The organism is Serratia sp. JSRIV004 (assembly GCF_019968705.1).
GTDB lineage: Bacteria > Pseudomonadota > Gammaproteobacteria > Enterobacterales > Enterobacteriaceae > Chania > Chania fonticola_B.
On the sequence record NZ_CP074140.1, the window covers coordinates 2,929,201 to 3,159,886 of the forward strand.

The following is a 230,686-nucleotide window of genomic DNA, read 5'->3' on the forward strand; positions in this document are numbered from 1 at the left end:
GTGGCTAAAATCCCGCAGAACCTCTCGCAGTTGCCCGCTCTGCAACTCTTTGTGTACGGCGGCCCGAAAGCGTTGGGTGAGCCCTAATCCCGCTATCGCCGCGTCTTTAAGCAGCTGGTTTTCATTGAAGATCAGCCGCCCGTTGACCTCCAGCGTCAAATGCTCAGTGCCGTTGCTGAAATACCAGGGTTCCAGTTTGCCACTGCCGGGAAAGCGGTAGCGCATGCAGTCATGCTGCTGCAACTCCTGTGGCGTTTGGGGCTGGCCGTGTTGTGCCAAATAACCTGGAGAAGCCACGACCACATGTTGTTGGCCGTGGTCGATAGGGACGGCCACCATATCTTTTTGCAACATCCGCTGCATGCGGATGCCCGCATCAAAATTATCCAGCACCAGATCGGCAAAACGATCGTCGGTAAACAGCTCCAGCTTAAGTTCAGGATAGCGCGCATGGAACTCCGGCAGATAGGGCATGACCAGCATCGACGCGGCCAACTGCGGCAAGGTAATTCGTAATAAGCCGCTTGGCTCACCACGTTGGCTGCTGACATTCTCTGCCGCGATCTCAATCTGGCCCATAGCGGGGGCGATTCTTTCATAAAATGCCAGCCCTTCATCGCTTAACCTGACTGAACGGCTGGTGCGATTGAACAGGCGTACTCCCAGGTGGGCCTCTAGCGCGCGGATATTTTGTGACACCGCAGGCGGTGTGACGCCCAGATGATTGGCCGCCTGGGTAAAGCTGCCCAATTTGGCAACGGCGTCGAAAAACGGCAGTAATTGCAGCAGTGAGCTCATCTATTGATAATCCCAGCTTAATGATTCATTAAATTTTAGCCTATTTTATTTAATGATCAACACCGTAGACTGGCCTGATTACCTAAAGAGGATCACAGTTATGGCTCAGGCATTGACACAACGGATAGAGGCAGTCAATCAGCAGGCGATCGCCGAAGGGCGGATCGTGGGTAGCGTGGTGCTGGTGGCTCAGCATGGGGCGGTGATTTACGCCGGTGCCAGCGGCTATGCCGATCGCGAACAGCGGCAACCCATGCAGAGAAACAGCCAATTCCGGCTATCTTCGGTCTCAAAACCTTACATCACGCTGGCGGCGCTGCGCATGGTAGAACAGCAACTACTGAGTCTGGATGATGCCGTTAGCCGTTGGCTACCGTGGTTTACCCCGGCGTTGCCCGATGGACGGCGGCCAGCGATCACCATTCGTCACCTGTTAACCCATACTGCCGGGCTGGATTACCGTTTCAAGCAACCAGCGGGCGGGATCTACCAGCGGTTAGGGGTCCACGACGGCATGGAGAGGTCCTTGTTAACGCTGGAGCAAAATCTGCGGCGGTTGGCACAGGCTCCGTTGCAGGCTGAGCCGGGGAGCGAATTCAGCTACTCACTGGCAATTGACGTATTGGGTGCGGTGTTGGAGCAGGTAGCGGATATGCCTTTGCCGCAGCTGTTCGAGCGCTGGGTTGGCCAACCGCTAGGGCTGGGGAATACCGGTTTTTATACGTTGAGCGCGGATAAGCTGGCTCCTGCCTATTACAATGCTGAACCGCAACCGGCAGCGATGTATGACGGCTTTCTACTGAGGCTTCCTGAGGAGTTTGGTTTTGACGTGGAGTTTGCGCCTTCGCGAGCGCTTGACCGCCACGCTTATCCTTCGGCTGGCGCGGGAATGGTTGGCGACGCTGACGATGTGCTGCGCCTGGTGGAGACGCTGCGTAATGGCAGCGACGGAGTTTTGCAACCAGAAACCGTTGCCTTGATGCGTCAACCCCATGTAGCAGCGCAGGCAGAAATTCAGGGGCCGGGTTGGGGCTTTGGTTTTGGTGGCGCGGTGCTGGTGGATGCCGCATTGGCAGCCACGCCGCAGAATAATGGCACTATGCAATGGGGCGGCGTATATGGGCACAGCTGGTTTTACGACCCGGTCGCGCAGTTGAGTGTGGTAGCGCTGACCAACACCGCAATTGAGGGTATGAGCGGTTTATATCCCATGCAGATCCGCGATGCGGTCTATGGCTAGAGCAATGTAACCCAAGCGGGCCCCGCATGCGGCGCCCCTACGACCTTGGCATGGATTAATGGCATTGAGCCGGTTGTTCTGGTGCTGCCTCGGTTACTGGAGCGTCCCCGGCAAAGCCGCCAATAAACGCCTGCAGTGACATTTTGTTGCCATTGAGCTCGACCTGATTATCCGCATAGTGGAAGTTGCCGCCAATCACTCCGTCTTGCTGCGTCACAAGGTTAAATTTTTGCGCCATGGCGACCAGACCTTGCACTTGCTGCGGTGCCATCGCTTGCGCTTGTTGCGTAGAGGCGCCCTGTAACTGCGCTAGCTGAGCTGCTGATTCTGTTGCCATTGACTCAGGGATTGTCAGATGGCCTTCCAGCCTTTTGATCGCCTGTGTCAGTTGCTGATCCAGTGGGGCTGCCACCGTGCCCGGCGGGAGTAGCTCTTGCAGATCTAGATTAAAGGTGAAGGTGGCTTCGCCCTGGCTGTTTTTCCAACTCATTGGCGCAATGCGGAGGGTTGGGTAGCCCTTCAGTAACCGTGGCATATTGTGTTCAACCAACTTGGCCAATTGCTGCTGAGTGGCTTCATATTGCTGTAGCAGATTGAGACTTTGTTGATTGTAGAAATCGATAAAGGCTTTCACTGCCTTGGCGTCTACATTGTTAACTTTTAACTTCAGTTGGCCCGATCCCAGGTCGTTGCCGTGGATTTTCAGCGCACTTACGCCGTAATCGAATTGGCCATTCAGGTAATCATCTTTATCATCGGTCTGGCTGGCCATAGTAAACCCCTCCACCAGGACATCTTGGGCATCTCCAACGACCTGTAGCTGCTTTACGCGTAAAAACTGGGTGCCTAGATTGAAATTCAAGGGGTTTTTCTTGGTATCACTTTGACATGTCACCCCATGTAATACGATTTTTCCTTGGTGTTTGTCCGCGATTTCCAGGTTATCAGTATTGAAATCCAACCTGATATTTTTCAGGTCGTGGCTGATGTCAGCCGTCAGTTTAGCCCCGCTGAATGTCAGCCGGTATTCGCTTTGCTCGTGATTCAGCGGGAGTACATCGACAACCGATGAAATATCCCCGTTGAAAGTAATACGCGTATCGGAGGTGATGGGTGATTTGCCTTTGGTGAGATCAAACAGCGTTTTGAGGGCCGCCGTATTTTCCAGTTCGGCGTGCAGCGAGGCCATTGCCGGCAGCAAATTCAATCGTGTCACCTGGCTCAGTGGGAAGGGGCCGTGGTCGATCTTGACCAACGATGCCACTTTATCCCCGTTGATCTGCATGGAGGGATCTTCATTATGTAGCACGTAACGCACCTGGCTGGTAAAGATGCCACGTCGGTAATTTTCAACGCTAAGTCTTACCCCCGCATCGGGCAGGTACTCTTTCAACTGTTGGTTGGTATTGGCGACCAACGTTTCCATCCGCTGCTCAATCAGTTTGCCAGTATACCAGGAAGCTCCACTCCAAGCTGTGCCAAGGACGGCAATAATGCTGACGGCGACTAATGATTTTTTCATACTCGATAATCCCTTTCTACAGCTTGAGAGGTCCGGCAATACGGCCAATATTGGCAAGGATTGTGATGGCAGAATGACTGTCTTGGCAATCGATTTGCGCTAGAACGGCGAGGTTTAAGAAAAAGCGGAGTTATTACAGCGGGGAGGAGAATAGGGGCTTGGTATCGCCAAGCCCCTGTGGTGTTACTGACCCTGAATCATCGGCTGCTCAGGTGCCGGAGCGGCATCCTGCTGATCGGGTTCTGGTGCACTGTCTTCTTCTGGTGCGGAAGCGCCGCCCAGCATCCCGAACATACCCACGAACTCCGGCAGCGACATTTTGGTGCCGTTCAGCTCAATCTGGTTATCGGCATATTTGAAGCTGCTGCCAATCACGTTATCTTTCAGCGTGGTGATCTTGAACATCTCGCCCATTGCCGCCAGGCTTTTCACCTGCTGCTCGGCCTGCTGCTGTGCTTGTTGTGCACTGGCACCTTGCAGCTGTGCCGCTTGAGCCATGGTTTCCTGCGCCATAGCGACCGGAATAGTCAACTGGGCGTCGATTTTTTTGACCGAACGGGCAAGCTGTTGGTCCGGTGATTCGGCCGCAGCGCCAGCCTGTGCGGGATCCAGCAGATCGAGGTTAAGGGTAAAGGCACTTTCACCCTTGGCATTTTTCCAGCTTAGCGGTGCGATGCTGATGGTTGGGTTGCCTTTCAGCAACAGCGGCAGGTTTTGCACCAGCATCTCAGCCGTTTGCTGCTGGTAGGCTTCTGGCGACAGCGTTTCGGCCTGTTGCAGCAAGGCCATGGCCTGCTGGTTGTAACGATCGGCAAACTCTTTCAGCCCTTTAGCATCCAGGTTATCGATTTTCAGCAGCAGTTTACCCGCGCCAAAATCGGTGCCCTGAATTTTCAACGCCGCCATGGTGTAATCCAACTGGCCTGCGAGGCTATTGCCTTTCTCGCCGAACTGGCTGGCCAGGTTGAAGCCTTCCATCGTCATGGCGTCTTTACCGTCGACAGCCACGGTCAGTTGCTTCATGCCCAGCGCTTGCTCACCCAGGCTCAGACCGAATTGGCCCAGATGCGTGTTGCTTTTGAGCGTCAGCCCTTGCATGGTCATCTGCTCGTTCTGGCCAGACTGATTCGGGCCACTGATCACCAGGCCGTCACTACTGGCGTCCAGGAGTGCGGTTTGCATGTTCTTGCCGATATCCGCGTCAATTTTGGCACCGCTGAATTTCAGTGAGGACTTGTCTTTCTGGTATTCCACCGGGATCACATCGATGGAGCTGGCGACATCGCCGCTGTAAGCAATGCGTGAGTCGGCGCTGAACAGCGACTTGCCTTTGGTGATTTCAAACAGGGTTTTGACTTTTGGCGTGTTTTCCAGCTCGGTATGTACCGAGGCCATGCTTGGGATCAGGTTGAATTTTTTCAACTGGGCCAGCGGGAATGGGCCGTGATCGACGGTTTCAATAAAGGCCACTTCTTCGCCGGACTTCAGCAGGGCATCGTCGGTGGTGATGCTACCATCGGCACGCAGCACAAAACGGGCTTGGCTGCTGAAAATCCCGCGTTGGTAGTTTTCATAGCTCATCTTGACCCCGGCCTTAGGCAGGATGGTCTTCAACTGGCTATTGGCGGTGTCTACCATTTCCCCCATCCGTTGCTCGATAAGCTTGCCGGTGTACCAAGAGGCTCCAGTCCATGCTGCGCCGAGCACCACAATGACGCTGACAGCGACTAACGATTTTTTCATAGTTCTGTTATTCCTTTGTAAAGCCGGTAGAGGGCAGGGCGACCAATTGGGCCTGCGAAAAAACGCCCGTAGGCGTTTTTATTGTGTAGGTAAACTAATCATCTTAGCAACTTATTTACCTATATTTTACCGTCAATTAGGGCAACTGATTATAAACGCGGGCGATACGGCCACTCCCGGTGACGTTAACCGGGGATTCAAAGGCGGCAATAAAGCAGGATTCACCTGGCTGCAAGATGACCTGTTGGCCCTGTTTCTCCAGCGTTGCTTCACCTTCTACGCAGAACACGATCGCCGCGCTGTTTTGCGCCAGTGGCTGCGGTGTGGCATCGAGATCGTGTAACGAGAAGGCAAAGTCCTCAACGGGGATCGGGAAGAACAGTTCTTTGCCACGTTGCTCTGGCTGAGTCAGCAGGCCAGATGCCGGTTGTGGGCGGAACTGCAGGTTGGCCAGCAGTTCAGGAATATCGATGAATTTGGGCGTCAGGCCCGCGCGCAGCACGTTATCCGAGTTTGCCATCACTTCCAGCGCGACGCCGTTCAGATAGGCATGTGGGGTCTCGGCATACAGGAACATGGCTTCCCCCGGTGCCAGTTTGACTACGTTCAACAGCAGCGGAGAGAACAGGCCGCTGTCGTCGGCATAGAAACGAGCGATAAAGCGGATGGTGTCCCAAGGCTCACCCTGCTGGTTGTTCAAGGCGGCTTTCAGCACGCCAAGCGCCAGCGTTTTTTGCTCACCGCTCATTCCCAGCAGGCTGGCAAACAGGGTCGCCAGGTGGGCGGTATCTGGCTGTTGCAGGAAGGCGGCGATATCGTGATGTGCGCCGGAAAGGGGTTGTAACAGCGCAACGATATCGTCCAGTTCGCGGAAGCCATTCATCGCCAGGAACGGTGTCAGGGCAAACACCAGTTCCGGCTTGTGATTCGGGTCTTTATAGTTGCGTTCTGCGGCGTCAAACGGAATACCGGCGGCATTTTCTTTGGCAAAACCTACCTCTGCGGCACTCTTGCTTGGATGGACCTGAATGGAGAGCGGCTGGTCGGCACACAGCACCTTAAACAGGAACGGCAGTTCACCAAAGCGTTGTGCCACTTCGGCACCCAGCTGTTTAGGCTGGTCGGTATCAATCACTTCACGCAAAGAACGCAGGTTTCCTGCCTGATCGGTGACCTGTGAGCTGCTTTTAGGGTGGGCACCCATCCACAGTTCGGCCATTGGCTTGCCTGTCGGGTTGGCAATGCCATATAGCTTGGTTAACGCATCAACGCTGCCCCAGGCGTAGTTTTGGATGGCATTAGTCATTTTTTGCATGATCGTATCCCTGCTTTCTCAAGAAAATTGCGCTAAGTAAACAATGTGGCGCAGGCGCATGCAAGCCAAGATGGCTAAAAATGCTGTTTGCGCAGGACGTTAATGCGAATAGTTATTATCTGGCTATACTGAGGAGGCTCGCCAACGGGCTATCACTCGTTGGCATTTCCCCTTCATTTTAGGAATTGTGCTAAGGAGACCGTGATGGCAGGCGTTCGGATTGAAAAAGACTCAATGGGCCCCATCGAAGTACCCGCCGACCAACTGTGGGGCGCGCAGACTCAGCGTTCGTTGGAACATTTCCGTATCTCGTCAGAAAAAATGCCCCCGGCGCTGATCCATGCGTTGGCGATGACCAAGCGTGCGGCAGCCAGCGTCAATATGGATCTGGGGTTGCTGCCAGCAGAGCGGGGCAAGGCGATTATCCAGGCTGCCGATGAAGTGCTGGCGGACAAGCACCCCAATGAATTCCCATTGTCGATCTGGCAAACCGGTTCCGGCACCCAGACCAACATGAATATGAACGAAGTGCTGGCCAACCGTGCCAGCGAGTTACTGGGGGGCGAACGCGGTGATGCGCGGCGGGTCCATCCCAACGACGACGTCAATAAAAGCCAGAGCTCCAACGACGTTTTCCCTACTGCAATGCATGTAGCGGCAGTGATCGCGGTGCGCGAGCATCTGATCCCTGAGTTGAAAGCGCTGCACCGCACGCTGCATGCCAAGGCAGAAGCTTTCCACGATATCGTCAAAATCGGCCGCACCCATCTACAAGATGCTACGCCGCTGACGCTGGGTCAGGAAATCTCCGGCTGGGCGGCGATGTTGGAATATAACCTCAAACATATCGAAGCCAGCATCCCGCATCTTAGTGAGTTGGCCTTGGGCGGTACGGCTGTGGGGACCGGGCTGAACACTCATCCCGAATACGCTGTGCGGGTGGCGAAGGCTTTGTCAGAACTGACCGGGCAGCCTTTTGTCACCGCGCCGAACAAGTTCGAAGCCTTGGCAACCTGCGATGCGCTGGTGCATGGCCACGGTGCCTTGAAGGGCTTGGCCGCCTCGTTGATGAAGATCGCCAACGATGTGCGCTGGCTGGCCTCTGGCCCACGTTGTGGCATCGGTGAGATCGCAATTCCTGAAAATGAACCGGGCAGCTCGATCATGCCGGGGAAGGTCAACCCCACGCAGTGTGAAGCGATGACCATGCTCTGTGCGCAGGTGATGGGCAACGACGTGGCGGTGAACATTGGCGGCGCGTCCGGTAACTTTGAGCTGAACGTATTCCGCCCGCTGGTTATTCACAACTATCTGCAATCTGTTCGTTTGCTGGCAGACGGCATGAGCGGCTTCAATGAGCACTGTGCGGTGGGGATTGAACCGAACCGCGAACGCATCGGCCAGTTGCTTAACGAGTCGCTGATGTTGGTTACCGCCTTGAATACCCATATTGGTTATGACAAGGCGGCAGAAATCGCCAAACAGGCCCACAAGGAAGGATTAACCCTGAAAGCCTCGGCGCTGAAGTTGGGCTATTTGACCGAACAGCAGTTTGACGAGTGGGTACGGCCAGAGGAGATGGTCGGCAGCATGAGGAAATAAGGCCAAAGGCCAGGCGCGGTGATAGCGCCTGGCAGCGCGGCTCACCCCTTCAGCAATGAAACCAACGCCAGTGGATCCGCACGCTGGGTATAATCCGGGTTAACTTCTGCATAAATGATGTCACCGCCAGGCGCGATAACGAAGCGGGCAGGCATCGGCAATGTCCATCCACTTTCGTCGTTAAGCTCGGTCAGGTCGATACCCAAGCTGTTGGTGTAAAGCTCGACAAGATCATTCGCCAACGCGAAACGTAAACCAAACTGTGCTGCCAGGCTATTGCCGCTATCCGTCAGCAAAGGAAACGTTAAGCCATGCGCTTGCTGCATTTGCTGGCCGTTAACCGGCAACTGTGGCGAGATGGCCACCAGGTTGGCACCGTCACGCAACTCAGGCAGAACTGCTTGCAGTGCCTGGAGATCCATATTGCAGTATGGGCACCATCCTCCCCGATAGAAACTGACGACCAGCGGCCCTTGAGCCAGCAATTGCCGGGAAGAGACTGGGTTACCCTGGGTATCCGGCAAAGTAAACTCAGGGGCGCGATCTCCAACCGACAAGGCGTTGTTGGCCATTTCTGTACTGATAAGCTCGTCGATACCCTGACGTAAGAGTTCATGGTCCGAGGGCGCAAGCTTGAAGGGCAGTTGGCCTGCTTCAAAAGCGGCTTTGAACGCGTCGAGCTGATCCTGAAGTTTCATGTTGTTCCTTAAAATAGCGAATGGACAGCAACCAGTTTGCCTATTGTCGTTGTATGGGGGTAGAGTGCGGTGATCACTAATGGTTATTCCAGTGGGGAATGGCAGGATGGATAAGCTAGGCGACTACGCCACCTATATCAGCGTGTTTGAGGCAGGATCGTTTTCCGTTGCGGCCCGGCGGCTTAACGTGGGTCAACCGGCGGTATCCAAGGCGATTGTCCGGTTGGAACAACAGCTGAATACGCGCTTGCTCCTTCGCTCTACTCACGGTTTACGGCCGACGGAAGCGGGACAACAGCTCTATCTGCGGGCCAAGCACATCTTGCATGAGGTTGCGGAAACCGAATCGGCCGTGTCAGGCGTGGCCGAGGTGTTAACTGGTCGGCTGCGGGTCGCTTCGTCTGCGGTGTTTTCCCGTATGATTGAACTGCCGGACTTGAGCCGGTTTCTACACGAAAACCCGGAATTGGCAATGGATCTGCTGCTTGATGAAGGCGAGTTGGGGCTGATCGCCGAGGGGATCGATATCGCTTTGCGTATTGGTGATTTAGCTGACTCCGGCTTTACCGCCCGCAAATTGGGCTCAGCAACGCAACGAGTCATCGGGGCACCGGCGTATTTTGCCAGAGCAGGGATGCCCCAAATGCCACGGGAGTTGCTACAGCATGATATGGTGATCCATCACCGTGCGGGTGGCGCTGAGGAGTGGCTGTTCACCCATGAACAACAGCAGCAACAGGTCCGATTGCAGGGCCGGGTACGCGTGAGTGCTACCGAATGCTTACGTGAAATGGTGGTGGCTGGCTTTGGTGCGACGGTAGCCTGTGAAGGGCTGTTTCGTAGTGAATTACGTGAGGGCAAGGTGGTTGCCGTCTTGCCGCAATGGCAGTTACCACCGTTGGCGCTGTGGGCGGTGTTTCCCAGTGGGCACTTCATCTCGGCCAAGGCCCGTGCCTTTGCCGACTTTATTCAACAACTGCTGCAACGAGAGTAACCCATGTCCCGCACTCAACGCCTGCTCGATCTGATGCAGATCCTGCGCCGCCATCGTTACCCGGTCGCTGGGCATTCTCTGGCCGAAGAGCTGGGGATCAGCATGCGCACTTTATACCGCGATATCGCCACCTTGCAGCAGCAGGGGGCAGATATTGTTGGCGAAGTAGGGATCGGTTATGTATTACGGCCGGGATTTATGCTGCCGCCGCTGATGTTCTCGCAAACTGAGATCGAGGCTCTGGTTCTGGGTATGCGCTGGGTAGAACGCCGGGGTGACAGCCAGCTTGCTGGGGCGGCGACCAATGCGTTGGCAAAAATTGCCGCCGTGTTGCCTGCGGAACTGCGTGAAGAGCTGGATGCCAATACGCTGCTAATCGGCCCGGTGCCTACTGCCTATGTGGCCGATGAAACGTTGGTGACGATCCGTGAAGCCATCCGTTTGGAGCGTAAAATCAAGGTGGAGTATCGGGATTATGCCGGTAATGGCAGCGAGCGTATCTTGTGGCCATTTGCCATGGGCTACTTTGAACAGGTACAGATCCTGATGGCCTGGTGTGAATTGCGTGGCTCGATACGCCATTTCCGCCTTGATCGTATTGGCCGCTTGACGCCGCTAGAACTGCGTTACCCGCGCGGCCGCCGGGCACTGATGAAGCAGTGGCGGGAAAGCGAGGGCATTGCACAATGATCCTGCTGCCATAAACTGACAGTAGGGGGCACTAGAGTGACGTTATCAGGAGCCAGCCGGTTCCCACTCAGAGGATAACGTGATGACTACCCCAAGCATGACCATGATTTATGTCGATAACCCAGAAAAAAGCGCCGAATTTTATCGCCAGCTGTTGGGAACTGAACCTGTCGAGCAGTCTCCCACCTTTGCCTTGTTTATCTTGAATAACGGTTTCAAGCTGGGTATGTGGTCAAAACATACCGTAGAACCTGCGCCAGCGGCGACCGGCGGCGGTACAGAAATCTGCTTTATGTGTGAACAACCGCAACAGGTCGATGCGCTCTATCAACAATGGCGGGATAAAGGATTAACTATCGTGCAATCTCCGGTCGAGCTGGATTTCGGCTACACCTTTGTTGCGGCCGATCTTGATGGCCATCGGCTGCGTGTTTACCAGCTTAACGACGAGTAATTCTTCCACTGCTAGATTCGCCATACGGGGCACACATGCTGTGCCCGTTCAACCAAATACCGCGATAAACTGATTTTACGCCCGTTAATTATCCCTCAACATCGGTATACAGATGCAGGCGTTTCACTAGCAGGCGCAGAGGCTTAGCCTCCGGCTTATATTTGTGTTTTACCGCCGTCACGTCGTAATTGAGCAGTTCACCGATCTTCGGCACCTGTGCGCCCATCTCTGGTTGGCACAGGGCAATCAGCGGCAGCGGGCAGGGGTGCTGTACCTGTTTTTGCTGCGGTTGATACCATACGCGCGCGATTGGCTGCACCTTTACCGGCCGTTTGATTTTCAGCGTGGCGTTCTGCGGCAGGCGGCTGACGTCGTCAATTTCGCGGCCCACCAACTCGGCCCACTGTTCGCGGTTGTAGGGCGGAACGGCGCGCCCGGCTTTCTGGCTTTTCTCTAATTGCGCCAGGATATCGTCGCGCTTCACCTTTTTGATGATGTGCTTGTTGGCCCAGCCAAAACGCACCGAGTCCGGGTTGGTGAGCAGGGTAATGGAGCGATAGGCGCTAAGGGTGATCAAACCATGCAGGTGGGTGTGCACAAACTCAAAACGTTGCTCAGGAGCCAGGCCAGACTCGATGGTAATGATCTGTTCTAACTCTGCCTTCAGGCGGTTGATCAGGGCGATCTGCTGTTGTAGTGCCAGATACTCGGCTCTTTCGGTCTCAAGGCAAATGACACCGGGCAATCTTACCGCCGCCTTGCTGCTGATATGTTGGCGGTTGTGGTGGATAAACAGCCGTTGGTAGTGTTCCAGTGCGAGGTCACGGGCAGCCTGGCCCACATGTTGCTCCACGCTGATCTGTTCTATGGCGGTATGTTCCTTGCCTTTCTCGATTTCTGGCAGGCTGAACACCCTCGCTGCCAGCAACCGCAACGGCTGGACCTGCTGGTGGAGTTGCGCCAATGCCTGTTCCAGTTCGCTAAAACGCGCATTCATTCTGCCGATCAGGCTGTACTTATCCATCATTACCTCGCATTTTAGTTACAACATACATTGTAGGGTAGTGTAACCAGGGTGGCAACTTCAGCCGCATCATCATCATTAGCAATGAGTGAACCTGGCTGAACAGGGAGCTAAGGTGGACCCTTCCCTGAGCGGAAAGGGTCTGGAGGTTAGATACGCGCGGCTTCCGGCAATTTCTTCAGGTAATGGCCAACCAGCAGGGCCAGCAACAGCATCAAGCTGATAAAGGCGACTACGCCGCCCCAGCCAAAGTTATGCCAGAACACGCCGCCCAGCGTACCGGCAACGCTGGAACCCACGTAATAACAGAACAGATAGAGCGAAGATGCCTGGCCTTTGGCCCGGCGTGCGCGGCGGCCAATCCAACTGCTGGCAACCGAGTGGGCGGCAAAGAAACCGGCAGTGAACAGCATCATGCCAATAAATATCACAGTGACAGGGGCCAGGGCGGTGATCAGTATCCCGATCAGCATAATGATAATGGACGCCAGCAGCACCGGGCCGCGGCCAAATTTGGAGGTCAGGGCGCCTGCCTTCGGTGAACTGTACGAACCGGTGAGATACACCACCGACAACAGGCCCACAATTGCCTGGCTAAGATGATAAGGTTCGCTCAGCAGGCGGTAGCCAATGTAGTTGAACATTGTCACAAAGCTACCCATCAGCAGGAACCCTTCGGCAAACAGCAGCGGCAGCCCTTTGTCGTGCCAATGCAGCTTAAAGTTAATCAGCAACGTTCTTGGCCGCAATGAACTGGCGCGGAAGTGTTTGGACGCGGGTAGAATGCGCCAGAACATACAAGCCGCCGCCAGGGCGAACACCCCAATCACCGCCAGCGAGATCCGCCAGGAGAAGAAATCGGTGAGCACCCCGGTCACCAGGCGCCCGCTCATCCCACCGATGGAGTTGCCGCTGATATAAAGGCCCATAGAAAAGGCCACGAAGCTAGGATGGATCTCTTCGCTCAGATAGGTCATACCGACTGCCGCAACCCCGCTCAGCGAAAGCCCAATCAGCGCCCGCATCACCAAGATGCCGTGCCAACTGGTCATGAAGGCACAAATCAGCGTACAGATTGCCGCCAACAGCAGGGCCACCACCATCACCGACTTACGGCCGATAGCATCTGACAGCGGGCCGGTAAACATCAGGCCGATGGCCAACATCCCAGTGGAGAAGGAAAGAGAAAGGCTGCTCTCCGCTGGGGAGATGCCAAAATCTTGCGAAAGCACCGGCAAGATCGGTTGCACACAGTACAGCAGTGCAAAGGTAGCCAGCCCGGCAGAGAACAGCGCCAAGGTCACACGCATAAACTGCGGTGTACCGCGTTCGATGTAGGGGAGTTTATTCAGCGTGGTGCGTTTGGTTGTTGGGGCACTGTCAGGCGCAGGCAGCGTTTTTGGCATACTGGCCGCAGAACGCGAAGCGGTTGTCACAGCGGTTCCTTACCGGGTTAGGGAGATAAAAAATACGTCTTGAGTCACAAAATCATAGGGAGCGGCCAGTTTTTTGTCTAATATATTAATCATCCTAATTAAGATGTTTAAAGTATGAATATCGAGCTCAGACATTTGCGTTACTTTGTGGCCGTCGCTGAAGAACTGCATTTTGGCCGGGCGGCGGAGCGGCTACGGATCTCCCAGCCGCCCCTTAGCCAACAGATCCAGGCACTGGAGGATATGGTGGGCGCGCGTTTGCTGGCACGCAATAACCGTAATGTCAGCCTGACTCAGGCGGGGGAGATGTTCTTGAAAGAAGCCTATCAGGTGCTTGCCCAGGTCAACCGGGCAGCAGAGAAGGCGGCGCGCCTGGAGCGTGGTGAACTGGGTGAACTGACGATTGGTTTTACCTCTTCGGCTCCGTTTATCAGCGTGGTTTCCCGTAGCTTGCGAGCCTTTCGCCAGTTATCACCGGATGTGCATATCAAAATGCGTGAGGTGAACACCAAGCAACAGCTTGAACCGCTGCTCAACGGTGACCTTGATCTGGGCGTGATGCGCAATACCCGCTTGCCGGATGCACTGCAGCATCAGTTGTTATTACGCGAGCCCTTGCTTGCCGTAGTGCCGAATGGCCACCCGTTAACCCTAAAGGCATCAGGCACGCTGCGTTTCAGCGATTTGGCCCAGGAACCCTTCGTGTTCTTTTCCCGCGAAGTGGGCACCGCGCTGTATGACGAAATTCTGGCTTTACTGGCCAATGCCGGGATCGCCCCTTACATCACGCAAGAAGTGGGGGAAGCGATGACTATTATCGGTCTGGTCGCGGCCGGGTTGGGGATTTCCATTTTGCCGATGTCATTTGGCAGAGTGAAGATCGATGGGGTGACCTATCTCCCCTTAGCCGAGCCGGAGGCGATGACTGAGGTCTGGTTGGTGCATCATCGCAGCAGGCCGTTAACGGCAGCGGCCAAGGCGTTAATGGCGCTGATGCTCGAACCCAAAGCTGGGTAAATAAGAGGCGTTTTTGGCGGAAAGCTCGGTGAATTTGTGCTGTTAATCACATAACGAATCAAATAGTTGACGCTGTATTCCAAAAGCCCCACCATAGCCCCTAATCTTTATTTAGAAGCGCGAAAAATAGCAGGAGCGGGTGTGTGATTGCGGATGGGCAGCCTGGGCATATTGATCAGATCAAGCAAACCAATGCAGGGGCAGTTTACCGGCTGATAGATCGGCTGGGACCGATTTCGCGCATCGAATTATCCAAGCGGGCACAGCTGGCACCTGCCAGTATCACCAAGATAGTGCGTGAGCTGCTCGAAGCGCATCTGGTTAAAGAAACCGAATATCAGGAAGTGGGCAGCCGTGGCCGACCGGCCGTTGGCCTGGTGCTTGACACCGAAGCCTGGCATTACCTCTCTGCACGTATCAGCCGTGGCACCATTACCCTGGCGCTGCGCGATCTCAGTAGCAAGATGGTGGTTGAAGAACTGCTGCCGTTAAAAGCCGAACATCCCGAACCGTTATTACAGCGTATCGTTAGTGAAGTCGATCAGTTCTTTATCCGTCACCAAAGCAAACTGGAACGTTTAACCGCCATCGCCATCACACTGCCCGGCATGATTGATACCGCCGCGGGTATTGTTCACCGCATGCCGTTTTATGACGTCAACGAAATGGCGTTGGGGCCAGCGCTAGAGGCACTGACGGGCCTGCCGGTTTATGTTCAGCATGATATCTGCGCCTGGACGATGGCAGAGGCGCTGTATGGCGCATCCCGTGGCAGCCACAACGTCATTCAGGTCGTCATCGATCATAACGTTGGTGCAGGGGTGATCACTAACGGACGCGTACTGCATGCGGGTAGCAGTAGCGTGGTGGAGATAGGTCACACACAGGTCGATCCGTACGGTAAACGCTGCTATTGCGGCAACCATGGTTGCCTGGAAACGGTCGCCAGTATTGAAAACATGCTGGAAATTGTCCAGCAACGTTTGGGAGGCTCGATGTCTTCCATGCTGCATGGCGCACCATTGACCGTGGAATCGCTATGCGATGCGGCAATGGCTGGCGATCAGTTAGCCAAAGATATTATTCTTGGCGTCGGGCACAGCGTCGGGCGCATTGTGGCGATCATGGTCAACCTGTTCAATCCGGAAAAAATCCTGGTAGGTTCACCGTTGAACCGGGCCGCTGAAATTCTGCATCCGGCGATTGCTTCCTGCATTCGTCAGCAATCCTTGCCTGCGTACAGCGAGCATGTTCAAGTTGAATCCACCCAGTTCTTCAACCAAGGCACCATGCCGGGAGCCGCACTGGTGAAAGAAGCCATGTATAACGGTTCTTTGTTGGTGAAGTTGCTACAAGGTTGATTTAGCCTGTGGCATTAACTACCCGGGAATTGAACCCAAAAACTACGCTTCCACTGTCTCGTTGGCAGGGCTACGCTTTCGACCGATCCTAAGTGCTTCAAGGACCAACGAGAATGCTGGAGAAGGCTGTTTGCGACTGGGATAATACAGATAGTAGCCGGGGAAGGGCTTGCACCATTGCTCCAGCACACGCACCAGATTACCTTCTTTAATATGTGATCCAAACTCTTCTTCTGGCAAAAAAGCAATCCCGTGTCCTGCAAGCGCCGCAGCAACAATATGTTCAGAGGTATTGAAAATGAGCTGTCCGCTGACGCGAACATTAAGATCCCCCTCATCCTGATCGAAATCCCAGATATACAACCCCCCAGACCTGACCATACGTTGATTTATGCACCTGTGCTGCGTCAACTCATGGGGGGTGTTGGGGATAGGATAACGTGAAAAATAGCCCGGAGATGCCACTGCGGCCATACGTAATTTGGGCCCGATGGGTACCGCTATCATGTCTTTATCAATGGTGTCACCCAGTCGAACGCCCGCATCAAACCGATCTGCCACGATATCGCGAAAACCATGGTTTGCGTCGAACTCGATATTAATATCCGGGTACTCATGCAACAGCGGGGTCAGCTTTGGCAGCAGGGTACTGTGTAAAACATTTGGCCCGCAGGTGATACGGACCGTACCTGCAGGCTTATCGCGCAGCGCGGTCAGCATATCCAGTTCGGCTTCAATCTCATCGATGCGATTACCAATAGCCAGTAGCAACCGCTCTCCGGCGGAAGTCGGCGATACGCTACGGGTGGTACGCGTCAGCAGGCGAATTTGCATACGATCTTCAAGTGCAGAAATCGCCTGGCTGAGTGCAGGCTGCGTTACACCCAGCTGTGCTGCGGCACGGGTAAAGCTGCTTTCACGTGCGACCGTGACAAAATAGAGCAGGTCGTTCAGGTTGCGTTTCATCAGGTATGGCCCGTCTCATTAATAAGCTACAGTTATAAACCTATTAAGTATTCATTAGCTAGTAATGATGCACCCTGAGTGTAAAATTTCCAGCAAGAGATTATTAAGCGATGGCGGATAAACGCTGTTGCTCTTTCCATTTTTACTTTCCTGACGTTATTCCTGCGAATAGCGTTCGGCCGCGGTTTACCTGAAAACTGCCGGGGGTTATTCGGAGTCAGCAATTTATGCCCATCTTGTCGAACGATCTATCACCTCATAAAGAACGCGCATACTGGAGCGGAGTATTTGCCATGACGTTGTGTGTCTTTGCGCTCATTGCTTCGGAGTTTATACCTGTCAGCCTGCTGACGCCCATATCGGGAGAGCTAGGGATCAGTGAGGGGCTGGTTGGGCAGGGGATCGCTATTTCCGGCGTATTTGCGGTATTGACGAGTCTCTCCATTTCTACACTGGCCGGAGGTCTCGATCGCAAGACATTACTGTTGAGCATGACTGCGTTGATGGCGTTCTCCGGAGCCATTCTCGCGTTAGCACCCAGTTACCTGATTTACATGGTTGGCCGTGCCCTGATTGGTATTGCTATTGGTGGGTTCTGGTCCTTATCAGCCGCTACTGCTCTTCGCCTGGTTCCGCAACACCAGGTTCCAAGTGCGCTGGCCATCTTTAACGGGGGTAACGCCTTGGCAACCGTTATAGCCGCACCACTTGGCAGTTATCTGGGCTCGATTATCGGTTGGCGAGGCGCATTCTTTTGCCTTGTTCCGGTTGGAGTGATTGTTTTTATCTGGCAGTGGTTCAGCCTGCCTGCAATGAAGGCTGATAAAAGCGATAAGCGTAACGGTACTGTTTTTCGTCTTTTGGCTAACCCGCTTGTGGCGATGGGGCTTGCGGCCTGCGGATTATTCTTTATGGGCCAATTTGCTTTGTTTACTTATCTACGTCCGTTTCTTGAGAGGGTAACGCAGGTAGATATCACTACGTTGTCGCTTATTTTACTGGCAATAGGAGTTGCTGGCTTTATCGGAACCCTGGTGATTAGCGCATTTTTGGCATCAGGTTTTTACCCCACACTCATTGCCATCCCTTTGCTAATGGCCGCTATTGCCGGAGCACTGATCGCTTTTGGTCAGAGTGTTTGGATTGTTGCAACACTGCTTGGTTTATGGGGCTTAATCGCCACTGCTGCACCCACCGGTTGGTGGACGTGGATCGCTAGAACACTGCCGGAAGATGCGGAGGCTGGCGGTGGCCTGATGGTTGCCATAGTGCAACTGTCCATCGCATTAGGCTCCACAATCGGCGGGTTAGCATTTGACCACAGCGGTTATCAAAGCACCTTCACCATCAGCGGCATTTTGTTAGTGATAGCGGCCGCCCTGGCGTTATTGACGTCACGTAAAGATATCCACCAAACCCAATGAGGAGTTCTCTGATGAGAAAATTTACCATGCTGTTAGGGCTGTTAATCAGTTCATTTGCGGCAGTTGGCGCCGATATGTCTAACGGAGCCGATAATTTTTACCAAAGCGATAAAGTCACCCAGCAAAAGGTGACCTTCAAAAACCAGTATCAGATGAGTGTGGTCGGCAATCTGTTTATACCGAAAGGGATGGATCAGAATTCACAAAACCCGGCGATTGTCATTGGCCATCCGATGGGGGCGGTAAAAGAACAAAGCTCAAATCTGTATGCCCAGAAACTGGCCGAGCAAGGGTTTGTGACGTTGGCAATTGATCTTTCCTTCTGGGGAGAAAGTGAAGGAAAACCCGGCCATCTTATTTCTCCGGAAATTTATGCGGATGATTTCAGTGCCGCGGTCGATTATCTGAATACTCAACCTTACGTTAATCCGGAGAAAATTGGCGTGCTGGGTATTTGCGGTAGCGGGAGCTTCGTTATCAGTGCTGCCAAAATTGACCCGAGAATGAAGGCCGTGGCCACGGTTAGTATGTATGACATGGGGGCGGCTTTCCGCCATGGTCTTCATCATTCCGTTACGCCTGAACAGCGTAAAGCATTCATTAAATCTGCAATAGAACAACGAGCTGTTGAGTTTAATGGCGGAGACATTGCTTATATCCCAGGTACCGTTAACCAGCTTGATGATTCAACGCCAGCAATTCAACGAGAATTCTTCGATTTCTATCGCACACCGCGAGGAAGTTATACACCACAGGGTGAGAAAGAAGAGCTGACAACCAAACCGATGTTGAGCAGCATTGGGAAGTTTATGAACTTCTATCCGTTCAACGATATTGAAACGATCTCGCCACGCGCGATGCTGTTCATCACTGGCGATCGGGCGCATTCGAAAGAATTTAGTGAAGATGCTTACAAACGTGCCGGACAGCCGAAAGAGTTGTACATCGTGCCGGGGGCAGGCCATGTCGATCTTTATGACCGTAGCGACATGATCCCATTTGCCAAGCTGACGTCGTTCTTTAAGGCTAATCTCAAATAATGTCAAAAGCCGCATCCTGACGGGTGTGGCTAATTTTTTTGGGTTTATCGCATGAAATATCAGAACACATTAATACCGGGTCTGCTGCTGGCTTGTACTTTGGCAGGCCATGCCGACATGATCATTAACCCGCCCCTTAAGGAGAGCCCGATGATGGTTAAAATGAATATTGATGACCAACAATTTGAGGTCAAACTTCACGACAATCCAGCGGCTAAAGCATTTGTTAATTCTTTACCATTGCAACTTGGTATGGAAGAGTTGAATGGGAATGAGATATTTGCCGAACTTCCCCATAAGCTGCCTTCAAGCCCTGTACGGCCTGGGACTATTCAGGCAGGCGATCTCATGTTGTACGGTACGCAAACGTTGGTGTTGTTCTATGAGTCATTTGAATCATCCTACCGCTATACCCCCATCGGGAAAGTTATTCACCCAGAAAAACTCCCCACCAGTGTGGACAAAAAGAAAATAGGGGTTAGGTTCAACGACCATTAAAACCACGGTAGTTAGCTCCCTGGATCATGCCGATACGAGGCACTCGGCGCCACAAAAACCTGGGTACGTTTTCGTTCCTTTGACCTTGATACCCCTTATCAGAGTTTCTTATTATTTACCGCCAAAAGATTGAGCTACCTCAAGCCCCCGTTGAGTTGCATCCCCTAGACTTTTCCCGTAGGACGACTCTCGTCGTGATTTACGGCGGTTTTTTAGGTTAACGAGGCATTTCAAGGCAATCTATTCATGTTAAAGCGTTTATTTGTTACAGGCACGGATACCGACGTAGGTAAGACAGTGGTTTCCCGCGGTTTATTGCAGGCTTTCGCCGCGCAAGGTCGCTCAGTGGCGGGTTATAAGCCCATTGCGGCGCGCTGCCATGAAACCGGTGAAGGCATCCGCAATAGAGACGCTTTAGTTTTACAGGCCTCTTCCTCACTGCCGCTGTCCTATGATGAAATCAATCCGATCACCTGTCTGGATGAGGTGTTTCATGCCCATGCAACCCAGGATATTGATTACGGACTGATGAGCCGTGGTTTGCACCATCTCGCCGCCAAGGCCGATACGGTAGTGGTGGAGGGCAGCGGCGGCTGGCGGGTATTGATGAACGATCTCCGTCCTTATGCCGAGTGGGTGGTACAGGAACAACTGCCGGTTATCCTGGTGGTCGGGATCAAACTGGGCTGTGTCAGTCATGCGCTATTAACTGCACAGGCAATTATTAACGATGGCTTACCATTGCTGGGCTGGGTGGCTAATCGTATCAACCCTGGTTTAGCTCACTATGCAGAAACTATCGATGCGATGCAGCAGCGTATTCCGGCTCCATTGCTGGGTGAGATCCCGTATCTGCCGCGCGCAGAACAACGTGAGCTGGCACAATATCTGGATGTTTCGCAGCTGGTTGACCGTTACACATTGTGATAAACCGACTGTGGGCGTAGCCCGCGAGCAATGGTAGTGGCGATAACGCAAGCCAACAGAATGCCTGGCAGCAGGGTATATTCCCCGGTCATCTCAAACACCATTAATGCTGCCATAATGGGCGCATGAGTGGTGGCAGCCAGCAATGTCGCCATACCGGTCAGTGCCAGCAGAATGGGCACTGCAGTACCCAACTCTGGCCATAGGCCAAACATCTGGCCCACTACCGAGCCCAATGCGGCCCCCACGAATAATGTCGGCGTGAACACGCCCCCAGGTGCACCTGATCCACTACTGGCCAACAGGGCTAACAGTTTGCAAATCAGGATCGCACTGACCAGCAGCATCCCTGGTGGTGCCGAGAGCAACGATTGCACCACGCTATAACCATTTCCCCAGACTTCGGGATACAACAAGGAAAGCAACCCGACGATCAGCCCGCCAAGCGCCAGCTGTAATGGCGGTATGAGATTGAGCGAGCGAAATGCCCGCCCGCTGGCCGCCATCGCCCACAGAAACAACGGGCCACAAACTCCTGCCAGTATGCCCACCAAGGCCATTAACAGATACTGCACCGGCCAGGGAGCAGCAAGCGGCTCCACGATATAGAGCGGAGCCTGGCCACCGTTCAGCAGATTGGTCATCAGTAGCGCGCTCACGGCGGCGATCACTACCGGGCCAAGCGAGGCCAGCATCAGCGAACCAAACAGGATCTCCGCGATAAACAGGCTACCCGCCAACGGGGCATGATAGGCGCTAGCCATCCCGGCTGCGGCAGCGCAAGCCACCCACAATTTCCATTCTTTCGCCGGGGTAAAGCGCTGGGCAAATACCGACCCCACCAACGCCCCCAGCAGGATCATCGCCCCCTCGCGGCCAATGGTGCTACCGCTGGAAACCACCAACAGTGAGGCCAGGCATTTTATCAGGCTGGCGTTAACGGCTAGCCGTCCGTCACCGGCTTCAATCGCTTCCATATAATCCGTTGGCGCGATGGGTTTTTGATGTTGGTAACGCTGGTAGATCCACAACAAAAAGCCAGCGGCTAATCCACCCAATGCTGGCGTCAACGCTCTGCGCCATCCGGGCAGTGCAGCGGCAGCGGCTACCAAACTGCCTTCCTCGTGATCCAGCAACAACCATTCAAGCCCGAACATGGCGCGGTGAAATAACCACACGGCCAACGCAGCACAAATGCCGAGCAGGATGGCAATAAACAGATGGCGCAGCAGGGCGCGATAGTGGTGCAGAGGGACCAATTGATTCATGTGTCGGCAGTGATGAAGAATAAGAGGTTCAGGTGGGCATTGTGCTTGTCTACCCACCTGAAAACCAGAGAATCTTTATCAGAAACCTGGCGTTGTGGCTACAGTATCAACCGCCCGGAGGCGTGGCAGGCTGATATTTACCGCTCATGCCTTCCAGCAGCGCGACCAGATCGTTGATATCGCTGTCTGGTAGGGTAACGCCGACCTGATAGGTCAGCATATCCTTGACCGCCTGGTGCAGCGAAGTCACGCTGCCGTCGTGGAAGTAAGGGGCGGTTTGAGCGATGTTTCGTAACGTTGGGGTTTTGAAACGGTGGCGATCGTTATCATTTTTAGTGACATTGTAACGCCCAAGGTCGGCCTCGGTGGGGTTGCCGCGAGCGGCAAAGTAATCCGCTTTCAGCCCCATGACCTCATAGGACTGGCCCCCAAGGTTGACCCCGGTATGGCAGGTGCCACATTTGTTTTGCTGGAACAGTTGATAGCCGTGTTTTTGCTGCGCCGTTAGGGCGTCATTATCGCCTTTCAGGTAACGGTCAAACGGGCTATCTGGCGTGATCAGCGTCTTTTCGAACTCGGCAATGGCGTCGGTAATGTTATCTCCGGTGAAGCCGTTAGCATAGACGCGCTGGAAGTCGGCCTTCAGCAAGACGTCCTGATCCAGTTTAGCAATGATTTCATCCCAGGACTCGGAGGCCATCTCGATCGGGTTCATCGGCGGGCCACCGGCCTGAGCCTGTAAATCTGCCGCTCGGCCATCCCAGAACTGCGCCATATTGAAGGCCGCATTAAACACCGTCGGGGCGTTGATTGGCCCGACCTGATCGCCAACCCCCAACGATGAGACGCGCCCATCCACGCCACCTTCGCCCAGCTTATGGCAGTGGGCACATGAGATGCTGTTATCTTTCGACAGGCGCGGGTCGTGGAACAGTCGAAAGCCCAGCGCCACTTTCTGCGGATCGGTAGGTAGCGAGGCTGGCACCGGCTGTAAAGCGGCACCGCGCAGTTCGGCTGGCGTCTCTGGCAAAGTGTAGAACTGTTCGCGCTGTTGACGGACCCAGCTCAGTAGTTCATTACGATCGCCGTCGCTGACGTTTCCGCCCCAGTGGACCATCTTATACATTGACGGTGGCATCTCCTGGTTTTGCAGTACGGCTTCCAGCTTAGCCAGATCGACTTCAGGCACCGCAGTTTTTTGTTGCAGAGCGGAGCGGGTAGCATCGAGGTTGAAATGCTGATTTCCACTGAGGATATCCTGCGCCATAATTTGTTTGGCGATCGGTAACTCGGCATAGAAGGGAAGCTGAGCCGAGTTGGAGTGACAATAGTCGCAGCCATTGCGGGTTAGCAGGGTATCGATTTGATTGCCAGCAACGGCGGGGTTACGCTGTTGATCGTAATGATAGACATAACCGACGGTCCCCAAATAGCCGATGACGGCGGTAACGGCACAGCCCAGAATAATTTTTTTAATCATGTTCTCGCTCCAATGAGTTGATTTCCAAATAGCCCTACGTATTAAGAGGTAATGGTGAGGGTAAAATCAGATTGTCACGGCCCGGGGCGGTTAGCAACTTGATTAAAATCAATCACTATCATTGGTATGCACTATCGTTCAGATAGGTTTTAACGATAAAGCAGGCGTGGCTTGGCTTACAGGCCGCCCCTAAGAAATACCTTATTATTCAATGGGGTACTTATTTTTTTTGTGTGACGTTGTAACAATACGTTCAATTGCTGCTTCGTTGCGGGATTTTTATTCACAACATCCCCTGACAAACTACAGCGTCCCCCCGGCTGTTATACTGCGGGTAAAATAAAAGACATAGGGACACAGGGTAAACTGATGACCACTAACACTTCTTCGAGCACTGCCCAAGTAGCTCATCGGCCGTTGATCCTGCTTGCCTGCATGCTGGCGATGTTCATGTCTGCCATCGAAGCGACCATTGTTGCCACCGCGATGCCGACGATTATTGGCGATCTGGGTGGTTTTTCGTTGTTGGGCTGGGTGTTTTCGGTCTATTTGCTGGCACAGGCCATTACCATCCCGATCTACGGGCGTCTGGCAGATTTATACGGTCGGAAACCGATCTTTTTCTTTGGCGCCACGCTGTTCCTGTTGGGGTCGGTCCTGTGCGGTTTCTCATCGAATATGTATTGGCTGATTGCCTTCCGCCTGCTGCAAGGACTGGGCGCCGGGGCGATCATGCCGATCGCCACCACCGTGATCGGTGATATTTACAGCGCCACCGAACGGCCAAAAGTGATGGGGTATCTTTCTAGCGTCTGGGGTGTTTCGGCTATTCTTGGCCCGTTACTGGGTGCATTTATCGTGCAACACACGACTTGGGCTTTGGTATTTTGGGTCAACCTGCCCATTGGCCTGCTGGCGATGTATTTCCTGGGGCGCTACCTGCCTGACCTCAAACAGGGGCGCAAACATGCGCTGGATCTGGCGGGAACGGCCTGGCTGACGATCTTTGTCGCTGCATTGCTGCTTTCACTCTTGCAGGCGGAAATGCTGGGATGGTGGGTCATACCGTTGCTGGCGTTGGCGTTAGTGGCGCTCAACCGGTTAATTCGTCAGGAGCGCCGTGCTCCTGAACCGTTGTTCCCATTGGCCCTGTGGCAAAACCGCGTGATTGTGGCTGGCAATATTGGCGGCGTGGTGATCGGTGCTGCCATGATGGGCATCAGCGCCTTCTTGCCAACCTTTATCCAGGGCGTGAAGGGCGGAACCCCGCTGGAAGCCGGAACCACGTTGGCCTTGATGTCGATTGGCTGGCCGCTGGCCAGTATGCTGAGCGGGCGTTTGATGCTGCTGACTTCTTATCGCACTACAGCTCTGCTTGGTGCGCTGCTGTTGGCGGCCGGTGGCTTTATCCTGCTGCTGTTACAGCCTTCGGGTGGGTTACTGTGGGGGCGGGTTGCGGCGTTTATCATCGGGGTCGGTATGGGGTTGTGCAATACCACCTTCCTGGTTTCAGTACAGAATGCGGCACATTATAGTATTCGCGGTATCGCAACTGCCTGCACGGTATTCACCAGGATGGTCGGATCGGCCATCGGCACCGCCATTCTGGGGGCCACGTTGAATATCAACCTGCATTTGCGTCTGCCACAAACGGTTGATCCGGTGCAGCAGTTAATGGAGCCAGAGGTTCGCAACACCATGCGGCCAGAGGCGCTGGCGGATCTCATTGGGCATGTCGCCGCCTCAATGCATTGGGTATTCCTGGTCTCGGCGTTGATATCGCTGTTTGCCTTGGGCGCGGCTATGCTGATCCCGGCGCGTCATCGGCCGCAGGGCGAAGGTGAAGAGGTTAAACAGGCTTAATAAAGAGGAGGGGCGCAGTAACAAACCGCGCCCTGAAGGTGGTTACTGCGGGGCTTGGGTATCCTGGCTGGTGCCAGTTTGCGCCGCGTCGCCGCTGTCGTCGCCGTTAATCAGGCGGGTATAGACGATTTTCTGCGTGTCTTGGCCACAATGGCCGACCACCTGTCCACCGGCAAGGTTCGCCTGATCGTTAGGCACGATCTCCAGCTTGAAGCCGGATTCCGGTACGCCGTTATTGACAATCTTCTGGGCAATATCCGCCTTTATGCTCTCACATGAGGCAAAAGCGGCCAGCGGCGCGGTGGCTAACAGCAGTACACCTACTACAAGCGCTTTTTTCATCATTGGATCCTTATTTGAGACGAATGTTCTTAGTCAGGATAGCAGCATCAGGTTGAATAGTTTACCCTTACTCGCTATTACTGCGTGACTGGACGGCCAGTGGTGCGATCCAGACACTTACGGGTTGACGGTTCCCAATAGGCATTGACGTTGTAGCTGTTATCACAACGATCTTCGTCATCAATAGCACGGTCAACCTTGTCAAACTCTTTCTCGACACGGGTGTTCACCTTGCTGCGCAGCGATTTGGTTTCATTCCATTGCTCTTTGCTTTGGCGAGCCTGTTCATTGCTCATGGCTGCGCCGCCGCTGCCATCAACCGTGACGCAGGTGCTGCCTTGGGTGCAAGTGGCTGCCAAGGCAGGAGCTTGCCAGGCACCGGCCAGCAATAACATGGCAGCCGGTAACATCAGGCGCGGAAGGGAGAGTAATTTCATCGTTTCATCCTTATAAATGAGTGTTGCATCCACCAGCAACACTGGCTATGGCATGGGTTAAATATATCACCGTGCTGTTATATTGCACCAGCGCATCGCCTTGTTCGTTTAATTTACTGAGAGAATAGCGGTAATGCTAAAAACCACTTTACTGTTTTTTGCCACGGCATTGGCCGAAATCATTGGCTGTTTCTTGCCGTATCTGTGGCTAAAGAAAAACGCCAGTGCCTGGTTGTTGCTGCCTGCGGCCCTTAGCCTGATGCTGTTTGTCTGGTTGTTGACACTCCATCCTGCGGCCAGTGGGCGAGTCTATGCCGCCTATGGTGGCGTTTATGTGGCAACGGCGCTGCTTTGGCTACGGGTGGTAGATGGCGTGAAGTTGTCGACTATGGATTGGCTGGGGGCTGGGGTGGCTCTGCTAGGGATGCTGATTATCGTTGCTGGCTGGCGAACTGCGTGAGTTGAGATGGCAGGGCTGGTTGCCCTGCCACAGAGAAAAACCATTAACCGCGATGAATGCTCAGCCCGGCAAAGGACTGGCTGACCGGCATCATTTCCAAGGTATTGATATTGACGCGGGCAGGCAGCGTTGCTACCCAGAATACCGCTTCGGCAACATCATCCGGCGTCAGGGCATCTACCCCTTGATAGGTTTTATCTACCTTGCCGTCATCCCCTTTGAAACGCACGTTGGAGAACTCGGTGCCGCCAACCATGCCTGGCTCAATATCGGTAACGCGGATATGGGTGCCGTGCAGATCGGCGCGCAGACCCAGGCTGAACTGTTTAACGAAGGCCTTGGTAGCGCCGTAAACGTTACCACCGGCATAAGGCCAGTTGGCGGCGGTGGAGCCGATGTTGATCACGTGGCCAACGTTGCGTTCCACCATGGCTGGCAGCAGCGCACGGGTCATGTTGACCAACCCTTTGGTGTTGGTATCGATCATGGTTTCCCAATCGTCCGCATTGGCTTTGTGTGCAGGTTCCAGGCCTAACGCCAGACCGGCGTTATTCACCAGCACGTCGACGTTGCGCAGCGCTGCGGGTAACTCTTCGATGGCTTGCTGGATCGCCGCACGGTTGCGGACATCCAAACGCACGATATGCAGTGCCTCACCTAATTCTGCCTGCAGCGCCTCCAGGCGCTCCACACGACGGCCAGTGGCAATCACCTGATGGCCTTCACCGATAAACTTGCGGGCAATAGCTTCACCAAAACCGGAGGTAGCGCCCGTGACAAAAATAATCATGCTGCTGTTCCTTAACTGTTTTTAGCCTGCATCCACTCTAACGCGGTTGCGTTAACCCTGCAATTTTAACCGGTGATGGCCGGTACGTGGTAAACCACACAGTCGTATTTGATATTTTCGCGGCGGCCTTGCACGGTGCCACCCAGCGATTCGGCAATGCGGCGGCTTGGCGTGTTCTGCTCGGCGACCGGATAAATGAAATACGGCGGATGGTAGCGTTCGCTGGCCCATTTCGCCATGGCATGGACGATTTCGCGGCCGTAGCCGTTACCGTGCAGGCTTTCTTTCACCCAGATCCCGAGTTCTGGTTTTTGCTGATGCAGATTATGCACGCCGCCCAAGCCAACGAATTGCTTGCTGTCACGCAGCCGTGCCACAAAGATGACTTCTTCACCTTCGCGGATCAACGGCAGCCAGCCTTCCCAGACGTTGGCAAACGCCTCGGGAGACTCTTCTGGTTCAAAGGTTAAAAAACGCGTTAGCGTAGGGGTGATCGCCTGGTAAACATCGTCGGCGTCTGCTGCGGTAAAAGGGGCAATCAACAACCGATCGGTGTTCACACGGCACTGAGTAAGGTCACTGTGCATCATTATTATTACCTCGCTTTTCAGGCCTAAAACGGCAAAAATCCGCTCCCGTTAAAACGGGGCGGATCATCGATATTACGTTGATTAGCGGCAGATGCGACTTATTTTTTCATCGGTGTGGAAACGGGCAAGATCCTACTGGCTGATTTCTTTACCCGCTTCGGCTTTGAGGGTGTCGCTACACTATCCCGTTGAAGTCATCGCCCAGTCTGTTCGTTGGTATCTGGCTTAATGCGGCAAAACCTTATTTTTGCACGCCGCAAACTTCCTCGATCCGTTGGTTACCATTCTCAAATGTATACCCATTGATGAAGTTAGACAGCGCGTCCCTGAGTTGCGTACAGGTGATACCGGCTTTGTGTAATGCACTGACCACATGCGAGCCTGCCTCCTCGGTATAAAAACCGTGAGCAAGCTGCGATGGCGACCAAGATGCATGGTGAGCTAATATGTCGCGCATCACTATCGTCAGTACCTGCGGGTCATCACCAGTATATTTTTTTGCTCGGCCGATAGCCTCTTTCAGCACCGGATTGTTCCCTTTTTTATCTTTATAATCCATCCACTGCACGACATTTCGCTCGAGTATCGACTGGATCACGGGACGTGGAGCATACTCAACCAAGTATTCCCAAAGCGACGCAGAGTAATCGGCGGCAGGTTTTTCCTTAAGGATGCCTGGATCAGCAGTGATTTTATCTGCGACAATCAACATACCCAGCAGCGCTTCGGCCTGAATACGGTAGACTGGTTTTTCAGGAGGATGGTATCCCCATAAAAACTGAATAAGTTCCGCATTTGCTTGTGATAAAACTCGGGCGTAAACCTCATTACTCAGTAGCTCAGGCATCTTATCAAGGATAATTTTCACGATAGCTTTATACCGCTGCAGCTGTTCTTCAGTCGGAGTAACCGAGAAGTAGAAATGCTGATCTAACGGATTATCTTTGCGAAGGAAGGCTCGGTTGTTTTTCGCCTGTTCATCATCGCCATCCAGTTGTTCACTAAACACGCGAAGCGCATTTAGATTATGATGCTTTACCGCAGTTGAGAAGATTGAGCCATTAAAGGCATATGTCTGAAATGGATTTGCGCCTCTGGCCAGCAACGCTCTAAACGTTGTTTCAGGCATATCCGTGTTATCTGCGGCTTTAACCAACATTTCCTGGCGAAACGTCGGATCCTCAAGCCGCCGATTAAAGGCTTCACTACTTTGGGCGATATTACGTAGCTGGTGCATATCTCTGGCAGTCTGTAGTTCGGCATACCAACTTGGTTTGAAGGTGCCAATGGCGACGAAAAACAAGGCCAGAGCAAAGAAATGGCCCAATAGTACCCCGCCAGTGACAGGTCTCAGTGCTCTGAACAGAAGAGAACAACCCCCAATCCCCCCAAGCATTGCGAGAGAAGCCATGAGGAACATGTCGAAGGTTGGAGAGATCCCGTAGAAAGTTAACCCCCACCATACGATCAATATGACCAGAATTTGAGGTAAAACCAGCCATAGTAACAGGATACGGCTTCCTGAGTGCCTAAAGGATCTGGCCAGTATAAATAGAATAATCGCCCCCAATAAAAAGGGAGCCGCGATCAGCACTAATAGAATAAAAACATCAAACAGCGTAAAACTGGCGACACTCAGCATCACTAACATTCCTTGTTACGTATGTTTAATAATTACAATGACATAATATCCTAAATAAAATCCTGTGCCTATTCCCCTGAATAGAGGTTAGCGATCTGGCCGCTGGCGGGATAAACAGCGTCAGGGTAAGAATATGGGCGGAAATGCCGTGTTCATTTCTAGTGGCTTCAGCACGAATAACAGAAACCCGTTTCAAAAATCACCCTGTCGGATTGTCGGGCAGAACCCATCATGGGGGAGAACAAAAGAAGTTAATGGCGCGATGATTAACGGGCACGGCAAATGTGCCCGTAGGGATAATCTAGCGTCGAACCGGTTCGGTTTTTACCGATTTGCCACGTGGCCAGTTTGTTGCGGTTATTTTTGCTCAAACGACCATCTGAGCCTAAGCTAGGCTATGTTGCTGAATTTGCAGCTTCTATCCAAGTGGACGCAGCGTCCCTGGATTAAGACATGGAGGAGTTTCAATTTGATGCGTTTATCAACCCTGGTACTGGCGATCGGCGTTGCGTTAAGCATGCCCGCGCTGGCAGAAACCCATACCCAGACAAAGGAGGCGAAAGTGGCCGGAGAAGTTAAACAGGATAAGCAGGGAGAAAACCCGTTCTTTGCCGCCAGTCAGTTGCCATTCCAGGCCCCTCGTTTTGATGTCATCAGCGAAAGCGATTATGCCCCGGCCATTGCCGCCGGTATCCAGCAGAAACTGGCAGAAGTCGAAAAGATCGCCAATAACCCGGCTGAGCCTACGTTTGACAATACCTTCGTGGCGCTGGAAAAAAGTGGCGCACTGCTGACACGCACCATGAACGTGTTCGGTGCGATGACCTCCGCCAACACCAGCGACACACTGCAAAAGCTGGATGAAGAAACCTCACCGAAGCTGGCGGCGTTAGACGATGCCATCATGCTCAACAGCAAACTGTTTGCGCGCATCAAGGCGATTTACGATCGGCGTGATAGCCTCAACTTGGACCCCGAGTCCTTGCGGCTGGTAGAGGTTACCTACAAGAACTATGTGCTGGCCGGGGCCAATCTTTCTGAAGCGGATAAAACCCAACTTAAAGCGTTGAACCAGGAAGCGGCGACGCTGAGTACCCAGTTCACCAATAAATTACTGGCTGCCAGCAAAAACGGCGCATTGGCGATAGGTGATAAAAACCTGCTGGCCGGGCTTTCAGAGGGCGAGTTGGCGGCAGCAGCGCAGGCGGCCAGTGAACGCAAGCTGGATAAGCAATGGCTGTTGGTATTGCAGAACACCACGCAACAGCCTGATTTGCAAAACCTGCAAGATCGCGATACTCGCCAAAAGTTGTTCAAAGCTTCGATCAACCGCGCAGAAAAAAATGACGCCAACGATACCCGTCAAACCCTGGCGCGGTTAGCTAAAGTGCGTGCCGAGCAGGCCAAACTGCTGGGCTTCCCGAACTATGCCGCCTGGAAGTTGCAAAATCAGATGGCGAAAACCCCGGATGCGGCGTTGGCGTTTATGCGTAATATCGTGCCTGCCGCTACGGCCCGGGCAGAGCGTGAGGCCAAAGACATTCAGGCAGTGATCGATCGGCAAAACGGCGGTTTTCAGCTGGCCGCCTGGGATTGGCAGTTCTATGCCGAGCAGGTGCGTAAAGAGAAGTACGATCTGGATGAATCACAGATCAAGCCTTACTTTGAGATGAACAACGTGCTGCATAACGGCGTATTCTATGCCGCCAATTTGCTGTACGGCATCAGCTTTAAAGAACGTAAAGATATCCCGGTTTATCATCCTGACGTGCGGGTATACGAGGTATTTGATAAAGACGGCCAGTCTCTGGCGCTGTTCTACACCGATTTCTTTAAGCGTGACAACAAGGGCGGCGGCGCCTGGATGAGCAACTTCGTTGAGCAGTCCAAACTCAACGGCACCAAGCCGGTGATTTACAACGTCTCCAACTTCACCAAACCCGCAGCGGGCCAACCAGCGTTGCTGTCCTATGATGACGTGATAACCATGTTCCACGAGTTTGGCCATGCGCTGCACGGCATGTTTGCCGATCAGCAATATCCAAGCCTGTCCGGTACCAACACTGCCCGCGATTTTGTCGAGTTCCCGTCGCAGTTTAACGAGCACTGGGCCAGCGATCCGCAGGTATTTGCCCACTTTGCCAAGCACTACCAAACGGGTGAAGCGATGCCGCAGGCGTTGGTCGATAAAATCAACAAGGCCGACAAGTTCAACAAGGGTTACGCCATGACCGAACTGTTGGCCGCCGCGCTGCTGGATATGCATTGGCATATGCTCGGCGCCGATCAGCCGCAGCAGGACGTGGACAAGTTCGAGGCTGCATCGCTGCGCCAGGACAAGATCGACCTCAGCTATGTGCCACCACGCTATCGCTCCAGCTATTTCCAGCATATCTGGGGCAACGGCTATGCGGCCGGTTATTACGCCTATCTGTGGACGGAGATGTTGGCAGATGACGCCTTCCAATGGTTCAGCGATAACGGCGGATTAACGGCAGAGAATGGCCAGCGTTTCCGTGAGCAGGTGTTGTCACAGGGCAACAGCCAGGATTTGGAAAAGCTGTACGTTAAATGGCGTGGGCAGGAGCCGAGTATTGAACCGATGCTGATCAACCGCGGGCTGAAGGATAAGTAACTACGTTTAACGCTCTCCGAGGGCAGGTGACTGCTCTCGGATGGCTATAATCGATGCCATGAAAGAGAATTGTGTGAGGCCGATCGTTTTTCTGTGTAATCGAAATTAACCGTAGTGAGATTAATCCTTGTAATTAGCAGGGCTACCAACACGTGTTGGTTTAAATAACCGCGAAATCCATCCTATTGTTTTAATGAGTTTATCTTCAGCATAAAATTTCCCCCTGGTATAAAAACCATAAGGAAAGGTGTTTAACGCCTGGATTAATATGATTAACGTCACAGATTAACCGCTGAAAACGGTGCGGCGACAAGTTACGATCATAATCTCAACTCCGATAGTTGCCGCTTTACTGTTGTCGGGTTCCGATTTAAAACAAACACCTGTTCAAAAACAAACAAGTGTTAATTATGACCAACCGGGAAAAACAGATACTGCAACTCCTTCGGCGGGACCCGTTGATTCAACAACACGAAATCGCCGATATTCTAGGTATTAGCCGTTCTGGTGTGGCAGGCCACATCATGAATTTGATGAATAAAGGTTATATTAAAGGTAAAGGCTATATTCTCTCCGAACATCGTTATGTGGTCACCGTTGGCTCGGTAAACATGGACGTTTGTGGTTATGCCAATACGCAGTTGGTTTATGAAGACTCCAATCCAGGGAAAATAAAATGTACCCCAGGCGGGGTTGGGCGAAATATATCACAGAACATTGCGTTATTAGGGGGCGAATGCCACCTGGTTTCCGTGGTTGGTGACGATTTCTACGGCACGACGCTATTGGAACAGGCAAAACTGGCGGGCGTCAACGTGGATAATTGCCACCGACTGCATGGTGAGAATACCTCGACCTACGTTTCGTTGCTGAATGGCAGTGGTGAAATGCTGGTCGCTATCAACGATATGCGCATCCTGGAAAAATTGACCCCGGCGCTGTTATCCCATTCCAAAGATTTAATTCAGCACTGTGGCGTATTGGTGCTGGACTGCAACCTGACGGAAGACGCGCTGGCCTGGTTATTTACCAATGCCGGTAATGTGCCGGTATTTGTCGATACGGTTTCCGCTTTTAAAGCGCCAAAAATCAAAAACTGGCTATCGCATATCCATACGTTGAAGCCGAATCGGATTGAGGCAGAAATCCTCAGCGGGATGAAAATAGCCCAGGCTAGCGACGCACCGGCGGTGGCCCAATGGTTCCACCAGCAAGGAGTACAGCGTTTGGCGCTGAGTATGGGGAGCCACGGCGTTTATTTCAGCGAAGTAGATGGCCAGCACGGTTGGTCGGCACCGCTGCCGACTCAGGTTGTCAATGTCACCGGAGCCGGGGATGCCATGATGGCGGGGTTGGTGAGTTGCTGGCTGGAGGATTTCCCACTCGATCACAGTATCCGTTTTGCCCAGGGCTGTTCGGCAATGACCCTGGCCTCTGAGTTCACCAATAACCCGAACCTGTCGCAAGGCAGCGTTCAAAAACTTTTGGAATTACAATCATGCAAAATAGCCTAATCACCCATCAATATCTGGATATCGCTCCTGAAGTGGCGCTTGCCCTGGCCGAAAATCGGCCGGTGGTGGCGTTGGAATCGACGATTATTTCCCACGGCATGCCTTACCCGCAGAACGTTGAAACCGCCTTGCAGGTAGAGGAAAAGATCCGTGCCAACGGGGCGGTGCCAGCGACCATTGCGGTGATCAATGGGCGCATGAAGGCGGGGCTATCCCATGATGAGATAGAAACGCTGGGCCGCGAAGGGCACCGGGTCGCCAAAGTGAGCCGCCGCGACTTGCCGTTTGTGATTGCCAGCGGCAAAAACGGCGCAACCACCGTGGCTTCTACCATGATCATTGCCGAACTGGCCGGGATCAGCGTATTTGCCACCGGCGGGATTGGCGGTGTGCACCGTGGCGCGCAGCAGACGTTTGATATTTCTGCCGATTTACAGGAATTGGCACAAACCAACGTGGCGGTGATTTGCGCCGGTGCCAAATCGATCCTGGATCTCGGTTTAACCACCGAATATCTGGAAACCCACGGCGTGCCTTTGGTGGGGTACGGCACCGATAGCCTGCCCGCATTTTTCAGTCGTACCAGCCCTTACTCCGTTAGCGTACGCCTGGATACGCCGCAGGAAATCGCCCGGGCAATGGCCGCCAAGTGGGCGGCTGGCTTACAGGGCGGAATGGTGATTGCCAACCCAATCCCAGAGCAGTACGCCATGCCTGAAGAAAAGATCAACCAGGCCATTGAGCAGGCGGTTCAGGAATCGGTGGAACAGGGGGTGTCCGGCAAGGAGAGTACACCATTCCTGCTGGCCAGAGTCGCTGAATTGACCGGCGGCGACAGCCTGCAGGCCAATATTCAGCTGGTGTTTAATAATGCTGAGCTGGCGGCCAAGATCGCGGGTCATTATCAGCGAAATTGCGCTTAACGCTTAAATTAGCACTCTACGTTTGTCCTTGATAAATCACTTCTGCCTCGGCAGGCGGCAGGCTATTGCCGTTTGCCGAGTAAAGAAGGAAGTAAACAAAATAGAAGGGGGCCTTATGGAGTTGTTGCGCAGTCTGGCAGGTATGTCGATCCTGTTATTCATTGGCTTTGTGTTTTCAGTCAATAAAAGAAAAATAAGCTTGCGTACGGTCGGTGCGGCATTGTTACTTCAGGTATTGCTTGGCGCTATTATGTTGTATGTCCCTGCAGGTAAATGGTTAATTAACGCCATTGCCAGCGGCGTCAATCGCGTGATTTCGTACAGCGATGCGGGGAGCGCATTTATTTTTGGCGGCCTGGTAGGGCCGAAAATGAATGAGCTTTTCGATGGGGCAGGTTTTGTGTTCGCTTTTCACGTGCTACCCGCCATCATCTTTATCACCTCATTGATTTCTATTTTATATTACCTTGGGGTAATGAGATGGGTGATCAATATTCTTGGCTATGTCTTTCAGCGCCTTATGAATATCAGCAAGGTGGAGTCCTTTGCCGCCGTTACCACCATTTTTCTGGGGCAAAATGAGCTGCCTGCGGTATTGAAGCCGTTTGTTAAAAACATGAACCGCAATGAACTGTTCACGGTGATCTGTAGCGGTATGGCCTCGATTGCCGGTTCGATGCTGGTCGGTTATGCCGGTTTGGGCGTCCCCATTGAGTATCTGTTGGCAGCTTCCCTGATGGCTATCCCGGGGGGGATCCTGTTTGCCCGTTTGCTCAGCCCGGCGACGGAGCCTTCCCGTGTTGAGTTCAGCGAAATGTCATTCAGTGATAAACGGCCAGCCAGCATTATCGAAGCAGCAGCCAACGGCGCGATGTTGGGGCTGAAAATCGCGGTGGGTGTTGCCACGGTCGTGATGGCCTTCGTTGCGCTGATCGCGTTGATCAACGGCATCATCGGCGGCGTGGGCGGCCTGTTTGGCGTTGAAAGCGTCAGCCTGCAAAGTCTGCTGGGCTATCTGTTTGCTCCGTTAGCCTACATCATGGGCGTGAGCTGGGAACATGCCGATCTGGCTGGGGGGCTGATTGGCCAGAAGCTGGCGATTAACGAGTTTGTCGCCTATCTCAGCTTCTCTCCTTACCTGAAAGAAAGCGCGATGCTGCTCGATCCGAAAACCATCGCGGTGATTTCGTTCGCACTGTGCGGTTTTGCCAATTTTGGTTCGATTGCCGTGGTAGTGGGGGCATTCAGTGCGGTGGTACCGGAAAGGGCCTCGGAAATTGCCCAGTTAGGGTTCCGGGCCCTATTGGCGGCGACGCTGTCCAACCTGATGAGCGCCACCATTGCCGGGCTGTTTATCGGGTTAGGGGGAATTTGAAGAACTGGGGCAATTGCAGGCTAATCCGTCCCCGATTGCCCCTCACCCCAACCCTCTCCCGTAGGGCGAGGGAGCTGCCCGGCTTTTTTGATGAGGTTGTGCTGCTTCGGAAAGTAGGGAATAAAAAACAGAAAGGCCTGTGGCGTAAAAAACCTTAATCGGTATTCGATATTGCTAGACCACAACATAAGACAATTAACGTTTTAGGTATTACTCAAGACAATCAACGCACTCGATCGGTTCCCTCTCCCTTTGGGAGAGATACCGTCTTGTCGGCTATCCGGCAAGCGGTATTTCCGCATTAAATGTCTTTCCTGATTTCACCACACCATAGGCCAGTTGCAGCAACTTTCGCATCGCCGCACACACTCTTTCTTTGCCCGACTTCCCACGCAACTTCAGCCTTTCTGTTAAGTCTTTAACCACAACATTGTATTGGCCTGCCACTACCGCGGGCATGTATAACGCACTTCGCAGCTCACCGTGCCCCACTTTCGATAACCGGCTTTTCCCTTTAAACATCCCCGACTCACATCGCTGTGGATTCAGTCCTGCGTACGCTACTAGGGCCTTGCTGCTGGTGAACCGACGCAGGTTTCCTGCGAAGGCCAGCAGGCTGGAGCTCAGCATCTCTCCCACTCCAGGGATACTTTTTAGCAACTCGCTGTCCCGTTTCAGGTCAGGGTTATCATCGATGTGCTGACTGATTTTCTTTTTCGTTTCTCGTATCAGTTCATCCAACGTGGCGATGTGCTCATTGAGTGAAGGGACGATGACTGCTTCGGCCACCTCCAGGCGATTTTCTTCCATCTGACGCATCTCTTCCAGGTTCTTAAGATGCCTGACCAACGCGGTCAACTGGCGCTCGCTCAACGGGGCTGGGAACCACGGGGCAGGCTGATGCAGTGCGCAGTAGCGGGCTATCATCGCTGCATCGCTTTTGTCCGTTTTGTTCCGGGCCAGTTCTGTATTGCCGAAGGAATGGATACACGCCGGGTTCATCAGACTGACGTGGTAGTTGTTGTCTGCCAGATAAGTGGCCAGTTCCGTGCTGTAGCTCCCGGTGGCTTCCATACAGACATGACAGTCGCCAAAGCGGCTCAACCAGGCTGCGAACTCGCGGCATCCAGAAGGGGTATTGGCAAACTTTTTGGTTTTATACTTCTGATTGTCCAGCAGTACGGCGACATCAAATTTGTGTTTAGCGATATCAACGCCGACAGGGGTTCTACGCATTATGGCACTCCATAACCATGTCTGAAATTTATCGCCGGACCATCCTTATATGTAGGTGCTCATAGGCACAGGATACCGTTCGGTCTACAAGGCGACAGGGAAATAGACAGCCGGGGCACAATCTCTCCCACGGGCTCATAGGCACTAGGGTTAGGGGGAGCTCACCGGCTATCTCCCGATGATCAGTCGGGGATCTTCTCCGCTAAGGCGGAGAAGATCAAGACATAAGGGTTAGGGTGAGGGGTATCACTACTCCAGCAGCCCACGTTGGCGCAGCGTGAATCGGGTCGCCTCGTTCAGGTCGTAGCTGGCCAGTTCTTCCTTCCGCACCCAGGCATATTCTTCAAACTCATCGTTAAGCGTGATGGTGCGGTTGGCCGCGTGGCAGTCAAAAATCAGGTAAATCATATAGATCTGCTCTTTGCTGCCGTCTGCATAGGTTTTCACCCGCACGTCGTCACGAAACGTCCAGGGTTGAATGCGGTCCAGCACCAGATCGCTACCCAATTCTTCACTGACTTCACGACGCAACGCCTGCTCGATGGTTTCTCCTGGCTCGGTACCACCGCCGGATAGCGCCCACTGGCCGGGGAAAACCCCTTTATGGGCCGCCATTTTGCATAGCAGATAGGCGTTATCGTTTTCAATTAACGGGCAAACAATTATACGTTGACGCATCGTAACTCCATGTTTCAAGGGCATCATAGTGGTGCAACGCATTATACGCCAGTCAGCAGGTGGGGGTTGTTAATTCTCATGAGTGGGAACGGGGGATGAGAACCGCGATCCTCATCCCGCTGGCTTACAGTTTGGCCCGGTACTCGTCTTCCAACCGGCTCATTGAGGCCCAGAACGGGCTTGGTGTCCGCTCCAGCAGGCGATCGGCCAGCAGATCCAGATGGGTATGCCAGCCGCTGGCGACGCTGAGCAGGGTCTCGCGGTTGGCCAGGCGGCGATGGGTAAGGGTCAACAGCACCTTATCCTCTTGCTCGGTCAGTTCAATAGTGACTTCAGAAGGGCGGGCTTCCCCTGTTTCTGCCCAGGTAAAGCTCACCAGGCGTGGTGGCAGAATGCAGGTGATATGACCCATCTGGGCAATTTTACCAGCACAGGATTTGTATTTTGCCGGCGGTTTTTCATCCACACCGGCCAAATCGGCATTGCAGAACAGCAGCTCGATCTTGGCCCCGACCTGCATGGGCATCTCACCGGCGGCCAGCCAGCTGGCACGTTTATCCGATTCGATCAGGTAGGCCCAGACGCGTTTGAGCGGGCCGGGCAGCAGCCGCTGGATCCGCAGCGTACCGGTTTCAATAATCATACCGTAGTCGTTCATGGGTTCACTCCGTCGGAGGATGCGAGTCGGCCTGCAGCAGCGCTTGTTCTAGCGCGTCCAGCCGCTCATTCCAGAAATGTTCGTAGGTTTGCAGCCACTGCATGGCCTGCACCATTGGCTCGGGAGCGAGCCGGCAGATATGGTTTCTTCCCTGCACGGTGCGTTGCACCAGCCCGGCAAGCTCCAGCGCTTTGATATGCTTGGAAGCTCCGGCAAACGACATCTCGAACGGCGCCGCCAGTTCACCGATGCTGTGTTCGCCTTCGGCCAATGTGCGCAGAATGGCGCGCCTTGTCGGGTCGGCCAGTGCGTGGAAAATGGCGTCCAGCGGTGAGGAAGATAATTTAACCATATGGTTAAATATAGAACGTCAGCGTCAATACTCAACTGGTTCGTTGAATATTTTTTAATCTTATCACATTAAAAGTGTGGGTATGACTTTACGCCGGGGGACGATCGAGCATAGTAAGGGCGACTTTCACCGCTTTTTCCAGCCGGGCACGGCTCACACCATCCCGAGCCTGAACGGACAAGCCATGCAGGAACGCCGCAAAATAATCGCCAAGGCTTTCTGTATCGGTGTTGGCGGGCAGTTCACCAGCCTGAATCGCAGCCTGTAATCTGTCGATAATGCCTTGGGTGCGTTGTTGGCGATGCTCCATCAACCAGCGCATGACGCCCTGATTATCTTCACTGACGCTGACCGCAGATGAAACCACCATGCATCCTTGGGGAAATTCACCGTGGCTGTAGAGGGCAACGGCGTCGAGCAGCATCTGTTTGATGGCTTCACGCACACTGGCCTTTTCTTCGAAAGCGCGCTCGGCAAAGCCGCCTTCGTGGGCTTCGTAGTGTGCTATCGCTTCACGAAACAGTAGCTCTTTCGAACCAAAGGCCTTGTAGATCCGTGCCGAAGCAATGCCCAGTTCGGCCACCAGGTCGGACATCGAGGTGCCTTCAAATCCCTGCCGCCAAAACAGGTTCCGTGCTTGTAATAGGGCCTGTTCACGATCGAACTCTCTGGGTCTGCCTGCCATCGTCATCTTCTCCGGTGATTTATCCGCGGGCTACAGGATCGCTTAAATGGCGGATAACGCCAACGAATTTCAAAATCCTCTTGCCGATGATTGGATTTAAGTCTATTGTTTGTCAATCAGCAAACAATAGGAAAGACGATGAAAACAATAAAAGGCCCCAGCCTGCACCTAGCCCAATTTAGTGATGCTGCTCCCCCGTTCAACAGCCTGCCAGCGATTGCCGCCTGGGCAAAAGAGACCGGCTTTAAAGCTTTGCAGATCCCCGCGTGGGATAGCCGTTTGTTTGATGTGAAAACGGCGGCGGAAAGTCAAAGCTATTGCGATGACATCACCGGCATGCTGGCGCAGCACGGCCTGGTGATCAGCGAATTGACCACGCATATTTTTGGCCAACTGATGGCAGTGCATCCAGCTTATGATGCGCTATGCGATAGCTTTGTACCGGAGGGGCTGCGTGGCGATCCGCTAGGGCGAACGCTTTGGGCCAAACAAAACCTGCTGTTGGCGGCAAAAGCATCGGCCCGCTTAGGCCTGACTGAAATGGGCACCTTCTCCGGTTCGTTGGCTTGGCCCTACCTGTTTCCATTTCCGCAACGGCCAGCAGGGCTGATTGAAACGGCCTTCGATGAGCTGGCCAAACGGTGGTTACCCGTGCTCGACGCCTGTGATGAGCAGGGCATCAACCTGTGTTATGAGATCCACCCCAGCGAAGATCTGCATGATGGCATTACCTTTGAAATGTTCCATCAGCGCGTTGCGGCCCATCCACGCTGCCAAATGCTGTTCGATCCCAGCCATTTCGTGCTGCAACAGCTCAACTATCTGGAATTTATCGATATCTATAAAGATCACATCCATATGTTTCACGTTAAGGATGCAGAATTCAATCCAAGTGGTCGGCAGGGGATTTACGGCGGCTATCAATCCTGGGCGGATCGTGCAGGGCGATTCCGTTCATTAGGGGATGGGCAGGTGGACTTTAAAGGCATCTTCTCCAAACTGACGCAGTACGATTATGCCGGCTGGGCCACGCTCGAATGGGAATGCTGCCTGAAGCATCCACAAACCGGGGCCGAAGAAGGCGCCGCGTTTATCCGCAATCATATTATTCCGGTCACGAATAAAGTGTTCGATGACTTTGCCGGTGCGCCGGTCAACCAACAACAAATCAACGCCTTGCTGGGCATTCGCTAACCTCTGGAGCACCTTATGACTATGCTGACTCACGGGCCATTATCCAATGGGCTCGAGGCCGAACACGTCTATATTAAAATCAACGGCCACCGTATTCACTGCGCCATCGCCGGAAGTGGGCAACCGGTGCTGCTGATCCCTGGCTGGCCACAAACCTGGTACACCTGGCGTTACGTTATGCAGGCGTTAGCTAATGCGGGCTTTCAGGCTATTGCTGTAGATCCTCCTGGTATAGGAGACTCGGACAAACCTCTTGGAGCCTATGACACCGGCAGCGTTGCCGAAAAACTCCATCAGGTCATGATGCAGCTGGGGCATCAGCGCTATGCGGTGATCGGCCATGATATTGGCATGTGGTTGGGTTATGCGTTGGCCAGCGATTACCCTCAGGCGGTTAGCAGGCTGGTGCTGACCGAAGCGGTGATCCCCGGTTTGGCAGAAGCACCGCCGATCTTTGTTCCTGCCGAGGACAACATCTTCCTGTGGCATTTTATGTTTAACCAGTTAACCGACCTGCCCGAAGCCCTGACCACTGGCCGAGAGGCTGAGTATCTGGGGTACATTTTCAACCGCTGGTCTTACCGGCGCGATCGAGTCGCTGCAGATACCTACATCGCGGCTTACTCGGTGCCTGGTAGCTTGCGGGCCGGTTTTGATTATTATCGGGCCATTCCTGAGACCATTCGACAAAACCAACAGCGGGCTAAAACGCCTCTAACGATGCCGGTGATGACGATTGGCGCAGAACATGCAACACGCGATGCACCCTTCCTTACCTTGGAGGGCAAGGCTCGTCAACTCCAAGGGGAAGTGGTGCCTGGCTGTGGGCATTTCATTACCGAGGAGTGCCACGAGGAATTTATCGCCCTGATCCTGCCTTTTTTACAGAAGGGTAAAGTCCATGCCGCTGGATAAGCAGATCGCGCTATTTTTGCAGCAACAGGCCGATGCGCCCGCACCATCCTCACTGGAAGAGCTACGTGCGCAAACGGCAGTTGGGTTACAGCGCTTGCAGGGGGCCCCCCAGCCCGTCAAAAAAATAATGGCGTTCCACCTCCCGGTTGGCGGCGGGCAAACTATTAGCGTGCGCGGTTATATTCCCCTAAATGCGCCAGAGGATAGGCCGCTTCCGGCGATGGTGTTCGCTCACGGTGGCGGATGGTGTCTGGGCTCGCTTGACGTTTACGATGGACCTTGCCGCGCGCTGGCCAATGCCACTGGGCGAGTGATCCTGTCTGTCGACTATCGCCTGGCACCGGAATATCCTTTCCCGACGCCGTTGTATGACGTTTATCAGGCGCTATGTTGGGCCTCGGAACAAGCAGCGCAAATCGGCATTGACCCTCTGCAAATTGCGCTTGGCGGGGATAGTGCGGGGGGCAACCTGGCGGCTGCGGCAGCTCTGATGACCAGGGATCGTTCAGGGCCAGCCGTAGAACACCAATACCTGCTTTACCCTGCGTTGGATAGCGAGATGGCCATGCCCAGCTTTGCCGCATATGGTGAAGGTTTCTACCTGACGCGGGAGATCATGGGGTGGTGCTGGGCCAATTACCTAGGGCAGGATACCGACGCTCGCGAGCCTTACGCTTCTCCTTGGTATGCGTCAACGCTGGCGGGCTTACCACCAGCGACGATCCTGGTGTGTGAATACGATCCGCTGCGGGATGAAGGTGAGCGCTATGCACAGCGATTGCAGCAAGCCGGCGTTAAGGTGAATTGCCAGCGTTTACCTGGGATGGTGCACGCTTGTATGCATATGACCGGCTTAACCCCGGCTGCCCAGGTTTTATTTACTGTGCTGGAGAAATTGCCTTAGTTCTTGCTGACCGCCAGGGAAGGCGGGACAACGTGGTATTAAAATGATAAACCTAGTGTTGCCGAGTCATTATCAGCCCGGCGTATGCCAACCTTAAAACGTAACAGGAGCCAGGGAAGTGCAAGGTGTGCCAGAACAGTTTCCGTTTGAGAAAGATCGCGCCCAGTTCCGGCATTTGCCGCAGTTGCCGGGCGTGGAGCTTTATCAGGCCCATATTGATCGCTATGCGTTTGAGCCACACGCCCATGATGCGTTTGGCATCGGCACGGTGGAAGCCGGAGCGGAGCGCTTTCGCTACCGTGGGGCACAGCATTTAGCCGCTCCGGGTGCCTTGGTGCTGATGAATCCGGACGAGCTGCATACCGGTGAAGCGGAAACGGCAGGCGGTTGGAACTATCGGATGATCTATCTGGAGCCTGCGGCGCTGGAGCGGATTTCCGGTGAGAAGGGCTGTTGGTTCAACGACGTGATCCACCATGATGCAGTGGCGGCCAAGCGGCTTTCGCAAACGCTGGCGGCGTTATGGCAAACCCGGGACACGTTGGCGCTCGATAGTTTACTGCTGTCCGTCGTTGATATTTTGCGCCCTCATGCTCGTATTGCTCAGCCGCAGCAGAATGAAGCCGCTCACCGTATGGTGATAGTTAAGGAGTATCTGCGGGATAACTTTGCTTTACCTATTACGTTGAGCGATCTGGCGGCGCTGGTCTCGCTCAGCCCGTATCATTTCCAACGTAAATTCAAAGCGCAATTCCATGTCACCCCACATCAGATGCTGATGGCGATCCGGCTCGAAAAGGCCAAGCAGATGCTCGGGCGGGGAATGCCGGCGGCCCAGGTGGCCGTAGCTGTGGGGTTAAGCGATCAGGCACATCTTACCAAAGCGCTGGTTAATCGTTACGGTGTCACGCCTGCGCGCTATCAAAAGCAGGTGATGCGTTAACTTCTGCCGCGAAAACGGGCGTAAAACAGCAACCTGGTACAATATTCTGCCTCCACGTCCCTCTATCCTAACGCCACTTGAGAACTGCTTTTGATGATGGTGTCACTATGTTTGCCGGTGTGATGTTTGCTCTTATTGCCGGGTTGATGTGGGGCCTGATCTTTATTGGCCCGGTATTGGTGCCGGACTATCCAGCCGCGTTGCAGTCCACCGGGCGCTATCTGGCTTTTGGGCTTGTCGTGCTGCCGTTGGCCTGGCTGGATCGTCGCCGCCTGCGTCAGTTGCTGGCAAAAGATTGGCTAGAGGCGTTAAAACTGACCGCAATCGGCAATCTACTGTATTACTTGTGCCTGGCCAGTGCGATCCAACGTACCGGAGCGCCGGTATCAACCATGATTATCGGCACGCTACCGGTGGTGATATCGGTCGCCGCCAATCTGTTTTATGGCCATCACGACGGTCGTCTATCCTGGCGAAAATTGACTCCGGGCTTGCTGGTGATTGCCCTCGGGCTGGTGCTGGTCAACGTTGCGGAACTGCAGGGCAATAGCGAGCCTATTGATGTCTGGCGTTATACCAGCGGCTTGGGATTAGCACTGTTAGCGGTGGCGTGTTGGACCTGGTTCCCTCTGCGTAACGCGCGTTGGTTACGCGATAATCCGGATAAACGACCCACGACCTGGGCCACGGCGCAGGGGATTGTGACCTTACCTTTGGCGTTGGTGGGCTATTTGCTGGTTTGCGGACAATTGGCGCTGACACAGCCGCAGTTCGCGCTGCCGTTTGGCCCCCGGCCACAGGTGTTTATCCCGTTGATGATTGCTATTGGCGTCTTGTGTTCTTGGTTAGGTACGTTGTGTTGGAACGAAGCGAGCCAGCGTTTACCGACGGTGCTGCTTGGGCCGCTGATCGTGTTCGAGATCCTGGCAGGATTGGCCTATACCTTTATGCTGCGCCATAGCTGGCCACCACTGCTGACGCTATGCGGTATTGCCTGCCTGACGGTTGGGGTGATTTACGCCATGCGCATCAAGCTGGAGCCGATGGTGGTTGCGTTAGAGGAGACACGTTAAAGGCTTAGGGGCGCCGCATGCTGCGCTCGTCAAAATATGAGGCTACGGGTTTCCCCGTAGCCGTTATCATTTAACGTTTGCTGTGGTGGATAATCTCTTCGGCCACATTGCGTGGAGCTTCTGCGTAGTGGCTGAACTCCATGGTGTAGGTGGCACGGCCTTGCGACATGGAGCGCAGGGTGGTGGAATAACCGAACATCTCAGACAGCGGCACCTTGGCATGGATCTCTTTGCCTCCGCCACCGGGGATATCCTCCATCCCTTGCACCATTCCGCGTCGTGACGACAGATCGCCCATCACGTTACCCGCGTAATCCTCCGGCGTTTCCACTTCTACCGCCATGATCGGCTCGAGGATCACCGGGCTAGCCAGGCGACAGGCCTCCTTAAACCCAAAGATAGCCGCCATACGGAATGCCTGCTCGGAGGAGTCCACATCGTGGTAGGAACCAAAGGTCAGATGTACTTTGACATCGACCATCTGATAACCCGCCAGCACGCCATTATTCAGCGCCTCCAGAAGGCCTTTTTTTACCGCCGGAATATATTCACCGGGGATCACGCCGCCTTTGATCTCATCAAAGAACTCAAAGCCTTTACCGGGCTCATTGGGTTCCACCGTCAATACCACGTGGCCATATTGGCCTTTACCGCCGGACTGACGCACAAATTTGCCTTCTACGTCGGTCACTTTCTGGCGGATGGTTTCGCGGTAAGAGACCTGCGGTTTGCCGGTGTTGGTTTCAACGCCAAACTCGCGCCGCATCCGGTCGACTATGATCTCAAGGTGCAATTCACCCATGCCATAGATAATGGTCTGGCCGGAGTCTTCATCGGTGCGTACGCGAAGCGAAGGATCTTCCGAAGTCAGGCGTTGCAGTGCAATCCCCATTTTCTCCTGGTCGGCCTTGGTTTTTGGCTCGATGGCCTGCGCGATAACCGGCTCTGGAAACACCATGCGTTCCAACGTGATAATGGCATTGGGGTCGCATAGCGTATCGCCGGTGGTCACATCCTTCAGGCCCACACAGGCGGCAATATCCCCAGCGTGCAGCTCATCAACTTCTTTACGATCGTTGGCGTGCATTTGCACGATACGGCCAATACGCTCTTTTTTGCCTTTTACCGGGTTATAGACGCTATCGCCTTTGGCCACGATGCCGGAATAGACGCGCACGAAGGTCAACTGGCCAACGAACGGGTCGGTCATCAGCTTGAATGCCAGCGCCGAGAATTTTTCATTATCATCGGCCTTACGGGTGATAATGTTATCGCGTTCGTCATGGCCTTCCATCGGCGGTACATCCAGCGGAGAGGGCATAAGTTCGATCACCGCGTCCAGCATGCGCTGGATCCCCTTGTTGCGGAATGCCGAACCGCACAGCATTGGCTGGATCTCACCGGCAACGGTGCGGGCGCGCAACCCCTGAACGATTTCCTCATTGGTTAATTCGACCTGATTGAGGTATTTGTCCATCAGCGCTTCGGAGCCTTCCGCCGCAGCTTCAATCATCTTGTCGCGCCACTCTTGGGCCTGCTCGAGCATCTCTGCTGGGATCGCCTCGAAGCGGTAGGTCATACCCTGAGTCGCTTCATCCCAAAAGATGGCCTGCATGCGGATCAAATCCACGACGCCAGCAAAATGGTCTTCTGCACCGATGGGGATCACGACCGGCACCGGATTGGCCTTCAGGCGCTCGATCATCATATTGCGCACGCGGAAAAAGTCCGCGCCCGTGCGGTCCATTTTGTTGACGAAGGCCAACCGTGGCACCTTGTACTTATTAGCCTGACGCCACACGGTTTCAGATTGCGGTTGCACGCCGCCGACCGAGTCATACACCATCACGGCACCGTCCAGCACGCGCATCGAACGTTCCACCTCAATGGTGAAATCGACGTGCCCGGGGGTATCGATGATATTGATCCGGTGCTGAGGATAATTATGCTCCATGCCGTTCCAGAAGCAGGTAGTGGCGGCGGAAGTAATGGTGATCCCGCGCTCCTGTTCCTGCGCCATCCAGTCCATGGTAGCGGCGCCGTCGTGGACTTCGCCCAGCTTGTGACTGACCCCGGTGTAAAACAGAATCCGCTCGGTCGTCGTGGTTTTGCCGGCATCAATGTGCGCCGAGATGCCGATATTGCGGTAGCGTTCGATGGGGGTAGTGCGTGCCATAATCAACCTTTCTTAGCCTTGTGGCGTACGGCTTTAACTGTTTACGTAAAATGATATCCCTCAATGGGTTATCAGCCAGGCCATGATCAACCATGTTCTACGGCCTCAGAGTAATCGTAGCTGATGGTATTGACTTTATTAACCTATGACTGTGATAGGTCGTTTAAAAATCAAATACTACAGGTCACAAGGTTGTTCTGCGGATGGCACTTGCCAGGGTGTGAAAGGGGGCAAACTGAACGGTCACACAAGAAATTTCCAGCAAGCCATATAAATAACGTTCAGGATGCCTAAAAAACAATCTGACTTGCTTGTTGCTATCAATTTTTCTGTAGAGGAATTGATATTTATGTGAAGTAGATCGAGACATCCCACAAACTTCATGGTTAAATTCCGAATTCGCTCAAATAGCACATTATTTTATTGCAGAGCGAATTTTATTGACTCATGGATTAAGAGATTAACATGCAAAAAACATATTTATCAGTACTTCTGGCTGGCGCAATGGCGTTGTCTTTCGGCGTTCAGGCTGCAGGTGAAAGCACCATTTCTTTAGGTTACGCTCAGAGTCACGTGAAGGTTGATGGCAACAACCTGAATGAGAACCCAAAGGGTTTTAACCTAAAGTATCGCTATGAAATTGATAACAATTTAGGTTTTATCACTTCATTCACCTACACCACGCAGTCGTATGATTTCTATTATGGCAGTAACAAAGTGGGCGATGGTGATTTAAAATATTACTCACTGACTGCAGGCCCAGCTTATCGCTTTAATGACTATATCAGCGCCTACGGCTTAATCGGTTTTGGCCACGGCAAGGCGACATCCAATATCTCTATGCGGGGTTACTCTTCTAACACCGACGAAAGCAAGACCAGCGTTGCTTACGGTGCTGGCTTACAGTTTAACGTCACCCCTAATATTGCTCTTGATGCTCATTACGAGTATTCAAAACTGGGTGATTTTAAAGTCGGTACCTGGACCGTTGGTGCTGGCTATCGTTTCTGATAGAAATGCCCTAAAGGGTTTTGAGGGGGCAGTGCTACGCCATTACTGTCGGTAAAAATGGTCTGGCCTTCTCGAAACCTCGGAGCCGCCGCTACCCGCGTCGGTTCCGGTTTTATCCTCCTTCAAATGCGTTCTTTTTCAATGACCCTTTCTTGCCGCTTGGTATAAGGTTCCCTCGATACTCCTTCCATGATCTGTTGGCAGGCGGTTTAATGTATCGACGTTAAAATCCAGAATAACCGTTTGCTGAAAGGACTCGTCATGTCTGCGTTTCGTGTTCTGTTTTTGCTGGCCGTGGTGCTCCAACTGCCAGCCTATGCCAAGCCTTTGGTCAAACCAACCGGCACTGCACCAGGTACCATTCAATGGCAACCCTGCAACAGCATCGCCTTTCAGCACTGGTTCAGCGATGGCCCGCCTCCGGCCGGGTTACAATGTGGCTATGTCGACGCGCCACTGAGTGACCAGAATGCAGCACAAACCGTTCGGCTGGCTCTCACGAGGTTACCTGCGGTAGGCCCAAGAAAAGGCAGTGTGGTGATCATCGCGGATGGACCTGGCTCGCCAGGGCTCAATCCAAAAATTGCCGAGCAGGGTCCCGCCTGGCGGTTGCAAAAATCTTACGACATCATTGGCTATGATCCGCGCGGCGTGGGGAAATCGACACCCAAAATTTCTTGCCAACCAACAGCCAGTGAGGAAACACCGTCACCCGATGAAAACGATATTCCTGGTGCAGAGCAACAGGCACGGGATAGGGTGGCGGCCTGCATCAAGCAGACTGGAGCCGACGTGGTGCAACATATGGGCACCCACGAAGCTGTTAACGATCTTGATACCGTTCGCCGGGCGTTGGGTGAACCCGCGTTGACCGCCGTGGCGTATTCTTACGGTACCAAGGTCGCGGAGTTGTATGCCGAGCGCTTCCCCAAGAAAACCCGCGCGTTGGTGCTCGATGGCGTAGTGAACCTGAAAGAAGATGACTTTAACCAACGCATCAATCAGGAGCGGGGTTATCAGCAAAGCTTCCTGCGTTTTGCCGACGACTGTGAGAAAAATGGCTCATGTCCTTTAACCAGCGAACCTAACTGGGCGATCCAGCGGTACCACAGGATGCTGCGCAAATTGCACGATGCTCCTTTCGTTACTTCGTCGGGTTATGAAATCTCTGCCGATGACGTGATCACACTGACGCGTAACCTGTTGCCCTGGCGGGAACGTTGGCCAGAACTGGCCACCGCCTTGCGTAAAATTGATGAGGGCAAAGCCGATGATGCAGTGACCGATCTTATCGACGAAAGCTATACCCCAGACGCTGATGATGCGCGAATGGTGATCACCTGTGCAGATATGGCGAAGCCTGATGCCGACCAGCAACTATTACGCCGGCAGCGCCAACAAATCAATACAGCAGCCTCGTTTCCCAATTACTTACCGCTGCATGAGTATCCACTCGAGACCTGTGATTTCTGGCCATATCCTGGCCATCTGGAACCGCATGCTCCAGTACTTTCTACCGCTCTCCCGCCGTTGTTGTTCGTTACCCAGCGCTATGACCCGGTTACGCCATATCGTAATGCCCGAGAAATGGCTTCGAGTTTTAAAAGCCCGCTGATTACCCGCGAAGGGGATGGCCATACGCTGGCGTTGACGGGCGTAGACAGCTGTGTGGATGATGCAGTAATAGATTATCTGTTGAGTCCAAAAAAGCCACGACGGGATAAAACCTGCCGTTGAGCGTGGGCTCTTTGGGTAATGATATGTGCCTCCACGAGGCTGACAGAAACACGACTCAGTAGCGTTCTAAAACTACATTCTGGGAGGGAAATACTAAGTTATGTCAGTAGGGGCAGGACTGCGATTTTTACTAAGGTTATTCTGCCCCCTGATGAAGTAAAGGATCAGGCTGAATGTCTGGTAGGGATACAGATTTTCCCGTTAATGATGTGCGCATCCCGGCGGATCCACTCATTAACTTTGTAGACACTGGTTCTGTGCAATTGTGCGAATGTCTTAATATCGCCGTCATGCTTTCTATATATAAACTCTCTGACACTGGTCAATGTACAGTTCTCCATGAAGTGTGGCTTCCTAGGTGAAGGGTATCTGGATATCTATTATTAGGTTGGTACTGTTATAGGATAGAGCGTAACATAAAGTTTTAAATACGTGAATGAAACTTTGCTGTTATATACGATATTTTATCGATCTGTTTTTTTAATTAGACACGCTTAGGTGATGAATAAATACATGCTCAGGATGACATAATAAATAAAATAAAAATTTATTTAAAATCAATTGGTTGGTGTTTTCCATTGTGATCGAGCATCGCGATCTTAGAGGGCTGAATACTGAAATCGATTAATAATTTACATGGGTTTGTCGATAAAAAATATTTTTCCAACCTGCTTTATTGCAATAAATAATGCACAACAACAAAAGCAAGAATAATCCTAATATATTAAGTGGGATTATTCTTGGATAACAGTGAGCTTTCTGAGTTTATTCCTAGTTAAAAGCAGGTGGAGGGGAGGCCTTACGATTTATCTGAATTTTTCCATCAAGATGTCGTTGATGATCAACCCCATCGTGATTTGTTAACACTCCATGAGTCTGGATAAAAGACTCATGGATGGCGCGACCAGCAGATGACCGAACTCAATTTGGTTCATACGCTAGTCGCGCGCATAGTTGGGTTAAATCAACCCAAGTTTGCCATTAATCTCCGCGATCTCGCGCCGCCATTGCTGCTGCAACTGCGGCTTTTGATGTTTGGGTTTACGCGTTAAATCCTCCTCAAGTTTGTGTTCCAGAGTAACCAGAGTCGCCAGCAGGTGATCTTCATTGGTCGATATCGCAGGTTCAGCGACCAGCTCGTGTTCAGGGGATATCACCAGCTCAGCATTACCGACACCACCCAGGGTGGTATAGATGGATGAAAGATCGTGCCATTCTCTCAGTTGGCGATCGTCTATCAGCCAGTAGCGATTACAGCTTTGCTCCATCAGCGTCCGATCGTGGGTGACCAGCAGCACGGCTCCCGCAAACTGTTGCAACGTTGCGGCCAGCTCTTCTTTACCTTCCATATCCAGATGGTTGGTCGGTTCGTCGAGCAGCAACAGTGAGTAGTTGGCCAGAGTAAGCGCAACAAACAGTAACCGCGAACGCTCGCCACCGCTCAGCGTAGACACTTTCTGTTGATGGCGCAGGTAAGGGAAACCGGCACCGATCAGCGCCATCTTCCGTTGATCTTCGGTCAGGGACGCGAAGTGGCACAGAGCATCGCTTAACGAGTCCTCATCGTTAAGCTGTTGCAGACTCTGGTCGTAATAACCTATACGCACGCGAGGGTGAAAAATCGACCCTTGGCAGCTTGCTTGCTGGTATTGCTGCCAAAGGAAGTGCAGCAATGAAGACTTACCACAGCCATTACGGCCTACTAACGCGATGCGGTCGCCACTTTTTACCTGGAGATGATCCAGACTGAACAGCACCGGCGCGGTGGGAGCAGGGCGAATGGCTAATTGCTCCAACGCCAGCAGTCGATCGGCAGGCAGTGCTTCACCACTGAGCCGGAGCCGCCACTGGTTGCCTGCGCTCAAGGTGGTTTGCTGGTCTTTTAATCGAACCACCTGTTTTTCCATCTGCTTGGCTTTACGCGAGAGATCTTCGTTGTCATACACCTGGCCCCAGACAGCCAGGCGCTTGGCACTTTTCTCTACGCGATCAATTTCCTTTTGTTCAGCCTGATGGCGGTGCTCATCAGCCAAGTCCTGTTCTTGGAGGGCGATGCGCGCCTGCGAACAAGGCAAACGGAAATACTGCAGCGTTTTGTCACGCAGGATCCAAGTACAGTTGGTTACGCTGTCCAGTAACCGGCCGTCGTGGGAAACCAGCACGAAGCTACCGTTCCAGCCATTGAGGAATTGCTCCAGCCACAGCAGCGTCGGCAGATCCAGATGGTTGCTGGGTTCATCCAGTAGCAGCAAATCAGGTTGGCGGATCAGCGCCCGGGCTAATAACAAGCGGGTATGCTGGCCACCGCTCAGGGTGCCGGCCCTCAGATCCCATGCTGCTCGGTCGAATCCCAGTTCAGCGAGTAACACTTCTCCTTGCCAACGTTCAGGCTGGTGTTGCCCATCAGCCAGGCCTGTGAGCACTGCCTCCAACAGAGTGCAGTGATACAAGGCTTCGGGCAGGTGTTGTTCAACCCGAGCCATCAGGCAATGGTGTGATGGGGTGACAGTACCCGCGCTGGCAGGCAGATCGCCACTGAGAATTTTAAGCAGGGTGCTTTTGCCACAGCCGTTATGGCCAATTAAACCGATGCGGTCGCCCTTTTTCAGGCTAAAGGAAACCTCAGCCAGCAGCGGGCCGAAAGCGGTATCAATACCAACAGATTGTGCAGAAAGTAAAGTCGTCATGGTGCTTACTCAAGGTTACAGGCATGCAGATGCCTATCGTCAAAAAATTGCCGACGATAACCCGGTAAGCCGGAGGGAAGAACTTTGATGTGAGTAAACTTCGCTCAAGCTTAGGTTATCGGAGCACGATACCGGTAATGCTTGAGCAGCGACGATCACCAAGGTGATGTGAAAGTATAAACAATTCACAAGACAGCATTGGGGACCTCCTTTTCATAATTATAGGTTGATAGGTGAATGGATTATAAAGGGGATTGGTGGTTTCTGCTACTGGCCTACCTGTTAGTTTGAGACGACTAACAGATCTCCACCGGCTCAGTAGGTAGGGGCGCTGCATGCTGCGCCCACTCGGTGAAACAATGGGTTGGGTTACGTTTTGGGCCGATCACTCATCTTCTGCGTAGATTTCTGGGTCCTGAATATGTTCCAGCACGTCCCCAGGCTGGCAATCAAGATAGCGGCAGATAGCATCCAGCGTAGCAAAACGTATCCCTTTCACCTTGCCTTGCTTTAACAGCGAGAGGTTTTGTTCGGTGATGCCGGCTGCGGCGGCCAGGTCTTTGGATTTGACTTTGCGTGTGGCTAACAACACGTCTAGCCGGACGATGATCGACATAATGGGTTAACCTCATACGAACTGTTGATTTTCATAATGCAACTTGCTGGCCTGTTTCAGGATTTGTGCAATGACGGCAATACAGGCCGCGAGAAACAGGGCAACAATATTCCCTGTATCGATCCCTAATGTCACCATCCGTTGGCCAACAGGCTCATGCATGGTTATCCAATAGCTGAGAACGGGCTGGCACAATAACTCCAAAATCGTCCAAAGGGCGACATATTGACCCATTTTCCCCAAATGGTGCGCCGCTGTACCTGAAAAATAGGCACGTTGAGCATAGGTTTGGAACAGCTTGCGTAAATGATACAACCCGAGTGCCAGTGCCAGCAGCGGCACGCTCGAAAAGATAATGCCACCGGCAATTTGCCACCAGGGGAAGAGGTATAAATCAACACCCAAGGCGCTGATTAAATCGTTTGAGATGGAAACATGAAATCCGTAGCCATCATTAGCAGCGAGGCTTGGGAATAACCAATAGGAAGCATTAAACAGCACCATGGCGAGTAACAAGCACAATGTGATGGTGGCCATACGTTGGCTGAAGCGGGTAAGGCGATCTAATGTCATAAAAACCTCAAGTCGTTGAATGGAAATCGCAGTGACTTTAATTCATTGGTTATCGTAAAACAATAATAAATTATCGAAATACGATCATGTAATGATTTTTATGTTCATAAAACGACCGTCTGGCGGTTTCTTTTTGAGCTGTGAACGGTTATGGAGAGGGCGCTATAGGGGGGTAAATAAGAGCAAGTGAGGCGTTAGCTAAAATTTCTACTAACCTTCTAGGATTAATGCGCTTTTTCACTGAATAGCTTGTTATTATACTCATCGCTTATTGTTGATCAGGCGCAGTGATATTCATCATTTCGCCTGTTGCGTTTATCGCCAACCCCATGCTGAGCATTCACCGTTATGATCAAGTCATTACAGATTTTCCTGTTCACCTTTTTGTTGTTCGGCTTACCGCTGGCCCCGTTAGCCAATGCAGCGCAGCAGAATGCGGCTGCGGTTGAACTCAGCCCGCAGGAAATAGCGGCCTCACTGAAAAGTTATCAAAAACAGCTGGATACGATTAAACAGCAGGTCTCAAAGGCGGGCTCTGATGGTCAGTTGAACAAGCTGTTTGACGCCACGCAGGTCTTGGCCACGGACGCAGAAAAGCTGACTACCGATCTGCAACCCATGCAGGTGAAGTTACAGGCACAGTTGGACGTGCTTGGCCCGCAGCCTGAACCTGGAGTAATGACCGAAACCGCCAGTGTGGTGCAACAACGCAATACGCTCAATAATGCCAAAAAACAGTTGGACGATGCCGTAAAACGCTCGCAAGCCATCAGAACGGGGGCGCTCGACTTAGGGCAACAAATTACCGATCTGCGCCGCGTGGCCTTCAAATCCCAGTTGGCGTTGAATACCGGCAGTATTCTTAGTTCGCAATTCTGGTTACCAGAGTCTTCTTCACAGGTTGAGGATTTAGCTCGTCTTAATGACTTTAAGCAGCAACTGGAGCAAACCCTGGAAGCCAGTTGGCAAGACGAATGGCGCTACGGGACGATAGCTTTACTGATCCTGGCTGCGGCTTGCTGGTCTCTCGGGCGTTATTTCGTGGAGCAGTTTTTTGCCTGGGTGTGTATCCGCTATTTACCCGACGGCCGCTTGCGCCGCAGTTTTATGGCATTAATGACCGTGCTGATCACGCTGTTTGCCACCACGCTGGCGCTAAATCTGCTGATTTCTGCGTTTGCTCGTGTTCAGCCGCTAACGTCTCAGGTTCAGGATTTCGCTGATGGTTTTATGCAGTTGGGGATTTTCTGCGCGCTGATCGCGGGATTAGGCAGGGCGTATCTTTCGCTGAGCCGCCCATCATGGCGTCTGGCGCAGATGGATGACGCCATTGCGAGCGGCATGCGTTTCCTGTCGCCGTTATTGGCCGGATTGGCCATGGCTTTTGGCACCGTGGAACTGGTTAATAACGTGATTGGTGCCAGTCTTGGCAGCACGGTGCTAGGTAATGGTCTGGCTACCGCATTGATGGCATTAATCTTGTTCGCAATACCGGTTCGGGCACGCCGTATCCGCTATAAGCTAGAGCAGCAGGGGATGCATCTGGAAAAACGCTCGGTGATTGCCGGGATAGTCCATATCGTTATTGTGGTATCGGCAACCGTGATCCTGTTATCACTGTTGATTGGCTATGTGGCTTTCGCTCGCTTCCTGACCTATCAGTTGATTTGGGGGGCACTGGTACTGATGGCGTTCTATTTCCTGGTGATCTTTGCTACCGATTTCTGTACGGCCATCTTTTCCCCCCAAACTGCCAGCGGGCGGGCACTGAAAAAATCGCTCCATTTTAAAGATCGTCATCTTGAGCAACTGACCGTCATCTTCACGGCGTTGTCCAAATGTTCTTTGATATTGTTGATGATTGTTGCCCTGATCAATGGCTCTTTTGGCACCACCACGCCCAACTCCTTGTTGCAAAAGATTGTTGCCATCCTGAGCGGCGAAGGCCTGAAGCGGCTGAATATCGTGCCAAGCAACCTGCTCAATGCGGTGGTTTGCCTGGCGATCGGTATCTATGTTCTGCGGGTCACGCAACGTTGGTTAAGCCATGAGCTGCTGCCAAAAACCATCAGTGATATCGGTATCCGCGCCTCGCTGGTTACCTTGTTCAGCAACGTCGGCTATGTGCTGCTGATCCTGATCACGCTGGCGACGTTGGGTATCCAGTGGAATAACCTGGCCTGGATCGTGAGTGCGCTATCGGTAGGTATCGGTTTTGGCCTGCAGGAAATCGTGAAGAACTTTATCTCTGGCCTGATCCTGTTAACTGAGCGCCCGGTTAAGGTCGGGGATATGATCGGTATCGGCGGGGTTGAAGGGGATGTACGGCGCATCAATGTACGCGCCACCGAGATCCAACTGAGCGATCGCTCGACCATGATAGTGCCTAACTCTCAGCTAATCTCGCAGAACGTGCGTAACGCCACCATGGGGAATGCTCAAGGGGTGGTCACCGTCGCGCTGACTTTCCCCACCGATATCGATCCCGAGCAGGTACGCAACGTGTTGTTGAGTGCCTACCATGAACACGAATCCATTCTGGAAACGCCTGCCCCGTACGTTCGTTTCAGCCAGCTCGGCCCAGACGGGATTATCCTCAGCGTGACAGGTTACGTTGCCAGCCCACGCATGGTCGGCTCTACCAAGAGCGATCTGCTGTTCAATATTTTGAAGCTCCTGCGTGCTCATAACGTCAACCTGTCCAGCCCGAAAGAGGTGGTGTTTATGAAGCAACGGGCAAAAAGTCTGGTTGATGAAGAAGAACATTCATCCTGATGAGTAACTCAATGGCCGATAACATCATCGGTATCTATCAACGGCATGCCGGGGCGTTTGAGCAGAAACGGTCAACCACGCTGTTTGAGCAACCCTGGTTGGAGCTGTTCTTGTGCCTGTTACCCAACAACGGACGGATCGTCCACTATAAATAGGCCATCGGCCAAGTCATGGTGTTGAAATGATGAAAGTTATGAAAATCGTGAGAGTAATAGAAAAATACGTACCACCCACGTTTATCCTGGCGTTGATGGTTGCGCATAATGGGTACTTGGTACTCAGCCCGATCCTGTGGCATGGGCTGCAACATTCTCAAGATTTTGTGGAAAATTTCAGTTCCTGGCAACAGGCGCTGGGCTTTCTTGATGCGATGGATATTCCCCGCTTTATGATTGGCACCGTGCTGTTCTTTATGGCGGGTATGTTGCTGTTAAGGACGCGTATTGCCTGGTTTTTCTCGTTACTGCTGCTCAGCTGCATCGTCATCGTTGATATCGCTATCTATAAGCAAATCACAGTGTTGGCAGGGTATTCACTGGTTACCCTATTGGGAATGATCATCTACTGGCGCCGTTTCGACCAACGTAAGCTGGCGAGTACCAGTTTTTTTGCCGTCACCAGCATAGCCTCATTGATTGTCTACAGCATGTTAGGAACGCTGTACATTGGCGATCAATTCACCCCCGCGGTCACCGACTTACCTACGGCGTTTTATTTTGCTGTGGTCTGCATGTCTACTGTCGGCTTTGGCGATATCATTCCGCATACCACTGCTGCGCGAATGTTCACTCTCACGGTGATTATCTTTGGCATTACGGTTTTTGCCGCTTCTCTGGCCTCGGTTGCTGGCGTGCTAATCAGTCAAAATCTTCAACGTATTATCAAAGGGCGGTTCTCTCACATGGTTCGCAAAAATCACTATATTATTGTTGGTACCTCTTCATTGGCACAAAATGTCTATCAGGGATTGATTGAAAGCGGCGGTAACGTGACCATTGTTTGCGAGCCAGGCAATAAGCAACATTACCCTGACCATGCGGATGTGGTTGAAGGCGATCCTTCCGCCGTTGCGACGCTGGCATTAGCCGGGGCAGAAAAGGCGAAATACATTGTTGCCTTGACCGAAAGCGATGCGGTTAACGCTTTTATCATATTGGCAGCCAAAGAGGTGGGTGCGGCAGACACCAAAACCATCACGTTGGTCAACGAAAGCCAGAATATGAACAAGATCAAACGCGTCAAACCCGATGCCGTACTCTCACTGCAACTGTTAGGTAGTGAGTTGCTGGTGCGATCGCTCAATGGTGAGGTGGTTAATCACGATCTCAATATTGATGCGTTTTTCAGCAACGGTGAGAGTGATAACAAGGGCAGGTAATCGGGTTGTTCCCGCACCGTCGAAACGGTGCGGGGACGGTTTTTTAGCGATCAAATCCCCATTCAGACCATTTGCTTTTGATTTTCTCCTGCAGCGGCAGCGGATAATTGGTGGCAAAGCTCAATACCTGCTCCAACGGCTGGTTAACCTGCTGCTGGATCTGCAGGCAACTGTAGGCCACCAAGCCGCCGCGCCCGCGTAGTTTGGTGGCTACATCCAGGTAAATCTGTAACCCGGTACCGTCGGAGTCATATTGCGGATAGTGAAACACGCCTTGCACCGGGTTATTGCGTGTGGCCAATGCCCAGGTCACTTTGTTGCTGTCATCAGGAGGAATATCTTCGCCTACGATGATCAGCTTGGCGGTGGTTTTACCAATATGGTTGGTCCAGAACACCTCGGCAATCTTGTCGATAAAGGCTTTGACCGTCATGCCGGTGATTTTATGCCAGTCGTCACGTACCCGGATCACCAGCCAGTGGGAAGAGGCCTCCAGCGGGCTGAAACAGTCGATGATCGGCAGACCGGACTTTTCAAAATACACTCTGGCGGTGGCGGATAAACAGAAGCAGCCGAGCATCAGCGTAGAGTCGATCGGAACACCCGGAATGCAGATCGGCAAGATAGCCTCATCGCGGAAGGTGACACAGGTGATTTTCGCCAGTGGTTTCAGGCTGGACTGGTTGGAAAGGTAGCCGGGGAACTCGCCAAACGGGCCTTCAGCCACGGATTTATCCGCGCTGACATAGCCTTCGATGATGATTTCACATTCGGCAGGTACCAGCACATCGCAGGTTTCCGCTTTCACCATCTCGATGCCGTGGCCAAGGAACGCCGAAGCATAGTTGTATTCATCATGCCAGGCAGGCGGAGCCGCAGAAAGCAGCATGGTGACCGCCGGGGGTACCCCAAGGGCAATCACAAACGGACAGTCTTTCCCCTGGGCCGTCCACATATTGTAGATCATGCCGTTATGCTGGAAAGGCAGCCACAGGCCGACAATATTGTTCTTCGAATAATGCGGGCCATTGCCGTGTGCTACACCGACCGAACTGGCGTGAGGCGGTTTTGGCGTTGGGTTATTCTGCGGCCGTGAACCGGCGATCATCGCCCGGCTGAAGGACCAATTGGTCCAGGCGTCCTTATCTACCGTGTATGCGTCCTCCGGGACAGGTTCACCCGGTGGAGTACGCACCATGATGGCTCCGGCTGTCTGGAAATAGCGGCCACCGTCGCCGTCGTGCAGGATAGGGGCCGGGATTTTGGTCATATCCACCTGATCGCCCACCCATTTGTTTTGCTTGCACGGGGCAGTAGCCGGATCGACCATCACTGGCGGATGTGGCTCCTGACCGATGGCATCCAGAAAGGCATCCTGGATCTCCAGCAACTGGGCATCGTCCGGCAAACCGAGCATCAGCGCCAGACGCTGCCAGCGTTTACCCGGCACGCGGCTGACCGTCGGGCCCATTTCTGCTGCCCGAAAACCGGGTGCGCCCTTCACCTTGCTAAACAGCGGCATCGGGCTTTCCGTTTCGCAGGCGTGGCGCAGAATGGCACCGATCTCCAGATACCAATCCACCTCGTCAGGTATCGCCACCACCTCTCCCTTGCTGGCCAATAGTTCCAGATAGGCGCGGTAGGATTTGGGGACTTTCTGCACATCAATTTTCAGTTTACGTCGCTTCATTGATTTTGATCCTGATGTGGGCCACTGAGTTCATCGGCCAGGGCGAAAGACTGGGCTACGCCGGTCAGCGTTGGGTTCCATGAGCCTGGGCGGGGGAACAACATGCTGCCCAGCCCATATACGTTCGGGTAACGGTGCATCTGACCGTTGAGGGCGGTGACCGAGGTGGCCGGATCATCCCCCATCCATAAGGTGCCAGCTTCGTGCACCAATCCCTGATTGCGAATATTGTCTGGCGGTGAAGGTTCCCAGGTGAAGCTGCCGTCCGGATTATTGTGCTGGTACTCCAGAGGGGCATCTCCGGCAAGAGCGTACATCACGTCATAGGTGGTTTTATCCATTGCATCCCAGAACTGACGGTCGGTTTCCTTCATCTGGATATACACCTCGGCCTCGCCCAGCGGGTTGGTCGTGACGTAATTCCACGAGTTTGCCGAGCGTTCCCCGAGGAATTCCCCCATCGAATGCAGCATGATCACCACGTAGTCAGGATCCTGATAGGTGGCAACGGCTTCTGGTGAAGAAGCATCTGGCAGAATGCGATACAGCACGTCGTAGCTTTCTGCGGGTTGCGGGTTATGGACCACGCTGATGTGGGTGTGCATCAGGCGGTTGGTGGTTTTATCGATGCCGGGCAGGTAATAGGCCACGGTTTGCAACTGGTTGGTCAATGCCGGCAGGCTGCTGGCGGGGATACGGGCGGCCAGCCAGGAACGGATATGACCACACAGGTTTTTCCCCACCAGTTTATCGTCAGGGAAAGACTTGGTGAGGATAAACCCGGCTTCCAGCGTGTTGCAGGCCAAAATCACTTTGGCGTTGCCGACGCTTAGTGACCCTTCTTTAGTGATGATTTCGGTGACAATGTCACTTTCTGCAATCAGTTTTTCCACTTCGGCATTGACCACAACCTTGAGTGAGGCGTAAGCCTGCACATCATTCACCAGTACTGAAATGGGCGAGAACTTGGCCCAATCCTCTGGTGCCACTCCCTGGCCAGTTGCCATGGCCGAGTCCAAAGCGCTCGGGCTTGGCTGCGGCTTGGCTCCGCTGATATTGGCCAACTGCGAGAACAGGCGCTCACCCATAAAGCGATTCAGTGACTGGTTGCGATTGCCGGGGATGTCCAGGGAGTAGCGCCTCCCCATAAATTCGCCGGTGGGATACCACTGATTATCCAGACGCTCGATCGCCTGCGGTGGCCAGTCCGGCATTTCGCTGCTATCGGGTTGCGGTGTCCAGGCGTTCCAAAACAGCGCGCGGCCGCCGACATAAGGGATCTGCGGCATAAAGTTGAGGCTGAATTTCATATCGGCAGAGCCATGGTAGGTCCATGGCCGGATACCCACGCTGGTGTTGAGTTTGATGTAGGCCGGTGGAATGTTCTGAATATGGTCGGGGATCAGGTAATCGCCTTTCTCCAGCACCAGAATGCGGGCCTGGGGATTATGTTGCAGCACCCGGTGGGTAAAGCTGGTGCCATAGGCACCGCCACCAATCACGATATAGTCAAAAGACTGCCCCTTGATCTGGGCAAAGCGGGAAAAGTAGATATTGTCGACTTCACTCATAGTTGGCTCCCGGAACGTGACATGCGAAAAATCATCCCCGCCCCGAACCGGCGGCGGGGCAAACGGCTATGGGTAATAGGCGCGGCTTTGAATGGCCGCCGGGGCTGAGTTGAGGGTTTGTACCGCCACGGGAGCGCAACCACCGATCAACTGCTCCAGATCTTTACGCATGGGGTGGCTGCTGGTCCCCAGCACCAGTTTTACTGCCTCACCGTGGCCGCCGTTGAGGAAATAGGTATCCATCGCCTGCAGGATGTTCCAGCGGCAACCGATCAGTTTGTTGTCGTGAACGCCATATTCGGTAATCGGCGAGATGTTGCCCGGGATCGACTTGATGCCCAAGGTGTTGACGATGCAGGTGAAGATTGCGGTGTTGGCATCCTTGGGGTCGTCCACCCGGAAGCCCCAGGTTTCTACCCACTCGGGTTGATAGACCGCAGAGTTGGTCCGCACCGGATTTTGCGAGGCCAAATTGACCTTGAAAGTGGTCTGGAATTTAGGCTCGCCAAACAGCTGCTCACCGGCGGCGATGGCGATGGGGGCATCGCAAGGCACCCAGACGCGATGATTGCCGTACAGCTTGGTTTGATCGCCGTCCTGGATAAACTCCTGATAGCCAATCGGGGCCAATTGGTCTTTACGGTGCTCAGGATAGGCGACAATGTTGAGCTCCAGCTCCTGGGTGATCGCCGCACCGCTGCTGCCCCATTGCTCCGGCGGGGTATTGAGGCCAGAGGCAAACTGTCCGGCATACAATTGGAAGTTAAAGCTCACCATCGCCTTGTCGCCAAACCGCGCCGGGCTAAGCCCGGTTCCCTGCAAATAAGGTTCCACACGGCTCAATGGCACCAGATAATACACGCCAACGTTGGTCAGTGAGGCGTAGTAGAACGGCATGGTGAACGGCGACGGGATGCTGGGTAAATCATTTTGCTGATTAGACATGTGCGTGGTTCCTACTGTTGTTGGGATTGAGGTTTGGCCGAGTGTGGGCAAGCCGCCGGTACCGGATAAGGCGCGGCCTTCAGCGCCGAAAGAATGTTCAGTGGGTTGAAGTACTGACGCATCAGGGTGATTTGATGCTGTTCATTGAATTGATAACGGATCGCCCAGTCGTAGCGATAGGGCACGCGGCCGCATTTGGTCGTGCCTTGTTCTCCTCCGTAGGACATGGCCTGATCGCCGCTGAAGAAGGATTTCTCGACGCCCGCGCTGCCAAAATTCACCGTTGCACCAAGCAGCGTCCAAAAACGGGTAAACCCCTCGTGGCCGTAAAACACGCCCAGATAGGGGCATTCGCTGGGGCCGGAGATATCCCAGATCACCTCGTCACTCATGCAGGAGAGAGCCAACTGCAGGTTACCGGTGGAATAGGCTTGCTGTAGTTGATCCAGGGTAGCCTCATTGCTGGCAGTGGCATCTGCACTGGCATCAGCACTGTCGGTTAAGGTTACGGCTGCGGTGGCCGGAGCAGCCATCAACACCTGTTTACCCAGCGGCTGGTGGTTAGCCACGGTGTACTCAAACGTGGGGGCGCAGTGAAATAACTCCTTGCCGGGGAACGGGTTGGCGGTTATGGCGCGGAAATCATCCCGCAGCGCACACATCGCCACCACGGCGGCCATCAACTTGTCTGGGGCACCAGTAAATGCAGTTTGCAGATCGCCGAGTAACTGACAATAACGCTGGTTAAACCGGATGATGGCGTCACGAACTTCACCGGGTGGATAATCACTGACCTTGGCATTGCTGTCGATCAGCACGCTTTTGTTCCACGGCACCGGGAAGGGGTCGCCGGTAGGGCCACTGGCCACGGTATCGCCTTTTTGATACAGCCGTTCATTGTAGATCTGGCTAAAACGGAAATAGTGGGCCAACTCATCTTCATCCACGACCCAGATATCGTTTTCTGTACCTTCGCCCTGATCGGTGATCAGTTTCATGGCGGCTACCGCGGATTTCAGATCGCTCACTTTCAGTACGTTGCCCCCGCCGCCGTAGTAGAAAACATCCGGCGGGATCTGGCGCTGCGGATCGCCGCAGAAAATCGCCCGTTCTCCATGGGTTTCCACCGCTGCCCGCAGCCGCGATTCGATGTAAAGATAAAACTCACCGATGGTCATATCGCTGGGGACTTCATTGGCGATGGCGCGCGGGCGGACATCTTTCGGATGCTCGATCACCATGCCCTGGAAGATGCCGTTTTTGGAGAAGCCGTACAGATTCACTTCAATATCATCAATATCGTAAGGCAGCCGCGCTGGATAGCTGGGCAGGAAATCGGGCGAATCGACTGCGGGTGTCCCGCCGATGGCGTTGAGCAGGTTGGCCGTCAGGGTGAAGTGCAGCATTTCCTCCACCACCACCGAACGCAGGGTTTCGATGATGCGCCAGTCAACGTCGTCATCCAGGGTATAGAGCATCGTCAGATAGGGGGGAATGGTTGCATGCTCCAACTGCATGGCGTTTTGCAGCAGATTGCGCAGTTCGGTCAGATCCTGCGCCAGGCTTTTTTCGTCGGCAAACTGCACATAGCCGAGTTGGGCAAACGAGGTTTCAGCAAGCTGGAAGGTCTTGGCTTTTGCGGTCATGTTCATATCAATGTTTCCGTCCGAGTATATGGTCGGCAGTGGCGAAGGTCAGGGCCGTCATGGTGAGCGTGGGATTTGAGGTGCCCAGCGTTGGCATGCTGCCGCAGCCAATAACGTAAAGGTTGGGGTGATCCCAGCTTTGCTGGTGCCGGTTGACTACCGAATTCTCTGGCCGCGTTCCCATCCGGTGGGTGCCTGCAATATGGCCAACGCCCGCCCAGATGTAACCGTTACCTTGCCAGGTGAAATAACCGGGGTTGTCCGACTGGTAGTGGGTAAAATCCTTGATACCCAGTTGGCTGAACAGGCTGCTGGCCACTTCGCGGCCAAACGCCATGCCGCCTTGGCTATAGTCGTCCACGTTGTAGTGGATCACTGGCCGGTAATTACCGAGCGGATCACGCCAGCGATCGTCGATGGTGACGCGATTGGCGGCATCCGGCAGCTGTTCGGTCATCATGTCCAGGCGGATTTGCCGGGGCAGTACCTGCCCAAGCTGTTGGCGTAACGCCTTGCCATACAATCGCTCGTCATCCACCATATCCAGCGTGCTGTCCACCGGTTCGTTGCGTGGCCAGCTCCAGCCCCAGTTGCCGATCTCCAGCACAAAGGCGGCGCGATCGCGGCGGAATTCGCCACCCCGGTAGTTCACCAGCGTTGACGTCAAACCCGGCCCACGAAATGCGCCTATCGTTTCCGGCGCTAATCCCCAAGACAAGATGGCGGGGTGATCCATCAGGTTACGTCCCAGCTCTCCGCTGGACTGACAGGCCTGTGATGCCTGTAATAACACGGCATTTTCGATAGCGTTGGCGGCCAGAATAAACAGCTCGCTGTGTAAGGTGATCGGCTCAAAGTCATGGCTGCTGTCGTTTTTCCACACCTTGCAGTCCAACGCGCTGATTTTCCCCGTTTCTGGCGAGATATGCAGACGAGAGGCAACCGCCTGGATCAGCAAATCAGCATCCGTTTCCACCAGGGTTTTTAACGCGTTGTAACGAGCCTGGATCGGGCAGATCGGAATACAGCTGGAGTTGCCCATGCAGCGGCGACCCACGGCCGGATTTCCCACCGCACCACGCGGGGTATAACCTGCATTGGGCACGCTGTTTCTGCCTTGCGGAATAGAGCGGATCTGGGCTTTGTCTGCCGTACCGGGTAATTCGGCCTGGGCCAATCCGGCGATCATCCAGCGATCCAGATAGCTCTGGGGGATCTTTTGCATCGGGTACTGATAGCCCTGCGCAAAATGGATGCCGTGGTATTGCTGATCCTGCACATCGGCGGAAACGCCAATTTCGAGTTCAGCGCGTTGATAATACGGCAGTAACTCTTCATAGCTCAGCGGCCAGTCCACGCCACGACCAAACAGCGTGGCCATGGCAAAATCCTCCGGCAGCATCCGTGGACAGCTGCCAAACCAGTGCAGCGAAGTGCCACCCAGCCGGCGGGTATAGTTACTTTCAAAGGGATAGGGCCCCATCTGCACGAAATACCCTTTGTGCGAAGGCTTACCGGGCGTGATGGGTTCAACGTCAGTCACTTCCGGCTGTGGTGCGTTAGGGGAATCGGGATAGGGTGCGTTAGGTGTTTTTGCCACGGCCTGCATAAAGGTTTGCACATGATCCAGGTGCTGGCCAAAGCTGTCGTTGCCCGTCCCGGCTTCGACGATCAGCACCCGGCGGCCAGCGCGGGTCAACTGCTTGGCCATGATACAACCGGCAAATCCTGAACCTACGATCACCGCATCATAGGGTTGGGCGGTGGCTTGCTGCCAATCAATCTGCCGCATGATGCCCCCCGTTCAGATCCTGCAGGATGTTGTGTGCAGCCCAACAGGTGAGCGCCGACATGGTTAACGTCGGGTTTGAGGTACCCATGTTGATCATGTTGCCGCAGCCCACCAGATAGAGGTTGGGATGCTCCCAGGTGCGCTGGTCCTTATTCACCACTGAGCTTTCTGGTGAATCGCCCATGCAGTGAGTTCCGGCAAAGTGCCCGGCACCGTTAAAGGTGAGAGTTCTGCCGTCTGGGCAGACGAAGGCTCCAGCATCCTCTTTTGAATAGGACGAGTAGTTTTTGATATCGGCCTGGTCGAAGATTTTCATCGACATATCGTAGGCGCTGGCGAAACCGGCTCGGGTATAGGGCGATAAATCGTAGTGAATGACCGGGCGGTAGTTACCCATTATGTCTAGATAATTCGGATCGATGGTGACGCGGTTATCGTACTCCGGCAGCTGTTCCACCAGGATGCCGAAGCGGAATTGACGTGAAACCTGGTCTTTGAGCCTTTGACGTAACTCTTTACCGTGCAGTTGCTCGTCGTCTACCAGAGTGATCACATCTTTCGATGGCGCCTGAGCTGGCCACAGCCAACCGTCGTTGCCCATTTCGAACCGATACGGTGCGTGGTGTTTACGGAAGCTGCCACCGCGCAGATCCTCGATGCCGGAGGTCGCTAATGGGCCACGTAGCGGCCACAATGGCGTTTTTTTGGTAAGCCCCCATGTCAACAGCTCTGGGTGATCCATCAGATGGCGGCCAACCAGATCGTTGCCTTTACAGGCACCGGAGGCCAGTAATAGCACCGCGTTGGCGACAGCGTGGGCGGCGAGCACATAGCGTTTGCCCTTCACCGTATGCAGGCTGTAGGAGTCATCGCCAGGATATCGATAGTGTTTGAACTGAACGCTGTTGATCGCCTTGCTGTGTGGGTCGATATCCAATTGGAACGCCACGCTCTGCAACACGATATCGAGCATTTCGTGGTTGGCGGTGTTCAGCGTTTTCAGTGCATTATATTTGGCCTGAATAGGGCAGATAGGCACGCAACTGGAGTTACCCATGCAACGGTGGCCCACTTTGTCGTTACCCACGGCACCTTTTGGGGTATAGCCCCGGCCCTGATCGTAATCACTATTGGGAACGCTATTGCGTGAGGCGGGCGTTCCGCGCACTTTCAGGGTGTAAGACTTGCCGTCATCTTCCACCTGCATGCCATCGATACGGCTGGCCAGTTGCTTGTCGCTCCAGCTCGCGGGCAGGCCGTGCATTGGATAAACATAGCCAGGTGGGAAGGTGACACCAAGGTAGGACTGTTCTTCCACATTGGCGGAAACCCCAAGCTCCAGCTCCGCCTTACGGTACCACGGCTCCAGCTCTTGATAATCGATCGGCCAATCGATACCCACGCCATACAGCGACTTCAGGCGAAAATCCTCTGGTAGCATGCGCAGCGAGGTGCCGAGCCAGTGCAGGGTGGTGCCACCGAGATAACGGGTGTAGGTCGAACTGAATGGCAGCGGCCCCCGCTGGACAAAGTAACCTTTATCGCTTGGCGTCTTGCTGACTTCGGTTTCCAGCGGTTCCGGGGCATTAGGATTGCTTGGGTAGGGCGCATTGGGGATTTTGATGGTGGCGGTATAAAAGGTGTTGAGGTAGTCCAGATAGCCTTGATAGTCCGTCCCCAATCCGGTACCGGCTTCGACAATCAGGCAGCGTTTTCCCGCCTGCGTCAGGGTTTTGGCAACGATGGCGCCGGAGATCCCACCCCCTACGATCACCACGTCGTACTCGGTTGTCTCTGCTTGTTCAGGAGTGATGATATTCATAGTTTCACCACTGTGGATGTGGTGACTGGCGGTTCAGACCAGGCACCAAAGCCTTGTTGTTTGGCACCCTGTGGATGGGCATGGATCGCATCCCACACCAAGCCCTGTTGATAGCTGTTAGCACTGGGGATCTGGGTATCATTCGGGTTGTCTGGCGAATACCACTGGCCTAGGTACCACAGTTTGATAATGCTACTCACCAACGTTGACAACTTTTCAGAACCCAGCAGTTGGGTTTCTACAAAGTAAGAGTGCTGTGCAGCATCTGCCGGGAGATCGCCGTACGTTGCCAACAACGTGGCAAAACGTTCTGCCGCGTGCGTTTGTACCCAGTCAAAATAAAAGGCTGCCTGACCCGTACCGAGTAACTCAAAGCGGTCGAAACCGGTTAATAAACGGGAAAGATCGATAAATTGCTGTAGTGCCGCATCGGATGCAAGTTGTTCATCGCTCATAAGGTGCTGCCTGTATGGGTTTTTATTATGGCGGCCTTAATACTGCCACCGGGAAAAATCAATAAAACAGGTTGCATTAGTCATTCTATTTATTGCTATGGATTAATAGGGCGTATTAATCCCTGAGCCTCCAGTAACGTGGATGTTCATGATTTTTGTTTTTTAGATGCACTAAAAATAACGCTATTGTAAAAACAATAACGGTAATTTGATGCATGTTAACCTTTTGAATTTAAATGAATAGCGTGTGCTGCGCGCAAGCAAGATCGCCGCTGGTGGCGAACAGTTACGTGAGGCTCACAAAGTTTACTTCCCGGGCTAATGATATTAGCGGTGAATTGCTATGCTAAATAAAATGAAATACACAGAGCGGGCCAGCATTGCGCAGGCGCGTGGTACCTCATTAAAATAAAAGCTCGTTCCGAATGTTACGGGTTAAAGTACGTGGTTAAGTTTTTTATTTCTCTTAATCCACCACATTCTTCAGAGTGTAATAAATATGGTATGAGAGGCCATATTCCGCAAGCTTAAGCATTAATAAAGTATTTAATGATATATAATCCCCACGATGGCGATATGTTTAGCTACCAAAAAACCAATGTCAGCATAAAATGCCAATTATTAACATTTGATCCCTATAGATAGAAAGATAATTCTTCTCATGCTTACTATAACGCCGCGATCTAAGGAGGCGGGCATGCAGGTGGCGTCGGTTTTTATGAAAGTTTATTTAATGTGTTAGATCAAGGTTTACTACGAATTTCGTTGTAAAAATGCAACTTAGGATTAGATTGATTGCGATTATCATTAACTCTCAATAGGTGCAACATGGTGAATTGGTTTAATCGTGTCATGGATCGTCCGGATCTGGGCAAACTGATACTGCGCTTGGCGTTCAGCATTATGATGATATTCCATGGGTGGCATAAACTGATCGGCGGCATCGATTATATCCAGGGATTGCTGACTCAACATGGGTTGCCAGGATTTATCGGTTACGGCGTTTTCGTCGGTGAGCTAGTAGCTCCACTGTTGATTATTTTGGGGATTTTTACCCGCCCGGCGGCGTTGGTGTTTGCATTTACCATGCTGGCGGCTTACCTGCTGATCGATCCCGGCAAGGCGCTGATGCTGACCAAGGTAGGGGCCTGGGGAGCAGAAGATATGGCGGTGTATTTCTTTGCCGGGCTGGCTATCGCCTTCCTTGGCAGCGGTCGCTATTCGGTAATGAAGGATCCGAACTGGCGCTGAGGTAGGCTAGCCGGTATCGCTAGGGCTCACTCCGTGGCATTCCAGTGCTGAATGCCACTTCAATATTTCTCTACATAGGTTTTTGGGGTGAGGGGACTCGCGCTATGTGATCCATTTTTGACACCTGTCACAAATCAATAAACCATAATGTCTATTTTAATAAAATGGCGTTTCTTTTATTTGGATTTAACAGTAAAAGAGTTAATATTCAATGCGCTGTATACCTATTAGCCTTTCAATCTGCGGGTTTTCGTTTGCCTTGCTCTAGTCGCTATAGACGCTATCTAAACTGAGCCGGCGGGGCGGTTTGCCGTTCAGCTGTTGTTTGCCTGCAACTTGCGATTCTTTGGGTACAGCAACCTTGACTGTTCTTCCAGTGATAAGGGATCCCCATGAGAATACAGCTCTCTCCTTCCTCTATAACGATTAAGACTATGTTTCTGTGTATGGCAACCAGTTTGATTGCAACCACTCCGCAGGTATCTGCCGCTCCACTAAATAAACAAGCACCGCAGCAATTGCATGTTCCAGCCCTGTCTGCTGACGACAGTAGCCTGATGTTGGTGTGGAAAGCGCCAGAAGATACCGGAGATATCGCTGACTATCTGGTTTATTCAGCAGGGAAACTGCTTGGTAAAGCCAGTGAAAACAACGATCGGTTTTCACCTGCCAAGCCTTACATCAATCATTTTTATGCGAATGACAAAGATAATTTTTCGCAGCGGATTGTGATCCAGAATTTCAAAGTAACGGATTTAAAGCCCGAGAGTCAGTATTCATTTACCGTTAAAGCGCTCTATGCCGATGGTACGCTATCAGACGCGAGCCAAAGCGTTACGGTAAAAACTACCCCGTTACCGACCGTGGTCAACATCACGGATTTTGGCGCTAAAGGGGATAGCACCACGTTAAATACTAAAGCGATTCAACGGGCGATTGATTTTACCATCCTGACCATTTTCCACTAACCATTTTATGGTTAATCAGCCTTATTGCCAGAATTCCTAGACTTACCTTTATTAAAGAGCCTCCGATGTCAGTAGATTGTCCAGATACCTCTAAAATTACGCTTAATATTATCCCACTCCAAAATAATATTGTGCTCCATAGATCTGAGTAATACTCGACCATTGCCGACAACCAAATTTCAAAACTAACATTTTCATTCATATTGCATTCTTCCTTTTTAAAGTTATGATCTTTTATCACAATGGATAATTTGATAATCATTTTAATGAGTTCTAACATTCATTCATGGCTAATTTACTTAACCACTGAATTGCCCCCGGAGTTCTTACCCAGGGCTTAAGATTATTATTTATATAATCAATCGCTTCGTCTAATGCACCCAATGTTATATATCCCGTAGTAGACTTGGGTTGCATACGACGCTTTGCTAGTAATCCTGGAATGTGCTTATTGGCGCTAATTGCAACTTTTGCAATATCATCTGCATCCGGCGATGAATTTCTGTAGGCGAGCAGGGCACGTGAGTACTGTAGGTAAGGCCGTATATCTCCTGAGTAATCGTCAAGTAACACGGCCAGCTCGTCCACCATTTCAAGCTCGATGTAATAACTCGCTAAGAGATGACGGATGCCCTGATTATCATTAGGGTTAAGGTGAAGCATTTCGCGGCAATGTGTCATGGCCGGGTAAAAATTACCAGCCTCCCACATTGCATCAGCTAAAGCGGCTTTGGCTCGCATATATGGCCGGGTTTCTCCAGCTCCCCAGAAACGCCCTGCGAATTCCTGGAAATCTTCGCCAAGTGCTATGGTGGCCGCGTACAAAGCCGTTTCGAGATAGCCAATTTTGGCTGTAGGTTGTTCTTTAGATATCTCACTATAGAATGAATATGCATCAGCACAAAGCGGGGACTTCCTGATCGCCTTTCTGATGAGCTTTAGCACGGCGTCAAGATCATCTATTTCCCAGGCATCAAACATAAACTCTTGAGCATCAGCCAAATCCTGATGTAACTGCTCAGGGCTTACTTCTTTAACGTATAAATCCACGCGCTTTTTGGTCGGAAATTTTATCATGTCAAACGTCCTTTTTAGATGCCGGTGTTTACCCGTCTACTTACCAAATGCTGATTTTAGCGCTTAGCACTTGCCCGAACAAGCATCCTTTAGGTTTTTATATTCTTCCATTCCTTAAGACTATTTTTATTATGAATCATTCTGTAGATACCCTGAATCAATTCATGGCCTTCATTATCTTTTTCAAGCTTATTTTGTACAAATATATGCTTGTTAACTCTCAGTGATTCTATGTGCGGATCTAATGGTATTGAAAAGGATTCATCAGATGGGTTGTCATACGATCTTTTGCAAATACTCTCTGAACGCGAGTGATAAGCTGCACATGATAGAGGACGAACAGGATAGATTGTACAGGAATTATTTACCAGAAATGGACATTTTACGTTAGTGTGATGGTGTTCTTTTAATGTCATTCCTCTTACATTCTCATATTGCTCATTAACTGATTCTATCAGAAGCTCTCTTTGGACTTTTGATACCTTTTCTGTAAGATATTTATAAATAGTCACCAACTCATAATCATAAGCTGAAACCCTCAAATAGCAACAATGCGCACAACTTTTACGACATGCAATGCTATGAGATTTACTTACAGCATCTACAATATCGGCCAGCAAGTTTTCGCTAAGCTCATAGATGGTCTTAGGATCTTTTTTTGCTTTTCTTAAAAGAGCTAAAATATGCTTCTCATTCGACATTTCAATACTCACTTAAAATTAAGTTGGCAACCCACGAGTATGGATATAATGATTACTTCGCTGCGGGAGTAAACCATGCCCGTTCGATTTCATCGTAGTATTCAGCTAAGTCACCGTCGCGTGCAGTCTCATTGCAAAAAAACATGCCTCTGAATATATCCTCTTGGACAGTCGTGTGAATTAAAGCATAGCCATTCATGGGATCAATGCAATACCTCTCTCCTCCATTTTGTTCCTTGATTTCAAATAATGCGAAGAGAGGCTCATCTTTACCGCGCATGGACTCCATTCCGTAACCCCTGGAGCAGGCCACCAACCAAAGACCATCAACGTCCGCAGGTCTACATTTATATTTATCATCAAACTGACTAATATATCTGTTTTGCAGCGCAGTATTTGCGTTGCTGACATACTCAGGAATAGGAATGCGATAAGTGATTTCTTCTTTATCATCACAGTCGCTTAGAAGTAGACTAAGGGAAATGATTAAGGCTGTTTTAATTACATGTAACTTATTCATATTCATCCATGTGATAGATTTATGATCCATCGTCAGATTGTAACGCAGATTTTAGCGCTTAGCACTTGCTCGTAACAAGCTTGGATCAGCCAGAACTGGATTGATGGCCCGCAATTGCTCCTGAATACGTACCCATGGCCATTTCTCCAGGCAGTTTCTTTTTTTACCCCCACAGTAAAAAGAAAGTTAACCCCCGAAAGACAACCATAGCGCAGACATTTGGATTGAGCCAGAATTAGACATTAGCATTGAGCCTCTACATCCTTGATGCGCATAATGTCAACGCGTTATGTTGAAAAAAGGCCGCTGCGAAAATATTCCCCGTAGCGGCCTTTTTAGCATAACGCCATTGTACGAACCACTAACTGTCTGCCCATCTTCCGTGAATTTTTATTATGTTCCTGTGTTTGGATGCTTGTTGGAAGTAGGTCGGATGTTCGCTCACTGCATCATTTATCACATGCCTATACTCTATTTTCATCTCATCATTATCAAAGTATTCTTTGATAATACAAAAGCACAATCTATCTATGCTGTTCAAATACATCTCAACGCATTGATTAAAGTATAGTGAAGCTGATGATATTTCATCCTGAGAACCTGTTTTTTGTAACTCTATAATATTGATCGATGCTTTTGCCAGTTCAATACGGCTACTATTCAGTTGACTCTCGACCTCAAGAAAAGTTCCTAGCCCACTGATTTTATTTGCTTTTACTGCCTCTTTGATTTGTTCAGTTAAATTACCAAGTTGTGATATAGCAACACCTAACATGATTAGCGCAATTATTGCCGAGAAAGAGTAGATAATTATTGATGCAATATTATATGTTTCTGTGCTCATCCTTGCTCATCCTTGCTCATCCTATGGTTATTTTTTTGTTTTCGCAGCTATAGCCGCTTTGGCTGCATATAGTAATTTATTTAAATCTCCAGAGTCTTGGCTATCCATACAGACAACTGGTTTGCTGGATAATTCCTTATAAAGTATCACCCAGAACTCATCTTTACTTTCTTGCTTTATATTAGAATTATCTAAAACCCTCTCTGCCTCTTTAATTATTTCCTTGTAATTATCTTGGTTGTTATATATTTTTATGGCGATTTTTTTTGCATATTCAGTAACTGTCATTTTTTCATCCTTTTATTAACATTAAATTGCCATTCGCTTTTCTGGGTCATCATTTTTCCGCGAAGCGGTTCGGGGTTCTGTGACACCCGAACTTCGGTATGATAAGCCATACTAATGCTAAGGGCAACTCTGGATCATGACAGTTTTGCTATTGTAGCACTGAGTGAAGAACAGAAACGACGAAGAGGCTTGAACGAGTCATCACAGACATACATTTTGGTGAAATCTGCACGGTTAGTGTAGCCATACCATTTCAGATTTCACGTAGCGCGATCAATAAGGCAGGGGGTTTTGACCTGTTGATGAGGTAAAAATGATCAACAGGTTGGTTTTAGGTATCTGCTTGGCCATAGTGTTAACGTGAAGATTGCGAAAACGAAATCCTACCCGCTCATCATATTTCATGGCACGAGATCAAGGACTGGAAGATATCTTACGAGAAGATTTTGAGGATCTAAATGCTCTGGCAGAGGAAGTTATGTTTTTGTTGGTTAGACTTCTTAGATGGAAAGCTTATCTTTGCGGCTCGTGATGATGGGATGATGGCCAGGCTTGGCAAAGGTCGAGACAGTTGGGCACTCGAACAACCAGACATTGTTCCAATGATTTCGCGTGGTCGTAGAATCTAGGGATGGGTGCGAGCAGGAGCGTCAACTCAACCAACTGCTAATGAAGAACAAGCTTTGTCGGTTGCATCAGCGGATTCATATTGAAAGTGGTGAAGCATCGGCGCTAAGTCAGCCAACTTTTCAGCATAAAGGGTCTTTTTGCGATGTAATCTCTATTTCGATAAGAGGATCGATGCTAAAAGTGTCAGGTAATCCATCGCGATGGGGAAGGGTAGATAACCTTTTTGGGCTTAAATCTATTGATGCATGCGTAGATGTCTATAATCAGATTGTTTCTTCCCTCGGCCTACCTATTTTCACGCGCTGTACTCGTTTAATGCCACGCCAGGGGAAAGAGAATGAGTCAATTTCACTTTTCTCTGATGGCGGTATCATTCGTGAAATACACATCACATCAAACATAATGACTTCGCCGTTCTGCGGGATAAGCAAAGAGGGACAAATTTATGGTAGCTCATTATGTCTAAACCCCGACAAATTAAGGAATGCGTTTTTAGGCCTAGCCGGTGCTCTAAACGTTATGTAGAAAAGACGCCTGCGATGAAAACCATTTTCTCAGCTGCGTCAATCGGCACAGCTGTACCTGAAATCTGTTAGGAGGGAGAATGCAATATTTAAAGCCGCAACAGACTCAGCACGTATTTGCAAAATCATGTGACCGTTGTGGTCATCGCTCTGAAGAGAACGACATTGAGTTTAATGAGTTTTTGTCCATCGACCGCAAGGCTGGTTATGGATCGGTTTTTGCTGATGGTCACCAGTCTGTGTCAGCATTGTGTAGCTGCCGTTCTGGGGGAATGGAGCCGCTCCTGAAAACTGACTGCTTTAGAAGCGTTGTTGCATCAGGACAAACCATGGCCGCAGAACCTCAGATTTCACGTACCGTTACCAAGGTGCGTATAATGTATATTATGTTAAATTGCATTGGTAATTACGCACCGGGTTATCCCGCTATGTTTATCTCACCTCACCTTCACGCTTTGTCTGCTTGGTTTTCTAGAAGTTGGTTCATGGGTGGCGATTATTCGAGTTGATACACAGTTGGCTTCAATCCTCGATCTGTGTTCCTTGATGAAAACGCATCTGCCAATGGCCTCCGCGCTCTTGTGACGATTGCAACCAGAGCGAAGAACGCTCGGCACGGCGAACTATGCTGCCATCCACATCACGTTGAAAACTTTTATACCTCAACAATACGGCACCATCGGCAATCTTCACCAGTTTGAACTCTTCGGCAAAAATCTGTGGCTGGCCGCTTTCCAACTTTAGCGCCGCAATGGTTTGCTGCCTGTCATAGTGCAGCCCGGAACAGCCGATCTCTTCAAAATCGTCATGCAGCAATTCCTCGACAAGATTAGCATCGTTACGCGTTGCCGACTGATGGAGTTGAACCTCTAGTGAGTGGATTACTGGCAAAAGCTGTGCAATATCGTGCAAAACGCCCTCCTTTTTTGATCGCGCTACGTGAAATCTGAGAACTAATGGCTGTCATTACCCAACAGATTTCACCAGAGGAAGCCTTTCTGCTGCGCCGAATTGACTAGCAACTCGACGCAGATTTGGTTACTAAAGGATTACGCGTTGAGCAATTTTTCAGCCGTCTCTTTCACGCTGGCCAGCAGGATTTTTACGTCCTCCAGACAAACCGTTGGGTTCAGCAGCGTTAGCTTCAGACATGTTACCCCATCTGCTTCTGTTACCCCAACGTTGGCGCTACCTGATGCCAACAGAACATCGCCGATACGCTGGTTTAACAGCGCGATAAACGCACGATCGTCGCTTTTCGGGCAGAAACGGAACAGTACGCTTGCCAACTGTGGCTGCATAACCAGTTCCAGATGCGGTTGTGCAGAGACATACTCAGCCACTTTCTGTGACAACGTAACGCCATTATCAATGATTTCGGCGTACTGCTTTTTACCCAACGCTTCAAGGCCCATCCACAGTTTCAGGGCATCAAAACGACGTGTGGTTTGCAGTGATTTTGACACCAGGTTCGGTACGCCCTGTTCTTCGTCAAAATCAGAGTTCAGGTACGCCGCCTGATAACGCATCAGCTCGTAATGGCGTGCGTCTTTCAGCAGGAATGCACCACAGCTGATAGTCTGGAAGAACTGCTTGTGGAAATCCAGTGTCACGGAATCTGCGGATTCCAAGCCGTTCAGGTAGTGGCGATACTTCTCAGAAAGCAGCAGCGCTCCGCCCCATGCGGCATCAACGTGAACCCAGATATTTTCCTGCGCGGCCAGCGCGGTGATTTCCTCTAACGGATCAATCGCACCCGCATCGGTCGTACCGGCGGTGGCCACAATCGCCAGCACCTGCTCACCGTTGGTTTTCGCCTGCGCCAGTTTGGTTTTCAGGTCAGCGATATCCATACGCGAGAACGCATCGGTTTTCACCTGAGTGACTGACTGGTAGCCCAGCCCCATCAACGCCATGTTTTTTTGCACGGAGAAGTGTGCGCTTTCGGAGCAGAACACTTTGATTTTGCTCAGATCGCCCGTTAAACCCTGCTGCTGAACGGAGTGCCCCTGACGCGCGAAGAAAGCATCACGCGCCAGCATCAGCCCCATAAGGTTACTCTGGGTACCGCCACTGCTGAACACGCCGGCATCACCGGCGCTGTATCCTATCTGCTCACGCAGCCACTCGATGAGTTTGATCTCAATGATGGTGGCTGACGGGCTTTGATCCCAGGAGTCCATGCTCTGGTTAGTGGCATTGATCAGCACCTCTGCTGCCTGGCTAATCACCAGGCTCGGGCAGTGCAAATGCGCCACACATTGTGCGTGATGTACAGAGAGGCTGTCCTTGAGGAAATACTCAACTGCACGCTCAATGGCGGCCTGGTTACCCAGGCCCTGAGAGGTAAAGTTCAACTGAATGCGCTCGCGCAGCTGGTCGACGGTTTTCCCCTGATACATTTCTGGCTGCTTTAACCATTCGATAACGGCTTTGCTGCTTTGCTCAATGGCATCCTGGTAGGCGGCGATACTTTGCGCCGAACCGGACAGAATTGGGTTGTTATCAGACACGATAGTTAACTCCGATTAAACCGGCTCCATGCCAGTGGCCAGCAAGGCGTTTTCAAATTTATCGAGGAAAATTTCCAGCTCAGCGTCGGTGATCAGCAGTGATGGCAACAGGCGCAGTACGCAACCATGACGGCCGCCTCGCTCCAGAATCAGACCGGATTCGAAGCATTTTTTCTGCAGCAATGCCGAAAGCTCGCCATCCGCCGGATAGCATCCCATGTGATCCTGTGCTTCGTTAGGCTTCACGATTTCAATGCCGATCATCAGGCCCAGGCCGCGTACATGGCCGATAGCCGGGTAACGTTTTTGCAGTTCGGCCAGTTTGCCTTTCAGCCACTCGCCCTGGGCGGCAACTTTATCCGCAATGGCGTTGTCTTTAAGGTGCTTAAGCGTGGTCAGACCGGTGGCCATTGCCAACTGGTTACCGCGGAATGTTCCGGTATGGTGGCCTGGCGCCCATGCGTCAAACTGTTTTTTGATGCCCAGTACGGCCAACGGCAGACCGCCACCGACAGCTTTAGACATAACGATGATGTCTGGCTCGATACCTGCGTGTTCAAACGCGAACAGCTTACCGGTGCGTGCGAAACCAGCCTGGACTTCGTCGATGATCAGCAGAATGCCATGGTCCTGCGTAACTTTACGGATGCGCTGCAGCCACTCGGCTGGAGCCGGGTTCACACCGCCCTCGCCTTGAACCGCTTCGAGGATCACCGCCGCTGGTTTGCGTACGCCGCTTTCCACGTCATTGATCAAGTTATCGAAGTAGTACGTCAGCGCTTTAACACCTGCTTCGCCACCGATGCCCAGCGGGCAGCGATACTGATTCGGATAAGGCATAAACTGCACTTCCGGCATCATGTTGCTGACGGCTTCTTTTGGTGACAGGTTACCTGTTACGGAGAGCGCACCGTGCGTCATACCGTGGTAGCCGCCGGAGAAACTGATGATGCTTGAACGGCCGGTTACTTTTTTAGCCAGTTTGAGCGCGGCTTCAACCGCATCAGCGCCAGACGGACCGGTGAATTGCAGGCAATACTCTTTGCCCTGGCCCGGTAATAAAGAGAGTAAATAGGAGGAAAATTCGTCTTTCAGAGGTGTGGTAAGGTCCAGCGTATGTAACGGTAAGCCGCTGCTGATGACACTTTGAATGCTTTGAAGCACGTCAGGATGATTATGACCCAGCGCCAGAGTCCCGGCGCCTGCAAGACAATCAAGATATTGATTATTTTCAACATCAGTAATCCAAACGCCCTGCGCTTTGGCAATTGCCAATGGCAGTTTCCGTGGATAGCTTCTGACGTTAGACTCAAACTCGGCCTGTCTCGCTAAAAAGGTATCATTGCTTTGTGGTAATGAACTAGCACTTAAAGTATCAATACGGACTTTATCCGTCATCATATCACTCCTACAACCTCGGGTATTATTAACGCCGGGTTGAATAAAAGGTTAAGGGGATTGCCTGTAAAAACGCGGCCAATATATAGCATTTTAATGGTGTACTCAATCATTTGTTTCAACATGCAATTAACCCTTTAAAGTCAAATCATAACAATAAGTTACCTTTCGCTGCGCATTAATTTTTGTTACCAATATCGCACAAAGCGTTACGAATGCCCGGATTAGATACAACGTCATGAAAACCATCGTTTTGCTATGGTTTTATTCTTTTGTTACACGATTTTACCGTTAAGAATGTTAGGTGTTGGCCTGTAAGGCATTCTTTTTTACTGATTTATTGCGAAATAAAATAAAAATGTCGATCCATTAAGATAAATCACTTACTATGGCGCGCTTATTTTACTCTCCGTAAATAAAGAATTAATGCGCATCACACCGGTAACGCGTAAGAGGCAATACACGTTATCGACAACAGGAGGCTTTCCTGGGTTGTCATCAGAAATGTTCGCGGGCGGACATTTCGTAAGGCGAAGCGTGCTTCCCTTATGCCGAGAATGAAAATTTTCTTGCCATTTTTTATGGCGCCCTGATATGAGATTGTTATGACACGCATTTATCCACAATTCGTCGTTGCCAAGTTTGGCGGTACCAGCGTTGCTGACTTTGACGCGATGAATCGCAGTGCCGGCATTGTTCTTGCTGATGACCACGTCCGCCTGGTCGTTTTGTCTGCCTCCGCAGGGGTCACAAATCTATTGGTCGAACTTTCTGAAGGGCTGGGAAGTCGTGATCGTATGGATAAAATTGATACCCTTCGCACTATCCAGTACAACATTATTTCCCGCCTGAAAGCGCCGCTGGTCATCAGCAAAGAAATCGATCAGCTCCTTGAAAATATTGCCCGCCTTGCCGAGACGGCATTGACAATGCCTTCCACGGCGCTGAGTGATGAACTGGTCAGCCATGGCGAGTTGATGTCGAGCCTGTTATTTGCTGAAGTGCTTCGTGAACGTGAAGCGCAAGCAGAATGGTTTGATGCCCGTAAAGTCATTCGAACCAACAACCTCTACGGTTGCGCCGAACCCAATATCAACCTGGTCGAGGATCAGGCAGAAGCCCATCTGCGGCCGCGTATTGAGCAGGCGATTGTTATCACCCAGGGTTTTATCGGCAGTGATGACGCCGGGCATACCACCACGCTGGGCCGGGGCGGCAGCGACTACACCGCCTCCCTGCTTGGGGAAGCATTGCAGGCCGCACGTGTCGATATCTGGACTGATGTGGCCGGGATCTACACCACCGATCCGCGCATTGTGGCGCAGGCCCGGCGTATTGACCATATCTCCTTTTCCGAAGCCAGCGACATGGCTGCTTTTGGTGCGAAAGTGCTCCACCCGGCGACCCTGTTACCCGCGATGCGGAAAAATATCCCGGTCTTTGTAGGTTCCAGCAAAAATACCGCTGCCGGTGGAACGCTGGTTCGCCGCGAGACGGAGGATCCGCCACTTTATCGTGCGATTGCCATTCGCCGTAAACAGACGTTGTTGAGATTGCACGACCTGCATACGCAACCTGCATACAGATTCTTTGCCGAAATGTTCGCGATTCTGGCAGAACATCGGGTTGATGTGGACCTGGTTACCACCTCCGAGAGCTGTATAGCGCTAGCCCTGAATTCCACGGGATCCACTTCGGGAGAAGATCACACCCTGACCACCGCGTTGCTTACAGCACTCTCTTCTCATTGCCGAGTTGAGATTGAAACCGGGCTGGCCTTGGTCACGCTGATTGGCAATCAACTCCATCGTGGCGCGGGCGTTTGCCGGGATACATTTGTGGATCTGGATGAGTATGCCGTGCGCATGATTTTCCATGGCGCATCAAATGATAATCTTTGCTTCATGCTACCAAGCGAAGTCGCTGACAGCGCGGTTGTAGCGCTACACCGTAGGTTATTTGAGTAAGTTAAATGGGGCGTTTACGCGCCCCTGAAACGCCTGCCTATTTGGGCTCCTATGACGCCATAAATATCCGTACAAAGCGCTCAACCGGCCATTCCTTGATGTCGGATACCTGCCCATCCCCGATCTCTATAAGCCGGAGCTGACCTGCATCATTTTCAATCATATCGATGGAGAAAAATGGAGCATCGACGAGCTGCGCGATTTCAATAACCACCTCTGGAATAATTCCGTCAGCAGAGAAAACCTTGCCATTCAATGAAAAATATCTGCGCTCACTCTCGGGGACAAAATTTTCAAAACGTCTAAGGCTGACTCCCCCTTCAATCTTCCCTCGGAAGTGCTCAATGGATTTCAACACTTCGCGGATCTCATCGGCATTTGCGGCAACAGAGCCTCTGGAAGTTGTCAGTGATTTAACATAATCCTTAACGAAGTAACACGGCCACTTAAGCCGATCGGTCAGCATATCGAAATCAGCATCTGCACTGACCAATACGGTTTCCGGCGTATACTTTTGGCAAATTTCGTACCAGCCGGTGATGTAATGACACCGAATATAATCATCAAATGATTCAAGCATTTGCCCGCCACTCAGCGAAACGGCTCTATGGAGTTGTTGATACTCTTCCGGGCTCAGCATCCATCCACGCCATATCACGGGGACATCTGGCTCAAAGCGGTGAGAGAACTTGTACTTTCCCATCGAGGCGTGTTCAGAGGACAGCAGCACACAGGTTAATCCATTCTGTCTGGCACAGTTAAACTCCTGCTCAAAGGTTTCATCGGCCTTGGCAGGGTTAAAGTAATCACTGGGATAAATCAGCTGCATTTAAATTCACCCTATTTCCATTTATTTTACGGCACCGTAATGGCTTATCCACTGCCAGTCAATCTGTTGTCGGAACCTTAATGCCTACTCTGCCATCAACTTCACATTCTGGATGACAAACACAGCTACCCTGCCATCCAATCGTCCCAGACAGGCGTCGATGAGATTTTTTCCACAATAAAATCAATAAAGCTTCTCACCTTGGGATCTTGATAATGCCCTGGATGGTACAGTGCGAAAAGATGGTACTCATGCTCTTTAGCTTCGTGATCCAGCAAAATGGGGATCAACTCGCCATCAGCGATATGGTCACCCAGCATGTAGGTCGGCAGATTGACGATCCCCTGATGATGGAGCGCAGCCTGTAGCAGCCCCAAGGTACTGTTCACCTCGACGATGTTATTGATTTTTAACGAATGCCCATCGCCGCCAATAAAGTGCCAGTTATCAGAAACGTTTGGATTGATCAGGCAGTCGTGATCCTCCAGGTCTGCCAGGGTTTTCGGCAGGCCACGGCGTTCAAAGTAGCGCCGGCTGGCGCAATAAACCCAGTTGATCTTACAGATTTTGCGCAAAGCAAAATTACTCGGCGGGTGTGCGGTAATACGCAGCGCAATATCGATATTCTCTTCGTTAAGGTTGACGCTTTGGTCATTTAAATCGACAGACAATCTGACGTCGGGGTTGATTTCTCTATAGTCACTGTACAAACGCATCAGATGGGTAACGCCGAAGGCAATTGAACAGGTAATTTTGAGCTGGCCCTGTGGGTGGCTGCGGAAACTGGAGGTATTAACCAAGGAGTCATCCAGATCCGCCAGCAGGTGCTGCGCCCGGAACAGCAGATATTTGCCTGGCTCGGTCAAAATCAGGTTACGCGTGGTCCTTTTCAGCAAAACGATGCCAAGATACTCTTCCAGTTGGGAAATGCTGCGGCTCACCGATGACGGCGTGAGGTTCAACTTCAGCGCTGCGGCAGAAAAACTGTTACATTCAACGACCTTGATAAAGATTTCCAACTGCCGGAAGATGGCGTAGTTGTCGATTTTTGCCTTGAATGAAACGGAACCCCTGGTTGACGACATCATCTGCCGGTACCCCTTTGTGAATTTATACGGCCGCATGGATCTGATATCAGGCTAGCAAAAAAACGCTAAGTCAGTAAAATTCCTATACATTATAATTGACTATACTCACTAGATAGCGACGCTACCAACCCTTTCAGTCAGTTTTCATAAAAAGCACATAAAATAGGACAGCCATCAACTTTTGCGTTTCACGCACAAGTATTTTCATTTAATAACACCGCTAGCTGCTTTAAGTTTTACTTACCAGTACGTACTATGTTTCTATGTCAGATCAGATTACCTCTGACAAACGCGATGTTTTACATAACTTCTCATTTCGTGAGAACACGGCTGTGATCATCTTGCGACAGGAAGACAATGATGAATAGCATAATAAATACAGATATCAAGTCTAAAGACGCGTATAAAAGCATTCCGTTTACCCGATATGACTTCGGCTGGGTTATTCTCTGCATAGGTATGGCCATCGGTTCCGGCATTGTTTTCATGCCGGTTCAAGTGGGCATTAAAGGCATTTGGGTATTTATCACTTCGGTTATCATTTCTTATCCGGCGATTTATTTGTTGCAAAGTCTTTACCTTAAAACATTATCAGAAAGTGAAGATTGCCAAGACTATACTAACGTCATTACGCAATACCTCGGGAAAAACTGGGGATTTTGGCTAGGTATTGCCTATTTCCTGATGTTACTACACGGCATGTTTTCTTATTCCCTGGCCGTTACTTTTGACAGCGCCTCCTATATTCAGACCTTTGGGCTGACGGAAGGCTTGCTGTCAGACTCCATCTGGTATGGGTTGGTGGTGCTGGTTGCCTTGGTCAGCATTGCCGCTCAAGGGGAACGGTTGTTGTTCAAGGTCTCCGGCCCGATGGTGTGCGTTAAATTTGGGATTATCGTTGTATTAGGGGTCGTGATGGTTCCACATTGGAACTTGAATAATATTACTGCCTTCCCTGAACTGCTGCCATTTATGCGCGACGTGTTTTTGACGTTACCCTTTACCCTTTTCTCCATTCTGTTTGTTCAGATACTTAGCCCGATGAACATTGCTTATCGTAAAGTTGAATCGGATAAACGTATTGCCACCTATCGAGCTATCCGCGCCAACCGTGTTGCTTATATTATCCTGGCGGTTGCGGTATTGTTCTTTGCCTTCTCGTTCACTTTTGCTATCAGCCATGAGCAGGCCGTTTCCGCTTTTGAGCAAAATATCTCTGCGTTAGCTATTGCAGCCCAGGTTATTCCCGGATCTGTTGTGAGAGTAATGAGCGCCCTGCTGAATATTTTTGCCATCTTAACGGCGTTTCTCGGGATTTATTTAGGGTTCCAGGAGGCGATCAAAGGGATTGTGACTAATATTATCTGCCGTTTTATTCCGGAAGAAAAAATCAATCAAAAAGTGCTTCACATTGCCATCAGCGTTGGCGTTGTGCTGGGGTTATGGGCGTGGATTTCAACCCGCTTCTCTATCCTGTTCTTTATGCAACTGGGGAGCCCTTTGTTCGGGTTGGTATCATGCTTGATCCCTTGCTATCTGGTGTATAAAGTCGAAGCACTTCATAAGTTTAAGGGGCCCGCCGTTTGGTTTATCACTTTCTTCGGTATTTTGCTTTGCCTGTCCCCCTTCTTTAAATTTTTCGAATAAACGATGAGGTTAGCAATGAGTAAATCACCAAGCTCGGATTTCAGCATCGGCACCCGGATTACACAGATCGGCCGAGATCCCGCCAAACAGGCCGGATTTGTCAACGCAGCGGTTTATCGGGGTTCAACGGTTATTTTTCCTACCGTCAGCGATATTGAGCATAACCGAGCCGAGTTTAACTACGGGACGATGGGCACACCCACGATCGCTAATCTAGAAAATGCGTGGAGCGAACTGGCTGGAGCGGCAGGGACAGTGCTCTCCCCCTCCGGGCTGGGCGCAATTGCGCTGGCATTGCTCACCACGTTGAAAGCAGGCGATCACCTGTTAATGCCTGACAGCGTGTACAAACCTACTCGCCTGTTTTGTGCTGGGATGTTGGGCAAAATGGGGATCGAAACCACCTACTATGATCCATTGATTGGCGCAGACATCGGCACCTTGTTCCGCCCTAACACTACCACCCTGTTTTTAGAATCTCCTGGCTCTCAAAGCTTTGAAATCCAGGATATTCCAACCATGGCGGCGCTGGCAAAACAGCAAGGGATCGCCACCATTATTGATAATACCTGGGCAACGCCGGTATTTTTCCGCGCCCATGAACATGGTTGTGATATTTCCGTAGAGGCGGGTACCAAGTATTTGGGCGGGCATTCCGATTTACTGATGGGCGTTGTTTCAGCCAATGATGCCTGGTGGCCTAAATTACGCGAAACCTATGATCTGATGGCGATGTTGCCGGGCGCAGAAGACTGTTTTCTCGCCCTACGGGGTTTGAGGACCATGTACTTACGCTTGAAGGAGGCCGAAAAGCGCGGGCTGGAGATGGCTCATTGGCTAAAATCCCGCCCGGAGGTATTGAAAGTGCTCCACCCGGCCTTCCCTGATTGCCCAGGGCATGAATTCTGGAAACGCGACTTTACAGGTTCTTCGGGCCTGTTCTCTATCATTTTGCAGCCGGAATATACCAAGGCTGGTGTTGATAACATGTTGGATAACATGTCGATTTTTGCCATGGGTTACTCGTGGGGAGGTTTTGAAAGCCTGGTGATCCCGTTTAACTGTGCCGAATACCGCACCGTGACGCAGTGGCAACCCGGCGGCCGGGCGCTGCGCTTGCAGATTGGGCTGGAGGATATGGATGAACTGAAAGCCGATCTGGAGCAAGGCTTTGAAAGATTGAAGCAATTTAGTTGAGACGTGATTTTTGCCAAGGTGACCGCATAGTCGGTCACCTTCCCTTTCCTAGTTATTTCGCGCTTTGCCGCCGAAAGCGTACAAGCCAAGCCGCCAGCAAAATGGCCGTTATCGCGATGCCTGCGGCAACGAAACCGATGTTTTCCAATCCCCATTGAGGGATCACCAGACCACCGATAATGGCGCCAAGGCCCGTACCGGCATTGGCAGCAGAGACGTTCAACGTTCCGGCTAGCGCCTGAGCGTGTGAGGCGGACTTCATCACCCGAACCTGACAGATTGGAAACAGCGCTGTATAGGCGATACCCCAAAGCGCAAGTGCCAACCATAACAGAATGAGCGAGTCTGCCGCTGGTACGCTGGCCATCATGCCTATGCCCAGCAATAACGAGAATATGGCGGTAGCGCCCAGTGGGTTGCGGTCTACAAAGCGCCCGCCCAGCCAGTTACCGACCAGGCCGATAGCACCGAAGGCCATGAGCCACCAACCGACTTGCGCCGGAGCCACACCGGCGATGCGCTCCAGCATGTCGGCTAGATAAGTGTAAGCCGTAAACATTGCGGTGAACACAACGACCGATAACACAACGTTACCGACAAAATACGGGTCTTTGAGGATGCGAGTCTGTTCTGCCAGCCTAAGCCGTTCGGGGCGTGCCAGGGTCGGCATGAAGATCGCCAGGGCCAATGTCATAACCAGCGACAGCCCGGCCAGTATCCAGAAGGTGCCGCGCCAGCCGATAAGGTCCGACGCTAGCGTTCCCAGTGGAATACCAAACAGTAAGGCGGCTGAGATCCCCAGATACACCTGCGATACTGCGCGACCGGCACGATGCGGCCCGGCAATCTGTCCGGCCGTCTCGCTGGCCGTCCCCCAGAACACGGGCAGCACCAGCGCGGGAATGAACCTGGCAATCGCAAGCACCCAAACGTTCGGAGCGATTGCGGCCAGAGCGTTTGAGAGGCTAAAGATCATCAGAATACAGATAAACAGGCGCTTACGTTCAATGTGTGACAACAGCGCAGTCAGCACAGGGCCGAACAGCATCACCGTGAAAGCGAACAAGGTAACGAATTGGCCAGCAGCGGAAATTGAAATATCCAAGTCGCGTGCCAATGCTGGCAATAGTCCGACGATCAGGTATTCGGTCGTGACGATGACGAAAGCCGCCACCGCAAGAATGACGATGGAAAGACGGCTACGGCTCGCCGAAATGGCGGTGCCCGGTACGGTAATCGAAGACATCAAAAAGGCTCCTGCATGGGGATTTGCTGTTGCCCTTAGTATATTTAAGAAATATATTCTCATTATTGATATATTTTACCGACATTATTGAATTTAATTCCTTAGTAAGTGAGGGCAGCATGATCCCATCGGAGCGGCTTAAGGGCATCGAAACCTTCGTGGCGACGGCCGATGCAGGCAGTTTCACGGCAGCGGCAGAGCAATTGCACCTGACCAGCTCTGCCGTCAGCAAAAGTGTGGCGCGCCTTGAAGATCGGCTCGGGACCCGGCTTTTCGAACGCACCACCCGCCGTTTGGCTCTGACGGATGCAGGGGCAGCGTTCTACCGCACTTGCGTACGAGTGCTGGCCGATTTGGAAGAAGCTGAAGCCGTGCTCGCCGCACAGCACAGCGAACCGATGGGTCGTCTGCGGCTAGATGCTCCGGCGACATTTGGCCGCCTTCGGGTTTGGCCGCTGCTGCTCCAGTTCTCACAGCAGCACCCGCACTTACGCCCGCATGTCTCTTTGACCGATCGCTTCGTTGATTTGCTTGAAGAAGCCATTGACGTGGCGGTGCGTATCGGTGGCCCGGATCATTGGCCTACCTCAGTTGGCCATCGCTACCTGGGCTGTGAACGCCTCATTTTCTGCGCCTCTCCCGATTACCTGGCCCGCAACGGGACACCGACATCGCCCGCCGAACTGTCTCGCCATGATGCCGTGCTCTATGGTAAGGCCGATGGAACCACGAGCCCGTGGCTGATCGCGCATGATGCTGGAATGATTGAGCGGCGCACAATGGAGGGCCGCATTATTGTCGGAAATGGCGAAGCTCAGGTTGCCGCCGTTAAGGCTGGGTGCGGTATCGCACAGTTGGCAACATGGCTGGTCTGCGATGAAATTGCACGTGGTGAATTGGTGCAAATCCTACCGGAACTGACGACTGACGGTCTGCCGCTCAATCTGGTGTGGCCTATTGGGCGGCAACTGCAGCCAAAAGTGGATGCCATGCTGGAGCTGCTTGCTGCCGAATTGCGGATCGACTAGCAATGCCAAGCCCTTCACGTTCACCACGCCGTGGTGAATTGCCGGTTTCCTTGCATGCGAACAAACAGCATTCCACCAGCGAACATAGTCACAATCTGCGAGGCCACCAGCACGGAAAAGCCTGAAGAGACGGTGCCAAACGACATCATCACCAGCCCCATCAGCAAGGGAATAAATGCCGAAAAGATATTCCCCACGCCGTTGATCAGCCCGTAGGCAGAACCAACGCTTTCTGTTTTGGCATGGTGTTGGATCAGGGTAGGAATTGCCGCACCTTGTGCCCCCCAACAAGCGTTGGCCGATAGCAGGAACACGGCCAGCCAACTACTTTGTGAGCTCAGCATCACGCCTAGCATACAGATAGCCGTTGCTGCCCCGCCAAAGGCAAAAATCAATGGCATCTGCTGTGGCCGAACGCGATCCAGGATCACCCCGCCAAGATACTTGGAGAAGATACTGATAATAAAGGGTAGCGATGCTAGCCAACCCATTTGCTTGATGGAAAAGCCACGCTCATTGGTCAGGTAAGCGGGCAGCCAGGAACTGGAACCCCAAAGATAACTGAGCGTAGCTATCTCAACCAGCATGATCCAGCCGAGCATGGGCGTTTTCCAAGCCAGAATGAAGGTATGGCAGACACGTTGCATCATGGATTCACTGCTGCGCTGCACCACTCCGGTTGTTCTAGGATGGATAAACACACGCACCAAAAGCAAGCCGACCAGGAGATTGATTAACGCCAGAACGTGAAAAGAAAGGGCCCAACCGAGATGACTCATCAGGAAAGTCACCAGCGGAAAACCAATCACCAAACCTAAAGACACGCCTAATGCAGAGACCGCATTGGGCTTTCCCCGCTCATTGGCGGCGAAATGGTCACTGATGTACATGGTTTTCAGCGAGAAAAGTGGCCCTTCACTGACACCGAGGAAGGCCCGCACGACCAGTAAAATGATGAACGATCCGACCAACGGAGAAGCCGCGGTAAAGAGCGCCCAGAGAACCACACTGAGGGTCAAGCCTTTACGATAACCGAATAGCGTTTCCAGAAACGGCGTCAACAACATGGCTGAAAGGCCATAACCTAGCAGAAAGGCGGTCATCAATGTGCCTTGATAGGCGCGATTGTCTACCAGGCCAAAGTGATTGAGAAACTCGGGGTTAACCAGCATGACGGAGATATTTACCCGGTCAGCATAGGCTATCACGATGAGGAGCAATGTCGCGATGACTCCCCACCAGCGTTGTTGTCTCATGCCCTGCTCCTTGAAGAAATGTGTCAACCAAATATCCGGTAACGCCGCTTGCTCGTTAACCGTCCCCACCATTTACCGCTGAATTTATTGTTTCAATATTGTTAACATATTGTTGTGCGTATATCTACACTACAGCGGAAAGAGAGGAATGGGAGCACATCGGCCCATCGGTAAACGATGAGCCTGCTAGGGATTACTGACACAACGCCACAATCTCTTTATATAACGTCAGCGGTAATGTCACACCGAACTGCTCACTGTGCTGACGCGCCTTAAAACGCCGCTCCCCAGGAATACGGGATCCTTGCTCTGCCATATCATTAAAAAGCCCTTCCGCTCTGGCGAAATGCTCTTCCTTCTCCGCCCCCAGAAAACGCTCAGGATCCATGGCAATGATCAGCTCTCCGCCATAAGGTGAAGAGCCTGTTGATTGGTCGTAAGCTAACGATTCTTTACTGGTCATATCACCAATCAACGGCCCGGCAATCAGCTCCACCATCGCTGCCAATGCTGAGCCCTTATGGCCACCAAACGTCAACATTGCGCCTTGCAGTACGCTGGCGGCATCGGTGGACGGTTTGCCGTGACTATCGATTCCCCAACCTTCTGGCAGCGGTTTATTCGCTCGGCGATGCAGCTCAATCTCACCGCGTGCAGCTGCGCTGGTCGCCATATCAAACACAAACGGGGCTTGTCCCTGGCGTGGCCAACCAAAGGCGATCGGGTTGGTACCAAACAAGGGCTGGCTCCCCCCGGCGGGCGTTACCCAAGCATGGCTTGGGGTGCAAGCCAACGCTACTAATCCCTGTTCGGTAAGCGGCTCGATATCCGCCCACAGCGCAGAGAAGTGGACGCAATGATTGATCGCCAATGCGGCAATACCACAGTGACGAACTTTGGTGATAAAGGCAGGCAGCGCCGCTTGATAGGCCACCAACGAGAACGCACCCTGCGCGTCTACGCGTAAAATCGCCGGAGCGCTGTCGGTGAACGTCGGTTCGGCATCAGCCATCACTTTGCCGGCATGCAGCGACCGGACACAGCCCAGTACACGATACAAACCATGGGAATGGCAGCCATCGCGTTCACCGGCGGTGACGTTCTTTGCCACCGCATCGGCATGCTTGGTGCTGAAACCATTACTGTGCAAGGCTCGATACGCCAGTTGATAGGCCTCTGACAACGTAAGATTGACGGTGTTGGTCATTGTTGTTTCCTCCTTTAGCATTACTCTTCCTCGTCCCCGACAAAATTTGCCTGAGGTAAACAGGTGTAAGCTCCCCAGTAATAAATCAGCAGCGCGATGGCCGCTACCAGCAGGGTGTCCCATGGGTGGCCAATAGCATTGATGCCGCCAAAACTGCCGAGATAGGAAGCCACGATGATCAAGGCGTAGAAAGCGATCAGCCACAGCGAGGACCAAATCTGCTGCTTCAGGCTGACGGCGTGAGTCGGCACTTTGTTTTTAAACAGAATATAGACAAAGAACATCAGAATTTGCAGGCCAAGCAGCCAGGAGACGGTGTTCCAGCCTGACCAGTAAACGATCAATGCCGAAATGATGAATGACACCGGTCCTAACACGCTAAATCCCCAGACAAAGAACGGCCGCGGCAAATTCGGTGCATTGCGGCGTAGCCCGGCGGCGGTAACCGGGGCAATGGCATAGCTAAGTACCAGTGCGGCGGAGACCACTCCGATCAGCTTTTCCCAGGAAGGGAACGGCAACGTCCAGAAGATAGCCAGCCCGAAAGTCAGCCAAAGTGCAGGACGCGGGATCCCCGACTCACCATCGACGCGGGTAAAAATTTTGAAGAAAGTCCCTGCCCGCGCCCAACCATACACAACTCGCGGCGTGGCATTCATATAGATATTGCCCGTGCCGCTCGGTGAAACGATCGCGTCACTCACCACCAGAAAAGCCAACCACCCCATCCCCAGCGTAACGGCAATATCGCGGTACGGCAGCGAAAAGTGCTTGCTGATATCCTGCCAGCCACCGCTCAGCATTTCGCTTGGAATACTGCCGAGGAAAGCCAGTTGCAGCAGCACATAGATAATGGTGGAAAGCACCACCGACAGGATCAGCGCGATCGGGATGGTACGCTGCGGCTTTTGGACTTCGCTGGCCACCGAAATAATTGGCGTCAGCCCCAGATAGGCGAAGATGATCCCACCGGCGGAAATCGCCGCTTCCACCCCGGCGGAACCAAAGGGCGCAAAGCCTTGGCTGTGCAGGTTTTCAGGCTTGAAGAAGGTGAACAGTACCACGATCACCAGCACCGGCACGATGAACTTGAGTATGCTGATCAGGTTGTTGGATTTGGCAAACGTCTTCACGCTGTAGTAATTCAGCGTAAAGAACAGACACAGCAAGATAAATTGCGTCAGCCAACCGATCAACGTGGGATCGCCCGAGCCTGGCTGGCTGAGCGCTGGGAACCAGGCTGCTGCATATTGTCGGGCGGCGACGACTTCAATAGAGATCAGGCTGGAGAAAGCAATCAGTGTGATGAACCCCAACAGATAACCCATCAGCTCCCCGTGGGAAAACACCGGGTAACGAATGATGCCACCGGCACGCGGAAGCGCGGCACCCAGCTCGCAATAAACAATGCCCAGCAGCAGTACAGCGAGCCCACCGATCAGCCACGAATAGATCCCCGCAGGGCCCGCGATGGCAGCAACATGGCTGGCGGCGAACAGCCAGCCGGAACCAAAAATCGCGCCCAGGCCGATAAACGTCAGATCGGTTAACGTCAGCTGCTTTTTAAATTTTCCCTGTATGGTCATAGCATTACCTTTCGAATTATTTCATTGCCGCAGGTGAATGGAGGGCTGCGCGGGTGTATTCACCGTTGACCAGGCGCAACAGGTTCAGAGGATTGCTGTCTTGCAGCGCGGGGGGCAATAACGCTGCCGGGTAGTTTTGCAGGCAGACCGGGCGCAAAAACCGCTCGATAGCCAGCGTACCGACCGATGTGCCACGGGGATCGCTGGTCGCCGGATACGGGCCGCCGTGCACCATGGCTTCGCAGACTTCCACGCCGGTCGGATAACCGTTAAACAGGACACGCCCCGCTTTGTGGATTAGTAATTGTGCCAATTCACTCGCCTCACCAAGATCTTCCTGTTCAGCCAGTAGCGTGGCGGTGAGTTGCCCTTGCAGGCTTTCCAGTGCGGCAAGCAGTTGCGCCCGGTCCGCGACTTCAACCACGATCGCCACGGGGCCAAAGACTTCTTCCTGCAACAGCGGATCGGCGTTAAGTAACAAACCACTGTCGGCCTGATAGAGCTGGGCTACCGCCAGATGGGGGTGTTCTGCCCTGCTTCCGGCCAGATGCCGTAGCTGAGGATGTTGATCCCATCTCTGCAAGCCACTCAGATAATGATCCCGCGTACCGGCATTCAGCATGGTTTGTGGCGGGCTGGCATTAACCTGAGTTTGTAAATCGGCGATCAGCTGGCTGAAGGCCGGGCTGCGCTGGCCGATAATCAGCCCCGGCTTGGTGCAGAATTGACCGCAACCGAGCGTGAAAGAGGCAACCAACTCTTGCGCAATTTTTTCACCACGCTGAGCCAATGCCTGTGGCAAGACCACCACCGGGTTGATGCTCGACATTTCGGCAAACACCGGGATGGGGTGTGGACGTTGCATCGCCAAATCAAATAATGCCCGGCCACCTTGCAACGAGCCGGTGAACCCTACCGCCTGGATCGCAGGATGTTGCACCAAATCGGCACCGATGCTGCTGCCGAACACCATATTGAAGACACCGGCAGGCATCTGCTGTTTTTGCACCGCACGTTCAATAGCCTGCGCGGTCAATTCCGCCGTGATCATATGGCCACTATGTGCCTTGAACACCACCGGGCAACCGGCGGCCAGCGCGGCAGCGGTATCACCCCCGGCGGTCGAGAACGCCAGCGGGAAATTACTGGCACCAAACACCGCCACAGGACCGATGGCGACGCGATACTGGCGTAAATCAGGCCTTGGCAGCGGTGTACGCTCTGGTAATGCGCAATCAATTCTCGCCCCGTGCACGCGGCCGCTGCGTAGCAGTTCGGCAAACAGTCGCATCTGCCCGCTGGTTCTAGCGCGCTCACCAATCAGACGAGGGATAGGCAGCGCGGTCTCTTGTGTGGCAAAGGCAAAAAACTCCTCCCCTAACGCGTCCAATTCATCGGCTATGGCGGCGAAAAAATCTGCTCGCTGCTCGGCGCTGGTTTGGCTATAGGCGCTAAAGGCTCGGGCAGCGGCCTGCGCTGCGGCATCAACCTCTGCAATGCTGGCCTGATGGAAGCGATAACCTGTTGGCTGATTATTATCGGCCCGCAGGCTGATGAGTTCGGCGTTACCGCTAGCTATCCGCTGCCCGCCAATAAACTGTTTGCCGCTAAGGGCGTATGTGTTGTGAGTTGGCATTGGTTTCCCCTGTTCGATTGCCTGTTATAGCCCGGCTGAATACCGGGCCTCCTTGAGAGATCACAGGCCGACATCTGGCAGCGTCGGACGGTTGGACAGAGCGGTTTTGATAATCGTCGTCACCTCTTGCAGCGTTTCTCCCTGCAGTGCCAAACGCGGTGGGCGGGTCACCGCGCTGCCACGGCCGACCAGTTCTTCACAGAGCTTGATGCACTGCACCAGGTCTGGACGGGCATCCAGATGCAGCAACGGCATAAACCAGCTATACAGGGCCAGTGCTTCTTCGAAACGCTTTTGCTTCGCCAGCCGGAACAAGGTTTCCCCTTCGCGTGGGAATGCGTTGGACATGCCGGATATCCACCCTTCTGCTCCTACGGCGAGGCTTTCCAGGACCACGTCGTCCAACCCGGCGAACAACACGAAACGATCGCCAACCGCATTGCGTAAATCGATAAAGCGGCGGGTATCGCCAGAAGAGTCTTTGAAACAGACGATGTTGTCGCAGTCGACTAACGTAGTGAGAATGTCAGGTGTGACATCGTTTTTATAAATCGGCGGGTTGTTGTAGACCATGATCGGCAGATCGGTGGCGGTGGCCACGCTGCGGAAGTGTGCTGCAGTTTCGTGCGGTTTGGATGAATAAACCAGCGCAGGCATCACCATCACGCCGTCGATACCGGCTTTTTCCGCTTCGCGCGCCATATTCTGTGCAAAGGCGGTGGTGAATTCGGCAATCCCGGCGATCACCGGTATTTTGCCTTGTGCGGCGTCTTTCGCCACCTCGATCACCGCCAGTTTCTCCTGCATCGTCAGCGAGGTGTTTTCACCCACGGTGCCGCAGACGACCAGGCCAGAGACACCGTCTTTGACCAGGTTTTTGATCACCGCATGGGTAGCATCAAGATCCAGAGAAAAATCGCTGCGAAATTGCGTACTGACTGCCGGAAATACCCCACTCCAGTTAATCGCTTTATTGCTCATCGTATGGGTCCCTTTTGCTTGAAATGTTAATTGCCGGTTAATTTATGGTGAAATTCAATAACAGATTGACCGGTATTCTCGGCAGCGGCTTGACGGTTTTCACCGAATGCGAGGACGAAATTGGCATAATGAGGGGGAATTGCGCGCAGCGAAGCCTGTGACGCAGTTGCATCATAAAATTCATAATTTCAGCTAATTAGGGAACTAATGTGGCCCGAAAATCGCGGGGGCTAGCACCGGTCATGGCCTTGAACTGGCGGCTGAAAGCACTGTGATCGGTATAACCGCATTGCAAAGCGATCTCGGTAATTGGCATATCGCCGGCCAGCAGTTCTGTGGCTTTCTCTAACCGGACTTTGTGGATCATCTGGCGAGGTGTCAGGTGGAAAATACGTTTACAGTAGCGCTCGATTTGCGCCACGGAAAGGCCGGTCAGCGCCCTCAACTCTTCCATCGCGATCGGCCTGCCGTAATGCTGACGGATATAAACATCCAGCGCCGCCAATCGCTGATAGGCCGGGTGGTTAGCCTTTGCTTCCTGCAAATCATGTGAGATCCCGGCCATACCGATAATCTTGCCCTGCTGGTCATACAGTGCCAGCTTTTGCGTCAGGCACCAGCCCGTTTCACGGCCGCTGTATAGGTGCATTTCAAGCTGATCCTGGATCTGCACTCCTTGGTGTAACACCCGCAGATCTTGCTCGGTATAACCTGAACCCAACTGGGTTGGGAAAACGTCTGCCGAGGTTTTACCCAACAGCGGCGTCACCGTTTTAAAACCACAGCGTTTGGCCAAGGTGAGATTGGCCAACAGATAGCGGGCCTGCGCATCCTTGATAAAAAACACCACATTGGGAATGGCATTAAGCAGCGGCGCAATCAATGCCAGCGAGTTCAATACGCTATGTAACGAATGGGGACGCTGTTGCACCAACCCATCACAGAACTGAGTGAGGTGTTCGACAGCAAAGCACTCTTGTGGTTGCTGCTCAGCAATGCAGGGAGTGAGCAGAGGAGCCTGAAAGCTTGAGGTTAATCGCATAGCAATACCCTTTTCAGCAAGTGGCCATAATTGGCTGTTTTTAACTCACCTGGATCAGTATTAACTTTTTTGTAACTTATCAAGCGCGTTGTTTCCAATATGCGGATCACCGCAAACTTTTGGCAGATTTCAGGCTAACGAATCAAATTCTGGCGCTGAAAAATAATTAATATTCTGATAAATAAATACTTTTTATTATCCCCTGAATGATGGGGGCGCTCAGGCAATTTAGCACTGTGCTGATTTCGGCATGGCCTTTGCCGAAACAGGTCAAGCCGCAAGGGTAGCTTTCGGTCAGTCTTAGGTGGTTGGTAACAATTAATTAACCTTGAGAGGCTCCGATGATACCTGCATCCCCCTTCATCACCTTACGAGCGATCGATTCCCATACCGGCGGTGAACCCACCCGGCTGATTATCGACGGTTTTCCCGACCTGGGCAGTGGCAGCATGGCCGAGCGAAAGGCGCTTTTCGCACAACGCTATGATGACTGGCGCAGCGCCATCATTCTGGAACCCCGGGGCAACGATGTCTTGGTGGGAGCGTTACTGTGCTCGCCCTGCTCACCGCAAGCCGCGGCCGGGGTGATATTTTTCAATAATGCCGGATATCTGGGCATGTGCGGCCACGGCACGATTGGATTAATCACTTCCCTGGCTTACCTGGGGCGCATTAGCGCTGGCGAACATCTGATCGAAACCCCTGTTGGGACGGTGAACGCCACGCTACACGCCGATGGCAGCGTAACCATTGAGAATGTCCCCGCCTATCGTTACCGCCAGCAGGTAGCCGTGACCGTTGACGGCTATGGCGAGGTAACCGGCGATATCGCCTGGGGGGGCAACTGGTTCTTTCTCATCAGCGATCATCATTTGGCGATCGACACCCACAATCTGGAAGCGCTAACGGCCTTTAGCTGGGCGGTACGGCAGGCGCTCGAAAACGCGGGGATCTACGGTGAAGACGGAGGGATCATCGATCATATTGAGCTTTTTGCCGCCGATCAACGTGCCGATAGCCGCAATTTCGTGTTGTGCCCAGGCAAGGCCTACGATCGCTCGCCGTGCGGCACCGGGACCAGCGCCAAACTCGCCTGCCTGGCGGCAGACGGTAAATTACAGCCAGGTGAAGTATGGCGGCAGGCCAGCGTGATCGGCAGTGAATTCAGCGGATATTACCAGCCTGGTGAAGGCAACCGCGTGACGCCGTTTATTCGCGGGGAGGCTTTTATCTGCGCCGATAGCCAACTGTTGCTGGATGAGCGTGACGCTTTCGCCTGGGGGATACGTTAATGGCAACCGCCGATGTGATTGTCATTGGCGCAGGCATTATCGGTGCTGCCTGCGCGTGGCAGTTAGCACAACAAGGGTTACGAGTGTTACTGATTGACGATCGCCGCCCTGGCGCCACCGCTGCGGGCATGGGCCATTTGGTTTGCATGGATGACAACCCCGCAGAGCTGGCGCTGAGTGCCTACTCCCTACATTTGTGGCGCAGCGTGCTGGACCGTATGCCGGATAACTGTGCCTGGCGCGGCTGCGGTACGCTGTGGTTGGCGGAAAAACCGCAAGAAATGGCGATTGCCGAAGTGAAGCAGCAGCGGATGGCAGCACTTGGGGTCAACAGTGAACTCATGGACTCACAACAAGTCGCACAGCTTGAACCTATGTTGCGTAGCGGCTTGGCCGGAGGATTGCGCGTGCCGGGGGATGGCATTATTTATGCCCCTAATGCTGCGCGCTGGTTGGTTGAAGATGCGGGGGATGCAGTACGGCGGGTTTACGGTGAAGTGGTCGCGTTGGAACAACAGGCGGTGATACTGGCCAACGGGGAGCGACTGAGCGCACCGGTGATAGCGTTAGCCTGCGGATTACACGCCGACAAGCTGTTGCCAGCCCCGCTGCTCAGAGCGAAAAAAGGCCAACTGGCGATCACCGATCGATACCCGCAACGGGTTAGGCACCAATTGGTTGAGTTGGGCTATGGTGCTAGTGCGCATGCCTCTGATGGGACCTCGGTGGCCTTTAACGTTCAGGCTCGCCCAACCGGCCAACTGCTGATCGGTTCCTCACGCCAGTTTGATTCGCTCGATCCGGCAATCGACATGCCGTTGCTCGCCACCATGCTCAAGCGTGCCGCAGAGTTCCTGCCCGCATTGGCAACCATGAGCCTCATCCGCTGCTGGGCGGGGGGTCGGGCAGCATCGGCGGATGGTTTACCCCTGTTAGGACCCCACCCGGCTTATCCATGGCTGTGGTTGGCTCTGGGCCATGAAGGGCTGGGCGTCACCACGGCAATGGGCAGCGCCGCCTTGATCGCCGCACAAATCCAACAGCAGCGCACAGCAATAGATGACTCCCCTTATCGAGCCGCGCGAATGTTCACTACAAACGAGGCCCACCAATGAAACTGATCGCCTTAACCATTGCCGGGCAGCCTTATCAGGTACAGGAAGGTATCACCGTGGCCGCCGCACTCAGCTTAAGTGGACAAGATCATTGCCGGATCTCCGTCAGCCAGCAGCCACGCGCGCCCTTTTGTGGCATGGGCGTGTGCCAGGAATGCCGAGTGATCATCAATGGCGTACAGCAGTTGGCCTGCCAAACCTTGTGCCAACCCGAGATGAGTATCGAAAGGAACGGAGAGAAATGAACAACCTGCAATGCGAAGTGTTGATTATTGGTGCTGGCCCTGCCGGATTGGCAGCAGCGCTGGCCGTAGGCGAAAGCCGGCAACGCATAGTCATGCTTGATGATAACCCTCGGCCTGGTGGGCAAATCTGGCGTGATGGGCCAGCGGTCACCTTACCCGCGATCGCCCTACGCTATCGGCAAGCCGTTGAGGCGTTGGATAACGTCACCCTGCTCAGTGCGACAAAAGTCGTGGCGCAAAGCGGACCACAGCAACTGCTGTATGAAAATGCCCAGGGTTGCGGGACGATCGACTATCAGCGCTTAATCTTATGCTGCGGTGCGCGCGAGCTGTTATTGCCCTTCCCTGGCTGGACGCTACCGGGCGTAACAGGGGCTGGCGGCTTACAGGCGCAGCTCAAAAATGGCTTATCGCTGCAAGGCGAACGGATCGTCATTGCTGGCAGCGGACCGTTGCTACTCGCGGTTGCCGATAGCGTCACCAAAGCGGGTGGTAAGGTCATACTGCTGGCCGAACAAGCCCCGATGAAACGCCTGGCGAGATTCGCCAGCGGGTTGTGGCATTGGCCAGTGAAAGTACGGCAATCATTCCGCTTGATTAACCGCCGCTATCGTCCCAATAGCTATGTAGTGGAAGCGCTAGGCGAGCAGCGGCTGACCGCAGTTCGCGTCCAACAAGGGGAGCAGGTTCGTACGATCGCCTGCGATCGACTTGCCTGTGGATTCGGGCTGGTGGCGAATATCGAATTAGCCATGCTATTGGGGTGCAGAATAGAGAATGCGTCCATTGCCGTTGATGCATTGCAACAAACCAGCGTGGCCAACCTGTATGCGGCGGGTGAATGTACCGGTGTGGGGGGAAGTGAACTGGCTTTGGCGGAAGGTGCGATTGCCGGGTATGCCGCCAGCGGTAATAGCGTACGTGCTCAGGCATTGTTGGCAAAACGTAGCGTATGGCAGCGTTTTGCCGCCGCTGTCAGCCAGACGTTTGTACTCAACCCAACGCTGAAAACCCTCGGTGCTGCCGACACCTTTCTGTGCCGCTGTGAGGATGTAGCGCTGGGAGAGATTGATGCCAAAACGGGTTGGGGAGCTACCAAACTGCATAGCCGCTGCGGTATGGGTGCTTGCCAGGGGAAAATTTGCGCCACGGCGGCCCGACATCTGTTTGACTGGCCCCTACCGCAACCAAGAGTGCCTTTGACCCCGGCACGGCTTGAGACACTGGCTTTACTGGCCCCTCACCCCAACCCTCTCCCACAGGGAGAGGGAGCTGGTACAGTGTCGTTTTCTGGTGTAAAGGTGATCTGCGATAGAGTTGATACAGAAGAGGAGTTTACTAAATAAATTGTGGCACTCCCAAAGGGCGAGCTCCGGGCGTTGTATCAGCCTGGAGCACAGCTCTTTGCATCAAAAATGCAGACTTCAGAAACGCGGCCTGTTATTTATAGCCAGCTGGTGTTTTTCCAACCTTTTTTTTCCATGCAGGCAGTAAATGCGGCTTTCCGGCTATTTATATTCACGTCCAAGGGGTAGCTTTCAACGCCTAATTTATTTTCATATTTATAACCACTACTGTTACAGCCATCGTCATCTTTATTGCATTTCAATGAAACCTGCTTTTCAACGCTTCTGGTAGCGACCTCATTTTTAACCGGGTACTGAGCTAATGACTCAGTTTCGCAAAGGTTATTCGCCTCTTGCAGGGTCATTGTTGGCGTACCTAACGGTTCCCATGTGGCAGCACAGCCTGAAAGAATAATGGCGGGAAAAACAGCAAATAGGCGTTTGTTCATAAAAGATTCTTTAGTTAAATTGAAGGAGTAATTTGTTAGCAGAGGACGCTTGTAAACATAACTTACTGAGATCGAGATCTTTATCGGACAAGTTAGTCACTACAACGGTGAAATCCTTGGGATAGAAGACATCATAGTGTAACGGATTTAAACGGCAGATTAACGGCCATACTCCAATCCAACTCCTTGAGAGGAAACGATGCAGCAGGTCACCACAATCAGCTGGCGTCCAATCAATCTGCCCTACCGGTATTGACTAAAATTCGAATAATAAGAGAATGATAAGATTGTGTTGGGGCTATCCCAATGAGTAATCAATAGAAGCCGGAGCGAATCATCGCCTGTTCTCATAGCTTTACCAAAGTTAAACAGCTAATCGTACTTCTTGCCGGTGTGCTTTCACTGGCCAGTTGCACCTCCGAACCTGCGAAATCCTTAGTCACTCCGTTGCCTTCGGTGGCAAAACAGCCACACCCGGGTAAATCACAGCAAAGCCAGGAACCCGTGCGCGGCATCTGGCTGGCAACCGTTTCCCGCCTCGATTGGCCGCCAGTAACATCGCTCAATGCCAGCAGCCCAGCCATCCGCATTCAACAACAGCAGGAAGCATTGCAAGGCAAGCTGGATAAACTGAAGACTCTGGGTATCAACACCGTTTTTTTTCAGGTTAAGCCTGATGGCACTGCCCTCTGGGCATCAAAAATTTTGCCATGGTCAGATGTGCTGACGGGGAATATTGGCGACAACCCAGGCTATGATCCGCTGCAGTTTATGCTGGATGAGGCACACAAGCGTGGCATGAAAGTCCATGCCTGGTTTAACCCCTACCGGGTATCCGTCAACACCAAGCCAGTAACCATTGATAAACTGAACCGCACATTGTCGCAGCAGCCAGCCAGCGTCTATGTGCTACACCCCGACTGGATCCGCATCGCAGGCGACCGATTTGTGCTCGATCCAGGTATCCCGGAGGTGCGGGACTGGATCACCAGCATCGTGGCGGAGGTGGTTGCCAACTATGATATTGACGGCGTGCAATTTGATGATTATTTCTATGCGGAGTCCCCTGGATCCGTGCTCAACGACAGCCAGACCTTCAAAAAGTATGGGCAACATTTTGGATCCAAAGCGGACTGGCGGCGAGACAATACTAAGCAATTGGTTGGGCAAGTTTCTCGGACTATCAAGAAGTTGAAGCCCGACGTTGAATTTGGTGTCAGCCCTTCTGGCGTATGGCGTAACCACTCACACGATGCGGCAGGTTCCAATACGCGAGGGGCTGCAGCCTATGATGAATCTTATGCCGACACCCGCAGTTGGGTACAGCTTGGTTTACTGGATTACATTGCCCCACAGCTGTATTGGCCCTTCGCGCGTGACGCGGCCCGTTATGATGTGCTCGCCAAATGGTGGGCTAATGTGGTGACCGCCACCAATACGCGTCTTTATATCGGCGTTGCACTGTATAAAGTTGGGATCCCGTCAAAGAACGAGCCAGATTGGATGGTCAACGGTGGCGTGCAGGAGTTACAAAAGCAGCTGGATTTGAACGAGTCCGTATCGCAAATTAAAGGCACGATCCTGTTCAGAGAGAACTATCTCAATCAGCCACAGACCCAGCAGGCAGTCAATTACCTGAAAAGTCGCTGGGGTAGTTGAGGAACTTGGTGGGTTTTGTCATTGATTGTGAGTTAGATCACCCACATTCACCCTACTTGCATACCCAAGCAGAGAGATTAAGGTGCCACCTTTTAAAGGCAACGGCACCTTGCTACTTTTACCGAGTCGTATCAGTTGTCGCAACGTCCTTCTTTGGCAAGCTTAACTCCTGGCTTTGAGATCACTCTTTTCCCTTCCTCTTCTGTCGACTGACTGAGGCCAGCACCACCAACAAAAGCACCCATCTTTATATATTGCCTTACGAAGTAATTCTTTCCAGACTCAGTGAAGATGGACAGGTCATTTGGAGAAAACTCTGACTCCGTTGAAATCTTGTGCTTTTCCCCACCAGTTACCTGTGTGTAGAAAAACGTTTTATCTGCTGTTTCACCGATGCATTTACCATCAACATAGATATCTTTTTTTAGCGCTTTGCCAACAAAACTATCCCTATAAATATACAAACCAGCTTTATTTTCATCCGGAGTTGTGAAGCTTTTAGCTTGTACGGACTCTTGCTCTGTTGCAAGTGGGACACTAGCACAACCACTTAGAAGTAAGGCACCCAAAATAGATGCTGATAAAAATAAACTTTTTATATTCATGAAAATACATCCCTTTGAAAAATAATAATATACTTTATGATATTCAACCTATCCCCAACTGGCATAAACTTTCAATAAGAATAGTTACGGTCATTGATTACCCTTAGTGATTAATCAAGATCAAAACCAATTTTTGCTGAAGTTTGTCCTAGATAAGGTGTGTCTGAATGTTGCCACAAATTAATGATAGGTCAAGATAATCAATCAGGTATGCAGTAAACTTATGATAAAGCTCAAGGTTTACGTGAGCGAATGCTTTTTAAGTAACCATAATCACCCTTCGTATAGAACAGAGCTAGCTAGGCTGCCAGTTTGATTAAGGCGATTGATCTGGTTTTTGTGATGGAAAATAACTTGGACTTGGGTTAGATCAGGGGACAATATGCCCCCTGAGACTGCTGGGCTAAAAATGTAGGGCCGCTGCACATGCTGCGCCCTTCTAATTCAATTACTTCCGCAACGCCTCAAGAATGCGATAAGCCGCCTCAACCCGCACAGGATTAGGATAATTTTTGTTAGCCAGCATCACGATGCCGAGATCCTGTTGAGGAATGAAGGCTACATAGCTGCCAAATCCACCGGTTGAGCCGGTTTTATGTACCCAAGAGGCGCTTGATAGTGGCGCTGGCGGAGTGATTTTTGTGACGCTCAGCGCTGCCAGTGCGTTTTTATTATCGCTACCCTCGACCACGGTTTTCTCTTTAACCGGCCAGTTCAGCATTTCCCAACCCAGACCTTGATACATATCACCGGCATGCCAGTAGCGCGACTGGGCAAGCGTAATCCCCTTCTGCAGCGAGGCATCCTTCACTTTGGCAGGCGCCATGTTAGCCTGAACCCAGCTTGCCATATCCTGTATCGACGATTTCACGCCGTAGGCTTCGGCATCAAACATGCCCGGAGAAACGCGAACCGCTTTCCCATCGCGATAGCCCCAGGCATAGTGCTTATCTTCCTGCTGCGGCACGTTTATCCAGGTTTGCGATAGCTTCAACGGTTGGAACACGCGTTGGGTCATCGCCTGTTCAAAACTCATGCCTGACGGTTTGACCATCAGTGCGCCAAACAGGCCAATACTGGCGTTCGAGTATAGGCGCTTGGTGCCCGGAGCCCACTGCGGTTGCCAGGTTTGATAATAATTCTGCAGCGATGCTTCATCGGTAACATTTTCCGGTATCTGCAGCGGTAAGCCACCGGCGGTATAGGTTGCCAGGTGCAGCAAGGTGATCCCCTGCCATTGCTTGCCAGACAGTGCTGGCCAGTACTTGCTCGCCGGATCGCTTAGGTTGATTTCACCGCGAGCAATGGCATCACCGCCCAGCACTCCTGTGAACGTTTTACTGACCGAACCCAGCTCGAATAAGGTCTGCTGCGTGACTGGCTTTTTGCCCGCAACGTCTGCCAATCCCCAGGTGAAGTAGTAAGGCTGCCCCTGATAAATCACCGCCACGGCCATGCCGGGAATGCCCTGCTCTTGCATCAATGGCGCAACGGTGCGATTAACAATGTCGGCTATCTGTTTTTCCGTTTGCGGTGCTGCAAACAATGAACCTGAGGTGGCGAGTAACAGCACACAGGATAGGGATTTCTTCAACATTGCTATTTTTCCATCATTGAGGGCTAAAGGTTCTATCAGACGCGCTTAGTTTGTAGAACTTGATGATCGGCGGCAAACGGTAAAATTTAGCATCTGTTAAAAGTTTTTCTATTGGCTTGGATGATAACCGATGGTGTTAAATCAATCGTTAAATGCCTTGTGTAACACCACGGCAAATGCCGACGGATTCTCCCAGGACATAGAGTGCCCTGCTTGTGGCACTGTTGCTACAGATATACCCTGATGGCTGACATACTCAAAGTCACGGTCCGGTAAGGATTGTTCGCCAAAAATCAGTGAGCGTGAACAGGACAGATTGAGGAAAGTCTCCATCCATGGCGGTGAAGCTCCATCAATCAGGCTTTTGGCTCCCCGCCACATTGCCCAGGGGGCCGCATTTTGGGCCGAACCTTTCCAGGGGGATGTGTGGTCTGCCAGCATTTCGTCGTACACATGCGAGATAAATTCAGCTTCCGGTCTCTCCACCAGTAGGCGACTGTATACGCCGCCACCGGCATAAAAGTTAGGTTCCGAAACCACCAGTTTACCTATCCGTTTACCCAATCGTTCTGCTACTTCAATCGCGATACTGCCCCCCATGCTGTGACCATAGAGATGGCAATGTGACAGATTCAATGCAGTAATCACTTCGATCACAACGTCTGCCTGATGAGCAATGCTGTAATCAAAATCACGAGGTTTATCGCTAAAGCCATATCCAGGAAGGTCAATCAGAATCGCGCGTCGTCCCGCAAATGCCGGATCTGCCACAATGCGTGGATACTCATAGGAAGACGCGCACCCAAGCCCATGAACAAACACAATCGGGATACCCTGGCCTGGCAAATCGTGCCAACGCACACAGGCGCCAGCGGTTAACGAAAATAAACTCTGCATGTAGTATTCCTCTGTTAATTTCCGGGGCTGCCTCAATGAGTGCCAACGTATCACAAAACCCAACCATTTTAAGGTATTAGCAATTGATGTGCGTCATTTAATAGCGCTATCATCAAGCCTTATACCTAGCGGATGACGTCAAATGCTCAGAAAAGATGATGTGAAACCTCGCGCCTACAAACAGGTGGATGTATTTACCACTTCGCCATTGCAGGGGAATCCCTTGGCGGTGATCCTAGAGGCAGAGGGCTTGAATGAAATGCAGATGCTTTCGTTAGCTCGCTGGACCAATCTTTCGGAAACGACGTTTGTTTTCAAACCGACTAATCCGCTGGCCGATTATCAGGTACGCATTTTTACCCCCGAAAAAGAGTTACCCTTTGCCGGACATCCGACTTTGGGTACGGCCTATGCATTACTGGAGGCTGGGCTGGTGACCAAACAGCCGGGCGTGGTGATGCAAGAATGCGGGGTTGGTCTGGTGGCGGTCAATATCTTACCTGAAGGAACGCTGGCGTTTGCTGCGCCGGCGGTAACGCTTCGAACGCTGACTGCAGCAGAAAGGGAAATGCTAATGGCCGCTTTTCAACCTGCGGTTATCGAAGCCGATACGGTGCCGGTCATTGCCGACATGGGTATTCGCTGGCTTATGGTACGTCTGCCAAGCGCTCAATCCTGCCTGACGATGACGCCGGATCATGCCACGATTAAGAAGCTGCAAACCGATCATGAGGTTGATGGCGTGGTGATTTATGGTGCCTATTCATCGGGTGAGCCAGCAGACTATGAAATGCGAGCGTTTCTGGTTGAAGGGGGTAAGTTGGTAGAGGACCCAGTGACTGGCAGTGCCAATGCATGCCTGGCCCGTTTGTTGAAGGAAAATAACTTCCCCGACGTTGGTTCGACGGCGCAGGGATATCAGGTTCGACAAGGCACCCAACTATATCGAGATGGCCGGGTTAGCGTTCGCTTTATTGACGGTGAGCCTTGGATTGGTGGGAAGAGTTGCACGCTGATAAATGGTCAGTTACACATTTAGCTGTGGCGATAATTTACGGAGTATCGACATTGTGACCGGGTGCCCTTTCCCGGTTTTAATGATTGTTCATGAATAATCACAACAGCTTAAGTAAATGTGTCGCGATCCCCCATCGCAGAGAGACGCATTTATCCCCAACCAGGTCTAAAACAGAGTAACTCGCGTTCGGTTGAGTATAACGGGGAAAATTGTCGATTCTTCCCTCTTTGAGCAAGGCCAGAACGCCCTGGCTGACTTGGCCATGAGATACAATGCATATTGTCTGGTGTGGAGCTACCGCTTGCTGGTGGCGCATAAAATTGATAACTCGCTGAGCGGCCTGCGTCAGCGACTCACCGCCAGGGGGACAAAACTGCGCATCTCGCCCAAATAGCAACTCTGCTTCATTGGGATGGTCATATTGTATTTGTTCCCGTGTCATCCCTTCATAATGACCGAATGCCTGCTCTTTCAGCGCGGGGTCCGCAACCAACGGGCAGAGAAAACGGTCCGCTAGTTCCTGACCCATATGCCAGGCACGACCAAGAGGAGATGCGTAGACACAGTCTGTAGGGTAAGCGGCGTCTGTTAACGCTGCCAGTAAAGCTGATGTCTCAAGCACACCTCGTTTAGTCACCGGACTGTCCATATGCCCCTGGATAATGCCGCGCTGATTCCATTCCGTTTGCGCATGTCGTACAAGTATCACTTTCATCAAAAATTACCGTTGCTCAATCAGGCTAAAGGCCAGATTCGCCAGCCTGCTGAAAATTCGTTATTATCCACATCCACTCTCTATCCGGCAGCATGATGTCTACGATTTTCGATACTTTTATTGCCCCACCGTGCCATGACGAGATAGAGATCCTCTATCAGGACGATCACCTTGTGCTCATCAATAAGCCCGCCGGGCTGCTCAGCCTCTCGGGGAAGAATCCGCAAAATCTCGATTCGGTGCATCATCGGTTGGTACAGATATTCCCCGGCTGCACCCTGATTCACCGCCTTGATTTCGGTACTTCCGGGCTGATGGTGGTTGCACGCAATAAGACTATCAACGCAGCCCTCTGCCAGCAATTCAGCCAGCGCACCGTGACCAAAGTTTACAGCGCACTGCTCTGCGGACACCTGAACGACAACAACGGGGTGATAGATGCTGCGATTGCCAAAGACCCGGCGCTGTTCCCACTGATGTCGATTTGCTCAATCCACGGCAAGCCCGCCCGCTCCCGCTATCGTGTCGTTGAACGCTTAAATCACGAGTTGGAAGACGGGACGTTACTGCCTTTGACGCGTGTAGAACTAACCCCGGAGACCGGGCGCACCCATCAACTACGCATTCACTGCCAGCAGTTGGGACACCCTATTTGGGGCTGCGATCTGTATGGCGGTCTCCTAATACCTGGCACCGAACGGACGCCGCGGCTGATGCTGCATGCCAGTGAGCTGCATTTTGTTCATCCTATTAGCGAAGCGTTGATCAAAGCCAGTAATGCCTGCCCGTTTTGAAAGTGAAGGTATCTATCGTAGTGTCGTGACCTGCACCCGTTGATTAACTCGGCGTAGTGCTTGCAAAGTCCGATGCTGGCATTGTCCTGTCCACTGGGCGGAACCGTGTCGGCTATGAGCGAACTGCAGACATTGTGCATTTAGAGACTATTGTAACACCAGGACTCTCTGTGGCTGTTTAATGTAGCCTTAGGTTGCTAAGGATGTATTACTCAAATTCTGCTGTATGTAATCAATGAGCGCTCGCGTTTTAGCTGGCAAATAACGCCTGTCAGAATAAAGTGCAAACAATTGAAGTGGGGCTGGCGGTTGTTCAAACTTAATCTCGATCAGCCGTCCATCGTCGATGTAGGGTTGGCAGGCCTGTCTCGAAAGAATGGCGAAACCAACACCCGCTACCGCCGCGCGTCCTGCCATCTCTCCGCTGTTTACCCTGTAATGGCCTTTAACCTTAATCGTCTCGAATCCCCCCTTTTTATTCATAAACTGCCAAGGAGCACCTTTAAGTGCATTTACCGTGGTAATACAGGGTAATTCTTCAAATTGCCGTATACGAGAAGGGATGCCATAACGCTGAATGATGGAGGGGGCGGCAACGATAGTGCAAGGGATTGTCACCAGATGACGGGCTATGTAATCACTGTCATCCAGTTGGCCACGGCTCACAATGATGGCTAAATCCAGATCGTCTCGCAGGGATTCAAAACCAGACAAATTTGTGACACAGCTTATTTCCAGATCCGGGTGCTGGCAGGCAAAATCGGCAACCACAGAACCCAGCAGTGCAGGACCTATTTCATTGGGAATACAGATACGTAGTGGCCCCTTGAGCTGCATTTGCCGCAACGTTAATTCTGTTTCAGTCTGCTCAAGCGCTTCCAGTAATGGCTTTGCCCGGGTATAGAGCAAGTGTCCCGCCTGGGTGAGTTTCATATGTCGGGTGTTGCGCTCAATAAGCTGAAGATTCAGTCTGTCTTCTAACTGAGAAATACAACGACTCACGTTTGATGTCGGCATTTCAAGGATTTTCGATGCCCCAACAAAACTGTCTCTTTCAACCACCGCAATGAAAACTTTCAGGGTATTAAAATCAAGAGCTGGCCGCATCAACTATCCCATAAATGATAACAATAAGTGTCATTTTTACCATCTAATGAACCGCATTGATAGCAGTTAAACTCAGATATCTTTCATCCACAGGTCGCTTGCTATGTCACTGGTCACAACAACGTTTAATCATAAAGCCCTCATCCGGATAGCGGTTGTCATGGCTTTTATCCAGTTCACGAATGCACTGGAATATATGATGTTCAACCCTATTTTTGCTTTTATGGCAGCAGACTTCGTCGTTCCCGTATCATTCTCAGGCTACGTATCCGGCATGTACACATCCGGGGCAGTCCTCTCGGGAATTATCGCCTTTTACTGGATTGGTCGTATCAATAAGAAACGTTTTCTCTTCGTCAATATGGCACTCCTGGGGATACTGACATTTTTGACGACATTCACCTCCAGTTTTAGTCTTCTGCTTGCATTACGATTCTGCGCAGGACTGGTAGGAGGCACAACAATGGGGGTGGGTATCAGTATATTGATAAATCTCGCACCGGCTAACTTGCGCGGAAAAATGTTGGCGACGGTCATTGCATCATTTTCGATGGTAAGCATTGTCGGAATGCCCGCGATACTATTTTTGTGTGCTCATTACGGCTGGCATGTCGCTTTGTGGTTTATCAGTACACTGTGTTTGTTGGCATTGCCACTGATTGTTTCCATCATCCCTCAGGATCCACTCTCTTTCGACACACCCTACGCACTGCCTCTCGACGTTAATACTTTGCTGTTCGCTTCCAGTAATGCGCTGGTACAATTTAGCCCGATGCTGATCATTCCTGTTCTGGTACCATTAATGACCCAACTGCTGGGCGCCTCTCAAGACCTGCTGCCATGGCTGTTTTTCGCCGGGGGCATTGCAGGATACCTGTCAACAAAAATGACAGGCGCGTTAACTTCCCGTTTCTCTGCTTTGGTTCTGGCTACAGGGTCAACCATCGTCTTTATAGTGAGTTTGCTAATACCCATTCTGGGCTATCCGCATGCGGGGCTATTTATTACTGTATTTCTCGGTGCATCATACAGTCGTCTGGTTTCCTCCTCGGCGCTGACCATTCAGTTTCCTGATGACAGGCAACGAGCGGGATTCTCTTCATTGCAGTCATCAATAATGTACATGATCACAACGGTCGCATTTTTTCTGTCAGCTTTTCTATTACCTGGGCACGCCATAGCACCACAAAATATGAACACGTTGCTCGGGGTATGTGCAATTTCCGCATCAGGGTTCCCAATCATGGTTATCATTCTGCAAAAGAAACTGGCTAAGCGTACGCTCCAACCGAATCATCTCATCAATGATTAGCATAACGTCCGCTATTGGCACTGAGCAGACGGTCATATCTTATACAACCCAAAGCAGAAAGTGTCAGATTAAGTATAAAACGCCCTGTTTCTTCCTAGGATTCACAGCGGGTAAGCACACGCTAATCGAGATCCTGACCAACCATCATTCTGTGCCCCTCGGGAGTCCCTACGGTAAATTCACGCATGCCATGCGGTTTATCAACGGGGGGAGCCAATATGATTGCCCCCTTGCTGACAAATTCGTCATAAAGTGTCTGGGCATCATCGACATACAGATAAGCAAAATAGTTGTGATCGCCGGTTTCCGCGGGTGACATAGCATCCGGCGAATGACCTAACATGATACGCACGCATCCCCTGGTGGCTAGTTGCCAGCCCATCCCCTCCGGCCATGCCAAGTCAAATCCCAGGACATCGCTAAAATACGCAGAGCTTGTTTTGAGATCGCGAACTGCAATCACAAAAGAACTGGACTGAAAGCTGGCAGCAGGTGTAGTCATCATGTAGTTCCACTTCAAGATTTTGTAGACCAGAGCGTAGCACAGGTTAGAGGATCTGCTTTGCCTGACTAGGCTAGGAATCACCCTCCCCACTCTGGTACATTTGATGCCTTCACGCGGGGTGCTTTTATACCAAACAACGGGATTCAGAATGTCAGAGAGTAAGCAAATTCATATAGCTGCGGCCGTCATCACCGATCGGGCTGGCCGGATCCTTCTGGTCAGAAAACGCAACACGGAGTGGTTTATGCAACCGGGTGGAAAAATTGAATCCGGCGAGCGGCCAGAGGTGGCACTTGCACGTGAACTGGAAGAGGAACTGAATGCCTCCTTCAATCCTGATGAGATGATCCCACTTGGGCGCTTTACGGATCTCGCAGCAAATGAGCCTGGGCACATGCTGATTGCTGACATGTTCAGAATCATCACCGAAGAGACCCACTTTCTACCCGCTGCAGAAATCGAAGAAGTGATATGGTTTGAACCTTCTAGCAACCAGCAGGTGCAACTGGCCCCGCTTACCAAAAATCATATTCTTTCTATGCTGGAACGTTAACGGGTCATTGGTAGTATCGATCCCCTTCACCATAACAACACATTAGAAAAGGATAATTTCTTGCATTCGATTACCCTGCCATTCTCCACCGAGCGCCTGCGGCTACGCCGCTTTACCCCTGACGATCTCCACGCCTATGCGGCTTACCATCGCCTGCCTGAAGTCTACCGCTACTTGTATGCTCCACCGCCGGAGCAGGCGCAAATGGAAAAGCGATTGGCAAAGGCCGTAGCCTCACGTTTCAGTGAAGACGGTGACACTTTTTATTGTGCCGTCACATTGAAAGATAGCGGCGAACTCATTGGTGAAGTGTTACTGAAACTGGCCAGCAGCGCGGCACTGCAAGGAGAAATCGGTTATATCTTCAATCCGGTTTATGCCGGTAAAGGCTATGCGGCAGAAGCGGTACGTTCGGTGCTGGAACGCGGCTTCACTGAAGTGGGTTTCCACCGCATTTTTGCCCGACTTGATGCAGCCAATCGCGGCTCTATCGGCGTGGTCGAACGCTTGGGTATGCGCAAAGAAGCACATTTACGACAGAACGATCGCTTTGATGGTCAATGGGGCGATGAACTGATTTATGCATTGCTGAAGCAAGAATGGCCACAAAACTGATGCCGAGGGGTTACGGCGGATTCGCTGATATCTAGGAGTAGGCCCTTTTATATGAGGAAACTTCCTGAAAGCTATCGACCTAACCGTTTAACGACTCGATCATCTGGTGCTTATTAATAACTGCTCAGCCGCCCGGGGAAAATATAACGGGCCGTGACCTGCCCCCATGATTACTCCGTGAGGCTTTCTTTTCTTAGGCGACTGCTTCCTATTTCTTCGCCAACCAAGGAGAAGTCGTGCTCCAGAAAATGATATCTGCACCGAGATAGTCTTCTGCGAATTGCACAAACTCATCCTTGCTAAATGGCTTGCCCGTATTGGGGTTCCTGTAGGTCAAGGTCGGCTCCTGCACTGCCATGGCAACGAGTGCCAGCTTATTTTTGTATTTGTTGAAGAACGGATATGAGTTCTTCATTTGCGCTTTGCGGTTGGGAACAATATCTGGACCGCCAAGCCCAATGTTATTGGCACTTGCGAACTCAAACAGCCGCCCCATGTAATTGTGGTCGTTATTCCATTCGCACGGCCAGAAATTAACATATTGCACCACATGTGACTTGGTGAACACCTTGCGCGCAAAGGTGAGATTTTCCATTTCGCCTGCGAAATAGTTATCACAGGTAAATCCCTTGGGTGGCTTTTTCTCATCAAGATCAATGGCTGTTTCGGGTAAGTTCACACCATAGACTCGGCCATCGAAACGCTCTGCAAGCGCTGCCAACAGAGCCTGATAACGTTGGCGCACAGCGGGATCCCACTGCTGCGCCACCCAACCCGAGCCAATCGGCTTTCCTTCGCCAGGATTGTCAAATTGTGGCGATATCCCACCACCGTACCTGGCATCATTCATCAGATAATCAGGAACGTATCGGGCATTCTGTTCGAAAAACCGATCCTGGATCTGGATGAAAAGTTTTTTCTTGGCTCCTTTAAGACGAGCAAGATCCTGCTCAATCTGCGAAAAGTTGTACTTGTTCTTCTCAGGTTCGAGTGAGCGCCAATTGTAAACGATCTGCGCACCGCCAATGTCGCTACGCTCCATAATGACTGACGCCGCTTCAAGATCGCCTGAGCTGGTATAGACAAAGTTTTCTGGCATTTTAGCTAATACAGGCAGTGTCGCAGTAAGCAATGTTAGTGCGACAGTGAGCCTAATGCGTATGGTCAAGAGGTTATCCCTTTTTAATGGTTTGGTTTGCCGTGTGATGCCTGGCCCTTGGCACAGAGCACGAGTGTGCATACATGCAAAGCCTGTCGCTGAAAACTACCTGAAACTCCATTGTGCGCTAACGACAAAGATTGAGGGAAGAATAATACCACTTTCCACCCCAAAGTAGCTGGTAAAGTTGTATTGAACCGCATGATAGATATAGGGAGAGAACCCCACGCCGGTAGTATCCTTGAACTTTTTATATGAGCCGTCATTACCACATTGACTGAAAGCATCAAAAAAGAACTCACCAACATATCCGTAAACACCCTTAAAAACCCATCCAGAGTCATTAGACATCCAGTCTCTTCGCAGACCCAGTGCGATACAGCGGTCATTGAAACTGTTTTTCATTGTGCCAACCAAAATACTATATTTTGAATCCTCAGAAAACTTTCGTTCTACGGAGAAAAATTTGTTATCAAAGTTCTCCGTGTATTGTCCCTCATTGTTTATCGTATGATACACAAAGGAGCCGGTGTTAATAGAGTATAAATTTATTTCACCTGCGACACATGCGGGCACCACTGTTAACAAACATACCATAGCCACTGACTTATTAAGCATTTAAATGACCTCTTTAAATATGAGTGGTGTTGTTTGAGAGCCCTCTTCTCCTGAAAGATACGGTGCAGTGACTCTGTACGTTTTTCTCTCAGTAACGGTTAGCGCAAGTAGCGCTACAGCAGACAAAGGGGCTGCAATGACCAGCAGGCACACGGCAATCAAACGGGGGAACGAAGGTTTTGCCATACCAAGCTTCTTCCATCACGGATACATCTATTAACAGTAGTACATTCTTTATGGCGGACAAGGATGAACAAAGTGGTGAAATTCGCCTCCCAGCACCCGGTAGAGAACTCGCTCGGAGAATGCATCCCCCCCATCTATTCACCACATCCCCGATCGGATAGTATTTCCCCACTGAAGGAATAATCAAAAGCAGCGATCCATGGACATCTCAGACTTAGGCCAAGCCCGCAGTAATACCGTCAGTAAGCTCCTCAATGCGCCAGATTTTGCGGCCTTGCTGATTGAACACGGTTGGGCGGCATTCCCAGATCGTTTTTTAAAAGCCGTCGCTAATGCGCAAGATACCGCCACTCAGGTTCTGCTAGATGTGCTGCCCGCCTTGTCGCTGGATGTGAAAATTCAGGTTGCGCAGCAAAGCAAACAGCCGTTTATCGTGCCTTGCATGGTATGGCCAGAGTTGGTCTGGCGTTGGCAACCATGGCAGTATGCCAGCGAGGCATTGGCATGGGAGGCGTTGAATTCCCACTATCCAACGCTGGTAGAGGGGCTTGCCAGCCAATCAATGGCTTCAAGAGCAGACCATGACCGCGCTGCGGACAAAGTGTACTCAGACTATTTTTTGGACCCCGTTGGCCCTATCCTTGATAAGTCGGCAGCCAACCCGGCATGGCCAGCATGCTGGGCAAATATTGCTATTCATCATCCGGATGAGGCCGTGCGTGAAAATATGATTTTCCGGCTGGTCAATCCCTCTAAAGCCCTGTTGCAGTCACTGACCAAAGATCCTTCTCATTTGGTCAGGTGCCGGCTGGTTTCTCGCTATCATGAAGATGAAGCTTTGATGATGGAGCTACTGGACGACGTCAATGTATGGGTCAGAGGTGAACTGGCGGAACGTGCCATATCCAGCCATATATTGGCCCAGCTTAGTCAATCGATGGATCTGTTTGTCCTGAGCAGGCTGGCTCATAACCGGCAGTTTTTCCTTAATCCAAATCCGAGCACAGGCGCCCGACTCGTATGGCAAAAGCTGGCGCAGCATCCCTACGTGTTTACCGAGGAGTGCTTTGCCGGTATGGCAGCACTGACGGAAGATGACATGATAGATTGGCCAATATTTTCTCGTTGGGTGGAACAACTCGCGGTTAGGTGTCCTCAAGTACGCGATAAAACTCCGCCGTTCCGCACCTTTGGCTATGCTGAATTTCCGGCTTCTGATACCAATTTGTACGACACTGCCAGCAGTCTGTTTCAGTTTAACCGTTCGCTGGCACTCAACCCTTTGACTCCAGTAGCGATCCTCCGCTTATTCAGCCAGTGCCAATTTGAGCCGTTGAGGCAAGAGGTTGCCCAGAATCCAGTCTTGCCTGCATGCTAATACGCCTGATGATAAAGTGGTGAAGTTCGCCGAAGAAGCGCAAGTCGCAAGACTGCTGACAACACCCAACAGGCTCAAAACGTAGGGGCGCTGCATGCTGCGCCCGCTTAGCAAACCAAGGATATCGAATGTCGAAGTTAATTTATTATGTTGCAGCATCTATGGATGGCTACATTGCCACCCAGGATCATGAGCTTGACTGGCTGACTAATTTTATTTTAGGCGATGATGCTACACCTTATGATGATTTCTACCAGAGTATTGGCGCGGTGATTATGGGAGGCAAAACCTATAGCTGGATAATGGAAAATGCCCATGGCGACTGGCCTTATAAAGATATTCCGGCGTTCATTTTGACAAGTCAGGATCTGGCAATACCGCAAGGCACAGGTATAAGTAAAGTTTGTGGCAATGCTAATGATATTGCCAGGCATGCAAAACTGGCGGCAAAAGGTAAGGATGTTTGGGTCGTTGGAGGGGGTAAGTCCGCTGCATTTTTCGCCGATGCTGGTGAATTGGACCAATTACATATCACAACCATTCCCGTATTTCTGGGTGAAGGGATCAAGATCCTACCAGTCAACCGTAACGTGGTTGTGACACCAGTGACCAACAGGTTTTTACAAAGTGGTGCGTTAGAAAGCGTGTTAACTATAAGAAAGTAGTGCCCATTAGACGCCGTGGAATGTGATCGGCGGATAAAACGCAGGCTATGTACGTCCTAAGAACTGTAATGGCGGTAGCCCGCATCCGAGCGTATGGCCTAGGGGAGCAAACCGATCTGTTCGTAGTAGCGGATCATTTTGGCTGAAACGCCGGAGGACTTGGCTGCTTGACCGATATTCATCGTTCACTCCTTCATGGGGCTACAGTTAGCGTTATTGTCACTGGTCTCCCTCACCCCAGCCCTCTCCCCAAGGAGAGGGAGCTGATTCGGAGCTGCGGTCAGGTATGGAGATCAACTTACACAGCCTCGAAGCTCCGGAGCTAAGGTAAACACTTGAATCCATTTGTAGCACGGTCGGTCCCCTCTCCCTGTGGGAGAGATACCGTCTTGTCGGCTATCCGGCAAGCGGTATTTCCGCATTAAATGTCTTTCCTGATTTCACCACACCATAGGCCAGTTGCAGCAACTTTCGCATCGCCGCACACACTCTTTCTTTGCCCGACTTCCCACGCAACTTTAGCCTTTCTGTTAAGTCTTTAACCACAACATTGTATTGGCCTGCCACTACCGCGGGCATGTATAACGCACTTCGCAGCTCACCGTGCCCCACTTTCGATAACCGGCTTTTCCCTTTAAACATCCCCGACTCACATCGCTGTGGATTCAGTCCTGCGTACGCTACCAGGGCCTTGCTGCTGGTGAACCGACGCAGGTTTCCTGCGAAGGCCAGCAGGCTGGAGCTCAGCATCTCTCCCACTCCAGGGATACTTTTTAGCAACTCGCTGTCCCGTTTCAGGTCAGGGTTATCATCGATGTGCTGACTGATTTTCTTTTTCGTTTCTCGTATCAGTTCATCCAACGTGGCGATGTGCTCATTGAGTGAAGGGACGATGACTGCTTCGGCCACCTCCAGGCGATTTTCTTCCATCTGACGCATCTCTTCCAGGTTCTTAAGATGCCTGACCAACGCGGTCAACTGGCGCTCGCTCAACGGGGCTGGGAACCACGGGGCAGGCTGATGCAGTGCGCAGTAGCGGGCTATCATCGCTGCATCGCTTTTGTCCGTTTTGTTCCGGGCCAGTTCTGTATTGCCGAAGGAATGGATACACGCCGGGTTCATCAGACTGACGTGGTAGTTGTTGTCTGCCAGATAAGTGGCCAGTTCCGTGCTGTAGCTCCCGGTGGCTTCCATACAGACATGACAGTCGCCAAAGCGGCTCAACCAGGCTGCGAACTCGCGGCATCCAGAAGGGGTATTGGCAAACTTTTTGGTTTTATACTTCTGATTGTCCAGCAGTACGGCGACATCAAATTTGTGTTTAGCGATATCAACGCCGACAGGGGTTCTACGCATTATGGCACTCCATAACCATGTCTGAAATTTATCGCCGGACCATCCTTATATGTAGGTGCTCATAGGCACAGGATACCGTTCGGTCTACAAGGCGACAGGGAAATAGACAGCCGGGGCACAATCTCTCCCACGGGCTCATAGGCACTAGGGTTAGGGGGAGCTCACCGGCTATCTCCCGATGATCAGTCGGGGATCTTCTCCGCTAAGGCGGAGAAGATCAAGACATAAGGGTTAGGGTGAGGGGCATCACCATGGCCCGACATCGGTCATTTACTTGCGGTAACGGGGATAATCTCCGCCCCGCTTTCCGCCGTCCCGCTAGAAGCCTCAACCGTCATCGGAGCCTGGAAGCGCTTAAGCCGCAGCGCGTTGCCGAGAACAAAGACGCTGGAGAGCGCCATCGCCGCCGCCGCGAAGATCGGCGAAAGCAAAGTGCCGTTCCATGGATAAAGCGCACCTGCCGCCACCGGGATCAGCACCGCGTTATAGGCAAAGGCCCAGAACAGGTTTTGTTTGATGTTGCGGATCGTCGCCTGGCTGAGTGCGATAGCGTTCGGCACCCCGCGCAGGTCGCCAGACATCAACACTACGTCGGCCGCCTCGATAGCTACATCGGTACCGGTGCCGATGGCTAGCCCTACGTCCGCTTCCGCCAACGCCGGGGCGTCGTTGATACCGTCCCCCACAAAGGCCACTCGCGCCCCGTTGGCCCGGAACTTTTTCAGCGCAGCAACCTTGCCGTCGGGCAATACCTCTGCCGCAACTTCATCAATACCGAGCTGTTTGGCGATCGCCGCCGCCGTTGCCGCATTGTCGCCGGTGATCATCGCCACTTTGAGGCCCAACGCGTGCAGCGCCTTAATAGCCTCTGGCGTGGTTTCCTTGATCGGATCGGCAACCGCAATAATCGCCGCCAGGCGACCGTCGATAGCGGCATAGAGCGGGCTCTTACCCTGTTCACCCAGGCGCTGGGCAGCAGACTTGAAGCTCGCCACATCAAGGCCAAGCTGCGTCATGAACCGATCCGCACCGACGGAGACCACCCTGCCATCAACCTTGGCCGTTACGCCAAAGCCCGGCACGGCGTCGAAGCCTTCAACGGGGGGCCAGCGTGATGCCTTGCTGTTTGGCGGCCAGCACAATCGCTTCGGCGATCGGGTGCTCAGAGCGGGTTTCGACCGCCGCCACCAGAGCCAACACTTCGCTGTACTCAAAACCTTTAGCGGGAACGAGATCGGTGAGTTCTGGGCGTCCTTTGGTCAAGGTGCCAGTCTTGTCGAGAGCAATAACGCTCACATCACGCAGCGCCTGCAAGGCTTCCCCTTTACGGAACAACACGCCAAGTTCTGCGGCGCGCCCGGTACCGACCATAATTGATGTCGGCGTAGCCAGCCCCATGGCGCACGGGCAAGCGATAATCAGCACCGCCACCGCATTCACCAACGCAAAGGTCAGCGCCGGATCCGGGCCGAAGATCAGCCAGACCAGGAACGTCAGCGCGGCGGCAGCCATCACTGCCGGTACAAACCACATGGTCACCTTATCCACCAGCGCCTGGATCGGTAGCTTGGAGCCCTGCGCTTCCTCAACCAGGCGGATGATCTGCGCCAGCACGGTATTGGCCCCAACCTTGGTGACGTGGAAGCTGAAAGCGCCGGTCTTGTTGATGGTGCCACCCACAACGGCAGCGCCTACGCCCTTCGATACGGGTAACGGCTCGCCGGTGATCATGCTCTCATCCACATAAGATGCCCCCTCGACGACCTCGCCATCGACAGGGATCTTCTCCCCTGGACGAACGAACACCACGTCACCGGTGGTCACCTGATCGAGCGGGATCTCAACGGTATCGCCGTTACGTTCAACGCGCGCGGTCTTTGCCTGAAGCCCGACCAGCCGTTTGATGGCCTGAGACGTTCGCCCCTTGGCGCGAGCCTCCAACGTGCGCCCAAGCAGGATCAAGGTCACGATGACCGCGGCGGCTTCGAAGTAAACGTTAGCGGTTCCCTTAGGCAGCACCTCGGGAATGAAAGTCGCCACCACCGAATAGCCGTACGCCGCTGCCGTACCCACCGACACCAGCGAGTTCATATCGGGAGCACCACGCAACAACGCCGGGATACCCTTGCGGAAAAAGCGCAGGCCCGGGCCGAACAGCACCAGGGTGGCGAGTACAAACTGTATATACCAGCTCGTCTGTTCACCCAAAACGCCTTGCACCCAATGGTGCATCGGGGGAATAAGGTGCGAGCCCATCTCAAGGATAAAGACCGGCAAAGTGAGAATGCCCGCAATCAGCAAAGAGCGGCGTAAGCCGCGCGCTTCATTCTCGCGGCGTTCGGTATCCTGATCGTTTACATTCGGCGTTTCGGCAGACAAACGACGGGCCTTGTAACCCGCCTGCACAACCGCCGCTTCAAGGTCAGCGGTGGAGATAACCCCGGCGAGGTGCCGTACCCGCGCACGCTCGGTCGCCAGGTTGACGCTGGCAGAGAGGACGCCTGGAAGTTGTGTCAGCGCCTTCTCAACTCTTCCGACGCAGGATGCGCAGGTCATTTCTTCGATCGCCAGTTCAGTAGTCTCTTCACGGACGGCGTAACCGGCGCTCTCGATAGCACTAACGGTCGCTTGTGGATCGGCCACGCCGCTAAAGGTGACATCTGCCCGCTCGGTGGCAAGATTGACCGTAGCTGTTTGCACGCCTGGAACGGCTTTTAGAGCGCGTTCGACACGGCCAACGCACGATGCACAGGTCATTCCTTCGACCGGCAGGCTCAGGCGAGCCGCTTGATTGGAACCTGATGAGACGAAAACGGAAGCCATGGTTCTACTCCTGGGAAGTTTCGGTAACAAAAAGCTTAAACCTTCCCACAAGGGGAAGGTCAAGGTCTGTGAGCAATCAGTTCCGTGGGGGAGTGAGCAGGGTTATCGCTTTGACCTACATCGGATGCAGGGATGGTAATTATTTAGCCGCTAAATGAGATTGAGGCGATAATATAAGCGAAATAGAAAGCCCCATTAATAAATAGCATCCACACTTTCAGATTTTTGTTTCTGGCGTTGATCCACAGCCAAAATGCCGATGAAAGCGTAATAAACACCCCGATCAGCACTTCATGCCGGGGTTGCCATGGCGTCAATAATATCCCGATGGCGGGTAATATGGTGCCTTGGAAAACCATTGCGCCGGTAATATTGCCTAATGCCAGAGTATCCTTCCCTTTGCGAATCCATAGAATGCTGTTCACCTTCTCTGGCAATTCGGTAGCTATAGGAATGATAATCAATGACAGTAACAACACAGAGATGCCAAGCTTTTCCGATACTGCGGCCACACCGTCTATAAAACCTAAAGCCCCCGCCACCAATACGCCCAAACCAATTAAAGTTTGCAGGATGATGGTGAATAGCGTGGTGGGCAATCCCACTCGGGATAAGAACATGACGTTATCTGCTGCGGTTCCATTGCCTTCAGCCACTAATTTTTTCGACGCGTGTAAGGTTTTTACCATGTAGGTGACATAAAGCAAGACCAACAACACGCTGACGCCCATCCTGGCGACTTTCATCTCTACAGGAATGAACAAGGCGATTGCGGCTAACACAAAAGCCAGCAGGAAGAAATGCGTATCTCGTATAAACCCGGTGGGCTCTGGGGTGATTGCCCCGTTAATACCCCGCCGTCTTACCACAGCCAGCGCCATCAAAAAGACAGACAGCGTAGACAGCATCAGCGGCGCGCCCAATATCGCCCCCACGCCAATCTCTTCGTTAACATTAGCCGCCGACGTGCCGGCAACCAGAGCCAAAATGGGTACCATGGTTTCAGGCAAGGCGGTGCCAATAGCGGCAAAAAGCGAACCGGTTACCCCTTCAGAGATCTTCAACCTTTCGCCAAGGTGTTCCAGGGCATTGGTGAAAATTTCAGAGGCAATCAAGATGATGATTAAGGATATCGCGAGCTGGAAAAATGACAGTGTCATCCTTTAGCCCTCAATTTGCCCGGTTTTTTGCTGAGGTAATTTGAGAATAAAACAGAAAAAAGGGTCATGATGGAAATACCGACTGGACGTTGTAAACCATGGTGTAATATTCCTCGTCCAATCCAAAAGAAATATTACCCCTATGGTCTCGCCAATCTGATCGACGGATGTGCCACAGCAACTTGCTGAGTATGTTGACACATCCTCCTTCATGATGAAGGAAGGCTACTCCCCAAATGAGTGGGGCAAGCTTAGTCGAACTGTCATGGCGCTGTCAAAGTCAATTACTCTGCCGGTCTTTCACCAGGCGCAGCGTTTGATAAATCGTCATCAACCGGTGGACTAATTCTGTGTGGTTATTAGAGCGAATACGCTCGGATAACTCGTTTAACCCTGCAGACAGCTGCATCAGGCCATAGCCATTTAGCGCCTCGGCCAGGATTTCCACCCGCTCAATCCCACGCCCCCCAAGATGCCGGATCCCCTGCTGTAACCACTGTGCCAGCAACGTTTCGGTGTCTGCCAACGCTTGCTGTATACCCGAACGCTGTTGCAGATCGGCCTGGCGATCCATTGGAAAAGGCTCAGCCTCATCGGCGCACAGCGAGAATATCTGGGTGTCACTGGCTACGGCCAACGGCTCGATAAACAACTTTCCTGACTCGATTTTCACCCTGCCCGAAATCAACCGTGGCGGAGTTGCTGGCGTGAGCATTGCCCTGGCCAATAGCTCTGTAGCCTGAGGGGTGGCACTATCGTAATTTAGTGACACCGTCACAAAATTATCATCACGATCCTCTCCGCTTAAGATATCAATCTGCAAGCACTGTAATGCCGGGTCCCAGCACCAGTCGAGCACCTCACTAATCGGTAAGATATGCAGCTGTTCGATCGGCTGCCTGGGGCGTACAAAATCTGGCAATGCCTGCTGGAGATGACGTTTCAGCGCTGCGGCATCAGGCTGCCTGAGCGGTTCCCCCAACAGCTCCCACGCACGTGCAGAGAGCGGCAACACGCTGGTATATTGCTTACCGCTGGCAATGTCCAACGCCCCGTTTGCCCGGCGCTTGGCGGCATTGGTGATCACCTGGCAAGCCGCCAGTTTTTTAACCGGGTGACCAGCAATCCTGCGGCTGCCTATCGGTGTCGCCACGCCTTGTGGATCGCTATTTTTAGGCCACTGGCGTTCGATCACCATCAGCGCTTGGGAGTCCGGGTCGGTGTAGATCAGATCCACCCCTTCCTGCTGCTCGTCGGCCCAATAACGTGCACCGAGTGACACCAGTTTCAGATGTTCCAGTTGGATCTCACCTTTGACGCCCAGACCAAGAATTTCAGCCGCTGGAAGGCGTGGTAAGCTCTGCTGCTGCGCCTGTTGGTCCATGCACCTGGCCGCGACTAACCGGGCGGAAAGCCCGCTGATGCGCTGCAAGAATTCGACCGGATGATAGCGGCTTGAACGATTATGCTGATCGGCCATCCCTTGCTGAATATCCGCCAGGCTTTCGCTAACCCAGCGCCACTGAAGCTGCTGGGCATGGCGACTCACTTCCGCCATCAGCGGCTTGATGGCCCTCTCTGGCTGGCTGCTGCCGTCCGACCACAGTTTGAGCAGCAATTTATCCAACGACGTTTGTAATAGCACCGCCTCTGGCTGGTCAAATAAGGCGTTTGCCTGCGCCTGTTCTCCGTCAGGCAAGCGGATTTGCAGCGTTAACTGCTCAAAATCCGGCTGGCAGAGTTCGGCCTGCTCAAACCCCCAGACCGCCATCACAATATGCTCGCAAATCGTCTCCTGAATACAGTCACAGCGCGCATGCGCCAGGCTGCTACGGGAGAAAAACCGCACGTCACACATCGGTAAACGCGCTGACGGAGTAGCTTGCGCCCCGCCACCTTTGCTCAACTGCACTACGACGCTGCCTTGGATCAACTTTTTCGCCCGGCTAATGACCGAGAGCGGGACATCACTAAGCTGTTCACTAAATCTGGCCGGTGACCAAGCTGGTACAGGTTCTTGCGGCTGAACATCGTCAGCTTCTGGGGGCAACCCGCTAGCATGTAACGCCTGATAGGCCAGGACCAGCATGACCCGATGGCGGCACATGCTGCTGGCCGGGCAGCTACAGGTCGCATCCCGCAAGGTTTTACCTGGCGGAAAAATGACTTGGTTGCCGTCGCCGAACCTGGCCTCAATACAGCCGTCATCACGCTCTGTCAGTTCAGGCAGTTTTCCTTCTGCGACCTCTTTCTGCGCGCGCTTGACGAAGCCCGCGTTGCTTAACGCCATCAGGGCTTCCGGCGTGAGTTCGAGTAAATCGGAACGTTGAGTCATCCTTGTACCTTTTCTGCCAGCCAGGCCGCCAGTTCGCCGGGCGTCATGGCGCCAATTTGTGCGCCGACCGCGACCAGCCGGTTAGCCATATCACGATCGTATTGTGGATTGGCCTGATGATCCAACGCCGCCAGCCCCAGTACTTTGGCTCCGGTCTGAATGCAGGTACGCACCCGCCGGACCAGCTCACTTTCGCTGCCGCCCTCAAAGAAATCGCTCAGCAATACCACGATCGTGCGTTGGGGATTGGTGATGCAGGACTGGGCATAACCCACCGCCTTGGCGATATTGGTGCCGCCACCGAGTTGCACCTTCATCAGCAGTTCAACCGGATCGCTGACGTCTGCGGTCAAGTCCACCACGGCAGTATCAAAAGCGACCAACCGCGTTTGCATGCCCGGTAAATTCCACAGGCAGGCCGCCATCACGGCGGCATGGATCACCGAATCCACCATGGAACCACTCTGGTCTACCAGCAGGATGATGTCCCAACGTTCACTATGGCGTTTAACCCGGCTCATAAACGCCGGGGTTTCGATAAACAGCTTGCCGTGCTGCGGGCTCCAGCGGTGCAGGTTTTCGGCAACGGTGCGTTTAAAATCAAAGTTACGCGCCACTTTGGCCTGCGAGGGGCGGCGCCGGTCGCGGCTGCCGGAAAATGACTGACGTACGTCACGCGCCAGGCGTTCCATGATCCGCCGTACCACTTCCGCCACCAACCGGCGTGCGGCGGCCAACACCTGCGGGTTCATCAAGTGTTTGGTATGTAACACCGCTTTCAGTAACGCTTCCGAGGGTTCAATACGTTCCAACACGTCAAGATTGGTGACTACATCGTCAATGCCGTAGCGCTCAACCGCGTCCACTTCCAGCCGTTCGATCACCTCTTTAGGGAACAGTTGCTGAATCTCATTAATCCACTCAGGCGTGGTCAGGTTGGATTTACCCAGGCTGGCTCCGCGTTCACCACGGGCCAAACGTTCCGGATCCCGGCCATACAGCCATTCCAGAGCGCTATCAACTGAGCGATAGTGATCGTCTAGTTCACCCAGCGAGGCCTCGGCGGCTTCACCTAACAGCAAGCGCCAGCGTTGTAACTCTGGAGTCAATTGATTTGCCATTACACCAGCCCCCATTGGCCAAGGATTTCCAGCGCCCGCTTTTCTGCCTGTTGCATTGCAGCAATCTCCTGCGGCGTTGCGGCACTAATTTCGCGATTTAACGACGAAACCGGTAGATGACTCGCCTGATGTAGCTCCAGTATCTGGCGGGCAAACTCACCGCGCTCCCTTGGTGGCAGCCAGGCAAATGCACCGCGCATCGCGGGCAAGGCCAGCAGGAAGTCTTCGTCGTCCAATGCGGTAACCAGCTGGTTCAGGCCGTGAACAAAGGTTAAATCCTGGGTCAAGTGGTGGCGCGCCAACGCAATTAATCCGCTGAGCGCATCGCCCATTTTATTGGCTGCCAGGGTGGCCAGCAGCGCTAGCGGCTGTGCGATCGGTGATATGGTATCAGGATGGGTGTCATTCAGGCTGAGTAATGCGCCCAAAGCCGCACCACGGCTTAGCGGATCGGCATCGGTAGACGCGGCTTTTCTTTGCCAAACGGTGAGCGCGCGATCGGCTTCCAGCGTGGGAAATAACGTATTGCGGTCGGTATCAGGCAGTGCGAGCAGATCCTGCGTCACCAAACGGATCGCCTGAAATGCCGCAATGTGCCGATGGCTGTCGGCGGGGTTCACGCCGCCATAGCTTTCACATAGCCACAGCGCGCGGTCGAAGGTTATCTGGATCACCGTCAACAAGATCGCTGATCCTTGCATACCCACGCTTTCACCGTGGCGATACAGCGTGTGGGCCGCTTCCAGCGCGAAGCCGATGTCCTCAAAACTCCCTTCCTGGCTCACCGCCGCAGTAAGCTGTTCTACTACTCGGCTGCTGAAATCCGCCAGCCCGGCCAACGCCGCCTGATTCAGTAATTTAACCAGCGCCACCACCATCCCCTGGCTACCGTGCAACTCCAGCAAGGCTTCTTCCAGCTTGGCCAGTGCCGCATCAGACAGCGTAGCGCCGTAGGAGGCCGCCTCAATCAGCGCAGCAACCTGCTCAAGCGGTGCTCGAAGCTGCCAGTGTTCGCTCATTTCACCCGACATGGCTTGCCCAACGCCCTTCAGGCAGTGGATGCCCGGGATCGCCAATAGCAATAACTGATGTAGGGCTCTGCTGCGCTGGCGATCTTCAGGTTTAAGCAGGTCGAGCTTGACCTCTGAGGGGATCGTAATCGCCAACCGTTCAAGTTCGAGCTCCAGCGAAATCAACAACGGTGGGCGTGGCGTATTGTTTGCCAGCTTGCCGTGAGACTCTCCGGCCAATACCGCCATCATTTGTACCAGGATGGGTTCGGTTCCTGGCCGTAAAGGGCCGCGATAGGTCCACGGCAGCGGGACATCCATCGCCTCTTTCACCAGCGAACCGGCCATGGCATCCAACCAGTCATTGCGTAACGGCAACTGGTGGCCGCGCAGCCGCGCAAGTGCCTGAACCCGTAGATAAACTGCGCCCATATCAGCGGTCGATGCCGGAAGGTTAAGCTTGCGCAACCGCTCTAGTATGCGCTGGAAAGCGTATAGTCCTGCCTGCTCCAAGCCAAATTCCCACACCCACTGCTGGAACGCCGGTGACGGCATGCCCGAGGCATAGCCGGTGAAAGCATCCAGCCGCTTATAGCTGTAGGGCACCAAATAAGAGCCGGTGGTGTATTGAGCGTCGCCTTGCCAATCGTCAAAACATTGGCTTATAGCGGGCAGCTCAGGCTCATGTTCTTCACTGGGGAGGTTTTGCCACAGCTTCATCAAGGCAGGTGCGTGATAGCCGCCACACACCACTAACACGGCCCCGTCCCGTTGATCCATGGCCCAGCGGATCCAACGGGCCATCATGGCTTCACGATCCTGGTTCCCCTGCGAACCGGGAACCTCTCCGCGTAACCGTTTGAAATAGTGGCTTAGACGTTGCTCCAACTCCTGCACATCGCACTGATCTTCAAATAACCGATCCCAAAGCGCATCGCTCCCCTGAATGCCCAGCTCTTGGCTCAGTGCCTGTTCAAAATCCTCTGCCCGTTGCTGCTGTTCGGCATCGGCTAAATCGGCGTAGCGGTTAGCAATATCGGCAAACGCAGCATGCCAGGCCGGCAGATCCATAAAGCGCATTTCCGCCTTGATCGCCCGCGCTTGTTGCAGAGCCTGCCACTCTGGAGAATGCTCGGCAAACGGTGACCAGGAACCTCTGCGCACGCCCTGCCCAGGCTGTTGCGGCACGCCATAGCTATAGATAGCCAGCGGCAACTGATGTGGCAAAAACAGCTCATCAAGCCGGGAGTTGAAGTCCATCGGCCCTTCTATCAGCACGTAGCGCGGTTTTAGCGTGTTAATTCTCGCCGCTACCAGCCGGGCACAGGCCGGGCTGTGGTGGCGGATACCGATGATTTCCGGTGATTTATTCATTACGCAGCGCCTTTAAGGCAAACGGTGTCTGGCTTGGTAATAGGCCCGCCAGTGGTTACCGGGCTTTTTCGCGACCTTCTGCTCAAAATAGCGCCTGAGTTTTGCCCGATCGTCCGCATTGTCTTTGACCACCGTCCCGGCGATACACTCCACCAAATCGGCAGGCTCACCGCTACGCTGTTCAAGAAACCACGCCCGCACTCCCACCGCATGGGCTACGTTCACCGCCTCGGCGGTCGACATCACGGCGGTTAACCGATCCATGGCGCTGTCGCCGCCTTTACCCGCTGATTTCTCACCGCCGCGCAGATCGCGGAAGGTGGTGACCAGCAGTTCCAGCACCTCAACGGGGACGGTATGAGGAATGGCGCTCTTTTCCAACAGCCGGTTGGACGCCGTAGCCACCAAGTCCAGTTCCTGTTGGAAGTCCATGATCGGAAATACGGTCTCAAAATCAAAGCGGCGCTTCAGGGCGGCACTCATTTCGTTCACGCCGCGGTCACGGGTGTTGGCGGTACCGATAATGTTGAACCCTTCCTGCGCATACAGCAGGTTATGGTCATCATTCAGCTCGGGGATGGTCATCACGCGATCGGACAACATGCCCAGCAGGCAGTCCTGCACTTCCAACGGCGCACGAGTGATCTCTTCAAAACGCACGATTTTGCCGTCGCGCATGCCTTGATAAAGCGGTGCCGGAACCAGCGCTTTCAACGAGGGCCCTTCGTTAATCAGCATGGCGTAGTTCCATGAATACTTGATCTGATCTTCGGTAATCGATGCCCCGCCCTGGATCGTCAGGCTGGAGGTGCCAGAAATGGCGGTCGCCAGCAGTTCAGACAGCATGGATTTGGCGGTGCCCGGCTCACCAACCAACATCAGGCCGCGGCCAGTCGCCAGCGTCACCAGCATCCGCTCAATCGAGGCCACGTCGGCGACAATTTTGCGCTCAATGCCCAACTTTTCGTCACCCAGAATAAAGCGCCGGGCGGCATTCAGGCTCAGTGCCCAGCCCGGCGGGCGCGGTTGGTTATCCAATTCAGCCAACAGGGCAAGTTGTTCTGCGTATTGAACTTCCGCTGGTGGCCGCTGCATTTTTTGTTGTTCAGACATAGGGATGGATTCTCTTGGTAGGCGGTACGATCCCGACATACGTCGGGATCAAGGCAAGCTTAGGCGCGCAGGGCTTCCATATCGCGGATCAGTTCGCTGATGACGATGTCATCCACAATAGTGAACGGTTTGCGTTCTTCGGTTCGCTGCCAGTAATACTGGCCGTCGTCGATCACCACCGTCTCCAGCGTCTGTTCAGGGTATTCATCGACCATGCCCACGATAATGCAGGGTTCAAAGGACAGGCTAAACCCTAACCGGCGATCGATGGGTTTGATAAAGTCCATGATCGCGCCGCCGTCCTGGGCATCGCCACGGCGCCAGCCTTTGTTAGCCAGCCCAAGAATACGACCAGTGGGGACTACGGCCCCTTTCCAGCGCAGCAGCTCACGGCTTTCCCGCTCTTGTTCGGTCAGGCTGTAAGTATCACGGCCTAACTGGACGAACGGTTGCAACAGCTCATAGTCGGCAAACAGCTGGCCGAAACCTGCCGCCTGGTGCTCAGGCAACTCCAACGCGTGCGGAATACCAATGCGCACGTTATCGCCCTGCGGCAAGGTGTATTCATCATCCTCTGCGGTGGTCAGGCTGCCGTCTTCGGCAACGCGGAAACAGTCCACCAATTTGCCGCCGTGTGTAGAATCATCGTCCATCAGATAGACGCCCCAAGCCAGGCGTTGCACCAAGTGACGAACCAGCGGATGGCGCACCAAGAACAGTTCGAACAGCTCAGGTGTCCAGCGGCGACGCTGGCACATGGCAATTTCCAGGCGCACCACTTGCTGGGCGGCCACGGTGCGGGCATCTTTTTTCAGCAGCTTGAAGATGTTCACCGCTTCATTGGCCAGTTCCTGATTGTCGGTCTTTTTCGGCTTCGGCAGGTCTTTCAGGCGGGTGCCATCCATATCGCGCACGAACGGTTTCAGGGTTTCATCGAAGCTGACGGTAAACTGGCGATCGCCAAAGTTCAGCCGCAGCGAGCCGTTTTCATCCAGCCCTAAATCCGGCGCTAAACGATCCTCCAATTCCTCAATGGTTAACTCGCGGGCTTCGGCAATGGCCGCAATCTTTTCCCGCGCCCGATCCTGCAAGCCTTTAAATTTGACCTTCTGCGCGATACCGTTCAGCAGCATCAGCGCCACGTCGGAACCAATCTGATTCAGCACTTCCAGGCCGTTAACCGCCCGCTGGTGCTGAGCCTCTCCCGGCCAGGCACGAATAAACGGCGTGAGCTTGCGTGCGGTGTCATCGGTACCAAACAGGCCGAGAGACATAAAGGCCCAGCCCTCTTTTGACGGCGCTGCAGCAAATAACCATGCCGAGAACATATCCCAGGCAAAGTCCGCCAGTGAGTCTGGATCGCAAGCCTGTTTTACCTGATTGATCCCTTCATACAGCCCCTCACTGACCGGGAAGCGCAGCATGGTTCCCAAGTGTTCCAGCGCGCTGTCCGGTAAGGCTTTTTTACTCGTTTTCAGTAACGGACGACGCCAGCCAGCGGGTTGATAAAAGTCAGGAGATTTGCTGATTTTACTCGGGAAGCGATCGAGCGGATCTTCATCCAACATAGCGCGCAGTGCGTCGGTTACCTCTGGATCGCCGTAAGCCTCACCGGTCTGCATAATCAACGCTTCGTGCCCCTGCGTGGCCAGCATCCGTAACGCCGAGGTAGCACAATCTTTGGCTTCCCCTTTTTTGCCTAATGCCGCAGGGATCAGGCCGATAGCGCTATGGTGCGGATATTTACACAGCCACTGTTGGGCTTCGCTACGCAGCGTTTTCAGCTTGAGGTAGGCACGGGCAATCAGCGGGGCCAATTCGCTGGCGCCCACGTGACCCCAGACATTGGTCAGTTCTGTTGGGCGAGAGCGCACCGCGTTGATCAGGCCAGGTAGCGCCGCTTCACCAAATTTGGCCACCATATACTCCTCACCGCTACATTGGTGAGTAGATAAACTGCTCCATAACGCCAGTGCCATCTCATCGGGCAACAGAGAGGTAAAGCGCATACTAAAGTTTGACCAACTGGTTTGTTCAAGCTGAGCCTTCCAGGCATCGATCAGGCCCTGGGTATCGCGGTTTCTGATGGCAATGGCTGCCGTTTCGTTCTGGCTCTTTCTGTTACCTGATTGATAAATCTGGAAACCCAGCTCATTGGCCAGCGTGTTCATATTTTTTGCGGCAGCCTGATAGCGTTTTTCTTCCCAGCCATTCAGCGCTAACCACCGTTTTTTCTCTTCATCGGTTAAATCGAGTACCGGTGCCAGCACCTGTGGCTCAAGTACCAGGACTGCCGCTTCGCGTTTTTTCTTTTTCTGTAGCCAAGGCGGGCTGACCAGCACCAGGGGTAAATCAGCTTCATCGGCTAATTCAACCGGACCAGATACGCGGGCAATCAAATCTTGCACCTGGGCTTGCGCGGCCCCGCTCATCCAGGGAAGCAACTGGGCCACTTGCTCAGGATTGGCCAGCAGCAGATTGCTTAAGCAAGCGCTCAGCATGCCGCTGTCTTTATTGTTAGAGGCCAACAGCTCGGCAAGCGCCGGGATCGATGCCAACGGCCAGCGGTGCGCGGCGTCGATAAACCGCGCCAGAAACGCTTTACCCTGGCCGGAAACCTGTGCCAGCGCGGTAATTGCTGCTGGCGTACCAATACAGGCCAGAGCATCACCGGTAAGGGTAATTTCCGGCTGGTAGGCCAGGATCGGTACCGCGTTAACGCCGCGCTCTGCAATCAGCGTAGCGATACTAAATTCACAGTTAAGGAATGCAGCATGACGATAGGTAGAACGGCTCATTACGCCTAAAGACTTCAGGACAGACTCGTCGGTGGCGACCAATTGTAGCCATGGCGTGACGTCACTATCCCCTTGTTGGAGCAACTCACCGGCTAACCGGTTCGCGATATCTGGGCGTTCAGGCAGTAACAAGGCAATCAACGGCTGGCGGCTAACATGCAGCTGCGGCAAGCCCGCGAGCAGTTTATCCACGCAAATCTGCCATTCGGCCTCATCGGCACAAGCCAGGAACTTACGGAAATGCAACTCAGCGCAGCTATAAGGGGACATCCACGAACCGCTTAGCGGCTCTGCGATATCTGTATTGAGGTAATAACTGTGCTTTTGCGCATCACTATCCCAGTTTGATTCAACACAGATCCCTTGCGCCAGTAATAGCACATCAATCGCGTACGGCAATCCCTTTCTGGCCACTAAAAAGTCGGTAATATCTGTCTTGTTATCGCCGTAATAACGGTTGCTACCGGCATTGCATGCCAGGGCAAACAACACCGCATCTGACTCAATGGTGCCGTCCATCTGCTGATCGGCCAACCGTTGCCAGCTTGCAACATAAGTCTGGCGCAACTCCGCAGACGAGGAGTCAAAGTCAGTCTGAAAATCGTCACTTTTATAGAGGTGGTTGCGAAGCTTGATCCAGCTCTGCTTATCGTTTAGCTCTGGCTTTTCGCCCGGATGGGCGCGGTTGGCCAATGCCTGAACGCTTAAATTCTTCGGTAAGGAAATCGGTTCACCATTGGCTAACCACGGTGGTGTTTCGCCCGCAGGTTTAGCGATGTCCGAAGAGGTCACGGATTGCGAGAGTATGGTGGCAGCAGAGACCGGAGGCGCACTTTCTGCTGGGGTATCGCTTATGGACTCAGCGCGGGGTTTTTCTGCTGGTTCGACCTTCGGTTTTGGCGCTGTGGCGCCAATCGTGGCGTTTTCATCAACGGCGATTTCAACGTAGCCTTTGCCGGTTTTTTCCTTCACCAGCTTGGTCATGGCAGCCGAGGCCTTGGCTTCGTTATCAAAACTCTTGGTCTGGCTTTGCCCTTGCGTACCAATCTTGCCCCAGCGCAGGTTTAAATCACTGTCCGACTGCTCGATTTGCCAAAATTTGTTTGATTTATCATCTTTGAATTCGAAATGACGCACCGCTGTCTCCCTGGGGATCAATTTTCCATAAAATAACGCGTGGGATTAAGTTATCAGATATTTAGGCTATGAATAGAGGGACCGCATGGAATTTGGGAAAAACGCCATGCGGTAAGATTGATGACAAAGCGATGCGCACACATGCTGCGCCCACGGCCCCTCTTAAAGATAACAGTGCAACTGTATCACCCGCTTAACCGTTGTTAATGCCTCACGCAATGGTCACTTCACCTTGGCCATCAGTGATTCACCGATGGCGTAAAACTGCCCGCCGGCAATATAGTGCAGGCTTCGCAGTGCTGGTTCGGCGGTGTCAAAATGCCAGTGGCCATCTTTAAATACCCGCGTATCGGACCAGGCACCGGTCACTTCGCCAATAAACAGATCGTGGGCCTGCTGATTATGGGGCTCCGGGATCAGCCGACACGCCAGCCAGGCGGAGCATCCGGCCACAAAAGGCAGTGGCCGATCGTCAAAACTGAACAACTCGACGCCACAGTTTGCCAGTTTGTCGGGTTCGGTATGCAGGCTGCGGTTACCGACCTCATAGGTCAGCTGTAGCTGAGCCGCAGTGGGTATCTGGATCACAAAGCACCCACTTTGCTCGATCAGCTCACGGGTTTTGGTCATCTTGTCCAGCACAACCGTCAGCTTCGGCGGCGAGAAGTCCAGCGCACAGGCCCAGGCGGCGGCCATCACGTCAATAACACCGTCGTGGCCTGCGGATACCAACACCGTTGGGCCGTGATTAAGCAGGCGATAGGCCTTTTCCAAGGCCACGGTGGCAATAGGTTGGTTCATCATTTCTCTCTTAAAGTTAGGCTGGGCCAGATACATCATCGTAGCGCGGCCGCGAACCATTGTGAAAGAGATGTCGGTGGCAGTCGCATCGGTGACAACGTCACTCTTGTGTGACAGGCTGCCCTCTGTGATAAAACTGACTCCACAGCGCCATCAACAACCCGAGCCCCGCTAAAATGGCGGCCACAAGATAGGTGAGTTGTAAACCTACCGCGCTCCCTAACCGTATATCGCTAGTTGCCGAAGCCAAGGCGAATATGCCCCCCATGGCGGAAGCCCCGATGATAAAGCCAAGGTTGCGCGCCAGATTTAACAGACCAGAAGCGACCCCACGCCGCTCGATGCCAACCTGTTTGATCACCGCCGTGTTGTTGGCCGCCTGGAATAAGGTATAGCCTGCGGTGATCAGGCAGATCGGCGAGATATAGCCCAAAACGCCCTGCGTAGGTGACACCATCGATAAGGTTAATGCTCCCAGGCAAACTCCAAGTAATCCCAGGCTAATCATCCGCGGTGCCCCGAAGCGGTCGACCAGATATCCCGATGGCACACCCGCCAATGCGGCGATCAGCGGCCCGGCGGACATTACCAAGCCAACCTGCTGTGGCGCTAACCCTAGCCCGTGTGCAAGATAAAACGGCCCTACCACGAAGGACGTCATGATCACCGCACTCACCAGCATATTAGTTAGCAGGCCGCTGCTCAGGATTGGCTGACGCAGTAGGGCCAGTTGGACCAGCGGGCTTGCCACTTTTCTCTCAACCCAGACGAACGTGCTGGCCGCAACGGCGGTTCCCAGCAGCAGCAGGCTATTGAGCGAGCCGAAATGGTCGTGCCCTAACGTCATGGCCAGCGAAAATAGCGCCAGCGTCAAACCGAGCAAGGCCATTCCAACGAAATCAAAGCTCCTCTGTTTTGTTACCTGCTGCGGATCGGTTTGCGGGAGATAGCGATAAACGCAAAATAGCGCAACGCCCCCCAGCGGCAGGTTGATCAGGAAAGTTGACTGCCAGCCGAACCCGGCAATCAAAACGCCACCCAGCGTAGGGCCAAGCGCGGTCCCCACTGCGGACAAGGTGCCAAGCAACCCCATAGCCCGTCCGACCTTATCCTTGCTGATGGTTTCACCAACTAGCGCCAAGGTGATGGCCATCATCACTGCTCCCCCTAACCCTTGCGCAACGCGGGCCGCAATCAGCCACCAGATGGTCGGAGCGACAGCACAACCCAGCGAGGCGAGCATAAACAGGCCCAGTCCGGCCAGTAACAACTTGCGACGGCTGATGATATCCCCCAACCGTCCAACGCCCACAATCAGCGTGGTGATCGCCAGCAGATAGGCGATCACCACCCACTGCACATCTTGAAACGAAGCGCCGAACACCTGCGCTAATGTGGGTAGGCTGACGTTGGTGATGCTGCTGCCTAGCGAGGAAAGCAGCGTTGGCAAGGCCAGGCTGATTAGCCCGCCACGCAGGGTTGTTAGGTCATTTGATGCTGCGGATTTCATGGTTGGCTGACTCCTGAATTAACTTGTCAGTCAGCCTAAGGCAAACCATGACATGGCGGAAGACGCAGGGTATGCAGTTTATAAGTGCACCAAACGCCATAGCTGAGAATCGGGCGCAGCATGCAGCGCCCCTACGGTCGGACATGTAATACCTGTGAGCATTCTCACAACTCCGTGACAAAGCCGGGGGCGAGCAAAAAATAGGAACTGTATAAACAACCGCTGGCAAGCCACTCTTGGCGCTCTCGGTATACTCAAGGCGAATCAACCTGAGTGAGTAAGTAAAATGAAAACAACAGAAATCGTCTCAGACAGTTATGTGAAGGTCGGCGTACGGGAAAAGATGGGCTATGGCTTCGGCGATCTGGCCTCCAACCTATCGTTTGGCTTTGTCTCCCTGTTCTTACTGTTTTTTTATACCAATATTTACGGCATCAGCGCGGTACAGGCGAGCCTGATCTTTGTGATCGCCCGTGTACTGGATGCGATTTTTAATATTTTTGTCGGTTACTTTATTGATAAAACCCAAACCCGGCACGGCAAGCTGCGCCCTTACCTGCTGTACGGCGCGGTGCCCTTGGGGATCTTGACGGTCCTGTGTTTCAGCACCTTTGACAGTGACTATAAATTTTATTACGCGCTGATCACCTACACCCTCTATTGCCTGGCCTACACGGCGGTCAACACGCCCTATTCGGCCATGACCAATATGCTGACTCAGCACGAAGGCTCGCGGGCTTCGCTGTCGGTTTACCGCTTTGTGTTGGCCATCGTGGGTTACTTGATTGTCTCGACCACTGCCGACATGCTGATTTCACAGTTTACCGATCAGAAGATGGGCTATGTGTTTGCCGTCAGCTGCTTTAGCCTGTTGGCCACCTTTTTCTTCCTGGCCTGCTTTGGCATGACCAAAGAGCGGGTGAAAAGCCTGCCAGATCAACAGGCTCCCACGCTTAAAGAGATGATCACCGCCGTTTCCGGCAACCTGCCGTTAATCCATCTTTCCCTGTTCACGGTGTTTTTCTATATCGCCTATACGGTATGGATGGCCATTGCGATCTACTTCATCAAATACACCCTGGGGGATGAAAGCTTTACCGCCAAATTCTTCATCATCCAATCTGCGGCCTATGTGGTGGGGACGGTGATTTCAGAAAAAATCATCAGCCTGATGGGCAAAAAGAAAATGGTCCAGTTGGGGCTGCTGATCGGGATTGTCGGCTTGCTGTTCCAATACTTCCTGGCAGGAGATAACGCCTACCTGATTATGACCGGCGTGTGCCTGTACAGCATTACTCTGGGGATGGGCTTTGTCGCGATGTGGTCGATGATTGCCGATACCGTGGAGTACGCCGAATGGAAACACGGCGTACGTACCGAAGGGGCAATTTATGGCTTCTTTAATTTCATCACCAAAATTGCCATGGCGATTGGCGGCGGTTGTGCTGGCTTGATGCTCGATTACTTTGACTATTCGTCCGAGCATATCAGCGCCAACGCGCTCAACGGCATCAATATGATGATGACGCTGTTCCCCGGCCTGATGTTTGCCCTGGGTATGCTGTTTATCTTCTTCTACCAGTTGGATGAGCACACCTACCGAAATATCATCAAAGACATTGAATTGCGCAAAGCTAGCGCGCAGTAACCAGCAGGTATCCCTATGAAAAAAGATTTCCACGCCATCATTGCCGCCATGACTGCCGAAGAGAAAGTGGCGCTGCTCAGCGGTAGCGGTTTGTGGCGCACAGCCAGTTTCCCGCAGCATGGCATTAGCGACATTGTGATGACGGATGGCACCTACGGCGTCCGTTACAGCACCAGCCAGATCGAACAAGGGGAAAATTGGCATATTAGCGATTTTCTCGCCGTGATTGGGCAAAGCGCAGGCGAGGTAGAGCAGGAAGAACAAAAAGGTGGCTCTGAGGCGCTGTTCAGCAAATCCAAACCGGCTACCTGCTTCCCGAATGGTTCTACTCTGGCCTGTAGCTGGGACGTGGACCTGGTGTACCAAATGGGCGAGGCGTTGGCCAAAGAGTGCCAGGAGATGGGCGTCGGTATTTTGCTTGGCCCGGGTATCAATATTCGCCGCACGCCTTTGGCAGGCCGTGGCTATGAATATTACTCGGAAGATCCGGTGGTCAGCGGTGACGTGGCCGCAGCCCTGATCAACGGGCTGCAGGACGGTGGCGTGGGTGCCAGCCTGAAGCACTTTGCCGCCAACAACTCGGAATATCGCCGCACCGAGATGGATTCGGTGGTGGAAGAACGGGCGCTGCGGGAGATTTACCTCTCGGGATTCAAGCGGGCAATCGACAAATCCAACCCCTGGACGGTGATGTCGTCCTATAACCGGCTCAATGGCGTGCAAACCTCGCAACATCACTGGCTGCTAACCGAGGTGCTGCGCAATGAGTGGCGTTATGATGGGCTGGTGATGTCCGACTGGTACGGCATCAAAGACCGGCCCGCTTCTTTGCTGGCGGGTAACGATTTGGCCATGCCGGAAACCCAGCGTGATAAACAGGAGCTGTTGCAAGCGATCGAACGCGGAGAGATCCCTACAGAGATTCTCGATACAGCCTGCTTGCGGATGTTAACCCTGCTCGACAAGGTGCAGCGCCACCGCAAGCCGGGCACCAAGGCCGATTACCCGCAACATCATCGCTTGGCACAACAGTTGGCTGTCGAATCGATGGTGTTATTGAAAAACGAAGGGAATATCCTGCCGCTGCAAGCCGGCAAGAAAACCACCATCGCCGTATTGGGTAAACCGGCGCAGGAGCCGGTGATCCAGGGCTCGGGCTGTGCTACCACCGTGCCTTACATGCTCGATCGTCCGCTGGATGAAATTTTCGAGGTGGCTGGTAACGACTTCCAGATCGATTATGCCATCGGCACACCCGATGATAATCACGTCGACCCGCAAGCGCAGGCACATGCGGTTGAGCTAGCCAGCAAGGCGGACGTTGCCGTGGTGTTCGTCAGCACTGCCATTGGCGAAGATGGCGAAAACGGCGATCGCCGGGATCTGAATATCTTGCCTAGCCATGAAGCGCTGATCCGTGCGGTAGCCAAACGGCAGCCTAATGTGGTGGTCGTGTTGGCTAACAGCGATGCGGTGGTGATGCCTTGGCTATCAGACTGCAAAGCCCTGCTGGAGACCTTCTTTGCGGGCCAGGGCATGGGCCGTGCGGTGGCGGATATTCTATTTGGCCGGGCCAACCCCTGTGGCAAGCTGACGGTTACGGTGCCTAACACTCTGGAAGAAACTCCGGCCTGGCTCGATTACCCAGGTGAAAACCTGCGCCATCACTACAGCGAAGGGCTGTATGTCGGATATCGCTACTACGACCGACGTAAGCTGACGCCGCAGTTCCCATTCGGTTTTGGCCTGAGCTATAGCCAGTTTAGCTATGCCAAGCTGGCGACTTCGGTCACGGAACTTGAGGAGGGGCAGCCCTTAACCGTCAGCGTTGAGGTGACCAACCGTGGCGATCGGGCCGGTAAAGAGATCGTACAGCTTTACCTGACTGCACCGCAGGGAGATCTGGCACGTGAAGTCCTGGCGTTGAAAGCCTTTGCCAAAGTGCACCTTGAGGCGGGTGAAAGCAAAATGGTGACTATGACGCTCGAATGGCCGGACTTTGCCTGTTTCCATCCAGGCATGGCCGCTTGGGTGGTCGATCCTGGCGAGTACCAGCTTCACGTAGCGCGTTCTTCGCGGGATATTGCACTGAGCACGGTGGTCAAGCTGTGCGCCAAGCCCTATTATTTACCGCTAAAGGTGGATAATTCGTTGCAACAGCTGATCGCTACCCCGCCGGCTTTTGACCGCGTGGTGAAGTTATTGGTCAGCAAAAACGGCATGCCGGAGGCGCTGATGCGCGAAAAGCTCATCGCGATTGCTCCGGATCTGTTCTGCGGCCTGTTTATCGCCCTGACGGAGTTCCTGGCTATTGCTATTACTCAGCAGGAGTTGGAGGCTGTATTAGCGGAGCCTGCTGGGAGCCATTGAGCCGCCAGTCCCTCACCCCAACCCTCTCCCACAGGGAGAGGGAGCTGGTACGGTGATGTAATTTGGTTAAGAGCGATAGGTATGAGGTGTTGGTTCGATGCAAAGGTTGAACACAGGGATCACACGGTGGCACGGGCTGTCCCCTCTCCTTGGGGAGAGGGTTAGGGTGAGGGAGAAAGATCCCACCCCCGTATTTTCATCACCAGCCTCTGGGGATAAATAAGCCGATGTTTCCTTTCTCTGTCACCCGGCAACCCAAGCCGCAATCCCATCCGCAGGCGCAAGCAGCGATCCATGAGGGCAGCGGCTATGAACTGATCTCGTTTGACGCCGAAAAGCTCAACGTTTTCGCCGCCGAGGTTTACTACTGCGAACCCCATTGGCACTCTGCCCCTGAGCTGATCTGCATCTTGTCCGGCGAGTTTTCCGTGACCCTAGGCCATGCCACCTCGGTAGCCAGTGCGGGCAGCATGTTGTATATCAACCCGGATGAAATTCATTCTCTTGAAGCTCGCGCCCCAAACAGCCAACTGCTGACCATCCAGTTTTCCCCCCATCTGTTTGATGAAACCCATCCGGCCCCGCTGATATTTAATCAGGGCGACCGCGCAACAGAGCGGCAAATTAGCAATGCCGTGATCGCCCTGCTCGATAACCTGGTCACCGCACCCCCCTCGTTTACCCGCATTGCCCTGGTTTATCATCTGTTGGGCACGCTTGCCGCCGCAGCGCCAAACCAGGCAGATCAACAGCAGGTTGGCGTCAGGAAAAAAGACCAACAGTTGGTCAAATACGGTATTGAGTTTATCAACCAGCATTTTGACGATGAGCTCAACCTGGCCACCATTGCCGAGCACGCTGGCGTCAGCTACCACCACTTTTCCCGTATCTTCAAAAAGATCAGCGGCTACAATTTTAAAGAATATCTGACCATGATCAGAATTAATAAGGCCAAACTGCTGCTGAAAGACACCAATATCCCGATCACCGACATCAGCTACACCTGCGGTTTCAGCGGCCATAAACAGCTGATTTTTGCCTTTAACAAATATTGCCGCATGACGCCAACCGAGTTCCGAAAAAGCTACCTTACCGCCATCAATTCGGCGGCAGAGCTGCAGATCATGACCGATTTCCGCTGCCTGCCACTGGATCGGCAGATCGTTGCACGTTTACAAAGCTTCAACGCTGACCCGCAATAATTAAAATAATCATTGCCCTATGCCGCCCATGGCTATACTTACCGCAGTAGCTACCGCAGGTATCGCCGTTGCCTGAACTCTCCTGTCTTAACTGTCTGTGGAGCCGTGCCCATGAGCAAATCAGCTAAAACTCCCCGCCCTGTTAAAGCCCCAAGCTATCTGGATGCTCTACTGCCGATAGTGACGTTGATTTTGCTGGTCGGATCTTCCGTTGCTCTGTTTGGACTTGAAGCCGTCAACGGTCCTTTGCAGGTGGCCATCATCCTAAGCACCATGATCACCGCTATGGTCATCCTGAAGAATGGCCATAGCTGGGAGGAGGTTTCCGAGTCTGGCCGCAAAGGCATTGCCACCATCTCGGGGGCCATTTTTATCCTGTTTTCCGTTGGGGCGCTGATTGGCACCTGGAACATGTCCGGCACCATTCCTACCATGGTGTATTACGGCATTATCATGATCACCCCCAACTGGTTCTACCCGATAGCCTTTTTGGTCTGCGTTGGCGTCTCTTTAAGTATTGGCAGCTCCTGGACCACGGCGGGCACCTTGGGAGTCGGGTTGGTTGGGCTGGCCAATATGCTGGGGATATCACCAGAAATTACTGCTGGTGCCGTAATTTCCGGGGCTTACGTGGGTGACAAGATCTCGCCGCTGTCTGAAAGTACCGTATTGGCCGCTCAACTCAACGGCGTCGAATTGTATAAACATATTCGCGCCCAGCTTTGGACCACCATTCCGGCGGCGGTCATTGCCCTGATCGGTTTTATTCTGTTAGGGCTAAATCAGCACAGTGCCTTTGATGCCACCATCACCAACAACGAACTGACCCGTTTTAACGAACTATTCCACATCACCCCGTGGAACCTGTTGCCGCTGGTTTTCCTGTTGGCATTATCGGTAGCCAAGGTGCCCGCCCCGTTAGCCATCATGTGCTCGGCCTTGATGGCGGGGATCATGACGTCCTTTATGCAACCGCAGGTGATCGAACGCTTTATTGTCGAACCCGGTCTTGCCAGCCCGCTGTTGGCCATCAAGGCGGCCTGGCTGGCGATGGCGACCGGCTTCCAGGAGAACTCAGGTATAGAACAGATTGATGCCCTGCTGTCACGCGGCGGTATGGACAGCATGTTGTTTACGATCTGGCTGATTATCGGCGCGGTGACGTTTGGTATTATGGTGGATGACTTCGGCCTGCTGAACAAACTGGTTACGCCGCTGCTGCTGCGGGCCAAAACCGTGGGCAAGCTGTTTACCTCGGTGGTTGCTACCGCGATTGGGCTGAATATTGCCGCGGGCGATCAGTATATTGCGCTGCTGCTACCTACCCGGCTGTACCGTGCCGAATTTGCCAAGCGGGGGCTGGCGCCTGAGAACCTGTCGCGCATCGTTTCGGATGCCGGGATTGTCACCTCACCGCTGATCCCCTGGAACTCCTGCGGCGCTTATATGGCTGCGGTACTGGGTGTCTCGACCATGGCCTACATGCCGTTTGCCATCTTTAATATTGCCGCACCGCTGATCACTCTGGCACTAGGCATCACCGGCTTTAATATTCGCCATATCCCGGTGGCTGCCCCGTCAGAAGGAGATAATCCGAGCCGTAAAGCGGTTGAGTAACAACAACCGTGAAACTAATACCGAGGCCACAAAAACCAGGACCAGTAAGGTAAATTTAAGCGTGGCGTCATTAAAGTCATACAGCGTAGTAATGAAATAGAACACGCTGTAGTGAACGATATAGACGCCCACCATCGCTGGGCTGATAAACTCCACGACGCGGGTAAGCAATCGGCTCTTGATGGCGATATTATCAAACAGGATAAACAGCGCCAGGCTCATGCCCAACAGGTGCAAGTGCTCCAATACAAACCAGCCGGCGACGCTGATCTGGGTATGGGTTGATAGGTAAAGTTCGTAGAAATACATGGAGATACCGATGGGGATCACCAGCAGCCTGGCGGCCCACTGCACGCTGGGTTTTTTGGTGAACCTGCGACCCGGTGCTTCCCCCAGCACATGGCCAATAATGTAGTAGCCGCCCCAGACCCAAATAAACGAATAACTGGAGATAAACAGCGGGTCATCTTGGGTATCCAACGGGCTGAAAATGTCCAACAGGGCAATAACGGCAACCAGCCCGGCAAACACGGCCGCAGTGATTTTCAAATGTTTAATACCCTTAAGGATGATGGGGTAAATTAAATAGATGATCCCCATATTGAGTAATATGCCATTTTGTAGAATATATCCCTGATGAATGTATTGGGTTTTGATCAAGGATGAAACAATGTTCCAGAAAATCATGATCAGGATAATGGATTTTATTTTCACCATGATTTCTTGCCTGGTGAGTTTCTCCACCTCATCCATATAACCGATAATGATAAAAAACAACGGTTTGGCGATAATAGATACAAAGTACAATATGCCCATGGTATTCGCATGGAGGAAACACTCGAAGGCACACATTTGGCTGGTCGAGAAGAAGGTGACGGCGGCAAAACAACTTAAACTCTTTAATGCCTGCTGGCTGACATTGTTGATCATGGTTTTCCATCCATCACCGGGTTGACGTGACACACCCTACTGTTTTTTATAAAAATAATCTTAGTACATTAACACTCACTGCACAACGCGCATCTTTAACCATGATCCGAATGACTACTCATATCATAGGAGTTTTCCTAGAATCCGATAGACAGGTTTTGATATATTAACTATTTTTATACAACCTGCATTTTTATGCTTGAAACACATTGAGCCCCCAAGCCAGTAACAACCCGTTACTTTTTATTATGTTATTGATTTTATTTAAAAAAATGACAAATATAATTATATCTGCAAGTTACAACCCGCCAAAATAAAGCATTATCATCAATTTCATTAGCTTTAAAGGATTGTTAATCAAGAATATTCTCATGATTGGTTTTTTATTCCGTCAGGCGACGGCGTTTCACCTGCAATCGGAATCAACAGTGCTGATGTTGAAGAAAAAAGTTATTTGCGACAGGAAAATTTGCCGGTTATGACTATGATTTAATCGTAAGTCGGTTGGTAACGTTATCCTTTAATTACGCAATACTTTATTTGACTTGGTGTCAGTAAGGAAAACCATGACGAGCTCATCAACGAATAAACTGTCCCTATGGTCACTCACCGCACTGGTAGTGGGCTCCATGATAGGGGCCGGTATATTTTCTTTACCGGCTACCTTTGGACGCGCTACGGGAGGGTTTGGTGCCATTATCGCCTGGTGTATTGCGGGCGGCGGGATGTTAATGCTGGCCTTTGTGTTTCAAACGCTGGCGCAACGTAAACCCGATCTCGATTCCGGCGTGTTTATCTATGCCAAAGCCGGATTCGGTGATTATCTAGGATTTGCCTCTGCACTTGGCTTCTGGGCCGGGACCTGTATTGGTAACGTCTCTTACTTTGTGCTGATCAAATCTACCCTGGGGGCCTTCTTTCCGATATTTGGCGACGGCAATACTATTCCCGCGGTGTTGTTTGCCTCGGTCATTCTTTGGGGATTCCACATTCTGGTACTGCGCGGGGTTAAAAGCGCTGCGGCGATCAACACCATTGCCACCATCGCCAAAATCCTGCCGATCCTCATCTTTATCATTGTGCTGATCTTTGCCTTCAAAAGTGACGTGTTTGCACTCAACTTCTGGGGAACACCAGAGACCGCAGCCTCTGCAGCCTCTTTGGCAAGCGTGGGCGATCTCTCTCACCTTAACGACTACGGCTATGTAGGTCATGCCGCCGCCGCCATCGTCCCGACCGCGGAACCCGAATCCCTGTTCAGCCAGGTGCGCAGCACCATGTTGGTAACGGTATTCGTCTTCCTGGGGATTGAAGGTGCCAGCGTCTATTCCCGCTATGCCAAAGAACGCAGCCACGTGGGGATTGCCACGGTGTTGGGGTTCATCGGGGTGCTGTGCCTGTTGGTGCTGATCACCATGCTGTCTTACGGCGTGCTGCTCCGTCCCGATCTGGCGGCGTTGCGCCAACCTTCGATGGCGGGCGTGTTGGAAGCTATCGTTGGGCGCTGGGGGGCGATCTTCATCAGCGTGGGCCTGATTGTTTCGGTACTGGGCGCTTATCTCTCCTGGTCTTTGCTGGCGGCAGAAGTGCTGTTTTCCGCCGCGAAAAGCAAGAGTATGCCGAAAGTGTTCGCTACCGAAAACAGCAATGCGGTGCCCTCTTCTGCCGTCTGGCTGACCAACATCACCATTCAAGTGTTCTTAATCCTGACGCTGTTTAGTGATTACGCCTTCCAACTGGCGCTCGAACTGACCAGTTCCCTGACGCTGATCCCGTACCTGTTGGTGGGTGCCTATGGGCTGAAGCTGGCCATGACCGGCGAAACCTACGAAACCGACAAACGCGATCATAAAAAGGATCTGATCTTCGCGCTGATCGCCACCTTCTACGCACTGCTGATGCTGTACGCCGGTGGTATGAAGTATCTGCTGCTCTCCGCCATCATCTATGGCCCAGGCACGCTGCTATACATTATGGCCAAACGTGAACAGCACGCAAAAGTGTTCACCCCGGCCGAGATGGGGCTCTTTGTAATCGTTATGGTCGCCGCCGTTGCTGCAATCTACAGCATTGCCACTGGCGTTATCACAATCTGATCGAGGCAAGTCATTATGTCGACTAAAAAAAAGACGCAGTCCAAGTTTGGTGTTCATTCAGAAGTAGGGAAATTACATAAAGTCATGGTCTGCGCCCCTGGCAAGGCGCATAACCGGCTAACGCCGAGTAATTGTGATGAGCTGTTGTTTGATGACGTGCTGTGGGTTGAGCGCGCCAAGCGTGACCATTTTGACTTCATGACCAAGATGCGTGAACACGGCGTGGACGTGGTGGAAATGCACAACCTGCTGGCTGAAACCCTGGCGCTGCCCGAAGCCAGAAAGTGGATCCTGGATCAGCAGATTGTGCCTAATGAAGTGTCACTGGGGATCTTGAATGAAACCCGCAGCTTCCTTGATGGCCTGGCACCACGGGCGTTGGCGGAGGTGCTGATCGGTGGCCTTTCCACTACCGAGCTGGCCAAAGAAGGCTATGCCGACCACGAAGAGCTGAAACTGATCCGCGAAGCGGTAGGCATTACCGAATACCTGCTGCCACCGCTGCCGAATACCTTATATACCCGTGATACCACCTGCTGGATCTACGGCGGCGTGACCTTGAACCCGCTGTATTGGCCTGCCCGTCACGAAGAAACCATTCTGACCACGGCGATCTACAAGTTCCACCCAGACTTTGGCGAAGCCAATGTTAACGTCTGGTGGGGGGACCCAACGGTGCACCACGGTACCGCCACGCTCGAAGGTGGGGACGTGATGCCGATCGGCAACAAAACGGTGCTGATTGGGATGAGTGAGCGTACTTCGCATCAGGCGATCACCCAGCTGGCCGCCGCGCTGTTTGCCAACAAACATTCCGGCGTTGAACGGGTGATGATTGCCGCCATGCCGAAACTGCGTGCCGCCATGCACCTGGATACGGTCTTTACCTTCTGCGACCGCGATGTAGTGACGCTCTACCCGGCTATCGTCAATCAGATCAAAACCTTCTCGCTGCGCCCGGATTCTGGCCCAACCGGCATGAAGCTGAGCCGCGATAAAGGCACCTTTGTTGAAGCCATTGCCGGAGCACTGAACCTGAAAAAACTGCGGGTGGTGGAAACCGAAGGCAACGACTACGACACCGAACGCCAACAGTGGGACAGCGGCAACAACATGGTGGCGCTCTCTCCTGGGGTGGTGCTGGCTTACGACCGTAATACCAAAACCAATACCCAACTGCGTAAAGAAGGGGTTGAGGTGATTGAGATTGTCGGTAGTGAGCTGGGCCGTGGCCGTGGCGGCGGCCACTGTATGACCTGCCCGATTATCCGCGATGCCATTGATTACTAATCGCCAGGCGTGATCGGAAAAGGCCGGATTTTCCGGCCTTTTTTATGCTGAAAAAATCACTGCGCATCTACGCGATGAATATCCCCGATTCAAAGTCCTGCGGTGACAATTTTAGCAGCCGCAGCCAACACGTCTTTGCGGGCTTCGGCATTCTGCTGTGGCTGCGTGAAATAGGTCACCAACACCAACGGTGCGTGGTTAGCTGGCCAAATCACGGCGATATCGTTAGTGGTACCGTAATCACCGCTGCCGGTTTTATCACCGACCACCCACGTGGTTGGCAGACCTGCGCGAATGCTGGCTCCGCCGGTAGTATTCCCCTTCATCCATTCAACCAGTTGAGCACGCTGTGGTTCACCCAGCGCTTTGCCCAAGGTCAGGTTTTGCAGGCTTTTTGCCATCGCCTGCGGCGAGGTGGTGTCACGCTTATCACCCGGGATGGCGGTATTTAAAGTGGGTTCGGTACGATCGAGACGGAAGGTTTTATCGCCGATAGTACGCGCAAATTCTGTCACTTTTGCCGGGCCGCCAAGATGCTCAAGGATCTTGTTCATCGCCGTGTTGTCACTGTACTGGATAGTGGCGGCGCTGAACTCGGCCAGGGTCATCCCGGTATCCAGATGTTTTTCGGCGATCGGGTTGTAGTTGACCAGATCGGATTGTTTGATCTCCATCCGCTTAGCCAAAAGATTTTTATCCGTCTCGCTCTGTTTTAACAACGCCGACACTGCCATCACCTTGCTGGTGCTGCACATGGGAAAACGTTCATCCCCACGATACAGGATCTGCGAATTATCGGCGGTATCGATCAGCGCCACGCCCAGGCGGCCACCGGAGTTTTTCTCCAGTTCAGACAGTTGCTGCTGAATATTGGCCTTGGCATTAGCGGGTTGCGCCCATAACGGTGCGCTACCGAACAGCAACGGCATAACCGTAGCGACCATCAGGGTGGTTTGACGTAATGTATTTCTAACCATGTTTTGCCTCACATAAAATGGATTAACGCAGCGGAGTTCTTTTCAGATGGCGGGAAATATCCTCTGTTAGGCCGTTATTGACAAGCGACAAGAATTTTCTCTAGCATAAAGAAAATCTTTTGGATAATACCCATGCGCTCTAATCTTCCCCTGAATGCCCTACGTGCTTTTGAGGCCTCTGCCAGACATTTGAGTTTCACACGGGCAGCGCTGGAGCTCTATGTTACCCAGGCCGCCGTTAGCCAACAGGTGCGGCTGCTTGAAGAACGCCTGGGCATGGTGCTGTTTAAACGCTTACCCCGTGGTTTAGAAATGACGGAGGAATCACGGGCGCTGTTTGCCGTGTTAACCGACGCCTTTGGTCATATTGAAAAAGCCTTCCGGCAGTTTGAAGGGGGACAATTCCAGGAGGTGCTCACCGTGGCCGCCGTCGGCACCTTTGCCGTGGGCTGGCTGTTGCCGCGTCTTGATCGGTTCAGGCAAGAGCATCCTTTTGTCGAACTGCGGTTGCGCACCAACAATAACGTCGTCAATCTGGCCGCCGAAGGGCTGGATTTCGCCATCCGTTTTGGTACCGGTTTGTGGCCATCAACCCATAACGAAATGCTGTTTGATGCTCCGTTGACCGTGTTGTGTACCCCCGCTACGGCTAAGCGGATCGTTACCCCTGCCGATCTGCTGCAGGAGGATTTGCTGCGTTCTTACCGTGCTGAAGAGTGGGAAAACTGGTTTGCCGCCGCTGGCCTGCAGGCGGTGAGAGTGAATGGCGCCATCTTTGATTCATCCCGTCTGATGATCGAGAGCGCCATCCATTCCGGTGGTGTGGCGTTAGCCCCAGCGAAAATGTTTGCCCGGGAGCTCGCCACCGCACAGTTGGTGCGCCCTTTTGCTACCGAAATCAACATGGGCAGTTATTGGTTAACCCATTTAAAATCGAAGGCAATGACCCCGGCGATGGAAATATTTAGCGAATGGTTACTGAAGGAAGCGGCAGAAGATAATACGTAGGGGCGCAGCATGGCTGCGCCCCTCGAGTTTCCAGACTTATTGCAGCTCCTCACGGATCCGTTTGGCCGCGCTTTGCAACAGCTTATAGGCCTCATAGCGGTTAGCGTGCAACGGGTGGAAATCCGCATTCGGTTGATATTGGCTATCCAACTCGGAAAACTGCGCCATCGCCTGCTCCACCGAGGCGGCAACCTTCCCCGCCACAGCACCCAGGATAGCCGACCCCAGCAATACCGGTTCTTCTGCCTTGGTTGTCAGCACGGCGCAACCACAGCTATCCGCCAGCAACTGCCGCACCAACGGATGACGGCCAGCCCCGCCGCTGATCACGATCTGCTCAACGATGACGCCCATCTGAGACTGGGCATCGAGGATTTGCCTGAGTCCATAGCCAATCCCGCAAATGCCAGCAACATACAGGGCCACCAGATTATCGAGATTGCTTTCCATACCCAACCCGGCAACCACAGCACGGGAATGGGGATCGGCAAAGGGGGCGCGGTTGCCAAGGAACTCGGGAACCACATGCAGGCCATTGGCGAGTTTTGCCGCTTCCGACGCAGAAACCATTTTGGTCAGCGCCAAATCGGCCAGCAAGGTTGGCAGTGAAATCCCCAATGCCTTAGCCTGCTCCGTTGCCTCTGGTGCCGCGGGGTGGAACGAAACCAACTGCTTGATCGCCGCCCCCGCCGCGCTCTGCCCACCTTCATTCAACCAATATCCCGGCACCATTGCAGAGTAATATGGCCCCCAAACGCCTGGAACAAAGGCCGGGTTTTGCGTGGTGGTCATCGTGCAGGACGACGTGCCAAACACGTAAGCCAGGTTATTGGTGACGCCACCGCCGACACCGACGGTACCAATCCCGCCAGCATGGGCATCAATCAAGCCCACGGCGACGGGCGTCCCCGCTACTAATCCCATTTCTTTGGCGGCATCTGTCGTCAAGCCTTCGCCACAAGGCGTACCGGGCTCTTGGATGCGATCCCCAATGCGGAGGAACGCTTCGTCTGCCAACTCTTCAAGGCCGATGGTACGGAAATAGTCCGGATCCCAACGTTTCTCATGGGCCAGATAGGTCCATTTGCAGGTCACCGTACAGACGGAGCGAGCCAAGTCCCCAGTGGCACGCCAGGTCAGGAAATCGGCCAGATCGAAGAACTGCCAGGCGCTATCGTAGACCGTACGACGGTTCTCCTTCAGCCAAAGCAGCTTGGGCGTTTCCATTTCTGGGGAGATTTTACCGCCAACGTAGTTGAGCACCGGATGTCCGGTGGCGTTGATCCGCTCGGCCTGCTCCGTGGCCCGATGGTCCATCCACACAATAATGTTGCGGTCGGGATCTTCAGATGGCCCTACTGCCAGGGGGTTGCCGTCTGCATCGAGTACCACCAGGGAACAGGTGGCATCAAAGCCGATGCCTGCCACATTGTCTGGGGCAATACCGGATGCGGCAACCGCCTGCTTGATGCTGGCACACACCGCTTGCCATATCTCACGGCTGGATTGTTCAACATAATTTTCCGGACCGCGGAACAGGGTGATCTCTTGGCTGGCATGCGCCAACATGGTACCCGAGAGATCAAAAACCCCTGCCCGTGCGCTGCCTGAACCCACATCGACACCAATAACGACCTGCTGTTGATTGTTCATCATTTTCACCTATCAGAGATCGACGCTATTTGGCAGGATCACCAGATCACGTACGGTGACATGCTTCGAGCGCGTTACCATAAACAATACCGCTTCGGCCACTTCCCTTGGCTGCATCAGGCTGCCGTTGGCCAGAGCCTCTTCCATCTTGGCTTTTGGCCAATCGTCCAACAGCGCGGTAACCACCGGCCCCGGCAACACGGCGCCAACCCGGACACCATATTGGGCCACCTGTCGGCGTGTGGAGTGCACAAATGCCTGAACGGCAAATTTTGAGGCGGTATAAATCGGTTCCCAGATCACCGGGACGACCCCGGCAATCGAACTGGTAAACAGAATATCGCCAGACTTTTGCTCGATCAGATGCGGCAGCACTGCCTGCACAGAACGGAACGCGGCGTTAATATTGAGATAAAGCACGCGATCCCAAACGTCCGGATCCCCTTCTGCCACCGGGCCGCCAATATAGGCGCCGGCATTGGCGTGAAAAATATCGAGTCGCCCGGCCGCCGCTAAAATACCGGGCAGCATGCCGGAAACCTGCTGCGGGTTGAGCAAATCGATGACCAGTGGACACGCGTTTTCGCCAAGTTCATCGGTCAGGCGTTGCAGCTTTTCCTGGTCACGGTCGATCAGCACCACTTTAGCCCCGGCCTGCAGGAAAATACGCGCGCACTCCAGGCCAATACCCGAGGCCGCGCCGGTGATCGCCGCGACCTTACCTTTGAGGGAGAAATTCAATTGGGTGAAATCTGTCATGGTTGGGTTCCTTTATTAAACAAGAGATTAAATCGTCACGACGAAGTAACCGCGTGTTAATTCATCGCGTTAAGAATTTGGCTGTCAATATTGCCCCTCACCCTAACCCTCTCCCAAAGGGAGAGGGAACCGAGCGTGCCACGGATTAGCTATCGAGCCTAACTTCAGCACCGAATTCGCAAGGGCTAAAACGTACCCCTTTTCCTGACCCAGCCTGATATTTGCAAGGGTTGGAAACGCACTTCCGCACCTGACCTCAACGCCGTGCCAGCCCCCTCTCCCTGTGGGAGAGGGTTGGGGTGAGGGGACGTTTACGCACCCTGTCACACCCTTTGCTTACAGCGCTCAATCGATTGAGCATAATTGCTACTTTTTATTTTTACTGTCAAGATATAGAAAATTGGGGAGCGAAATTTGTGACTGGGTTCAAAGCAAAAAAAACGACGATTTACGATCTGGCCGAACTGGCCGGAGCCTCCTCAAGTGCGGTCAGCGCCGTGCTCAATGGCAGTTGGAAAAAGCGCCGCATTGGCGCCCAACTGGCAGATAAAATCCTGCGCCTGGCCGAAGAACAAGGCTATACCGTCAATCAGCAGGCCAGCCTGCTGCGCCGCCGCAAATCAACCATGATCGGCATGATCGTCCCCAAGTATGACAACCGTTATTTCGGTTCGATCGTCGAGCTATTCGAATCGATGGCCCGTGAACGCGGCCTGTTCCCGGTGATTACCTGCACCAGCCGCGATCCTGAACTGGAAATCGAAGCGGCGCGCACCATGCTTTCCTATCAGGTTGACTGGATCATCTCCACCGGTGCCACCGCCCCCGACAATATCACCGAGATCTGCGCTGCTTCCGGTATTTCAACGCTGAATCTCGATCTGCCAGGCACCCTCGCCCCTTCGGTGATCACCGATAACTATGCCGGGGCTAAAGAGCTGACGTTACGAATTCTGGCCAACTGTGAAAAACGGCTGGGCTACCTCAAGCCACTGATCTTTGTTGGCGGGCGCGGGGTTGACCATAACACCACGGAACGCCTGCGCGGCTTCAGAGATGCCCACCGGCAGTTAGGCGTTGAGGTCATCGAAGAGAACCTGTTGGCCTGCGGCTATTCCCCAGACAAGGCCGAACTGGCGATGAAGACCTTTATGGCTCAAGGCGGCGATCTGCAAACCGGGCTATTCGTCAACTCGACGATCTCGCTCGAAGGCGTGATGCGCTGGTTGGTGGCGTCTGGCTATCGCGGTGATAAGCAGCCAGTGATGGGCTGCTTTGACTGGGACCCTTTCGTACTGCTGTTAGGCCATGACATCGTGATGGTGAAGCAGGACGTCAACAAGATGTTGCAGGCGGCGTTTGCGCTGATCGATGCCAACTCCCAAGAAAAGCAACTGATTGAAATACCGCCGATCTTCCCAGAGATGATTTGAGGTAACTGCAGTCCACAGCAAAATGCACGGTAAGGGAGTCGGGATTAATAATCTTTTTTTCTGAATATAACAGGCGATGTAAGCAGGCAATCAGAAGTAAACCATTGTCCCCAAACATTATGATTAACGGATTTCTGATAACTCGGGTTCCAGCAAAAGACTCATATCAAAACCCGTTATCCGAAAACCAACCTCTTTATATAACTTTAAAGCCCTTTGATTATCCGGGGACACTCTTAGTTCTACCTCATACACGCCCTGGCCAGTCAGCTCATTCAGAAACGCACGGATAAAATCCCTGCCCATCCCCTTACCCTGAAACTCTGGGATAAGCATTATATCTGACAAAAAAACTGAGTTATCCTCCAAGCTGAACCACTGATATCCCACAGCCTGAGCGTCATGTTCATAAGTTCTAAAATGGTTATTTTGAGTGTTGATACCCGCCGGCAAGGCTGTTTTAAATGATTTCGACGCTTCTTCCTGGGCTTTTTTACGGCTGTACCGATGATTTGTCATCAGGTCTTCAATATAGTCATTTAAAGAGAGGTCCGCCCAGAGGTCAAACTCGTCGCAATGCATGGGCCTATAAATTGATTTGGGAATTTTTGACTGTTTTGTTTTCAATCTACTGTCTCACACTTAATAGTAACGTAACGCATGCTGAGTACTACCCTACCGAATTAGCCATCGATTCAACATAAGTCTGGTGCGGCGAATAACTTGCCGATTAACTCCGCATACACTTGGATTTCTTGATCCGGTACATGGTGGAGTCCCCTTCTGCCAGCAAGGTTTCCAGGCTATGGGGCGTGGCGGGATCAAACTCGACGATGCCATACGAGAACGCCAGTTGGTAAGGGGTGATCTGCGAGGCATTATGTTCATCCACGTAGCGTTGCAGGGCTAAAATCCCCTGTTCGGCTTCGCTTTTGCTACGGCTGCCCATCAGCGCGACAAACTCGTCACCGCCCAAACGGGCTATCACGTCAAAATAGCCAAACACCCGTTTCATCAGCTCGGAAAAATAGATTAACGCCCGGTCACCTTCCCCATGGCCGAAAGTGTCGTTAATCAATTTGAATTTATCGAGGTCGATAAATATCAGGCTGGCCTTAACCCCTTTCATCTGACAATGTTGCAGCATATGACCTGCCAGGGAGATAAAGCCACGGCGATTGGATATTTGCGTCAGTTCGTCAGAAGTTGATGCCTGAAAGGCACGTAGCTCATCTTCGACCATCGAGGCCAGATCGCGCAGCGCCACCGCATCTTCGGCATCAAACTGCCGGGGTTTATCGTCGATCAGGCACAGGGTCCCCATCTTCAGATCGCCGGAGTAGCTCAGTGGACAACCGGCGTAGAAACGGATGTGTGGCGAGTCTTTGACCAGAGGATTATCCGCAAAGCGATCGTCCTGCAGCGTATCGGGAATGAACAAAATATCGTTACCCAGAATGGCGTGACCACACAACGAAATATCTCTTGGCGTTTCCGTAGCCGCTCCCAGCCCACAGTTGGACTTGAACCATTGGCGGTTTTCGTCGACCAGACTCACCAAGGCAATGGGGACACCGAACAGCCGGCGGGCCATGCGTGTCACCCGATCGAAGCGCTCTTCTGGCAGAGTGTCCAACAGATGCAGGGAACGCAGAGCCTTCAATCGCTGTACTTCATTCGCAGGTATCTCTGGCGTTTTCATCGCTACATCCACTCCAATTAAACTCAAGGTCTTTCTCGGGAAAGCAAGACAGCTAGTTGCAGGATAATATCGTTCGCCACCGCTGGCAATCCGATGCACAAAACAGATGCCACTTTGCCCCTGTTTTCAGACGTTTGATTAGGCTATCGCCACCTAAACTAGCCGTTTAGGCTTAAAAGCAAGGCATCCGGTGTGGCAAAACCCTTTTTACGCAGTGGCAATCTAGATGACGTTCTTACATTGGGCGAAAATGGACAACCTGTTTATGCGTTGGCGTCGCAGTTGCGTGAGGCGTTGCGCCTTCAGCAACAGTCAGCCGTAGCGGATTGCCTGGCGATCCCGATCCCCAACGCGCAAGGCGACCGCATTGACTGGTATGCGCCCATTGCTGGACGGGCGATCTCCTGGCCGGCGGCTGATGACGAAGCCCGAGCGGCTGCCTTGCCGCTGTTGGAACATTTTCAGACCACCGCAGAAGCCATCAGTCTACGCGCTCGCCACAGCGGTAAAGCCAACCTGCAAATGTTTGCGACGCTGCTCAGCAAGGCCATGCAGTTCCCGGATCAGAACGCCGTTTTCCTGGTGGATGGCAAACCGGTGATCACCTTCTGGGGCTGCGTGAAAGCCGATGGCAAGATCAGCAACGCGCCTTTGGATTGCCTGCGCCCGAAAGATCGCCCTGCGCCCCCCATCGCCCCGCCAATTATTGAACCCATTGCTGAGCCCATTGCTGAACCGCAGCCGCCCGCACCTCTGCCAACCACGGCGGATGACAAGCCTCACCATGCCTGGTGGCTGCTGCTACTGCCTGCTGTTTTCATTCTGGCCGCCGCGATTTGGTTGTTGCTCCCTAAACCAACCCCTCAGCCAGCCATAAAAACGGTTGAGCCAGCCAAGGTACAACCCAAGCCGGTTGTTACTGCGGCCGCTCTACAGTTGCCATTAGGCTATGCGGAGGTGCTTCCTCCGCCGGTCCTCACGCCGGTAGTGGTCGATAAACTGGCGCTGACGTTACCCGCCGAAGCGGTAAAGGTCGGTTCTACCGCTTTCCTCAACGGCAAATGGCGCGTCACCTTGGCGATCAAGGATCCGCTTACCGGCAAACCGCCGAGCCTGCTATATCAGTTTAGCCGTGGCAAGGGCACCGCCAGGATCGTACAGGGTGACAAAGTCACCTGCCGGGTCGAGGTCAACGCCGGCCTGATGCAGTCCGGCAATCTGGTGATCAACAGCCGTACCAAGGCCCGTTGCAGCGACGGTTCCCGTTATCAAATGCCGGAACTGGTGTGTAAGCAAGGTGAAGCTGGCGCCGCCGCAGAATGCAGCGGGCGTTATGGCAACAACGAAACGGTATTCCCTATGACGATCAAGCGCGAGAGTAAATAATGTTGGCGACCCCCATCGCATATCCGCAGCGCGTTACGCTGATACCCAACAGCGGGATCCAATTTCTGGACTTCTCCCTTACGCCGGTGTTGGACGCCGAGCGACCGGGCAAATTTGTCCGTCAGACTGCCAACGGCCCACTGCTGCGGCTGAACTATCATCAGGCCAAAGATCGCTATTTCCTGCCGGTGGCCCCCGGCGAACCGGCCGAAATGGTACGTCCGGAATTCAGCTTTCCTCTGGAACAATCATTGCGGCTGCTAGATCGCGTTTGGTTACCGCTGCCGTTCTTGCGCTTCAACCCGCCAAACAGTTTTCTCAGCGGGCCGGACAACTGGGCGCGTATGCAAATCAGACGGTTGGAGCAGCCGGACCGGCAGGGCCATACGCTGCGCATCACGTTGGCATTTGACACCCAAACCTATCCAGCAGGGCATGAAAACCAACAGTTGGCGCCTAATCAGCAGGACATCGCCACTGGCCTAAGCTTTGCGCTAGCACACCATAGCCAGGATCTGGGTGATTTCCTGGATGCCACCTGGGTTGATGGCTGGCTACGTGAGGTCTTTACCCAACAGGCCATCGCCCTGGAACAACGCCCGGAACGCAATATCAACGCTTCGCTGCGTGAATTTGAATATCAGGCGCACTACCTGAACCTGCTGGAGCTGCTGGCCAGCCAGTTAAACGTACCTAATATCACCCTAGGCCGCGATGTGCAGCAACCCGCAGTGAATGTGGATTTGATCCTCGATGTCGGCAACTCTCATACCTGCGGCATCCTGGTAGAAGATCACCCGGCGGAACGCAACGGCTTGAAACACAGCTATGAACTGCAACTGCGCGATCTCAGCGAACCGCATTATCTACACCAAGGCCTGTTTTCCAGCCGCACGGAGTTCGCCCCCGCCAACTTTGGCAAGGCGAATTACTCGTTTGAAAGTGGCCGCGACGATGCGTTTCTCTGGCCTTCCCTGACCCGAGTCGGCCATGAAGCCTGCCGCTTGGCTCAGCAGCGACAAGGCGATACGGCATCAACCGGCCTGTCCAGCCCACGGCGCTATCTGTGGGATGAGGAGAGTTACGGCCCTGGCTGGCGCTTCAACCGTACGGCAGAGCACTGCCTGCAGGAGCCGCCTGCTATCGCGACGCCATTGGCTCAGTTGATCAATGACCAAGGCCAGCCGTTATCCAGCCTGCCACCGGAAGAACGCCTGCCGGTTTTCACCCCAAACTACAGCCGCAGTTCGCTGATGGCCTTGATGTTGAGCGAACTGTTGGCCCAGGCGCTGATGCAGATCAACAGCGTGGCCCAGCGGCTCTCTTTGCGTGACGGCGCAGCACCTCGCCGTTTGCGTAATATCATACTGACCCTGCCTTCCGCCATGCCGGTACCGGAACGTGAAATCTTCCGTCAGCGGATGCATGAGGCGATCGCGCTAGTGTGGCAAGGCATGGGTTGGCATTCGGCAGATGAAGACTTGAACGGCATAGCCAGTTCGGTGCCGGTCCCCGCCGTGCAGATGGAGTGGGATGAGGCCACCTGCGGCCAGATGGTCTATCTGTATAACGAAATCCAGGTCAACTTCGCGGGTCAGGCTGAGGCGTTCTTTAGCGCCATGGCACGTCCGGACTCCGCTGAACCGGGGAAAACGCTGCGTATTGCTTCGGTGGATATCGGCGGCGGCACCACCGATTTGGCGATCACCCAGTACCGTCTGGAAGAGACGGCTGGCAATAACGTCAAGGTGACCCCGCATCTGTTATTCCGCGAAGGGTTCAAGGTGGCGGGCGATGACATTCTGCTGGAAGTGATCCGCCTGTATCTGCTGCCCGCCCTACAGGCCGAGTTCAAACGCGTCGGCGTGGCGGAACCGACAGCCCTGATGGCAGAACTGTTTGGCCAGGACGAGAGCCCAGTGCTACAGCAACAAGTGACACTGCAACTTTTCATCCCGCTCGCTCAAGCGATCCTGGAACGTTATGAAAGCTTCACCCCGGTGCAGACTCGCAGCGAGATCGACGCCGTGCTGGGCGAACTGTTAACGCAAAGGCCTACCGATAACGTATTGAAATATATCAATGCTGCGGTACAACGCGGTTTACCGGCAGAAGCGGAACTTTTCGATGTTTTGCAGACGCCGCTCATTCTACGGCTGAGCCACTTGCATGGTGAATTCCTGGCACCGCGCATGGCGCTTACCCGCAATCTGCGGTTGTTGACCGAGGTGATCGCCCTGCACAACTGCGACGTGCTGCTGCTCACTGGCCGCCCTTCCCGTTTCCCCGGCATTCAGGCCCTGTTCCGGCAGCTACAGCCGGTGCCGATCAACCGCATCGTTTCGCTGGATGGTTATCACACCAGCGGCTGGTATCCTTTCAGCCAGCAAGGGCGGATCGATAATCCCAAATCCACTGCGGCGGTCGGTGCCATGCTGTGCCTGTTAGCGCTGGAATTGCGTTTACCAGGCGTTTACTTTAAGGCGGCCGATTTCCGCCCTTATTCAACCGTGCGTTATCTGGGCCGCCTGGATGCGGATAACCGCTTGCCTGCCAATCAGGTTTTCTATGCCGAGCTCGATCTGGATACACCGGATGGCGGTTTGGACAGCAACGTCAGCTTTGCCCTCAACGGTGCGTTGTGCCTGGGATTCCGCCAGTTAGATAACGAACACTGGCCCGCCGCCCCGCTGTTTACCCTGACGATTATCGATCCGCAGCTGGCGCGTAACCTGGCTGGCGATAACCTGTTACGGGTTAAAATTGCTCCGCAGCCGGACTTTCCCGCTCGCTGGAGCATCACTAGCGCCGAACTGGAAGACGGTAGCCCGGTGCCCACCGAACATCTGCAACTCAAATTGAATACGCTGATCGACAGTGCCACCGGGGCTACCCACTATTGGATCGACAGCGGGAGCGTTTTTGCATGAAGTCAGCCATTTCCCCAATCTCCCCGCTTAGCCAGCGCTGGCCGTTATTAAATCAAGGTATCGCTCAGGCGCTGGCCTGGGCGGATAATACCCGCCTACAGACGCCCCGTTTCGCACTGGAAGCGCCTACCTTGATGCTTAATCTACGCCGTTGCCGCATCCGGCTTCAACGGCTGGCGGTTGCTGCTACTCAACGCGGAGCACTGGGCTTTTATGGCCGTTCGCAAGCGGCAAAACATCATCTTATCGCCTCGCTAGCTACGGCCGAGCCAGACTGCCTGGCGACTACCTTCGCCGGTAAAACGCTGGATTACCTGACGCATATCCGTCCGGGGCACTCCGCCGTAGGGATAGCGATCCGCTTTAGCCACTCCGTACCTCAACAAGATCCTGATTATCCGGTGCAGCTTCAGTTGCTGACGTCGGTAGAGTTAGTGTGGATGTTGGCGCGTAGCAGCCATACGCAACAGACAATAGAAAAAACAGAGGTCGAAGAGCTCATCGCCTCTTTGACAAAACGTTGCCAACCTCAGGCAGTGCCAGGTATCGGTGCCGATGATATCGTTACCCTCTGGGATAGCTTGCGCAGCGACGACCCACAGTTACAACATCGTTGGGAAAGCGAATACTGGCCAAACGCCTTGGCTATCGCTCCCTATCTGTCCGTTGACGACCGGGCGCAGCTGTTTGCTCCGCTATGGGGGAAAGAACCGGCATTAACCGCATGTTATCGCCGTCTGGCTTACCGCTTGGATCAACTGGAGGGCGCATCAAGCGTACGAGCTCCGCTCAGCCTGCTGACGGATGAAAATCAGCAGCCCAGCTATGGCATCCTGATGCCAGCAAGCCTGGAAGAGACCGATGACAAGGTTCAGCTCAAACTCGATAACGGTATGATGGCGATGCCCTCGGCAGACCTCAGATTATTGACCGCAGAGTTGTTGATCCCTTTACAGAGCCACCCGGCCCATAGCGGCTTTGCGTCAACCGATTATCTGGATCTACCTGCCTATAGGGCAGACGACGAGAGTCTGCAGCAGGCCAAGAGCCTCACGCTGCTGCAACGTTATAGCGACCAACAGGCCATGCAAGCCTTGATCGTCTGCCATACTGCGGCCTGCCGTGAAGAAGCCACAATGGTCGGCCAGGCGCTGGATCATTGGGTACAACAACATCAGGAAGCCGATAGCCGTGGCCATCCCGATTTGATCTGGGCATTTACCCCGTGCGATCGGCGTTCGTCGGCCCATTTTGACCACGCCGTCCAACGGTACGTTGGCCAACCCGGCGAGGTTTGGGGAACGCTACTGGCGATGAATGAAGATGAAGTCCGGCGTATGACCGACTACCTGCTCACGTCGGTGAATGTCGCAGCCCGCCATAACCGCCTGCAACAACGTTTCGATCGTTATGAGCAAGAGTTACGGCATAACCTGCTTGGCCGCTGGTCCAACGTGGCAACAGAGGATAAAGCGCCCCTCGCCAAGGCTACGGTAAAAGCGTTGCAGGGCCGCACCACACTGCATGGCGAACTGCTGGAACACCTGTTGCCAGACCGCAACGCCCTACTGCCACTCTTTTGCCAGCAGCAACAAGATCGCCCACATAACGACGATCCTTTGGCGATCGAGCTAGATCTGTTTGACGAGCAACCTGCAGCGGCATCACCGCTGGAGTCTGGTGCTAACGTGGTTTTGCAGGTGCAACAGCTATGGATCACCCAACTGCGTAATCTGGCCGATCATCGTGCGTTAATCGACCTGCTGGCGGTTGAAACAGCCACCTTGACCACGCTGGCCGATGAGTTGATCACCGCCAGTTTCCGGCTGGATATCTGGCAACGCTTAGGGAATGCCCTGGCCGAACCGGGACTCGTTGGCCACAGCAGGGAAAATCACGTCGAGCGGCAAATCGCCTGTACCTTGACGGTGCTGGGAGATTTTGTCGCCTGGCTTGGCTTCCAGCTGCGCCCGCAGGCGCAACGGCCAGAAAGCCGCATTAACCGCGGCCATAAGATCTTTACCAAACCCAGCCAGAGCGCCGAGCTACGCATGACCGCATTACCGGCGGAACCGATCAACAACACGGCGCTGTATATCTACGATTGGCTGGTGGGGTTATATCAATTAATCGCTGAGAATGCGGGCCACGGCAGTGCGCAAGCGCTGAGTGAACAGCAGCGTGAAAAGTTGGGGAGAATTATTCAGGGGATGGGTTAGTTCAGCAACCTCTCTCCCAACGGGGAGAGAGGCTATTCAATTAAAAACGGTCGATCTGCACAATCTCATCAACCGGCAGCTTACCAATGCGCGGATAAGGTTGGCCGATGCCCTTGCCAATCGCCACCATCAGCGCAATCTGGTAGTGCTCTGGCTTATTGATGATCTTGCCCACGGCGTCAAAATCAAAGCCGTCCATTGGGCAAGAGTCATAACCTTGAGCCTTGGCTGCCAGCATCAAAGTCTGAGCAAACAGGCCGCTGCTGCGCATTACTTCATCACGCTGTACCTGAGCCTTACCACGGTAATATTGGTCGACAGCGGGCAACATAAACTGTTGCACCGGTTCCGCCGCTTCACGCCAGATGTTTTTCACCTGGGATTCCCAACTGGACAGATCGCCACACAGCACAACCAGCATCGAGGCATCGGTCACCTGCGCCTGGTCCCAGGCCACCTCGCGGATATGCTCACGCTGGGCACGATCTTCGATCAGCAGCGGACGCCAATGTTGCAGGTTGAAAGCACTAGGGGTGTTTTGCAGGGCAATATTGAGCAGCGCCTTCTTCTCATCCAGCGTCATCACATGCTGGGTATCGAACTGTTTGGTCGCGCGGCGTTGCTCAATAGCGTCAAGTGTATGCATTACTTCATGTCCTTTGATTAAGTTAACCCGCTTATTGTCGCTTTTTCGCAGCCTCTGTCCACCGGGATTTGTGCTCCGTTTGGCTCAGGGCATCCCCTGCCGCCGTCAAGTAAAATAGCAACGTCTTTTTTCACATTTTTACCCTCCCCCCATCAGGCATAGATAAAAGCGTCAATAACATTCATTTTTATAATGAAACAATGGGCTGATATTTTAATTTTGAATAACAGAAACTACTACGCATGCATTTTTATAGACAACCCCAGTTGTTTATAGTTAATCTGTATTACTGATGACAAGGGTGGGTCCCACTGTGCTAATCTTGGCAATATTGTTAAAAAAGCATGCTTAGTGTACACTTTTTCAAGCTTGGGCTTCCGCCCTAATAAAGGGAGTGACTCAGATGGACAAAGAGAAAGAAACACGGACTTTTTTCGGTCATCAATCCCCGGCCATGGCTGAATTGTCAGAACAAATTAGCCATAGTTTGAGTGAAAGCCCATTAGCGCCTGAAGAAAAAATGGCGCTAATGATGAAACGATGTATTTCGTTGTTTGGCATAATGAAAACCGACTCCGCTGAAATGAAAGTCTCAGATGGGCGTACACTCAAGCTTACGCTTGAAAAAATATCCTCACATTTTCATTGATATCGAATTTTACTGGTTTTATTACTAATGGAGTCAGTGATATGGAAATTGCTGAGAGCTTTTTAGATAAAGTGAATAACGAGTTAAAAGATGAGTTTGTGAGTCAGTTAGATCAACAACTCAGGCGTATCGTTAATGATAGCGTCATGGCTCCAGAGGAAGCATTATTAGTCATGATGGAATCAATATTTACACTGTTTGCTGAAACAGAGGGCCATTACGCTGAGATGAAGTTCTCTGATGGTAATGGCGTTCACCACAAATTCACGTTGGAAATTAAAGTTCCGACAGGGTTGTAATAAAGTGATCTCTACTTATATAAGGAAATACTATGTCTAGCCTGATTTATGTGAGTCTTAAAGGAAAAAAACAAGGTTTGATTTCCGCCGGATGTTCATCATTCGACTCTATTGGTAACAGAACCCAGACAGGTCATGAAGACCAAGCACAAGTATTAGAGTTAGATCATAGTATCACGCGTGAGCAGAACGTACAGCATCATCCTATTCACTTTATTAAACCTATTGATAAGTCCTCGCCCCTGTTAGCGATGGCAATTTCTGACAATGAGCTTATAGAAGCGATATTTTATTTTTACAGAATAAATACGACAGGACAGTTAGAGCTTTACTACGAAATTAAACTGACGGAAGCCAGCATTGTCGATATTACATGTATCTATCCGCATTCCATAAATGATAATGATATGATGCCGCATGAGAAGATCGTCCTTAAATATAAATCCATTTCCTGGAATCACCGGATGGCCGGTACGTCTGGTTATAGCATTTGGGATGATAGGGTCTTTTAAGCGTTAACGGCATAAACCGTGTCTATAACATAATCGTATAGGCTGTATGATAAGACAGGGGGCAGTGAATCTCTTATTGATACAGCCATTTTCCCGCTTTTGCGGATTCTATGAACATATTGACCGTGAGTGGTTTGTATACTCTTCGTTGTAGCTTCTTCCACCACAACCATACAGGCCATTCCGGTTCAAAGTATTCATCCAAATCAAAGTTATCATGCGATATCTTGTAACGTGTGAACAGGTCAACGAGCATTTCCTCTAACTCTTCCTGAACAAAATTAAAGTGCTCTTGAAAAGTCCATTCTTTAAGGACGGGCTTTTTATGCAGACTATATTTTTCAGTGAGGTATGTTAGGATTTCGTTTTCATCGACCATTAGAAAGGCGTCCATTCAATACGGTGTTCAGGTCGTGCAATCAGATTGTATTTATTCCGTGTTTCTTTAGCTATGATGCTAAAAACGATCATCGCCTGTGCGTAACCCACATAGGGGGCATATCGCCCTACGGCTGTCCCGATCTTGCTGGTCATACGGGTTTTCATAAAACCGACAGGCGTTTCTACTTGTCCAGCAAAACGCATATCTTTAAAGATCCTTCGAGAGGCTATAGAGGCTATGCTTGTCCCCCAGGTTGATTTCCCTAACCCTTTTTGTTTTGGTATCAGAGGCCAGCCAATGATGATCATCGCCGCGCTTTCTATGGTAAGCCCTTCATGCTTGGCAAACTCTTCTACAAAAATTATCCAAAACAATTCTTGAGCGGTGACATTGTCTATTCCGTGATAGTAATACGTGCCATTGAGTTCTTCGGTAGTATCCATTCTACCCATTCTCCACATCAAGTAATGGTTATCATCATACCACTTTCAACAATGAGTTTAAAACTGGTGCGCACTGGCATTCTGCTGGCGTTCCCAACGCATCAACAAGCGGTTGCTTACCTTAGGCAGCGGGTTGATTGTGGTCGCTGAAGTGCTGTTGCGCGTTGGCTTCTTCAATATCCAATAACCGCAGACTTCCCTAGTCACATGGGGGGCGCCAGAAGCCCCCCATGAATTACTTCATCGTTTTGGCATCGTTATTGGCATATACCTGATGGCGTTTGTGCATTTCCAGCGCGTCATTGTAGTTGTTATACAAGGTCTGATAGCGTTCCGCACAGTAAACGACCAGCAACGGCAACAATGCACAAAGGTATAGCGGGATAAATTGCGCAGTGTTCTGCAATGCCGCAAACACCAGGCAGATCGCAATAGCCCACAGCTGCGAAGCCAGCAGCCAGAGCAGACCACGTTGCCAACGCGTCAGCTTGCCGGTGAACGCCCAGGGAGCAGCAGGCACAGAGTGGGCGTCCAGCGTGCCATTGAGTAACTCCCCAAACAGCACATAACGTCGTGTCCGGCTGGCAAACGCCAGCATAAACAGCGTCACCGCCCCCACCAGGATCATAAACGCGACGATAAAAGCAGGATCGGCATAGCCGGGAACCAGGCTAAATGCGGGCTTACGGGCAATCGGCAAGACCAGGGCGAAATTGGTTAGCAGATTCAATAGCAAATCTTCGGCCACCAATCTTGGCAAACGCCGCTGCCGAGGGCGATAGCTTTCGGGCTCACTGTAGGACTTCAAGGCCAGCAGGATATTGAACGGCGCTGATTTGCCTAACTGAACCACCATCAAGGCTGGCAGCACCAAGACACCAAGCAGCACAATCAAGGGATAATGCCAGTCTGGGCCGCACAGCCATATCAGTCCGCTCAGTGCCGCCGCCAGGCACAGTATGACCAAAGAAGCCCAGCCAGGCTGGTACAGCAATTTCGCCATCCCTGCTGTTTTACGCTCTTTATACTGGCCCGCGACCGCTTGCGGGTTTTTAAACACCCTCAAGGTCAATACGCTATACGCCCAGTAACCTTGACCATCGCGCATCATGCTCCAGACAATCGACAGACAGATCGCCCCCAATCCGGCAATCATCTCCGGCAGAGTAATGTCAATGACGTTGCGGATCAATGACGAGGTCAGAATAGCGGAGACCAATACCACGGGGATCACGGCTCCTCGCATGTATCTTTGGCTGAAAGTAGTCAATGTTGGCATCATATCGCCCTTACCCCGCATGCTTAACGCTGCTGCCAACGATATGGTAATAGTGTTGGATATGGTAATCCTCGTCAGCCCCGTAGTGCTCCGCCAACAGGTGGCTGAGGATTTTCTTGTTGCTGATCTCCAGGTAGCGGCGATATCCCATCAGGGCCCACCGATCCATACTTTCACGCCAGCGCACGGTATGAATAAGGTGCAACGCCAGGTTTTCCTTGATCTTCGCCACGTCGTATTCCGCTTTGCCACTGCTGTTCATGATCAGCGGGCAAACCGGCGCAGAGAATGGCAGGTCGGCCAATGCCTGGCGCATCTGTGCCACCCCATCATGCATCAACGGTGTGTGCCAGGCGCCATTGACGCCCAACTTGATGGTATTTACCCCGTGGCGCGCCAGATGATTAACCAGGATTTTAACTGCGGTCAGTTCCCCTCCTACCACTTGCTGTTGATGCCCGTTGTCACAGCACACGTTGAGTACGGTTCCCAACCCAAGATTGTCGATCTGCTCGCGCAGCGCATCATGGCTGTAGGGTTTGACCACATACATCGCCCCTTTGCGCTGTTCGGCCAGGTTTTGCATGATGGTCGCGCGCAGCGTGATCGCGCGGAACAGCGTTTCCAGATCCATCACCCCGGCGGCATACAGCGCGGTGTATTCACCTGCGCTATGCCCGGCATAACCGGTTTCCAACACGGGAGTCCGTTCGCGTAACAACGTCAGCATGGCGGCGTTAACGGTGGTGACGGCCAACTGCTGATAAAGGGTTTTGGTCAGGCGTGTCATCGGCCCTTTCTGGCACAGTTTGCGTACATCCAGCCCGGAAACATCGCTGGCACAATCCCACACCGCCCTGGTGCCCGGTGAAACATCACAGACATCGCTGCCCATGCCGATCGCCGGGGATCCTTGTCCTGGGAAAATCATCATCCAACCGTCCGCGACGTTCGTTGCGGACGGTGTATTACCAATTGATTCGCATACCTGCATAGATATTTCCTTTTTCTCCGAAGGTGCCAAATTCACTCTCTTTACTGCCGAAGCTGGCGGCAACGCCGGTGTAAGCCTCAATGTTGTTTTTGAGTGGCGTGCTCAGGTGCAGATTCAGCACGTTGCTGCCATCCACCAGGTTGACCATGCCGGAGACCGACCAGTCGATACTGCCGACCTGCTCTTTATTGGTGCGCGTATAGAGGGTGAGGTAGTGTTTGCCGAGCAGGTCGCCGCCGCGCCCGACGTTATCGGTTTCTGCCGCCATCATGCGGGAGTACTGCTGATAGCCGTTACGGATATCCGCCATGAACGATGGCGGTAGCGGTGGCAATGACTGCCCGTAACCCCCATTAACGAAGCGAATGGTGTCGACGTTGTCCTGCCACTCACTGCGGCTGTAGCCCTGGCTCTGACCATAATATTCCGCGCCGTATTCGCTTTGGTCGCCAGTGGTGTAACGCAGGCCAACGCCGATATCCGCTTGCACTCCATTGGCGCGCATTTTGTACGGCTCCTGCACATTGGCAAGTTGGCGCATGGCACGTGCGCAAGCCATGTCCAGATGGCGCCAGGTCTGCCCATGGGAAATCGCCCCCTCAACGCTGAGGATCAGCATATCCGTCAGGTTGCCACTAGTACCTAACGCCACGGTTTTCCGATCGCCAGCCAGTAGCGAAAAAGTCGGGTTGAACGCCTTCAGCCCGGTCGCAGTGTAACTGGCATAGTATCTGTCGGTACTGTTGGTACGCAGGATCGCGTCCCATTCCGAAGCGGCTTCCTGACGCTGGTTGTTGCGCTTGAGGCGCGGAAAGGCCGCTAACGTGAAGGTCCCTTCGTTGCGGTACCATGAGCTGCTGATGCCATACGCCCCTTCATCGTAGAAGTTGTGCCCGCGATCCCCCAGGCCAAACACTCGCACGCTACGCATATTGCTGCTGATATTGCGCAGCAGGTCTAGCGGCGCAACCGAGAACAGATAACCACTGGTTTTACGTACCTTACCGGCATCGATGTACCCACTGTCGCTGACCGCCCAACTGGCGGTAGCCTCGTTGAGTATGCCCAGCCCCTGGCGGCGTTGATCCTCCAGAACTCCCGGCTGACGTGCCTGGATAGCGTACTCACCACTGGCCTGCGTCTTGACGCTGAGGGTTTCGGTCAACGTGCAGCGCGCCACGCCGGAAAGGTACAGATTGGCAATAGCGTTGTTACGAAATGCCGGGTCGTCAAACTGCCATAATGAGTCCGAGGAATGGGACGATATCCCCTCCATGCCCGCGTAACCGCGCTGGATAAGACAGTCAACCGCCCAACCGCTGCTACTATAGGCACCCACCAGCAGCAGAACCCCGCTCATCGGGGATCGCCTGCTCGCCATCAACCGTTCAACCTCAGCAGATACTCTTTCTGAAAGTTGCTTTCCGGCAACGATTCCAACCGGATGTCGCTGTAACGCATGGTGGTGTAGTTATCCTTGCGCAGCGCGTCTTCCACCACGATGGTAGTTGGCCGCATCTGGCCCAACACCTGCTGATAATCGCGATAGTACGAACGCTTGATCGGCACACCGTCGGCGGAAAGGAAATCGGCCCGGCTAGGGAAACCGGTGTCTTTTTCCACCCAGTAACCGATCGCTGGATAAGTGACATAGGGCCAACGGCGCTGTAACGAAAGTTTGTAGCAGATCGTCTGGCCACAGGCCTCTTCACCCACCAGCCGGGAGATATAGGAGTAATCAAAGTCTGCGGCAACCACGTCACCGTTGGAGATCTGCCCCACCAGGCGTTGCTGGCGGGAAATGGGGATCGGGCGCCGCAGGTCTGGAGCGTAATACCACATTTTGTCCAGATCGGAGAGCAAGGCTTTGCCTTTGTCTCGTACCGGGGAGATAAAACGCACCAACGCACGCGCATCCCCTTTCTCTACCTGCTCCGAAGGCTTATAGAAGCGCATGGAAATATCCAGCACCTGCTGGTTCTCCGTGACATCACGCCCTCCCTTATGCTCCAGCAGTGTCAGCGTATAGCGGAAAGGCCGGTCGGGTGCCCTCACGCGATCGGCACGACGGATAATCTCACGGGCCTGCTGATCTTCCTGGGTCAGGCTATTCAGTTGATGACGATCCAACGGTTCTGCCGCCTGAGCCACAACCGACAGACCCAGTAAAATCAGGCATCCAGCTAATTGATATTTCATGGGAACGTTCCTTGTTTATGGGGCTATATATCCAGCATCATGCCAAGATCGGCAATAAGGGTGCTGCCACGTATCGCACTCGACTGGTCAGAGACCAGAAACGCAGTAATGTTGGCCACCTCTTCCGGCTCCACCTTCCAGCGGCGCGGTGCGTTATTCCAACGTTCGAACATTGCTGACCACAGTTCGTCCAGGTACGGCAACATATCGGTATTCACCACCCCGGCGCAGATGCCGTTGACCCGGATATTGCGGTCATACAGTTCCACCTCCAGGTAGCTCACCAGATTTTCCAGTGCCGATTTAGCGATGCCGAGCGGGTATTTTTCCAATACGCGCTGGCTACCTAGACTGGAAATCACGCAGATCGTACCGCCCTGAGGCATCATCGGTACCACTTCCTGTACGCAGGCGGTGTTGCCGATCAGGTTGGTATTGAGCAATAGCTTCCAGTCGCTGCGCGTCATGTCCATAAAGGCTTTGAACGGCGAGGCGGCGGCATTCAGCACCAGATGATCGATACGTTCGATCCCCTGCTGTCTGAGCTTTTTCACCATTTCACTTATATCGCGCGGTTCGGCGATATCCGCTTTGGCCAAGGTCACCTTCACGCGGGTTTCTGCTGCCACAAAGCGTTGCAGGTTGGCCGCACTTTTCCCCTGATCCTTGCGGTAGTTGAGGATCAGGTCATAGCCCTCTTGCGCCAGTTTTTCGGCGATCGCCATACCAATGCCACGGCCTGCGCCGGTAATGAGTACGGTTTGTCCCTTTGACATGTCTCTTCTCTCCCTGAGGGTTTAAACAAAGCGGAATGCTTGCGCTATAACCAGTTTCGATGCCCGGCGTGCCGGGATAATGGACGCTATCAATGCGGTCACCAGCGGCAACGCACAGGAGAACCAGAACAGATTGAAATCCTGATCCCACAGCACAAAGGCCAGATAGCCCTGGGTATAACCAGGCGAAGGCGGCATCGGTATGCCGTTGATATTGATCAGTGCAGCGATAAGCATGCCGAAGCTGACGCTCAGCGCCGAGCCAATAATGCCAATGATGATCCCTTCCAACACAAACAGGCGGCCAATATAGGATTGGTTTAAGCCCAGTGCGCGCAGCGTGGCGATTTCGCGCGTACGCTCAATGACGCTCATCATCAAGGTGTTGCCGATCATGAACACCACGATGACGCTGACGATGGATTTGATAAACAGGAAGATCCCTTCAAACAGGTTCACCACCTGATGATAGAAAATGGCTAACTCATCCCAGGAGCGCGCTTCCAGCTTGAACTGATGCTGTTCAATCAACTGATTGATCCGCGCCAGCACTTCCTCGGTTTGGTTGGTGTCCTGCAGCATGATGATGATTTTACTGACATCCTGGGTCTGCAACAGACGCTGGGCCGTGTGCAGCGGCATCTTGATCGCCGTATCGTCGTATTCTTTGATGCCGGACTGGAAGACGCCGCGTACCTGAGAAGACATGGCGTTTTGCCCACCTTGCGGGTTGACCACCAACATGTCGACCCAGTCACCATAGCCCGCCGACAAGGCATTGGCGATACCAGAACCCAGGGTGATGTCCTGCTGTTCAACCCGCGACAGGTCGCTACCAGAAATGATTTTATCCAGCGAGCCCAGCACCAACGAGGTTAGAGGTTCGATCCCCACGCCGGTAAAGAAGGTGGAAGCTCCCTTGTCATACTGGGAAATGATGCCGGTAAACGCCAGTTGCCCGGTAATGGTGGCGATCTTCGGGGCAATCACCGGATCGGCCTGCAGGAGCTGTTTCACCTCATCGTAATTATCGATGGTGTACTGCAGCGAATTGTTGGCCCCGCTGCTGAGGTAACCTTGCTGATAAAGTTGAATATGCCCCAGGTTGGTGCGGATGGTTTGTTCACGCAGCGCCCAGAACGAGTAATCGACAAACCCGCCAAAGATAAATACCGCCACCCCTCCCAGAGTGATCGCCAGTAGCGTCACCCCGGAACGACGGCGCTGGCGAAACAGATTGAGGAAGGTATAACGGATATCGGTAGGTTTACGGATCGCCGTCACGATCACCACCAACAAAGCGTAAATGATAATTATGTTGGCAATCCAGAACAGGATATTCATCATAGCGGCACCTCCGCCAGCGGCTGGATGATGGCGCTCAGTTCAGCAGGCGTCCATTCAGGTGCCGTACTTTGCTCGGACAGACGTTTCCCCTCTGCGCCCTGCTGTGCCAACGCCGCCCAGGCCGCCTTGGCATCGGCCACACGTTGGCAACTGGCCAGCGCATGGGCGGACATCAGCGTGATCATCGGTTTCAAATCAGCGGGCACCGCCGGGTTCTGCTGCAAATAGTCCAGGTCTTTCAAGGCCACGACGCAACGGCCATGGCTGGCTGGAACAAATGCATCCATCCGCACACGCAGAAAGCGCATCTGCCAGTCGTTCTCTTCGCTTTCCGCCGCTTCATCTATGTAGAAAAAACCCAGTTTTGAGGTTTCTGCCGCACGCATATAATTCTTCTTGGCCAGAAAATCCGTGGCCATAAACAGTTGTGCGTAGCCATAAAACATTTTGGCAATGTGGCGATCCGGGTGCTGTTGATACAAAGCTTGCAATTGGCTGGCCGCACGGGTCAACGTACTCATTGGCGCTTGGGAATTAACCGCCAGGATCGCCTGTAAGTTGGGGTTGTCCTGCGCTTCCTGCAAACCAGTGGCCTGCGACAGCCCACTGACCAACACCAATAAAGTGACAGCGTAACGCTTAAGCGATAACAACATCATTTTCCAACTCCCCATCCCTGATTTCCAACACCCGTTTGGCCCGATCGCGCAGCGTCAATGAATGGGTGGAAATAACAAACGTGGTTTTCAGTTCCTGATTCATGGTAAGCAGCAGATCCACGATCTCCTGCCCGGTACGGGTATCCAGATTGCCGGTGGGTTCATCGGCAACGATCAAGCGTGGACGTTTCACTAGCGCACGGGCGATCGCCACGCGCTGCTGCTGCCCGCCGGAAAGCTCGCCGGGCGTGCGTTTGTAGTGCGCCGCCAACCCCACTTTTTCGATCATGTCCATCACCTGGTCCTGCGCCACGCGGCGGCTGAAGCCGTTAAGCATCAGTGGGTAATAAACGTTATCGAACACGCTCAGTACCGGCAGCAGGTTAAAGAACTGGAATACGAAGCCGATGGCATCAGCACGCAGGCAAGCGGCTTGTTGGTCATTGAGCGTGGAAAGGTCGTTACCCAGCAAATAGACATGGCCACTGGTGGGATAATCGATACCGCCCATCAGATTGAGCAACGTGCTTTTACCACTGCCGGACGGCCCACATAACGCGATAAACTCGCCGTCATGGATTTCGGTGGTAATCGATCCCAGCGCCACAATGGCACCCGGCCCTTTACCAAAGCGTTTGCCTGCCTGTTGCATCGACACCACAGGCAGAGGTTGTGCACTATGTAGGGTGGTCATGATGTTCCCCGATGATTTGACAGTAAGTGACAGGCTTGTGGTATCCAGTTCTCCAGCAACCAGGCTCCTCCCTCACCGTCGAGCACACTCAACAAGCTGTGCCCGGTGATATTGCTTTGCAGTAGGTACTGCCAGGCCAACGCCGGATTCATGCAGCCGCTGTCGCCGTAGAGTTCACTGAGCGAGACGCAAGCCAGACCGGCAGGTAACTGTTCAAACGCTTGCCGCTGCACGGCGCGAAATGACAGTGCCGGTGGTGTTACGCCCAACACGGCCTGGGTATCCCTAGCCAGATAACGCTTACAGTGGTCGGCCAACTGCAGCGCGCGCCGCTGGGTAGACCCCGACAAGGCTTGATAATCACTCAAATGCAGAGCAACGCCCTGGCCTGGTTGCTTCTTGAGGATCAGGCAACCGACCCGCTCAACGCTGAACTGACTGTTGGCGGGGATCGGCCCCCGTTTGCTGGATGAAGGAAAGTGTTCGGCCTCAGAGAAAACCAACACCGGGAAGCTGCGGAATTGGCCACAGATGATGACGTTATCGGCCATATTACTGTTCAGGCAGTCCTGCGCCATCCGCAACGCACTCAGCAAGCCGTTACGCTCACCGCGCAATTTGCAGGTGAAATCCTTGATGCCGTAATCCCGCACGATACCTTTGGGCAGAATATCGACGCTCAACGAGTCTCGCCAGCTGTTGACCCCTTCAAATACCGATGCTTCCCCCCAGGAATCACAATAAATCAACGCATTACGCTCATTGCGCAGGCGAAACTCCCCCTTGCTCCCCAACTGTGCCACCGCCTGAGCGCAGGCCGCACTCATGTCGTTCAGCCAGCCACGATAATTGGCTTTACGCAGCGCCTCTTCAGGCAGCATTTCACTGTCAATGCCGAAACGACGGAACAACCACTGGTCGCTGCCCGCTTTGGCATTGGCTTGTTTATGCAACCAGGCTTCCCACACGTTGTACCAGCTAGGAAAAAACCGGTGCATCGGCGTGCAGGGTTCCAGCAGGGAAAACCCCACCAGATTGATGGCCGCCGCCGGTATCACTTGTTTAACCGTGTTCATCAGCATCCTCTCTGTTAGCGGAGATCACCATGGCGATGGCCGAACCATCGAGCCCGATGCCAGACTTGAGGATGTGCTGCCGTTTCAGTGCCAACGGTGGGCTATCGGCATGAACATAAATTTGCAGACTGTCGTTAATCGGGTAACGCGTGGTCAACGCCAGCAGACGACGTTGTTGTAGCGCATCCGCCGCCAGCATCAGGTCCAGCAAACCACAGCAGCTCTCCATGTAACCGACCTGCCCCTTGTAACTGACTACCGGAACACCGCCTTTCCCCCAGACTTTTTGCAGCGCCATAGCTTCTGCCTTGTCGCTGGCAATCACCCCATTGGCATGAGGGAAAACGCAGGCAATATCTTGCGCGGTGAGCCCGGCTTCCAGTAGTGCCCGCTCAAACGTCTGGGCAATAGTGCGGAAATTCGCCGTGAAGGAACTGCTGCCCCTGGCACCGCTGCTCTGGCAAAACACTGAGCTACGCAAATTGACAGGCGAAGTAAAGTTGCGTTGACGAGCGTGTTGCTCGCTTTCAACGATCAGCGCCACGACACCGTTGGTGGGTAGAATGCAGCTGTTATGGCTGCTAAACGGTTGTGAACCCTCTTCCCCCAGCATGTCCTGGCCACCCAGGAAGACAATGTCCTGCGTCAGCGTTTCAAACCAGCCAATGACCAGCACCAAATCAACCTCATTGGCAGCAATGGCCGAGTGGGCCAAATGGACCGCGGCTAAAGAAGAGTTGCTGGCGCAATAAAGCGAAACCGGTGGCCAACTGAGCTGATAGCTCTGCGTCAGTTGCCACGCCAGCCGATCCTGACCGTAACTCTTGGCATGCAGCCGTTTGATTTTTGGGAATAACCGCAGTTCTTCCTGGTCGTTGCGATCCTGATACCCCATAAAATCAGCAATGTCTGGCCGTTCACCATGGCCTACCAGATAAACCCGAACCCGCTTGCCCTGCAATTGATCCGTTGTCATCCCAGCTCCGGCAAGCGCCTGATTGATAACCGACTGCAGGCGGGTCAACATCGTACCGGCCGGCAGAGGGTCAGCAACATGGTGCGGGTTGCAACTCAAACGCAGATCCTGCCATTCGCTTTCGGTGGCGAACCAGGGCTGTGTGCTGGCCAACCTGCTTTCGCTCAGCCCCTTGATCAGCGCCGGAAAATCCGGCGCATAAGCACTGGTGACGCCCCAACCACTCAGGACGGCATTCTGGATCACGCCATACTCCTCAGCACCACGGCATAGTGATTACCGCCTTCCGTTGCACCCAGCACCAGAGCGTTACGGACGGTTTTCTTCAGCGGTTGGGTGACAAAGGCGATATCCTCCGCACAGAAGTTTTCGGTGTAAGGGATCGGCAGGATTTCACCCCGCTTCATAATCTCCGTGACCACCGCGATATTGAGGATACCGACGCAGGACTCCACCAGACCAAACCAGGCGTTGTAGTTAACAAACGGCAGGTTACGGCGAGCTTCTCCGAAGGCGCTTCGGATCGCCCCAATCTCAACGGCATCACGGGCGGCGGTACCATCACTGGTGCCACAGATCAGATCCACCTCTTCCGGTGCCATATCTGCTTCGTGCAATGCCTGACGAATGGCCACCGCCATGGACTCGATGCGGGCTGGCATATCATCCTTGGCAAAGTAACAGCCATCGCTGGATTTGCCATAGCCGACAATCTCGGCGTGAATGTGGGCCCCACGATCCTGTGCATGCTGTAAATCTTCAATCAGCAGCATGCCCGCACCTTCACCTGGGATATAGCCTGTGCCGTCCTTGCTGTAGATCTGGAAATCAGCCGGGTCGCGTGTCAGCAGCAGATCGCTGTTCAGTGCCTGCAGGCAGATGACGAAGGTGTTCATATTTTCATCCGCCCCCCCTACAATCATCTGCGTTTGCAGATCCTGGCGGACCAATTCGTAGCCGTAAGTCAAAGCACCCAATCCGGCATTGATACCTGTGGCCAGCGAGGTGTTATAGCCCTTGATCCCTTCGGAAATGGAACAGAACGTCGAAATGGCATTCATCAGCGCACCTGGAAACTCGGAGGTCCGCACTTTGGTTGGGTCTGGGAACAGGCTTTGCAGGTAACGATCCACCGTCGAATGCGGCCCTTTGGACATGCCAAGGATCATGCCAATCGTCTGGCCATCCCGTTTGATCTTACGCCCGGCGTCGTTCATGGCTTGGGTAAGAGCCAGTAACGCAAAGGTACTGATGGTATTGGCTTTACGCGGATCAAAGCGGCGTAGTGTCTTACGGGCATCCAACCCTTGCACCTGATGCACCCCGCCCGGTTTGTTCAGCTCGTATTCCACATCCTGTGCGCCGAAGCGGTTACTCATGTAGTTAGCCACACCCTGGTTTTTCAGCATGACATTGAGTAATTCACGAAATCCATGGCGCGTATCGTCATCGAGCTCCGGTGAGAAAAGTTGTGACAGTGGCTCCTGCGCCCACATTTTTTCCAGCATGGTTTGCAAGGTGTGGCCCACGGAGCTGACCGCCCCCATGCCGGTGATCGCGACGCGTTTGGGTTGATAATGCGTTACCGGACTCTGCTCTGGCTTGACGCTGGCAATCACACAGCAGTTGTTACCGCCAAAGGCATAGTTGTTCTTCATGAACATCTTGACTTCGGCTTCCTGGAACTCGTTGGGCACGTAGTTGAGATCGCAGTTTGCGCGCGGCGTAGTGAAGTTGAGCGTTGGCAGGATCTTGTTTTCCGGCAAGGTAAGGAAGCAGGCGGTCAGCTCAATGATCCCGGCGGCGCCGATGTTGTGTCCCACATAAGCCTTGGTTGAACTCACCGGAATAGCCATGATATTCGGGAAGACCTTCTTCATGGCCAGCGTTTCGCAGCGATCGTTAGCGTCCGTGCCGGTACCGTGGGCGTTGATATAATCAATATCCTGCGGCCCGATCTCGGCATTCTGCATCGCATGGCGCATCACCTGTACCGCCCCTTCGGCCCGTGGGTCTGGGGCTGTCTCGTGATAGGCATCGCAAGAGGTGGCGTAAGAGACCATCTCACCATAGATCGTCGCGCCACGAGCGACGGCATGTTCGTATTCCTCCAGCAACAAAGCGCCAGCACCTTCGCCAACCGACATCCCTGGGGCACCGGAGAACGGGCTGGACGGCGTACGTTTCATGGCATGGAGCGCGTAAAATCCGGCAAAGGTCGGCAGATAGACAGGCTCGGTGCCAACTACCAGCACCGTGGCATTCTTGCCGTTCTGGATCAGGTCATAACCTATCCCCATCGCATTGGTACTGGCCGTACAGGCGGTAGCGACCAGTTCAAAGCCCCCTTTCAATCCCAGCAGTGAAGAGACAATGGCGCTACAGGAAGAAAAACTGCCGGAGATCATGGCCTTCTTCAACGAGAAGCGCTCCGTCTGGCGTTCGATCAATGGCATAAAGGGCTCGGTACCGGCAGAGGAAACGCCGATGATCAGCCCGGTTTTATCCCGTAGTTCTCCGCGTGGTAACTGCCCTTGCTGCAAAGCCTCATGGCCAACCTTATAGGCCCACAATGAAGCATTATCCAATGAGGCAACGGTATCAGCAGGGAGATCGGGCCAACTCAGAGGCTGTAATACCTCGGAGGCGTTCGCATCCTCGAACCATTCCAGGTACTTTTTGCTGGGCTTGATCCCGCAGGTTTTATTCAGCAGTGCCTGTTTGAACTCGGCAGCGTTAGTGGCAATGGAAGAGAGGTGACCCATACCGGTGATCACCACTCGTTTACGCGTGACTGTCATAGTGTCTTCCGTGTCAGCAAACCAGAAATCAAATGTGAGTGCGCCATGCTGCCATGGCGCAAAATAACGTGATGTTTTAGGGGGTGTTCGGCTTACTCGTTCTCTTCCCTCAGCTTTTGCCATTCAAGCTGTTGCAGTAGATTGCGTGGGCGCGAGCTGTCGACATAACTGTGTTCAGAAGGATTAATCAGGAAGCTGTAGTTACGCGCGAAAGGCACCGCCGACGTAGTCACCGCCACCGGGCCATTAGCCGTTACTACGTGATAGCCATCAATGTCTGCCCAAGCCCAGGCATCGGTCAGGAACAAACGGCCCACAAAGGCTTGCAGGTCTGCCGAGTAATCGCAGACGATCACTTCACCGATGCAGTTACCGTCAAACATCACTTTGTCGCCACGCTGCGGGATGGCGTCCGGTTTCCCAGCAATGCTCATCCCCACGATGCGGTGGCTGCAGCCCTGCTCTACGCGTTCGCTCAAACTCGCCAGGCCGGTGAAGGCTTCTTTGTCGTAACGCACTGCCCACTGCATTTGCAAAGCAATCGGGCAGCCGGTGTATGAATTGAACATGCCAGGTTCCCAGCAAGGGTTTTCCAGGCGCACTTTCCGCTGGTAGTTCAGCCCGCCGGTACGCATGTCGTACCTTTCGCCAGCCTCCAGCATCTGGGTCCAAACATCGGCCAGCAGATCCTGTGGCCCCATCAGTTTGTAAGAGTACTCGCCGTGTTTGCCGCTGCGCAGCAGGATCAGATCGTCCTCAACGTGCATGTGTTCCTGGTATGGCAGGCCAATCACGTCCATCCCATAAACTTCGGCCAACAGTTCCCAGGCGTACGGCCCTTCGAAGTGCAACATGCCCCACTCTGGCGTCAGCGATTCGATCGAGTCGATATCCTCAAACTCGTCTTCATTGCCTGCCAGCTTGGCACGCAGCATCTCGCACAGCGTTTCACCGCTGACCCACTCCGACAGCAACAGAAAACGTTCGTCATCACAGGCGATATACAGGTCGGTAATGATGTTGCCTGCTTCATCGAGGATCAGGCTGTACATGGCTTGCTCATCCCGGATCGATGAAACATCGCCGGAAACCAGCTGGTTGAGCAACGACCAGGCGCTGTCACCGTTGATGGCCGCGATGCCAAAATGGGAGTAGTCGGACAGCAGAATGTGTTGACGTACCGCCTTGTGTTCCTCCTCCGCAGCAAAATAACTCAGGGGAATAGCAACGCCGTTACGCTCCCCCATTACCGCCCCATTCTGCTGATGAATGTCAGTGAGTTTGGTCATTCCTTGTCCGCTCCTGTTGCTGATCCGTTGGTGGTTTCCCCCTGCTTGGCGATAACAAACGAAGTCAGGGTGTTGACGCTACGCATGTAGGAAGGATCGTCACCTTCTGTCACACGGATGCCGAAAATTTCATCCAGCAACACGACGACCTCGGTGGCATCCACCGAATCCAGCTTCAACCCGCTACCAAACAGCGGTGTGTCATCGTCAATCTGATTGACTCTCTGATAGAGGTTCAGGCGTTCTATTAGCCCCGTTTTGATTTTCTCCAGCACAGACTTGCGCTGTTCAATCCTTTCAATAAGCGCGATGTTGCTCATAGCGGCATTACTCCCTGTTAGTTAAACGTACATACCTTTGCCTTCAGCCAGAATGCGATCGGTACGAAAATTGACGATCCGCCCGACGCACGCCACATTCCGGCCAACCCGCGCCTCCACTTCGTAGTGGTGGAACCCGTTCATATCGGCGAACGCCAGGCGGCTGTTGACTTCAATGGTGTCGCCCGGCGCGACCATGCTTTTGTACTTGACGTCCTGAGAGGCCAGCACGCCTAACACGCGCGCCCGCTCAGCTATCACTCGTGCCGTGCCCTCTGGCGTCTGCAACGCCCGTGATACCTCATCAAATTTCTTCAACGGTTGCTGGGTTTCACGCTCATGCAACTGGCAGAAATCGTTCAGCAAACTCAGATATTCACTAGACTGGCCGAAGATCTCGGCGATCATCACGCCAGGCATTACCGGGTTGTCTGGAAAATGCCCCGGAATATAGGATTCATTAAAGGTGACGTGCTTGATCACGGTAATCGAGCCCCTTTCTCCCGGTGAAAAGTCCACGATGCGGTCAACCATAAATATCGGTGCACGCCAGGACCCCATTTTCAGCAGCAGATTGGGCTGGACTAAGCTCTTGTTATAATTAGCCATATAACATTCCTGTCGGTTAACGCATCACCAGGCCGCCATCGGCCACCAAAGTCTGACCAACGATATAGCTGGATGCGTCTGAACTTAAGAAAGCCACCACGTTGGCGATCTCGTCGACACGACCAAGACGTTTCAACGGAATAGCGGACATGACGTTGCGCACGATCTGGCGCGGCACTTTTTTCACCATTCTGGATTCAATCATCCCCGGTGCCACGGCATTGACGCGGATCCCCTTCGAGGCCATTTCGCTGGCCAAGGTGCGGGTAAGGCCAATAATGCCGGCCTTGGCAGCGCTATAATTGCTCTGGCCAAAGCTGGAGGTGATACCGGATATCGAAGATATATTCACCACCGTTGAATTGCGGGCATGGCGCAATAATGGCAACAGCCGTTTGGTCATAGTGAAGGTGCCGTACAGATTGACCTTGATAACCTGATCAAACTCTTCATACGTCAGCGCGGAAAATACGTTGTCTTTGTAGATCCCGGCATTATTAATCAGCACATGTACCTCATGAGCCTGTTTCTCGAGCTCATCGGCCAGTCTGGAAGCCTCACTAACATCGGCAACGTTGCACTGCAGGATATGCAGATTATCACCTTGCGGATGAGAGATTTTTAATTTTTCCAGACCGCTATTGTCATGATGGTAAATAGCGAAAACCTTAGCCTGTTGCTCAAGATATTTCTCGCAAATAGCTAAGCCAATATCACCACTCGCGCCGGTGACAACCACATTTTTACCCCCGATATCGGGATAGTGAAACATAGATATTCCCTTATTTTATAATTAACCCAATGCCGCTGCGGCAATGGCATGTGACTGACAGTGAGAAATGCTCAGCGTGGCATGAGTCAATTTTTTTTCCTGCATCAATCTCGCAAATTCACCGCTAAAGAAATAATAAGGGCAGCCCAACTCATCGTGTCTGATTTCGATGTTGTGGAACAGGATCCCCAGGCGGAACCCGGTACCAAGAGCCTTCACGGCAGCTTCTTTGGCTGCCCAGAAGCCAGCCAGTCGTTCGACATTGTCGGCCAAATCCCCCAGTACCTGCTGCTCTGCCGGGGTTAACAAACGCTGTGCCAGCCGATTGCCACTTCGCATTAATGCGGTGTTTACCCGTGCGATCTCAATAATATCCACACCAAGATTCATCCTTTCTAACTCCCATCGTCAAATCCATTGAAGCAGCTTCGTGTGAAAGTGACATAATACGCAGATACAATATGGCAATGATGTCAGAACCTATAACACAATAAAATTGCAATAGGGAATTGTCTGCATTGCTTAAAGAGAATGTTATCGCGAAATGTTTAAAACAATCAATAAAGCCTCAGTAAAAAATATCATCAGCAAATAAAATAGAACATTATTCTAATTGTGAAGCATAAATACAGAATAAAAACCCATAACGCCATTCTAGCTGGTCATATATATCATTTTTTTATTAATTAAACGGGATTTATTTTTGCAAGAACAATCCCACCGATTAGGATTATTCAAAATAACAACAGATTTAATTCAGGTTAATTCGAGAAATAACCTGAATTAAAGTATTTTACTTTTCATCCTATTTAAAAAATGGCCATTATTAAACTTTCATTCCCGCTGATTTATCTGGATGATCGATAAGTGTGAAGAGTTTTGCATCATGTCCTGCATTGCGTTGACGCATAATTTTCAAACAGAAAGCGTTTTCAACCATAATGCACCGCTGAAATTCAAACTCCGTCCCCAAAAGAGCCATGATCAAACGAACATCACCTTTGGCAAACCAGGGCTTCGGGAGGCGCAACCTTCCTTTCCGCTTCGCTACTCATTTTTTAATCAATAATCTCTTCGGCTTAGCAGGCCAGTCTGTTACTCTGCCCGACAGAGATGGGGCCCTGGTTCACCAGCAGAATCGGCCACACTATGAAAACAGCCTAATCAGGCTGAAATATCAGACTTATCCATGTTAGTTTCGTAGTTTAACAAGTTGAACTGACCATACTCTGCGGTGCAGAATACGCGCAGATGAAATGGAGGTTCGAATGTACCAGATGGGAAATGTCATTAACCAGCAGATGGCGGCGATCTCGCCCCAGGTGCTGACGGTGTTGGAACAAAAGCTGGTAACGGCTAAAGAAAAGATCGCGCTGTGCCTTAACGGTATGGGTGCCCTGATCCTGCAAAAGACCCGCGACTACCTGCATCGTAATGACAACTCCCAACGTTTCCGCCAGTTGGTCGGGCGCACTCCCCCCTTCGAATTGCGCTTTCTGGATGAAGCACTGGGTAAATTCAGCCCTGCATTGCTGACGATGGTGCTTGGCCACAAAGTGAAGCGCCTCACCCAGCTGTTTGTGAGCTTTTATGTGCTGGAAAAACAGGTCGCCGAGCGGCTGTTTTCCGTGGCCTCCGCGGTGGTATTTGGCCTGTTGGGCGAATATCTTCGCCAACGTTCTCTACAATCACCGTCGTTAAAAGGCTGGCTCGAGTGGCAGTTGCCGCAGATTGCCGCAGCCCAACCAACGGCGGTGCTCAACCAGTTGCCTGCGCTTATCCCAGCCGATCCGGCCGTTTCCCGCACCGGGTCGCTGGCGCCCCCCAAACGCCGTATCTGGCCGTGGCTAATGCTGGCGCTGCTATTGGTATCGCTGCTGTTCTCACTGCGCGGTTTTAGCGTGTTACAACCCATGCAGGCCAGCGGCCAGAGCGATGTGACCTACCGCCGGTTGGCCGATGGCAAGCAGCTTCTGTTGTCGCAGCGTAGCGTCGAGAACCTGCTGATCAGCTATATTGAGAGCAATGCCCCCACTAGCGAAAAACGTTGGTTTACGCTGGATCGCCTGCAGTTTGACACCAACCGCACCGAGTTAACCCCTGCATCACAAGAACAGCTGAGGAACATCGTCGATATTCTGCGTGCTTATCCGGATGTGGAGATCCAACTGGGGGGCTATACCGATAAGTCGGCCAATGAACAGATAGACCGGCGTTTATCGCAAGATCGTGCCGATGCGGTACGCATGGCGTTGGTCAAAATGGGGATTGGGGAAAGCCGTATCAGCGCAGAAGGTTACGGCTCGGCTTACCCCTTGGTGCCTAACGATAGCGAAGCCAATCGTGTCAAAAACCGCAGAATCGATCTGCGGGTAGTTGAGAAGTAATGGCCACTCAGCCCTTGGCTACTGCCACCACCTTCAACGGCTGAGCATCCGGCAAGATATTCATATGCTCCAGCACCTGGGCCATAATCTTGCCAAATACCGGCCCCGCCACCGAGCCACCAAAGTGTTTGCCTGCCTTGGGGTTATTGACCATGACCACCAGGGCCACCTGCGGATCGCTGGCCGGTGCCACGCCTGCGGTGTAGTTGATATAGCCACCATCGTACTTGCCGTTTGGCCCCATCTTCTCAGCAGTACCCGTCTTGATCGCCAAGCGATAGCCAGGCACTGCGGCACTGAGGCCGCTGCCCCCAGGTAACGCATCGCTCTCCATCATGTGCACCACGGTTTTTACCACCTCTGCAGGCATGACTTGCTGCCCCATGACCGGCGGCGTGACTTTAGTGATGGAAAGCGGACGATAAACACCGAATGAACCAATGGTGGCATATTCGCGCACCATCTGCAGCGGAGTGACGCGCAAACCGTAACCAAAGGAGAAGGTCGCTCGTTCAATATCAGCCCAGCGCGCGCGGTGAGCGGGCAAATAGCCGCTACTTTCGTTACCAATCCCCAAATCGGTTGGCCGCCCAAGGCCAAAACTGCGATAAACGGCAGGCAATACCGTGGCAGGCAGAGCCAACGCAATATGCGAAACCGCAATATCGCTGGATTTTTGCAGCACGCCGGTAATGGTCAATTTCGACCAATGGCCTACGTCTTTGATCAGATGGCCGTTCACCGTATAAGGCGTAGTATCCAGCACGGTATCTGGCCGGATCAGCTTGTGATCCAATCCCACCATCACCACTACCGGTTTAACCGTCGAGCCAGGTTCAAAGCTGTCGCTGCTGCAGACATTGTGTATGTCTTTCACCGGCGTATTGGCGTAGTTGTTGGGGTTGAAGGAGGGATAGCTGGCCATGCCGAGGATTTCACCGGTATTCACCTTCACCAGCACCGCACAGCCGGAATCGGCCTGGTTGGCGATCACCCCATCGCGGATCTGGGAAAACAGCACGTACTGAATAAATTTGTCGATGCTTAACGTCACGTTCGGTGGCGGCACTGGATCTACGCTTTTGATCACGCCGATGACCGCACCGCTGCCGTCTTTCTGATAGACACGCAGGCCGTTTTTACCCTGCAACAACGGGTTGAAACCCAGCTCAATCCCTTCCAGCCCCTGATTATCCTGCCCCACAATGCCAATCAGCCCGGCGGCGTCTTGCCCCATGGGATAGAAACGGCTGAAGTCCTGCTCGGTGCTAACGCCGGTCAGGTGCAGTTTGCTGATATAGGCCGCATTGTCATCCTCCACCTTGCGTGCCAGATAGACAAAGCGCTTACGGGCGTTGGCCTGGATCAGGTGCTGAACATCAGCAAGCGGCATTTGCAACACGTTAGCCAAACTCTGCCAGCGCTCGGTGCTGGTATCGGTTTGGGTATCGAGGATATGTTTGGGATCCAACACGATGTCTTTGGAAGAGACGCTGACCGCCAGCGCCGCATCGTTACGGTCGGTGATCATCGCTCGGTTGGTGGGCACCACCTGGGTTCGAATGGAACGCTGATCAGCCTGATCGGCCAACTGTTGGTGTTCCAGCAGCTGTAAATAGCCGACCCGGAACATCAAGAGAAAAAAGCAGACCAAGATGCCCGCGCAAATCCAGCCAAAACGCGCCGTCGAGTAGTTTTTACCGTTTTTCTTGGTTGGAGGAGCCACTGTTAAGCCTACGTTTTTAAACTGATTATTTATCCGCTAAGTCTAACCTGAGTCAGGTTGCCAGAAGGTTGCAGTTTGTAAGAAAGTAAAAACAAACGCTTTTTTGTTACTTTAATTTTACAGCTATTTAAAACAGTCACTTAGTGAACATCATTGACTGAATGGCGATAGTTTGTGAAGCGCAATATTCTGGCATCTACCTTTATTCTGCCCCCCCTGTTCAACCAACAGGAGTTCAGCCGCTATGCGCTGAACTACTTGGTGTTCGGCAATGCATTCCTAGAACTACGTAAAAATCAACTTGGTGAACCGATATGCCTACAGTGCTCACCAGCTAAATACACCCGCCGGGGAGTGGAACCCGATACCTATTTACCTATTGGTCTGTGCAGGACAGGAAGGAGGCGCACCAATTCGCAGCAGGCAGCATGTTTCATCTGATTGAACCGGATGATGAGTTGCCAAATGAACAAATAACATTAGAGGAAAAAATTTCTTAACCATGGGGATAGCTAAGCCCCGCATTCGCGGGGGCTTAATTGACAATTAAACATATTCATGCTCATGAAAGAACATAGGATCCCCATTATTTTCACCTATCGTTGTTAAAATAGGTTGTAACTCTTCATATGTACATCCAAATTGCCAACATACAAGAATCCTTTTATCGTTTGGATATGCTTTATATGATTGAGTTCTATGTATTGTTGCTGTTCCATCAAAAAGAATAGCCTCACCTTCTTTATATTGATGTACTATTGAAAGCTCATCATAATTATCATAGTCATCACGGTGGGCTGATGTTGTTTCTAAACCGCCAAAGTATGGTTGGAATGGGAAAAGAGGCGTTAAAAGAGTCCCGCTCTCATTAACACCTAACTTTTCATGGTAAAAATCAGAATGCCATCTTCCTGTAGGATAACTACCAACCGTTTCAATAATATTAGCCTGTACCACTCGCATATTGCCGCGATCATTTCCAATGATATCACGACTTAGTGCTAGCTCACAACCATCAAGGACATCACGGAAAATTTTAATTGCCTCTGGCGACTTGGCGAAATACCATCTCATGCTAACTGAATTAAACTCTTCGCTATAATCCTCATGCGCTTTTATGCCAATATCCACTTTAGCTTCCAAAGAGTCTTGCATGATGTCTAAATATAGTTTTCTTATAGGCTCTAGGGCATCAAATGAAAAAGCCAATTTTGTAACACCATTAGTTAGAAATTCACTTTTTTTTGACATAATTAGTCCTTATTAAAGGCCCTCGATGTTTAAGAGCCTTGTGATAGCTTTATAGATTATGCAAACGCCATATTAAAACGAGCTTCGGAAACCATACGAGCTGGCTTGGTTTCTGCTGCTTTACCCACAATACGATTTGTTTGCATTTGATCTGTCCTTTATGATGAGTATTGATATTAACTAGTGCATTAATGCACCTACTGACAACACCTGATGCACATAAGGCATTGAATTTACTTGATACTTTTATTTACTTTTTTTGGTAAACAACTTTCGCAGTAAAATACGTTGACAAAACAATTGAGACAATAGCGAAAACAAACAGAAAATCATGAGAGAAACTATAAATTAATGTGCCTACTGATGGACCTAAAACATAGCCAAAAGCGGATGCACCGAAAAGGAAACCAGCAACGCCACTTTGCTCGTCATGATTTACCGCCAACGATGCTGCTGACTGTATTGATGGAATCATCATTCCAAATCCCATACCTAGCATTCCGGCAGATATGTTAACTATAACAATAGAGCTGTTAGAAAACATTATGCCGCTAAAACCCAAAACGCATGAAACACACCCTGGCAATAAAAGAGACTTCACAGATGGTTTAAATACCTGAATGTATCCTAATTGAACAACAACCATAACAATAGCCATTATGGATACTGTAACCCCTGTTTTAGCGACAGTTTCTTTTGGGTCTAAAGAGAATATATCTTGTATGTAAAATGATATTGTTTGTTGGAATGCGGAAAATGCAATGTATATACATGCTACACCAATGAAAATTGGTAGTACTCTTGCATCTGTTAATTTAATGCTTGTATTGTTCTCTTTCATCATCGATGGTGTAGACTCACTTGGCGCAAGGACAATGAAGCCTAAAACAGTCCCAATACAAGAAATTGCAGCAGCAACATAAATTGGCAGTAGTAATGAAAATGTACCTAATGATGATCCTAATAGTGGACCAACTACAGAGCCAATGCCATATGCTGAAGCAATTAGTGCCATTCCAGCACCTCGATTGGTCCGATTTGTGTTTTCTGCAATATAGGTCATAGCCGAGGGATGAATCCCCGCAGTTAGAGCACCTGTAATGCATCTTATTATTAGCAGGAAAATAAATGCCCCAGCAACACTAAGATAATGATTTAAACTAAATTTCAGCACGAACGCTAAAAGTAATGTTCCAATGGTATAAAAAATCATTCCTGCTAAATATGAATTCCTGCTACCAAACGCTCCTATCAACTTCCCCCACACACCAGAGCACAAAGTTATGACTAAAGCTGCAATCGTTACAATCAAACCTACATTAAACTCTGTTAGACCAATTTCTCTACTTGCAGGACCAAGGATCGTATAAAGTAGAGTTTGTCCAATACCTACACACACTAAACCTATCACAAGTGTTATGTGGTGTATTAGCCCCGTTTCTTTCTTGCTTTCAGATACATTTATATTAGTTTGGCTCATTAGTTTTGACGTTCTACATGTAGAAGTGAATGTTTAGTTAATGATAAGAAAATGTTAAAAATTATTGTGATTTGAGATTATATGATTAGCGAAACAATTCAATAGTTTTTTAAACACTCAATAGAAAATGAAATTTACCTCTAAAAAAAAGTAAAATAAGAATAACTAAAGAATAATAAACCAAAAAGCTAACAATAAATGGATTTTAATTTTTACTTTTAGTGATTTTGAAAACTTTAGTCTGATAGTGGTTTTTATCACACTGATATTTATTGATATTTTTTTAAGGCGAACTAATCATTAGGAATGTTTACGCTAATTTTAGTGATTAATCTTATATAAACAGGTCAATGTAAATGGCGTTTTCCCCAAAATGGGCTATACGTTTTTAGGTTTGTTGTATACAAATTACTACTAACAGTTGTTTCTTATGCTCGATACTAGACGTATGGACATAACCTCATTTGTAGTCGTTGGGCGCAATGCTATCCCCGCCTCGCCTGCCCGCTTCATGTGTCGCTTTTCATGCAGATAGGCAAAGCCCGTATTCCCTCCCCCCTTGCCACCTTAACAACCAGTTATAAATAAATTATTGATTTTATTATTGTAGTGAGAAAATCGCTTTTAATGTTGCACATCGTCACTGTCGCCCAGCAACGTCTGGCTACCGTCGCTATCCCTCGGCGCTGGCGCATTGGCCGGGTCGAAAATGTGGTCCAGGATTGCCCTGGCCGTTGGCCCTGCAACGACACCATCCCCACCCCCGTTTTCCAGAATTAGTGCCATCGCCACCCGCGGGTTTTTATACGGCGCAAACAGGGTGTAGAAAATATGGTCACGCAGGCGTACCGGGATCATTTTGGCATTGTAAGTCTGGTTTTCTTTCAGGCTGAAAACCTGTGAGGTCCCCGATTTGGCCGCTATCTGGTAGGGCGCGGTATGGAACAGCTTATACCCGGTGCCGTTAGGCAGGTTCGCCATGCCATACATACCGTTGCGCACAATTCCCCAATACGGCGATTTGGCCTCGCCAATCTGCGCGGCCTGCTCTGGTGGCCGGTAGCGTTCGACTTCCCGGCCCCGTTTCATCGAATACAACAGATGCGGCGTTTTCACCCTGCCGCTGTTGATCAGCGTGGTCAGCGCTTTCACCATCTGGATCGGCGTAGCGATCCAATACCCCTGGCCAATACCCACCGAGACGGTATCACCTTGGTACCAGCCTTTCTTGTGTACCCGTTGCTTCCATTCCCTGCTCGGCAGCACGCCGCGATATTCCTCGTTCAGATCGATTCCCGTCGGTTGGCCATAGCCAAACTGGCTGAGCCACTGGTGGATCCGGTCGATCCCCATCTCATAGGCGACCTGATAGAAGAAGGTGTCGGCCGACTCCTCGATCGCCTTGGTGACGTTCAGCAGGCCGTGCCCGGTTTTCAACCAGTCGCGATAGCGGCGCTGCGTTCCCGGCAAGGTCCAGGTGGGTGCGCCAAAGAAAGTGGTGGTTGGGGTAATGACACCGGCAAACAGTGCCGATACCGCCATATAAGGTTTTACCGTTGATGCAGGCGGGTATAACCCCTGCGTCACGCGGTTAATCAGCGATAAATCCGGGTTGCTGAGTAGCGACTTATAGGCCTGATAGCCAATACCTTTGACGAACGGGTTGGGATCGTAGCTAGGGCTGGAGACCATCGCCAGAATACCTCCGTCGCGCGGATCGGCAACCACCACCGCCGCCCGTTGCCCTTTAAGCAAGCCTTCAATGTACTGTTGCAGGTGCAGATCCAGCGTCAGATAGATATCTTTGCCCGCCTGGGGCGGTTGTTCCTTCAGCAGGCGAACGATACGCCCGTGGTTATCCACTTCCACTTCCTGATAGCCGGTGGTGCCGTGTAACTCTTTCTCGTAATAGGCTTCCAGCCCCTGTTTGCCAATATTGTGGTCGGCCGCATAGTTTTGCGCCAGGCCCTGCTGCTCCAGCTTTTTAACGTCGTTATCGTTAATGCGGGAGACATACCCCACCACATGAGCCAACTGTGCCCCGTAAGGATATTGCCGCTGCTGGTAGGTCTCGATGGTCACTCCGTCAAAGCGATACTGGTTTACCGCAAAACGAGCCACCTCGGTTTCGCTAAGCCCGGTCTTCAGCGTAACTGGCTTATAGCGGCTATTGTGATGCATATCGTCACGGAAGGCGGCGATATCATCCGGCGTCAAATCTACAATGGGCGTCAGGTTTTGCAACAGCGTTGCCATATCGGCAATCTTGCTGGGGGTCACTTCAATCTGATACAGCTGTATATTGCGCACCAACGGGATGCCGTTGCGATCGAAGATCAGGCCACGATGGGGGGCAATGGGCAGCATCTTGATGTCGTTTTGATCGGAGCGCGTTTGGTAAAACGCATGCTGTTTGATCTGCAACTGATACAGGTTGAAAACCAGCAAGCCAAAACAGGCGACGACCAGCACCATCGCCACGCAGGCACGGCGAATGAACAACGTTTCTTCGGCGGGATGGTCACGGAATGGATCTTGCAATTGGGCCATGCGCAGAGTCTTACCTGTTTGACTGGGCGAAAAGCCGGCAAGCATAGCGTTAATAATCCGGGGGCTACATTAAAAGGTTGCTAATGAGTTGGCATAAATGTTTCAACATATTGGAATGTTGCCAGGATTTGTCAGACAGGCCATAACGACTATTGAGACGCCAATTATTCCAATGCTACAATGTGACGTAGATCACACCAACAACCTAAACCACCGTCTATCCAATGCGCATTCTGCCCCAAGGTCTGATACCTGGAGTTGGCTGCGGCATGTGTAGCAAAGGATCACCTTCGATGAGTACCATAGCCACTGGCTTTATTATGATGCGCTGGGAATTACTGAGCGCAGTGATGATGTTTCTGGCCAGCCAACTGAATTTGGTGTGCCGCAAGGCCAGCCGTAACGGCATGGCGTTTGTGTTCAGCAGCCTCGGGTTGTTCACTAGCTGCTGGTTTGTAATGGGGCTGATGGGCATGTCCTTCAACCTGGCAGGCATTATGCAATTCTGGGCGTCATTCAAAGACGTTTTCATCGATGTCATGAGCCAAAACCCGACCGCCTTCCCTCTGCCATAACCGTTTTTCCAGACTAGACGGGCGCAGCTATCGCGCCCCTTGTCGTAAGCGGGCTATGGGTCAACCAAGGCGAGCACGCATCAACCTTATCTTATATTGAGGGTGTACTCTTTGAACGGTTGCCTGAAGTGGACAATTCCGTGCGCATTTACCATTGCGTAAACCGTCAAAATTTTTTGTCCTTCGTAAATATCACCGCCATCGTCCACTTCCATCACAACTTCCAGGCAGTCCCCTTGCTGGTAACCTGTGGTTTTTAACAGCAGATCGGTCTCACTGTAAAACAGGGCTTCGGCGTTCCCCTCTTTGATTTCGAGAGGTGTTAAGTCAGCAGTGTTGACCCATACCATCTCATCAACTTTCCCCGTCAATCTAAAAACCGGCTTACAGTGAAACAAATCCCGATACACTCGCGGGTATATAGGCAATAACGTTGCCTGGTTGTCCGGGGTTATGGCTGGCCCATATTTGAACGGAACAATTCGCCCATGCCCCCGGATAGGCGACTCTTCGGCAAGTGCGGAGAAGGAAAGCATGACCGATAATAGAGTGCTGATGTAGTGACAGAATTTCAATGGTCGCTCTCCTTAGCGCACAGACCAAAACAATGCCGACTTGCTTAACCGCGCATCCAGGGAGTTAAGGTTACGCCGACCAGCAAGCCTTCCGGGCTTAGCAGACGGGTGACGCTCTGGCCCCACGGCTCCAGACGGTTGGCTACCAGCAGTTGATAGCCCTGATCCAGCAGCGTTTGGGTAGCCTTCGCCATATCTGCCACGTCAAACTCCATCCACGCCTGTGGCACCGGCAAATCTTGTGGCCATTGATCCTGGCCAAAGCAAGATTGGGCCGCCTGCGCCAGTGGCCACAGCGCAAAGTGCTTCACGCCCGCCAAGGCATCGTGCTCGGTCAGCAGATAGTCCTCATTCCCTTCCATTGGCTTTAGCGGCAACCCCAGCGCTTGCTGATAAAACGCGGCACTTTGGCTGGTGTTTTGGGTGATCGGGCCAAAACCCGCGACAAAAAGTACCTCAACACCACAAAATGGTTGTTCCATATCCTTTCTCCTCAGGGATTAACGGCTTTGCTGCCGCAACCGTATCGGCGTATAGCCATAGAATGCCTTGAAACGGTGGCTGAAATGGCTGGCCGAGCTAAAGCCGCAGTCCAGCGCAATCTGGGTTAGCGGTATCAGCGTGTTGCGCAGTAATTTCTCCGCCTGCTGCAAACGCACCTGCATCACATATTGATGCGGCGCCTGCCCGGTGCTGTGTTTAAACATGCGGGCAAAATGAAACTCGCTCAATTCCGCCTGAGCGGCCAAGTCTGCCAGCACCAAGGGTTGATCGAGATGGTGATAGATAAACTCCTGCACCCGCTTCAGCACGGCCGGTGCCAGCCCACCACGCACGCTGGGCAGCCGCCATTGGAACTGGGTGTAGCGCTGAAGCATATGCGACATCAACAGCGTAGAGGCGCTGCTCAGTGCCAGTTGGTTGGCGCTATCTTGCCAATTGTGATTAAGTAAAAACTGGCGATACAGCAGCGTGATTTGCGGATCTTCCGCAAACGACAGCGGCTCTACGTTGATGGACGCCGGGCTGCGATCCCAGGTCTGCTCCACCAAATGGCGCAAATGCTGGTCGGTACAGTACAGATGCACAAAAGAGAGATTGCTGCGGACATCCCAGGTGGATTCGTAATGACGCGGCATGATGCAAAAACGATCCGGGCCGCCGCCGTTCTGCCACCCCCCTGGTACCTTCTGATAGCACTCATAACCATCCGCCACGTACAGGCTGAGGGTGTGGTGATCGGCACTTTCCTGGGTGATACGGTCGTTGCAGTTGGACCAGGCCGCAAGTTGCACGCCAGATCCCAGTTGCACGCTATTGTGCAACCGGGCTTTATGTTGGTGCAGTGTTTCAAATGCCAGGTATGCCATAGCTGCCCTATTCCTGTGATCCAAGCCGTTTCAGTTTAAAGAGTGCTGGCGCGGGATACCAGTTGTCACCGGGCGCTTTTAACAAAAAAAGCGCAAGAATATGCAATTGGCCGCAAAAGGCTGAAAGCGTTACGGCGCAAAAAGATGAATACTCCCGTCATCATTCACAGGAGAATTTATGAATACGCTGTTGTATCTTGCCGTGGTGCTGATTTGGGGCACCACCTGGATTGCGATTACCCTGCAACAAGGCACGGTGGCGATCCCCGTTTCGATCGGTTACCGCTTCCTGCTGGCTGCCGCCGTGATGTGGCTGGCCATGCTGGCGCTACGCCGTCTGCGGGCCATTAGCCTGCGGGACCACCTGTTCTGCATGTTGCAGGGCTGCTGTGTGTTTGGCTTTAACTTTTACTGTTTCTACCTGGCCGCAGCCTATATCAGCAGCGGGCTGGAATCGGTGATTTTCTCGATGGCGGTGTTGTTCAACGCGGTTAACAGCATGATTTTCTTCCGCCAACGCCCCAGCCCCAACCTGCTTCCTGCGGCGCTGTTAGGCATGATCGGCATCGTGGCGCTGTTTTGGCAAGATCTGATGGCGACCCAGATGGCGCCAGAATTGCTTAAAGGTATCGGCTTGAGCGCCCTGGGCACCTACGGTTTTTCGCTGGGGAACATGCTCAGCACACGCCATCAACGCCGTGGACTGGATATCCTTTCCACCAACACTTACGCCATGAGCTACGGCGCACTGCTGATGTTTGCCATCGCACTGGCACAGGGCGCTTCATTGCAGCTCGAATTTACCACTCGCTATCTGGGTTCGCTGTTCTATCTGGCGATTTTTGGCACGGTGATCGCCTTTGCCGCCTATTTCACCCTGTTAGGCCGCATCGGCTCAGGGGCCGCCGCCTATAGCACCTTGCTGTTCCCGTTGGTGGCGCTGACGATCTCCACTCTGTATGAGGGTTACCAGTGGCATCTGAATGCGGTGATCGGCCTGTGTCTGATCCTGCTGGGCAACCTGGTGATGTTTTCCAAGCCGGGGAGGTTCAATCTATATCGATGGAAACGTGGAGTTCAGTGACCGTATTAAATATAAGTGTAGGGATACCGTTGCCCACTTAAGATAATCCATGAATTAACACAAAAATCATTGAGGTGTGAGGTAAACCACCTCAATGATTGCCCCACTATCACGAAAGATTACAGCCCATTGCAGTAGGATTCGTATTGACCTTGTTTACTCATACATATTAATGGCTTATTAGCTTCCTGCACCTGAAACCAAATTAACTTCATCAAAGCTTAAGACTTTCATTTAAAAACTCCTGTTACTTGATAATAAATAAACATCACGATTGCTATGCCAGTAGAAATAGCCAAGGACTGAAATAACGGAGATGCGTTAAAGCGTCTCGCAATAGAACCTATGGCAACCCCAAGAAAAACACAAAAAAAGACAAATAGAATGTTTTTCATTACCCCCCCCTAAAATGTAAGTAATGAACCTATTTTTAAAATCACACTATTGATTTCAATGAATATTATAGAATAAGAGAGATTGTTCAGGCATTGTAAAAACGTCTAAAGGTGCTAACACCTACTCATTTCTCAAATGAGGTCATCACAGAATAACCTTCCATAAATTGATAATGACTATCATTCTAAATTATTTTATCAAGGTCAAGTTGTTTTTATTCGACAGTATATGCCTATTAATCATTCCTATAATGAAAACCGTTAAAACGATATGGTAATTTTATTAACAACAATCAAAGTAAGCAGCGGGAAATAAATCGATAGCCATGGTCTAAAGTAATACGGAGGAACCATAATTATTGTTGATACCTCCCCGCCTATACTTGGGTCTGTTTTACGATAAAAGGAGTGACGAAAATCCGGCACCGCATCGTCATTTATGTCGAAAAACTGTCGAAACATCATCACCCCCCCTGCAACCTACTGTTATAAAAAATATTTCCTGGTTGGCATGTTTTATGTATTGCCATAGGCGGAGCATAAACCTTGCCATCCCCGAAAGCTTTTTAGCTGCGCTCAAAAGTTACAGGGGTAATCCGGGAGTTCACCATGAAAAAAATCACCACTGTCTGCCCTTACTGTGGCGCAGGCTGCAAACTGAAACTGGTAGTAGAAAATGGCAAAATCCTGCGTGCCGAAGCGGCAGACGGGGTAACCAATCAGGGGGAACTTTGCCTGAAAGGCTACTACGGCTGGGACTTCCTCAATGATACCAAACTGCTGACTCCGCGCCTTAATCAGCCGCTGATCCGCCGTGTGAAAGGTGGCAAATTTGAGGCTGTCAGTTGGGAGGAGGCTATTCGCTACACGGCACAGCGTCTGAAAGAGATCAAGCAGCAATATGGTGCGCGTGCCATCATGCATACCGGTTCATCGCGCGGGACGGGTAATGAAACCAACTATGTCATGCAGAAATTCGCCCGGGCGGTGATCGGTAATAATAATGTCGACTGTTGTGCCCGCGTTTGCCATGGCCCCTCCGTTGCAGGTTTGCAAGCGACTCTGGGTAACGGCGCGATGAGTAACTCTATCGGCGATATCGAAAACTCCAAGTGCCTGCTGATCATCGGCTACAACTGTGCAGACTCGCACCCTATCGTGGCTCGCCGAGTGTTGAAGGCCAAAGAGAAAGGTGCACAGATTATCGTATGCGACCCACGCCGCATCGAAACGGCGCGTATTGCCGATCTGCATTTACCAATCAACAACGGCTGTAATATGGCGCTGGTGAATGCCTTCGCTCACGTTTTGATTGAAGAAAACCTGTATGACCGCGATTACGTTGCCAACTATACCGAAGGTTTCGACGCCTATCGCCAGCAAGTGGCAGACTATTCTCCAGAAGCGGTGGAGCACCTGACAGGGGTCACTGCCCAGCAGATCCGCCAGGCAATGCGTATCTACGCCAGTGCCCCTTCCGCCACCATTATGTGGGGCATGGGCGTAACACAGTTTGGTCAGGCTGTCGACGTGGTGAAAGGCATTGCCAGCCTGGCACTGCTCACGGGTAATTTGGGGCGCGCCAACGTGGGGGTTGGGCCGGTTCGTGGACAAAATAACGTTCAGGGAGCCTGCGATATGGGGGTTCTGCCAAACGAATTCCCTGGTTATCAGGCCGTGACCGACGCCGCAGTACGAGCCAAATTTGCCGCAGCCTGGGGGATTGACGCTGCACAGATGGACGCCGAAGTAGGCTACCGTATCACCGAAATACCGCATCTGGCCCTTGAAGGTAAAGTCAAAGCCTACTACATCATGGGGGAAGACCCATTACAGACCGAGGCCGATCTTAGCCTGGTCCGTCGTGGGTTCGACGCGCTGGACTTTATCGTGGTGCAGGATATCTTTATGACCAAAACGGCCGAACAGGCCGATGTGATCTTGCCTGCCACCTCATGGGGGGAGCATGGCGGAGTGTTCTCCTGTGCCGACCGTGGTTTCCAACGTTTTGAGAAAGCTATCGAGCCGCAGTATAACGTCAAACGTGACTGGGAAATTATCAGCCTGTTGGCGACTGAAATGGGTTACCCAATGCACTACGAAGATAACCAACAGATCTGGGACGAGATGCGCGAGCTGTGCCCACTGTTTTACGGAGCCACTTACGAAAAAATGGGTGAACTCGGCCATGTGCAGTGGCCTTGTACCACCTTGGACAGCCAGGGGACACCTTACCTGTATCAGGGGAACCAATTCACGACCCCTTCCGGCAAAGGTCAATTGTTTGCTACAGCCTGGCGCGCTCCCGCAGAAATCCCTGATGAAAACTACCCTCTCGTGTTGTGTACCGTGCGCGAGGTCGGCCACTACTCATGCCGCTCAATGACCGGCAACTGTAAGGCACTACAAACGCTGGCGGATGAGCCTGGTTTTGTGCAGATCCATCCGCAAGACGCCGCTGAGCTGGGCATTGCCGACCAGCAACTGGTTTGGGTGGCCTCCCGCCGCGGCGGGGTGATTTCCCGAGCCAACTATAGCGAGAGGATTAATTTGGGCGCGGTTTATATGACCTACCAGTGGTGGATTGGCGCCTGTAATGAACTGACCCAGGATAACCTGGATCCGATCTCGAAAACGCCGGAAACCAAATACTGTGCGGTGAAGCTGGAAGCCATTGCCGATCAGCAATGGGCAGAAAACTATGCTCAGCAAAGTTACTGCACCATGAAGGCCCGCCTGCGCAGCGCCGTGGATGACTTGCTCTTGCCGTTAGGAGTTTAAGTTAATTAATGGATTAAGACGGTAATCATTGAGGTGCGGTGTGTCATCCCACCTCAATGATTTATTTCACCGGTCTTGACCTTATTTACTCATGCAAATTAGCGGCTTATTAGGCCGAACAATCCACATTGTCCGCACTTTAGATCGCCTTGTCAGGCCTGTCGCAAGAAGTTCTCTATGCTCGTTGCCAGCGCGAGCGGTACTTCATTCATTGGGTAATGACCTGCATTTTCAAGTATTTCCAGTTCAGCCCTCGGATACCATGCAAGGTAGGTAGAACGCATCAGATCCGTGTTGAATGTCGGATCATGCTCCCCGATCAGCACCTTAACCCTGTGTGGTAAACCCTGTACCTCCGCGCTGAAATCAGTGTTGCTCCATGCATTCAAGTAGGCGGCAAAAGCGGCTCTGGACGAATGCGCCATTGAATACTCTGCTTTCCAGTCGATCCACGCTCGTGAAAGGCGCTGTCCAGTACTTCGATGGATGATGATCCTTCTATTCTCGATGCTATCAGCTGCGCCATTAAACAATACTTGCCCTACAGGGTCGAAAGCCACACCGCAGGAAGGAACCGGTGCGACAGGCACTAGCATACGCACGCGCTCAGGGGCCAGGGCCGCTACACGTTCAATTGCCATTCCACCCATCGAGTGGCCTACCAAGCTAAACGTGTCGAATCCAAGCTCGTCTGCCAGGGATAAGGTATCCCTCGCAATCTCATCCATGCTATAAGTGCCAACTGCGGAACTCATGCTCCCGTATCCACGGTAGTTCATAAAGATAAAAGTAAATTCGTCGCGGCTGAGGGCATCCTCCATTGGCGCAAAAGCATGGCAATCACCAAACCACCCGTGAAGAACAATGACAGGATGCGGACCACTACCTACTCGGTGAAACGTGTTGGACATATCGACTCCTAATAAACTGAATGTGCCAGATGATTTCGTTACCGTGGCCATTGTAGGATCCGCAGCAGCAGCTCGCTTTCAATATTGAGTCAATTATTATAGAGTTTGGGCCATGCGTAATACGTTACTCGATCCTTACGAAGACATCCCACGAATTGCCGTAGTTACAGCAAATGACTACCCGGCGTCTTCGACTTTCCCCTCCCATACGCATCGTCGCAGCCAGTTTGCCTATGCCGCCTCTGGGACGATCAGCGTGTTCACGGCGCGCGAAAACTTGGTAGTTCCACCACAGCGTGCATGCTGGATACCTGCTGGCATCGACCATGAGATGCATATGCGTGGCCCTGTCACCATGTTGAACGCATTTTTTACCCCGGACGCTGCTCATGCCGCAGGACTACCCGATGGCTGTCGGGTAGTTGGAGTGTCCCCCTTGCTACAGAACCTGTTAGCACAGGCAGTGGATTTGCCAGCGCTCTATGACCTGAATAATAGAGAAGGCAAGATTATGTCTCTGTTGCTTGATGAAATTGCCGCTATGCCATCACTGTTGCTAAATACTCCGTTGCCAGACGAGCCTCGGTTAGCCAGACTGTGCCGTCAACTGATTGAAAATCCGTCTCTTTCTATCGATATCAACAAAATGGCTGCGGAGGCAGGCATGAGTCGGCGCACTTTCACCAGAGTGTTCCGGGCTCAAACTGGGGTGAGCTTTACTGAGTGGCGCCAACAAGCCTGTTTGCTGGCGTCTATCACCCGCCTCAACAATGGGGAATCGGTTACTCGCGTTGCGCTGGACCTTGGCTATGGGAGCTCAAGTGCCTTCACTGCACTATTCCGTCGTGTACTTGGCGTACCGCCCAGCCTCTACCTTGAGAAATAGTGAAAAATCAAAGTGGTAATATTGCTGAATAGACAGGGGCGCCGTACCGTGCCCCTAGTGACTGAATTTCTGCGCTGATATTGTCACTTCATTCCGGTTGGACAAGTATCCGCGACGTTGTTAAGCCCTTCGGTTTGACGCTCGAAGCGGATCTTGTTGGCGGACGCGTCATGGTTAATAGTCAGCACATAGATACCGTCAAAATCATTCCCCGACCATTTGGTAACCTGTTGTGGGTTACCTCCCTCGGCGGTGATGATATTTTTTACCACCTGCACCAGATTGTGATGTTCCCAAGAGACATACACCACGGCATTGCGGAAACGATCGTCCAGCAGAGCCGTCTGCAAATCAGCAATGTCATCGGCGTGATACTGGATATTCACCGGCAGTGAGAGCCGAATGGCCGTTGGGGTGATGGTGGTCAATGCCCGCATGGAGCTGCCCAGCTTATTTTTCTTGGGGCCAGCGGCATAAATGGCCTCAGGCTTACCGAAGCGGGAAATCAAGACCTCCGGCAGTGCCAAGGCGCGGTTAAAACCTTTGCAGGTCAACTGACCACTGTTGTTGTCTGGCTTCTCACCGTGGCGAACGAAAACCAGGGTTTGCTCACTCCAGGCGGCCCCTGCCACGCTGGATAACAGTAACGCCAATATGCCGTTTTTAAACGCTTGCTTCATGGTTCTTTCCACCCATATTTGCCCTTAAGAACGCCGCCAGGTAAGGCCACGTGCTTGCAGGACATTGTCGTGACTAATGAATTATTTGCATAGGTGTATGCATATTTGGCTACCTTATCATTGAATTGGCCCTGTAATACACTTCCTCCTGTCGGCCATAAGCACATCGGCCACCCTTTTGGTTGCTTCCTGAAAGCAGGCGTAATTTGACGGCGGAGATAAAATGAACGAGAAATTTGACGGTAACGGTATTTTCCCCAAAGGGCCAAAAAATGACGCCTATGCGCAATATTTCACCGGCACCAGCTACCTGAACATGTTGACCACTGAAGGGGTAGCCATTGGCAATGTGGTGTTTGAACCAGGCTGTCGGAATAACTGGCATATCCACCATCAGGGCGGCCAGATCCTACTGGTGACCGGGGGGCGCGGCTGGTATCAGGAGTGGAATGAACCGGCTCGCCAACTTACCGCCGGGGACGTGGTCAATATCCCGGCAGGCGCCAAACACTGGCACGGTGCAGCCCAGGATAGCTGGTTTGCGCATATTGCCGTGGCGGTCCCGGCCGAGGGTTCCTCCAATGAGTGGTTGGAACCGGTATCCGACGAGGATTACCGTCAACTGCCATGATAAAAAAGCCACCTGCCAAAACGGGTGGCTTGAGATTAATGAGCAAGGACGCAGCATGCGGCCCCTTTTAGAAAGTTAAGGCGTCACCCAATCACTAATCCCAGAACCGCACCGCCCGCCAGGATCCATAATGGATGAATACGTTTATTCATACTCAGCAGCGTCGTTAACACAATTAATATCGCCAATCGCCAGCTGGTCGCTGAAGCCTGGGCAATCAGCACGCCGCTCGCGGCAACCAATCCGACAGTGACCGGCACCAGCCCAACCTGCACGATACGCCGCCAGGGTTTATCTTTAAAACGCCGCCATGCGCCCATCACCAGGATGGTGACAATGGACGACGGCCCAAACTTGGCTACGGAGGAAACCAGCAGCCCGGCCCAGCCCGCGACGTGCCAACCAATCAGCGGCACGATCATCATATTCGGCCCCGGTGCCGCCTGTGCCATGGCGAACAGCGCGCTAAATTCCTGTGCGCTCATCCATTGATGCACCTCCACCACCTGGCGCTGCATTTCCGGCAGGATGCTAAAGCCGCCGCCAAACGCCATCAGCGAAAGCTCGGTAAAAATGATCGCCAGCGAGATTAACACCGCCATCATGAAGGTTTCCTCCACGCCAGCAGAATACTTAGCGGTGCCAGCACCAGCATGGTGGGCAGCAATGGCAAACGTAGCCAGGCAATCGCCACCAAAGCAATGGCGACAATCGCTAACGGCAACCATTTTCCCCACAGTGGCAGCAGCATTTTCAATGCGGTAGAGAGCAGTAAGCCCGCCGCCGCTGCGGCTAAACCGGCAAACACGTGCTGCACATGAGCATCGTCTTGGTAGCGGGCATAAATCACGCCTAGACCAACCACAATTGCCGTTGGGGCGCAGATCAGCCCGAGCAAGGTCGATAGCGCACCACGCAATCCGCGAAACTCCATCCCCACCGCCACCGACAAGTTTATGACGTTGCCACCCGGCAGGAACTGGCACAGTCCCAGCAGTTCGGTGAACTGTTCAGCGGTTAACCAGCGGCGTTGTTCCACCAACATACTGCGCGCCAGCGGCAGCACCCCGCCAAAGCCGATCAGGCCCAGCATCAGAAAGCCGGTAAACAGTTGAGTATTGCTCGGCGGCTCGGCGATCTCCTGGCCCTGTAGCACATTAGGATCTGACATGGCGTTTCCCACATTATCTCAGTTGTTATCTGGCATAATGCACGCGGCCAAGCCATGATGTCTAATGCATTTCAGAGCCATTATCGCTACGGTGTAGGCGCCGTAGAACAAGCTTAATCGTCCCGATCGACAATCCGCGTCAGGTGGATGACCAAGTACAGCAGCTCGTCGTTGGACATCTCCATTTCCAGCAGATTTTTCACATAGTCACGGATCACCAGTGCACAACGATAGGCATCTGGGTACTCTTTCGTCGCCTGCGAGAACAGGAAATCGTCTTTCGACTTCACCTGTTTGTTATCGATCATGCGTTGAATGAAAAACTGCATATGCAGCAGGAAACGCGAGTAATTGAGCGAGTCTGTGGCGATATCGATGCGGAAATGGTATTTGATGATGTTGAAGATATCCTTCAGCATCTTCACCGCCAGCAGCGTGTGCTCCATACTCTGTACGTCGGTCTGGCCATTGACCAGATGAAAGGCAATATTCCCCGCCTCTGCCTCCGGCAACAGGATATCCAAGCGCTCGTTGATCTGCGCCAGCGCCTGTAATGCTACGGCAAACTCCTGCGGATAAAAGCGTTTTACCTCATGCAACAGCCGGTTCTGTATGACGATGCCTTTACGGCAGCGCTCAATCGCAAAACTGAGATGGTCCACCAGGGTGAAAAAGATCTGTTCGTTGACCCGGCCGCCAAGCTGGCTGTTGGCCAGCCTGAGGATCATCTGCACCAGTTCAATATGCTGCTCCGGCGTGGCTTCTATCAGGCGCAGATGGTCGTGGCCGGTTTGACCATTCTGCACCACATAGACTTTTTCTATGCTGGCCGCAGCCAGCACATCTCCCACTTTGCTGTTAAACCCGATGCCCTTGCCCATCACGATAACTTCGCGGTTATCGCTGTCGGTGGACAGCACCAGGCTGTTATTGAGCACCTTGATGACTTTCATCATTAAACTGTGTTATCCACGTTGTTGGCCGTTCGAGGCAATCAGGCGCTGATACCAGGCGAAACTGTGCTTCTTGATACGCCGCAGATCGCGCAGATCCTGTTCACCACGGTTGACATAGATAAAACCGTAGCGCTTGGCGTAGCCCTGATGCGTGCTGACCAGATCGATCGCCGCCCACGGGCAGTAACCCAGCAGATCGACACCATCGTTAATCGCCAACTGCATTTGTTCGATATGCGCACGCATAAAATCGATGCGGTAATCATCATTGATGATATCCCCAGACAATAGCTGGTCCGGCGCGCCGATGCCATTTTCAGTAATTAAAATCGGCAGATGATAACGTTCATAAACCTTGCGTAACGTCAGCCGCAGGCCCACGGGGTCGATCACCCAACCATAGGGCGTTTTGTCGACATACGGGTTTTCCGCTGCCCGATATACGCCCGGTTCACCCAGCATGATTTGCTGATCCCCCGCGCGAGCCGTAATATCCGAGGCATCACCACGGCTGGCTGCGATAGTGGCAGTGGAATAGTAGTTAATCGCCACATAATCCGGCCGCCCTTGCAGCAGTAGCTCCACATCTCCGTCTTCAATCACAGGGGCAAGGCCACGATCCTGCAAATATCGCCAGGCCAACGCATTGTATCGGCCATGTACCGCGACATCCAGAAAGCTCCAGCAGCGCAGCGTTTCCCAGTTGTGGGCGGCGATGGCATCCAACGGGTGGCAGGTTTCCTGATACATGGAAGTGGTATTGATCGCCGGGCCGATTTTCCCCTTGGGGCAACGCTGATGGCACAAAGCCATGACCCGCGCCTGCGCCACCAGCATATGGTGGCTCTGTTGATAAAGCACTACCTTGGAAGGCAACTCGCCGCCCTTCGGCACACCGATGGCTCCAGGGTGCAGGATCATGGTGTTCTGCTCGTTGATGGTCAGCCAATATTTGACCTTATCGCCAAAGGCAGTGAACAGCACGTCCGCATACTTGACAAAGGCATCGATGGTCTGCCGATTGCTCCAACCGCCCTGTTGTTCCAGCACATAGGGCAGATCGAAATGGTAGAGTGTGACCACCGGTTCAATGCCGTGCTTGAGCAGTTCATCGATCAGGTCACGATAAAACGCCAGGCCAGGCTGATTCACCTCACCCGTGCCGTTGGGCAAAATGCGCGTCCAGGCTACGGAGAAACGGTACGCCTTCAGCCCTAATTCGGCGAACAGCTTAACGTCCTCACGAAAACGGTGGTAATGGTCGCTGGCCACCTTAAAATCCGCCGTCTCGGCGGGATGATCGAGCATATCAACAATGGAAGGACTTTTGCCGTCCTCGTCCCATGCCCCCTCAACCTGATAAGCCGAGGTTGAGGCCCCCCACAGGAAGCCTGGTGGAAAATCGTTCAGCTGTTGGTAAATCATACTTTTTGCTCCTGAATATTCAGCGCGACAATTTGCTCACCAAAGTTCACCGGGCCAGGCTGCCGACAGCTCAGGTGCGGATACTGCTCACTGTTGACCACCAGCACCGGGGTGATGATGTCGTAACCCAGCGCGGTAATCGCAGCAATATCAAAGCGTACCAGCTCATCACCGGTTTTCACCCGATCGCCCACCTGCAGTTGAGAGCTGAAATGCTCACCGTTGAGATTGACGGTATCGATGCCGATATGCATCAGCACTTCCATGCCGTTATCGGCCTTAATGCCTACGGCATGCTTCGAAGGCAGGAAGGTCACGATTTCCCCGTCCACGGGCGCGCGCAACACACCTTGTTCAGGCACAATCGCCACACCCTTGCCAAGTAACCCTTGTGAGAATACGTCGTCATTCACCTGTTCCAATGCCACCAGTTGGCCTGCCAACGGGCTGTGTAGCAACGCGTCATCAACAGACGGCGCGCTGTCTGTCACCGTTGACTCTTCTTCATCAACCGGATCTTCAAAGCCCAGGATCCAGGTCAAGGCAAAGGTCACGACGATAGCGATGACGCAGGTGATGAGGGCGTGCACGATATTCATCGGGTTTTCGCCGATAAAGGCCGGTAATGCCGCTAAACCCGGTGAAACAAAGGCATAGCGCACCAAACCACTGACACCCGCGTAAACACCGGCACAGCCGCCGCCGATCATGGCCGCGATCAGCGGTTTACGCAGTTTCAGCGTGACGCCGTACAGTGAAGGCTCGGTGATCCCCAACAGCGCAGTGAAACCGGCAGATGAGGCCAACTGGCGCAAATTTTTATTCTTGGTGCGGAACGCTACGCACAGGGTTGCCGCGCCCTGGGCGATGTTGGAAGCCAACATACCGGGGCCATTAATCATCTCAAAGCCGTTTTTACTCAACTGGCCGGTAGCAATAGGCGTCATTGCCCACGCCGTGCCGGTGATCACCAGGAACGGTTGCAGCCCGCCCATTAACATCGGGATCAGCCAACTGGCCTTGCCATCGATGATCGCCGCGCCGCTGGCTACCAGATCGTTGAGGAAAATACCGAACGGCCCCACCGCCACCAAGGCTAGCGGCGTGGTCACCAGCAGGATGATCATCGGTTTGGTGAAGAATTTAATCATGGTCGGCGAGACTTTTTCGGCAAAGCGCTCGATATAGGACATCAGCCACACCGTGAAGATGATCGGCAGCACTGAACCGGCATAATCGGCCAACCGCACCGGGATGCCAATAAAATCGATTGGCGAACCGGCAGCCAGCATCTGGGCAAGATTGGGGTGCAGCAAGGCTCCCGCGATGGTCATGGCCAGAATAGGATTACACTCAAACTTGATTGAGGCGCCGTAGGCCAGCAGCACCGGCAGGAAAAAGAAGGCGGCATCGGCGATGGTATCCAGCAGATGGTAAGTTGGGCTGGCCGCGCTGATCGCCCCAGTTAACTTGAGGATCGCCAGCAGCGCCTTGATCATCCCCGCGCCGGTAATAGCCGGGATCACTGGCGTAAAGGTGGTCGAAATCACGCTGATAATCTGCGTAAAGACACCGCCCTTGGCCTTGTTTTTCGGCTGTCCGTCAGGTTTGCCCAACGGTTGGCCAATCGCTTTTTGCAACGCGCGGAAAGTCTGCTGCACGTTGTTGCCCACCACAATCTGGAACTGGCCACCGCGCTCGACTACGCTGATCACGCCGGGCAAAGCTTCAATCGCCTTCGCATCTACCCGACTGTCGTCGTTAAACTCCATCCGCAGGCGGGTGGCGCAATGCGTCAGCTTACTGACGTTACCCTTCCCCCCGACCAGTGCCAATATGTCCAAGCCCAACTTGTTATAATCCATAGGTTTTCCCCGGCAAAAAAAGCAAAAAAAAGACCAAAATGAAAATGCTCCCCTTCAGCAGAAGAAGTGCATTTCTATTTTGGTCTTGCCTGCTTGCGCAGTAACACGCCATCATAAAAATGATTGAGTAGCTTATTAGGCTACGGCGCAAGTAATACCGCGGACGCGATCGCCAGGCAACCGGCAACGGCAAGCTTTGTGATTCGCATCACGATTAGCCGCAGGAAAACTCGCATGCGATCCAACGAAAAATCATCAAACTCTCCCGCGACATACTGTAGCCATGCCCTTCAATAGGTTAAACTTCCCTACCTCGGCGAGTTACCTCTGCCGACCGTTGCGCTTGAATAACAATGAACCAAGGAAGTCTACATGCAACAAGGCTCTAAACTGCGGCCACCACCCATTGATGTGATCACCATTCAGTCGCAGGTGGTCTACGGTAGCGTGGGGAATGGCATTGCCTACCGCACGTTGTTGAAGAAGAACCTGGAGGTGTTGCAGGTACCGAGCGTGTTGTTTGGTTGCCCGCCCTATTACGGCGCGCCGCACGGGGGAGCGATCTCCAGCGAATGGTTCAGCGGTTTTCTGGAAGATCTGATCGCCCGTCAAGTCGTGTGCCGCGCGCGGGCCATCATTATCGGTTACCTGGGTGACGTGGCGCAGTGCCATATTCTGGCCGACTGGCTGCCACGGGTGATTGCCCTCAATCCAGGTATCAAGATCTATATCGATCCGGTGATGGGAGACTATGGCGAAGGGGTTTACGTCGATAAACGTCTGGTTGAAAGCTATCGCTCGCCATACCTCAATCTGGCCCATGGCCTGACGCCAAACGGATTCGAACTGGAGCAGCTGTGCGGCATGGCACTGAGCACGCGTGAGCAAACCGAACAGGCTGCGCGGGCGCTACTCAAAGGTAATACGCAGTGGGTGCTGGTTACCAGTGCACCTGGCGTGGCAAACGGCGATCAAGAAGTTGGCCTGTTGCTGGTCACTGCCGACGAGGCGCAAAGCTTCACCCATGCCAAAATCGATTCGCCGGTGAAGGGCACGGGTGACATGTTCACCGCGCTGTTAATTGCCCATTTGCTGCAGGGGGAACCTTTCAGCAAGGCAGTGCCGACGGCGATCCATGAGGTGTGTGCGGTATTGGAAGATGCGGCGCGTCACGGTTGGCAGGAGATCGGCCACCTGCGGGCGCTGAAATAACGGCAGACGGCGCAGGTAGCCCCTGCGCCATGGCCACTCAACGCTTTTTCTTCTTGTTGAAATCCAACTCAAAAGCAAACACCGCGCTTTGAATTTTGCGTTCGGTCAGCATTCCCATCTTAAGAAAACGGCAGGACAGGCGCATGAAATGCTGCGTTTGGTCTTCATCAATATCGTGATCTTGATTCACGGCAATCAGTTCCATATTCACCTTGAACTTGCCGTAATCTCCCAAATCCAACTGAGCCTTATTGAACACCAGCCCCGGCTGCATATAGTCGGGTACCGCGCCATCAATACGCAAACCAACGCCACCCGGCGAAAGATCGTGGATACGCAGTTGGTAAGGGGTGCCATCGCTGTGTTCACCGTTACAGAAGAATTCACGCCAATAAGGCGTGGTGATACGTAACTGGCGGCGGCGCTGGATATAAACCAGTTGTTTCGGCAGGCACGCCTCGTAAACCGGCATGGCGTTATGCTCGGTCAGTTGCGCCTGGTCAACGGAGAATTCGATTTTTGCATCATGGTTTTCAATCACAATGCTGAATTTCCCACCGGAGAGCTGCTCTGGAGCATCGCAATCAAAGACGATGTTATCAGCGCCAACGCTTAATAATTGGCCAATGAATTCGTGTTGTTGATTAACGACACGCAGCGGCGTTCTTTGCTTATAGATGTCGCGCAAGATTGCCAGAACTTCAAAACGCTCCTGCTTGATAAACCGTCCGTTATCAATATGTTCCACCCGTCACTCCCAGCATTGTCCATCGACGCTAACGCTTTCCTTACGCAATCATCACCGCCATCAATACTAAAGTCAAATTTCCCAGCGTTGCCATAATAATGGCAATAGTCGGCCAAAACGAGCCGCCCATGCTGCCTGGCCTGCACTATCCCCGATGAGATCTTGGCGGATCTCGATGCCAACATAGGGTAATTCATGGCGTTCCGCATGTACCGGCAGCGTGTAGTCGGTCGCATCAGTCATCGCATAAGGCTCGTTGATACCAACCTGTAAATCCCCTTCTTCACGCAGCAACTCCGCCAACAGCAGGGCAAATTGTGGATAGCGGTTAAACAGCAGCCCAACCTGCCACGGCCGCGCATCGCCTTTAAACACCGGCGTAAAGCTGTGCATAGCGATCACCGCGCTGGGTTGGTTATTGGCGCGGCGAGCGGCCAGCGTGTGATTGATGGCCTGGTGGTAAGGCTGAAAAATTTCCTGTTCGCGGGCGCCCGCTTCGGCCGCGCTGATCCCTTGGTTGCCAGGAATTGGCGTAACTTCCGATAACGGTGGGATCGAACTGGCAATCCCCGGCATACGGTTACAGTCGATCACCAAACGTGAGTAGTGCTGATGGATCAGTGTCGCATCCAACTGCTGAGCCAGCAGACGGGAAACCGCCAGCGCACCGATATCCCAGCCGATATGCCGATCGATATCGCCGCTGGCCAGACCAAGATCGCCCAAACGTTTTGGGATGGCCTGCCCCGCGTGATCGCACAGCAGTAAGAAAGGAGAAGTCGCCTGTGGCAGCTCAACGCTCACGGCCGCAGGCTCATCGGCAGACAACAAGGTTGGGGTATAGGGGTGATACATTGGGCACTCCGGCGTAAGAAAGCGCTAATTCTAGGCGATCCTCTCACCGGCTACCAATATCCCATGGGAGAATTTGGCGCGGCCGCACTTTCGGTCAAAGCGGAGCCGGTGTCATGACCCATTGATTTTATGAATGGGCGCGCCCTCCCTCACGTTGTTAGCCGATCTAAAGATGAGCGGCAATATAGCGCTGATAGCGGACAGGCTTCAGCCGCGTCAGATCGACCAACACTAAACCATCGATACAGTGGTTAAACGCCGGATCGGTACCGAAGTCGATAAACTGCACGCCACCGGGCTCACACAGCTCGGTGTATTGCTTGTATAAAGTCGGGATCGAACAGCCGAGGTTGCTCAACAGGCTTTTCAGCAGCAGCAAGTCTTGCTGATAATCATCACCGGCAAACTGGGCCAATACCTGCGGTAAAGAGGCCGGATAAGGCTGCCGTGACTGGGCCATGGCATGGTCTGGAGCGAAATAGAGGCGATAGAAGGCAATCAACAAATCGCGGGCGGCAACCGGCATGCCTCCTGAAATGGATACCGGGCCGAACAGATAGCGATACTGGGGATATTTGGCGAGATAGGCACCAATACCGAGCCACAGGTAATCCAGACCGCGCTTCCCCCAATAGGCGGGTTGAATAAAGCTGCGGCCCAACTCAATCCCCTGTTCAAGGATCGGTGTCATATCGCGATCGTAATGGAACAGGCTGTTGCTGTAGATGCCTTCCAGTCCTTTGCTGGCCAACTGCGGTGCCGTGGGGATAAAGCGGTAGGCACCGACAATCTCCAGTTCCTCCTCATCCCATAGCACCAGGTGATAATAGTCGTCGTCATAGCTGTCCAAATCGCGCCGCCGCCCCGAGCCTTCCCCCACGGCACGGAAAGCGATCTCACGCAGGCGGCCAAGCTCCCGCAGGATCGGTGCTCTGGCCTCCCCCTGACGGCGATAAAGGAAAATGGTTTTGCCATCCGGCGTAACACCCAGTCGCTCGCAGGCCGCCAACGCTTTTTTCAACTCGAGGCGATCTTCCGCCAAGGCGATGGCCGATTCGCTGGTAAACAGCCCTGGCTTTCCTTGACCCAACCGATAGACATGGCGACGGAAACGCTCGGCGAGATCGCGTGCTTGAGTATGGCCATCATGCCAATGGGCAAACGGAATGCGCCCGCCGATGCGGATTTTGATCCGTCCGCCCTGCTGTTTGAACATCTCTCGCACCAATAACAAGGTGGATAACGGGCGATAAATCAGCGAGGTCAAATAGAACAGGCCGCTGTTTCTGGCGCTGATATGGATCGGTACGATCGGCGCCCGCGCCTTGGCGGCCAGCCGCAGAAATCCGGTATGCCAGTGACCATCGCGTATTCCTTTGGGACTCATACGGGACACTTCCCCCGCTGGAAACAAGATCAGCACGCCCTGATTATCCAATTGGGCCTGCATGGCTGAGATTTGCTGGCGGTTGGTCCGGTTGCCCAGGTTATCAACCGGTACAAACAGATGACGTAAAGGTTCGATACAGCTCAGCAACTGGTTGGCCACTACCTTGACGTCTGGCCGTACCGCCGCCACCGTCCGCAACAGCACCAAGCCATCCAGCGAACCAATGGGATGGTTGGCAACCAACACCACCGGGCCTTGGCTGGGGATGTTTTCCAGATCCCCATCCACCAGTTCGCAGCTCAAATTAAAGTAGTCCACCACCTGCTCGATCAGATCCAACCCTTTCAGGTGAGGATAGTCGGCGGCAAACTGACTGAATTCTTTTTCACGCAGTAAGGTTCTTAGCAGGCTACGCTGCCAGGCAGGGGGAGAATGCTGTGGGAAGACATCTTGCAGCAGGCTATCCAAAGTAAACATCGGGTCATCTCCTGGCCTAGTCGCTGCAAACTTAATCCAGCGTCATGACCTGAACATGACCGTTTGATGACGGAAAGATGAAATAAGGCGTCAGGGGCGAGAATGCTCGCCCCTCTATTCTCTGGTTTACAGAGCGGCCTCTATACGGGCGTTGACCTGTTCCCGCAGCCGCAGTAGCACAGAGGCTTGATGAGGGTAACGTTTGAAGGTGATGCGCATCCCCAGCTCTTGATCGATCAACTGCTCCACCGTGGCGCGATCGGTCAGGCTCTCCAACAACTGCAAGGCCCGCAGATCCTGCAACCCCTGATGGAATACCCGCAAACGCAGCGACTCTATCGGCATGAAATTCGGCCCAGGGTAAACCACAAAAGGATCGCCAGAGGGGAAGGCGTTGCCGCTGTCGGTAACCGCATAGGGATTCAGTTTCTCCCGGGAATGGCTGCTGTTATAGAAGTTGTAGCCCCAGTGGAGGAAACCGCTGATGTTATAGAGGTAAAGCTGGATACCCAGAATGCGGTTGCGGGCCGAAGGCTGGGCAAAGAAGCGGTTGGCTACCTCGGTTCTTTGCACGCAGCAGTAATAGGCCCACAGCTGCGGGATTTGATGCTCGAGGAATGGCTCGATATGATCGGTGGCGACTACCGGAGTTTCTACCAACCCACGCTGATAGAAGTCAAAGTCGGAGAGTGCATCGAAGGTACGGAACCCCTCTAGCAACGGCTGCAGCGAATCGCTGGCACGTTGGTAGGCGGCGATATTTTCCAGTTTAGGTTCATCCGAGATGTGGAACCACACCTGCCGTTGCAGAGCCCGTGCCCGGAACCAGCCGGTTAACGCTGGCATCAATGCCTGCAGAAACTGCTTATATTCGCTGCCGTGGGCATCGGTATGCCAACCAAACAGCGGCTGCATTTCCCCCGCGACCTCAACCATAATTTTTGGCGCATGCGCTGCGCCCCATTGGGTAAACAGGTGGGCAATTTCGAAGTGTTCGATCCCCTCCTCCTGCGCCATCGCTACCCACTGCGCCAATCGTTCAAAATCAAATTGGTAACCTGCAACGGTGCGTTTCACCCCAACCAACTGCACGGTGGTGCGTTCGCCACCGATGGCGGTATCCAGCGGCGGCGTAAAGATCGGCGTTAGCAGCATATTCACGCCATTTGCCACCGCGTTGCGGACCAAGTTACGCACCGCCTGCCAGTATTGCGGGCTGAACACTGCAATCTGGTAATAGTCCGCCAAACAGTCGGTATGTAGCCATTCGGTATGCAGCAGCCTCTGCTTTGGCAACGCGGCAGGCACCACATGCAGCGTCATACTGGCTGCGGCCAGCTCTTCCCCCGTCTCTTGATCAAACAGCCGCAACGTTAGCGGATAGTCGCCACCGGCAATACCCTGTGCTGGCGGCGTAAAGGTCAGCCACAGGCTAGCGTAATAACGGCAGGCGGCAAAAAAACGCCGATCCTGGATGGGCATCAGCGGGTCGGGAAATAGGCCAGGCTCGGTCGTCAGATAGTTCTCATCGGCCTCGGCATAACAGGGAAAATGGCTGGGCACCGACTGCACATGGCGCACGCTGATATCATCGGCCAATTGCCCCTCAAGTTGATAACGTAATTCCCGGCGGGTTTCATTATCCTCGCGGTACAGACAATACACGCCTTGCCATGAGAGGGTTTCATTATTCAGGCAGCTGAATTGGTTTTGCTGTTCTACCTGCGGTGCGGCTTGACGATGAAATACCTTCTCCAGGCAATGGGTAAATAGTAGCGTGAGACGCATAATAGCTGCCCTGTATTATTTTACGGTGGGATTGAATTAATTTCAGGCTAGCGCGTTTTTTCACCACAGGCAATATAGGCCAACGAAAAAAGCTAGCGAATGCCCTCTCGCCCGGCAAAAAATTAATTTTTTTGTTTATTTGCATCACAAAAATGAAAGATGCCGCGGCCTGCACAATAAAAACGTTTTTAATCCCCATTATGGTGCAAGGGTTATCAGTTAATCCTATGACCCCAGCAAGCCATAACTGCCGCCCGACAACGGATTTTCGCCGTTCGACATTAACAATTCATCAACAAAAAAGCCTTTCGGTTGGTGGCTTTGACCTTTCGTTGTTAACAACAGTGAAAGATACGCGCCCCATTTTTGGGCAAAAGGGCTGCATTGACACATTGAAAGTTAAGGGATAGAAAGAAATCACGTTCACCAAAAAATGTATTCGCCAACACCGAGGGTAAAGCAATGTCACCTAGAAAAAACGCCGGACGTTTTCTGTTGCATTCCGCTGTTGCAGCCGCTTTATTGTTGCCGACCATGTTATATGCCGCCGACCAGATAACATTGCGTTATGCGGTTTGGGATCGAAACCAATTACCTGCCGAACAGGAAATTGCCAAGCGATTTGAGCAGGCCAACCCGAATATCAAAGTGGAAATAGAATTAACGCCCGCCGCACAATACTTTGTTAAATTAGACTCCGCCGCCGCCGGCGGTGTCGCACCGGATATATTCTGGATTAACATGCCCTATTTTGTGCAATATGCCAAAAACGGCATTATGCAACCGCTGGGCGATTATTTAAAAGACGGCACGGTCAATCTGGATAATATCGTTGCCAGCTCCGTTAAGGCTTATCAATACGACGGCCAGCAGATGGCCATCCCGCGCGACGTCGACTCCATCGCCGTGTGGTACAACAAAAAACTGTTCGATCAGGCTGGCGTCAGCTATCCCACCAGCGACTGGACCTGGGATGACATGAAGAAGAAGGCCGCCGAATTGCAAACCGGCCTGAAGGGCAGCGCCTTCCCGCTGGTGATGGATCTCAGCATCGACGGCCAGGACAGCTATATGAACCTGCTGTTCCAGAAAGGCAATCATATCGTGCCAAAAGATGGCCAACCGACCGATATCGCCAACGACAACGCCATCTGGGTCTACCAGCAGCTACAAGGGATGATGAAAGACGGCCTGATGCCGACCGCCCAGCAGATGAGCGAAGTGAAGACCGAGAACATTTTCCAGTCCAACCGCGCCGCCATGGTGTATGCCGGTTCCTGGCTGGCCGCACCGTTCGCCAACAATCCGCTGATCAACGACCATATCGGCGTGGTGATGATGCCGAAGATCGAGCGCCAGTCTGGCGTGGCTCACAGCCTGGCCTATGCCATGTCCGCCAAGAGTAACCACAAGCCAGAAGCCTGGAAGTACATCGAGTTTATGAGCAGCGAAGCCTCGCAGGCCACTTTGGCGAAAGTGGTGATCCCGGCCAACAAGGTCGCGGCTAAAGCCTGGGTAGAGGAAGTCAAAAAGGTTGACGTCAGCCCGTACATCCAAACGCTGGAAGTGACCGAGGCCTATCCAACCGCAGGCACCAACACGCCGAAGTGGCAAAACATGTGGATCGGCAGCCTGAAGAAAATCTTTATGGGCGCGGATGCCCGTACGGAAATGGATAAATCGATCAAGAAGATCGAACGCATCATGGAGCAGTAATTCCCCCCGCTGCGGCCAGCCTACCCGAAGGCAGGTCGCAGCGGAAACACTGAGCAGTCAAAGGTGAGGAATGGCGACATGTCGCTGGCAGAAACGGCTACGGCCAACATAAAACAGGCAAAGAGCAGACCTCGTGCCGCATTAAGCCGCCTGGAGCGAGCCGAACGCTTCTGGGGCTGGGTGATGATCCTGCCGCTGGTGATCGGCCTGACGGTGTTTTACTTCATCCCGTTTTTACAGAACATTTTTTACAGCTTTACCGACCTCAACCAGTTTATGAGCTGGACGACCATCAGCTTTGACAACTACATCAACCTGTTTGAGGACGATGACTTCTATACCGCCGCCTTCAACACCCTGTTTTATGTGGTGGTGTGCGTGCCGGTGATCCTGCTGCTGTCGTTGCTGCTGGCGATTGGGCTGAACCAGAACATTCGTGGCAAAGCGTTGTTGCGCACCCTGCTGTTTCTACCGGCGGTGACCATGCCTGCCGCAGTGGCAATGGTGTGGCAGTGGTTGTTCAACAAGGATTTTGGCCTGATTAACCAGGGGCTAAACCTGCTGCACATTGCGCCGGTCGCCTGGCTCTCCGATCCGGACGTGGTACGCATCAGCGTGTCCATCATCATTATCTGGTCGTCGCTGGCGCTGAAAATCATCATCCTGCTGGCCGGTTTGCAAAGCATCCCCCGTCAGCTGTATGAAGCCGCCGATATCGACGGTATCAGCACCCTGCGCCGTTTCTTCTTTATCACGCTGCCGATGATGGTACCAACGCTGTTCTTTGTGTCGGTGATGAGCTTTATCGAGATCCTGCAAATCTTCGACGTGGTGTTCCTGATGTTCGACCGCGCGCTGGTGGAAGGTGACGTGATGACCATCACCAATCTGTTCTACAAATACGCTTTCTATCTGCAAGAGAAAGGTTACGCCTCTGCCATTACCGTGGTGCTGTTCGCCGTGACGCTGGTGATCACACTGGTGCAGATGGCGATCGGCAAACGCCTGAGAGTGAGCTGAGGAGCCATTGATGACGATAAGCAAACGAGCCCTGGTCTATCTGTTTATGACGCTGGCGGCGCTGGCCTCGGTGGTGCCCTTTATCTGGATGCTGGTGACTTCGCTGAAAACCCAGGCCGAAAGCATCCAGATCCCGCTGACCCTGCTGCCGGAAAACCCCAGCTTGCAGGCCTACGGCAAGATCATGCGCGAGATCCCTTTTGCGGATTTTTATATCAACTCACTGCTGGCCACCTTCTCCACCGTGACGCTGCAAATGGTGATCGCCACCATGGCCGCGTATGGCTTCTCTCGCCTGCACTTTCGTGGCCGTGACGCGGTGTTTCTGGTGTGCATCTCGATCCTGATGGTGCCGGGCCAGGCATTTCTGATCCCGCAGTTCCTGGTAGTGCAGAAGATGGGGTTGGTCAACAGCATTACCGGCCTGGTGCTGCCGGGGATCTTCAGCATTTACGCCACCTTCCTGCTGCGGCAGTTCTTCCTGGCAGTCCCTAAGGAGATGGAGGAAGCGGCGCTGATCGACGGCTACAGCTACTTCGCCATCTTCTGGCGCATCATGCTGCCGCTGATCCGCCCCGGCATCATCGCCTGCATCATCATTAACGGCTTGTGGAGCTGGAATAACCTGATGTGGCCATTGATCGTCAACACCACCACCGAAAAATTGACGCTGCCGGTGGGGTTGGCTTCGCTGTCCAGCCGTGCCGGAGTGGAATACCCGCTGCTGATGGCCGGTGCCTTGATGGCGGTGATCCCGATGCTGATGCTGTTCATTCTTTTCCAACGTTATTTCATCCAGGGCATCGCCAGCGCTGGCGTTAAAGGCTAACCGCGAACAATAAGGTAAACAGACATGGCCGGTATTCAATTAAACAGTGTGAAAAAGGTCTATCCCAACGGTTTCCGGGCGTTGCATGGCGTGGATCTGGATATCAAGGACGGTGAGTTTATGGTGTTTGTCGGCCCGTCCGGCTGTGCCAAATCCACCCTGCTGCGCATGATCGCCGGGCTGGAAAGCGTCAGCGAAGGCCAAATCATGATCCACGACCGCTGCGTTAACGACACCATGCCCAAAGATCGCGGCATCGCCATGGTGTTTCAGAACTATGCGCTCTACCCGCATATGACCGTCTACAAGAACATGGCCTTTGGTCTGATTGGTAAAGAGAGCAAGGCTGAAATCGACCGGCGGGTACAGGATGCTGCCGAGAAGCTGGAAATCACCAATCTGCTGCATCGCAAACCCGGCCAGCTCTCCGGTGGCCAGTGCCAGCGCGTGGCAGTTGGGCGTGCCATCGTGCGTAAACCCAAGGTGTTTCTGTTCGACGAGCCGCTCTCCAACCTGGATGCCAAACTGCGCGTTTCCATGCGCGTACAGCTCATCGAACTGCATAACCGACTGAAACAGGAAGGCGCCGCCGCCACCATGGTGTATGTGACGCACGATCAGGTCGAGGCGATGACCATGGGCGACCGCATCTGCGTGATGAATCGGGGCACCATCATGCAGGTAGACAAGCCAATCAACCTGTATCACCACCCCGCCAACCGCTTTGTCGCCGAGTTTATCGGCAGCCCGTCGATGAACCTGCACGACCTGGACTTGCTGCGTAATGCTCAGGGAACACAGCTGCGTATCGACGATCGCTATCTGCTGACCCTGCCGCCCGCGCTGGAAAAACAGCTGGAACACTATCCGCACCAGCGCGTTTGCCTGGGTATTCGCCCTGAAGCGCTGCGCCTGTGCGCTGCAGGTACCCAAAACTGTTTCCCGGCCCGTATCGCCACCATTGAACGCATGGGCAACGAAGAGTTGCTGCACTGTGAACTGGCCGGATTACGCTTCGTGCTGCGGATTGCGTCTCAACCAGACTGGGAACCGAGCATCGGCGAACAGATCCATTTGACGTTTGATTTGGCCCGCGCCCACCTGTTCGATCAGGCCAGCGGTGACAACCTGAATAATAACGCTACCCAGTCACTGGGATAATTTGGGAGTACTTTGCAATGTCTAATGACTTTACTGGCCGTCCGGTACGCGTGTTGGTGATTGGTGCCGGTGCTCGTGGGGAGATTTACTCTCGCTATGCATTGGCTCACCCAGAACTGATGCAGGTGGTGGCGGTCGCTGAACCGCGCGATACCTATCGCCAGCAGTTTGTAGCCCAGCACGACATCTCGCCCGAAAACGTCTTTACCGACTGGCAGCAGGCCGTGGCGGCAGGCAAACTGGCCGATGCGGTGATGATTTGCACCCAAGATACCCTGCATCTGGCACCGGCCCTGGCCTTCGCCAAACAGGGTTATCACATGCTGCTGGAGAAACCGCTGTCACCTGATGCCAGTGAGTGCCGCACCATCGTTGAAGAAGTGGAGCGCCAGGGGATCATCTTCTCCGTCGGGCACGTGCTGCGCTATACCCGCTATACCCAGAAACTCAAGCAACTGCTGCGCGATAAGGTCATTGGCGACATCGTTAGCCTGCAACATCTGGAGCCGGTGGGCTATTGGCATCAGGCCCACTCTTTCGTGCGTGGCAACTGGCGCAACGACCAGCAGGCAGCCTTTATGCTGCTGCAAAAATCCTGTCACGATATTGACTGGATCCGTTACGTGATGGATACGCCTTGCGAGCAGGTCAGCTCATTCGGTGGATTACGCCACTTCCACCAGGAAAACCAGCCTCAGGGCGCAGCGGATAACTGCCTGGACTGCGGCGTTGAGGCCGAATGCCCCTATTCCGCCAAACGCATCTACCTTGGCGAAAACCACAAGGCAACGCCGGGCTTCCTGCGGGTGCTGACGCCAGAAGTCGATCAGGAACATCTGGTCGCCGCGCTGCGCAACGGCCCTTATGGTCGCTGTGTCTACCGCTGTGATAACAACGTGGTGGATCATCAGGTGGTGAATATGCAGTTTAGCGGTGGCCGCACCGCCGCCTTTACCATGACCGCCTTTACCAAAATGGAAGATCGCAAAACGCGCATTTTTGGCAGCCAGGGATGCCTGGAGGGCGATGGCCGCTACATCCGCATCACCTCCTTCCTTGACGACCGCGAAACGCTGTATGACGTGGACGAGGCCGAAGACCTGCACACCATGTCTGGCCACGGCGGCGGCGATTATTATCTGATGCAGCACTTTATCGCTGCCGTGCGCGCCAACGATCCTTCGCAGGTGCTGTCTGGCCCGCAGGAAACGTTGCAGAGCCACCTGATGGTCTTTGCCGCCGAACGCGCCCGCCGGGAAAACGCCGTCATCACCTTGGGTGAGGAGTAAAGCCGTGGCTACTCATGCTATGCGTTACGGTTTTGATATTGGCGGCACAAAAATCGAAATGGCCGCCTATGATGCCCAGTTGAATCAGGTGCTGTGCCAGCGTGTCAGTACACCCACCGGCGACTATCGCGAGTTTCTCGCCTGTATCGCGCAACTGGTCAGCCAGGCCGATCGCAGCCTGCACACCCAAGGCAGCATCGGCATTGGCTTGCCGGGGATCACCGACCCACGCAGCCGCAAGCAGTTGGCGGTAAACGTGCCCTGCCTGACGGGCCACTGCCTGGCGGACGATCTCACTCAAGAGCTGTCGCGACCGGTAGAGATTGAAAACGATTGCCGCTGTTTTGCACTTTCGGAGGCCAGCACGCCCCAGACCGAACGGTTGGAAGTGGTGTTTGGTGCCATCATCGGTACCGGCGCTGGCGGTGGGCTGGTGATGAACAAACGGCTCCACAAGGGCCGCAATGGGCTGGCTGGGGAATGGGGGCATACACCCATCTCGGCCCAGTTGGCTCAGCGTTACGATCTGCCGCTGTTTGTCTGCAACTGCGGCCTGACCGGCTGCTTTGAGCGTTATGTCTCCGGCAGCGGTCTGCTGGCCCTGAGCCAACACTTTGGCCATAGCGCCGCCAACGTCCCGGCCCTGATCGCCAGTTACCGTCAGGGCGATCCGTTAGCGCAACACCTGATGGGGATCTACATCGATATCCTGGCCAGCGCGTTGGCCAGCCTGCAACTGTTGCTGGATGTGGACGCTTTCGTGTTAGGGGGCGGGCTTTCTAACGTAAGTGAACTCTATGCACAGTTGCCCGCCGCCATGTGCCGCTGGCTACTGCCAGGGACAGAACCGGCGATGGTTTATCCCCCGGTGTATGGCGACAGCAGCGGCGTACGCGGTGCGGCACTGTTGCGCCAAAGCTGGCAATAAAAAATTTAAGGAAAGCTCACCCGCATTATTCATCGTGGGTAGCTTTCATCCACGGCGGAATTAATTGGCGCGGCAAAAGGGATATTAGCCGAATAAATAAGGCATTACCGGTTTTCAGTTTATTTCCATGCGGCTTTCGGTTGATGACCAACCGAAAGATATGGCAACAATAACTGGTTGAAATATAAGATTATATTTAAATTTTTCGATTGCGTTGCGCGGTTTCGTTTGCTGTAATTTGCAACGAAAGACTGAAAATACGCCTGTAACGGTTGCTGTGGCCCCTATGCCACGGCCGGGGTTTGCTACGGGTAAATCAGGAGTCAGCTATTCATGATCAATACCGTTAAACGGCGAGAATTAATTATCGACCAGCTATGCCGTGAGGGCACGGTGCGCGTGGAACAGTTGAGCAGCCAATTTGCCGTCTCTACCGTCACCATTCGCAGCGATCTGCGCCATCTGGAAAAAAGTGGCTGTGCGGTACGGGCCTACGGCGGCGCGATGCTCAATAAACAGTTCGCCTTCGATCGCCCGCTCCAGGACAAGGGGCGCATCAACCGCGATGTGAAATTCGCCATTGCCTGTGCCGCGAGCGCGTTGGTGAACGACGGTGACGCGATCATTCTCGACTCGGGTTCCACCACTAGCCAGATGGCCACCCAGTTGGCCGGCAAGAAAGACCTGGTGGTGATGACCAACGCCTTGAATATCGCCTTCGAATTGGCCAGCAACGAACAGGTGGATTTGATGGTGGTCGGCGGCAGCGTGCGGCGCAAGTCCTGGTCGCTGTATGGCCCCGCTGCCGAGCAGCACATCCGCCAATATCGCTTTGATAAATTTTTCCTCGGCGTTGACGGCTTTGATTTGGTGGGCGGTATCACCACGCCAGATCCCGGTGAGGCCCAGCTTAACCGCGCCATGTGCGAAGTGGCCCGCGAAGTGATTGCGGTGGTTGATGCCAGCAAGTTTGGCCGCAGCAGCTTCTGCATGATCCGCGAGATCGGCCAGATCCACCGATTGGTGACCGACAGCCGCATTCCAGCCAATTACCTGCATGCGCTGCAAAACCTGGGGATCCAGGTGATTATCGCCGACCACTAAATAGGCATCAACAGGCATTTATCAGGTATAAACCGATTTTTTTTAAGGAGTTACCATCATGACAGGTTATTTTTCTTACGATGCGGACTGGCTGGAGCAACATCATGCGCTGCATACCGCCCGTGAGATTTGGCAGCAACCGGACCTTTGGGCGGCCTTGCACCAGCAGTTGGTCGCCCAACAGGAGCAATGCTCCGCTTTCCTGACGCCTCTGCTGCAAAACCCGCGCCTGCAGATTGTGCTGTGCGGTGCTGGCAGTTCAGCCTTTGCCGGCCGGGCCTTGGCCCCATGGCTGAGGGAAAAAACCGGCCGGGATGTTGCGGCCTATGGCACCACCGATATCGTCGCCAATCCGCAGCATTTTCTCGACCCATCACGCCCGACGCTGCTGGTCTCTTTCGCCCGTTCCGGCAATAGCCCGGAAAGCGTCGCCTCGGTAGCGCTGGCAGATCAACTGCTCCCCCAGTGCTATCACCTGATGCTGGTGTGCAACCCGGATAGCCAGTTGGCCAACTATGCCCACGGCCGTAAAAACGTCTGTGCCCTGGTGATGCCACAGGGTTCAAACGACCAGAGCTTTGCCATGACCTCCAGCTTCAGCTGCATGATGCTGAGCACCGCGCTGCTGTTAGGCCCCTATTCCCTGGACGCCGCCAAGCAACCACTGGCACAGATGATCGAGCGCTGTAGAGAACTGCGTGAATCGCTGCAATCCCAAGTAAAAACCCTGGCCAGCAGCGGCTTTAGCCGTTACATCGTGCTCGGCAGTAGCTGTTTCACCGGCCTGGCGGAGGAAGCCTCGCTGAAAATGTTGGAACTGACCGCCGGGCAGATCGTCACCCGCTATGACTCGCCGCTAGGCCTGCGTCACGGCCCTAAATTTATGGTCGATCCACAGACGTTGGTACTGCTGATGCTCTCCAGCAACCGCTATACCGAGCGTTATGAGCAGGATCTGTGGGACGAACTCCAGCGTGACGGTTTGGCCAGGCAAATGGTTGGTCTTGGTAATTCGCCAACGGAGAAAACGGGCCAGTCCGATTTGCATCATGCCGACGACGATATCTGGCTGTTGTTCCCCTATCTGCTGTTTGCCCAAATGCTGGCGTTTGAAACCTCGCTGGCGCGCGGCCTGACGCCGGATAACCCCTGCCCAACCGGGGAAGTCAACCGCGTGGTAAAAGGCGTGACCATTTATCCCTACTCTGCTACCGAGCTGTGAGGAGCCGTTATGTACCTGATATCCAACCGTGAAATGCTGTTGAAAGCGCAAAGGCTGGGCTATGCCGTGCCAGCGTTCAACGTACACAATCTTGAAACGGTGCAGGTAGTGGCAGAAACCGCCGCTGAACTGCAATCCCCGGTGATCATGGCCGGGACCCCGGGCACCTTTAGCTATGCGGGTACCGACTATCTGGTGGGAATTTGCCGCTCGGCAGCCCAGCGCCATGACCTGCCGCTGGCGTTGCATCTAGACCATCACGAAGAACTCGAAGATATCGCCACCAAGGTCAGAGCCGGGATCCGCTCGGTGATGATCGATGGCTCGCACCTGCCTTTTGAGCAGAACATCGCGCTGGTTGCGCAGGCCGTCGCGTTATGCCATCGCTATGGGGCTAGCGTAGAGGCGGAACTAGGCCGCCTGGGTGGCCAGGAGGACGATCTGATTGTCGATGCCGCAGACGGTTTTTATACCGACCCAAAAGCCGCCCGCGAGTTTGTCGCGGCTACAGGGATCGACTCCCTAGCCGTCGCCATCGGTTCGGCTCATGGGCTGTACCACGGGGAGCCCAAGCTGGATTTTGACCGTCTGGCGCTGATCCGCGAACAGCTGGAGATCCCGTTGGTGCTGCACGGTGCCTCCGGTATCCCGGAAGCGATGGTCAAGCGAGCCATCTCGCTGGGGGTGTGTAAGGTGAACGTGGCTACCGAACTTAAAATCGCCTTTGCCGATGCGGTGAAGAGCTATTTCTCGCAACATCCCGAAGCCAACGATCCGCGCAAATACATCGTTCCGGGTAAATTGGCGATGAAAGAAGTGGTAGCAGAAAAGATCCGTATCTGTGGCAGCGCAGGGATGCTGTAACTCCAAAGCGTTAGATTAAGGGCCGCAGAATAACGATAAATATGCGGCCTTAACATTAATATCGCTATTTAAAGTCACACCCGTTATTATAAGCAGCATCAAAAGTAATAATCCTCACATCGCCCCTAAATTCCCCCCACTATGATCTAAATCATGGTTTTACTGCCTGGCCATCCCTACTATTAAATTCAATTAACGAACGATTGCTGTTATTATTATTTACTCAATACATTATAGTCACGTTGGAAATTAAATCACCAGACAATGGAAGTTTGTTTTTTAGACAATAATCGACTTTTTTGTTAATGGATGGTTTTACTATTATGCTAATAGGAATAGCTTATGAAATCTATTATTACGGCTTTGGCCATGCTGGCAGCATTACCCCTTTCAGCTCATTCAAAACAAGAGGTTAGCCACAACGCCATCTCAGGGAGCATCCAGTTTTCCGGCAAAATCAGCGCCCCAACCTGCGAGATTTCGCGCAATGATGGTCAATACATATCCAGTTGCTATCGTGAAACCGCCTTCAACACCAATGAATTTATCCAAATGCCATTGGATAATATGGGTTCGGAATTAATGGGAAAACCCATTCGTGAATCAGTGTTTAATGACCCTTCTCTACAACGAATTACGTTAATTTACAATTAATCCTAATCGACGGAATTATGTCATACAATTAGTCATCGAAAATGACTTTGTGGTTTTACTAACATTTTGGCGTTTCACCTCTCGGGGTATACCTACTTGGGTGTACCCTGTTTTTCCCTATAGCCCCCGCCCCATCAGCATGTCCGAAATCCGCCATCACATCCGGCTCTTTCATGTAATAATCGCCCTATCAAACGCAAGGAGTGAACAACATGCTGACCTTTTTTATTGATCGTATGCCGACGCCGGTCGGTGAACTGGTGTTGATCGGCGATGAGCAAGGACGGATGCGCGCGCTGGACTGGACCGATCACGAGGCACGCCTGATGAAGCTGCTCAACAGCCATTATCGAGCCTCTCCCTTCGTGATACAGGAGCAAGCCAACCCCGGCGGCCTGACGGAAGTGATGCAGCGCTATTTTGCTGGCGAGTTGGCAGTCATCGACACTGTGCCGGTGATGACTGCGGGCACCGAGTTCCAACGCACCGTTTGGCAGCAACTCCGGCAAATTCCCTGTGGGGAGATCATCACCTACGGGGAATTGGCCAAGCGCATTGGCAGGCCAACCGCATCACGCGCAGTTGGCATGGCTAACGGCACTAACCCAATCAGTATCGTAGTGCCCTGCCACCGAGTGATCGGCTCTCAGGGAGCGCTGACCGGTTACGCCGGAGGGGTCCAGCGCAAACAATGGCTGCTGAAACATGAAGGTTTCCTGCCCCAGGATCTGATTTAATCGGCCAGCAGCGCCAACGCGCTTTCCTCATCCGTCACCAGGCCGTTGATCCAGCGGCCTAGTAAGGCCGCACGAATGGCCTGATGTTTTTCCGCACCACCTGCCAGAGCAATCACCGGTTTTTCCGGCCGTTGGTGCAGATTAACGCTGGTTAGCCGCCGATCGAGTTCGCTAGCCACCCGCTGGCCCTGCGGATCGATAAAATGGCCGAGCATTTCTGCCACTGCGTTAGACTCACAAAGACGATCGACATCTTCTGCGGTGATAAACCCATCCTTGTGCAGTGGGCAGTGGTATTCGATGGTGCCAATGCCAATAAAGGTCACATCGGCCTGGCTGGCCTTGTCGTTCACCGTGCGGTAAATGCGGTGGTTGCACCACAGGGCGCGATCCTGTTCGCTATCGGCAAACAGCGGTGCGGGCAGGATAAAGTAGCGGCCCTGGGTTTTCTCTGCCATCCACAGCGGTACGTCATAGCGGGTACAGGAGCCATCAGCCGCGATCGCCCCGATCAGCGAGACGCAGCTATGCTGTGGCCGCTCCAATTCCGGCAGCTCATCGATCGCCGCCTTCAGGCTGCGGCCTGAACCAACCCCAATGTTCAATGGCTGTTCACTGCGCAAAAACTGCGCCATCACTTCAGCCCCGGCTACCGCCACTGCGCGGTTTATCCCGGCACTCTCCATTCCCTGACTAGGCACCACCTGGCACAGCGTTAAGCCATAGCGTGCGCTAAGACGGGCCGATAATTCCATGCAGCGCCCTACCGGGTGGGAAATGTTGACGCTGATCAGACCGCTGTCGATCGCCAATGCCACCAGCCGCTGCGCAACCTGGCGCGATACGCCCAACGCCTCGGCAATTTCATTCTGAGTCTGTCCGGCCACGTAATACATCCAGGCGGCGCGCGCCGCCTGATCCAGCTTCTTATCGTGTTTGACCATGTTGATTTCACCCGCTACCCCTGATGGCGTCATTTTACCGGCATTCCACCTGCCCGCAGAGGCCGATTTGCACATTTGTGAGCTAAAGCCCATTTAAAGGGCAAAAGTTTATTTAATCTATCGCCATCAATGGAGCAAATGCCCAATGCAAGGGCGGATGCCCTAAAATAACCTTTAGTGGAGAACGTTATGAGCAAACCAGTGAACTCTTCCCAGGCCATTTGGCTGCATATTGGCGCCGGATCTTTCCATCGTGCTCATCAGGCCTGGTATCTACATCGCCTGATTGCAGCGGGCGATAGCCGCTGGTCGATTGCGCTTGCCAACATTCGCGATGACGCCACGCCGTTACTGGATACGCTGGCTGAGCAACAAGGCCAATACGTGCTGGAAACCGTCACCCCACAGGGCGTTCGCCAGTACGAAACCATTACCTCCATCAGCAAGGTCATTCCCTGGGATAACGAACTGGCTGCGTTGACAGCGCAAGGGGCCAAACCAGAAACCCGAGTCATTTCCTTCACCGTTACCGAAGGTGGCTATTATCTGGATAACCAGTTTAATCTGGATCGCGCTAACGCCGATATTCAGGCCGATCTGCTGGGCGCCTGCCGCACTATTTACGGCACCATGGCACAGCTCTTGGCACGCAGAAAGCAGCTTAATGGTGACCCTGTCACGTTATTGAACTGCGATAACCTGCGCCATAACGGTGAACGCTTCCGTCACGGCCTGATGCAGTTCCTGCAACTGCGTAAAGAACCAGAGCTGATCGCCTGGATCGATAGCCACACCCGCTGCCCCAACACCATGGTTGACCGCATCACACCACGGCCAGCGCCGGAGGTTGCCGAGCGCGTTGCCGAAGCCACCGGCTTCCAGGATCGTGCGCCTGTAATGGGGGAAGCCTTTATCCAATGGGTGATCGAAGATGATTTCATCAACGGGCGGCCAGCGTTGGAGAACGTCGGCGTCGAAATGGTTGAATCCGTGCTGCCCTATGAAGAAGCCAAGATCCGCATCCTCAACGCCAGCCATAGCTGCATTGCCTGGGCCGGTACGCTGATTGGCCAAAGCTTTATTCATGAAAGCACCGGCACCCCGGCCATCCACCAGTTGGCTTATGATTATGTGACCCAGGACGTGATCCCTTCCCTGACGCCGAGCCCGCTCGACTTGGCCGCCTACCGTGACGTGGTTCTGGAACGCTTTAGCAACCCCTATATTCGCGATACCAACCAGCGCGTTGCCGCCGACGGTTTTTCCAAAATCCCCGGTTTCATTACCCCAACGCTGCAAGAGTGTTATCAGCGCGGCCAAGAGCCGAAAGCCACGGCCATGCTGCCTGCCCTGTTCTTTGTCTTTATGCAGCGCTGGCACCAAGGCCAACTGCCTTATGAATATCAGGACGGTATTCTGGACGCCGCCGCTGTCCACCAGATGTTCGCAGCGGCCGATCCGGTGGCGGTATTTGCCTCAGATGAGAAATTGTTCAGCACCTTGGCCCACAGCCGTGCCTTTAGCCAACTGCTGCGCCAATCCATCGATCGGGTTAATCACTGGCTGGCGCAATAAAGGGAGCGAACCATGTATCTAGGACTCGATTTAGGCACCTCAGAAATCAAAGCTGTGGTGATTGATGACAACGGCACCCTGATCGCCAGCGCCGGTGAGCCGCTGGAAGTACAACGTCCGCATCCCCACTGGGCAGAGCAGGACCCGGCCGATTGGTGGCGAGCAACGCAGGCGGTAGTGAGCCGTTTGCGCGCCAAAATTCCGCAACAGTGGCCGCAGATCCGCTCGCTGGGGCTTTCCGGTCAGATGCACGGAGCGGTGCTGCTCAACCGTGATAATCAGGTTTTGCGCCCGGCGATTTTATGGAATGACACTCGCAGCGCCGAACAATGCAAGCAGTTGACGCAGAACGCACTGGAGTTGCATGACATTGCCGGTAACCTGGCGATGCCGGGATTCACCGCGCCCAAGCTGTTATGGGTTGCCAGGCATGAACCGGAAATCTTCTCGCAAATATCCACCGTGCTGCTGCCCAAGGACTTCCTGCGCTGGATGATGAGTGGCGACAAGGTTTCGGATATGTCGGACGCGGCTGGCACGCTGTGGCTCGACGTGGGCAAGCGGGATTGGTCAGATTCCTTGCTCGCTGCCTGTGGCCTCAACCGCGATCAGATGCCGCGTCTGGTAGAAGGCAGCGAAGTCTCCGGCCAGTTGAAAGGCGATATTGCGCGCTCCTGGGGCCTTGCTGACAATATTATCATTGCCGGTGGCGGTGGAGATAACGCAGCCAGCGCGGTGGGCATTGGCGCGGTTAATCCAGGCGATGCATTTATCTCGCTGGGGACCTCCGGCGTGCTGTTCGCCGTGAACGATCGCTTCCGCCCCAATCCACAATCCGCCGTCCATGCGTTTTGCCATGCCTTGCCTGAGCGCTGGCATCAGATGAGCGTGATGCTTACTGCCGCCAGTGCCCTGCGCTGGTTCTGCCAACTGGTGGGCAGCAATGAACCCACGCTGTTGGCCGAAATCGCCCAGATGAACCTGGCGGAACAGCGCCTGGCCCCGGTATTTTTACCCTACCTGTCCGGTGAACGGACGCCACACAACGATCCGCTGGCGACCGGCGCGTTCCACGGTCTGACACACAGCCATCAGCGTGCATCAATGGGCTATGCGGTGCTGGAAGGCGTGGCATTCGGTATGGCGGACGGCCTGGACGTTCTTTCGCAAGCCGGAACCCGGCTGGAACAATGTTCACTGATTGGCGGTGGCGCTCGCAGCGAACATTGGGCGCAACTGATGGCCGACGTGCTCGATCTGCCGGTGGTCACCCATCTTGGCGGTGAAGCCGGCGGCGCTTTGGGCGCGGCGCGGTTGGGATGGCTGGCAGCAGGTGGAACGGTGGAGCAGGTTTGCCACAAACCCGCCATCGATCGGCGCTTCCTGCCGGACGGCGAACGCCAACCTCTGCTCGCGGAACGTCTGGCCACCTACCGTCAGCTCTACCAACAACAATTGGCCCTGCGCCGGGCATGATCCCGGCGCGGTAAAAAATAATAAGACTGTACCCTTACACCTATCCTGGAGTTTGTTATGCCACAAACACATAAACACTGGTTCGGCCTGCCGATGAACCTGTTCTGGGGCTACATCGCCATTGCCATTTTCATGAGCGGCGACGGCTTTGAGATGGCCTTTCTGTCTAAACACATCACCGATATGGGGTTCACACCGGCACAATCGGCGCTGGTGTTTACCGTGTATGGTCTGGCAGCGGCGCTGGCGGCCTGGAGCTCCGGCGTGGTGGCCGAAATCATCACGCCACAAAAAGCCATGCGCATCGGCTTTATCCTGTGGCTGGTGATGCACGTGCTGTTTATGCTGCTGGGCCTGGGGATGCGTAACTACCCGTTGATGTTGCTGTTTTACGGCATTCGTGGCCTGGCCTATCCGCTGTTTATCTATTCGTTTGTGATGTTGGTGGTGCAGAACGTCCCTAAACAGCAGCTCTCTTCCGCGATGGGCTGGTTCTGGGCGATGTACTCGATCGGCATCGGCTGTGTCGGCAGCTATCTGCCCAGCTTTACCATTCCGTTGATGGGCGAAACCGGCACTCTGTGGTTTGCCATTGTCTGGGTGGCTGCCGGTGGCTTGATGGCGATGTTCCTGCTGCGCAACGTGGGTGAGGCCAGCTCCAAGGCCGATCTGTCACCGCAGGAGAAACTCAAAGAGCTTTCCCGCGCGGTGACTATCCTGTTCACCAACCGCAATATCTTCCTCTCCTGCCTGATCCGCATCATCAACACGCTGTCGTTGTTTGGCTTTGCGGTGATTATGCCGATGCTGTACGTAGGCCGGCTGGGCTTTAGCATGTCCGAGTGGCTGCAAATTTGGGCGGTGTTCTTCTTTGTCACCATCTTCACCAACATTATGTGGGGCATTCTGGGGGAGAAAATCGGTTGGCTGCGCCAGGTGCGCTGGTTTGGCTGCATCGGTTGCGCCATCTCCAGCCTGGCGTTTTACTACCTGCCGGTGCATTTTGGCCATAACTTCTGGATCGCGCTGGTGCCCGCAGTCATGCTTGGGATCACCGTTGCGGCCTTCGTCCCTATGACCGCAGTGTTCCCGGTACTGGAACCCAACCACAAAGGTGCAGCTATATCGATCTATAACCTTTCCGCTGGCCTGAGCAACTTCGCGGCCCCGGCCATCGCTTCTATAGTGCTGCCCTTCTTTGATATCGAAGGCGTAGTGTGGGTGTATACCGGTTTGTATCTGGTGGCAGCGGTGTTGACGCTGATCGTCAAAGTCGACCAGCCAGGACATAACAACGTCCCGCGCTATGTTCCGGCTAATGATGCTTTGGCTAAAAATAGCGCCTGACTTTAAAGCTGGGCGCAGCATGCTGCGCCCGTTCGCTCCTGCACAGTACGGTCATCACTGGCGGGCTCATTCACCGCACGGATTTGTGTAGAAATATTTACTCGTTAACCTACGTTACCATCACGGATGAAAGCTATCTGCCCACCCATACCCCTACAATCGATAAGACTAATCGCAGAAAGCCGATGATAATGCGAGATTTATTCGTTTTTCATATGGTTTTAGTCAATATCAGCCAGCCTTTTCCGAAGTCAATAAATCACTAAACATCAGTATGCTACGGAATGATGAGCAATAGCCCTGTTTAAAAATCACACAAAATGTCGCCATTGTTGTTCTTGCTGTACTTATCACCTGCCGCAAAAGATGTTAAAATTGACTCATATCAATTATTGCGTGAGCTTAATCTATGATCCCGGAAAAACGCGTGATTCGTCGTATCCAGTCTGGTGGTTGTGCGATCCATTGCCAAGACTGTAGCATCAGCCAATTGTGTATTCCTTTTACGCTGAATACGCATGAGCTGGACCAACTCGACAACATCATCGAGAGAAAAAAGCCGATCCAGAAAGGCCAAACGCTGTTTAAAGCCGGTGACGAACTGAAATCACTGTACGCCATCCGCTCCGGGACCATCAAAAGCTACACCATCACCGAACAGGGTGACGAACAAATTACCGGCTTCCACCTGGCGGGCGATCTGGTGGGCTTTGACGCCATCGGTGGCCTGAAGCACCCAAGCTTCGCTCAGGCGCTGGAAACCTCCATGGTCTGTGAAATCCCGTTTGAAACGCTGGACGATCTCTCGGGCAAAATGCCTAATCTGCGCCAGCAAATCATGCGTTTGATGAGCGGTGAGATCAAAGGCGACCAGGATATGATCCTGCTGCTGTCAAAGAAGAACGCCGAAGAGCGCCTGGCCGCTTTCGTCTATAACCTGTCGCACCGCTTTGCCGAACGTGGCTTCTCACCGCGTGAGTTCCGTTTGACCATGACCCGTGGCGATATCGGCAACTATCTGGGCCTGACGGTGGAAACCATCAGCCGCCTGTTGGGGCGTTTCCAGAAAAGCGAAATCCTCAGCGTGAAAGGCAAATACATCACCATCGAAAACGCAGACGCCCTGTCACAACTGGCGGGTGCCGCACGCATCAACGTCTCCGTAAGCGCCTGATCCCCTACTGGGCCAATAATTCGCTGAAATTGTTGGCCCAGCCCCCCTCTGCCGCTGTTCTGTTTTTCAATGTTGGGTTACTCTGTATGTGAACAGACTGTTGATCTACAGCTGTAAGGAGGCCCTATGGCGAAGTATCAGAATCTACTGGTGGCTATTGACCCCAATCAGGACGATCAACCGGCGCTGCGCCGGGCAGTTTACCTGATCAAGCGGAACGGCGGGCGGATTAAGGCCTTCCTTCCTATCTATGATTTCTCTTACGAAATGACCACCCTGCTTTCCCCTGACGAAAGAACGGCGATGCGGCAAGGGGTGATTAGCCAACGGGCGGCGTGGATTAAAGAGCAATGCCGCTTCTATCTTGAAGACGGTGTCCCCATTGAAATCAAAGTGGTGTGGCACAATCGTCCCTATGAGGCGATCATTCAGGAAGTGCTGAGCGGCAAGCACGATTTACTGTTGAAAATGGCCCATCAGCACGACAGGCTGGAATCGGTGATTTTCACCCCGACGGACTGGCATCTGCTGCGCAAATGCCCTTGCCCGGTGTGGATGGTGAAAGACCAACCCTGGCCTGAAGGGGGTAAAGCGTTGGTGGCGGTCAACCTCTCCAGCGAAGAGCCTTATCATGACCCACTCAATATCCGGCTGGTGCAAGAAACGCTCGAACTGGCGCAAAACGTCGATCAAACCGAAGTACACCTGGTGGGTGCCTACCCGGTTACTCCGATCAATATAGCCATCGAACTGCCCGATTTTGACCCCAGCATCTATAACGATGCAATCCGCGGGCAGCACCTGATCGCCATGAAGGCGTTAAGGCAAAAATTCCACATCAACGAAGAGTTCACCCATGTGGAGAAAGGCCTGCCGGAGGAGGTGATCCCGGATTTGGCCGAGCATTTGCAAGCGGGCGTGGTGGTGTTAGGTAGCTTGGGCCGCACCGGTATTTCTGCCGCGTTTATCGGCAATACCGCGGAACAGGTGATCGACCATCTGAAATGTGACCTGCTGGTGCTCAAGCCGGATGACTTCGACTGCCCGATCGTGATGGATGAAGACGACGAGCACGACGATGAGGATTGATTTCGGTGCCTTATAAAACAAACAGGGCCCAATTGGGCCCTGTTTGACATTCTGGGGTAGGAAATTAAAGCTCTACCACATCGAAACGCACATCAGGATTAACGTCCGCGTCATAATCCACTTCTTCCAGACCAAAGCCGAACAGGCGCAGGAACTCCTGCTTGTAGCCGGTGTAATCGGTCAGTTCACTCAGGTTTTCCGAAGTGATTGACGGCCACAGATCGCGGCAGGCCTGCTGCACATCATCACGCAGTTCCCAGTCATCCATACGGATACGGGCATGATCGTCCAGCGGCATCTCTTCGCCGTACAGACGGGTGTGCATCAAACGGGAAACCTGTTCCATGCAGCCTTCGTGAATGCCCTTCTCTTTCATGATCTTGAAGGCCATGGAGATATACAGCGGCATTACCGGAATGGCCGAAGAAGCTTGAGTGACCACGGACTTCAGCACGGCAACGTGAGCGGTGCCGCCCTTGGCAGCCAGATCGCCACGGATAGCGGTAGCTGCGCGATCCAAATCTTCTTTGGCGCGGCCCAGCGTACCGTGCCAGTAGATTGGCCAGGTCAGGTCGGTACCGATATACGAGTAAGCAACGGACTTGGCACCTTCGGCCAGCACGCCCGCTTCTTCCAACGCCGACATCCACAGTTCCCAATCCTGGCCGCCCATCACGGTGATGGTGTTCTGGATCTCTTCTTCGCTCGCCGGTTCAACCGTAGCGGTGATGATTTGGTCTTTGTTGGTGTCGATAGCGGTGGTGGTATAAACCTCACCGATTGGCTTCAGTGCGGAACGCACTACTTCGCCGGTATCTGGCATTTTACGCACCGGCGAAGCCAGTGAGTAAACCACCAAATCAATTTGGCCCAGGTCAGCTTTGATCAGCTCAATCACCTTGGCACGGCATTCGTTGGAGAAGGCATCGCCATTAACGCTTTTCGCGTACAGGCCAGCTTCTTTAGCGGCTTTATCGAAAGCGGCCGAGTTGTACCAGCCAGCGGTGGCGGTTTTGCTTTCGCTGCCCGCTTTCTCGAAGAATACGCCAATGGTGGCAGCGTCGCTGCCAAAGGCGGTGGCAATACGGGAAGCCAGACCATAACCGGTAGATGCACCGATCACCAGCACACGTTTAGGGCCATTGGCAATCTTGCCCTGTGCCTTGGTGTAGGCAATCTGACGACGAACATTGGCTTCACAACCGACCGGATGAGTGGTGGTGCAGATAAAGCCGCGAACCTTAGGTTTGATAATCATATGGGTCTAGGATCCGTTAAAGGGATGAAATCGGGACATAAGATAACTCATTGTGTCCCTTTTTTGTGATCTGATGTGTTAGATTGCACAAATGTTGCGCAAATCTTGTTAAATTAAGCACAAATTCCGTCAGGGATCTGCCTTGTTTAGCAAAATCACTCCTGCGTCACAAACCCCAATTCCTGAGAGATGCGCCGCGTGGTCTCCAGCAGCGGTTTCATCAACGACTCTACGCCAACCTGTTGCAGCTTGGCCGTAGGCAGCGAAACCGAAACGGAATAAGGCACCCGTTGCTGAATATCGAACACCGGGGCAGCAATACAGGACACGCCCAGCTCGTTTTCTTCGCGATCCATCGCCACGCCCTGCTTGCGGATATCCGCCAACTCCTCATACATCTTCGGCAATTCGGTAATGGTATTACGCGTCAGTACCTGGATCTCCTGCTGATGGGTTTGCCAATAGTGATCCGGATAGTCGCTCTTGCCATAGGCCATAAAAATTTTACCCATCGCCGAACAGTACAGCGGCATATGCTGGCCGATATAGGCACGGGTACGCATCATGCCGGTGGTCGGTTCCAACTTGTAGATCAGGATCACATGATCGTCTTCCCGGCTGGAGAAGTTGACCGTTTCCCCCACTTCCAGGTTCAACTGCTCCAAATGCGGCGCAGCCACGTGGATGATGTTCAATGAGGAAAGCGCCTTTTGACCAATAGAAATAAATTTGGTGGTCAGGCGGTAACTGCCTGGGGAAGGCGCCTGCGTGACATAGCCACTGGTATGCAGCCCTTGTAACAGGCGGTGCACGGTGCTTTTGTTCATCTCGGCCAGCTCGGACAGGTGCGCCAGCGGGCAACCATTAGGGAAATTGCTCAATATTTCAATCAGCTGCAAACCACGAAACAGGCTTTGGCTGCCCAGGGGTTTGTCTTTTTTGTCATCTTTTTCGTCAACAGCTTTCAGGCTCATAGCGAAGTCTCTCCATTGTTGAGCCGCCAGCCGTTGCCACGGCGTAAGAAGCGGACCTACAGGGGGAGAATGTTACTCCAAGGGCCGCATCAGGTGAAGTTGGAACGCCGTATCATTTTCAGTAGTGAGGTTAAAACCCGCAACATTCCGGCAACCTTATAAGTGAGTTGTGCGTCACAAATTGACAAAATTAAAAATAATCCATTGTTTATTAAGGAGAATTAAAACCGCCCCGGCTTTGCTTTAGCTCGACGTTAGGCATATCATTTTTGAAATCTGATTTCGCATATTGAAATTTAAGGTTGATTAAAACAGCAGGACTTCATTTATTGGCATCGCGCTGATGGCGCGAACCGACACAGGGGCGCATCACATGACTCAAGGCAATGCGGATCAACCCATTCTTACGCTCAGCCATATCGTCAAGCGTTTTGGCGGCAACATCGCGGTTAACGACGTCAGCCTGCAGGTGATGCCCGGCGAAGTGCTGGCGCTGCTAGGGGAAAACGGCGCGGGTAAATCCACGTTGATCAAAGTCCTGGCTGGAGTGTATCCCCGCGATGGCGGCGATATCCACTTTCAAGGTAACAGCATTGCCTCGGCGGCGGCGATTAAAAGTGATAGCCGCCAGCCGATTGCCTTTATCCATCAGGATCTGGGCCTGATTGAATGGATGACGGTTGCGGAAAACATGGCGCTGGTGATGGGGTTTCCCCGCCGTTTCGGGCTGATCGACTGGCGAGCCATTCGCCGCCGTGCGCTGGAAGCCTTGCAGGATGTGGGGATTGCCCTGGACCCAGACGCACGTGTATTTGAGCTTTCCCGCACGGAAAAGTCATTGC

General features: G+C 52.9%; 199 protein-coding genes, 4 pseudogenes and 1 riboswitch (2 of these 204 running past the window's edge). Of the genes and pseudogenes, 86 read left to right on the forward strand and 117 right to left on the reverse strand.

The features are described from left to right. Positions 1-798 carry the 5' portion of a LysR family transcriptional regulator gene (locus KGP21_RS14075; RefSeq protein WP_223538456.1) on the reverse strand. Its footprint begins 120 nt before the window's first position, so 798 of the gene's 918 nt are visible here — the first part of the coding sequence; its start codon is at positions 796-798; the stop codon falls past the left edge of the window. Positions 799-898: 100 nt separating this feature from the next. Between KGP21_RS14075 and KGP21_RS14080 the strand changes: the two genes are divergently transcribed. Continuing rightward, entirely contained in the window at positions 899-2,038 is a 1,140-nt protein-coding gene (locus KGP21_RS14080; RefSeq protein WP_371824854.1) for a serine hydrolase domain-containing protein, read from the forward strand. A gap of 55 nt (positions 2,039-2,093) precedes the next feature. Here KGP21_RS14080 and KGP21_RS14085 read toward each other — a convergent pair whose 3' ends face one another. The 3 genes from KGP21_RS14085 to manA form a co-directional block, all read right to left on the reverse strand. After that, positions 2,094-3,560, reverse strand: coding sequence for a YdgA family protein (locus KGP21_RS14085; protein ID WP_223538457.1), 1,467 nt, complete (start codon positions 3,558-3,560; stop codon positions 2,094-2,096). Between the two features lie 183 nt (positions 3,561-3,743). Further along, the gene (locus KGP21_RS14090; protein WP_223538458.1) at positions 3,744-5,303 is read right to left on the reverse strand and encodes a YdgA family protein; all 1,560 of its coding nucleotides are present in this window, start codon (positions 5,301-5,303) and stop codon (positions 3,744-3,746) included. 136 nt (positions 5,304-5,439) lie between these two features. Beyond that, entirely contained in the window at positions 5,440-6,618 is a 1,179-nt protein-coding gene (gene manA / locus KGP21_RS14095; protein WP_059200746.1) for a mannose-6-phosphate isomerase, read from the reverse strand. Positions 6,619-6,822: 204 nt separating this feature from the next. On the opposite strand from manA, the gene fumC reads away from it, so the two are divergent. Then, positions 6,823-8,220: a class II fumarate hydratase gene (gene fumC, locus KGP21_RS14100; RefSeq protein WP_223538459.1), complete on the forward strand. Its 1,398-nt coding sequence runs from the start codon at positions 6,823-6,825 to the stop codon at positions 8,218-8,220. Between the two features lie 41 nt (positions 8,221-8,261). Here fumC and KGP21_RS14105 read toward each other — a convergent pair whose 3' ends face one another. Further along, entirely contained in the window at positions 8,262-8,918 is a 657-nt protein-coding gene (locus tag KGP21_RS14105; RefSeq protein WP_223538460.1) for a peroxiredoxin-like family protein, read from the reverse strand. 106 nt (positions 8,919-9,024) lie between these two features. Between KGP21_RS14105 and KGP21_RS14110 the strand changes: the two genes are divergently transcribed. From KGP21_RS14110 to KGP21_RS14120, 3 genes are all read left to right on the forward strand, one after another. Beyond that, on the forward strand, positions 9,025-9,912 hold the full coding sequence (locus KGP21_RS14110) for a LysR family transcriptional regulator (protein WP_179245714.1): 888 nt from the start codon (positions 9,025-9,027) through the stop codon (positions 9,910-9,912). Positions 9,913-9,915: 3 nt separating this feature from the next. After that, positions 9,916-10,602 (forward strand): YafY family protein, encoded by a 687-nt coding sequence (locus tag KGP21_RS14115; protein ID WP_021178034.1) that lies wholly within the window; start codon positions 9,916-9,918, stop codon positions 10,600-10,602. A gap of 82 nt (positions 10,603-10,684) precedes the next feature. Further along, on the forward strand, positions 10,685-11,056 hold the full coding sequence (locus KGP21_RS14120) for a VOC family protein (RefSeq protein ID WP_059200751.1): 372 nt from the start codon (positions 10,685-10,687) through the stop codon (positions 11,054-11,056). Between the two features lie 88 nt (positions 11,057-11,144). Here the strand turns inward: KGP21_RS14120 and tus are convergent, their stop codons facing one another. After that, positions 11,145-12,080, reverse strand: coding sequence for a DNA replication terminus site-binding protein (tus, locus tag KGP21_RS14125; RefSeq protein ID WP_021804493.1), 936 nt, complete (start codon positions 12,078-12,080; stop codon positions 11,145-11,147). Positions 12,081-12,229: 149 nt separating this feature from the next. Then, a complete protein-coding gene (locus tag KGP21_RS14130) occupies positions 12,230-13,486 on the reverse strand; it encodes an MFS transporter (RefSeq protein WP_223538526.1) in 1,257 nt (418 codons plus the stop codon). A gap of 144 nt (positions 13,487-13,630) precedes the next feature. Between KGP21_RS14130 and KGP21_RS14135 the strand changes: the two genes are divergently transcribed. Both KGP21_RS14135 and KGP21_RS14140 read left to right on the forward strand, forming a co-directional pair. Further along, the gene (locus tag KGP21_RS14135; protein WP_021804485.1) at positions 13,631-14,533 is read left to right on the forward strand and encodes a LysR family transcriptional regulator; all 903 of its coding nucleotides are present in this window, start codon (positions 13,631-13,633) and stop codon (positions 14,531-14,533) included. A gap of 143 nt (positions 14,534-14,676) precedes the next feature. Continuing rightward, on the forward strand, positions 14,677-15,894 hold the full coding sequence (locus tag KGP21_RS14140) for an ROK family transcriptional regulator (RefSeq protein ID WP_223538461.1): 1,218 nt from the start codon (positions 14,677-14,679) through the stop codon (positions 15,892-15,894). A gap of 42 nt (positions 15,895-15,936) precedes the next feature. On the opposite strand, the gene KGP21_RS14145 is transcribed toward KGP21_RS14140, so the two are convergent. Then, complete coding sequence (locus KGP21_RS14145) at positions 15,937-16,860, reverse strand: LysR family transcriptional regulator (RefSeq protein ID WP_223538462.1); 924 nt, start codon at positions 16,858-16,860, stop codon at positions 15,937-15,939. Between the two features lie 227 nt (positions 16,861-17,087). Between KGP21_RS14145 and KGP21_RS14150 the strand changes: the two genes are divergently transcribed. The 4 genes from KGP21_RS14150 (at position 17,088) to bioD (ending at position 20,749) form a co-directional block, all read left to right on the forward strand. Then, on the forward strand, positions 17,088-18,284 hold the full coding sequence (locus KGP21_RS14150) for an MFS transporter (RefSeq protein ID WP_223538463.1): 1,197 nt from the start codon (positions 17,088-17,090) through the stop codon (positions 18,282-18,284). Positions 18,285-18,295: 11 nt separating this feature from the next. After that, positions 18,296-19,324, forward strand: coding sequence for an alpha/beta hydrolase (locus KGP21_RS14155; RefSeq protein ID WP_115158474.1), 1,029 nt, complete (start codon positions 18,296-18,298; stop codon positions 19,322-19,324). A gap of 51 nt (positions 19,325-19,375) precedes the next feature. Then, entirely contained in the window at positions 19,376-19,822 is a 447-nt protein-coding gene (locus KGP21_RS14160) for a cyclophilin-like fold protein (RefSeq protein ID WP_223501433.1), read from the forward strand. A gap of 246 nt (positions 19,823-20,068) precedes the next feature. Beyond that, complete coding sequence (gene bioD, locus KGP21_RS14165; RefSeq protein WP_223538464.1) at positions 20,069-20,749, forward strand: dethiobiotin synthase; 681 nt, start codon at positions 20,069-20,071, stop codon at positions 20,747-20,749. Here the strand turns inward: bioD and clcB are convergent. Continuing rightward, positions 20,737-22,017: a voltage-gated ClC-type chloride channel ClcB gene (clcB, locus tag KGP21_RS14170; RefSeq protein ID WP_223538465.1), complete on the reverse strand. Its 1,281-nt coding sequence runs from the start codon at positions 22,015-22,017 to the stop codon at positions 20,737-20,739. The two genes, bioD and clcB, sit on opposite strands and share 13 nt — an antisense overlap. A gap of 106 nt (positions 22,018-22,123) precedes the next feature. Further along, positions 22,124-23,494 carry a cytochrome c peroxidase gene (locus tag KGP21_RS14175; protein WP_371824866.1) on the reverse strand — a complete coding sequence of 457 codons (1,371 nt, stop codon included), beginning with the start codon at positions 23,492-23,494 and terminating at the stop codon, positions 22,124-22,126. A gap of 372 nt (positions 23,495-23,866) precedes the next feature. On the opposite strand from KGP21_RS14175, the gene KGP21_RS14180 reads away from it, so the two are divergent. Continuing rightward, on the forward strand, positions 23,867-25,360 hold the full coding sequence (locus KGP21_RS14180) for an MDR family MFS transporter (protein ID WP_021804476.1): 1,494 nt from the start codon (positions 23,867-23,869) through the stop codon (positions 25,358-25,360). Between the two features lie 42 nt (positions 25,361-25,402). Here the strand turns inward: KGP21_RS14180 and KGP21_RS14185 are convergent, their stop codons facing one another. After that, positions 25,403-25,702, reverse strand: a complete 300-nt coding sequence (locus KGP21_RS14185; protein WP_021804475.1) for a DUF1161 domain-containing protein — start codon at positions 25,700-25,702, stop codon at positions 25,403-25,405. Positions 25,703-25,779: 77 nt separating this feature from the next. Beyond that, complete coding sequence (locus KGP21_RS14190) at positions 25,780-26,139, reverse strand: DUF1283 family protein (RefSeq protein WP_021804474.1); 360 nt, start codon at positions 26,137-26,139, stop codon at positions 25,780-25,782. A 133-nt stretch (positions 26,140-26,272) separates the two neighbouring features. On the opposite strand from KGP21_RS14190, the gene KGP21_RS14195 reads away from it, so the two are divergent. Then, complete coding sequence (locus KGP21_RS14195) at positions 26,273-26,599, forward strand: YnfA family protein (protein WP_021804473.1); 327 nt, start codon at positions 26,273-26,275, stop codon at positions 26,597-26,599. 43 nt (positions 26,600-26,642) lie between these two features. On the opposite strand, the gene ydfG is transcribed toward KGP21_RS14195, so the two are convergent. From ydfG to KGP21_RS14210, 3 genes are all read right to left on the reverse strand, one after another. Continuing rightward, positions 26,643-27,389 (reverse strand): bifunctional NADP-dependent 3-hydroxy acid dehydrogenase/3-hydroxypropionate dehydrogenase YdfG, encoded by a 747-nt coding sequence (gene ydfG, locus KGP21_RS14200; RefSeq protein WP_021178016.1) that lies wholly within the window; start codon positions 27,387-27,389, stop codon positions 26,643-26,645. A 65-nt stretch (positions 27,390-27,454) separates the two neighbouring features. Beyond that, positions 27,455-27,979, reverse strand: coding sequence for a GNAT family N-acetyltransferase (locus KGP21_RS14205; protein ID WP_094981750.1), 525 nt, complete (start codon positions 27,977-27,979; stop codon positions 27,455-27,457). Positions 27,980-28,220: 241 nt separating this feature from the next. Then, on the reverse strand, positions 28,221-29,621 hold the full coding sequence (locus KGP21_RS14210) for a hypothetical protein (protein WP_021804470.1): 1,401 nt from the start codon (positions 29,619-29,621) through the stop codon (positions 28,221-28,223). Positions 29,622-30,093: 472 nt separating this feature from the next. Here KGP21_RS14210 and dcp point away from each other — a divergent pair, with 472 nt between their 5' ends. From dcp to KGP21_RS14230, 4 genes are all read left to right on the forward strand, one after another. Beyond that, a complete protein-coding gene (dcp, locus tag KGP21_RS14215) occupies positions 30,094-32,256 on the forward strand; it encodes a peptidyl-dipeptidase Dcp (protein ID WP_166734896.1) in 2,163 nt (720 codons plus the stop codon). Positions 32,257-32,666: 410 nt separating this feature from the next. Further along, the gene (locus KGP21_RS14220; RefSeq protein WP_223538466.1) at positions 32,667-33,770 is read left to right on the forward strand and encodes a PfkB family carbohydrate kinase; all 1,104 of its coding nucleotides are present in this window, start codon (positions 32,667-32,669) and stop codon (positions 33,768-33,770) included. Continuing rightward, the gene (locus tag KGP21_RS14225; RefSeq protein ID WP_223538467.1) at positions 33,755-34,693 is read left to right on the forward strand and encodes a pseudouridine-5'-phosphate glycosidase; all 939 of its coding nucleotides are present in this window, start codon (positions 33,755-33,757) and stop codon (positions 34,691-34,693) included. The genes KGP21_RS14220 and KGP21_RS14225 overlap by 16 nt, the downstream gene beginning before the upstream one ends. A gap of 115 nt (positions 34,694-34,808) precedes the next feature. After that, positions 34,809-36,068 carry a NupC/NupG family nucleoside CNT transporter gene (locus tag KGP21_RS14230; protein WP_218519384.1) on the forward strand — a complete coding sequence of 420 codons (1,260 nt, stop codon included), beginning with the start codon at positions 34,809-34,811 and terminating at the stop codon, positions 36,066-36,068. Positions 36,069-36,344: 276 nt separating this feature from the next. On the opposite strand, the gene KGP21_RS14235 is transcribed toward KGP21_RS14230, so the two are convergent. The 5 genes from KGP21_RS14235 to KGP21_RS14255 form a co-directional block, all read right to left on the reverse strand. Beyond that, the gene (locus tag KGP21_RS14235) at positions 36,345-37,304 is read right to left on the reverse strand and encodes an IS110 family transposase (RefSeq protein ID WP_059199085.1); all 960 of its coding nucleotides are present in this window, start codon (positions 37,302-37,304) and stop codon (positions 36,345-36,347) included. Positions 37,305-37,553: 249 nt separating this feature from the next. Then, the gene (gene nudI, locus KGP21_RS14240) at positions 37,554-37,982 is read right to left on the reverse strand and encodes a nucleoside triphosphatase NudI (RefSeq protein WP_021178012.1); all 429 of its coding nucleotides are present in this window, start codon (positions 37,980-37,982) and stop codon (positions 37,554-37,556) included. A 124-nt stretch (positions 37,983-38,106) separates the two neighbouring features. Beyond that, positions 38,107-38,640: an SRPBCC family protein gene (locus KGP21_RS14245; RefSeq protein WP_021178011.1), complete on the reverse strand. Its 534-nt coding sequence runs from the start codon at positions 38,638-38,640 to the stop codon at positions 38,107-38,109. Positions 38,641-38,644: 4 nt separating this feature from the next. Then, positions 38,645-38,992: a helix-turn-helix transcriptional regulator gene (locus tag KGP21_RS14250; protein WP_021178010.1), complete on the reverse strand. Its 348-nt coding sequence runs from the start codon at positions 38,990-38,992 to the stop codon at positions 38,645-38,647. 88 nt (positions 38,993-39,080) lie between these two features. Continuing rightward, positions 39,081-39,677 carry a TetR/AcrR family transcriptional regulator gene (locus KGP21_RS14255; protein ID WP_021804465.1) on the reverse strand — a complete coding sequence of 199 codons (597 nt, stop codon included), beginning with the start codon at positions 39,675-39,677 and terminating at the stop codon, positions 39,081-39,083. A 138-nt stretch (positions 39,678-39,815) separates the two neighbouring features. Here KGP21_RS14255 and KGP21_RS14260 point away from each other — a divergent pair, with 138 nt between their 5' ends. The 5 genes from KGP21_RS14260 to KGP21_RS14280 all read left to right on the forward strand — a co-directional run bounded on the left by KGP21_RS14260 (position 39,816) and on the right by KGP21_RS14280 (position 44,706). Further along, positions 39,816-40,871, forward strand: coding sequence for a sugar phosphate isomerase/epimerase (locus tag KGP21_RS14260; RefSeq protein ID WP_021804464.1), 1,056 nt, complete (start codon positions 39,816-39,818; stop codon positions 40,869-40,871). 15 nt (positions 40,872-40,886) lie between these two features. Further along, the gene (locus KGP21_RS14265) at positions 40,887-41,786 is read left to right on the forward strand and encodes an alpha/beta fold hydrolase (protein ID WP_094981744.1); all 900 of its coding nucleotides are present in this window, start codon (positions 40,887-40,889) and stop codon (positions 41,784-41,786) included. After that, the gene (locus tag KGP21_RS14270; RefSeq protein WP_094981743.1) at positions 41,773-42,690 is read left to right on the forward strand and encodes an alpha/beta hydrolase; all 918 of its coding nucleotides are present in this window, start codon (positions 41,773-41,775) and stop codon (positions 42,688-42,690) included. Before KGP21_RS14265 ends, KGP21_RS14270 begins: the two co-directional genes overlap by 14 nt. Before the next feature lie 118 nt (positions 42,691-42,808). Continuing rightward, positions 42,809-43,633, forward strand: a complete 825-nt coding sequence (locus KGP21_RS14275; protein ID WP_179251546.1) for an AraC family transcriptional regulator — start codon at positions 42,809-42,811, stop codon at positions 43,631-43,633. 107 nt (positions 43,634-43,740) lie between these two features. Next, the gene (locus tag KGP21_RS14280) at positions 43,741-44,706 is read left to right on the forward strand and encodes a DMT family transporter (protein ID WP_021804460.1); all 966 of its coding nucleotides are present in this window, start codon (positions 43,741-43,743) and stop codon (positions 44,704-44,706) included. A 70-nt stretch (positions 44,707-44,776) separates the two neighbouring features. Here KGP21_RS14280 and fusA read toward each other — a convergent pair whose 3' ends face one another. Further along, positions 44,777-46,882: an elongation factor G gene (gene fusA, locus KGP21_RS14285; RefSeq protein WP_021804459.1), complete on the reverse strand. Its 2,106-nt coding sequence runs from the start codon at positions 46,880-46,882 to the stop codon at positions 44,777-44,779. Between the two features lie 465 nt (positions 46,883-47,347). On the opposite strand from fusA, the gene KGP21_RS14290 reads away from it, so the two are divergent. Continuing rightward, positions 47,348-47,893, forward strand: a complete 546-nt coding sequence (locus KGP21_RS14290; RefSeq protein WP_115158493.1) for an Ail/Lom family outer membrane beta-barrel protein — start codon at positions 47,348-47,350, stop codon at positions 47,891-47,893. Positions 47,894-48,154: 261 nt separating this feature from the next. Beyond that, the gene (locus tag KGP21_RS14295) at positions 48,155-49,630 is read left to right on the forward strand and encodes an alpha/beta hydrolase (RefSeq protein ID WP_021804457.1); all 1,476 of its coding nucleotides are present in this window, start codon (positions 48,155-48,157) and stop codon (positions 49,628-49,630) included. Between the two features lie 959 nt (positions 49,631-50,589). On the opposite strand, the gene KGP21_RS14300 is transcribed toward KGP21_RS14295, so the two are convergent. The 3 genes from KGP21_RS14300 to KGP21_RS14310 all read right to left on the reverse strand — a co-directional run bounded on the left by KGP21_RS14300 (position 50,590) and on the right by KGP21_RS14310 (position 53,506). After that, positions 50,590-52,317: an ABC-F family ATP-binding cassette domain-containing protein gene (locus KGP21_RS14300; protein WP_223538468.1), complete on the reverse strand. Its 1,728-nt coding sequence runs from the start codon at positions 52,315-52,317 to the stop codon at positions 50,590-50,592. 385 nt (positions 52,318-52,702) lie between these two features. Beyond that, positions 52,703-52,933, reverse strand: a complete 231-nt coding sequence (locus KGP21_RS14305) for a helix-turn-helix transcriptional regulator (protein WP_021804454.1) — start codon at positions 52,931-52,933, stop codon at positions 52,703-52,705. Between the two features lie 12 nt (positions 52,934-52,945). Further along, complete coding sequence (locus tag KGP21_RS14310; protein WP_223538469.1) at positions 52,946-53,506, reverse strand: DUF2975 domain-containing protein; 561 nt, start codon at positions 53,504-53,506, stop codon at positions 52,946-52,948. Between the two features lie 348 nt (positions 53,507-53,854). On the opposite strand from KGP21_RS14310, the gene KGP21_RS14315 reads away from it, so the two are divergent. From KGP21_RS14315 to kch, 3 genes are read left to right on the forward strand one after another with little or no spacing between them, the layout of a single operon-like run. Continuing rightward, positions 53,855-56,281: a DUF3772 domain-containing protein gene (locus KGP21_RS14315; RefSeq protein WP_223538470.1), complete on the forward strand. Its 2,427-nt coding sequence runs from the start codon at positions 53,855-53,857 to the stop codon at positions 56,279-56,281. A gap of 11 nt (positions 56,282-56,292) precedes the next feature. Then, positions 56,293-56,436, forward strand: a complete 144-nt coding sequence (locus KGP21_RS14320; RefSeq protein ID WP_223538471.1) for a hypothetical protein — start codon at positions 56,293-56,295, stop codon at positions 56,434-56,436. A 38-nt stretch (positions 56,437-56,474) separates the two neighbouring features. Then, positions 56,475-57,659 carry a voltage-gated potassium channel protein gene (gene kch, locus KGP21_RS14325; protein ID WP_179247612.1) on the forward strand — a complete coding sequence of 395 codons (1,185 nt, stop codon included), beginning with the start codon at positions 56,475-56,477 and terminating at the stop codon, positions 57,657-57,659. Positions 57,660-57,702: 43 nt separating this feature from the next. On the opposite strand, the gene KGP21_RS14330 is transcribed toward kch, so the two are convergent. From KGP21_RS14330 to KGP21_RS14360, 7 genes are all read right to left on the reverse strand, one after another. Further along, positions 57,703-59,349, reverse strand: coding sequence for a UbiD family decarboxylase (locus KGP21_RS14330; protein ID WP_021806360.1), 1,647 nt, complete (start codon positions 59,347-59,349; stop codon positions 57,703-57,705). After that, positions 59,346-60,920 carry a GMC oxidoreductase gene (locus KGP21_RS14335; RefSeq protein WP_223538472.1) on the reverse strand — a complete coding sequence of 525 codons (1,575 nt, stop codon included), beginning with the start codon at positions 60,918-60,920 and terminating at the stop codon, positions 59,346-59,348. The genes KGP21_RS14330 and KGP21_RS14335 overlap by 4 nt, the downstream gene beginning before the upstream one ends. Positions 60,921-60,986: 66 nt before the next feature. Then, positions 60,987-61,865 carry a hypothetical protein gene (locus KGP21_RS14340; protein WP_059200788.1) on the reverse strand — a complete coding sequence of 293 codons (879 nt, stop codon included), beginning with the start codon at positions 61,863-61,865 and terminating at the stop codon, positions 60,987-60,989. An 11-nt stretch (positions 61,866-61,876) separates the two neighbouring features. Next, on the reverse strand, positions 61,877-63,517 hold the full coding sequence (locus KGP21_RS14345) for a ferritin-like protein (protein ID WP_021806363.1): 1,641 nt from the start codon (positions 63,515-63,517) through the stop codon (positions 61,877-61,879). A 1-nt stretch (position 63,518) separates the two neighbouring features. Further along, the gene (locus KGP21_RS14350) at positions 63,519-65,303 is read right to left on the reverse strand and encodes a GMC family oxidoreductase (protein WP_223538473.1); all 1,785 of its coding nucleotides are present in this window, start codon (positions 65,301-65,303) and stop codon (positions 63,519-63,521) included. Further along, positions 65,290-67,125, reverse strand: coding sequence for a GMC family oxidoreductase (locus KGP21_RS14355; protein WP_094981732.1), 1,836 nt, complete (start codon positions 67,123-67,125; stop codon positions 65,290-65,292). Before KGP21_RS14355 ends, KGP21_RS14350 begins: the two co-directional genes overlap by 14 nt. Continuing rightward, the gene (locus tag KGP21_RS14360; protein WP_209523013.1) at positions 67,122-67,580 is read right to left on the reverse strand and encodes a hypothetical protein; all 459 of its coding nucleotides are present in this window, start codon (positions 67,578-67,580) and stop codon (positions 67,122-67,124) included. The genes KGP21_RS14355 and KGP21_RS14360 overlap by 4 nt, the downstream gene beginning before the upstream one ends. Positions 67,581-68,408: 828 nt before the next feature. On the opposite strand from KGP21_RS14360, the gene KGP21_RS14365 reads away from it, so the two are divergent. Continuing rightward, entirely contained in the window at positions 68,409-68,831 is a 423-nt protein-coding gene (locus KGP21_RS14365; RefSeq protein WP_223538474.1) for a DoxX family protein, read from the forward strand. 446 nt (positions 68,832-69,277) lie between these two features. Then, a pseudogene (locus KGP21_RS14370) lies at positions 69,278-69,772 on the forward strand (fibronectin type III domain-containing protein); the annotation flags it as partial. Between the two features lie 300 nt (positions 69,773-70,072). Here KGP21_RS14370 and KGP21_RS14375 read toward each other — a convergent pair. From KGP21_RS14375 to KGP21_RS14395, 5 genes are all read right to left on the reverse strand, one after another. After that, positions 70,073-70,876 (reverse strand): hypothetical protein, encoded by an 804-nt coding sequence (locus KGP21_RS14375; protein ID WP_223499501.1) that lies wholly within the window; start codon positions 70,874-70,876, stop codon positions 70,073-70,075. An 89-nt stretch (positions 70,877-70,965) separates the two neighbouring features. Further along, the gene (locus KGP21_RS14380) at positions 70,966-71,577 is read right to left on the reverse strand and encodes a YkgJ family cysteine cluster protein (RefSeq protein WP_223538475.1); all 612 of its coding nucleotides are present in this window, start codon (positions 71,575-71,577) and stop codon (positions 70,966-70,968) included. Between the two features lie 52 nt (positions 71,578-71,629). Continuing rightward, the gene (locus tag KGP21_RS14385; protein ID WP_223538476.1) at positions 71,630-72,097 is read right to left on the reverse strand and encodes a hypothetical protein; all 468 of its coding nucleotides are present in this window, start codon (positions 72,095-72,097) and stop codon (positions 71,630-71,632) included. A gap of 361 nt (positions 72,098-72,458) precedes the next feature. Then, complete coding sequence (locus tag KGP21_RS14390; RefSeq protein ID WP_223538477.1) at positions 72,459-72,941, reverse strand: hypothetical protein; 483 nt, start codon at positions 72,939-72,941, stop codon at positions 72,459-72,461. Between the two features lie 27 nt (positions 72,942-72,968). Next, on the reverse strand, positions 72,969-73,229 hold the full coding sequence (locus KGP21_RS14395) for a hypothetical protein (RefSeq protein ID WP_223538478.1): 261 nt from the start codon (positions 73,227-73,229) through the stop codon (positions 72,969-72,971). A 1,234-nt stretch (positions 73,230-74,463) separates the two neighbouring features. Between KGP21_RS14395 and KGP21_RS14400 the strand changes: the two genes are divergently transcribed. Next, on the forward strand, positions 74,464-74,892 hold the full coding sequence (locus KGP21_RS14400) for a hypothetical protein (RefSeq protein ID WP_223538479.1): 429 nt from the start codon (positions 74,464-74,466) through the stop codon (positions 74,890-74,892). A 13-nt stretch (positions 74,893-74,905) separates the two neighbouring features. On the opposite strand, the gene KGP21_RS14405 is transcribed toward KGP21_RS14400, so the two are convergent. The 3 genes from KGP21_RS14405 to KGP21_RS14415 form a co-directional block, all read right to left on the reverse strand. Further along, a complete protein-coding gene (locus KGP21_RS14405) occupies positions 74,906-75,295 on the reverse strand; it encodes a DUF4440 domain-containing protein (RefSeq protein ID WP_223538480.1) in 390 nt (129 codons plus the stop codon). Between the two features lie 137 nt (positions 75,296-75,432). Continuing rightward, the gene (locus KGP21_RS14410; RefSeq protein WP_223538481.1) at positions 75,433-76,896 is read right to left on the reverse strand and encodes an aspartate aminotransferase family protein; all 1,464 of its coding nucleotides are present in this window, start codon (positions 76,894-76,896) and stop codon (positions 75,433-75,435) included. 15 nt (positions 76,897-76,911) lie between these two features. Next, positions 76,912-78,297 carry a diaminobutyrate--2-oxoglutarate transaminase gene (locus tag KGP21_RS14415; protein ID WP_179251567.1) on the reverse strand — a complete coding sequence of 462 codons (1,386 nt, stop codon included), beginning with the start codon at positions 78,295-78,297 and terminating at the stop codon, positions 76,912-76,914. 602 nt (positions 78,298-78,899) lie between these two features. Between KGP21_RS14415 and lysC the strand changes: the two genes are divergently transcribed. Then, positions 78,900-80,261 (forward strand): lysine-sensitive aspartokinase 3, encoded by a 1,362-nt coding sequence (gene lysC / locus KGP21_RS14420; protein WP_223538482.1) that lies wholly within the window; start codon positions 78,900-78,902, stop codon positions 80,259-80,261. 49 nt (positions 80,262-80,310) lie between these two features. On the opposite strand, the gene KGP21_RS14425 is transcribed toward lysC, so the two are convergent. Both KGP21_RS14425 and KGP21_RS14430 read right to left on the reverse strand, forming a co-directional pair. Beyond that, positions 80,311-81,090 (reverse strand): ATP-grasp domain-containing protein, encoded by a 780-nt coding sequence (locus tag KGP21_RS14425; RefSeq protein ID WP_223538483.1) that lies wholly within the window; start codon positions 81,088-81,090, stop codon positions 80,311-80,313. Positions 81,091-81,215: 125 nt separating this feature from the next. After that, a complete protein-coding gene (locus KGP21_RS14430) occupies positions 81,216-82,175 on the reverse strand; it encodes a LysR family transcriptional regulator (protein WP_037376048.1) in 960 nt (319 codons plus the stop codon). Between the two features lie 363 nt (positions 82,176-82,538). On the opposite strand from KGP21_RS14430, the gene KGP21_RS14435 reads away from it, so the two are divergent. After that, entirely contained in the window at positions 82,539-83,825 is a 1,287-nt protein-coding gene (locus KGP21_RS14435; RefSeq protein ID WP_037375894.1) for an amino acid permease, read from the forward strand. A 15-nt stretch (positions 83,826-83,840) separates the two neighbouring features. Beyond that, the gene (metC, locus tag KGP21_RS14440; RefSeq protein WP_059200804.1) at positions 83,841-85,022 is read left to right on the forward strand and encodes a cystathionine beta-lyase; all 1,182 of its coding nucleotides are present in this window, start codon (positions 83,841-83,843) and stop codon (positions 85,020-85,022) included. Positions 85,023-85,074: 52 nt separating this feature from the next. On the opposite strand, the gene KGP21_RS14445 is transcribed toward metC, so the two are convergent. Then, positions 85,075-86,268: an MFS transporter gene (locus KGP21_RS14445; protein WP_223538484.1), complete on the reverse strand. Its 1,194-nt coding sequence runs from the start codon at positions 86,266-86,268 to the stop codon at positions 85,075-85,077. Between the two features lie 119 nt (positions 86,269-86,387). Between KGP21_RS14445 and KGP21_RS14450 the strand changes: the two genes are divergently transcribed. Next, positions 86,388-87,296, forward strand: coding sequence for a LysR family transcriptional regulator (locus KGP21_RS14450; RefSeq protein ID WP_218519366.1), 909 nt, complete (start codon positions 86,388-86,390; stop codon positions 87,294-87,296). A 20-nt stretch (positions 87,297-87,316) separates the two neighbouring features. Here KGP21_RS14450 and KGP21_RS14455 read toward each other — a convergent pair whose 3' ends face one another. From KGP21_RS14455 to KGP21_RS14480, 6 genes are all read right to left on the reverse strand, one after another. After that, positions 87,317-88,552: an MFS transporter gene (locus KGP21_RS14455; RefSeq protein ID WP_223538485.1), complete on the reverse strand. Its 1,236-nt coding sequence runs from the start codon at positions 88,550-88,552 to the stop codon at positions 87,317-87,319. A 193-nt stretch (positions 88,553-88,745) separates the two neighbouring features. Then, positions 88,746-89,759: an Ldh family oxidoreductase gene (locus tag KGP21_RS14460; RefSeq protein WP_021806382.1), complete on the reverse strand. Its 1,014-nt coding sequence runs from the start codon at positions 89,757-89,759 to the stop codon at positions 88,746-88,748. Between the two features lie 20 nt (positions 89,760-89,779). Beyond that, complete coding sequence (locus KGP21_RS14465; protein WP_021806383.1) at positions 89,780-91,345, reverse strand: APC family permease; 1,566 nt, start codon at positions 91,343-91,345, stop codon at positions 89,780-89,782. 16 nt (positions 91,346-91,361) lie between these two features. After that, positions 91,362-92,981, reverse strand: a complete 1,620-nt coding sequence (locus KGP21_RS14470; RefSeq protein ID WP_223538486.1) for an aldehyde dehydrogenase (NADP(+)) — start codon at positions 92,979-92,981, stop codon at positions 91,362-91,364. A 60-nt stretch (positions 92,982-93,041) separates the two neighbouring features. Next, entirely contained in the window at positions 93,042-93,962 is a 921-nt protein-coding gene (locus tag KGP21_RS14475) for a dihydrodipicolinate synthase family protein (RefSeq protein ID WP_115158516.1), read from the reverse strand. A 196-nt stretch (positions 93,963-94,158) separates the two neighbouring features. Next, positions 94,159-95,004, reverse strand: a complete 846-nt coding sequence (locus KGP21_RS14480; RefSeq protein ID WP_179247454.1) for an AraC family transcriptional regulator — start codon at positions 95,002-95,004, stop codon at positions 94,159-94,161. A gap of 341 nt (positions 95,005-95,345) precedes the next feature. Here KGP21_RS14480 and KGP21_RS14485 point away from each other — a divergent pair, with 341 nt between their 5' ends. The 4 genes from KGP21_RS14485 to KGP21_RS14500 are packed head-to-tail and all read left to right on the forward strand — an operon-like array spanning position 95,346 to position 99,002. After that, positions 95,346-96,296, forward strand: coding sequence for a 4-hydroxyproline epimerase (locus KGP21_RS14485; protein WP_223538487.1), 951 nt, complete (start codon positions 95,346-95,348; stop codon positions 96,294-96,296). Further along, the gene (locus KGP21_RS14490; RefSeq protein WP_223538488.1) at positions 96,296-97,411 is read left to right on the forward strand and encodes an FAD-binding oxidoreductase; all 1,116 of its coding nucleotides are present in this window, start codon (positions 96,296-96,298) and stop codon (positions 97,409-97,411) included. Before KGP21_RS14485 ends, KGP21_RS14490 begins: the two co-directional genes overlap by 1 nt. Beyond that, the gene (locus KGP21_RS14495; protein WP_059200811.1) at positions 97,408-97,656 is read left to right on the forward strand and encodes a (2Fe-2S)-binding protein; all 249 of its coding nucleotides are present in this window, start codon (positions 97,408-97,410) and stop codon (positions 97,654-97,656) included. The genes KGP21_RS14490 and KGP21_RS14495 overlap by 4 nt, the downstream gene beginning before the upstream one ends. Continuing rightward, positions 97,653-99,002 carry an FAD/NAD(P)-binding oxidoreductase gene (locus KGP21_RS14500; RefSeq protein WP_223538489.1) on the forward strand — a complete coding sequence of 450 codons (1,350 nt, stop codon included), beginning with the start codon at positions 97,653-97,655 and terminating at the stop codon, positions 99,000-99,002. Before KGP21_RS14495 ends, KGP21_RS14500 begins: the two co-directional genes overlap by 4 nt. Before the next feature lie 98 nt (positions 99,003-99,100). On the opposite strand, the gene KGP21_RS14505 is transcribed toward KGP21_RS14500, so the two are convergent. Both KGP21_RS14505 and KGP21_RS29785 read right to left on the reverse strand, forming a co-directional pair. Then, entirely contained in the window at positions 99,101-99,451 is a 351-nt protein-coding gene (locus KGP21_RS14505) for a hypothetical protein (protein ID WP_223538490.1), read from the reverse strand. A 10-nt stretch (positions 99,452-99,461) separates the two neighbouring features. After that, complete coding sequence (locus KGP21_RS29785) at positions 99,462-99,551, reverse strand: hypothetical protein (RefSeq protein ID WP_253249445.1); 90 nt, start codon at positions 99,549-99,551, stop codon at positions 99,462-99,464. Positions 99,552-99,787: 236 nt separating this feature from the next. Between KGP21_RS29785 and KGP21_RS14515 the strand changes: the two genes are divergently transcribed. Next, complete coding sequence (locus KGP21_RS14515; RefSeq protein WP_371824867.1) at positions 99,788-101,110, forward strand: glycoside hydrolase family 10 protein; 1,323 nt, start codon at positions 99,788-99,790, stop codon at positions 101,108-101,110. A gap of 131 nt (positions 101,111-101,241) precedes the next feature. On the opposite strand, the gene KGP21_RS14520 is transcribed toward KGP21_RS14515, so the two are convergent. The 3 genes from KGP21_RS14520 to KGP21_RS14530 form a co-directional block, all read right to left on the reverse strand. Then, positions 101,242-101,715 carry a DUF2846 domain-containing protein gene (locus KGP21_RS14520; protein ID WP_223499517.1) on the reverse strand — a complete coding sequence of 158 codons (474 nt, stop codon included), beginning with the start codon at positions 101,713-101,715 and terminating at the stop codon, positions 101,242-101,244. Positions 101,716-102,163: 448 nt separating this feature from the next. Beyond that, complete coding sequence (gene blaSFDC, locus KGP21_RS14525) at positions 102,164-103,312, reverse strand: SFDC family class C beta-lactamase (protein WP_223538491.1); 1,149 nt, start codon at positions 103,310-103,312, stop codon at positions 102,164-102,166. Positions 103,313-103,453: 141 nt separating this feature from the next. Beyond that, the gene (locus tag KGP21_RS14530) at positions 103,454-104,209 is read right to left on the reverse strand and encodes an alpha/beta fold hydrolase (RefSeq protein WP_223499519.1); all 756 of its coding nucleotides are present in this window, start codon (positions 104,207-104,209) and stop codon (positions 103,454-103,456) included. Positions 104,210-104,351: 142 nt separating this feature from the next. Between KGP21_RS14530 and KGP21_RS14535 the strand changes: the two genes are divergently transcribed. Continuing rightward, positions 104,352-105,248 carry a PhzF family phenazine biosynthesis protein gene (locus tag KGP21_RS14535; protein ID WP_223538492.1) on the forward strand — a complete coding sequence of 299 codons (897 nt, stop codon included), beginning with the start codon at positions 104,352-104,354 and terminating at the stop codon, positions 105,246-105,248. Between the two features lie 76 nt (positions 105,249-105,324). Here the strand turns inward: KGP21_RS14535 and KGP21_RS14540 are convergent, their stop codons facing one another. Further along, positions 105,325-105,942: a histidine phosphatase family protein gene (locus tag KGP21_RS14540; RefSeq protein ID WP_223535459.1), complete on the reverse strand. Its 618-nt coding sequence runs from the start codon at positions 105,940-105,942 to the stop codon at positions 105,325-105,327. Between the two features lie 95 nt (positions 105,943-106,037). Here KGP21_RS14540 and KGP21_RS14545 point away from each other — a divergent pair, with 95 nt between their 5' ends. Beyond that, the gene (locus KGP21_RS14545) at positions 106,038-106,736 is read left to right on the forward strand and encodes an RluA family pseudouridine synthase (protein ID WP_218520387.1); all 699 of its coding nucleotides are present in this window, start codon (positions 106,038-106,040) and stop codon (positions 106,734-106,736) included. A 189-nt stretch (positions 106,737-106,925) separates the two neighbouring features. Here KGP21_RS14545 and KGP21_RS14550 read toward each other — a convergent pair whose 3' ends face one another. Continuing rightward, entirely contained in the window at positions 106,926-107,843 is a 918-nt protein-coding gene (locus tag KGP21_RS14550) for a LysR family transcriptional regulator (RefSeq protein ID WP_223535462.1), read from the reverse strand. Between the two features lie 103 nt (positions 107,844-107,946). Between KGP21_RS14550 and KGP21_RS14555 the strand changes: the two genes are divergently transcribed. Beyond that, positions 107,947-109,155, forward strand: a complete 1,209-nt coding sequence (locus KGP21_RS14555; RefSeq protein WP_059200819.1) for an MFS transporter — start codon at positions 107,947-107,949, stop codon at positions 109,153-109,155. Between the two features lie 121 nt (positions 109,156-109,276). Here KGP21_RS14555 and KGP21_RS14560 read toward each other — a convergent pair whose 3' ends face one another. Further along, the gene (locus KGP21_RS14560) at positions 109,277-109,660 is read right to left on the reverse strand and encodes a VOC family protein (RefSeq protein WP_223535464.1); all 384 of its coding nucleotides are present in this window, start codon (positions 109,658-109,660) and stop codon (positions 109,277-109,279) included. Between the two features lie 148 nt (positions 109,661-109,808). On the opposite strand from KGP21_RS14560, the gene KGP21_RS14565 reads away from it, so the two are divergent. Both KGP21_RS14565 and KGP21_RS14570 read left to right on the forward strand, forming a co-directional pair. Next, positions 109,809-110,213, forward strand: a complete 405-nt coding sequence (locus KGP21_RS14565) for an NUDIX domain-containing protein (RefSeq protein ID WP_223499525.1) — start codon at positions 109,809-109,811, stop codon at positions 110,211-110,213. Between the two features lie 60 nt (positions 110,214-110,273). Beyond that, complete coding sequence (locus KGP21_RS14570) at positions 110,274-110,828, forward strand: GNAT family N-acetyltransferase (RefSeq protein ID WP_059200821.1); 555 nt, start codon at positions 110,274-110,276, stop codon at positions 110,826-110,828. A 208-nt stretch (positions 110,829-111,036) separates the two neighbouring features. Here the strand turns inward: KGP21_RS14570 and KGP21_RS14575 are convergent, their stop codons facing one another. From KGP21_RS14575 to KGP21_RS14585, 3 genes are all read right to left on the reverse strand, one after another. Next, positions 111,037-111,996 (reverse strand): hypothetical protein, encoded by a 960-nt coding sequence (locus KGP21_RS14575; protein ID WP_218519353.1) that lies wholly within the window; start codon positions 111,994-111,996, stop codon positions 111,037-111,039. Between the two features lie 96 nt (positions 111,997-112,092). Then, positions 112,093-112,605 carry a hypothetical protein gene (locus tag KGP21_RS14580; protein ID WP_037375908.1) on the reverse strand — a complete coding sequence of 171 codons (513 nt, stop codon included), beginning with the start codon at positions 112,603-112,605 and terminating at the stop codon, positions 112,093-112,095. After that, entirely contained in the window at positions 112,606-112,791 is a 186-nt protein-coding gene (locus KGP21_RS14585; RefSeq protein WP_094981706.1) for a hypothetical protein, read from the reverse strand. Positions 112,792-112,990: 199 nt separating this feature from the next. On the opposite strand from KGP21_RS14585, the gene KGP21_RS14590 reads away from it, so the two are divergent. Both KGP21_RS14590 and KGP21_RS14595 read left to right on the forward strand, forming a co-directional pair. Beyond that, positions 112,991-114,169 (forward strand): hypothetical protein, encoded by a 1,179-nt coding sequence (locus tag KGP21_RS14590; RefSeq protein WP_021806404.1) that lies wholly within the window; start codon positions 112,991-112,993, stop codon positions 114,167-114,169. A gap of 128 nt (positions 114,170-114,297) precedes the next feature. After that, positions 114,298-114,834, forward strand: a complete 537-nt coding sequence (locus KGP21_RS14595) for a dihydrofolate reductase family protein (protein ID WP_094981704.1) — start codon at positions 114,298-114,300, stop codon at positions 114,832-114,834. A gap of 59 nt (positions 114,835-114,893) precedes the next feature. On the opposite strand, the pseudogene KGP21_RS14600 reads toward KGP21_RS14595, so the two are convergent. From KGP21_RS14600 to KGP21_RS14650, 11 genes and pseudogenes are all read right to left on the reverse strand, one after another. Beyond that, positions 114,894-115,016 (reverse strand): annotated as a pseudogene (locus KGP21_RS14600) (MerR family DNA-binding transcriptional regulator); the annotation flags it as partial. A 214-nt stretch (positions 115,017-115,230) separates the two neighbouring features. Then, positions 115,231-116,190, reverse strand: a complete 960-nt coding sequence (locus KGP21_RS14605) for an IS110 family transposase (protein ID WP_059199085.1) — start codon at positions 116,188-116,190, stop codon at positions 115,231-115,233. Between the two features lie 266 nt (positions 116,191-116,456). Continuing rightward, positions 116,457-119,013: pseudogene (locus tag KGP21_RS14610) on the reverse strand (heavy metal translocating P-type ATPase). 143 nt (positions 119,014-119,156) lie between these two features. After that, positions 119,157-120,173, reverse strand: coding sequence for a sodium:calcium antiporter (locus KGP21_RS14615; protein ID WP_021806407.1), 1,017 nt, complete (start codon positions 120,171-120,173; stop codon positions 119,157-119,159). A gap of 150 nt (positions 120,174-120,323) precedes the next feature. Further along, positions 120,324-120,420: riboswitch (yybP-ykoY riboswitch) on the reverse strand. Between the two features lie 33 nt (positions 120,421-120,453). Then, on the reverse strand, positions 120,454-122,508 hold the full coding sequence (locus KGP21_RS14620) for an SWIM zinc finger family protein (protein ID WP_223535466.1): 2,055 nt from the start codon (positions 122,506-122,508) through the stop codon (positions 120,454-120,456). Beyond that, positions 122,505-123,629: a VWA domain-containing protein gene (locus KGP21_RS14625; RefSeq protein WP_209522960.1), complete on the reverse strand. Its 1,125-nt coding sequence runs from the start codon at positions 123,627-123,629 to the stop codon at positions 122,505-122,507. The genes KGP21_RS14620 and KGP21_RS14625 overlap by 4 nt, the downstream gene beginning before the upstream one ends. Continuing rightward, a complete protein-coding gene (locus tag KGP21_RS14630; RefSeq protein WP_223535468.1) occupies positions 123,629-126,013 on the reverse strand; it encodes a DUF5682 family protein in 2,385 nt (794 codons plus the stop codon). Before KGP21_RS14630 ends, KGP21_RS14625 begins: the two co-directional genes overlap by 1 nt. A 12-nt stretch (positions 126,014-126,025) precedes the next feature. Continuing rightward, the gene (locus KGP21_RS14635; protein ID WP_021806411.1) at positions 126,026-127,126 is read right to left on the reverse strand and encodes an AAA family ATPase; all 1,101 of its coding nucleotides are present in this window, start codon (positions 127,124-127,126) and stop codon (positions 126,026-126,028) included. 59 nt (positions 127,127-127,185) lie between these two features. Continuing rightward, the gene (locus tag KGP21_RS14640) at positions 127,186-131,061 is read right to left on the reverse strand and encodes a DUF4132 domain-containing protein (protein ID WP_223535469.1); all 3,876 of its coding nucleotides are present in this window, start codon (positions 131,059-131,061) and stop codon (positions 127,186-127,188) included. A gap of 222 nt (positions 131,062-131,283) precedes the next feature. Next, positions 131,284-131,862, reverse strand: coding sequence for a flavin reductase family protein (locus KGP21_RS14645; protein ID WP_218520385.1), 579 nt, complete (start codon positions 131,860-131,862; stop codon positions 131,284-131,286). A gap of 100 nt (positions 131,863-131,962) precedes the next feature. Beyond that, positions 131,963-133,372 carry an MFS transporter gene (locus KGP21_RS14650; RefSeq protein ID WP_223535471.1) on the reverse strand — a complete coding sequence of 470 codons (1,410 nt, stop codon included), beginning with the start codon at positions 133,370-133,372 and terminating at the stop codon, positions 131,963-131,965. 286 nt (positions 133,373-133,658) lie between these two features. Here KGP21_RS14650 and KGP21_RS14655 point away from each other — a divergent pair, with 286 nt between their 5' ends. The 4 genes from KGP21_RS14655 to KGP21_RS14670 all read left to right on the forward strand — a co-directional run bounded on the left by KGP21_RS14655 (position 133,659) and on the right by KGP21_RS14670 (position 140,209). After that, a complete protein-coding gene (locus KGP21_RS14655) occupies positions 133,659-135,020 on the forward strand; it encodes an MFS transporter (RefSeq protein WP_223499543.1) in 1,362 nt (453 codons plus the stop codon). A gap of 15 nt (positions 135,021-135,035) precedes the next feature. After that, positions 135,036-137,390 carry a beta-glucosidase gene (locus KGP21_RS14660; RefSeq protein WP_223499545.1) on the forward strand — a complete coding sequence of 785 codons (2,355 nt, stop codon included), beginning with the start codon at positions 135,036-135,038 and terminating at the stop codon, positions 137,388-137,390. Between the two features lie 227 nt (positions 137,391-137,617). Continuing rightward, entirely contained in the window at positions 137,618-138,592 is a 975-nt protein-coding gene (locus tag KGP21_RS14665) for an AraC family transcriptional regulator (RefSeq protein ID WP_218519343.1), read from the forward strand. A gap of 111 nt (positions 138,593-138,703) precedes the next feature. Further along, complete coding sequence (locus KGP21_RS14670; protein WP_059200833.1) at positions 138,704-140,209, forward strand: Na+/H+ antiporter NhaC family protein; 1,506 nt, start codon at positions 138,704-138,706, stop codon at positions 140,207-140,209. Here the strand turns inward: KGP21_RS14670 and KGP21_RS14675 are convergent. Continuing rightward, a complete protein-coding gene (locus tag KGP21_RS14675; protein ID WP_021806418.1) occupies positions 140,171-141,139 on the reverse strand; it encodes an acyltransferase family protein in 969 nt (322 codons plus the stop codon). The two genes, KGP21_RS14670 and KGP21_RS14675, sit on opposite strands and share 39 nt — an antisense overlap. Positions 141,140-141,705: 566 nt before the next feature. Here KGP21_RS14675 and KGP21_RS14680 point away from each other — a divergent pair. Beyond that, complete coding sequence (locus KGP21_RS14680) at positions 141,706-143,235, forward strand: amino acid permease (RefSeq protein ID WP_037375919.1); 1,530 nt, start codon at positions 141,706-141,708, stop codon at positions 143,233-143,235. A gap of 15 nt (positions 143,236-143,250) precedes the next feature. Continuing rightward, positions 143,251-144,525: an arginine deiminase gene (gene arcA, locus KGP21_RS14685; RefSeq protein ID WP_021177942.1), complete on the forward strand. Its 1,275-nt coding sequence runs from the start codon at positions 143,251-143,253 to the stop codon at positions 144,523-144,525. Positions 144,526-144,614: 89 nt separating this feature from the next. On the opposite strand, the gene KGP21_RS14690 is transcribed toward arcA, so the two are convergent. Continuing rightward, on the reverse strand, positions 144,615-145,502 hold the full coding sequence (locus KGP21_RS14690) for a class A beta-lactamase FONA-11 (RefSeq protein ID WP_021806421.1): 888 nt from the start codon (positions 145,500-145,502) through the stop codon (positions 144,615-144,617). Positions 145,503-145,634: 132 nt separating this feature from the next. Here KGP21_RS14690 and KGP21_RS14695 point away from each other — a divergent pair, with 132 nt between their 5' ends. Then, a complete protein-coding gene (locus KGP21_RS14695; protein ID WP_021177940.1) occupies positions 145,635-146,510 on the forward strand; it encodes a LysR family transcriptional regulator in 876 nt (291 codons plus the stop codon). A gap of 36 nt (positions 146,511-146,546) precedes the next feature. On the opposite strand, the gene KGP21_RS14700 is transcribed toward KGP21_RS14695, so the two are convergent. Together KGP21_RS14700 and KGP21_RS14705 are read right to left on the reverse strand one after the other, a co-directional pair. Then, a complete protein-coding gene (locus tag KGP21_RS14700; RefSeq protein ID WP_223538528.1) occupies positions 146,547-148,163 on the reverse strand; it encodes an FGGY-family carbohydrate kinase in 1,617 nt (538 codons plus the stop codon). Positions 148,164-148,175: 12 nt separating this feature from the next. Further along, positions 148,176-148,922: an SDR family oxidoreductase gene (locus tag KGP21_RS14705; RefSeq protein ID WP_223535474.1), complete on the reverse strand. Its 747-nt coding sequence runs from the start codon at positions 148,920-148,922 to the stop codon at positions 148,176-148,178. 416 nt (positions 148,923-149,338) lie between these two features. On the opposite strand from KGP21_RS14705, the gene KGP21_RS14710 reads away from it, so the two are divergent. Beyond that, positions 149,339-150,355, forward strand: coding sequence for a LacI family DNA-binding transcriptional regulator (locus KGP21_RS14710; protein ID WP_059200838.1), 1,017 nt, complete (start codon positions 149,339-149,341; stop codon positions 150,353-150,355). A gap of 123 nt (positions 150,356-150,478) precedes the next feature. On the opposite strand, the gene KGP21_RS14715 is transcribed toward KGP21_RS14710, so the two are convergent. Both KGP21_RS14715 and KGP21_RS14720 read right to left on the reverse strand, forming a co-directional pair. Further along, a complete protein-coding gene (locus KGP21_RS14715; protein ID WP_223535476.1) occupies positions 150,479-150,982 on the reverse strand; it encodes a GNAT family N-acetyltransferase in 504 nt (167 codons plus the stop codon). Positions 150,983-151,085: 103 nt separating this feature from the next. Continuing rightward, entirely contained in the window at positions 151,086-152,057 is a 972-nt protein-coding gene (locus KGP21_RS14720; protein WP_059200840.1) for a sensor domain-containing diguanylate cyclase, read from the reverse strand. Positions 152,058-152,249: 192 nt separating this feature from the next. Here KGP21_RS14720 and KGP21_RS14725 point away from each other — a divergent pair, with 192 nt between their 5' ends. Genes KGP21_RS14725 through KGP21_RS14735 form a run of 3 tightly spaced genes read left to right on the forward strand, consistent with a single transcriptional unit; the run spans position 152,250 to position 158,592 of the window. Continuing rightward, a complete protein-coding gene (locus KGP21_RS14725; protein WP_223535478.1) occupies positions 152,250-153,443 on the forward strand; it encodes an SrfA family protein in 1,194 nt (397 codons plus the stop codon). Then, entirely contained in the window at positions 153,443-156,373 is a 2,931-nt protein-coding gene (locus KGP21_RS14730) for a virulence factor SrfB (RefSeq protein ID WP_223535480.1), read from the forward strand. The genes KGP21_RS14725 and KGP21_RS14730 overlap by 1 nt, the downstream gene beginning before the upstream one ends. Further along, positions 156,370-158,592 (forward strand): virulence factor SrfC family protein, encoded by a 2,223-nt coding sequence (locus tag KGP21_RS14735; RefSeq protein ID WP_223535482.1) that lies wholly within the window; start codon positions 156,370-156,372, stop codon positions 158,590-158,592. Before KGP21_RS14730 ends, KGP21_RS14735 begins: the two co-directional genes overlap by 4 nt. Positions 158,593-158,632: 40 nt before the next feature. On the opposite strand, the gene KGP21_RS14740 is transcribed toward KGP21_RS14735, so the two are convergent. After that, the gene (locus KGP21_RS14740) at positions 158,633-159,238 is read right to left on the reverse strand and encodes a nitroreductase family protein (RefSeq protein ID WP_223535484.1); all 606 of its coding nucleotides are present in this window, start codon (positions 159,236-159,238) and stop codon (positions 158,633-158,635) included. A gap of 403 nt (positions 159,239-159,641) precedes the next feature. Between KGP21_RS14740 and KGP21_RS14745 the strand changes: the two genes are divergently transcribed. From KGP21_RS14745 to KGP21_RS14755, 3 genes are read left to right on the forward strand one after another with little or no spacing between them, the layout of a single operon-like run. Continuing rightward, positions 159,642-159,887, forward strand: a complete 246-nt coding sequence (locus KGP21_RS14745; protein WP_021806430.1) for a hypothetical protein — start codon at positions 159,642-159,644, stop codon at positions 159,885-159,887. 41 nt (positions 159,888-159,928) lie between these two features. Then, complete coding sequence (locus KGP21_RS14750) at positions 159,929-160,186, forward strand: hypothetical protein (RefSeq protein WP_021806431.1); 258 nt, start codon at positions 159,929-159,931, stop codon at positions 160,184-160,186. Between the two features lie 32 nt (positions 160,187-160,218). Then, a complete protein-coding gene (locus KGP21_RS14755) occupies positions 160,219-160,698 on the forward strand; it encodes an Hcp family type VI secretion system effector (RefSeq protein WP_021806432.1) in 480 nt (159 codons plus the stop codon). A 73-nt stretch (positions 160,699-160,771) separates the two neighbouring features. Here KGP21_RS14755 and KGP21_RS14760 read toward each other — a convergent pair whose 3' ends face one another. From KGP21_RS14760 to acpS, 18 genes are all read right to left on the reverse strand, one after another. Further along, complete coding sequence (locus KGP21_RS14760) at positions 160,772-161,077, reverse strand: DUF1493 family protein (protein WP_223499563.1); 306 nt, start codon at positions 161,075-161,077, stop codon at positions 160,772-160,774. Beyond that, positions 161,077-161,523 carry an STM2901 family protein gene (locus tag KGP21_RS14765; protein ID WP_181817521.1) on the reverse strand — a complete coding sequence of 149 codons (447 nt, stop codon included), beginning with the start codon at positions 161,521-161,523 and terminating at the stop codon, positions 161,077-161,079. Before KGP21_RS14765 ends, KGP21_RS14760 begins: the two co-directional genes overlap by 1 nt. Positions 161,524-161,758: 235 nt before the next feature. Next, positions 161,759-162,805, reverse strand: a complete 1,047-nt coding sequence (locus KGP21_RS14770; RefSeq protein WP_223535486.1) for a hypothetical protein — start codon at positions 162,803-162,805, stop codon at positions 161,759-161,761. Positions 162,806-162,812: 7 nt separating this feature from the next. Continuing rightward, entirely contained in the window at positions 162,813-163,736 is a 924-nt protein-coding gene (locus KGP21_RS14775; protein WP_223535488.1) for an ACP S-malonyltransferase, read from the reverse strand. Positions 163,737-163,770: 34 nt separating this feature from the next. Continuing rightward, positions 163,771-165,156, reverse strand: coding sequence for a hypothetical protein (locus KGP21_RS14780; RefSeq protein WP_223535491.1), 1,386 nt, complete (start codon positions 165,154-165,156; stop codon positions 163,771-163,773). A 20-nt stretch (positions 165,157-165,176) separates the two neighbouring features. Beyond that, positions 165,177-165,995 carry an outer membrane lipoprotein-sorting protein gene (locus KGP21_RS14785; protein WP_179250379.1) on the reverse strand — a complete coding sequence of 273 codons (819 nt, stop codon included), beginning with the start codon at positions 165,993-165,995 and terminating at the stop codon, positions 165,177-165,179. 23 nt (positions 165,996-166,018) lie between these two features. Further along, positions 166,019-166,771 (reverse strand): SDR family oxidoreductase, encoded by a 753-nt coding sequence (locus KGP21_RS14790; protein ID WP_223535493.1) that lies wholly within the window; start codon positions 166,769-166,771, stop codon positions 166,019-166,021. 21 nt (positions 166,772-166,792) lie between these two features. After that, positions 166,793-168,118: an FtsX-like permease family protein gene (locus tag KGP21_RS14795; RefSeq protein WP_223535495.1), complete on the reverse strand. Its 1,326-nt coding sequence runs from the start codon at positions 168,116-168,118 to the stop codon at positions 166,793-166,795. Continuing rightward, entirely contained in the window at positions 168,115-168,777 is a 663-nt protein-coding gene (locus KGP21_RS14800; protein WP_223535497.1) for a hypothetical protein, read from the reverse strand. Before KGP21_RS14800 ends, KGP21_RS14795 begins: the two co-directional genes overlap by 4 nt. Continuing rightward, the gene (locus KGP21_RS14805) at positions 168,758-169,471 is read right to left on the reverse strand and encodes an ABC transporter ATP-binding protein (protein ID WP_223535499.1); all 714 of its coding nucleotides are present in this window, start codon (positions 169,469-169,471) and stop codon (positions 168,758-168,760) included. Before KGP21_RS14805 ends, KGP21_RS14800 begins: the two co-directional genes overlap by 20 nt. Beyond that, positions 169,468-170,547 (reverse strand): ATP-binding protein, encoded by a 1,080-nt coding sequence (locus KGP21_RS14810; RefSeq protein WP_223535501.1) that lies wholly within the window; start codon positions 170,545-170,547, stop codon positions 169,468-169,470. The genes KGP21_RS14805 and KGP21_RS14810 overlap by 4 nt, the downstream gene beginning before the upstream one ends. After that, entirely contained in the window at positions 170,534-171,769 is a 1,236-nt protein-coding gene (locus KGP21_RS14815) for a beta-ketoacyl synthase N-terminal-like domain-containing protein (protein ID WP_223535503.1), read from the reverse strand. Before KGP21_RS14815 ends, KGP21_RS14810 begins: the two co-directional genes overlap by 14 nt. After that, a complete protein-coding gene (locus KGP21_RS14820; RefSeq protein ID WP_179251611.1) occupies positions 171,766-174,324 on the reverse strand; it encodes a beta-ketoacyl-[acyl-carrier-protein] synthase family protein in 2,559 nt (852 codons plus the stop codon). Before KGP21_RS14820 ends, KGP21_RS14815 begins: the two co-directional genes overlap by 4 nt. Positions 174,325-174,416: 92 nt before the next feature. Continuing rightward, the gene (locus KGP21_RS14825; RefSeq protein WP_223535506.1) at positions 174,417-175,613 is read right to left on the reverse strand and encodes an aminomethyltransferase family protein; all 1,197 of its coding nucleotides are present in this window, start codon (positions 175,611-175,613) and stop codon (positions 174,417-174,419) included. Beyond that, the gene (locus KGP21_RS14830; protein ID WP_021806447.1) at positions 175,610-175,933 is read right to left on the reverse strand and encodes an acyl carrier protein; all 324 of its coding nucleotides are present in this window, start codon (positions 175,931-175,933) and stop codon (positions 175,610-175,612) included. The genes KGP21_RS14825 and KGP21_RS14830 overlap by 4 nt, the downstream gene beginning before the upstream one ends. Before the next feature lie 21 nt (positions 175,934-175,954). After that, positions 175,955-176,542: a 3-hydroxyacyl-ACP dehydratase FabZ family protein gene (locus KGP21_RS14835; protein WP_021806448.1), complete on the reverse strand. Its 588-nt coding sequence runs from the start codon at positions 176,540-176,542 to the stop codon at positions 175,955-175,957. Between the two features lie 16 nt (positions 176,543-176,558). Further along, positions 176,559-177,314: an SDR family NAD(P)-dependent oxidoreductase gene (locus KGP21_RS14840; protein WP_021806449.1), complete on the reverse strand. Its 756-nt coding sequence runs from the start codon at positions 177,312-177,314 to the stop codon at positions 176,559-176,561. 21 nt (positions 177,315-177,335) lie between these two features. Further along, on the reverse strand, positions 177,336-177,692 hold the full coding sequence (acpS, locus tag KGP21_RS14845) for a holo-ACP synthase (RefSeq protein WP_245398325.1): 357 nt from the start codon (positions 177,690-177,692) through the stop codon (positions 177,336-177,338). Between the two features lie 890 nt (positions 177,693-178,582). Here acpS and KGP21_RS14850 point away from each other — a divergent pair. After that, positions 178,583-179,701, forward strand: coding sequence for an OmpA family protein (locus KGP21_RS14850; protein WP_223535508.1), 1,119 nt, complete (start codon positions 178,583-178,585; stop codon positions 179,699-179,701). A gap of 7 nt (positions 179,702-179,708) precedes the next feature. Here KGP21_RS14850 and KGP21_RS14855 read toward each other — a convergent pair whose 3' ends face one another. Next, complete coding sequence (locus tag KGP21_RS14855) at positions 179,709-181,427, reverse strand: penicillin-binding transpeptidase domain-containing protein (protein ID WP_021177914.1); 1,719 nt, start codon at positions 181,425-181,427, stop codon at positions 179,709-179,711. 171 nt (positions 181,428-181,598) lie between these two features. Between KGP21_RS14855 and KGP21_RS14860 the strand changes: the two are divergent. After that, positions 181,599-181,879, forward strand: a pseudogene (locus KGP21_RS14860) (Presumed portal vertex protein); the annotation flags it as partial. 94 nt (positions 181,880-181,973) lie between these two features. Here the strand turns inward: KGP21_RS14860 and KGP21_RS14865 are convergent. The 3 genes from KGP21_RS14865 to mrdA form a co-directional block, all read right to left on the reverse strand. Beyond that, a complete protein-coding gene (locus tag KGP21_RS14865) occupies positions 181,974-182,678 on the reverse strand; it encodes a hypothetical protein (RefSeq protein ID WP_121606898.1) in 705 nt (234 codons plus the stop codon). A gap of 250 nt (positions 182,679-182,928) precedes the next feature. Continuing rightward, complete coding sequence (locus KGP21_RS14870) at positions 182,929-184,158, reverse strand: MFS transporter (RefSeq protein ID WP_223499585.1); 1,230 nt, start codon at positions 184,156-184,158, stop codon at positions 182,929-182,931. 624 nt (positions 184,159-184,782) lie between these two features. After that, positions 184,783-186,708 carry a penicillin-binding protein 2 gene (gene mrdA, locus KGP21_RS14875; RefSeq protein WP_223535510.1) on the reverse strand — a complete coding sequence of 642 codons (1,926 nt, stop codon included), beginning with the start codon at positions 186,706-186,708 and terminating at the stop codon, positions 184,783-184,785. Positions 186,709-187,001: 293 nt separating this feature from the next. On the opposite strand from mrdA, the gene KGP21_RS14880 reads away from it, so the two are divergent. Next, entirely contained in the window at positions 187,002-187,283 is a 282-nt protein-coding gene (locus tag KGP21_RS14880) for a YjcB family protein (RefSeq protein WP_223535513.1), read from the forward strand. Positions 187,284-187,369: 86 nt separating this feature from the next. Here the strand turns inward: KGP21_RS14880 and KGP21_RS14885 are convergent, their stop codons facing one another. The 3 genes from KGP21_RS14885 to KGP21_RS14895 are packed head-to-tail and all read right to left on the reverse strand — an operon-like array spanning position 187,370 to position 189,228. Then, the gene (locus KGP21_RS14885) at positions 187,370-187,858 is read right to left on the reverse strand and encodes a hypothetical protein (protein WP_071683492.1); all 489 of its coding nucleotides are present in this window, start codon (positions 187,856-187,858) and stop codon (positions 187,370-187,372) included. Between the two features lie 44 nt (positions 187,859-187,902). After that, a complete protein-coding gene (locus KGP21_RS14890) occupies positions 187,903-188,340 on the reverse strand; it encodes a glyoxalase/bleomycin resistance/dioxygenase family protein (protein WP_021806455.1) in 438 nt (145 codons plus the stop codon). Positions 188,341-188,358: 18 nt separating this feature from the next. Then, positions 188,359-189,228, reverse strand: coding sequence for a helix-turn-helix domain-containing protein (locus KGP21_RS14895; protein ID WP_223535515.1), 870 nt, complete (start codon positions 189,226-189,228; stop codon positions 188,359-188,361). A 178-nt stretch (positions 189,229-189,406) separates the two neighbouring features. Here KGP21_RS14895 and KGP21_RS14900 point away from each other — a divergent pair, with 178 nt between their 5' ends. Further along, entirely contained in the window at positions 189,407-190,312 is a 906-nt protein-coding gene (locus tag KGP21_RS14900) for a DMT family transporter (protein WP_021177908.1), read from the forward strand. A 230-nt stretch (positions 190,313-190,542) separates the two neighbouring features. Here KGP21_RS14900 and KGP21_RS14905 read toward each other — a convergent pair whose 3' ends face one another. Beyond that, positions 190,543-190,707, reverse strand: a complete 165-nt coding sequence (locus KGP21_RS14905; RefSeq protein WP_223535517.1) for a hypothetical protein — start codon at positions 190,705-190,707, stop codon at positions 190,543-190,545. 609 nt (positions 190,708-191,316) lie between these two features. On the opposite strand from KGP21_RS14905, the gene fdhF reads away from it, so the two are divergent. Further along, a complete protein-coding gene (fdhF, locus tag KGP21_RS14910; RefSeq protein ID WP_223535519.1) occupies positions 191,317-193,488 on the forward strand; it encodes a formate dehydrogenase subunit alpha in 2,172 nt (723 codons plus the stop codon). A gap of 152 nt (positions 193,489-193,640) precedes the next feature. Here fdhF and KGP21_RS14915 read toward each other — a convergent pair whose 3' ends face one another. Next, a complete protein-coding gene (locus KGP21_RS14915; RefSeq protein WP_021806459.1) occupies positions 193,641-194,450 on the reverse strand; it encodes an alpha/beta fold hydrolase in 810 nt (269 codons plus the stop codon). A gap of 61 nt (positions 194,451-194,511) precedes the next feature. Here KGP21_RS14915 and KGP21_RS14920 point away from each other — a divergent pair, with 61 nt between their 5' ends. Next, complete coding sequence (locus KGP21_RS14920) at positions 194,512-195,285, forward strand: helix-turn-helix domain-containing protein (RefSeq protein WP_223535523.1); 774 nt, start codon at positions 194,512-194,514, stop codon at positions 195,283-195,285. An 83-nt stretch (positions 195,286-195,368) separates the two neighbouring features. Here the strand turns inward: KGP21_RS14920 and KGP21_RS14925 are convergent, their stop codons facing one another. Beyond that, positions 195,369-195,965, reverse strand: coding sequence for a histidine phosphatase family protein (locus KGP21_RS14925; protein ID WP_209522932.1), 597 nt, complete (start codon positions 195,963-195,965; stop codon positions 195,369-195,371). A 223-nt stretch (positions 195,966-196,188) separates the two neighbouring features. Here KGP21_RS14925 and KGP21_RS14930 point away from each other — a divergent pair, with 223 nt between their 5' ends. After that, positions 196,189-196,596, forward strand: coding sequence for a cupin domain-containing protein (locus KGP21_RS14930; RefSeq protein WP_223535525.1), 408 nt, complete (start codon positions 196,189-196,191; stop codon positions 196,594-196,596). Positions 196,597-196,679: 83 nt separating this feature from the next. Here KGP21_RS14930 and KGP21_RS14935 read toward each other — a convergent pair whose 3' ends face one another. The 5 genes from KGP21_RS14935 to KGP21_RS14955 all read right to left on the reverse strand — a co-directional run bounded on the left by KGP21_RS14935 (position 196,680) and on the right by KGP21_RS14955 (position 202,013). After that, the gene (locus KGP21_RS14935; RefSeq protein ID WP_223535529.1) at positions 196,680-197,201 is read right to left on the reverse strand and encodes a chromate transporter; all 522 of its coding nucleotides are present in this window, start codon (positions 197,199-197,201) and stop codon (positions 196,680-196,682) included. Beyond that, positions 197,198-197,767, reverse strand: a complete 570-nt coding sequence (locus tag KGP21_RS14940) for a chromate transporter (protein WP_223535531.1) — start codon at positions 197,765-197,767, stop codon at positions 197,198-197,200. The genes KGP21_RS14935 and KGP21_RS14940 overlap by 4 nt, the downstream gene beginning before the upstream one ends. 113 nt (positions 197,768-197,880) lie before the next feature. After that, on the reverse strand, positions 197,881-198,720 hold the full coding sequence (licT, locus tag KGP21_RS14945) for a BglG family transcription antiterminator LicT (RefSeq protein ID WP_037376086.1): 840 nt from the start codon (positions 198,718-198,720) through the stop codon (positions 197,881-197,883). A 12-nt stretch (positions 198,721-198,732) separates the two neighbouring features. Next, complete coding sequence (locus tag KGP21_RS14950) at positions 198,733-200,148, reverse strand: glycoside hydrolase family 1 protein (RefSeq protein ID WP_223535533.1); 1,416 nt, start codon at positions 200,146-200,148, stop codon at positions 198,733-198,735. Continuing rightward, a complete protein-coding gene (locus KGP21_RS14955) occupies positions 200,145-202,013 on the reverse strand; it encodes a beta-glucoside-specific PTS transporter subunit IIABC (RefSeq protein WP_094981275.1) in 1,869 nt (622 codons plus the stop codon). Before KGP21_RS14955 ends, KGP21_RS14950 begins: the two co-directional genes overlap by 4 nt. Before the next feature lie 372 nt (positions 202,014-202,385). Here KGP21_RS14955 and KGP21_RS14960 point away from each other — a divergent pair, with 372 nt between their 5' ends. Beyond that, positions 202,386-203,225, forward strand: coding sequence for a PfkB family carbohydrate kinase (locus KGP21_RS14960; RefSeq protein ID WP_209522926.1), 840 nt, complete (start codon positions 202,386-202,388; stop codon positions 203,223-203,225). Positions 203,226-203,262: 37 nt separating this feature from the next. On the opposite strand, the gene KGP21_RS14965 is transcribed toward KGP21_RS14960, so the two are convergent. From KGP21_RS14965 to KGP21_RS14980, 4 genes are all read right to left on the reverse strand, one after another. Then, positions 203,263-203,973, reverse strand: coding sequence for a flagellar brake protein (locus KGP21_RS14965; RefSeq protein WP_021806468.1), 711 nt, complete (start codon positions 203,971-203,973; stop codon positions 203,263-203,265). 72 nt (positions 203,974-204,045) lie between these two features. After that, the gene (locus KGP21_RS14970) at positions 204,046-204,828 is read right to left on the reverse strand and encodes an N-formylglutamate amidohydrolase (protein ID WP_209522924.1); all 783 of its coding nucleotides are present in this window, start codon (positions 204,826-204,828) and stop codon (positions 204,046-204,048) included. A 166-nt stretch (positions 204,829-204,994) separates the two neighbouring features. Continuing rightward, positions 204,995-206,695, reverse strand: coding sequence for a lysophospholipid acyltransferase family protein (locus KGP21_RS14975; protein ID WP_094981278.1), 1,701 nt, complete (start codon positions 206,693-206,695; stop codon positions 204,995-204,997). A 126-nt stretch (positions 206,696-206,821) separates the two neighbouring features. Then, positions 206,822-208,483, reverse strand: coding sequence for a DUF4091 domain-containing protein (locus tag KGP21_RS14980; protein ID WP_223535536.1), 1,662 nt, complete (start codon positions 208,481-208,483; stop codon positions 206,822-206,824). A gap of 152 nt (positions 208,484-208,635) precedes the next feature. Between KGP21_RS14980 and KGP21_RS14985 the strand changes: the two genes are divergently transcribed. The 12 genes from KGP21_RS14985 (at position 208,636) to ogt (ending at position 220,007) form a co-directional block, all read left to right on the forward strand. Beyond that, a complete protein-coding gene (locus KGP21_RS14985; protein WP_141234328.1) occupies positions 208,636-208,893 on the forward strand; it encodes a hypothetical protein in 258 nt (85 codons plus the stop codon). Between the two features lie 52 nt (positions 208,894-208,945). Further along, positions 208,946-210,199, forward strand: a complete 1,254-nt coding sequence (locus tag KGP21_RS14990) for a sugar ABC transporter substrate-binding protein (RefSeq protein ID WP_059200881.1) — start codon at positions 208,946-208,948, stop codon at positions 210,197-210,199. A gap of 78 nt (positions 210,200-210,277) precedes the next feature. After that, positions 210,278-211,219, forward strand: coding sequence for a carbohydrate ABC transporter permease (locus KGP21_RS14995; RefSeq protein ID WP_115158918.1), 942 nt, complete (start codon positions 210,278-210,280; stop codon positions 211,217-211,219). Positions 211,220-211,229: 10 nt separating this feature from the next. Further along, positions 211,230-212,048 carry a carbohydrate ABC transporter permease gene (locus KGP21_RS15000; protein WP_021806473.1) on the forward strand — a complete coding sequence of 273 codons (819 nt, stop codon included), beginning with the start codon at positions 211,230-211,232 and terminating at the stop codon, positions 212,046-212,048. 24 nt (positions 212,049-212,072) lie between these two features. After that, a complete protein-coding gene (locus KGP21_RS15005) occupies positions 212,073-213,209 on the forward strand; it encodes an ABC transporter ATP-binding protein (RefSeq protein WP_223535539.1) in 1,137 nt (378 codons plus the stop codon). 17 nt (positions 213,210-213,226) lie between these two features. Next, positions 213,227-214,498 (forward strand): Gfo/Idh/MocA family protein, encoded by a 1,272-nt coding sequence (locus tag KGP21_RS15010; protein ID WP_223535542.1) that lies wholly within the window; start codon positions 213,227-213,229, stop codon positions 214,496-214,498. Positions 214,499-214,517: 19 nt separating this feature from the next. Further along, a complete protein-coding gene (locus KGP21_RS15015) occupies positions 214,518-215,426 on the forward strand; it encodes an ROK family protein (protein WP_021806476.1) in 909 nt (302 codons plus the stop codon). 333 nt (positions 215,427-215,759) lie between these two features. Continuing rightward, a complete protein-coding gene (agaR, locus tag KGP21_RS15020; protein WP_094981283.1) occupies positions 215,760-216,530 on the forward strand; it encodes a transcriptional repressor AgaR in 771 nt (256 codons plus the stop codon). 58 nt (positions 216,531-216,588) lie between these two features. Then, positions 216,589-217,752, forward strand: coding sequence for an SIS domain-containing protein (locus tag KGP21_RS15025; protein ID WP_223535545.1), 1,164 nt, complete (start codon positions 216,589-216,591; stop codon positions 217,750-217,752). 9 nt (positions 217,753-217,761) lie between these two features. Next, positions 217,762-218,616: a tagatose bisphosphate family class II aldolase gene (locus KGP21_RS15030; RefSeq protein WP_021177889.1), complete on the forward strand. Its 855-nt coding sequence runs from the start codon at positions 217,762-217,764 to the stop codon at positions 218,614-218,616. 342 nt (positions 218,617-218,958) lie between these two features. After that, positions 218,959-219,270 (forward strand): hypothetical protein, encoded by a 312-nt coding sequence (locus tag KGP21_RS15035; protein ID WP_059200888.1) that lies wholly within the window; start codon positions 218,959-218,961, stop codon positions 219,268-219,270. A gap of 212 nt (positions 219,271-219,482) precedes the next feature. Further along, positions 219,483-220,007 (forward strand): methylated-DNA--[protein]-cysteine S-methyltransferase, encoded by a 525-nt coding sequence (gene ogt, locus KGP21_RS15040; RefSeq protein WP_021806480.1) that lies wholly within the window; start codon positions 219,483-219,485, stop codon positions 220,005-220,007. Here the strand turns inward: ogt and KGP21_RS15045 are convergent. Continuing rightward, complete coding sequence (locus KGP21_RS15045; RefSeq protein ID WP_021177886.1) at positions 220,004-220,951, reverse strand: sugar-binding transcriptional regulator; 948 nt, start codon at positions 220,949-220,951, stop codon at positions 220,004-220,006. The genes ogt and KGP21_RS15045 overlap by 4 nt on opposite strands. Positions 220,952-221,140: 189 nt before the next feature. Between KGP21_RS15045 and dalD the strand changes: the two genes are divergently transcribed. The 5 genes from dalD to uspE all read left to right on the forward strand — a co-directional run bounded on the left by dalD (position 221,141) and on the right by uspE (position 227,612). Beyond that, complete coding sequence (dalD, locus tag KGP21_RS15050) at positions 221,141-222,526, forward strand: D-arabinitol 4-dehydrogenase (protein WP_179247511.1); 1,386 nt, start codon at positions 221,141-221,143, stop codon at positions 222,524-222,526. A gap of 12 nt (positions 222,527-222,538) precedes the next feature. Further along, positions 222,539-224,002 (forward strand): xylulokinase, encoded by a 1,464-nt coding sequence (xylB, locus tag KGP21_RS15055; protein ID WP_223535548.1) that lies wholly within the window; start codon positions 222,539-222,541, stop codon positions 224,000-224,002. A gap of 57 nt (positions 224,003-224,059) precedes the next feature. Next, positions 224,060-225,349: an MFS transporter gene (locus KGP21_RS15060; RefSeq protein WP_223535552.1), complete on the forward strand. Its 1,290-nt coding sequence runs from the start codon at positions 224,060-224,062 to the stop codon at positions 225,347-225,349. Positions 225,350-225,758: 409 nt separating this feature from the next. After that, entirely contained in the window at positions 225,759-226,523 is a 765-nt protein-coding gene (locus tag KGP21_RS15065) for an FNR family transcription factor (RefSeq protein WP_021177882.1), read from the forward strand. A gap of 126 nt (positions 226,524-226,649) precedes the next feature. After that, a complete protein-coding gene (gene uspE / locus KGP21_RS15070) occupies positions 226,650-227,612 on the forward strand; it encodes a universal stress protein UspE (RefSeq protein ID WP_021806484.1) in 963 nt (320 codons plus the stop codon). A gap of 64 nt (positions 227,613-227,676) precedes the next feature. Here uspE and fabV read toward each other — a convergent pair whose 3' ends face one another. Both fabV and KGP21_RS15080 read right to left on the reverse strand, forming a co-directional pair. Continuing rightward, positions 227,677-228,870 carry an enoyl-ACP reductase FabV gene (gene fabV / locus KGP21_RS15075; RefSeq protein WP_021177880.1) on the reverse strand — a complete coding sequence of 398 codons (1,194 nt, stop codon included), beginning with the start codon at positions 228,868-228,870 and terminating at the stop codon, positions 227,677-227,679. A gap of 155 nt (positions 228,871-229,025) precedes the next feature. Next, positions 229,026-229,844, reverse strand: a complete 819-nt coding sequence (locus KGP21_RS15080) for an IclR family transcriptional regulator (protein ID WP_021806485.1) — start codon at positions 229,842-229,844, stop codon at positions 229,026-229,028. Positions 229,845-230,217: 373 nt separating this feature from the next. On the opposite strand from KGP21_RS15080, the gene KGP21_RS15085 reads away from it, so the two are divergent. Further along, positions 230,218-230,686 carry the start of a sugar ABC transporter ATP-binding protein gene (locus tag KGP21_RS15085; RefSeq protein ID WP_037375957.1) on the forward strand. The gene runs 1,073 nt beyond the window's last position, so 469 of the gene's 1,542 nt are visible here — the first part of the coding sequence; it begins with the start codon at positions 230,218-230,220; its stop codon lies beyond the right edge, outside the window.

Excerpts from the sequence above, each read along its gene's own strand:
- KGP21_RS14080 (WP_371824854.1), top strand. The coding sequence starts at position 899 with ATGGCTCAGGCATTGACACAACGGATAGAGGCAGTCAATCAGCAGGCG.
- KGP21_RS14085 (WP_223538457.1), bottom strand. The coding sequence starts at position 3,560 with ATGAAAAAATCATTAGTCGCCGTCAGCATTATTGCCGTCCTTGGCACA.
- KGP21_RS14090 (WP_223538458.1), bottom strand. The coding sequence starts at position 5,303 with ATGAAAAAATCGTTAGTCGCTGTCAGCGTCATTGTGGTGCTCGGCGCA.
- manA (WP_059200746.1), bottom strand. The coding sequence starts at position 6,618 with ATGCAAAAAATGACTAATGCCATCCAAAACTACGCCTGGGGCAGCGTT.
- fumC (WP_223538459.1), top strand. The coding sequence starts at position 6,823 with ATGGCAGGCGTTCGGATTGAAAAAGACTCAATGGGCCCCATCGAAGTA.
- KGP21_RS14105 (WP_223538460.1), bottom strand. The coding sequence starts at position 8,918 with ATGAAACTTCAGGATCAGCTCGACGCGTTCAAAGCCGCTTTTGAAGCA.
- KGP21_RS14110 (WP_179245714.1), top strand. The coding sequence starts at position 9,025 with ATGGATAAGCTAGGCGACTACGCCACCTATATCAGCGTGTTTGAGGCA.
- KGP21_RS14115 (WP_021178034.1), top strand. The coding sequence starts at position 9,916 with ATGTCCCGCACTCAACGCCTGCTCGATCTGATGCAGATCCTGCGCCGC.
- KGP21_RS14120 (WP_059200751.1), top strand. The coding sequence starts at position 10,685 with ATGACTACCCCAAGCATGACCATGATTTATGTCGATAACCCAGAAAAA.
- tus (WP_021804493.1), bottom strand. The coding sequence starts at position 12,080 with ATGGATAAGTACAGCCTGATCGGCAGAATGAATGCGCGTTTTAGCGAA.
- KGP21_RS14130 (WP_223538526.1), bottom strand. The coding sequence starts at position 13,486 with ATGCCAAAAACGCTGCCTGCGCCTGACAGTGCCCCAACAACCAAACGC.
- KGP21_RS14135 (WP_021804485.1), top strand. The coding sequence starts at position 13,631 with ATGAATATCGAGCTCAGACATTTGCGTTACTTTGTGGCCGTCGCTGAA.
- KGP21_RS14145 (WP_223538462.1), bottom strand. The coding sequence starts at position 16,860 with ATGAAACGCAACCTGAACGACCTGCTCTATTTTGTCACGGTCGCACGT.
- KGP21_RS14150 (WP_223538463.1), top strand. The coding sequence starts at position 17,088 with ATGCCCATCTTGTCGAACGATCTATCACCTCATAAAGAACGCGCATAC.
- KGP21_RS14155 (WP_115158474.1), top strand. The coding sequence starts at position 18,296 with ATGAGAAAATTTACCATGCTGTTAGGGCTGTTAATCAGTTCATTTGCG.
- KGP21_RS14160 (WP_223501433.1), top strand. The coding sequence starts at position 19,376 with ATGAAATATCAGAACACATTAATACCGGGTCTGCTGCTGGCTTGTACT.
- bioD (WP_223538464.1), top strand. The coding sequence starts at position 20,069 with ATGTTAAAGCGTTTATTTGTTACAGGCACGGATACCGACGTAGGTAAG.
- clcB (WP_223538465.1), bottom strand. The coding sequence starts at position 22,017 with ATGAATCAATTGGTCCCTCTGCACCACTATCGCGCCCTGCTGCGCCAT.
- KGP21_RS14180 (WP_021804476.1), top strand. The coding sequence starts at position 23,867 with ATGACCACTAACACTTCTTCGAGCACTGCCCAAGTAGCTCATCGGCCG.
- KGP21_RS14185 (WP_021804475.1), bottom strand. The coding sequence starts at position 25,702 with ATGAAAAAAGCGCTTGTAGTAGGTGTACTGCTGTTAGCCACCGCGCCG.
- KGP21_RS14190 (WP_021804474.1), bottom strand. The coding sequence starts at position 26,139 with ATGAAATTACTCTCCCTTCCGCGCCTGATGTTACCGGCTGCCATGTTA.
- KGP21_RS14195 (WP_021804473.1), top strand. The coding sequence starts at position 26,273 with ATGCTAAAAACCACTTTACTGTTTTTTGCCACGGCATTGGCCGAAATC.
- ydfG (WP_021178016.1), bottom strand. The coding sequence starts at position 27,389 with ATGATTATTTTTGTCACGGGCGCTACCTCCGGTTTTGGTGAAGCTATT.
- KGP21_RS14205 (WP_094981750.1), bottom strand. The coding sequence starts at position 27,979 with ATGATGCACAGTGACCTTACTCAGTGCCGTGTGAACACCGATCGGTTG.
- KGP21_RS14210 (WP_021804470.1), bottom strand. The coding sequence starts at position 29,621 with ATGCTGAGTGTCGCCAGTTTTACGCTGTTTGATGTTTTTATTCTATTA.
- dcp (WP_166734896.1), top strand. The coding sequence starts at position 30,094 with ATGCGTTTATCAACCCTGGTACTGGCGATCGGCGTTGCGTTAAGCATG.
- KGP21_RS14220 (WP_223538466.1), top strand. The coding sequence starts at position 32,667 with ATGACCAACCGGGAAAAACAGATACTGCAACTCCTTCGGCGGGACCCG.
- KGP21_RS14225 (WP_223538467.1), top strand. The coding sequence starts at position 33,755 with ATGCAAAATAGCCTAATCACCCATCAATATCTGGATATCGCTCCTGAA.
- KGP21_RS14230 (WP_218519384.1), top strand. The coding sequence starts at position 34,809 with ATGGAGTTGTTGCGCAGTCTGGCAGGTATGTCGATCCTGTTATTCATT.
- KGP21_RS14235 (WP_059199085.1), bottom strand. The coding sequence starts at position 37,304 with ATGCGTAGAACCCCTGTCGGCGTTGATATCGCTAAACACAAATTTGAT.
- nudI (WP_021178012.1), bottom strand. The coding sequence starts at position 37,982 with ATGCGTCAACGTATAATTGTTTGCCCGTTAATTGAAAACGATAACGCC.
- KGP21_RS14245 (WP_021178011.1), bottom strand. The coding sequence starts at position 38,640 with ATGAACGACTACGGTATGATTATTGAAACCGGTACGCTGCGGATCCAG.
- KGP21_RS14250 (WP_021178010.1), bottom strand. The coding sequence starts at position 38,992 with ATGGTTAAATTATCTTCCTCACCGCTGGACGCCATTTTCCACGCACTG.
- KGP21_RS14255 (WP_021804465.1), bottom strand. The coding sequence starts at position 39,677 with ATGGCAGGCAGACCCAGAGAGTTCGATCGTGAACAGGCCCTATTACAA.
- KGP21_RS14260 (WP_021804464.1), top strand. The coding sequence starts at position 39,816 with ATGAAAACAATAAAAGGCCCCAGCCTGCACCTAGCCCAATTTAGTGAT.
- KGP21_RS14265 (WP_094981744.1), top strand. The coding sequence starts at position 40,887 with ATGACTATGCTGACTCACGGGCCATTATCCAATGGGCTCGAGGCCGAA.
- KGP21_RS14270 (WP_094981743.1), top strand. The coding sequence starts at position 41,773 with ATGCCGCTGGATAAGCAGATCGCGCTATTTTTGCAGCAACAGGCCGAT.
- KGP21_RS14280 (WP_021804460.1), top strand. The coding sequence starts at position 43,741 with ATGTTTGCCGGTGTGATGTTTGCTCTTATTGCCGGGTTGATGTGGGGC.
- fusA (WP_021804459.1), bottom strand. The coding sequence starts at position 46,882 with ATGGCACGCACTACCCCCATCGAACGCTACCGCAATATCGGCATCTCG.
- KGP21_RS14290 (WP_115158493.1), top strand. The coding sequence starts at position 47,348 with ATGCAAAAAACATATTTATCAGTACTTCTGGCTGGCGCAATGGCGTTG.
- KGP21_RS14295 (WP_021804457.1), top strand. The coding sequence starts at position 48,155 with ATGTCTGCGTTTCGTGTTCTGTTTTTGCTGGCCGTGGTGCTCCAACTG.
- KGP21_RS14300 (WP_223538468.1), bottom strand. The coding sequence starts at position 52,317 with ATGACGACTTTACTTTCTGCACAATCTGTTGGTATTGATACCGCTTTC.
- KGP21_RS14305 (WP_021804454.1), bottom strand. The coding sequence starts at position 52,933 with ATGTCGATCATCGTCCGGCTAGACGTGTTGTTAGCCACACGCAAAGTC.
- KGP21_RS14310 (WP_223538469.1), bottom strand. The coding sequence starts at position 53,506 with ATGACATTAGATCGCCTTACCCGCTTCAGCCAACGTATGGCCACCATC.
- KGP21_RS14315 (WP_223538470.1), top strand. The coding sequence starts at position 53,855 with ATGATCAAGTCATTACAGATTTTCCTGTTCACCTTTTTGTTGTTCGGC.
- KGP21_RS14320 (WP_223538471.1), top strand. The coding sequence starts at position 56,293 with ATGGCCGATAACATCATCGGTATCTATCAACGGCATGCCGGGGCGTTT.
- kch (WP_179247612.1), top strand. The coding sequence starts at position 56,475 with ATGAAAATCGTGAGAGTAATAGAAAAATACGTACCACCCACGTTTATC.
- KGP21_RS14330 (WP_021806360.1), bottom strand. The coding sequence starts at position 59,349 with ATGAAGCGACGTAAACTGAAAATTGATGTGCAGAAAGTCCCCAAATCC.
- KGP21_RS14335 (WP_223538472.1), bottom strand. The coding sequence starts at position 60,920 with ATGAGTGAAGTCGACAATATCTACTTTTCCCGCTTTGCCCAGATCAAG.
- KGP21_RS14340 (WP_059200788.1), bottom strand. The coding sequence starts at position 61,865 with ATGTCTAATCAGCAAAATGATTTACCCAGCATCCCGTCGCCGTTCACC.
- KGP21_RS14345 (WP_021806363.1), bottom strand. The coding sequence starts at position 63,517 with ATGAACATGACCGCAAAAGCCAAGACCTTCCAGCTTGCTGAAACCTCG.
- KGP21_RS14350 (WP_223538473.1), bottom strand. The coding sequence starts at position 65,303 with ATGCGGCAGATTGATTGGCAGCAAGCCACCGCCCAACCCTATGATGCG.
- KGP21_RS14355 (WP_094981732.1), bottom strand. The coding sequence starts at position 67,125 with ATGAATATCATCACTCCTGAACAAGCAGAGACAACCGAGTACGACGTG.
- KGP21_RS14360 (WP_209523013.1), bottom strand. The coding sequence starts at position 67,580 with ATGAGCGATGAACAACTTGCATCCGATGCGGCACTACAGCAATTTATC.
- KGP21_RS14365 (WP_223538474.1), top strand. The coding sequence starts at position 68,409 with ATGGTGAATTGGTTTAATCGTGTCATGGATCGTCCGGATCTGGGCAAA.
- KGP21_RS14375 (WP_223499501.1), bottom strand. The coding sequence starts at position 70,876 with ATGATAAAATTTCCGACCAAAAAGCGCGTGGATTTATACGTTAAAGAA.
- KGP21_RS14380 (WP_223538475.1), bottom strand. The coding sequence starts at position 71,577 with ATGTCGAATGAGAAGCATATTTTAGCTCTTTTAAGAAAAGCAAAAAAA.
- KGP21_RS14385 (WP_223538476.1), bottom strand. The coding sequence starts at position 72,097 with ATGAATAAGTTACATGTAATTAAAACAGCCTTAATCATTTCCCTTAGT.
- KGP21_RS14390 (WP_223538477.1), bottom strand. The coding sequence starts at position 72,941 with ATGAGCACAGAAACATATAATATTGCATCAATAATTATCTACTCTTTC.
- KGP21_RS14395 (WP_223538478.1), bottom strand. The coding sequence starts at position 73,229 with ATGACAGTTACTGAATATGCAAAAAAAATCGCCATAAAAATATATAAC.
- KGP21_RS14400 (WP_223538479.1), top strand. The coding sequence starts at position 74,464 with ATGCAATATTTAAAGCCGCAACAGACTCAGCACGTATTTGCAAAATCA.
- KGP21_RS14415 (WP_179251567.1), bottom strand. The coding sequence starts at position 78,297 with ATGATGACGGATAAAGTCCGTATTGATACTTTAAGTGCTAGTTCATTA.
- lysC (WP_223538482.1), top strand. The coding sequence starts at position 78,900 with ATGACACGCATTTATCCACAATTCGTCGTTGCCAAGTTTGGCGGTACC.
- KGP21_RS14425 (WP_223538483.1), bottom strand. The coding sequence starts at position 81,090 with ATGCAGCTGATTTATCCCAGTGATTACTTTAACCCTGCCAAGGCCGAT.
- KGP21_RS14430 (WP_037376048.1), bottom strand. The coding sequence starts at position 82,175 with ATGTCGTCAACCAGGGGTTCCGTTTCATTCAAGGCAAAAATCGACAAC.
- KGP21_RS14435 (WP_037375894.1), top strand. The coding sequence starts at position 82,539 with ATGAATAGCATAATAAATACAGATATCAAGTCTAAAGACGCGTATAAA.
- metC (WP_059200804.1), top strand. The coding sequence starts at position 83,841 with ATGAGTAAATCACCAAGCTCGGATTTCAGCATCGGCACCCGGATTACA.
- KGP21_RS14445 (WP_223538484.1), bottom strand. The coding sequence starts at position 86,268 with ATGTCTTCGATTACCGTACCGGGCACCGCCATTTCGGCGAGCCGTAGC.
- KGP21_RS14450 (WP_218519366.1), top strand. The coding sequence starts at position 86,388 with ATGATCCCATCGGAGCGGCTTAAGGGCATCGAAACCTTCGTGGCGACG.
- KGP21_RS14455 (WP_223538485.1), bottom strand. The coding sequence starts at position 88,552 with ATGAGACAACAACGCTGGTGGGGAGTCATCGCGACATTGCTCCTCATC.
- KGP21_RS14460 (WP_021806382.1), bottom strand. The coding sequence starts at position 89,759 with ATGACCAACACCGTCAATCTTACGTTGTCAGAGGCCTATCAACTGGCG.
- KGP21_RS14465 (WP_021806383.1), bottom strand. The coding sequence starts at position 91,345 with ATGACCATACAGGGAAAATTTAAAAAGCAGCTGACGTTAACCGATCTG.
- KGP21_RS14470 (WP_223538486.1), bottom strand. The coding sequence starts at position 92,981 with ATGCCAACTCACAACACATACGCCCTTAGCGGCAAACAGTTTATTGGC.
- KGP21_RS14475 (WP_115158516.1), bottom strand. The coding sequence starts at position 93,962 with ATGAGCAATAAAGCGATTAACTGGAGTGGGGTATTTCCGGCAGTCAGT.
- KGP21_RS14480 (WP_179247454.1), bottom strand. The coding sequence starts at position 95,004 with ATGCGATTAACCTCAAGCTTTCAGGCTCCTCTGCTCACTCCCTGCATT.
- KGP21_RS14485 (WP_223538487.1), top strand. The coding sequence starts at position 95,346 with ATGATACCTGCATCCCCCTTCATCACCTTACGAGCGATCGATTCCCAT.
- KGP21_RS14490 (WP_223538488.1), top strand. The coding sequence starts at position 96,296 with ATGGCAACCGCCGATGTGATTGTCATTGGCGCAGGCATTATCGGTGCT.
- KGP21_RS14495 (WP_059200811.1), top strand. The coding sequence starts at position 97,408 with ATGAAACTGATCGCCTTAACCATTGCCGGGCAGCCTTATCAGGTACAG.
- KGP21_RS14500 (WP_223538489.1), top strand. The coding sequence starts at position 97,653 with ATGAACAACCTGCAATGCGAAGTGTTGATTATTGGTGCTGGCCCTGCC.
- KGP21_RS14505 (WP_223538490.1), bottom strand. The coding sequence starts at position 99,451 with ATGAACAAACGCCTATTTGCTGTTTTTCCCGCCATTATTCTTTCAGGC.
- KGP21_RS14520 (WP_223499517.1), bottom strand. The coding sequence starts at position 101,715 with ATGAATATAAAAAGTTTATTTTTATCAGCATCTATTTTGGGTGCCTTA.
- blaSFDC (WP_223538491.1), bottom strand. The coding sequence starts at position 103,312 with ATGTTGAAGAAATCCCTATCCTGTGTGCTGTTACTCGCCACCTCAGGT.
- KGP21_RS14530 (WP_223499519.1), bottom strand. The coding sequence starts at position 104,209 with ATGCAGAGTTTATTTTCGTTAACCGCTGGCGCCTGTGTGCGTTGGCAC.
- KGP21_RS14535 (WP_223538492.1), top strand. The coding sequence starts at position 104,352 with ATGCTCAGAAAAGATGATGTGAAACCTCGCGCCTACAAACAGGTGGAT.
- KGP21_RS14540 (WP_223535459.1), bottom strand. The coding sequence starts at position 105,942 with ATGAAAGTGATACTTGTACGACATGCGCAAACGGAATGGAATCAGCGC.
- KGP21_RS14545 (WP_218520387.1), top strand. The coding sequence starts at position 106,038 with ATGTCTACGATTTTCGATACTTTTATTGCCCCACCGTGCCATGACGAG.
- KGP21_RS14550 (WP_223535462.1), bottom strand. The coding sequence starts at position 107,843 with ATGCGGCCAGCTCTTGATTTTAATACCCTGAAAGTTTTCATTGCGGTG.
- KGP21_RS14555 (WP_059200819.1), top strand. The coding sequence starts at position 107,947 with ATGTCACTGGTCACAACAACGTTTAATCATAAAGCCCTCATCCGGATA.
- KGP21_RS14560 (WP_223535464.1), bottom strand. The coding sequence starts at position 109,660 with ATGATGACTACACCTGCTGCCAGCTTTCAGTCCAGTTCTTTTGTGATT.
- KGP21_RS14565 (WP_223499525.1), top strand. The coding sequence starts at position 109,809 with ATGTCAGAGAGTAAGCAAATTCATATAGCTGCGGCCGTCATCACCGAT.
- KGP21_RS14580 (WP_037375908.1), bottom strand. The coding sequence starts at position 112,605 with ATGCTTAATAAGTCAGTGGCTATGGTATGTTTGTTAACAGTGGTGCCC.
- KGP21_RS14585 (WP_094981706.1), bottom strand. The coding sequence starts at position 112,791 with ATGGCAAAACCTTCGTTCCCCCGTTTGATTGCCGTGTGCCTGCTGGTC.
- KGP21_RS14590 (WP_021806404.1), top strand. The coding sequence starts at position 112,991 with ATGGACATCTCAGACTTAGGCCAAGCCCGCAGTAATACCGTCAGTAAG.
- KGP21_RS14595 (WP_094981704.1), top strand. The coding sequence starts at position 114,298 with ATGTCGAAGTTAATTTATTATGTTGCAGCATCTATGGATGGCTACATT.
- KGP21_RS14605 (WP_059199085.1), bottom strand. The coding sequence starts at position 116,190 with ATGCGTAGAACCCCTGTCGGCGTTGATATCGCTAAACACAAATTTGAT.
- KGP21_RS14615 (WP_021806407.1), bottom strand. The coding sequence starts at position 120,173 with ATGACACTGTCATTTTTCCAGCTCGCGATATCCTTAATCATCATCTTG.
- KGP21_RS14620 (WP_223535466.1), bottom strand. The coding sequence starts at position 122,508 with ATGACTCAACGTTCCGATTTACTCGAACTCACGCCGGAAGCCCTGATG.
- KGP21_RS14625 (WP_209522960.1), bottom strand. The coding sequence starts at position 123,629 with ATGGCAAATCAATTGACTCCAGAGTTACAACGCTGGCGCTTGCTGTTA.
- KGP21_RS14630 (WP_223535468.1), bottom strand. The coding sequence starts at position 126,013 with ATGAATAAATCACCGGAAATCATCGGTATCCGCCACCACAGCCCGGCC.
- KGP21_RS14635 (WP_021806411.1), bottom strand. The coding sequence starts at position 127,126 with ATGTCTGAACAACAAAAAATGCAGCGGCCACCAGCGGAAGTTCAATAC.
- KGP21_RS14645 (WP_218520385.1), bottom strand. The coding sequence starts at position 131,862 with ATGAACCAACCTATTGCCACCGTGGCCTTGGAAAAGGCCTATCGCCTG.
- KGP21_RS14650 (WP_223535471.1), bottom strand. The coding sequence starts at position 133,372 with ATGAAATCCGCAGCATCAAATGACCTAACAACCCTGCGTGGCGGGCTA.
- KGP21_RS14655 (WP_223499543.1), top strand. The coding sequence starts at position 133,659 with ATGAAAACAACAGAAATCGTCTCAGACAGTTATGTGAAGGTCGGCGTA.
- KGP21_RS14660 (WP_223499545.1), top strand. The coding sequence starts at position 135,036 with ATGAAAAAAGATTTCCACGCCATCATTGCCGCCATGACTGCCGAAGAG.
- KGP21_RS14665 (WP_218519343.1), top strand. The coding sequence starts at position 137,618 with ATGTTTCCTTTCTCTGTCACCCGGCAACCCAAGCCGCAATCCCATCCG.
- KGP21_RS14670 (WP_059200833.1), top strand. The coding sequence starts at position 138,704 with ATGAGCAAATCAGCTAAAACTCCCCGCCCTGTTAAAGCCCCAAGCTAT.
- KGP21_RS14675 (WP_021806418.1), bottom strand. The coding sequence starts at position 141,139 with ATGATCAACAATGTCAGCCAGCAGGCATTAAAGAGTTTAAGTTGTTTT.
- KGP21_RS14680 (WP_037375919.1), top strand. The coding sequence starts at position 141,706 with ATGACGAGCTCATCAACGAATAAACTGTCCCTATGGTCACTCACCGCA.
- arcA (WP_021177942.1), top strand. The coding sequence starts at position 143,251 with ATGTCGACTAAAAAAAAGACGCAGTCCAAGTTTGGTGTTCATTCAGAA.
- KGP21_RS14690 (WP_021806421.1), bottom strand. The coding sequence starts at position 145,502 with ATGGTTAGAAATACATTACGTCAAACCACCCTGATGGTCGCTACGGTT.
- KGP21_RS14695 (WP_021177940.1), top strand. The coding sequence starts at position 145,635 with ATGCGCTCTAATCTTCCCCTGAATGCCCTACGTGCTTTTGAGGCCTCT.
- KGP21_RS14700 (WP_223538528.1), bottom strand. The coding sequence starts at position 148,163 with ATGAACAATCAACAGCAGGTCGTTATTGGTGTCGATGTGGGTTCAGGC.
- KGP21_RS14705 (WP_223535474.1), bottom strand. The coding sequence starts at position 148,922 with ATGACAGATTTCACCCAATTGAATTTCTCCCTCAAAGGTAAGGTCGCG.
- KGP21_RS14720 (WP_059200840.1), bottom strand. The coding sequence starts at position 152,057 with ATGAAAACGCCAGAGATACCTGCGAATGAAGTACAGCGATTGAAGGCT.
- KGP21_RS14730 (WP_223535480.1), top strand. The coding sequence starts at position 153,443 with ATGTTGGCGACCCCCATCGCATATCCGCAGCGCGTTACGCTGATACCC.
- KGP21_RS14735 (WP_223535482.1), top strand. The coding sequence starts at position 156,370 with ATGAAGTCAGCCATTTCCCCAATCTCCCCGCTTAGCCAGCGCTGGCCG.
- KGP21_RS14740 (WP_223535484.1), bottom strand. The coding sequence starts at position 159,238 with ATGCATACACTTGACGCTATTGAGCAACGCCGCGCGACCAAACAGTTC.
- KGP21_RS14745 (WP_021806430.1), top strand. The coding sequence starts at position 159,642 with ATGGACAAAGAGAAAGAAACACGGACTTTTTTCGGTCATCAATCCCCG.
- KGP21_RS14750 (WP_021806431.1), top strand. The coding sequence starts at position 159,929 with ATGGAAATTGCTGAGAGCTTTTTAGATAAAGTGAATAACGAGTTAAAA.
- KGP21_RS14755 (WP_021806432.1), top strand. The coding sequence starts at position 160,219 with ATGTCTAGCCTGATTTATGTGAGTCTTAAAGGAAAAAAACAAGGTTTG.
- KGP21_RS14760 (WP_223499563.1), bottom strand. The coding sequence starts at position 161,077 with ATGGTCGATGAAAACGAAATCCTAACATACCTCACTGAAAAATATAGT.
- KGP21_RS14765 (WP_181817521.1), bottom strand. The coding sequence starts at position 161,523 with ATGGATACTACCGAAGAACTCAATGGCACGTATTACTATCACGGAATA.
- KGP21_RS14770 (WP_223535486.1), bottom strand. The coding sequence starts at position 162,805 with ATGATGCCAACATTGACTACTTTCAGCCAAAGATACATGCGAGGAGCC.
- KGP21_RS14775 (WP_223535488.1), bottom strand. The coding sequence starts at position 163,736 with ATGATGATTTTCCCAGGACAAGGATCCCCGGCGATCGGCATGGGCAGC.
- KGP21_RS14780 (WP_223535491.1), bottom strand. The coding sequence starts at position 165,156 with ATGAGCGGGGTTCTGCTGCTGGTGGGTGCCTATAGTAGCAGCGGTTGG.
- KGP21_RS14785 (WP_179250379.1), bottom strand. The coding sequence starts at position 165,995 with ATGAAATATCAATTAGCTGGATGCCTGATTTTACTGGGTCTGTCGGTT.
- KGP21_RS14790 (WP_223535493.1), bottom strand. The coding sequence starts at position 166,771 with ATGTCAAAGGGACAAACCGTACTCATTACCGGCGCAGGCCGTGGCATT.
- KGP21_RS14795 (WP_223535495.1), bottom strand. The coding sequence starts at position 168,118 with ATGATGAATATCCTGTTCTGGATTGCCAACATAATTATCATTTACGCT.
- KGP21_RS14800 (WP_223535497.1), bottom strand. The coding sequence starts at position 168,777 with ATGATGTTGTTATCGCTTAAGCGTTACGCTGTCACTTTATTGGTGTTG.
- KGP21_RS14805 (WP_223535499.1), bottom strand. The coding sequence starts at position 169,471 with ATGACCACCCTACATAGTGCACAACCTCTGCCTGTGGTGTCGATGCAA.
- KGP21_RS14810 (WP_223535501.1), bottom strand. The coding sequence starts at position 170,547 with ATGAACACGGTTAAACAAGTGATACCGGCGGCGGCCATCAATCTGGTG.
- KGP21_RS14820 (WP_179251611.1), bottom strand. The coding sequence starts at position 174,324 with ATGACAGTCACGCGTAAACGAGTGGTGATCACCGGTATGGGTCACCTC.
- KGP21_RS14825 (WP_223535506.1), bottom strand. The coding sequence starts at position 175,613 with ATGACCAAACTCACTGACATTCATCAGCAGAATGGGGCGGTAATGGGG.
- KGP21_RS14830 (WP_021806447.1), bottom strand. The coding sequence starts at position 175,933 with ATGAGCAACATCGCGCTTATTGAAAGGATTGAACAGCGCAAGTCTGTG.
- KGP21_RS14835 (WP_021806448.1), bottom strand. The coding sequence starts at position 176,542 with ATGGCTAATTATAACAAGAGCTTAGTCCAGCCCAATCTGCTGCTGAAA.
- KGP21_RS14840 (WP_021806449.1), bottom strand. The coding sequence starts at position 177,314 with ATGTTTCACTATCCCGATATCGGGGGTAAAAATGTGGTTGTCACCGGC.
- KGP21_RS14850 (WP_223535508.1), top strand. The coding sequence starts at position 178,583 with ATGTACCAGATGGGAAATGTCATTAACCAGCAGATGGCGGCGATCTCG.
- KGP21_RS14865 (WP_121606898.1), bottom strand. The coding sequence starts at position 182,678 with ATGTCAAAAAAAAGTGAATTTCTAACTAATGGTGTTACAAAATTGGCT.
- KGP21_RS14870 (WP_223499585.1), bottom strand. The coding sequence starts at position 184,158 with ATGAGCCAAACTAATATAAATGTATCTGAAAGCAAGAAAGAAACGGGG.
- mrdA (WP_223535510.1), bottom strand. The coding sequence starts at position 186,708 with ATGGCCCAATTGCAAGATCCATTCCGTGACCATCCCGCCGAAGAAACG.
- KGP21_RS14880 (WP_223535513.1), top strand. The coding sequence starts at position 187,002 with ATGAGTACCATAGCCACTGGCTTTATTATGATGCGCTGGGAATTACTG.
- KGP21_RS14890 (WP_021806455.1), bottom strand. The coding sequence starts at position 188,340 with ATGGAACAACCATTTTGTGGTGTTGAGGTACTTTTTGTCGCGGGTTTT.
- KGP21_RS14895 (WP_223535515.1), bottom strand. The coding sequence starts at position 189,228 with ATGGCATACCTGGCATTTGAAACACTGCACCAACATAAAGCCCGGTTG.
- KGP21_RS14900 (WP_021177908.1), top strand. The coding sequence starts at position 189,407 with ATGAATACGCTGTTGTATCTTGCCGTGGTGCTGATTTGGGGCACCACC.
- KGP21_RS14905 (WP_223535517.1), bottom strand. The coding sequence starts at position 190,707 with ATGAAAAACATTCTATTTGTCTTTTTTTGTGTTTTTCTTGGGGTTGCC.
- fdhF (WP_223535519.1), top strand. The coding sequence starts at position 191,317 with ATGAAAAAAATCACCACTGTCTGCCCTTACTGTGGCGCAGGCTGCAAA.
- KGP21_RS14915 (WP_021806459.1), bottom strand. The coding sequence starts at position 194,450 with ATGGCCACGGTAACGAAATCATCTGGCACATTCAGTTTATTAGGAGTC.
- KGP21_RS14920 (WP_223535523.1), top strand. The coding sequence starts at position 194,512 with ATGCGTAATACGTTACTCGATCCTTACGAAGACATCCCACGAATTGCC.
- KGP21_RS14925 (WP_209522932.1), bottom strand. The coding sequence starts at position 195,965 with ATGAAGCAAGCGTTTAAAAACGGCATATTGGCGTTACTGTTATCCAGC.
- KGP21_RS14930 (WP_223535525.1), top strand. The coding sequence starts at position 196,189 with ATGAACGAGAAATTTGACGGTAACGGTATTTTCCCCAAAGGGCCAAAA.
- KGP21_RS14935 (WP_223535529.1), bottom strand. The coding sequence starts at position 197,201 with ATGATGGCGGTGTTAATCTCGCTGGCGATCATTTTTACCGAGCTTTCG.
- KGP21_RS14940 (WP_223535531.1), bottom strand. The coding sequence starts at position 197,767 with ATGTCAGATCCTAATGTGCTACAGGGCCAGGAGATCGCCGAGCCGCCG.
- licT (WP_037376086.1), bottom strand. The coding sequence starts at position 198,720 with ATGAAAGTCATCAAGGTGCTCAATAACAGCCTGGTGCTGTCCACCGAC.
- KGP21_RS14950 (WP_223535533.1), bottom strand. The coding sequence starts at position 200,148 with ATGATTTACCAACAGCTGAACGATTTTCCACCAGGCTTCCTGTGGGGG.
- KGP21_RS14955 (WP_094981275.1), bottom strand. The coding sequence starts at position 202,013 with ATGGATTATAACAAGTTGGGCTTGGACATATTGGCACTGGTCGGGGGG.
- KGP21_RS14960 (WP_209522926.1), top strand. The coding sequence starts at position 202,386 with ATGCAACAAGGCTCTAAACTGCGGCCACCACCCATTGATGTGATCACC.
- KGP21_RS14970 (WP_209522924.1), bottom strand. The coding sequence starts at position 204,828 with ATGTATCACCCCTATACCCCAACCTTGTTGTCTGCCGATGAGCCTGCG.
- KGP21_RS14975 (WP_094981278.1), bottom strand. The coding sequence starts at position 206,695 with ATGTTTACTTTGGATAGCCTGCTGCAAGATGTCTTCCCACAGCATTCT.
- KGP21_RS14980 (WP_223535536.1), bottom strand. The coding sequence starts at position 208,483 with ATGCGTCTCACGCTACTATTTACCCATTGCCTGGAGAAGGTATTTCAT.
- KGP21_RS14985 (WP_141234328.1), top strand. The coding sequence starts at position 208,636 with ATGAAAGATGCCGCGGCCTGCACAATAAAAACGTTTTTAATCCCCATT.
- KGP21_RS14990 (WP_059200881.1), top strand. The coding sequence starts at position 208,946 with ATGTCACCTAGAAAAAACGCCGGACGTTTTCTGTTGCATTCCGCTGTT.
- KGP21_RS14995 (WP_115158918.1), top strand. The coding sequence starts at position 210,278 with ATGTCGCTGGCAGAAACGGCTACGGCCAACATAAAACAGGCAAAGAGC.
- KGP21_RS15000 (WP_021806473.1), top strand. The coding sequence starts at position 211,230 with ATGACGATAAGCAAACGAGCCCTGGTCTATCTGTTTATGACGCTGGCG.
- KGP21_RS15005 (WP_223535539.1), top strand. The coding sequence starts at position 212,073 with ATGGCCGGTATTCAATTAAACAGTGTGAAAAAGGTCTATCCCAACGGT.
- KGP21_RS15010 (WP_223535542.1), top strand. The coding sequence starts at position 213,227 with ATGTCTAATGACTTTACTGGCCGTCCGGTACGCGTGTTGGTGATTGGT.
- KGP21_RS15015 (WP_021806476.1), top strand. The coding sequence starts at position 214,518 with ATGCGTTACGGTTTTGATATTGGCGGCACAAAAATCGAAATGGCCGCC.
- agaR (WP_094981283.1), top strand. The coding sequence starts at position 215,760 with ATGATCAATACCGTTAAACGGCGAGAATTAATTATCGACCAGCTATGC.
- KGP21_RS15025 (WP_223535545.1), top strand. The coding sequence starts at position 216,589 with ATGACAGGTTATTTTTCTTACGATGCGGACTGGCTGGAGCAACATCAT.
- KGP21_RS15030 (WP_021177889.1), top strand. The coding sequence starts at position 217,762 with ATGTACCTGATATCCAACCGTGAAATGCTGTTGAAAGCGCAAAGGCTG.
- KGP21_RS15035 (WP_059200888.1), top strand. The coding sequence starts at position 218,959 with ATGAAATCTATTATTACGGCTTTGGCCATGCTGGCAGCATTACCCCTT.
- ogt (WP_021806480.1), top strand. The coding sequence starts at position 219,483 with ATGCTGACCTTTTTTATTGATCGTATGCCGACGCCGGTCGGTGAACTG.
- KGP21_RS15045 (WP_021177886.1), bottom strand. The coding sequence starts at position 220,951 with ATGGTCAAACACGATAAGAAGCTGGATCAGGCGGCGCGCGCCGCCTGG.
- dalD (WP_179247511.1), top strand. The coding sequence starts at position 221,141 with ATGAGCAAACCAGTGAACTCTTCCCAGGCCATTTGGCTGCATATTGGC.
- xylB (WP_223535548.1), top strand. The coding sequence starts at position 222,539 with ATGTATCTAGGACTCGATTTAGGCACCTCAGAAATCAAAGCTGTGGTG.
- KGP21_RS15060 (WP_223535552.1), top strand. The coding sequence starts at position 224,060 with ATGCCACAAACACATAAACACTGGTTCGGCCTGCCGATGAACCTGTTC.
- KGP21_RS15065 (WP_021177882.1), top strand. The coding sequence starts at position 225,759 with ATGATCCCGGAAAAACGCGTGATTCGTCGTATCCAGTCTGGTGGTTGT.
- uspE (WP_021806484.1), top strand. The coding sequence starts at position 226,650 with ATGGCGAAGTATCAGAATCTACTGGTGGCTATTGACCCCAATCAGGAC.
- fabV (WP_021177880.1), bottom strand. The coding sequence starts at position 228,870 with ATGATTATCAAACCTAAGGTTCGCGGCTTTATCTGCACCACCACTCAT.
- KGP21_RS15080 (WP_021806485.1), bottom strand. The coding sequence starts at position 229,844 with ATGAGCCTGAAAGCTGTTGACGAAAAAGATGACAAAAAAGACAAACCC.